Here is a 216,534-nt window from a genome sequence, read left to right on the forward strand (position 1 = left end):
AAGGCCGCGTCCCGCTCAAGGAATTCGGCCAGGCAGGCCGTGACGGCACCATCACCGTGGGTTCGGAAGTCGAGGTCTATGTCGACCGCGTCGAGAACGCCGTTGGCGAAGCCGTGCTGAGCCGCGAGAAGGCCCGCCGCGAAGAGAGCTGGGTCAAGCTCGAAGCGAAGTATAACGACAATGAGCGCGTTGAAGGCACCATCTTCAACCAGGTCAAGGGTGGCTTCACCGTCGACCTCGAAGGCGCCGTGGCCTTCCTGCCGCGCTCACAGGTCGACATCCGTCCGATCCGCGATATCGCGCCGCTGATGAATGTGCCGCAGCCCTTCCAGATCCTCAAGATGGACAAGCGCCGCGGCAATATCGTGGTTTCGCGTCGTGCCATTCTCGAAGAATCGCGCGCCGAACAGCGTTCGGAAATCGTCCAGCAGCTCGAAGAGGGCCAGGTGGTCGATGGCGTGGTCAAGAACATCACCGATTACGGTGCGTTCGTTGACCTGGGCGGTATCGATGGCCTGCTGCATGTCACCGACATTGCATGGCGCCGCGTCAACCACCCCTCTGAAGTGCTTACCATCGGCGAGACCATCAAGGTCCAGATCGTGCGCATCAACCACGAGAGCCACCGTATCTCGCTGGGCATGAAGCAGCTTCAGGCCGATCCTTGGGAAGGCATCGAGGCCAAGTACCCGATCCAGGCCAAGTTCACTGGCCGCGTGACCAACATCACCGATTACGGTGCCTTTGTTGAGCTCGAGCCGGGCATTGAAGGCCTGATCCACGTCTCGGAAATGAGCTGGACCAAGAAGAACGTCCATCCGGGCAAGATCGTCTCGACCTCCCAGGAAGTCGAAGTGGTCGTGCTCGAGGTCGATCCGGACAAGCGCCGCATCTCGCTGGGCCTCAAGCAGACCCTGCAGAACCCGTGGGAAGCTTTCGCCGAGAAGAACCCGGTTGGCTCCACCATCGAAGGCGAAGTCAAGAACAAGACCGAATTCGGCCTGTTCATCGGCCTCGAAGGCGATGTGGACGGCATGGTTCACCTCTCGGACCTGGATTGGCAGAAGTCGGGCGAAATCGCGCTGGACGACTACAACCGTGGCGACATGGTTTCGGCCAAGGTGCTCGACGTCGATGTCGACAAGGAACGCATCTCGCTCGGCATCAAGCAGCTTGCTGCTGACGGCCTGGCCGATACCGGCGCCTCCGATGGCACCGGCCTGCGCAAGAATGCCGTGGTCACCACCGAGGTGATCGAAGTCAACGATGGCGGCATTGAAGTGCGCATCGCTGACAGCGAAGTGACGGCTTTCATCCGCCGCGCCGACCTCAGCCGTGACCGCAACGACCAGCGTCCGGAGCGTTTCTCCAAGGGCGAAAAGGTCGATGCGCGCATCACCCAGTACGACCGCAAGACCGGCCGCATCCAGCTCTCGATCAAGTCGCTGGAAATCGCAGAAGAACGCGAAGCTGTTGCGAATTTCGGGTCCTCGGATTCGGGCGCTTCGCTCGGCGACATCCTGGGCGCAGCCCTCAAGGGCCGCGACGACAAGTAAGCGTTATCGCTTTGCTTATTGAAGCTTTCGACCCGCGCCAAAAGGTGCGGGTCGTTTCGTGTAAAGGGTTTGGAGATGATCCAGTTTCGCGACGTCGCCTGGCGCGCCCTGACGGGCTACGACTTCCGGGCCGTGTTCGACATTGCCAACCGTGTGCATCCGGCCTTTTTCGAGGCTGAAGCGGTGCTGGCGGAGAAGTTCGAGCTTTACCGCAATGGCTGCTATTTGCTCGAAGTCTCGGAAAAGCCGGCCGGCTATGTCCTCAGCCACCCCTGGAAGCGCGGAGACCTGCCGGCCCTCAATACATTGCTGGGCACGATCCCGGATGATGCCGACAGCTATTACATTCACGATCTGGCGTTGCTGCCGCTGACCCGCGGGTTGGGCGCTGCCAAGCAGATTGTCAATGCGCTGACCAAGCATGCCAGGGCGATGGGTTATGGGACGATGAGCCTGGTCGCGGTCAATGGCTCACTGCCATTCTGGGAGAAGCAGGGTTTTGCGGTCGAAGATCGCCCTGACCTCAGTGGAAAGCTTGCGGCCTATGAAGATGCGGCGCGCTACATGGTCAAAGCCGTGCCCTAAGATGGCCGCTTGCCATCCAGGCCCGGCCCCGGTACCTGCTAGGCCAGATTGGAGAGCAGCCTGTGTCCGACCAGATGCATCATGACGTTCTTGCTGCCGACCACTTTCGCCGCTCTCGCGGGCTGTGGCGGTGGCTGGCCCTGTTGGCGGCCATCATTGCCGTGCTGGCCGTTGTGGGGCGTTTCGCGCTGCCCCAGTTTGCCGCGGGCGAGCACATCGCCCGCGTCGTCGTTAGCGGCACCATTACCACCGATGCGGCGCGGTCGCGCGCCATCGAGGCGATGATCGAGGACGACACGATCCAGGCGGTCATCGTGGCGATCAACTCGCCCGGCGGCACGACTGCCGGCGGCGAGGAGCTCTACGAGGACCTGCGACGTCTCTCGGCCGCCAAGCCGGTGGTCTCGACCATTGACGAACTGGGCGCCTCGGCCGCTTACATGACGGCCATCGGCACCGATCGGATTTTTGCCAGGCGTCTTTCGATCATTGGCTCCATTGGCGTACTTTATCAGCACGTCAATGCCGGCAAATTGCTCGACACCATCGGGGTCAATTTCGACAAGGTGGCCTCGGGTCCCTTGAAGGCCGAGCCGGATTTCGACGAGCCACTGACCGGCGCGCCGCGCGCCTCCATCACCGAACTGGTCGAGGACAGCTTTGCCTGGTTTGTCGACATCGTCGCCGAGCGCCGCGGACTGAGCCGGGCGGAGACACTGGCGCTCGCCGACGGACGCATTGTCACCGGCCGGATTGGACTGCAGGCCGGGCTGATCGATGCCATCGGGGCGCAGCATGAAGCGCTGGATTGGCTCGAAAGCGAACATGGGATCGATTCTGAGACTTCTGTCGTTACCGTCTGGCCAAAGGAGCAGAGCGAGCTGTCCTGGATCGGCGACTTGCTGGGCAAGTCAGCCCGGAGCCTGTTCGGTCTTTCGGGCGAAGGTCCTGTGATGCTTGACGGTTTGGTCTCGCTTTGGCAGGTTGAATAGACCCCCAGCGAGGGGCGGGGGGTGGACACCGGAGCCTTTGATGATCAAGTCTGAACTTGTCGAGAAGCTCGCCGCGGAGAACCCGCATCTGTTTCAGCGTGACATTGAGAATATCGTCAATGCGATTCTCGACGAAATCGGGGATGCGATGGCCCGAGGCGACCGGGTGGAACTGCGCGGCTTCGGAGCCTTTTCGGTCAAGAACCGTCCGGCACGCGTCGGGCGCAATCCCCGCACTGGCGAACAGGTCGATGTGGGCGAAAAATACGTACCTCAATTCAAGGCCGGCAAGGAAATCCGCGAGCGGCTGAACCGCTCCTGATTCTCCCGAACCGGCGCAAGAAAGGATCGGAGCCTTCTGGCTCCAGTGGAAGCCTCTAATGGTCAACAAAATTGTCGGCTGGCTCGTCCTGGTCCCCCTGTGCGCCGTCCTGATCGCTTTCGCACTGGCCAACCGCCATCTCGTGGCGGTCAATCTCAATCCATTTGCCGCCCCCGCAGATGCGAGTGCGGCCGGCTATGGCATTCCGCTCTTTGTGATCCTGTATGTCGTTCTGCTGATTGGCGTTTTGCTGGGCGGCACGGCGAGCTGGTTCGCCCAAGGCCCGCATCGCCGCCGCGAACGGCACTGGCGCCGCGAGGCCCAGCATCTGAGCGAAGAGCTCGATGCCATGCGCAAAAGCAGCGGCGAGGTCCGCAAGGGACCCATGGCCGAAGTCGACGATCTGCTGGAACTGCGATGACGGACGGCGCAGTGCGGCTTTTTCCTTTAGTCCCGTCCCTTTGAGCCACCCCCGACTATGGCCGATCCACTGATCGTCAAAATTTGCGGCATCAAGACCCATGACCTGCTCGACGCGACCATCGCGGCCGGGGCTGACATGGTGGGCTTCATGCATTTTTCCCGCTCGCCGCGTCACGTCTCCATTGATGAGTTGGGCGGGCTGATTTCGGCGGCGCGCGGCCGCATCGAAAGCTGCGTGGTGCTGGTCAATCCAGACAATTCCTGCGTGGCCGAGGTGGCCGCCCTGGGCCCCGACTGGATCCAGCTGCATGGCCCGGAGACACCGCATCGGGTCGAATCCATTCGCGCCGAAGCCGGGGTGGAGATCATCAAGGCGCTGCCGATCGGCTCGGCCGAGGATATCGCCCAGGTGGCCGCATTTGCCGAGGTCGCGGACCGCATATTGCTTGACGCCAAGCCGGCCAAAGGGGCCGACCGGCCCGGTGGGTTGGGCGAGAGCTTTGACTGGCGGTTGCTCGAAGCGCTTGACCCGTCCATCTCCTTCATGCTTTCCGGGGGCCTGACGCCGGAAAATGTCGCTGAGGCAGTTCGCCAGGTCGGGCCGATGGGGATCGATGCCTCCTCTGGCCTGGAAACCGCGCCGGGCGTCAAGAACACAAAACTGATCGAGGCGTTCATCCGCAACGCCCGGGCAGCCGTATAGCACCAGGAAGCCGGGTTGGTCTCGGCGCTGGCCGAGAGGATCCAATGGACCGCACCAATTCCCTGCGCAATGGCCCGGACGAGCATGGGCGTTTCGGCATTTATGGCGGACGCTTCGTCGCCGAAACACTGATGCCGCTGATCCTGGACCTGGAACATGAATACCGGGCCGCCAAGCAGGACCCGGCCTATGCGGCCGAGCTCAAGCACCTGGCCACGCATTATACCGGCCGCCCCAGCCCGCTCTATTTTGCCGAGCGGCTGACCGAGCATCTGGGCGGCGCCAAGGTGTGGTTCAAGCGCGAAGAGCTCAACCATACCGGCAGCCACAAGATCAATAATTGCCTGGGGCAGATCCTGCTCGCCAAGCGCATGGGCAAGACGCGGGTGATCGCGGAGACCGGGGCCGGCCAGCATGGCGTGGCCACGGCCACGGTCTGTGCCAAGTTCGACCTGCCCTGTACCATTTTCATGGGCGCGACCGATGTCGAGCGGCAAATGCCCAATGTGCTGCGCATGAAGATGCTGGGTGCCGAAGTCCGGCCCGTCACCGCCGGCGCCGGGACGCTCAAGGACGCCATGAACGAGGCGCTGCGCGACTGGGTCACCAATGTGGATTCGACCTATTACCTGATCGGCACCGCCGCTGGCCCGCATCCCTATCCGGAAATGGTGCGCGACTTCCAATCCGTCATCGGCACCGAACTCAAGGAACAGTTCCGCGAGGCAGAGGGCAAACTGCCCGACGCGGTGGTGGCCTGCGTAGGTGGCGGCTCGAATGCCATTGGCACCTTTCACGCGTTTCTCGACGAACCGGATGTCGCCATTTTTGGCGCCGAGGCGGGCGGGCACGGCATTGAGACCGAGAATGGCCACGCCGCCTCGATGACCGGCGGCCGCCCCGGCGTGCTGCATGGCAATCGCACCTATCTGTTGCAGGATGGGGATGGGCAGATTCTCGAGGGCCATTCGATTTCGGCCGGGCTCGATTATCCCGGTGTCGGTCCCGAGCACTCATTTCTGCACGACACCAAGCGCGTCACCTATGCGCCGATTACCGACAATGAAGCGCTTGAAGCCTTCCAGCTCTGCACCAGAATGGAAGGCATTATCCCGGCGCTGGAAAGCGCTCATGGGCTGGCGCAGGTGATCAAGCTGGCGCCAGAGATGAGCAAGGACCAGTCCATTGTGCTTTGCCTTTCGGGGCGCGGCGACAAGGACGTCGAAAGTGTCGGCAAACATCTGGGGCTGCTGAAATAATGACCACCCGTATCGACCGGCGCTTTGCCGAACTCAAGGCGCAGAACCGTCCCGCTCTGGCCGCCTATGTGATGGGCGGCGATCCGGACCTGGCGACCAGCCAGGCCATACTGGAAGCCCTGCCCCAGGCCGGCGCCGATATCATCGAATTGGGCCTGCCCTTTTCCGACCCGATGGCCGATGGCGTTGCGATCCAGATGGGGGCACAACGGGCGCTGAAGGCCGGGCAGACCTTGCTGGGCGTGCTCGGCATGGTGGAGGAATTCCGTCGCAAGGACGACACGACGCCGATTGTTCTGATGGGCTATTACAATCCCATCTACATTCTCGGCGTGGAACGCTTCATCGCCGCCGCCAAGCAGGCAGGAATCGACGGGCTGATCATTGTCGATCTGCCGGCTGAGGAAGATGACGAACTTTGCATTCCGGCGCTCGAAGCCGGGCTCAACTTCATTCGACTGACCACCCCGACCACCGATGACAAGCGCCTGCCCACCGTGTTGGCCAATACGTCGGGCTTCGTCTATTACGTCTCGATGACCGGGATCACCGGCGGCGCCATCAAGTCGCGCGGCGCAGTGGGCGAAGCCGTGCAGCGCATCAAGGCCCATACCGAATTGCCGGTGATTGTCGGGTTTGGCATCAAGACTGCCGATGACGCGGCCGAAATCGGCCGCCATGCCGACGGTATTGCCGTGGGCACGGTGCTGGTCAACGCCGTGGCGACCTCGCTTGAGGACGGTAAGGCAACCGACAAGACTGTCGGCGCGGTGCGGGACCTAGTGGCGGAGCTGGCCGGCGGGCTGCAGCGAGCCCGGAGCTAAGGAACCGTAACAGGCGCAGAGGGCCGGATTGTCCCCAAAAAGGATGCACCATCCGGCCCGCGGCTACGCGCTCGTCATCTACTGTACGGTAGGTGTCTCGGCTAAGGGCGCTGCAACTTCAGCCATCGGCGAGGCGTCGGGCAAGGTCGTGACGTCGATCTCGGCCAATTGCCGGGCGCAAAGTTTCGCGGCGCCATCGATGGGATCTTCACGGCCAGCAAAGGTCACCCAGCCGCCATCCTCAAGCACGCCGCTGCGGCGGAAACTACTTTCCTCGGTCAGTGCCACCAGGTTCGCGCGGGCGTCGGGCGCTGCCAGATAGCGGTTGACACAGATTTCCGCCGCCAGTTGCGCTACTGCCTGCTCGGACGCTGCCTCGGCCCGCTCCTGTGCGGAGCCGCCGGTGACCCAGCCGCCCCAGGTGAAACCTACCACCATGGTGGCCACGACACAGGCCGCGCAGGACCACAACAATACCGCCTTGCTCGGCTGAAAATTGCTGAGCTTTTCCGAAATCGACATGCGGCACGTCTCCAATATTTTGCAACGCGTCGATGATCGCGCGATGAACTGTGTTTAAATGGTGTCACGTCGGCGCACGAAAGGCGACCGATTTAATTGTTCGGAAATATAAGTGCGACTTGGTATCCAGAACAATTTTTGATTGAGCCAATTCAGTATTCGGAGAATTTGAAAGCATCGCTGCTGGAGCGACGCGGGGCACGTTCCTTATGATTTCTTTGACCGCACGATTGCGTGAGAAAGGCCGACAGAAATTTATGCACAGCCCAACGCATCGGCGGCTGGCAGCTTTGCCTCTTCGTCCCCAACTGATAAGAAATGCCACAATTGACGACTACGTGATCCAGACAGGATCACCGCGAAAGGCCGCGCCATGAACTGGATCGACAATTTCGTCCGCCCGAAAATCCGTTCCTTCCTCTCCAACAAGCGGGAAACGCCGGAAAATCTCTGGGTCAAGGACCCCGAATCCGGCGAGATGGTGTTTTACCGCGATCTCGAAGCCAATCAGTGGGTGGTGCCCAACTCGGGCTATCACATGAAGATCAAGCCGGCGGACCGGCTGGCCGTTTTCCTGGATGATGGCAAATACGATCTGGTCCCGGTGGCGTCCGTGCCGGTCGATCCGCTGAAATTCCGCGACCAGAAGCGCTATACCGACCGCTTGCGCGAAAACCGCGCCAAGACCGGGCATGAGGACAGCGTGCTGGTGGCGACAGGCAAGCTCTATGAGCGCGCCGTGACTGTCGCGATCCAGGATTTCGACTTCATGGGCGGCTCGCTGGGCATGGCGGCCGGCCAGGGCATCATTACCGGTATCGAGACCGCTGCGCGGCTCAAGACGCCGTTCATCCTGTTCGTCTCTTCGGGCGGCGCTCGCATGCAGGAAGGCATTCTGAGCCTGATGCAGATGGCCCGCACCACCGTGGCCGTGCTGCGCCTGCGGGAGGCCGGCCTGCCGTTTTTCGTGGTGCTGACCAACCCGACCACCGGTGGCGTCACCGCCTCTTATGCGATGATCGGCGATGTGCATATTGCCGAGCCAGGCGCCCTGATCGGCTTTGCCGGTCAGCGGGTGATCGAGCAAACCATTCGCGAAAAGCTGCCCAAGGGCTTCCAGCGCTCGGAATATCTGCTCAGCCACGGCATGGTCGACATGGTGGTGCATCGTCACAATTTGCGCTCCACCATCGGCTCGCTGGCGGCAATCCTCACCAATGCGCCGCCCAATGAGGCGATCACGGCTACCAGCCCCAAGGCGCTGACCGACCAGTCCAGCCTGCGCGATGCCGCCGTTGCCGCCGAGGGCGACGACGATCTTGATCCGCCGGCTTCAGCAGCCCACGCCGAATAGCGCATAGTCGCAGTTGCGGACTGGACAGGCCCGGTTCGCAACTGTTCTATCCGCGGCATGAGTGCCGACGCCCGATTCCCCGATGTGATGCTGCTCGCCGCCGGGCTGGGCACGCGTTTGAAACCCCTCACCGATACGCTGCCCAAGCCGCTGGTGCCGGTGGGCGGGGTGCCGCTGATCGAGCGCATCATGGCCAATGCCCGGGCCGAGGGGGCCAAACGTTTCGCCGCCAATGCGCATTACCGCGCCGACCAGTTGCTCGCCCATTTTGGCGGACTGCTCAAGGTCAATCGCGAAGACACGTTGCTCGACACCGGGGGCGGGGTCAAGGCGGCGCTGCCGATGCTGGCTTCAGACCCGTTCTTCGTGATGAACACCGACGCGTTCTGGCCGGCGGGAAGCGATGCGCCACTGGCACGAATGCGTGCGCGCTTTGCAGACCCGGCCGATATCGTACTGCTTTGTGCGCAGCCCGCGCGCGCCAGCGGCTTTGCCCGCAGCCACGATTTCTGCCTCGACCCAATGGGCCGGATCACCCTCGATTATGGTGCGCCGGTGATTTATGCGGGCGTTGCACTGATGGGCAGGACCGCGTTCGACAACACGCCAGACGGCGCGTTTTCGCTCAATGTGCTGTTCGAGGAAGCGCTGAACGAGGAGCGTCTTAAAGGCGTAGTGCTCGACGCGCCCTGGTTTCATGTGGGCGATGCCGAAGGGCTGGCCGCAGCCGAGCGGGCACTGGCGTCATGAACCTTTTTACCATTGCCCCCCATACACCGTTTTTGCCCTGCCTGGTTGATGCGGTGATGGACGGGCGGCTACTGAGCGGCTGGGACCGAGCCGGACCATTCTGGTTGTCCGATGTCACGATAATTCTGCCGACTCGCCGGGCGCAGGACGAACTGGCGGAGGCCTTTGCCCGCCACCCCGCTTTTGGCGGTCTGTTGCCCGATATGCGCACTTTTGGCGGCGAGGTGAAAGATGAAGAGCCTTTCCTGCCGCCGTTCGACACGGAGCCGGACCCCAAGCCGGCCAGCGCGCTGCGCAGGCGGTTGGTGCTGTCTGAACTGGTCGCCGCATGGGCTAAGACAGAGGAGGGACGAGAGGCTTTTTCGACTCCGCCGACTGCGGCCGAGATTTTCTCGATGGCCGAGTCGCTGGGGCGGCTGATCGATGACCTGCATATCGAGGAGCGCAGCGCCGCCGATATCCGGGCGCTGGGTGCGGAGATGGCGCTGGAGCTGGGTAATTACTGGCAGCAGACGCTGAAATTTCTCGATATTGCACTTGAGGCCTGGCCGGTCATGCTGGCAAGGCTGGACATGGCCGACCCTGCAGCTCTGCGGCGCAGAAGACTGGACCGGCAGGCAAAGGCCGCGCCGTTCCTCTTCTCGGACAGACCAGTTATCGCGGCGGGGTCCACCGGCTCGATCCCGGCCACCGCAAGGCTGCTCAAAACCATTGCCGGGCTACTGCGCGGAGCGGTGGTGCTGCCCGGGCTCGACCGGACAATGAGTCCGGCAATGCTGGCGAGCTTTACCGATCCTGACAACAATCCGCATGGGCACCCGCAATATGGGCTGGCCCAATTGCTGAACAGCTTCGGTGCCGAACTGGGACAGGTGCGCGAATTGTGCGCGGCAGAGCATCCGCGCACCAGACTGATCAATCTGGCGTTGGCACCGACCGGGCAAACTGCCTTGTGGCCGGAACAGCGGTTCTCGCCCGCGTCGCTGGATGCAGCGCTTGACGGCGTGTCGATTATTCGCGCCCGCAATGAAGACGAGGAAGCCAGGGCCCTTGCGCTGGCCGCTCGTGATGCGCTCGACAGCGACCAATGCGTGGGCATTGTAACGCCGGACAGCAATCTGGCGCGGCGCATTGCAGCGGAACTGAAACGCTTCGATATCGTCGTCGACGATGCGGCCGGGACGCCGCTTTACCATGCCCCGGCGGGACGGCTGGCGCGGCAATTGCTCAATCTGGTGCAGAACAATTGCGCGGCGGTGGACCTCCTGGCGCTGCTGCGCAATCGGGCCACGACGCTGGGACTGGCGCGCGGCGCCGTGGTGGCGCTGGCGGACGATATCGATCTGGGGCTGTTGCGCGGACAGCGCCCGGCGCCGGGCATTGCCGGGATCCGGGCGATGCTGGCGGCACATCTGGGCGGCAAGCTAAAATATCCGGCCCGCACGCTATCACCGCAGCGCGGCGAAGAGATTGCCGTTCTGCTGGCCCGGCTCGAAACGGCATTAGCGCCGCTTTTTGCCCTGATGGCAGAGCGCGCGCTGCCGGCATCGGCTCTGGCGGGGGCCCTGGGACAGGCGATGGCAGCGGTCGGCCCAGGCACCCCCCTGCCCGGCCGGCCCGAGTTCGAGGCCTGGGTCGCCGACATGCAGGGGTTGAACGGCGAGGGACATCGTTTTGCGCCGCGCGGGCTGGAAGACGTATTGGCGGCGCTGATGACCGGCATCGAGGTGCGTCACGCCGGGCTTGAGGAGCGGCGCAACGATATCGCCATCTGGGGTCAGCTCGAGGCGCGGCTGATGAGCCCGGATGTGCTGATCCTGGGCGCGCTAAATGAAGACAAATGGCCGGCCACGGCCGATCCCGGCCCCTGGTTGAGCCGCGGTATGCGTCTGGCTGCGGGGCTCGAGCCACCCGAGCGGCAGCAGGGGCTGGCCGCGCACGACTTCGCACAGGCCATGGGCAACGGTCGGATCATTTTGGCCTATGCCGAACGGGTCGGGTCGAGCCCGGCGCTGGCCTCGCGCCTGATCCAACGGCTCGACGCCTTTGTGGGCGAGGGCATGGCGGCGCAATTGCGGGCCAGGGGCGATGTCTGGACCGGGCAGGCAAGGCGGCTCGATGCGGTGCCGCGGGTAGTGCCGGCACGGCGCCCGGCACCCAACCCACCCATTGGCGAGCGTCCGCGCAAGCTGTCAGTCACCGAGATCGAAACACTGATGCGCTCGCCCTATGATCTTTATGCCAAGCATGTGCTCAGGCTGAAGCCGCTCGATGCGCTGGGCGAAGACCCCGATGCGCGCGAGCGCGGCACCATCATCCACGCCATCTTTGCCCGCTTCGTCTTTGAAGAACGCGATCCCGCGGCGCCCGAGGCGCTGACGCGGCTGATGGAGATAGCCACAGAAGAATTTGCCGGGCTCGAGGCCATTGGCGAGCGGCGTGACATCTGGTTGCGGCGCTTTGCGACGGCAGCCGAGCAATTCCTCGATTACGAACGCGGACGTTCGGGGCTGGTCGAGAAACGGCATGCGGAGATTTCGGGGCGCTGGGAGCTGAAGCTGGCCGAACCCTTCGCCATCACCGGCCAAGCCGACCGCGTCGATCTGCTCAAGAATGGCACGCTGGAAATCCTTGATTTCAAGACCGGCTCGCCCCCCAGCAGCGCCAGCATGAAGGCCTTCGAGGCACCGCAATTGCCGGTGGAGGCAATGATGGCGCTCAATGCGGGTCTCAAAAATATTCAGCCCGCCGATACCAGCGCACTGACCTATATCAAGATCGGACTGGGACCGGACGCCTTCAAGCCGAGCGCCTTTGCGACCGCTGACGGGATGAGCGTGATGGCAGTGGCCGAGGAAGTGTTCCGGCGGGTGCAGCTCCATATCGAGCACTTCCTGTTTCACCAGACCGCCCTGCCCGCGCGCCTGTTGCCGCTCAAGGGTCAGCGCTTTGCCGGGGCCTATGACCATCTGGCGCGGGTCGATGAGTGGACCGCTGTCGATGGAGAGGACGAGGCATGAACGATCGTGGCGATTTGGTCGTGCCCAGCGACACCAGCCAGAGCCAGGCGCTGGCCGGTAATCCGGAATACTCGATCTGGGTGGAGGCCAATGCGGGGTCCGGCAAAACCTTCGTACTCACCACTAGGGTGCTGCGCCTGCTGCTGGCCGGGGTCAAGCCGCAATCGATCCTTTGCCTGACCTATACCAAGGCGGCGGCGGCCGAAATGCGCAAGCGTGTCGGCGCCAGGCTGGCCGCATGGGCGGTCGCGGATGCGGCGGTGTTGCGCGAGGAGTTGACAAAGCTGACCGGGCGAGACCCGGATGGGCGGCTGCTTGAGGATGCCCGCACGCTGTTTGCCAAGGCGCTCGAAACCCCCGGTGGGCTGCGCATTCTGACCATTCACGCCTTTTGCGAGGCGGTGCTGCACCGTTTTCCCATCGAAGCGGGGGTGCCGTTCGATTTTGCGGTGATCGAGGATGACCGGCGGGCACAGATGCTGCTGGCGGCGCGTGAAAGCGTACTGGCCGATGGGCTGCGCGGTGGGGAGAACGCAGAGGCGGTCGAGACCCTGTTCACCCTGCTGAGCGACAGCGCCATTACCGATGCCATCGGGGCGGCATTGGCCGAAGGGGCCAAGCTCAAGCCGGTGCTGGCCGATATCGACGGCGCCAAGGCGCGGCTGCGAGCCGTGGTGGGCGTGACCGGCACGGCGTCAGAGATTAAAAGGGAAATCGTTACGGCCAGCGCACTGACCAAGTCCGTCTGGCAGGAAATCATGTCGAGCTTTGACGCCAACCCGGCGGGACGGCGCTTTGTCGACATGGTGGCCCGGCTCGACCCGGACCGCTTGAGCGCCCACCAGCTTTGCGACCTGTTTGTCACCGAGGACAAGAAGAAGGTCAAGCATCCCCGCGCGCGCCTGCTCAACGCGGCCCAAGCGAAATCCAAGCCCCACTTGCAAGCCTTGCTGGAGGGCGAACGCGAGCGGATCTTTACGCTCGATGGCCAGTTGTCCGGGGCGCTGCTGGTGGAGCGCAGCGAAGCCGTGCTCGACGTCGTGGCGGCAATCGCGGTGCGCTACGAGACCGAGAAACGCCGCCATGCACTGCTCGATTTCGACGATCTGGTGGACAAGCTGGGCGACCTGTTTTCCAACCAGGCGCTGGGGCCGTGGGTGCAATACAAGCTCGATGCCGGTATCGACCATATCCTGGTCGATGAGAGCCAGGACACCAATGAGCAGCAATGGCGCGTGGTCAATGCGCTGGCGGACGAGTTCTTCTCTGGCGCCGGCGCCGTGACGCGACCTCGCTCGGTATTCGCCGTGGGCGACCAGAAGCAGTCGATCTACTCCTTCCAGGGCGCGCAGCCCGTGTTGTTCGGCGAAACCGGGCGACAGATGGCCCGCCGCGCCGGCGAAGCCGACAAGCCGTTCCGGCAGGTGCGGCTGCACACCAGTTTCCGCACGCTAAAGGGAATTCTCGACGCGGTGGATCGGGTCTGCTACCGCGCCGATATCCAGCAAGCGCTGCTTTCGGATGACAAGGTCATTCATCAGCCGGCGCGCAGTCAGCCGGGCGGCCATGTGGTATTGTGGCCACCAGTGCAGGATGAAGAGGTCGAGCGCGACACCAGCGCCTGGCCGCGCGTGGCGGTGGAGGCCGAGCAGAGCGCCAACCGACAGGTGGCCCTGCGCATTGCCCGGGAAATTCGGGGCTGGAGCGAAAGCGGACGGGTTCTGGCCGAGCGGAACAGGGTCGTGCGCGCCGATGACGTGCTGATCCTGGTGCAGAAGCGCGGACCACTGTTCAAGGAGATCATCCGCGCCCTGCGCAGCGAGGGCCTGCCCACGCCGGGCGCCGACCGGCTGGCGGTAACCGGCCATATTGCGGTGCTGGATTTGCTGGCACTGATCGATGTGCTGCTCAATCCGGCCGACGACCTGCAACTGGCCGCCCTGTTGCGCTCACCGCTGTTCGACCTTAGCGAAGACGATCTGTATGCCGTTGCCCGGCCGCGGGCTGCGGGTCAGACCTTGTGGTCGGCGCTGTTTGCGGCGGACGGGGAAGCGGCCCGGGTGGCTGGCGAGCGTTTGGGGCGCTGGCGGGCTGCGCTCGACATGGAGCGGCCCTTCGAATTTCTGGCCGGCGTGCTCTATGCCGAAGGCGGGCTCAAGCGGTTCCATGCCCGGCTGGGCACGGAAGTGGACGATGTCCTGACCGAACTGCTCGAACTGGCGCTGACCCATGAGCAGGGACCGCAGCCGTCGCTGCAAGGTTTTGCCGCCGAAATGCGCCGCCGTGCCGTGACCATCAAGCGCGAACTGGCCGAAAGCGGTGGCGGCGTGCGGGTGATGACGGTGCATGGCGCCAAGGGGCTGGAAGCCCCGATCGTGATACTGGCCGATGCGACCGGCAAGCCCAACGGCAACCAGACCGGTCAGGCCGTCTATGCCATCGACAAGGCCCCCGGCCCGCTGCTGCTGCATGCGGCCTCAAAAAGCCAGCATGTTCCGGAGACCGCACAATTGCGCCAGGAAATCGATGCCGTACGCGACCGGGAATATTGGCGCCTGCTTTATGTTGGCATGACCCGGGCCGAGGACGAACTCTATGTCACCGGGCCGCTGGGGTTGAAGGGCAATCTGGCAGGCACATGGTATGACGCCATAGAAACGGGGCTGGACGGGGCGTTGCATCCGGTGATGGACGAGAATGGCGAGACCGTCGCACGGGTCTTTCCCGGATCACCGCGCGCCGAATTTCAACCGGCTTTGGGTGAAGCGATCAGCCAGGCGCCTGAACTGGTGCTGTCCTCGGTGCCGCCACCGGTAAAAATCCCCGTCGTGGCGCCAAGCAATGCCGCAAAAGCAAATGGAATCCCGCATCCGCTGACCACCAAGGCCGATGCTTTGCGCGACGCAGAGGCGGCCCGCAAGGAAGGGCTGGCGCTGCATGCCCTGTTGCAGCATCTGGGCCGGGTGCCACCCGCCGAGCGGGACCGCGTGGCCCCTCGGGCACTCGAAACCCTGCTGCCGGATATGACGGAGCACTATCCGCGCATCTCGGACAAAGCGCTCGGTATTCTGGGCAATGGTGCCTTTGCCAGCCTGTTCGGACCGGATAGCCGCGCCGAACTGCCCTTCCGCGTAAGTGCGCTGCGGGCGGGGCAGGAGATCTGGCTAAGCGGGAGGATCGATCGAGTCGTGGTTGACGACTCAGGTGTGCTGGTGGTGGACTACAAATCCGACGCGTCGGTTCCCGAAGGAGCGGACGGCGTGCCGGGGAACTATCTCACCCAGCTAGGATTGTATGCGTTGGTTGCAGGTCAGCTTTTCCCCGGGCGGCCAGTGCGCGCGGCAATCCTGTGGACAGAGTTGGAATCATTGATGAAATTGCCGGACGAGCTGCTTGCTGCAGCTTGCGCGGAGTTCACCCTGCGGTGATCGGGCTTGTTGCAAGGCTGGACTCTCACCAGCTTTGGGGGCAAACAGACCGCCGCTTCCGGACCGGCGCCCAGCGGGCGTTCGCCGGGAACTGAAATACGAAAGCGCTTCGCATGGTTCCGGTCTGGGGCCAGCGTGTCAGCCGCCAAAGTACAAAAGGCATGAAAACCATGACCAAAGCCGTCTCCGAAGCCACTTTTAGCCAGGAAGTCCTGAGCTCCAATGAGCCCGTGCTTGTCGATTTCTGGGCGGAGTGGTGCGGCCCCTGCCGGGCCATCGCCCCGGTATTGGACGAGCTTTCCTCCGAGCTCGAGGGCAAGGTGAAGATCGTCAAGCTCAATGTCGATGAGAATCCCGGCATTGCCGCCCAGTATGGCGTGCGTTCGATCCCGACCATGATTTTGTTCAAGGCTGGTGAGGCCGCCGATATGAAGATCGGTGCCGGCACCCCCAAGGCAGGCCTGACCAAATGGCTTGAAGGCCACGCCGCCTAAGCCGCGAAGCGCAGCTTACACTGCTTGAGAACACCGCTGGATCGATCCGGCGGTGTTTTTTGTTCGGCGGTCAGCCCGCCAGGTCGAGCACCCACATTCCGGCCACGCCCACCTGTACCAACCTGTTCAGGTTCCGCTATGGCTGATAAGCCAGTGGGAACGATAACGATAAATATGTCGAGGAGCCCCCAATTGGCCGCCATCGATCTTTCCGCTGCGCCGTTCAACCTCGATGAGGAGGACACGGCCTGGGTTCATGCCACGCGCGACAGCCTGTCCCCTCGTGACAAGCTGGCGCAGCTTTTCGTTCTGTTGTCGCGCGAGGCGCCGGAGGAGGCGCTGGACGCAATTCGGGCCTTCAAACCCGGCGGCATTACTCGCATCTTTACGCCCGAGCTGGCCGATGAAATCGCGCTGATGCGACACATCAACAGCGCCGGACCGGTGCCGATGACGGTCAGCGCCGACCTCGAGGGCAGCCGCATGAGCCTGCCTTTCGGGACTGAAGTGCCTAACCCGCTGGGGCTGGCGGCCATTGACGATGTGGAGGTCACCAGCACGATTTCGACGCTGATGGCCGAGGAAGCCCATGCCGTGGGGCTCAATTGGAGCTTTACCCCGGTCATCGACATCAACAAGGCCTTTCAGAGCGCGATCGTGGGCACGCGCTCTTATGGCGACGATGTGGAGCGCATCGAGCGCCATGCGCTGGCGCAGATTGCCGCTTTCCAGAAACATGGCGTGGCTGCAACGGTGAAGCACTGGCCCGGCGAGGGCTATGATGATCGCGACCAGCACCTCGTGACGACGGTCAATCCGCTGAGCCTTGCCGAATGGGAAAAAACCTTCGGGCGGCTTTATCGCGCGGCCATCGAGGCGGGGGTGATGAGCGTGATGTCGGCCCATATCGCCTTTCCTGCTTTTGTACGCGAGCTCGATCCCGAGGCCGGCGCCGAGGCTTATCGGCCGGCCACCCAGAGCGTTGTGCTGAACCAGACGCTGCTGCGCGAAAAGCTCGGCTTTAATGGCCTGATCGTTTCGGACGCCACGCCCATGGCCGGGTTCGGCGATTGGGGCCCGCGCGAAGAGACCATCCCGCAATGCATCATTGCGGGTTGTGACGTGATCCTGTTCTCCGACGACCCCAATGCGGACCTGATGTATCTGGTCAAGGCGGTGGCCGATGGCCGGCTGAGCCAGGAACGGGTGGACGAGGCGGTGACGCGCGTATTGGCCCTCAAGGCAGCGGTGGGGCTGCACAAGGCAGATCAACCAGAGCCAGCGCTGGACAGTGCTGAAATGATCATGGCGCGCTCGACCAGCAAGCAGATTGCCAGCGCAGCTAGCGCGAAAGTGCCGACCCTGGTCAAGGATGTGACAAAGCTGCTGCCACTGACCCCGGCCAAACACAAGCGCGTGCTGATCTTCTCGACCGGGGCTGTACAACCTTTTGCCCCGGAGCCCCTGCCGCTATCCCTGCCGGATCTGCTGGCGCAGGAGGGGTTCGACGTCACTGAGTACAGCGAAGACATGCAGGTCAATCCCAGAGACTTCGACCTAGTGCTGTATCTGCTGGCTGAAGAAACTCTGCTGACACGGCAACGCATCTTCCTCAACTGGCGAGCCCTGACAGGCAATGTGTTTGGCGCCATGAAGCGCTATTGGCATGATGTGCCCACGCTGATGGTCTCGCTGGGCTATCCCTATTATCTGCACGATGCGCCGCGCGTGCCCACCTATGTGAACGCGTATGGTTCGAACGAGGAGATGCAGGCGGCCGTGGTCGAATGCCTGCTCGGCCGCAAGCCATTTGCCGGCAAGAATCCGGTCGACCCGTTCTGCGGCAGCGACCAGGGGAAATATTGAACCTCGGCTGCGTATCGCACCTTGCGGTGCACGGCCAGTCGCATAGCGCTGGTGGCCTTCTTGCCTGAGTTCGCTCCACCGGAGCGAATTTGCCTTCGGCCCGGCGCACCGCCTTTCGCGCACAGCGCTCACGGCCTTCTTGCCTAAATTCGCTCCACCGGAGCGAATTTGCCTTCGGCCCGGCTCGAAGCTACAAAGCCCGGCGCGCTTTGGGGACACTGATGGCCACCTATACCGATATCGCCCGCCGGGTTTACAACCACACCTTCAAGCTCGATCCGATCGTGCGGAGTCTGCTGGACACCGATTTCTACAAGCTCTTAATGCTGCAGATGGTGTGGGGGCTGTATCCCAAGGTCGAAGCGACGTTCAGCCTGATCAATCGCACCAGTTCGGTGCGGCTGGCCGATGAAATCGACATCGATGAACTGCGCGCGCAACTGGACCATTGCCGCAGCCTGCGCTTCTCGAAAAAGGAAATGATCTGGCTGGCGGGTAATACGTTTTACGGTTCGCGCCAGATCTTCCAGCCTGGCTTCCTGCGCTGGCTGGAAAACTTTCAGCTCCCCGAATACCGGCTGGAAAAGCGTGACGGCCAGTTCGTGTTGGAGTTTCCCGGGCTCTGGGTGGAAACCACCATGTGGGAGATCCCGGCACTGGCCATCATCAATGAATTGCGTAGCCGCGCCGCGATGAAGCGCTACGGGCCGTTCACGCTGGACGTGCTCTATGCCCGCGCCAAGGCCAAGATGTGGGAGAAGGTGGAGCGTCTGCAAAAGCTGCCCGATCTCAAAATTTCCGACTTTGGTACGCGACGGCGGCATTCCTTTCTCTGGCAGCGCTGGTGCGTCGAAGCACTCAAGGAAGGGATCGGCGCCAATATGACCGGCACTTCCAATGTGAAGCTGGCGATGGACAATGATCTCGAGGCGCTGGGCACCAATGCCCATGAACTGCCCATGGTGCTGGCGGCGCTGGCTCGGTCCGATGAGGAGTTGCGCGAAGCCCCTTATCGGGTGCTGCAGGACTGGAAGAGCTATTATGGCGGCAACCTGCTAATCGTCTTGCCCGACGCGTTCGGGACGAACGCATTTCTGCGCGATGCGCCGGACTGGGTAGCCGATTGGACCGGTTTCCGGCCCGACAGCGCGCCGGCCATTTCCGGTGGCGAAAAGATCATCGATTTCTGGAAAGCGCGCGGTCGCGACCCCAAGGAGAAGCTGCTGATCTTTTCCGATGGGCTCGATGTCGACATGATCGAGGAAGCCTATCTGCATTTTGACGGCAAGGTGCGCATGAGTTTTGGCTGGGGCACGAACCTGACCAATGATTTTGCAGGCTGTGCACCGGACCCGAATCCGGGCCTGACGCCGATTTCAATCGTTGCCAAGGTGAGCCAGGCCAATGGCCGGCCCGCCGTAAAGCTTTCGGACAATCCGGCCAAGGCCACGGGTGACAGCCAGGAGATCGCGCGTTACCTGCGGGTCTTCGGCGATGCGGGCCGGGAAGAACACGCCGTCCGCGTCTAATCGGCTCCGGCCGGTCCACCGCCATCACAAATATTGCTGGTCTGTGGAGAACCCCACGGGGGGCTGCCGCGTTAAGGCTCGATGAACCATCGGCGGCCAGTTTGGCCGTCGGGGGCTCTACGGAGCCAAGTATGAGTGTTGAATTGATCGATATTGCCCTGGCTGAACACCAGCCACACCCCACCCTTGCCAAACGTATGACCGGAAAGGTCCGGGCCGTCTTGACCGAAACAATCGGGGTAAGGGAGGTTCGTCACGAAATCCTGGTGCCGGTCTGGCTCGATGTACAGACGGGGATGAGCGAAGAGGACATTGAGCTGGGCCTGATGGTCAAGGCGGCCGATATCGTGGGGCGCCTCAAGCAGCACATGGGCGTGGTACCGGGCTAGCCGCGCCCATAGGAGGTCACGGTCGCACGCGCCGCATTTCTTCGAGAAACTTGCGCTGGATTTCTGTCTGGCGCTGGGGGTCGCGCGGTGTGACCTGCGCCGAGATGACTGGCTGGTCCTGATGCCAAGCCGGAGTCCTGGCCAGTGCCCGGGCGCGCTGGTTCAACTTTGAGCGCTGCTCTTTGCTTTCATCATGGAAAAACCAGATAATGGAAGCGGCGATGACGGCCCAGATGGCCAACAGTTCCCAAACCATGGCTTCCTCCTGCTCGGTGCATGAAAGTCATAGCTAACAAGAGGTTAATGGGGGAAGCGGAAACCGGTTTTAGGCTTAACCGGTAAAATTGCATCCAATCAGCGCTGCGCCGGCAGTTGCCCGCCGCGATTGAGCGTCACCAGCATGGCGCGCACCTGCGCTTCGGCCGCCCTGGTGACGGCCTTGCGATCAGCGCCCTGATTGAGCGACATGGGCGTGCCGAAGGCGACGGTGACGTCCTTGACCGGACCGGTGAGAATTTCGGCGATGTTCTGCCTGATCGATCTGGATTTAATCCAGGCGATCAGCGAACGCTCATTGCGGCTGACGGCAAGCCCCTGGAGCCGGGTATAGGCGATAGTGAGGGGCTGGATCAGCACTTCGCTGGCGCCGGCGTCCAGCATGGCGTGCTGGGCCGCCCCGATCAGGGCCGAGCGGAACGGCAGCACATGGGTGCCGATATCGGACTGGCCTTCGGCAAACAGCAGCACGGCATTGCCGCCCGACATGTGCCGGCCCATGGCCTGGGCCGTACGCCCGGCATCGGAGCGCCTGGTGCGGTCGACATAGATGGTGCGCTGGAGATTGGCCATCATGCCCACAAAGGGCCAGCTCCTCACTTCGCGTTTGGCGACAAAGGTGACATGGGCCACCGAGCCGATGGCGATAATATCGGTCCAGGAAATGTGGTTGGAAACAAGCAAGGTCCCGCGGCCATGCGAGGCTGTGCCAATGACATTGACCCGAAGGCCCAGAAAGACACAGCCCAGGCGGTGGAACAGACGCGGCAGCACATTCCAGAAGGGTAGTTTGAGCCACAGGATCAGGGCCTGGAGCGGAATAACGACCAGCATGAACGGCACTAAGACAAACAGGAAAAAAACGATCCTGAAGATCATTTGGCAGGCTCGTCTTTTTTCGTCCTATCAGCCAGCGGCACCGCATAAAGTTCAAGCCGATGATCCACCAGCTTATAGCCGAGGCGTTTGGCAATCACCTCCTGGATGGCCTCGATCTCCTCGTTGCGGAACTCGATCACCGTGCCGGAGCGAATGTCGATGAGATGGTCGTGATGCTCGTCCGGGATCAGCTCGAAGCGGGCGCGACCGTCCTTGAAGTCATGCTTGGTCACCAGGCCCGCCTCTTCGAACAGGTTCACCGTGCGATAGACCGTGGAGAGCGAGATGCGCGGATCAAGCGCCGAGGCACGGCGATAGAGCTCTTCGACATCGGGATGATCGGAGGCCTCCTCGATGACCCGGGCAATGGTGCGCCGCTGCTCGGTCATACGCATGCCGCGCGCGACGCAGGCCTCCTCAAGAGTGGGATCGGAGGGGTTTCTGTTCAAGCCATCGCTCCCTGATCTTGGTTGGCAAAGGTCCGGTTACCCAAGATCACGCGCCATGACAAGCGCGGTGGCCGCGCTACCATCGGGGCGGGGATAATATCCCTTGCGCTTCGAAATGGCTTCAAAACCCAGCGCCTTGTAGAGCCGGACAGCGGAGGCATTCTGCTCATCGACCTCAAGGAACATGCGCCGGGCCGGCGAGAGCATGAGATCGGCAAAGACCGCATCCATCAGCGCCCGCCCAATGCCCTTGCCGCGCCATTTGGGATCCACGGCGATGGTGAGCAATTCGGATTCGTCGGCAGCGATGCGGATCAGCGCAAAGCCGGATATCCTGCGCCGCGCATCGCAGGCCACATAGGTGAGACAGGCGCGATCGGCCAGGAAACTCTCGAACTCCGTGCTCGGCCAACCGCGATAAAAGCTCAGCGCGTGAATGCGCGCCAGTTCCCGCGCGTCGCTGGCCTCGGCCGGTTCGACATGCAGCCCGCCGGGGGCCATCCAGAATTTGAGCATCAGGCCCGCCTCGGGATGCGCGCCGCGTCCTGTGGCTTGGCGTCGGCATCGCGCACATAGCTGGCGTGGGGCGGGAAGGCCTGCGGATCGGCCGCAGCGGCGAAGCGGGCCATGGCGGCAATGTCGATGAAGGGAGACTGGATCAGTTCCGCGCCCTCAGGCACGGCAGCGATTGCCCGCTCCATGGACAGAAGGCGCGGTCCGTTGAGGCTGACACCGGGCGTCGCAAACAGCTCGAAATAGGCTTCGCCGCGCCGCGCATCGAGCAGCACGGCCACCGGGCCGCTGCTTGCCGAGAGGGACAGGGCGAGCAGGTTGGGGATGCCCAGTACGGGGATGTTGCGGGCCACGCCCAGACCCCGGGCGGCGGACAGACCGATCCGCAGGCCGGTGAACGAGCCCGGGCCGGTGGTGACGGCAATGCGGGTTATATCGGGATGGCCAAGGTGATTGCGCGCCAACAGGGTCTCAAGCCGGCCAAACAGGATTTCGGCATGGCCCTTGGCGATATCGACCAGTTCCGCATCCACTTGCCCATCGGCGCGCAACAGGGCCAGTTGCAGGCGCGGCGCGGCGGTGTCGATGGCAAGAGTGATCGGCTGGGTCATGTTGGCTCCCGCTCCGGCTGATGGAGCGCTGTTTTGAAGTAGCGCCAGAGGCAGGCCAAGTCCACCACCAAGCACCTGTCTTGACGCTTCGAGTGGCGGCGACCACCTTGCCCGCATGCCCAGTGATTCGCTTCTTCTGCGCCCATGACCTGGCTGGCCGAAACCACCATGCTCAGCCATGGCTGGCGCCGCTTTGTGCTGCTCCTGCTGGCCGGGGCCATTGCGGGTCTTTCGGTGCCCCCGTTCTTTGTGCTGCCGGCGCTGTTCGCGGCCATGCCGATCTGGGTCTGGGCGCTGGATGGTGCCGAGCGGCTGGGTGGCTGGCGACGGCTGTTCGGCCCCGCCTTTTCCATCGGCTTCGCCTTTGGCCTGGGTTATTTCCTGGTCGCCCTGCACTGGCTCGGTGCCGCCTTCTTCATTGACGGCGGCTGGGTGCTGGCGGCCATGCCGTTCGCCATTCTGGCACTTTCGGCGCTGATCGCGCTGTTCTGGGGGTTGGCCAGTGCCCTGGCGCATTTGAGCTGGAGCCATGGCTGGGTGCGGATCCTCACCCTCACTGCGTGGCTCACCGCAACAGAATACGCGCGCGGGCATCTGTTTTCCGGTTTTCCCTTTGACCTCCTGGGCTACAGCCTGACCGGAACCGATGAGATGATGCAATTGGCTTCGGTGATCGGGGTTTATGGACTGACCTTCCTGGCACCGCTGCTGGCCATGACCCCTGCCCTGGTCTGGCCGGCCGACAATCGCGGCTGGTCACAACGGCTGGCACCGATTTTCCTGGCACTGCTGGTGGTTGCAGGCCAGCTTGGCTATGGCTGGAACCGGCTGAGCGGCACGGTGTCGACCGAGCGTCAGGACATGAATCTACGCCTGGTGCAGCCGCTGGTCTATGAGCATACCGATTTCGGCAATGTCGACCCGGTGGCGCTGATCGACCGGCTGCTGATGCTTTCGGACATGCGCATGAGCCCCTCTGATCAGGGGCTCAACGACATCACGCATCTGATCTGGCCCGAATCGAGCCTGCCGTTTTTCCTCGAGAGCTATCCCGAGGCGCTGGCGCGCATTGCCCGCCTGCTGCCCGAACAGGCAAGCCTGTTGGCCGGGGTGCCGCGCCGTCCCTTTGCGACCGGCCCGCTGGAGGTCACAGGGGCGCCGCATAATTCGGTGGTGGCGATCGACACCGAAGGCGAGGTGGTGGCGAGCTATGACAAGTCCCATCTGGTGCCGTTCGGCGAATATCTGCCCTTTGCCGATTTTTTCGCGCAATTGGGCATCAAGCAGTTCGTGCCCGGGGCCGATGGCTGGTCGCCCGGCGATGTGAAACGGCGGCTGTTGAACCTGCCCGCAGCGCCGGCTCCGCTGGTGCTGGTGTGCTACGAGATCATTTTTTCCGGCGATCTGGGAGATACGGCAGGCGCGCAGTTCCTGCTCAACCTGACCAATGATGCCTGGTTCGATGGTTCGGTTGGGCCGGCCCAGCACGCCCACCATGCGCGGCTCCGCGCTGTCGAGGAGGGCATGAGCCTGGTGCGGGCCGCCAATACCGGCCTGACCTTTGCCACGGATCCGCTTGGCCGGGTGAGCGGCGAACTGGCGCCCGGGGAAATGGCCGTGCTCGATGTGCGCCCGCATGAGCGGCTGGCCGGCACCGTGTTCCAGTCGGTGCGGCACTGGCCGGTGCTGATCGCTGTGCTGGCCGGGATATTGGCCGGATTGGTCGCCTCACGCCGGGCTCGCAAGCGGCGCCCGGAATAGCAAAACCCCGACTGCATTGCTGCAATCGGGGTTTTGAGAAATTGGTGCCCAGAAAAGGACTCGAACCTTCACGCCTTGCGGCACACGGACCTGAACCGTGCGCGTCTACCAATTCCGCCATCTGGGCGACGGCGGTGTGTCTATGGCGATGCCGGGGCATTGTCAATGCGCATTCTCTTAGATTGTCAGAAGTTTGCACCGTCACAGGTTTTCGACGCGTGGCTACCTCTGCAAATTCCCACCCGGACCGGGCTTTGCAGCGTGCAGCAAGGCTCGACAGGAACGGGCGGGCTGGGCTAGAAGCGGAACCAATATTGTCTCGCCTGATCTCGGAGCCCCACCATGGATCGCAATACCCCCAAGCTCGTCACCATTTTCGGCGGGTCGGGATTTGTCGGCAATCATCTGGTGCAATTGCTGGCCCGCCAGGGTTATCGCATTCGCGTCGCGGTGCGCCGCCCAGATCTGGCCGGCGAGGTGCGCATGTTCGGTAGTGTGGGCCAGGTGGCGCCAATCCAGGCCAATCTGCGTAGTGAAGCTTCGGTGCAGCGTGCCGCAGCGGGTGCTGACATCGTCATCAACCTGGTCGGGGTTGCTCACCAAGCCGGCAAGCAGACGTTCGAGGCCGTGCATGTGGAAGGCGCTGCGGCGGTGGCTCGCGCCGCCAAGGCCGCTGGAGCGAGCGCGCTGGTGCATCTTTCAGCGCTGGGCGTCGACAAGGCAGCCGATGTCAGCGCCTATGCCGCGTCCAAACTCAAGGGCGAAGAGGCCGTGCTCGCAGCCTACCCCAAGGCTGTCATCATCCGTCCCTCGCTGATGTTTGGCCAGGGCGACGGGTTCTTCAACCTGATGGGATCGATGGCGCGCATCCTGCCGGTAATGCCACTGATTTCGGGAAAAACGCTGTTCCAGCCGGTCTTTGTGGGCGACGTGGCCGAAGCCATCGCCAAGGCCGCGCAGGGCGCGGTCAAGCCGGGCCGTGTCTACGAGCTGGGTGGCCCGGATGTGGAAAGCCACCGAATCCTGATGGAGCGCATTCTGCGCGAGGCGGGGCGCAACCCGATGCTGGTTTCAGTGCCCTCGGGGTTGATGAAGATGATGGCCTCGCTCATCGGCATCCTGCCCTTCAAGCCGCTGATCACGTCTGATCAGGTGGAATTGCTGGGCGTCGACAATGTCGTGTCCGATGCAGCCCGGAAGGAAAAGCGCAATCTGGCCGCCTTTGGCATCGAGCCCACCAGCATGGACGAGATCCTGCCCACCTATATGTGGCGCTTCCGCCGCCATGGCGAGTTCGACCGCGAAGGCGGCTCGCCGGTGATCCCGACCTGATTACAGGCGATCAGCGCAGCAGCGAATTTATCACCCCGGGCCATCGGCCCGGGTTTTTTTGTTTTTTGCCTTTGGCACCAGCAAGTTGCAAAACGGACCCGCCACGCTTTAGAAAAACTTCCAAGATATATCTTGAACGCACGCCTACATGCGCCAATCTCTAGGTCGAAGGGCTTTATGATATATCTGGAGATAGGTTATGAGCTACTGGAAGAACGGTGAGCCGAACTGGCGCCATATCGAGCGCATGGCGCGGCGCGGCTGGGGCCGGATGGCCCGCATGGCGGATGAAGAGTTGGGACAGGTCGGCGGAAATTTCCGCGTCGGCCGTATGCTGGCCTCGGGCGATCTGCGGCTGGTGGCGCTCTATTTCATCGAGCAGCAGCCTCGGCACGGTTATGATCTGATCAAGGCGGTCGAGGAGCGCTCCAATGGCGTTTATTCGCCCAGTCCCGGCATTGTCTATCCGGCGCTGACCTATCTCGAAGAGGCGGGCTTTGTGACCTCGGCCGTCGACGGTAACAAGAAGCTCTATACGATCACTGAAACGGGCAAGAGCCATCTTGCGGATAATCGCGAGGCGGTTGCCGGCACGCTGGATTTCCTGGCGCGCACGGGCGAACAGATGAGCCGGTTCCGCGAATTCGTGAAGGCCGACTGGCCGTTTGCAGACGATCCGGAAGCGGGCAATGTTCCGCCGCAATGGGCGGAACGCGAGGCACAGGCCGATCGGCCGATGAAGGACGCTATTCCAGAACTGGAAGCCGCGCGCAAAACGCTCAAGGAGGCCATCAAGCGGGCTCGGCGCGGCGACAAGGAGCAGCAGCGCAAAGCCGCCGCCGTGCTGCAGCAGGCCGCCACGGCGCTGCATGCGATCGGCGATGACGAAGTGGATATCTAGGCCACGGACCTGCCTTCTCCCCTGGCGGGGGAAGGTGGGCCCACCCGGCTCAAGCGCCTGGCTTGGTCCTGAGGAAGTCCAGCACCATCTGCACGGCGTGGGCTTCGCGTTCCTGCACCATGTTGACGCTGGTCAGGTCGCGCTCGAAGATCACCGACAGCGTGGCCGTGTTGGAGACGTAGAAGAAGCCAAGTGCTGCCACTGAAATATAGAGCTGCACCGGATCCACATCGCGGCGGAAAGCGCCGGTGGCGGCGCCACGCTCGATGATGGCGGCGATCTGACCGACCAAAGGTGAATGCAGCGCCTTGATGTCGGGCATGGTTTTGAGGAACCGCGCGTTCTCGATGTTTTCCGTGCCCAGAAGGCGTGGAAACCAGGGATTGGCCAGGAAGTGCCGGAAGGTGAAGCGCACCAGCCTGTCCATAGCCTGTACCGGATCATATTGATCAAGCGACAGTGCTCGTTCGCCCTTACGGATCTCCTGATAGGCGTCGAGGAGCACCGCCCGGTACAGCTCCTCCTTATTGCCGAAATAGTGGTAGAGCAGGCGCTTATTGGCCCCTGCCCGATCGGCAATTGCATCCACCCGCGCCCCTTCAAAGCCCCGATCGGCAAACTCCACCCGCGCGGCGGCGAGGATGGAGGCCTTGGTCTTGGCCGAATTTCGGGGCCGCTTTGTCGCCTCAGCCTTGCGCCGAGGCGTCTCCACGGTCGCGGGTGAAGATGGATCGGACACGTTTGGACACCGCCGGAATGGACATGAGGATGGTCAGGATGATGATGATGCAGATAACAGCGCTGATGGGCCGGGTAAAGAACGGGCTCGGATCGCCATTGGTCAGCAACAGCCCCCGCCGAAGGTTGAGATCAAGCAGATCTCCCAGGATGATGCCCAGCACCAGCGGGGCCATCGGGTATTTCATCTCGCGCAGGATGAAGCCGACAATGCCAAAGCCGACCATCACATAGACGTCGAACATGCGCTGGGTGATGGCGAAGCTGCCAACCACGCACAGGACATAGACCACCGCCATCAGTCGCTCACGTGGCACTTGCAGCACGGTGAGCAGCGGCTTGGTCAGGGTCAACCCGAAGATCAGCATGGCAATGGTGGAGAAAAACAGGATCGCCACGATCTGGTAGAGAAACTCAGGGTTCTCGGTCATCAAGAGCGGGCCGGGCCGAATGCCATGGATGAACATGGCCGCGATCAGCACGGCCGCCGCTGCCGAGCCGGGCAGGGCCAGGGTGAGCGTGGGGATCATGGCGCCGGGGATGACGGCGGAATTGCCGGTTTCGGCAGCGATCAGCCCTTCCTGGCTGCCCTTGCCGAACATGTGCTTTTCCTTGCTGACCCGCTTGGCCGCCGCATAGGAAGCCCAGGCGCCGACATCCTCGCCCACGCCGGGCACGATGCCAACAAATGTGCCGATGAGACCTGAGCGGAACGTGGTCCACTTGTATTTGAACACCTCGGAAAAGCGCGGGATGACCCGGTCACCGGAGGAAATGATGCGGGCCTGGGCGGAGCGTTTCATGACGCCCAGGATTTCGGCGAAACCGAAGGCACCGACCATGGCCGGGATCAGGTCAACGCCGCCGCCCAGCGCTGAAATGCCAAAGGTGAAGCGCTGATGGGCATGCAGGGTTTCCATGCCGACCATGGCGACAAGCAGTCCCAATATGCCAGCAATATAACCCTTGAGCGGATCGTCGATGGCGGTCAACTGCCCCGAGATAATGACGCCGAACAGCGCCAGCCAGAAAAATTCATAGGTGCCGAACTTCAGCGCCGCCTCCGCCAGTAGCGGTGCGATCAGGGCCAGGGCGATGATGCCGACAATGGTGCCCAGCGCCGAAGAGGTGGTGGCCAGACCCATGGCCGTACCGGCCTTGCCCGAGAGGGCCAATGGATGCCCGTCAAGCGTGGTGGCAGCGCTGGCCGGCGTACCGGGAATGGAGAGCAGGATGGCCGTGCGGCTGCCCCCATAAATGGCGCCGCAGTAAAGGCACATCAGGCACAGGATCGCCTGATCGGGCGCCATTTTGTAGGTGAGCGTGACCAATAGCGCGACGCCCATGGTGGCGGTCAGGCCGGGAAGGGCACCGATGATGATGCCCAGCAGGGTTGCCCAGGCGATGTTGAACAGGGACACCGGGGTGAGGAAATGGGCGAGCCCGCCACCGAGCATCAGAAGGCCGTCAAACATGGTCGCGCGCTCCTATGGCAGCCGTACGAGGAAGGCGCGTTCAAACACCAGGGTCACCACGGTCGCGGTCACCAGCGCCAGGCCCGAGGCCCAGAGCAGGGATTTGAGCCAAGGCTTGCGCGGTTCGGACAGCCAGCACTCAAACACCATGATGAAGGTGAAAACGAAGAGGCCCGTGGCCGCCCAGAAGGGCAGGGTGCCAACCAGGCCAAGGGTATAGATCAGGGCCAGCAGCATGACTGAGCCGGCGCGCGCCGCAGCGCCAGAGAGCACGGCACCGGACAATTGCTGCCAGCCCCCTGTCGCTGGGGTTCGGAGGGAACGGAAGGATAGAATGGTCCCACACAGGGTCAGCGCAATGGCCAACATGCCCGGCACCAGTCCCGGCACCGTCATGGGATGGATACGGCGCACCTCGAGCCGATCCATGGTCCATGCGCCATAGAAGATCGACAACCCAAGCAGAATAAAGAACAGACCCGCCAGCAGGTCTGCCTTGATCATAGCGGGTGGCGGCGCATCATCGGATGGTGTGGGGGTGTCGGTGGTCATATTGGTCTGAACCTTGCGGCCAGGGGATTGCGCCAAGCGCAATCTCAAGGGAGCCGTTATTGCAGGGTTTGTCTTGACATCCAGCATGCCGAGACATTGGGGTGGACCACCGGGGCTGGCCCGGTGGTGCGTGGGCTGGACAATTGGGCTGGGCCGGCCAGAGGCCGACCCAGGCGGGCTACATGCCCACTTCGGTGCGGGTTTCGCAGTCGATGCCGATTGTCGATGGATCATTGACGGCTTCGCCGCGCTCCACCGAGGAACAGGCCTCGAGGATCACCACCGGCATGGCCAGGGCGCGAGCTTCTTCACCATAGGAGGGAGCAAAGACCGCGCCGAAGTTTTCCGCATAGGTCTTGATCTCTTCGGAGTTCATCACCTGCTCCGCCCAGATCTTGTCCATGGTGGCGATCACTTCGTCGGGCACGCCGGCCGGGATGAAGATGCCGAAATAGTCGGGCGCGAGCGGCATGTCCGGCAGCCAGTTGGTGACTGGCGGGATCGGATCGACGCCGTCGAGATCAAGCGGCTTGTCGGAGAGCACGGCCAGTGCCTTGAGGCGGCCGCCGCGGATGAGTTCGGTCTGTTCCACCGCGAGCTGGGTGGTGACCATGGCCTCGCCAGAAGCGGTGGCAATGGCTGCAGGCCCACCACCATCATAGGTGATCATGTTGTAATCAAAGCCGTCGGCCGCATCGGACAGGGCCGCAATCGCGGTGCCTCCCGACGACGTCACGCCCGCCGTGGCGACCGAGATGCCGCGCCCAGCGTCCGATTTGAAGGCTTCGAGCAACTGCCCGAAATCCTCGAACTGGCTATCGGCCGGGACCGAGACCACCGGCACGTTGGCGACCGAAAGATAGATATGCCAATCGTCGATATTGGTATCTTCGAGCAGGCCGGTCACCGAGTAGGTGGCATTGTTGGCGATCGCGTTGGCGGTCCAGGTGTAGCCGTCGCGCGGCGCGTTAAGCACTTCCTGGGTGCCAATGGCGCCTGACGCCCCCGGCTGGTTGACCACGACGACTTCGACCCCCAGGGCCTCGGCCAGAATCGGCGCGGTGACGCGGGTGACCTGGTCGGTCGAGCCGCCAGCGCCCCAAGGCACGATCAGGTTGATCGGGCGATCTGGTTGCCACTCCTGTGCAAACGCCGTGGCTGTGCCCAGCGTCATCAGGGCACAGCCCGACGCCAGGACGATTCGCAAGGACTGCTTCATCGTTTTCTCCTCCCTCTGTGGCCGGAACTGACTATTCCGGTTCTCCAAGGGAACTTGCGGCCGTTCCCCAGGCGAGTCAAGCGACATGTAACCAGTTGGTGAGCTGAATCGATTGCGAAACGCGGCGAGAAAATGCGTTGCGTCAAGATGTTCGAATGCTATCACAAAGCCCTGCCGGTTGAGTTGAACCGGATCGTTAGACCGGGGCTAAGGGCATGGAATTCGATCTTGCAGGGCTGGCAATAATGGCGCTGGCCCTCAGCGCCGGTGCCATCGTCAAAGGCGCTACGGGAATGGGCCTGCCGCTGGTGGCGCTGCCGGTGCTGACCACATTTTTCGGATTGCAGCACGCGGTTGGCCTGATGTGCGTGCCACTGATCTTCACCAATGCGTGGCAAGTCTGGCGTTTTCGCACCTCTGCGCGGGATGACCGCATGGTCTTCCTGCCGCTGTTTCTGGTGGGCGGGGCGATAGGCATCGCATTGGGGACCTGGGCGCTCACCAGCCTGCCGGAGCGAACGCTGGTGATGACATTGGGCATCATTTTGTTGTGCTACGTCGCGCTCAAGCTGGCGGCACCCCATTTCGTGGTCGGTCCGCTGCTGGCGCGGCGGGCCGGACCGCTGTTCGGCATAGGGGGCGGCGTCCTGCAGGGCGCGACAGGAATTTCGGCGCCTATCACGGTCACATTCATTCACGCCATGGCTATGGATCGGGAGGCTCATGTGTTTGCCGTATCTACCATGTTCCTGCTCTATTCAGTGGTGCATCTGCCGGCACTGGCCGTGGCCGGCGTGATGCAGGGGCAGTGGCTGATCGAGGGGGTCATGGCGCTTGTGCCCATTCTGATTTTCATGCCGCTTGGCCAGGCCATTGCCAGCAGGCTCAGCCGCAAGGCCTTTGACCGCATGATCCTGATTTTCCTCGGCCTGATCGGGCTCAAAATGGTGCTGGGCCTTTAGGGGCCGCCCCATGGGAGAACGACATTCCACCACAAGCGCGCATTGTTGTGCTTGACGCGCCATAGCGGCCTCATATAGGTAAGTAACTAATCAGTTACACCGAATGCTGCGGCTTGGGAGAAAAATAAATGGCAGAGCAACGGCTTGGCATTATCATGCATGGCGTCACCGGGCGCATGGGCTACAACCAGCATCTGGTGCGCTCGATCCTGGCGATCCGCGATCAGGGCGGCATCATGCTGAAAAATGGCGACCGGCTGGTGGTCGACCCGATCATCGTGGGCCGCAATGCCGACAAGATGCAGGCTCTCGCCAAGAAGCATAATATCGCCCGGTGGAGCGACGATCTCGAGGCGGCACTGGCCAATCCTGACGACGCGATCTTTTTCGACGCCGGCACCACCCTGATGCGCGCCGGGCTGCTGGAAAAGGCATTGGCCGCCGGCAAGCATGTCTATTGCGAGAAGCCGACCTCGGACGATCTGGACGTGGCGGTGAACCTGGCCAAGACGGCCCGCGCCTCCGGCCTGAAACATGGCGTGGTGCAGGACAAGCTGTTCCTGCCGGGTCTGATGAAGATCAAGATGCTCAAGGATAGCGGCTTTTTCGGCGATATCCTGTCGGTGCGCGGCGAGTTTGGCTATTGGGTATTTGAAGGCGACTGGCAGAAGTCGCAGCGCCCGAGCTGGAACTATCGCAAGAACGATGGCGGCGGCATCATTCTCGATATGCTGTGCCACTGGCGCTATGTGCTCGACAATCTGTTCGGCGAAGTGCAGGCGGTTTCGTGCCTGGGCGCCACCCATATTCCGCAGCGCGTGGACGAGCAGGGGAACACCTTCAACTGTGACACCGATGATGCGGCCTATGCCACGTTTGAACTTGAAGGCGGGGTGATTGCCCAGATCAATTCGAGCTGGACGACCCGCGTGCGCCGCGACGATCTGGTCACCTTCCATGTCGATGGCACGCATGGCTCGGCCGTGGCGGGCCTGCACAAGTGCTGGACCCAGCATCGCGTCAACACCCCCAAGCCGGTGTGGAACCCCGACCAGCCGCAGACCATGAACTTCTTCAACGACTGGGAAGAGGTTCCAGACAACTGGCCGGCGGACAATGGTTTCAAGGTGCAGTGGGAAATGTTCCTGCGCCATGTTGCTGAAGATGCCCCATGGGAATATGGCCTCGAGGCCGGTGCCAAGGGTGTACAGCTGGCCGAACTGGGGCTCAAGAGTTGGGACGAGCGCCGCTGGCTCGATGTGCCGAAGTTGCAGTTCTGAGGTTCGGAACTTCACCCAATCACGGTGTCACCCCGGCCTTGAGCCGGGGCCCATCCTGAGACGTGTCCGCGCTCGCTCCACGTTGGCTGATCTCAAGATGGATCCCGGCTCAAGGCCGGGATGACAACCGAGTTCTTTGAGACTTCAAGGACACGACGATGACAACCATCAATCTGCCCAATCCCGATCGGACCATCAGCGCCTACACCCTGAGCGGCGATCCCATCCCGTTCGTCAAGTTCAAGGCGACGGATTTTCCGCGCGTTGCCTATTCGGCAGCCCATGTCGTGGCTGATCCCCTGGCCAGCAATGATCCCTGGCTGACCCCGGCCATTGACTGGGAAACGACGCTCAAATTCCGCCACCGCATGTGGGATCTGGGTCTCGGCGTGGCCGAGGCGATGGACACCGCACAACGCGGCATGGGACTGACCTGGACCGAAGCACAGGAGCTGATCCGGCGCTCGCAGGCCGAAGCCAAGACCCGCGATGACAGCCTGATCGCCTATGGCGCGGGTACCGACCATCTAACCCCAGGCCCCGATGTCAGCATCGACGACATCATCAAGGCCTATGACGAGCAGGTGGGGTTTGTCGAAGCGCAGGGCGGTCGCGTCATCCTGATGGCGAGCCGCGCGCTGGCTGCCGCCGCCAAATCACCGGACGACTATGCCCGGGTTTATGGCCACGTGCTCAGCCAGGTGAAGCAGCCGGTGATCATGCATTGGCTGGGCGAAATGTTCGACCCGGCCTTGCAGGGCTATTGGGGCGATGCCGACCACGACAAGGCCATGGATGTCTGTCTCGACGTTATTGCCGCCAATGCAGACAAGGTTGACGGCATCAAGATCTCGTTGCTCTCGGCGGAAAAAGAGATTGCCATGCGCCGCCGCCTGCCGGCATCGGTCAAGATGTATACCGGCGACGATTTCAATTATGCCGAGTTGATCGCCGGTGATGATCAGGGCTATTCGCACGCGCTATTGGGCATTTTCGACGCCATCGCTCCGGCTGCCTCGGCGGGCCTGGCGGCGCTGGGGCGCGGTAATACCAATGAGTTCTTCGATATCCTCGAACCCACCGTGCCGCTCAGCCGCCATATCTTCGCGGCGCCTACCCGCTTCTACAAGACCGGCGTGGTATTCCTGGCCTATCTCAATGGCTTGCAGGACCATTTCGCCATGATTGGCGGCCAGCAATCGACCCGCTCGCTGCAGCATCTGAGCGAACTGTTCCGTCTGGCCGACAAGGCGCGGGTTCTCGCCGATCCTGACCTCGCCACAGCCCGCATGAAGCAGGTTCTCGCCGTTTATGGAGTTTCCGCATGAGCGCCGATACCGTCATTTCGCTGAACCTGGCGACCACTCGCCCGCAATGGGGGTTCGCCGAGGCCGTCGAGGGGTGCCTGAAGGCCGGTATCACCGCGATTTCGCCCTGGCGCGACCAGATCGAGGCCATTGGGCTTGATGAGGCCGCGCGCATCGTCAAGGAGAACAAGATCCGCGTGACTGGCGTGTGCCGTGGTGGCATGTTCCCCGGCGTCGATGCGGCCGACCGGCAAAAACGTATCGACGACAATCTGCGCGCCATCGATGAGGCAGCCGCGCTCAATGCTGACTGCCTGGTATTGGTGGTCGGGGGCTTGCCCGGATCGTCAAAAGATCTGCCCGGGGCCCGTGAACAGGTGACGGACGGCATTGCCGCCATGCTGCCGCATGCCAATGCCAGCGGGGTCAAGATCGCCATCGAGCCATTGCACCCGATGTATGCAGCCGACCGCGCCTGCGTGAACACCACCGACCAGGCACTCGATATCTGCGAAAAGCTGGGCGAGACGGTGGGCGTTGCGCTTGATGTCTATCACATCTGGTGGGACCCCAACCTTGCCAACGCCATTGCCCGCGCGGGCCGCATGAAGCGCATTTTTGCCCATCACATCTGCGACTGGCTGGTGCCCACCAAGGACATGCTGCTGGACCGCGGCATGATGGGTGACGGCGTCATCGATTTGAAGGCCATCCGCAAGATGATCGAGGATGCCGGCTTCCATGGTCCGCAGGAGGTCGAAATCTTCAGCCAGGATAATTGGTGGAAGCGCCCCGGTGATGAAGTGCTGCAAGTGATCAAGGAGCGCGTCGCAACGGTATGCTGAAGCGCCTCTGACAAGAAAAAAGCCCCGGATCAACGTCCGGGGCTTTTCAATTTGCCTGTCCCTTATGACACGCGCTGATACTCGATGCTCGAGCACAGCAGCTGACAGCCGGTCAGCTTGATGGTGTCAGGGCCGGTCAGTTCGACAATAGCCTTGGCATTGCCGCCATTGAGCGCAATCTGGCCCTCCCAGGTGCCGGGCGCAGTCTGCTCTGCCTTGACGACCTGTTTGTCGACAAAGGCCAGGTTTTCCTCGGTACGGCTATCGCCCTGGATGTCGTTGAGCGTCCCGCAAAGCTGGGTGCCGTCACCACACAGCTCGAAGGTAAAGGTGGTGCCCCAGCGATCCTTCCAGACCCCACCGGGATCGGCCGCGGACTGAGCGAAAGCGGGCATAGCGAGAGCGGCCGCGACACTGGTCGCGGCAAGAATAGTTTTCAGCATTTTACAATGCTCCATCAAATTGTCGCGCCCGGCCAGGGAGGTGGCCTGCGCGCTCTGTTGCAGTTTTAATGAGCCCTTGGGTAGGCCAACGCCGGACCACGCACATTGTTGCGTAAATGTTACCGGCGGAAGGTCGCAGCCAGTTCGATGTGAACGGACCAGGCGAACTGATCCACCGCTATTAGATCGCTCAACATGAACCCGGCCTGAACAAGGATGGCGGCGTCCCGCGCGAAGCTTTTGGGGTCGCAGGCGACCATCACCACATGCCGCGCCTTGGACGCAGCGATCTCCTTGACCTGAGCCTGGGCCCCGGCTCTCGGTGGATCGAGCACTATGGCGTCGAAATTGAGTTCAAAGCGGGTGAGCGGATCGCGGAACAGGTCGCGTGGCTTGGCGGTGACGGCCTTGAGGCCCCTGGTATGGCGTACCGCCTTGTAGAGCGCAACAATGCCGGCCCGGTCGCTGTCGGCCGCAAAAACCGGGGCAGTTTCAGCCAGCCGCAGAGCGAAGGGGCCAATGCCACAAAACAGATCGGCAATGGATTTGGGCTTGCCTACGGCCGCCTGCACATAGTCTGCCAGAACCTGTTCGGCTTCGGCTGTAGCCTGCAGGAAGCTGCCAATGGGCAGGTCGACTTCCGAGCGCCCCATGGTCACCGTCGGCTGCTGCCGCAACAGCACCATTTCCCGGTCCAGAGACAGCCGCGCCAGGCCGAGCTCATTGCCCAGCGGCACCAGCTTTTCGACGCGTACGCCCTTGGCTGCCTTGCGGATGCCGACATCGATGCCAGCATTGGTGGCCGTGACGCTGATATCGCATTCGCCGATAGCCGCGCCCAGCGCCCGGGCAATGTCTGGCGCGCGCTTGAGCGCCGGCACCAGGATGGGGCAGGCATCAAGATCGAGCAGGTTATGGCTGCGCAATTGCATATAGCCGGCACTGTCCTTGCGGGCATGCAGCGTGGCGCGACGGCGCCCCGCACCATGGGCCGTGATAAAGCGTTCGACTTTGTTGGCAAGCCCGACCTGACGCAGCGCTGTTTCGATCAGCTCGGTCTTGAAGGCCGCATAGCTCTGCGCGTCCATGTGCTGGAGCTGGCAGCCCCCGCAAGTGCCAAAATGCGGACAGAACGGCTCAATGCGGTTTGGCGCAGGAATCAGCGTCTCGACCAGCGCGCCGCGATTGCCATCCATCGTGAGTGCCACCTGCTCGCCGGGCAAGGCGAAGGGCACGAAGACGCGCTGCCCGTCAATGATGGCTACGCCTTCGCCCTTATGGCCGAGCGATTCGATGGTGGTCGTATGGGTCATGCGCGATCCTGACAGACAGAAGCCCGATCATTCCTGATCGGGCTCCGGCTTGCTGCGTAACTATTGGCGGCCTAGGGCCGGTCTCAAACTTGCTGGACGCCCTCGACACCCGGCACGAAGTGGCGGAGGAGATTCTCGATGCCATTCTTGAGCGTTGCAGTGGAAGACGGGCAGCCCGAGCAGGCGCCCTGCATGTGCAGGAACACTGTGCCCTCCTTGAAACCCTTGAAGATGATGTCGCCGCCATCCATGGCCACCGCGGGACGCACGCGGGTGGCCAGCAACTCCTTGATGACTTCGACCATCTCCTTGTCTTCTTCCTCGAAGAACTCCTCAACCTCGTCGAAATCAACCGGCGCAGTGCTGCCCTCGGTAATGACCGGCTTGCCAGAGAGGAAGTGGTCCATGATGACGCCGAGAATGGCCGGCTTGATATGGGCCCAATTGGTGTCGTCCTTGGTGACCGAAATGAAATCGGACCCCAAGAACACGCCGTTCACGCCCGAAATGGCGAACAGGCCGGTGGCCAGCGGCGAGGCGGCGGCAGCTTCAGGCGAACGGAAGTCCCGCGGCTCGCCAACCAGCACTTCGCGGCCCGGCAGGAACTTCAGGGTCGCCGGATTGGGCGTGGCTTCGGTCTGGATAAACATGGCGGCTCCCCGCTGAGCGGTGCAATTAGAATGTTTCTAAAATAGACCTTTGGGGGCGGGATGCAAGGGCAAATGCATGGCAGGAGGCGCATGGCAGCCAGGCCGGGGACCAACCGTCGCGATACCGCGCTCTACCTTTCCAGCATAACTTTCGTGGTCTGCTTCGAAACTAAGCCAATCGAGCGTAGCTTTTCTGGCCTGCTTCGCTAAAATCTCCCCACCGGGGAGATTTTCCCTGCGGGACGCTCAGCAGATCGCGATGACTTCGTCGTCGCTCATGCGGCCCGGCACGATGGTTAGCGGGATGGGCAGGACATTGGCGCGGGCGGCAAAATGGGTCACCAGCGGCCCCGGCCCATCGGGGGATTTGGAGGCGGCCAGTACCAGGATGGCGATGCCGTGATCCTTGTCGATGACGCGCTCGATCTGTTCGGGGCCGCTGCCCTCGCGGATCACCGATTCGGCACGTACGTCTCCGATTTCCTTGATGCGGGCCATGCGCCGGTCGAGATTGCGTTCGGCCTCTTCGACGGCCTCGGCGCGCAGCACGTCCTCCACGCCCAGTCCGATGAATTCAGGCTTGGGCACGACCGTCATCAGCACCACGGTGCCCCCGGTGCGTTTGACGCGCCAGGCGGCGAACGTCACGGCCCGATCGCATTCTTCGGTTTCATCGATAACGACGAGAAACTTGCGCTTGTATTCGACCTGCGAAACCATTGGCGCTCCTGAGTTCTAGCGAACAAAGCCGACAATATTGCGCACCTCGGCCATGATTGGCTGGGCAATGGCGCGGGCGCGGTCAGCCCCGTCACGCAATATCTTGTCCATCTCGCCGCGATCGGCAACCAGACGTTTCATTTCCTCGGCGATGGGCGAGAGCTTGGATACGGCAAGCTCCGCCAGCGCAGGTTTGAACACCCCCCAGCCCTGGCCGCCGAATTCACCCAGCACCTCGTCCACGCTCTGGTTGGAAAGGGCGGCATAGATGCCCACCAGATTTTCCGCCTCAAGGCGTCCGGACAGGCCCGCAGCTTCGCTCGGCAGCGCGTCGGCATCGGTGGTGGCGCGCTTGATTTTCTTGGCGATCAGATCGGCGCCATCCATCATGTAGATGGTCGAGAGATCGGAAGCGTCGGACTTGCTCATCTTCTTGGAGCCGTCCTTGAGCGATTTGACGCGCATGGCCGGTCCGGTCGCCAGGGTCTCGGTGATCGGGAAGAAATCGCCCTTCACGCCTTGCGCCTTGATCTGCTTTTTGAAGTCGTGGTTGAACTTCTTGGCGATGTCGCGCGTCAGTTCGAGATGCTGCTTCTGGTCCTCGCCGACCGGTACGCCGGTGGCCTTGTAGAGCAGGATGTCGGCCGCCATCAACGAGGGATAGGCGAACAGGCCCAGTGACACAGCCTCGCTGTTCTCGCCTGCCTTGTCCTTGAACTGGGTCATGCGCGACATCCAGCCCATGCGCGCCACGCAGTTGAAGATCCAGCTCAACTCAGCATGTTCAACCACCTGGCTCTGGTTGAAAATGATGGAACGGCTCGGGTCGACACCAGCGGCGATATAGGCGGCGGCGATTTCATAGGTCCAGCGTTTCAGGTCTGCGGGGTCCTGCCAGACCGTGATGGCGTGCATGTCGACCACGCAATAGATGGTCTCATGCGTGTCCTGGAGCGGCACGAAGCGGCGGATGGCGCCGAGATAATTGCCAAGATGCAGGTCACCCGAGGGTTTGATACCGGAAAAGACGCGGGGGCTGAACGTCATGATGCCCTTCGATAACAGAAACGAAATCAGGCGCCCGTTCTATACGGGCAAGACGAAGAATGGAACCGTCAGGCGCGGCGGCGCAGTCGACGGAGCAAAAGTCGCAGATCTTGCGTGCCGCTGACATGGACGAGGGTGAAATAGACCGCGACGCCGAAGGCGATCAGCGCCGCGAGGACACCAGCCTGACGCCAGAGCGGGACACCGCTGGCCAGATGGGCGGTGCCCTCGGTCGCCAAGAGCCAGAGGGCCGTGCCCATGATCAGGCTGATCACGAGGATAGCCAATTGCGCCCGCCATTGCGGCCAGGTCAGGCGGAAATGGCCCCGCACGGCCAGTGTGGCCACAAGCAGCAGCACGTTGAGCCAGGAGGAAGCGGCGGTGGCGATGGCGATGCCGACATGGAGCAGGCTGGGAAACAGAGTGAGCGAGATGGCGATATTGGCGATCACGCTGATCCCGGCAAAAATGGTAGGGGTCAGCGTGTCCTCGCGAGCAAAGAAGCCCGGCTGCAAAACGCGGATCAAGACATAGGCGGGCAGGCCCGTGGCAAAGGCAATCAGGGCTTCAGCGGTCTGGGTGGTGGCGAGGGCATCGAACGCGCCGCGCTCGAACAAGACCCGCACGATCGGCTCGGCCAGCGCCACCAGCGCTACCGCTGCGGGCATGGTGAGTAGCATGGAAACGAAGAGCGCCTGATCCTGGCTCTGCCGCGCCTCAAGCGCCCGCCCCCCTTTGAGATGGCGACTCAACTCGGGGAGCAGCACCGTGCCGATGGCGATGCCGATAATGCCCAGCGGGAGCTGATAGAGCCGGTCGGCATAGGAAAGGACGGAAATGGCGTTGTCGGCGCCCGAGGCGATGATGGTGCCCACGAATATATTGATCTGGGTGATGCCGCCGGCCAGGATCGCCGGTACTGCCAGCACCCAGAAGCGACGCACCTCCGGGTCCAGCCGCGGCATGCGAAAAGCCGGGCGGAAGCCGGCCCGTTCGATCGCCACCCAGACCAGCACCAATTGCGCCACTCCGCCGGTCATAGTGGCGATGGCAACCCAGATGGTGGCCTTGGCCGGCGTCTGCACGAACCAGATGGCCAGGGGGATGAGCGCTGCAATGGTGACCAGGTTGAGCAGTACCGGCGCAAAAGCGGCGGCAAAGAATCGCCCCAGCGTGTTGAGAATGGCACCGTAGGCAGCCATCAGTGACATGCAGGCGAGATAGGGGAACATGATCCGTGTCAGCAGCACGGTCAGCTCGAATTTTTCGGGGTCATCGACAAAGCCGGGCACGAAGGCGGCCATGACCTGCGGCATGAAAATTTCGGCCAGCAGGGTGACGATGAATAGCATCACCACCAGCCAGCTCATGATGCGTGCGGCGAGCAGTTTTGCGCCCTCTTGACCCTCACGCTCCAGCGCACCGGAGAACATGGGCACAAAGGCGGTATTGAAAGCGCCCTCGGCAAAAAGCCGCCGGAACAGATTGGGGAAGCGGAAGGCGGCGAAAAACGCGTCGGCCGCCGGGCCGGTGCCCAGCACCGCGGCCATCAAGGCGTCACGGGCAAAACCGGCAATTCGGCTGAGCAGGGTAAGCGAACCGACCGAGACAAAATTGCGGAACAGGGTCATGGGCCCGTGTGCGCCTCACCCATTGACCACCTTCTTTTCCGGTGCCTTGTCCTCGCTGGGACGCTTGAACACGTTCATCAGCACGCCGTGGATCTTTTTCTGGCGGGATTTGACGTGGATTTTCTGGCCTGTGAGATCGGTGACATAGAAGACGTCGACGGCCTTTTCGCCATATGTGCCGATATGGGCCGAGCCGATGGTGAGGTTGAGATCGCTTATCTCGCGGGTGAGGGCGTAGAGAAGACCAATGCGGTCGAGGCCCGAGACCTCGATGACGGTGAACTTTTCCGAAATGGCGTTGCTGACCGACACTTCGGCGGGCAGGCTGAAGGGTCGCAAGCGCTTGTTGTGGCGCGATTCCTTACCCAGATCGATCAGCACCTGGCGCTTGCCCTGCAGAAGCTGCTTGACCGTATCGATGATGCGCGTGGCGCGGACCTTTTCGTCTTCGTCGGAGGTGAAGGAGCGCTTGAGCCGGAAGGTGTCGATGGCGCGACCATCGCGGGTGGAGAAAATCTGCGCGCCGATGATGGAGGCATCCTGCATGGTGCAGGCGCCGGCGATCAACGAAAGCAGGCGCGGGTGATCGGGCGTATAAAAGCTGACCTCGGTAATGCCTTCGAACGCCTTGACCCGGATCGAGCCGGCAAAGGGCTGGTCGGTGCCGTCGGCATTGCGGATCATCCTGGCGTGTTCGAGCTGTAATTCCGGCTCGGCACGCAGCCAGTAATGGTCGTAATGGCGGGCCGTATAAGCCTCGATTTCGGCGGGCACCCAGCCCGAAAGAGCCTCGGTCAAGGCCGAGCGGGCCTGATTGACCCGGTCGGACTGGCTGACCTGGCTATGCCCGCCCGAGAGCAGGGGTTCGGTGGCAAAATAGAGCGCACGCAGCAGCGACCCCTTCCAGCCGGTCCAGGTGCCCGGACCCACGGCACGAATATCGCAGGCGGTCAGGATCATCAGCAGGGCCAGGCGCTGGGGCGATTGCACCACATCGGCAAAGGCCTTGGCGGTTTCGGGGTCCTGGATATCGCGGGCCTGGGCAATCTCGCTCATCAGCAAGTGATATTCGATCAGCCAGCACACCGTGTCGGTTTCGGCGGCATTGAGGCCAAAGCGGGGACAGAGTTTCCTGGCAATCTTCGCCCCGGCGATGGAGTGGTCCTCGGGACGACCCTTGGCGATATCGTGCAGGAACAGCGCCACATAGAGCAGGCGCGTGTCGTTGAGCTGAGGCAGGAGTTCATGGGTCAAAGGCAGTTCGTCGCGCAGGCCGCCGCTGGCGATCTTGGCCATGACGCCGACCGAGCGGATCAGGTGCTCGTCCACCGTATAATGGTGATACATGTTGAACTGCATCAGCGCGACGATCTTGCCAAAATCGGGCACGAACTTGCCGAGCACGCCGCTCTCGTTCATCTGGCGCAGGATGCGCTCGACATAGTTGGCGCTGGTCAGAATGGTCAGAAAATGCGCATTGGCCCTCGGGTCGGCGCGCAGGGACTTGTCGATCAGCCGCAGGCTGTTGCGGATATGCATGATGGCGTCGGGGTGGAACAGCAATTCCTCGCGGCCAGCCACCATGAAGGCGCGGATGAGATTGACCGGGTCCTTCTCGAAAACGTCCGGCCCGGCAATATTGAGGCGCCCGGTATCGACGATGAAGGCGGTTTCGCCCTTGATTTTCGACTTGCCGGAGCGGAACGGCGCCAGGACGCGCCCCACCAGATCCAGATCCTTGGCGTGGTGAAATTCGAGACCGGCGCAAATGATGCGGGTCAGGTCTCCGACATCTTTGGCAACCAGGAAATAACGCTTCATGAAGCGCTCGACGCCCAGCATGCCCAGGCGCTGCGCATAGCCCATGCGCTGGGCCAATTCGGGCTGCATGTCGAAGCTGAGCTTTTCATCGGCCCGGCCGGTGACGAAATGCAGATGGCAGCGCACCGCCCAGAGGAAATCCTCAGCCCGGTTGAACAAGCGATATTCAGCAGCTGAAAGGACGCCCTTGCCGACCAGCTCATGGCTGGTCTTGACCTGATAAAAATATTTTCCGATCCAGAACAGCGTATTGAGGTCGCGCAGGCCCCCTTTGCCGTCCTTGATATTGGGCTCGACCACATAGCGGGTATTGCCCATCTGCTTGTGGCGCTCGTCCCGCTCGGCCATTTTGGCGGCGATGAATTCCGGGCCCGTCCTGGGCATGATCTCGGTTTCAAAGCGGTGGGTGAGCTGATCGTAGAGCCCCTTGTCCCCGGTCAGGAAACGGGCTTCCAAGGTGGCCGTGCGCACGGTCATGTCGGCGCGGGCCATGCGGATGCATTCATCCACCGAGCGGACGGCGTGGCCGACCTTCTGCCCCAGATCCCAGAGCATGTAGAGGATATATTCGGTGACCTGTTCGCCCCAGGGAGTTTGCTTATAGGGCAGAATAAAGAGCAGATCGATGTCCGAACCGGGGGCCAGAGTGCCGCGGCCATAGCCGCCGACAGCGGAGAGCGCGATAGCTTCGGCGCCGGACGGGTTGTCGACCGGATAAACCCGCGTGGTGGCAAAGCGGTGCACGGCGATGATGATTTCGTCCTGGGCGGCACACAGGTTCTGGGCGCAGCGCGTGCCCTTGTTGTTGGCCAGCAGTTCAACCTCAGCGCTGTGGCGCGCATCGGCCAGGGTCTGCCGGATATGGGCCAGGATCGCCATGCGGGCCTTGGGTGAGCGGGCCGGTTCGTCGCCCAACAGCGCATCGAACTCGGCCACCAGCGTATTGGCGGTTTTCAGCGCGAACTGTGCCTTTTTGGGTCTGGCCTCAGCTTCGGCTAGCGTCATCGCGGAGTTTCTTCAATTGATAGAGCGCATCAATGGCCTGGCGCGGTGTCATTTCGTCGGGGCGGACGGCATCGAGCGCTTCGTGAACGGGATCCTTGCCCTTTGGAGCCGGGGGCGGCTGATGGGCAAAGAGCGGCAAATCGTCTAGCACGCTGGCTTTCTGGCTGGAAGAGGCGGTGCCGGCCGAGCGTTGTTCGAGCACGTCGAGCACCTGTCTGGCGCGCGCTATGACCGGTGCCGGCAGACCGGCCAGGCGCGCCACCTGGATGCCATAGGAGCGGTCGGCGGCGCCGGGACCGACTTCGTGCAGAAACACCACTTCGCCCTCCCATTCGCGCACCTTCATGGTGACGTTGGCGACGCGGGAGAGGGTTTTTGCCAGGGAAGTCAATTCGTGGAAATGGGTCGCGAACAACGCCCGGCACCCGGTTGTTTCGTGCAGCGCCTCGACCGCCGCCCAGGCGATAGACAGCCCGTCGAAGGTGGCAGTGCCGCGGCCAATCTCGTCCAGCACCACCAGGCTCTTGCGGGTGGCGCGATTGAGGATGGCGGCGGTTTCGACCATTTCGACCATGAAGGTGGAGCGGCCATGGGCGATGTCGTCGGAGGCGCCGACACGCGAGAACAGTCGATCGACGACACCAATATGGGCGCTGTCGGCCGGCACATAGCAGCCCATCTGCGCCAGCACGGCGATCAATGCGTTCTGTCGCAGGAAGGTCGATTTACCACCCATATTGGGGCCGGTGACCAGCCAGAGCGACCCGCCACCGGTTTCTTCGCTACCAGAGAGATCGGCATCATTGGCGACAAAACTCTGGCCTTCCGATTTCACCATCAATTCCACCACCGGATGGCGCCCGCCAGAGATGGCAAAAGCAAGGCTGTCGTCGACAATCGGCCGACAATAACCCCGGGTGGCAGACACTTCTGCGAGAGCGGCGGTGACGTCCAGTTCGGCCAGCGCGTCGGCGAGACCCTGCAACTGGCTGGTTGCGGCCAGCGTCTCATCACGCAGGCGGGTGAAGATGGCCTGTTCGATTTGCAACGCTGCGCCCTGGGCCTGGGCAATCCGGCCTTCAAGGTCGGCCAGTTCGGTGGTGGTAAAGCGCATGGCGTTGGCCAGCGTCTGGCGATGGATGAAAGTTTCGCGGTGCGGGGTTTCGAGCAGCTTCTGACCGTGGGCGGCGGGCACTTCGACGAAATAGCCCAGCACGCCATTGTGCTTGATCTTTAACGATCGCACATCGGTCTCGTCCATCAGCCGGGCCTGCAGCGCCGCCACCACGGCGCGGGTCTCGCGGCCCAGCGCGCGTTCCTCGTCGAGTCTTGGGTCATAGCCGGAGCGCACAAACCCGCCATCGCGGCTGAGAAGCGGCAAGTCATCGTCGAGCGCCGCCGCCAATTCACTGGCGAGGGTCTGTGGCGCGGTACCAAGGGTTTGTGCCAGACGGTCCAGAATGGCAGGCCGGTGGGGTTGCTTGCTCAGATGCTGCGCCAGTTCGAGAGCCGCTCCAACGGCCCTGCCAATGGCGGCCAGGTCGCGCGGGCCGCCGCGCTCCAGGGCCAGGCGCGAGAGGGCGCGGGCCAGATCTGGTGCGGATTTGAGATCCTGGCGCAGGTGGGCGCGCAGCAGCGTGTCTTCGACCAGACGGGTCACCGCTTCGAGACGCTGGTTGATTGCATCAGCGCGGCGCAAAGGGGCGGCGAGCCGGGTTGCCAGCAGCCGCGCGCCGGGCGCCGTCACTGTCAGGTCAATGGCCTGGCGCAGTGAGCCCTTGGCCTGGCCGCGCTGGGTGACCAGCAGCTCAAGGCTGGACCGTGTTGCCGCATCGATTGCCATGCTGGCCTGGGCCGCGTCGGTCAGCGGCGGCCGCAGCGGGGCGCTGCGGCCCTTCTGGCTTTCCCCGACATAGCCAACCAGCGCCCCGAGAGCCGCGCGGCCGGCGCGGCTAAGGGCGCTGGGATCGAAAGCATCAGAGGGGAAACAGCTACGCAAAAGCGGCATGGCCGCTTCGCTATCGGCCAGCTCGGGGGCGATGGTAGATGCAATCGCGCCCCAGGCCGGCGCGAACAGGTGTTTTTCGACCAGCGCTGCCCGGGTCGCATCGGTCAGCAGCAGTTCGGCCGGGGCAATGCGCGCCATCTCGTCGCCGAGCTGGTCGGCAGCCAGATCGGAGACGAATGTCTCGCCGGTGGAAATATCGGCCCAGGCCAGGGCGAAATCGGTTTCGCCATGGCGCACCATGGTCAGGGCTGCCAGATAATTGGCGGAGCGCGCGTCGAGATGGTCATCCTCGGTCAGCGTGCCGGGGGTCACCAGGCGTACGACATCGCGCCGCACCACGGATTTGGAACCGCGTTTCTTGGCCTCTGCCGGGTCTTCCATCTGTTCGCAGATGGCGACCCGATGGCCCAGCCGGATCAGCTTGTTGAGATAGTCATTGGCGGCGTGAATGGGCACGCCGCACATCTGGATATCCTCGCCCAGATGCTTGCCGCGCTTGGTCAGCACGATGCCCAGCGCAGCACTGGCGATTTCGGCGTCCTCGAAGAACAGCTCGTAGAAATCGCCCATGCGATAGAACAGCAGATAGCCGGGATTGACCGCCTTGATCTCGAAGAATTGCGCCATCATGGGCGTCAGTCCCGCAGGCGCGGGGCCGGGAGCGGCCTCGAAAGGGGATTGGTCCATGGGCGCGGGCAGTCAGGGCTTGAAAATTGATCCCGGACCTTAGGCGGTTCGGGATCAGATTCCAACCGGGCGAAACGAGTTTGCCCCTACCGTTTTGCCGCATGGATCAGGGGCCGCGAATGAGGGAAACTGGCTCGACCAGTTTGCGATAGAGATGCCAGGTGGCGTGGCCAAGAATGGGCAGTACCACCGCCAGGCCGACAAAGAGCGGGATGGAGCCCACAAAGATACTTGCGCCCACGATGACCCCCCAGGCCAGGAGCGGCACGGGATTGGAGATCACCGCCCGGAACGAGGTCTCGACGGCCACATAGGCTCCCACATCACGATCGAGCATCAGGGGGAAGGCAATGACCGTGGTGCATAACACCACCAGAGCAAACAGGGCGCCCAAGCCAGTGCCGATCGCCAGCAGCGTCATGCCGGCAGGGTCCGTGAGGATTTGCGCGAGCAAAGCATCCAGGGTGCGCGGTGGCGACGCGCCGAACAGGCTTTCATACAGCGCCTGGGCACTGGTGAGCCAGAGGGTGAACAGCACAAAGAGCATGGCGCCGACGGCCAGTATGGAGCCAAGGGCTGGCGATTTCAGCACGCTCATGGCGTCGCGCCAGCTCGGGTCTTGTCCCATTTCGAGCCGTCGCGACACTTCATAGAGTGGCAGGGCGGCGATAGGGCCGACCAGGGCAAAGCCACCGACCAATGGATAGAGCAGGGTCCAGGCGTGCCAGCCGTTCATCCACACGGTCAGCACGATGCCGATAACCGGATAGATCAGCATCAACAGCACGTAGTGACTGGGCTTGGCCCAAAAGTCGGCGGCACCGCGCCGCAGGACATCGCCGAGATCGGCCAGCGAAATCTTGTGTATGACCGGCAGGTCGAGCTTGTCGCCGACACCGGAAATGACATGCATCTTGGCCATGTGCGTCCCTCCCCCTTTGCAAGGAGGCCGCACTTTCCGCGAAGAGCGCATGAGGGGCGCGAGACGCGTTTGATGCGACCGCTATGTCACCATACTATGCCCTGAACCGGGAGCTGTCGCCCCCGGTTCAGGTGAATGTGATCAGGCCTTGGCCAGCGCCTGATCGATGTCGGCAATGATGTCGTCGACGTGCTCGATGCCCACCGAAATGCGCACCAGATCCTCCGACACCCCGGCCTTTTTGAGTTCTTCAGGCGAGAGCTGGCGGTGGGTGGTGGTGGCCGGGTGGCAGGCCAGCGACTTGGCGTCGCCGATATTGACCAGGCGCAGGATCATCTGCAGCGCATCGATAAAGCGGCCGCCGGCGTCCTTGCCGCCCTTGATGCCGAAAGAGAGAATGCCCGAGCCCGAGCCCTTGGAGATCTTGCTGGCCACCGCGTGGTAGGGGCTGTCGGACAGGCCGGCATAGTTGACCCACTCCACCTTGGGATGGTTTTTCAGGTGCTGGGCGACCTTGAGCGCATTTTCGCAGTGGCGTTCCATGCGCAGGCCCAGGGTTTCGAGCCCCTGCAGGATCATGAAAGCGTTCATGGGCGAGAGGGCTGCGCCGGTATTGCGCAACGGCACCACGCGCGCCCGGCCGATATAGGCCGCGGGCCCCAGCGCCTCGGTATAGACCACGCCATGATAGGAGGGGTCGGGCTCGTTCAGGACCGGGAAGCGCTTGGCGTTGGCCTTCCAGTCGAACTTGCCGCTGTCGACAATGACGCCGCCGATGGAGGTGCCGTGACCGCCGATATATTTGGTCAGCGAATGGACCACGATATCGGCACCGAAATCGAAGGGGCGGGTCAGGTAGGGGGTAGCCACCGTGTTGTCGACGATCACCGGCACGCCATGGCGATGGGCGATCTCGGCAATTTTCTCGATATCGACGACATTGCCGGCCGGATTGCCGATGGATTCAAGGAAGACCGCCTTGGTGTTCTCGTCGATAGCCTTTTCGAAGCCATCGTAATCGTCGTGGCTGACCAGCCGGGCTTCGATGCCCTGGCGCGGGAAGCTGTGCTCGAACAGATTATAGGTGCCGCCATAGAGCTGGGAAATCGAAACGATGTTGTCGCCAACCCCGGCAATGGTCTGGATGGCATAGGTGATCGCCGCCATGCCCGAGGCCAGACCCAGCGCGGCGATACCGCCTTCCATCTCGGCGATCCGGGCTTCGAGCACCGCCGTGGTGGGGTTCATGATGCGCGTATAGATATTGCCCGCTACCTTGAGATCGAACAGATCGGCGCCGTGCTGGGTGTCGTCGAAAGTGTAGGAGGTGGTCTGGTAGATCGGAACTGCAGCCGCCTTGGTGGTGGCTTCCGATTCATAACCATGGTGCAGGGCGATGGATTCGAGTTTCATTATAGGCTCCCTTTGACTCGCTGGCGCCAAACTTGCTGGTTCGCCTGAAAATGACAAGGCGCGGGGGAGACACTTCGTCCTCTCCCGCGCCAAGTCTTTGAAATAAATGTGCTTAGCTCAGCGCATCGATCTCATAGCGGTCGGATGGGTCGCGCACCGGCCGATAGATGAAGTAATCGAAATGGGCCGGGCTTGCCGTGCCATTGAGATCATTCGCCGCCACGCCGACAAAAGCGCCGGTAAAGCTGCCATGCGCCTGATGACCACCGCATTCGTCCGACAGGATCGAGGCATCAAGGACCGGGCCGATGGGCTGCAATTCCTTGCCCTCCAGCGCATAGAAGAACTGCAGCGCCTTACCGCGAATGGTGAGGGCCAGTTTCACCTTGCCCTCATTGGGGATCTGCACCGGCTCGGCCGGGAAGCTGAGATTGCCATCGGGCCAGGAAATCTCCGAGCTCATCAGCAGCAGTTCACGCTGCCCGTCCGAATGGGCCGTTACCGCCAGATAGAAGAAATTGTAGCGGCTGTAATAGGCGGTCAGCCCGGCCATGGTGCGCTCGTCGGTGGCGGAAAAGTCCACCACGGTCTCAGCATCATAGGAGAAATGCTGCTGGCGCCGCGCCACCAGCGCCTGTTCGAACCAGGAGCCGATGGATTCGCGCCCGAACAGGGTCAGCTTGCCGCTATCCGTCGAAAAGATGCGGTCAGGCTCGGGAGTGCGCAGCCACTGGAAGTCGATGGGCAGGCCATTCTCAAAGGTAGAGCGCTGCTCGGCCCAGTATTTGTCCTCGTCACGAGTGCCGGGGACCTCGACATGCAGCGATGGCACGGGACCGTCCTTGACATAGAGCCAGTCGTCTTCGCCCCAATATGCTTCCTGGATTGCTGTTTCGCGGCCCAACACGCAGCGGCGTTCCTGGGTGGTGGGGCGGCCGGCCAGATGGACGAGATAGAGTTTGCCTTCCGGCGTTTCCACCAGATCTCCATGGCCCGAACGCTGCAGCGCGGCGAGCGGCGCGTCCTTGCTGGTCAGGATGTGCTTGTCGGGGTGGGTTTCGTAGGGCCCATCGATATTGCGCGAACGGGCGAAGGTGCAGGCATGGTCATAGGCCGTGCCACCCTCGGCGGTGAGCAGATAATACCAGCCATTGCGCTTATAGAGGTGAGGCCCCTCGACCAGCTTGAGATCGGTGCCCTTGTAGATGTTCTTGACCGGGCCGACGAGTTTGCCGGCCTTGGCGTCGAATTCCTGCAGGGCGATGCCGGCGAATTTCAGCGGCCGCGTGCGGTGGTCCCACATCATGTTGATGAACCATTTCCGGCCATCGTCGTCGTGGAACAGGGACGGATCGAAGCCGGAGGAATTGACATAAATCGGGTCGGACCAGGGCCCTTCGATTTTGTCGGCCCAGACGATGTAGTTATGGGCGTCCTTGAACGAGCCGTCCTTGCGTTTCACATCGGTGTAGACCAGCCAGAACTTTTCCCCGTCATGGGTGAGGCACGGCGCCCAGACGCCGCAGCTATCGGGGTCCCCACGCATGTCGAGCTGGGACTTGCGCGTCAGCGGCCGGGTAAGCAGCTCCCAGTTCGCGAGGTCCTTGGAGTGGTGGATCTGCACGCCGGGGAACCACTCGAAGGTGGAAGTGGCGATGTAATAATCTTCGCTCACCCGAAGAATGGAAGGATCCGGATTGAACCCGGGAAGGATGGGATTTGTCAGTTGGGACATGAATTCTTCCTCCGATGCGACAAAATTGCCGCTTGGTGCGTTATTGGGGGTTGAGAGGCGGACAAGTGGGCAAAACAGGACGCGAAAGTGCCTCGCGAACTGCCCCGATCGTCCGGATTAGCGTCAGAGCCAAAGGCCGGTGGGCCGGTTGGTCCAAGAGGGAATAAGCGCCGTGGATCTTCATATTCGCGAGTTGAGCTACTGGAAGAATGTCAAATCCAAGATGCGCCTGCAGCCTTTTGTGCATGCCGTCGAATCGAGCGCTGTCCCCATCGCCATCGCCGATCCATTCGAGCCCGATTGCCCGCTGGTCTTTGTCAACGGTGCCTTTCTCGAATTGACCGGATATTCCGAGGACGAGGTGCTGGGCCGCAATTGCCGGTTTCTGCAGGGCCCCGACACGCGGGACGAGGACCGGGCGGTCCTGAAAAAGGCGGTCCAGGATCGCGAAACCATCAGCCACGAAATCCTCAACTATAGAAAGGATGGCACGGCGTTCTGGAATGAACTGCACATGGCGCCGATGCTCGATGACGCCGGCGAGCTGCTCTATTTCATTGCCACCCAGGTTGACATCACCGAGCGGGTGGAGCGGCAGGCCGGGCTGCAGCAGGCCCTGGATGAGCGCACCGAAGCGCTGCGCGACCAGGCGGCACGCACCCATCACATGGCCCAGGAAATGACGCACAGGGTGCGCAATTCCCTGGCGCTGATCCAGGCCATGTTGCGCATGCAACTTTCGAGCCTCTCCGACGGCACGGCGCGCAACGCGCTGGTGGGCGCCCTGAGCCGGATTCAGGCGATTGTCGAAATCCAGCGCATTATCGAGCATGCCGATCTCAACACACGTATCGATATCGGTCAGATCGTGGGGTCGATCTGTGAGAAGCTCGACCACATCAACCGTGCGCATGTCGTGGCGTCCGCCGACAGGATCGAGATCAGCGAAGATCTCGTCACGCCGGTGGCGCTGATAGTCTCTGAACTGGTCACCAATGCGCAAAAGCATGCTTATGGACCCGAAGATGGCGGCGTCATTGTGGTCAGCGTGCGACGGCGGCCGAATGGAATCGAGTTGTGCGTCCGCGACGACGGCATAGGCATTCCGGACGGCTTTGATCTCAAGGCTAGCAAGGGCTTCGGCATGCGCATGCTGAGGCAGCAGGTCTCGCAGCTGGGCGCCACGCTGGAGGTCGAGCGGCTAAGCGAGGGAAGCTGCTTCACTGTGCTCATTCCGGGCAACAGCTATGATCCGTCGGCCCCTTGATTGGGGCCGACGGAGGGTTGCCTAGACGAACCGATTGACCAGGTTTTCGAGATATTCCTGGCGGCCGGAACGCGGTTGGGGATTGATGCCATCGGCATCGACCTTGGCGGCGATGTCGGCCAGGCTGAGCTGGCCATCCAGAATGTCCTTGCCCAAACCATTGTCCCAGCCGGCATAGCGGTCATCGAGCAGCTTGTCGAACTCGCCGTCCTCGATCATTGCCACCGCACCCTTGAGGCCGCGGGCCAGCACATCGAGGCCGCCAATGTGGCCGTGCAGCAGGTCTGCCGGGTCCAGCGACTGGCGACGCACTTTGGCGTCAAAATTGAAGCCGCCTTTGCCCAGGCCGCCCTGCTTGAGGATGTAGTAAAAGGCCAGGGCCATTTCGCCCGGATTGTTGGGGAAGTGGTCAGTGTCCCAGCCGGACTGCAAATCGTTACGGTTGGCATCGACCGAGCCGAGCTGGCCCAGCGAGGATGCTACGGCCAGTTCATGCTCGAAGGAATGACCGGCAAGGAAGGCGTGGCCGACCTCGATATTGCACTTCACGTCTTTTTCCAGGCCGTATTTCTGCAGAAAGCCGAATACGGTGGCGACGTCATAGTCGTACTGGTGCTTGGAGGGCTCCTGCGGCTTGGGCTCGATCAGGATCTGGCCCTTGAAGCCGATCTTCTTGGCATGCTCGATCACGAGATGAAGGAAGCGGGCCATCTGGTCCTGCTCCTGGCCGATCTTGGTGTTGAGCAGGGTTTCGTAACCTTCGCGACCGCCCCAGAGCACATAGTTCTCGCCGCCCAGTTCATGGGTCAGCTCGAGCACGTTCTTCACCTGGCCGGCGGCATAGGCGAAAACTTCCGGATCGGGGTTGGTAGCGGCGCCGGCCATGTAGCGGCGGTTGGAGAACAGGTTCGCCGTGCCCCAGAGCAGCTTGGTGCGGCTCTGTTCCATCTTGCGGGCAAAGATCTCGCCAATGGCACGGACGTTCTTGTTGCTTTCGGCGAGCGTTGCGCCTTCCGGGGCGATATCGACATCGTGGAAGCAGAAGAAGGGCACATCGAGCAGATCGAAGAACTCAAAGGCGACGTCGGCCTTGAGTTTTGCGCCTTCCATACCCTTGTCGAACCAGGGCCGGTCGAAGGTGCGGCCGCCAAAGGGGTCGCCACCTTCCTGGGCGAAGGTGTGCCAATAGGCGATGGCCGGGCGAATATGGTCTTCCATCCGCTTGCCGGCGACGATCTCGTCCTTGTTGTAGTGGCGATAGGCCAGCGGATTCTTGGATGTCGGGCCTTCAAACTTGACCTGGCTCAGGCCTTTGAAAAAATCTGTCACGAAATTGCCTCCTCAATGGCGGGATAAAGGGCGCGATAGCGCGCGTATTGATCGGAATAGGCGGCCGACAGGCTCTTGTCGGGCGCAATGGTGGACTTGATCGGCGGCATGGACATGACATCCATCGGGTCGGCCCCGGTGGCAGCGCAGAGACCCAGCCGGGCCGCGCCCAGGGCGCCACCAAAATCGCCGTCTTCGGGCAGGGCGATTTCCATATCGAGATTGGTGGCCAGCATATTGAGCCAGAGAGCGGACTTGCTGCCCCCGCCAACGGCCAGAAGACGATTGATTGCCGTGCCGGCATCGGCCAGCACGCGCTGACAATCGCGCATGGCAAAACTGACGCCTTCCATCACCGCCTGCGCCATCTGGGCGGGGTCGGTGGACTGGCTGAGACCGACAAATGACCCACGGGCGCCAGCATTATTGTGCGGCGTCCGCTCACCCGAGAGGTAGGGCAGGAAGATGGTTTCGCCCGGTCCCTTGAACTGCGCCTCGGCCGCGCCGGACAATTCAGCCTGCTTCTGGCCGGTGATACGGGACAACCAGTTCAAACTGTCGGTGGCCGAGAGAATGACGCCCATCTGGTGCCAGGTGTCGGGGATGGCGTGGCAGAAGGCGTGGACCGCCCCTTCGGTATTGGGGCTGAATGCTTCATTGGAGACGAACAGCACGCCCGAGGTGCCCAGCGACACGAAGCCCTCGCCGGGGCGGACAGCGCCGATGCCGCAGGCTGCTGCTGCATTGTCGCCAGCGCCGCCGGCAACCACGACAGTGCCCGACATGCCCCAGCGCGCCATCAGATCAGGCTTCAATTGCCCTGAAACAGCAGAGCCTTCGACCAGCGATGGCATGTGCTCTCGGTTGAGACCGGTAACGCCCAGCAGATCATCGGACCAGTCGCGTTTTGCAACATCGAGCCAGAGCGTGCCGGCGGCGTCAGACATCTCCTCGACATGTTCGCCGGTCAGCAACAGGCGGACATAGGCCTTGGGCAGCAGCACCTTCTGGATACGGGCATAGATGTCCGGCTCGTGCTTGCGGACCCAGGCGATTTTCGGGGCAGTGAAACCGGGCATGGCGATATTGCCGGCGAGGTTCCGCAAATTCGGCAATGCCGCTTCCATCTCGGCGCATTCAGCCGCCGAACGCCCGTCATTCCACAGAATACAGGGGCGCAGCACCGCGTCATTCTCCCCCAGAAGCGTCGCGCCATGCATGTGGCCGGACAGACCAATGCCCTTGACTGCGGCCAGCGCCGTGCTGTGGCTCTGCTTGAGCTTGTCGATGGCACCCAGGGTGGCCGCCCACCAGTCGGCGGGGTCTTGCTCGGACCAGCCGGGCTGGGGCCGCACCGGCTCGACAGCGGGCGCCGAGGCATCGCCCAGCGCCTTGCCCTGCTCGTCGATCAGCAGCGCCTTGACGCCCGACGTGCCGATATCAATGCCAAGAAATGTCATGAGGCACGTACCTCATATCTGATTGCAGAAATCATTCGAACGTCCTCCCGCCCGTTTCGGGCCACGCCGATTTGGTGATTGGCGCCGTGTTTAGCGCAGATTGTCGCGCAGGAAAATCCCAATTTCAATGGGATCGGTGATTGCCGTCCGCGACGCGTCCAGCGCCAATGCGCGGGCGGCGGCTATGGCCTCGCGAATTTCGCCATCCGGATTCTGGTCGAGCACCACATCGATGGCACCGTGGAGAAGTCCGGCGCGAGTGGGCGCTGAGAGCTCATGGGCAATGACGCGCAGATTGCCGCTGCGCCCGGACGCCTCAAGCGCCGACACCAGCCCGGCATTGCCGGCGCCCAGATTGTAGAGGCCGCCAAGATCGGCATGTTCGGCCAAAAGGGCCGTGATGATTTGCGCGGTCTCGGTGCGTTCGTCATGACCTTCCAGCGGACCGATGATCTCAAGGGCGGGAAATTCTGTGGCAAGCGCCGCCCGAAAGCCATCCAGCCGCTCGGCATGGTCGCGCAAATGCAGCGAACCGGCCACAACAGCCACCTTGCCGCCTTGTGGCAGGAAACGCCCCATCAGCGAGGCCGCAGTGCGTCCTGCAGCGATATTGTCGATGCCGATGAAATTGCGGCGCGCCGAACCGGGCAGGTCCGACACCAGGGTCATCACCGCAATGCCGCGACGCTGCGCGGCGTCAATGGCGGCGAGTACTTCGGGTTCATCGCTCGAAACGATCACCGCGCAGTCGCACTCCCGCGGCGCGAGCTGGTTGAGGCTTTCGGCCAGAGTTGCGGCGTCAAGCGCCCGGACCCGGCGCAGATCGAGATGAATGCGATCGGCCAGCGCCAGAGGCGAACGCCGGTGCACGGCTTCGGCCAGGCTGTCCATGAACTCATTGGAGCCATCGGGAATGAAGAACACCACGCTGAGATCGCGGGCCCGGGCCATCAAGGAAGCGTTGAGATCGCGGGCAAAGCCCAGTTCGGCAATGGCCTGCTCGACCTTTTCCGCGGTCGCGGCGCGCACGCCGGGTCGGCCGTTGAGCACCCGGTCGACCGTGGCCAGTGAGACCCCTGCGGCCCGGGCCACATCATGCACCGTTGCCCGTCGCCTCATCGTCTCTTCGCTCAAATCCGCTCCCCCACGACCAGCGCGTGAAATGGCGTTCCGCCTGGCGCTCCCATGCCAGCACACTTCCCCACGCCCTGCGCAAAGGTCAAGTGCAGCGTTGCAGCCGGGGGCCGAATAGCGCTACAGCTCCGCGCCATATAGATGGGAAGGGAGCCAGCGCCATGGCAGTCGCAGTATCAGATTTCGGTGAGCACTACGGGCAGCGCGTGGATCAATTCCGCCTGACCAGCGATACCGGGGTCAGTGTCGACATTATTGGTTTTGGCGTGGTGGTGCGCGACTGGCGCGTGCCGGTGGCTGGTGGCGAACGCTCGGTGGTGCTGGGGTTTGACCAGTTTGACGCCTATCCTGCGCATAGTCCGCATTTCGGTTCGCTGGCCGGGCGCGTTGCCAACCGAATCAAGAATGCCAGCTTCGAGCTCGATGGCGTGACCTACAATTTGCCGCCCAATGCCGGTGACTTGCAATTGCATGGCGGCGAGGAGGGATTGGGACGACAGGTCTGGCAGGGCCAGATCGACAGCGCCAACAATGCGGTGCGTTTCAGCCATTTCTCGCCCGATGGGGCCATGGGCTATCCCGGCAATGTCAATTTTGCCGCCACCTATACACTCAGCGGTAACCGCCTGCGGCTCGAATTGAGCGCCACCACCGACCGGGCCACCCCGATCAGCCTCGTGCAGCACCAGTATTTCAATCTGGGCAGCAGCGATGACGTGCTCGACCACACCATCCAGGTCAATTCCTCGGCCTATACCGAGCTGGGCGAAGATCTGGCGCCGACCGGGGCCATTCTGCCCTCAAAGGGCACAGTCTACGATCTGCGCCAGCCGCGGACCATGCGCGACGCCAACGGGGCACCGGTCGATTACGATATCGGCATGGCGCTCGATACCGGCCGCAAATTGGCCGATCCGATCGCAACCGTGGTCTCGCCCGACAAGGATCTGACGCTCAAGCTCTGGAGCGACCGGCCGGGGGTGCAGGTCTACAATGGGGTGTGGACCGACGTTTCGGTGCCCGGCCTCAATGGCAAGCGCTATGGCAAGCATTCCGGGTTCTGCCTGGAAGACCAGGCCTTTGCCGATGCCGTGCATAATCCGCACTTCCCCAATGTCATCTATTCGCCCGACCGGCCCTATAGCCATTGGTGCGAATTCGAGATCGCCTGACGCTATCTGTTCGGTGTTGCTGACGCGGTCTGTCAGCCCAATTGCGCATGGTCCTGCCGGTGACGCTGGCAGGAGACCACGATGGAGGGACGCCTATGGACAAGACCGAGCGGCTGTTTTCGATCATGGACGCGCTCCGACGGCATCGGCGGCCGATCACGGCCGCGGCGCTGGCCGAAGAACAGAATGTGTCCGTGCGCACGCTCTATCGCGACATCCAGACCCTTATCGGGCTGGGCGCACCGATCGACGGCGAAGCGGGGGTCGGCTATATGCTGAAGCCCGGCTTTTTCCTGCCGCCGCTGATGTTTAGCCCCGAAGAGCTCGAGGCGCTGGTGCTGGGCGCGCGCTGGGTGGAAACCCAACCCGATGATGGCTTGAGCGCCGCAGCGCGCAATGCGCTGGCCAAGATTGCGACCGCCTCGCCCGAAGATCTGCGGGACCGGATCAGCGATACCGCGCTCTGGCCCGTGGCACTATGGGGGCAGCGCAAGCCTATTCCGGTGCTGGGGGATATCCGCCTTGCCATGCGGCAGGAAAAGGCCGTCACCATCGACTATGAGGACGAGCAGAGCCGCGCCACCAGCCGCACCATCTGGCCGGTGGGCCTGGCCTTTTACGAAGGCAAGCAGACCATCGCGGCCTGGTGCCTGTTGCGACAGGATTTCCGCAATTTCCGCACCGACCGGATTGTCCGCCTAACCATTACTGAAGAGCGCTATGGTAAGCGCCGCGCCGTTCTGGAGCGCGAATGGCGCCAGAGCTGGGATCATGACCGGCGCAATCACGAGATCGAAGGCTAGCGCCGCCCCTAGCTCATGCGCGCGTAAAGGCTCTCGGGACGAATATTGTCGTCCAGCCGGAAGCGGTGGTCGGCCGGCGGATGGGCGCGCTGACCGCATTCCAGGCGCGGGCAGATGCGGCACCCGACGCCGATCGGCACGGTCTGCAGGTCCGAAGTCAGGTCCATGCCGTCCGAATAGATCATTTCCTTTGCGTGATGAATGGCGCAGCCCAGTCCGATCGAAAGATAGCGGCGGGGCGCGTTGTAACGGTAGTCACCTTTGGTGATGGTGCGGGCAATGCAGAAATAGCGCTGGCCATCCGGCATCTGGCTCAATTGCACATTGATGCGCTCGGGCGCGAGGAACGCCGCATAGACATTCCAGCGTGGGCAGGCGCCCGAATGGCGCGGGATATGGATACCTGACAGCGAAAAACGCTTGGAGATATTGCCGGCAATATCGGTGCGCACGAGATGGAGCGGGATGCCCGAGGCGCCCTTGCGCTGCAGCGTTGTCATACGGTGGCAGACCTGCTCGAAACTGGCGCCGAAGCGCCGTCCGAGCCGCTCGATATCATAGCGATAATCGCGGCAAGCCTTGAGGAAGGGCGCATAGGGCATGATCAGCGCGGCGGCAAAATAGGCCGAGAGCACATTGCGCGCCAGCATGGGTGCGTCGCCTTCGGGGAGGTCCGAACGTGCGATGATTTCGGCGCTCTCGGCTTCGGCCGCTACCTGGCCGACATGCTGGGCAAGCAGGAAATTGGCGGTTTCGGGCGGCAGGAGGTCCGAGACCAACAGATGGCGACCGGCCGGATCGAGCTGGCGGGCAATGCCGTGGGGCAGGGAGGCCAGCCGCACCTCGAGCCCGAACACGTTAAACAAATAGGCGCGGATGGCCGCATCAAAACTATCGCCGGCACTGTCGATATCGGTACGCACGCGTTCGGCGGCGTCTTCAAGCGTCGGAAAGTGGTTGGTATTGGCTTGCAGGAAGTCCGAAATCGCATCGGTGGCGAGGTGAAAGGGCTCTGACTCACCTTCATTTCGTGGCACCGGCGTGCCGGCCGTTGCCAGCCGATAGCGATCATAGAGCTTGAGCACGGCGCGCGCCGCCGCCGGATTGGCCTGGGCCAGGTCGCGGATCTCGAGATTGGTCACATCGCTATCGGCAAAGATGTCATCGCCGAAGGCCTCCATAAGGTCGCCGACCAGCCGCCCTTCATCACCATCAACCAGTTCCCCAGGCTCCACGCCGAAGTAGCCGGCGATGGAGAACAGCAGCGGCACGGTGAGCTTGCGCCGGTTGTGCTCGATCAGGTTGAGATAGCTTGAGGAAATGCCCAGCGCCTGGGCCAGATCGGCCTGATTGAGATGACGCTGGCGCCGCAACCGCTTGATGCGGCCGCCAACCTGGCTTTCGGCTGTTTCCACCATGTTTTCCTCCGACCGAATTTTACAGAATTTACAATTCTGCAGCCAGAAATTGACCAGCGATTTACAGGTTTACTGGCGCCTATGCGGATATTTCTTGCATGTCTGAGGCATTTGTCAAATCTTTACAGACAACGAGCGAGGAGAATTCGAAATGACCCCTGTCACCGATCAACGCGACGACTACATCACCATCATCGCCCCCACCGCCAATGAAGCCATGGCGCAATTCAAGGCACGCGGCCTTGCTGCGCAGGGCTATTCGATTGCCGGACGCATTGGCCGGCATCAATTCACCCTGGTGGGTGGCGAGGATGCGCAGGAGCTGTTTTCCGGCGCCGGCATGATTGCGGCCACTTTCTGTCGGCGCGCCGCGGTTTAGAGATCAGGCTGCAGACCCATTCAGCTATCGCCGCCGGCTCCGCCTCTCGAGCGCAGCTCTCGAGGCCTTCTCGACTAAATTCGCTCCACTGGAGCGAATTTGCGGCAAGCCGCCGGCTCGAAGTTCCACGTGAATCATTGCCCTCCGCCCGAGCGGCGGAGCGGCCCCGTCATGTCAAAATTTGAGGAGAGACGACATGCTCGACAAACCTGCCCATCCCGAACATTTCCCGACGCCGGACTATGCGCCAGACCGTTGGGACAATATTGCCCGCAACTACACCCCCGCTGATGTGGCGCGCCTGGCGGGATCGTTGCCGATCCGGCATTCACTGGCCGAGAACGGGGCTAAAAAACTCTGGCAATTGCTGCACAATGAGGACTTCGTGCCGACCCTGGGCACCTTTACCGGCAATCAGGCGGTGCAGCAGGTCAAGGCAGGTTTGAAGGCAATTTATCTTTCCGGCTGGCAGGTGGCCGCCGACGCCAACTCCTCGGGCAATATGTATCCCGACCAGTCGCTTTATCCGGTCGACAGCGTGCCTTCGGTGGTCAAGCGCATCAACAAGGCCTTGCAGCGCGCCGACCAGATCCAGACCATGGAAAAGGCTGACGGCGTGGCCACCACGGATCACGATTTCTTTGTGCCGATTATTGCCGATGCCGAGGCCGGCTTTGGCGGTGCGCTGAATGTATTTGAATTGATGAAGGCAATGATCGAAGCCGGCGCGGCCGCCGTGCATTTCGAAGACCAGCTCGCTTCTGAAAAGAAGTGCGGCCATCTCGGTGGCAAGGTGCTGGTGCCGACCAGTCAGTTCGTGCGTACGCTCAATGCAGCACGGCTAGCGGCCGACGTCATGGGCGTGCCAACGCTGATCATGGCCCGCACCGATGCGGAAGCGGCACGGCTGATTACTTCGGATATTGACGAATATGACAAGCCGTTTGTCACCGGCGAACGCACAGCCGAAGGTTTTTACCGGCTCAAGGGCGGGCTGGACTGCGCCATCGCTCGCGGCCTGGCCTATGCGCCCTATGCGGACCTGATCTGGTGCGAAACCTCCAAGCCGGATCTGGGTGAAGCGCGCAAATTCGCCGAGGCGATCCGCAAACAGTATCCTGACCAGATGCTGGCTTATAATTGCTCGCCAAGCTTCAACTGGGCCAAGCATATGGGTGAGGCGGAGATGGCGGCTTTCCAGCGCGAAATCGCCGCCATGGGCTACAAGTACCAGTTCATCACCCTGGCGGGGTTCCACAATCTGAGCCTCAGCACCTTCGAATTGGCGCGCAGCTATAAGCAGGACGGCATGGCCGGCTATTCGCGGCTGCAACAGGCCGAATTTGCCGCCGAGCCGCATGGCTTCTCCGCGGTCCGGCACCAACGCGAAGTGGGCACCAGCTATTTCGACGCGGTTTCCATGACCGTGACCCAAGGCCAGAGCGCCACCACGGCGATGGCTGAATCCACCGAGACGGCGCAGTTTCACTAAGCCAAGTCCCGCTTGATCGGTAAAGCGCGATGGGTCTAGGATTTGCTCCTGGCTCATCGTGTCTTGCTGTCCATGTCGCTCGCTGCCAAACGCTTCGTTCTGGACCAAATAGCCCGGGCCGGCATTGTCGCCGGAGCGGGTCCGGATGCCGATGTCACCGTTCATGACGAGCGACTATACGCCCGCCTGTTGCGGGACGGCACGCTGGGGCTGGGCGAAGGCTATATGGATGGCTGGTGGGATGCCGAGCCGCTCGACAGCCTATTGTTCAAGCTGATTTCTGCGCGGGTGCAGGACGCCTTTCCGCGCGACCTGCCACTGATCGCCAGCACGCTCAAGGCGCGTCTGCTCAACATGCAGCGATTGCGGGTTCGCGAAGTGGCCGAGCGGCACTACGACCTCGACAACAGCCTCTATGCGGCCATGCTGGACAAGCGCATGATCTATTCATGCGCCTATTGGGCGCAGGCCGACACGCTGGACGCGGCGCAGGAAGCCAAGCTCGATCTGATCTGCCGCAAACTGGGGCTGGAACCGGGTATGCGCGTGCTCGATATCGGCTCGGGCTGGGGCGGTTTTCTGCAATTCGCGGCCGAGCGCTATGGCATTTCCGGGCTTGGCGTCACCGTCAGCCAGGAACAGGCCGACTATGCCAATGCGCATGGGCAGGGCCTGCCGGTCGAGACCCGACTGATGGACTATATGGCGCTTGAGGGCCAGTTCGACCGGATTGTCTCTATCGGTATGTTCGAGCATGTCGGCTACAAAAACTATCGCGCTTATTTCTCCAAGGCCCGCTCGCTGCTCAAGCCAGACGGGCTATTCCTGCTACACACCATTGGCGGCAATATTTCGACCACGCATGGCGACCCCTGGGCAGAAAAATACATCTTTCCCAATGGCATGCTGCCCTCGATTGCCCAGATCGGGCAGGCTGTGGAGGGCCTGTTCGTGATGGAGGACTGGCACAATTTCGGCGCCGATTATGACAAGACGCTGATGGCGTGGCGCGCGCGGTTCGATGCGGCCTGGCCCGAGCTTGCGCAGCGCTATGATGAGCGTTTCCGGCGCATGTGGCGCTATTATCTCTCGGTGTTTGCCGCCCTGTTCCGCGCCCGGCAGATCAATCTCTGGCAGATCGTGCTGTCGCCGGAAGGCGTTTCGGGGGGTTATCGCCGGGTGAGCTGAGCCTGCGCCGCAGATTCACGTGAAACACTTATCCACAGGCTTACGTACAGGCCTCAGAATATCGACTGCCTCAGCGGCAGTTTGATCGGAGCGGGAAAGCCAGCTTTCAGATCATCCCAGAAACGGTCGCGCAGGACCTCGGGAAAGACATGGCCCCGGGGCAGGGCCCCGCGCGCGAACCAGCCCGCTTCACTGATGGATTCGGCCTCGGCGGGATTGGCCGAAACATCGATCTCGCCCGAGACATAGTCGGCGAGAAACCAGAACTTGACGATGCGGCCCCAATCATCGATCAGCTCGTCAATATAGGCCATGGCACGTGGCTCTACCCGAATGCCGGCCTCTTCAAAAGCCTCGCGCGCCGCGGCTTCGTGCAGCTCTTCGGTGCCCTCGGCGCCGCCACCGGGACCAGCCCAGAAATCATGTGCCCCGGGCCGAAAATGGCGCACCAGCAGGATGCGATCATCGCGCTGCGCCAGTACGCCGGCGGAAATACGGTGTTTCATCGAGATCCTCGCGCCCTCAGCCGGCCCCAAAGCTCAGCCGATAACTCAGCGCTTCGGCGATATGGGGCCGGGCGACCTTATCGGAGCCCGCCAGATCGGCAAGCGTGCGCGCCACCTTGAGAACGCGATGATACGCACGGGCGGAAAGGTTGAACCGCTCGGCAGCCTGGAGCAGCAGCGACTGGCTTTCCCGATCGGGCTCGACCAGTTTTTCGATGAGGGAAGCGGGGGCTGCAGCATTGGTCAGGATACGGGCATGTCCCGCATCGGCAAAGCGCCGGTGTTGCCGCTCACGTGCGGCGGCCACGCGTTTGGCGACATCAGCCGAGCTCTCCGCAGCGCCCCCCGATCCGATCATGTCGACAGCGCTTACCGCCGGTACATCGATCCGGATGTCGATGCGATCGAGAAACGGCCCGGAAATCCGCGCCTGATAGTCCCCCGCACAGGCCGCGCCGCGCTTGCAGCTATGGCCCGGCGTGCCGGCCATGCCGCATTTGCAAGGGTTCATCGCCGCTATCAATTGGAAGCGGCTGGGATAGGACACCCGCGCATTGGCCCGGGCAATTACCGTCTCGCCGCTTTCGAGCGGCTGGCGCAGGCTGTCGAGCACATTGGGCGCAAATTCGGGCAGTTCATCGAGAAACAGCACGCCATTGTGGGCCAGGCTCGCTTCGCCCGGCCGCACCTTCAGCCCCCCACCCACCAAAGCAGCCATGGAGGCGGAGTGGTGCGGCGCGCGAAACGGCCGCCGGTCCGACAGAGCGCCATCGGCCAGTTCTCCGGCGATGGACTGGATCATCGAGATGTCGAGCAGTTCGCGCGCGGAGAGAGGTGGGAGAATGGAGGGCAGACGCGCGGCCAGCATGGATTTTCCTGCGCCGGGTGGCCCCACCATGAGCATGTTGTGCCCCCCGGCCGCGGCGACTTCGAGGGCGCGCCGCGCCACCGCCTGGCCACGCACATCGACAAGATCGGGCAAATCGCCGGGCGCGACCAATTGCCGGACGGGTTGAGGGCGCGCCTGCAATTGATGACCGGTGAGGTGATTGACCAGGGCGATCAGGCTATCGGTGGCAATGATATCGACATCTTCTCCTGCCCAGGCGGCTTCCGAGCCGGAGATCTGTGGACATATAATACCCATGCCCTTGGCGCTGGCCGCCATTGCGGCCGGAAGAACGCCTCCGACATGAGCGAGCCTCCCGTCCAGCCCCAGCTCGCCCAATGCCACGTAGCCCTCGAGCGCGTCCTGCGGAATTGCGCCCAGCGCACCCATCAGCGCCAGGGCAATAGGCAGGTCGTAATGGCTGCCTTCCTTGGGCAGGTCGGCGGGCGCCAGATTGATGGTGATGCGCTTGGGTGGCAGGCCGAGCCCGGAGGCAGTCAGGGCAGCGCGGACCCGTTCGCCGCTTTCGCGCACCGCCTTGTCGGGCAGGCCGACCAGCACCAGTGCGGCAAGGCCGGGCGCAATATGAGCCTGCACATCGACCGGAACGGCCTCTATGCCCTGAAACGCCACAGTCGTTACGCGGGTCACCATCGGCTCTTGCCCCCAATTGCCGAACCCGACGCTAGCAGATCGTTAACCAGCCAGCAAGAACGAAGAGCGAACGGAAGATGGCTTGTTAACCATGCCCGCTGCCACACTGGTTACCCTAAAACTCCATTAACCGGCCCATGTTGAATCAAGGTAGAAGTGTCTTCCTGCGTTTGGGTGTTTTCCAGAATGGTCCTGTCCCTGTCCCGCTCTGCCTCCGCCGCGTTGCGCGGCGCCGTGATGAGCCTTGCCGTGGTGGCGCTGGCCGCCTGTGGCAGCATGGGTGGTCTTTATAGCGCCATTCCCGGGGACAACCGGCCGCATTCGGGGGTCGATCGAGCCCGTTCCATGCCGATCCATGGGATTGATGTGGCGCGCTACCAGGAAAATGTGGACTTTGCCCGGGCGCGATCGGCAGGCACGCATTTCGTGTTCATGAAGGCTACCGAGGGCAAGGACTATCTCGACCCCAATTTCCGCGTGAACTGGCAGCGGGCGCGCGATGCGGGCATGCCGCGCGGAGCCTATCACTTCATGACCTGGTGCTCGCTGGCCTCCGAGCAGGCTGCCTGGTTCACCCAGAACGTGCCGTTCGACCCCAGTGCGCTGCCACCGGTGCTGGACCTGGAGTGGAACAATCATTCGAGCTGCAAGGTCAAGCCGAACAAGGCCGATGCGCTGGAAAAGATTCGGCTGATGCTCGACGTCATGGAACGTCATACCGGCAAGCTGCCGATCATCTATACCGACATGAATTTCCATCGCGACATACTGGCGGGCGAATATTTCCCAAATGCCTTCTGGTTGCGTTCGACCGCAGCAGCGCCGCATGAGCGCTACGAGAACCGCCCCTGGACGTTCTGGCAATATACCCAGACCGGGGTGGTGCCGGGAGTGCGTGGCGAGGTCGACCGCAATGTATTCTACGGCTCGACGGAGGAGTGGCTGATGTTCCTGCACACCGGCTGCGATCCGCGCGCCATCGCCGCGCTGCAAAGAACCGGACGTTGCCTGCCGGCCAAGTAGGGCGCGATTTGGCGCTACCCAATCTGCCTGTCGCCGCATAAGCTTGCGTAGCGAGTTGGGCATGGAAGGCAGGGCCGATGGACTTTCTCAACGATATGGGGCTGGACGGTCTCAGCATCACGCTGATCGGCCTGGGCATATTGCTGTTGCTGGTGCTGTTTGCCGGTGCCAAGACCGTGCCGCAGGGCTATAATTTCACCATTGAGCGGTTCGGCAAATATACCCGCACGCTCAAGGCCGGCCTCAATCTGATCGTGCCGTTCATCGATGTGGTCGGCAAGAAGATCAACGTCATGGAGCAGGTGCTGGACGTTCCGCATCAGGAAGTCATCACCCGCGATAATGCGACGGTGACCGCCAATGGCGTAACCTTTTACCAAATCCTGGATGCCGCCTCGGCCGCCTATGAGGTGACCAATCTCGAACACGCCATTCTGAACCTCACCATGACCAATATCCGCTCGGTCATGGGCTCGATGGACCTCGATTCCCTGTTGTCCAATCGTGACGAGATCAATGATCGGGTGTTGCGGGTGGTCGATGCAGCCGTCTCGCCCTGGGGCGTCAAGATTACCCGTATCGAAATCAAGGATATCGATCCGCCCAGCGATCTGGTGGATTCGATGGGCCGACAGATGAAGGCGGAGCGTGAGAAGCGCGCCGCAATTCTGGAGGCCGAAGGCCGGCGGCAGGCGGCAATTCTCAAGGCAGAGGGCGAAAAACAGGCCCAGGTGCTGGAGGCCGAGGGCCGCCGCGAAGCGGCTTTCCGCGATGCTGAGGCCCGTGAGCGCGCAGCCGAGGCCGAAGCCAAGGCCACCCAACTCGTGTCCGAGGCCATTGCTGCGGGCAATGTACAGGCGATCAATTATTTCGTCGCCAATAACTACATCAAGGCGCTGGAAAAAGTGGCCACTTCGCCCAACCAGAAGCTGTTGATGCTGCCGGTCGAGGCATCCAGCGTCATCGGGGCGATTGGCGGCATCGCCGAAATCGCCCGGGAGACCTTTGGCTCGGAAAAACCGGCGCAGCCGCGCTCGGCGAGCCGACCACCGTCCAGCGCACCCTCCGCAGCGCCGACTACCGCGCCGGATTGACGGGAGCGCCCTATGGAGATTGTTAATTTTCTGGTCGAAAACGGCCCCTGGAGCTGGATCGTGGCCGGGCTGGTGCTGCTGGCGCTCGAGCTGGTGTTGCCCGGCGGCTTTCTGCTCTGGATGGGCATTGCCGGCATTCTGACCGGCATCATCACCCTGTTCCAGCCACTGACCTGGCCCCTGCAATGGCTGATTTTCGGCGTGCTTTCGCTGGTTTCCATCTATGCCTGGGTGCGGCTGACCAGGGGGCGTGCAACCCAGACCGACCGTCCTTTGCTCAACCAGCGCACCGAGCATTTCATGGGCCGTGAAGTGGTGCTCGACCAACCCATAGTCGACGGCTTCGGACGCCTGACCATGGGCGACACCAAGTGGCGGGTCAGCGGCCCCGATTTGCCGGCGGGGCAGCGCGTTCGCATCATTGACGCCGAGGGTGCCGTCTTGCGCGTCGAGCCGGTCTAGGCACTAACCCGCAAGGTTTCATTAACCACAAAATGCGAAGATCGGGACCCGGCCCCATGGGCCTGTTCCGGCTTGCCTATGCCTGCCGGCTTGATCTGCGGAGCGGGACTTGGCCCGGCACGAGCTGACAGTGTTGCGAGTATTGCTGGTCAGCACGGCGCTGGCCGGCTCGGCGCTGGCGGACCCGCCAATCATCGACGAGACAAGCCTGCGCGAAGATCGCCTGACCCCCGGCCTCTATCCGGCAGCGCCGGTGCCCGATAAATTCGCCGTACCGAACGAGCCGGGACATCCGCCGTTTGAGGTCGACTGGTCGATCGGCCTCAAGGGCAGCTACAGCAATGGCACCAGCGGCGAGCGCTTCATTACCACGCTTAATCCGGCAGTTTCGGCAATCCATCAGGGGGTGCGCACCGATCTTGTGCTGGAGGGCGCTGCCGAACTGGCCCGCGACACCGACGGCACGCTGGGCGCTACCGCGCTCGATCTCGACGTTTCTGGCACCACCCGGATCGATCGCGACACCACGGCGAGCGGCGGCGCCAGCCTGAGCCTGTCGCGCGATCTGCCGTCCGCGCCAGGGCTTGATCCGGTGATCATCGAACCGCCCCTCAGCGTCACCGGCAGCATCAATGGCGGCATTGACCGGCAGTTGGGCAAATTCAATCTAGGGCTTGATGGCACCATCGCCCGCACCGTTTATGGGCCCACCAGGCGCAGTGACACCGGCGTCACCGACAATTCAAGCCAGAATGTATGGGAGGGCGACGCGAGCTTGCGTCTTGGCCTACAGGCCACGCCCATCATCGAGGTGTTCGCCGAAGCCGGGCTTGGCCGCGACTGGTATGACCAAGCAGGGGCAGGCGGGACCAAGGCCGACGCCACCAGCCGTACCCTTCGCGCGGGCCTGGCAGGACAATGGAACGGCCTGGTTTCGGCCAGCGCTTCAATCGGTGTTGGTCACCACGATTTCGACGATGGCAGTCTGAGCGACATCACCACGCGGCTTTATGACGCCAGTATCACCTATTCGCCCGATCCGACGCTCAACCTGTCCGCTGCACTGGCCACCACAGTGGAACCCACGGGCACGGACAGCACGGGCACGGCAAGGGTCGCCCATACCGCAACGGCGAGATTCGATTATACGGTCAATTCCTGGTTGCGCCTGCGCGCATCGGCGGACTGGGCCCGATCCTGGCTCGAAGGCAGCGCGGAAACCGAACAGCGCCACGGCGCCGGCCTCGGTGCCGACTACAAGGTCAATGCCCACACCGCCGTTTCCGCCGATTACGGCTATGCGCATCGCGACAACAGTGCGAGCGGAGTGCGCGAGAGCCACACCGTCAGTCTTGGCGTGACGGTGCGACGCTGACCGAAAAAAGCTAGAGCTGGTCTTCCAGATCGAGCTTGCGCAGTTCCTCGACAAAGCCGGGGCGAATGTCGGGGCGGTCCAGGGCGAAAACCACATTAGCGGTCAAAAAGCCCAGCTTGGAGCCGCAATCATAGACCTTGCCTTCGTATTTCACCCCGGTGAAGCGCTGCTGGTCCATCAAGGTCTGCATGGCGTCGGTCAACTGGATTTCATCACCGGCGCCACGGGTCTGCTCGGCCAGCAGGGCAAAGATTTCGGGCTGCAGGATATAGCGGCCCGAGATGAATAGGTTGGAGGGAGCCTCGTCGCGCTTGGGTTTTTCCACCATGCCATTAATGGCAAAACCCTGGTCCGGACCATCGCCGCGCACCACCACGCCATAGGAGGAAACATCCTCCCAGGCACATTCTTCCACCCCGATAATGTTGCCGGCCCGTTCCTCATAGGCGTCCATCATCTGTTTGAGCACGCCCGGCTTGGCCTGGAAGATCATGTCGGGCAATAGCAGGGCAAAGGGTTGATCGCCCACGATGTCGCGGGCACACCAGACGGCGTGGCCCAGGCCCAGGGGCTCCTGTTGACGGGTGAAGCTGGTGCGGCCCGCCGAGGGCAGGTCCTGCTGCAATTCTTCGAGCGCCGCTGACTTGCCGCGCGCCTCAAGCGTTGCTTCAAGTTCGAACTGCTTGTCGAAATGGTCCTCGATGACGCCCTTGTTGCGGCCAGTGACAAAAACAAAGTGCTCGATGCCGGCCTCGCGGGCCTCGTCCACCGCATACTGGATCAGCGGCCGGTCCACGACCGTCAGCATTTCCTTGGGCATGGCCTTGGTCGCGGGCAGGAAGCGGGTTCCCAACCCGGCAACGGGAAACACGGCGGTACGGACACGTTTAGACACGCAAGCTCTCCTGAGTGGCATTCGAAGGTTGGTCAACGTAAAGCTAAATCAACATCTGCCACATAATGTTGCAACCAAATAGCGTTGTGATGCCGGGAGTTAGCGATAAATGACAGTTCTGGTTACCGGGGGTGCCGGCTATATCGGGAGCCATATGGTGCTCAATCTGGCCGATGCGGACGAAAAAGTCGTCGTGTTGGACAATCTGGTCACCGGCTTCGACTGGGCGATCGATGGACGGGCAATTTTCGAAACCGGCCATGCAGGGGACACCGAACATGTGCTTGGCTTGATCGAGAAACACGCCATCACCGAGATCATCCATTTCGCCGGTTCAATCGTGGTGCCCGAATCGGTCGCCAATCCGCTGAAATACTACGAAAACAACACAGCCACCTCGCGCAATCTGATCGAGGCGGCCGTCAGGGGTGGGGTGAAGCACTTCATTTTCTCGTCCACCGCCGCCGTTTATGGCATGACCGGGCTGGACCCGGTGGTGGAGGAAACCCCGCTTCATCCAATGTCGCCCTATGGCCGGTCCAAGCTGATGACCGAGTGGATGCTGGCCGATGTGGCAGCGGCCCATGACATCACCTATGGCGTGTTGCGCTATTTCAACGTGGCCGGCGCCGACCCGCAGAAGCGCTCGGGCCAGTCCACGCCCGAGGCTACTCATCTGATCAAGGTCGCCTGTCAGGCGGCGCTCGGCCAGCGCGAAAAGATGGATATTTTCGGCACCGATTATGAAACGCCCGATGGCACCTGCGTGCGCGACTATATCCATGTCACCGATCTGATTGCCGCGCACGCGCTGCTGCTCAAGCATCTGCGCGGCGGGGGCGAGAGCACCACCCTCAATTGCGCCTATGGCAGGGGCTATTCGGTGCGCGAAGTCGTGGACACGGTACGCAAGGTTTCCGGGGTCGATTTCCGCGCCGATGAAGGGCCGCGTCGCGCTGGCGATCCGGCCTCGATCACCGCCACGGGCGGAAAGGTGCGGCAAATGCTGGGCTGGGTGCCGCAGCATGATAACCTTGAGGAAATCGTCGATACTGCCTTCAACTGGGAGCGGCATCTGATGACCCGCAATCGCTAGGAGAGGCGCAAAATGCTTACCCGGCTGGTGGTCCTGATCTGGCTGGCGCTGATTGGACCGGTTCTCGCCCAGCCTGCGGGGAGCTTTGATGCCTTCCTGGCCGATTTTCGTGGCGAGGCGGTTGCAGCCGGCGTCGACAGCGCTTTCTATGATGCCATAACATCGGGCATGACCCCCGATCCGCGGGTGCCCAAGCTGGTCGAGACCCAGCCCGAGTTCACCACGCCGATCTGGGACTATCTCGACACCCGAATTTCGGCTGGCCGCATCGCGCGCGGCAAAACCGCCATGGCGCGTCAGGCTGATCTCTTTGCGGCAGTGGGCCAGGCCTATGGTGTCGACCCCTATGTGCTCGGCGCCATCTGGGGCATGGAAACCGACTATGGCGCCGTGCTCTCCAATGACAGCCTGATCCGACCCATCGTGCGCTCGCTGGCCACCGTTGCCTGGCAGCGCCGCAGCCGCTTTGTCGAGGACAAGGCCGATTTCATCGCCGCGTTGAAACTGGCAGCCGCCAATGGTGGCACCTCGCCGGTGGGCTCCTGGGCCGGGGCCATCGGGCATTTGCAGGTCAATCCCGCCAATGTGCTGGCGCATGGCACCGATGGGGATGGCGACGGCCGCGTCGACCTGCACGCTTCCCTTGCCGATGCCCTGGTCACCAGCGCTGTCTATCTCCGCCGGCTAGGCTACCAGCCCGGGCTCGATTGGGGTTTTGAAGTCGTGGTGCCGGACGGTTTCGACTATCTGCTGGCCAGCCGGGAACAGTTGCGGCCCGTAGCTTTCTATGCCGAGCGCGGGATTGTCCGCGTGGCCAATCGACAGTTTGCCGATCTGACGACGCCGGTTTTTCTCTATGTCCCGGCCGGCAAAGACGGACCAAATTTTCTGATGACCGCCAATTACCTGGTGTTCAAGGGTTATAATTTCTCCGACAGCTACGCCATGGCGGTGGCGCATCTGACCGACCGGCTCAAGGGCAGCGGTCCTTTCGTCACCCCCTGGCCGCGCAACACGCAATTTCCCAATCTGGCGCAGCGCCGGGCCATTCAGCAGGCGCTGCAACAACTTGGCCATTATGACGGGGCAGTGGATGGCCGCATCGGCCCGATCACCCAGGCCGCCTATGCCCGGTTTCAGGCGCGGCGCGGCGAGATTGCCGATGGCTTCGTCACTCGCGACGCTTACGAGGCGCTGACTGCCGCGATCCGGTAACGGGATGGCGAGCGACGTGGTCAGGACCGGGCGCTGGTGCTAAAAGGCGGCCATCGCAGCTTTGCGGAAATAGGTATGAAACGGTTCGTTCTGGGTCTTCTGATTAGCCTTGTCATCCTGGCCGATTTCGGCCCGGCTTGGGCGCAGCCTATCCTGGATGACCGCACGCTGGTGGCCCAGGCTGAGCAGCCACGCCGCCGCACCCTATTTGACCTGCTGTTTGGTGACGAACCCCAAGCGGCGCCACAGGTGCGCCAGACCCAGCCCCGCCAGCAGACTGCTCCAAGCCGGGCCCCGGCGCCGGCGCCGGTGGCGCTGCCGCCGCCCAAGCCAGCCGCGGACAAGGCGGAAGACGCCACGCGCCTTGCTGTATTCGGCGATTCGCTGGCCATTGATCTGGCCAAAGCACTGGAGCGTTTTTACGCGGAGGACCCCAATCTTGTCGTTATCGGCCAAGGGGTCAGTTCCTCGGGCTTCGTGCGCGACGACTATTTCGATTGGAATGCCGCGCTGAGCGAACAGATTGCAGCCGACAGCTTTGATCTGGCTGTGGTGATCATCGGCATCAATGATAATCAGGCGCTTCGCAGCGGCGGACAGTCCCACGATCCGCTGAGCGAGGGCTGGACCAGTGCCTATCAAGCCCGGCTCAATCGATTTCTCGAGCAGTTACGGGCGGCGCGCAAACCGGTGATCTGGATGGGCATGCCCCCCATGTCGCGCAGCCAGTATTCGGCTGCCATCAACCAGATCAGCGCCTTGCACCGGTTGGCGGCGTTTTCCGGCGGGGCCGAGTATCTCGATATCTTTGATCGCTTTGCCGATGAGAATGGCAAATACACCGCCTATGGCCCCGATGTGAATGGGCAGAACGCCCTGATGCGCAAGGATGACGGGATCCACTTCTCCTCGGCTGGCTCGGACAAGCTGGCCTTTTATATCAGCCAGGCGATTCGCAGCTTCTATCGCGGGGGCCAAGTGAGCGTGGCCGTGGCCGATCCGCTGCAAGGCACTGATGCGGCAACCATGCTGCGCCCGCCCTTCCAGGGGCTGGGGCAGATTAGACTGCTTGAAGTGGCCGGCACGGTGATGCCGCTGGGCCGGGCGCCCGAGCGGGCCGGCGATCTGCTGACCGCCGGTTCGGCCATCAGTGCCCCGCCCACATTCCCGCTGGACCAACTGCTTGAAGCGCCGGTCGGCCGGGTCGACGCCTTTGGTGTCGGTATTTCACCCCAGAGCGAGGCCGAGACACGCAACAGCGCGCGCTAGAGCGATGCGGTGATCGGGGTGAGGATTTCGGAGCGGACCGCGCCGGTTCCGACCACGCTTGTGGCCATGATTGCGAAGATCAGCAAAGCCAGGGCAGCAGCGAGACGCATATGGAAAAATCCCTATCCGTAGAACTGCGCTATTCCTGCGTCCGGATACGTCACGGTGCAATCACAGGGTTAAGTCTTGCTTAACGCAGACAATTTTCAGCAAATTTGCGGAAAAGGCCCGCTAGCCGCCCAGCAGGCCGCTGGCCCTGATGCCATCGAATATGAATTGCACCGCCAGAGCCGCGAGTAGAATGCCGACAATGCGCGAGACCACCGACAGGCCGGTGAGGCCCAGCAGGCGCTGAATTGGAATGGCAATAAGAAGGGTCAGCCAGCACAGCGCCAGGATCACCACGATCGCGGCCAGCACCAGCCAAAATTCGAGGTCGGATCTAGCGCCAGTGGTCAGCAGGATAACGGCAGAAATTGCGCCGGGCCCAGCCATTAGCGGCATGGCAAGGGGAAAGACCGAAATATCCTGGCTTTGGCGCGCTTCGCGCTCTTCTTCATCGGTGGTGCCGGTGCCGCCCGAATGGCGGGCAAACACCATGTCGATGGCAATCAGCAGCAGGAGCACGCCGCCGGCCGTGCGCAAGGCGGGAATGGTGATGCCAAACATGTCGAGAATGGCGTTGCCCAGAACGGCGAAGAACAACAGGATCGCCAGCGCGATCAGCACACCGCGCGTGGCAAAGGTGCGGCGCTGGGCCGGCGTGTTGTCCTTGGTCAGGGCGGCAAAGATGAAGGCGATATCGGCCACACCAACAGTGGCGAACAGCGTGGCAAATGCGACGAGAAAGGTGTTCATGCAAGCTCCCCAGCCCGAGCCACAGCACTAGGGTATTTTGTCTGGGCAGGCAAACCCGGCGCTAGCGCCGCCGCCTTTCAATGGCATCCCAGATCAGCACCGCAATATCGGGGCCGCCGAAGCGCTTGATTTCGCGAATGCCGGTGGGGGAGGTGACGTTGATCTCGGTGAGATAGCCGCCGATAACGTCAATGCCGACAAAGATCATGTCGCGTTCTTTCAGCGCCGGGGCGATGGTGGCGCAGATTTCCTGCTCGCGCAAGGTCAGCGGGGAAAGCTCGGGGCGCCCGCCCACATGCATATTGGAGCGCGCCTCGCCGTCGGCGGGGATGCGATTGAGCCCCATCACCGGCTCGCCATCGATGATGATAATGCGTTTGTCGCCCTGGCGTACATCGGGCAAATAGCGCTGCACCATGAAAGGCTCGCGATAATTGGCCTCGAACAATTCGAGCAGGCTCGCCAAATTGTGGTCGCCCTCCTGGATGAAGAACACGCCGGCCCCGCCATTGCCATAGAGCGGCTTGACGATGATGTTGCCATGCTCCTTGCGGAAGGCCTGTATTTCGGCACGGTCGCGCGTCACCAGGGTCGGTGGCATCAAATCGGGAAAATCCGTCACCAGGATTTTCTCAGGCGCGTTGCGCACTGCGGCGGGCGGATTGACCACCAAGGTCCTGGGGTGGATGCGCTCGAGCAGATGGGTGAGCGTGATATAGTTCATGTCAAAGGGCGGGTCCTGACGCATCAGCACCACGTCCTGGGTGGACAGGTCCATCCGTGTCGCCTCACCCAGGGTGAAATGTTCTCCCTTTGGGGCATCGGCAACCGTGACTGGCTGGCAGAGGGCACTCACCACCTCGCCATTCAGCGAAAGCGTGTCTGGTGTGTAGTGCAGCAGCTCATGGCCGCGCGACTGGGCTTCGAGCATCATGGCGAAAGTGGAATCGCCGGTCGGGTTGATGGTGGCAATATGGTCCATCTGGACGGCGACTTTGAGCGACATGGCAAGACTCACGCTGCAGGAAAGGCGTTGATGAGATGGCGTGGCCAGCGTCCCGGTGCAAGGAAAATCACGTCAAAACGGAAATCCTTGCCGGTTTCGGCCGGGTGGCGCGCCTGCCAGAATTGGGCGGCGCGGGTGATGCGGCGGCGATTGATCGCGGCATGGGTCAGATGTTCGTCGGCATTGCGAGCCCGGGCCTTGACCTCGACGAAGACGATGATGCCGGCCCTTTCGACCACCAGGTCAATCTCGCCCATCGGAGTTTTGAAGCGGCGCTCGCGCAGGCGATAAAACTTCAACTGCAGGAACAAGGCAGCCAACATTTCGCCGCGATGGCCGGCCCGTTCAGCGGCGATGCGCCGCTCACTGGGCGTTTTTGAGGGCGAGCGCGGCATCATAGACTTCCTTGCGCTTGAGGCCGAACCGCGCGGCAATCTCATCGACCGCGGCGCGAAGCGCCTGTCCGTTCATGGCCTCGGCGAGAGCGGCTTGCCAGTCCTCGGCAGACGGCGCGCTTGGTTCGGCAGCGCCCGCGACGACAATGACGGCCTCGCCCTTGGTGCTTTCCTCGCTGAACTGCACTGCCAATTCGGCAAGCGAGCCCCGGAAGGTGCGCTCGAAGCGTTTGGTCAATTCGAGCGAGACGGCGGCTTGGCGATCGCCCAGCACGTCGCTCATGCCGGCAAGGCAAGCGGCCAGGCGACGCGGCGATTCGTAGAACACCAGCGTTTCACGTGAATCCTTGAGTTTTTCCAGCGCATTGGCTCGGGCACCCGCCTTGGGCGGCAGGAAACCATGGAACACAAAGGCGTCGGTGGGCAGGCCAGCGACGACCAAGGCAGAGAGCAGGGCAGAAGCGCCGGGAATCGGAAATACCGGCAGGTTTTGTTCGGCCAGCGCCCGGATCAGCGGAAATCCTGGATCGGAGAGCAGGGGGGTGCCCGCATCGGAGATCAGGGCAATGGCCGCTCCGGCGGCGACACGCGCGGCGATGTTCTCTGCCTTGTCGCGTTCATTATGCTCATGCAGCGCCTGACGCCGGCCCTTGATGCCGTAGTGGTCGAGCAATTTGGCCGAGGTGCGGGTGTCTTCGCACAGCACCAGTTCGGCGGCGGCCAGGGTTTCCAGCGCCCGCAGCGTGATGTCGCGCAGATTGCCGATGGGCGTCGCCACCACGTAAAGGCCAGGCGCCAGAGGCGGAGCGTCGAACCTGGTGCCGGCGATGAAATAGTCCCTGCCCGCCCCGCTCATTGTCCGCCCCCTACGCGTCTCAAACTTTGGTTAACCATATGCGGCGACCTTGTTAACACATTGTGAGCATTTGAAACGGCTTTGGATTGAAATGGGGGATCAAGAGGCAAGATGGAGCCGCCGCGCGGCCATGGTGGGCCTGGCCTCGGCGCTGGCTGCCTGTTCGCCTGGTACGCTGCAATGGGGGTCGCGCTCCTTCTCGCTGCCCTGGACGGGTAATGGGACAAGCAACGGCGGCCTGTCTCCGATCGCCAGCGCGCCCAGGGAACAATTTGGCCGCGGTCGCGTCAACGTCGCACTCTTGCTCCCGCTCTCGGGCAATGTGGCGCTGAGCCAATTGGGCACGGCGCTGGCCAATGCGTCAAAACTCGCCATCGGGTTCATCGAGGCCAATCCAAATATCGGGGAGAACATCACCATCTCGCTGCGCGACACCGGCGACAGTGCGGCGGGGGCCACTAGCGCCGCCAATGCTGCCGTGGCCGAGGGCGCCCAGCTGATCCTGGGGCCGGTGACGGCCGAACAGGTGACCGCCGCGGGGCAGGTGGCACGGGCGGCCAATATTCCGCTGATCGGCTTTGCCAATAACAGCGCGGTCGCCATGCCGGGCGTCTACGTTCTCAACATTCTGCCCGAAACCGAAATGAAGCGCGCGGTGCGCTATCTGCGCGATCAGGGCCGACGCGGGCCGGCCGGCATTTTTCCGGCGACACCCTATGGCGAGGCGCTGGCCACCGCGTTCCGGCAGCAGGCCATCGCCGCCGGGTTCAATCCCAGTGCGGTCTATACCTTTTCCGATATCAGTGAAGCGCAGCAGATCGTTGACCAGGCCCGGCCACTGATCGAGCGCGGCGCGATCGATTCCCTCGTAATGCCCGACCGGGCCAGCGCGGCGACCTTTGCGAGCCTCTTGGCGCAAGCCGGCGCCACTACGGAAACAGTGCAATTGGTGGGTTCGGCAGACTGGGCCAATGATTCAGCCTTGCTGCGCAGCCCGGCGTTGACCGGGGCGATCTTTCCGGCAGTGGACGAGGCGGGCCTCAATGCCATTCGTGCTGATTATGCGGCCCGCTTTGGCAGCAATCCGCCGCAGATGGCCACCATTGCGTATACGGCCACCATCCTTGCCAATGTGAATACTCTCTCATTGGCTACGCCGCCTTACGAGGCAAGCCTGATCACCAACCCAGCCGGCTTTGCTGGTCGCGACGGCCTGTTCCGGCTCCATGCCAATGGGCGGAGCGATTATGCGCTGGTGATCAAGCAGATTGCGGCTGGCGGGGCGACGCGCGCCGTAGACGGGGCGAAGATCTAGCGGTTCATCCGGCAGCGGCCCCGCCATTAGCTCTCGTGGCCTGGTCCGTTCAATTTTCCCCGTCGGGGAGCTTTGTCCCTGTGGGCTGCGGCCTAGCCCAGAATATCGCGGCTCTGGATGCGGGCGACGCCAGCCGCTTTCATGTCGGTCCAGGCCTGTTCGAGCGATCCATCGGCGTCGATTGCGCGTGTCGCGTCCTCGATGACCGTTACGTCAAAGCCTCCGGCGGCACCGTCCAGCGCCGTCCAGGCAACGCAGAAGTCTGTCGCCAGCCCCACCACATAGAGCCGCCCCGCATCACGCTCGTTGAGATAGCCGGCAAGACCGGTGAGGGTTTCGCGGTCCGCCTCCTGGAACCCCGAATAGCTATCGATGCTTCGATTGTAACCCTTGCGGATGATGAGCTGGGCATGGGGAATATTGAGGTCACGGCTCAACTCGGCGCCTTTGGTCTGCCACACGCAATGATCCGGCCAGAGCACCTGGGCGCCGTAATCGAGTTCAAGAATATCAAAGGGCTTCTTGCCCTCATGGTGGCTGGCGAAGGAAACATGATTGGCCGGGTGCCAGTCCTGGGTGAGGACGACATTGCTGAACTTGCTTGCCAGCTTGTTGATCAATGGCACGATTTCATCGCCGCCCGCCACTGCAAGGCTGCCGCCGGGCAGAAAGTCGTACTGTACATCGACAACGACAAGCACGTCTTGGGGCGTAATGGCGATGGTCATGCGTCAGGTGTCTCCAGCTCTACCCATTCGGCCCGGATCAGCCCGCGCACCGAATTGCCCAGCCAGATTGCATCGGCGATGTGCAGATCGGCAACCCCGAGCACACGCTCTTCTGCCCTGTTCGCAGCGATCAGCTCGGCGCGCAGCGTGCCGGGCAGGACCCCTGAGTCGAGGGGCGGAGTGAATAATCGTCCCTCGCGCTCGATGAACAGGTTGGTGAACGAGCCCTCGGTCAATTCGCCCCGCTCATTGGTGAAGACCAGTTCGTCCATACCATGCGTCTCATGCGCCCTTTGGCGGGGCACATCGTAAAAGGCACGATTGGTGGTCTTGTGGGCCAGCCAGATATTGTCGGATTGAAGAACTTCGTCCGCTATGGCGAAGCGGAATTTTTCCGGGGTCGGCGGCAGGGGCACCGCGCCGAGGTCGAGGCCGTCTTCAGACAGGGTCAGCCGCACCCGCATCGGTTCGGTCCAGTCCAGGGCACGCTCGGCCAAATAGGCCAGCACCTTCTCGCGCGTCACCGTCAGGTTGAAATAGGCCCCCGAAGCAATCAAACGGTCCAGATGCCGCTCCAGCAGCACATAGCCATCGTCTGGCGTCCATTTGAAAGTTTCGATCAGGGTGACCGGCGGGGCGGGATCAGACAGAAAGTTCAATTTGAGCAGGGCCTCCTCGTATTCATCGCGCGCCTCTGAATCCGCGACGATACCGCCGCCAATGCCAATCTCGCCGCGCCCTTGGCTGTCGATCACCGCGGTCCGAATGGCCACGTTGAAGGCGAAATCACCGTTCGGCGCCAAATAGCCGATTGACCCGGTATAGAGTCCGCGCGGGCTCGCTTCGAGGGCGTGGATGATTTCCATCGCCCGCAATTTCGGCGCGCCGGTGATCGAGCCGCACGGGAAGAGATTTTCCAGCACCTCAACAAAGTCCACGCCCGGACGCCTTCGCGCCCTGATGCCCGAGGTCATGGTGTGCAGGCTGCGATAAGTCTCCACCGAGAACAGGTCTGTCACCTCGACCGAGCCGATCTCGGCAATGCGGGCAAGATCGTTGCGCAGCAGGTCAACGATCATCAGGTTTTCAGCGCGGTTCTTTTCATCGGCGGCCAGCGCTGCCCGGCCCGCATCGTCTTCGCTGACCGTCCGCCCGCGCCGCAGCGTGCCCTTCATCGGTCGGGCGCCAAGGACATTTTTGACAGAGGAAACGAAAAGCTCGGGCGAGCGGGAGAGCACATGGTGATCCCCGGCATTGAGATAGGCGCCGTATGCAGTGTGCTGGCTCTGGGCCAGACGGCGATAGAGACCGAGCGGATCGCCCTCGAGTTCAAACTGCGCCTTGAAGGTGAGGTTGACCTGATAGCTGTCGCCGGCGGCAATCAGCGCCTTGACCTGCTCAAAGGGCTTTTCATAGTCCGCAAAGCTGGGGATGGGACTGACAGCAATGGCCTGACCATCAGGCGCCTCGGCCAAAATCTGCTGCACCTGGTCGACCCCGAGCCGCTGTGGTGCTGGGTAAAGTCCGAACCAGAGCAGCGGGGTCTTGCTGCGTTCGGGGAGAAGCGCTTCAAGCCGCTCCTCAAACACAAAGCCCAGCTCATAAGCGAAATAACCAGCAGCCCACAGCCCGTTCCGACCGGCCTCGGCGATTCGCGCAAGGGCCGCTCTTGCCTCGGCGGCGCTATGCGCCACCAGCACCTCGCGCGGGGCGCTGAACAGCAGATTCTGGCCCTCAGGGGCAAGATTGTCATGCAGCAATAGGGTGCCGGGCGTCGTCATCATGCGCTCTTAGGCGGTTTGTCCGCCGGGGGGAATCATCGAATGCGGACAGGCGCTTTATCGGGCATGCAGGAAATTCAGCAAGACGCGCGCTTGAAGCGTCAATGACACCCCCCTATATACGCCCCGAGGCCCCGCAAGGGGCGATTTTATAACCTATGAGGGACCCCGGCCCATCGGGCCAGGAAGCTGCTTTCCTTGAGAGGGCTTTAAATCGCGGGTTCGCTGAGAAAGAGGCAGAGTAATGGCTAAAGTCATCGGTATCGACCTGGGTACTACCAATAGCTGCGTTGCCGTCATGGACGGCACCAATCCCAAGGTGATTGAAAACGCTGAAGGCGCGCGGACCACTCCGTCCATGGTTGCCTTCTCCAAGGATGGCGAGCGTCTGGTTGGCCAGCCGGCCAAGCGCCAGGCCGTCACCAATCCAGAAAACACCCTGTTTGCCGTCAAGCGCTTGATCGGCCGCCGCTACGACGACAAGGTCGTGGCCAAGGACAAGGACCTGGTGCCCTTCAAGATCACCAAGGCCGACAATGGCGATGCGTGGGTGGAAGCCTCGGGCGAGAAGTATTCGCCGTCGCAGATTTCCGCCATGGTGCTGCAGAAGATGAAGGAAACCGCCGAGAGCTATCTCGGTGAGACCGTCACGCAGGCTGTGATCACCGTTCCGGCCTACTTCAATGACAGCCAGCGCCAGGCCACCAAGGACGCAGGCAAGATTGCCGGCCTTGAAGTGCTGCGCATCATCAACGAGCCGACCGCAGCGGCCCTCGCCTATGGCCTGGACAAAAAGAATTCGGGCACCATCGCGGTCTATGACCTTGGTGGCGGTACCTTCGACGTCTCGATCCTGGAGATCGGCGATGGCGTGTTCGAGGTGAAGTCCACCAATGGTGATACGTTCCTGGGCGGTGAAGACTTCGACATGCGTCTGGTCGACTATCTGGCCGACGAGTTCAAGAAAGAGCAGGGCATCGACCTGCGCGGCGACAAGCTCGCACTGCAGCGCCTCAAGGAAGCTGCGGAAAAGGCCAAGATCGAACTTTCGAGCTCGACACAGACCGAAATCAACCTGCCCTTCATCACCGCAGACGCTTCAGGCCCCAAGCACCTGACGCTCAAGCTCTCGCGCTCCAAGCTCGAATCGCTGGTCGATGACCTGATCAACCGCACCATCGAGCCGTGCAAGCAGGCCATGAAGGACGCAGGCGTCTCGGCCAGCCAGATCGACGAGGTTGTGCTGGTGGGCGGCATGAGCCGCATGCCCAAGGTTCAGGAAGCGGTCAAGCAGCTGTTCGGCAAGGATCCGCACAAGGGTGTGAATCCGGACGAAGTGGTGGCACTGGGTGCTGCTATTCAGGGCGGCGTGCTGCAGGGCGACGTCAAGGACGTGCTGCTGCTCGACGTGACCCCGCTCTCGCTGGGCATTGAGACCCTGGGTGGCGTCTTTACCCGCCTGATCGATCGCAACACCACCATCCCGACCAAGAAGAGCCAGACCTTCTCGACCGCCGAGGATAATCAGAACGCGGTGACCATCCGCGTCTTCCAGGGCGAGCGCGAAATGGCCGCGGACAACAAGCTGCTGGGTAATTTCGACCTGGCCGGCATTCCGCCCGCACCGCGTGGCGTGCCGCAGATCGAGGTGACCTTCGATATCGACGCCAACGGTATCGTCAATGTCTCGGCCAAGGACAAGGGCACCGGCAAGGAGCAGCAGATCCGCATCCAGGCCTCGGGTGGTCTTTCGGACGCCGATATTGAGCAGATGGTCAAGGATGCCGAGGCCAATGCCGAGGCAGACAAGAAGAAGCGCGAGGCCGTCGAAGCCAAGAACCAGGGCGAATCGCTGGTGCACTCGACCGAAAAGTCGCTGGCCGATTATGGCGACAAGGTCTCGGCCGATGACAAGGCTGCCATCGAAACCGCCATTGCCGATCTCAAATTGGTGCTGGAAGGCGACGATGCCGAAGCCATCAAGGAAAAGACCGCCACCCTGGCGGAAGCCTCGATGAAGCTGGGCGAAGCCATGTACAAGGCCAGCCAGGCCGAAGCTGAAGCCAAGGCCAATGGCTCCGACGATGATGGCGATGACGACGTGGTCGACGCCGACTTCGAAGAGGTCAAGGACGGCGACGACGACAAAAAGTCAGCCTAAGACGATCTGACTGAACTTTTGGAAAGCCCCGGTGGCAACGCCGGGGCTTTTCGTTAGAGCCGGTCCACCGCACCGAATCTGCCACTGAGGCATGGCTCGACGTTTCACGTGAATCCGGTGCGGTTGATCCATCCTGTTCCCCTTGCTAAGAGGCGCACGCCTGCCCATATGCGGGTTCAAGCGCCGACCTAGCCGGCCTTTCTTCATTGCAATCCAGCGCGACGACCAGACCGGCGCGACCGACAAAGAGAGTTCAACTTGGCCAAACGCGATTTCTACGAGGTGCTTGGCTGCCAGAAGGGCGCTGATGACGGCGCTCTCAAGAGCGCCTATCGCAAGCTCGCCATGCAGTTTCACCCCGACCGCAATCCGGGCAATGAAGAGGCAGAGCACAAGTTCAAGGAAATCAACGAGGCCTACGACACCCTCAAGGACCCGCAAAAGCGCGCGGCCTATGACCGGTTTGGCCACGCGGCATTTGAAAATGGCGGTGGCGCCCGAGGCGGTCCGGGTTTCGGGCCGGAATTTGCTTCCTCCATGTCCGATATCTTCGAAGACATCTTCGGCGATTTCATGGGCGGTGGCGGCGGACGGCGCAGCAGTGGGGCGTCCCGTATGCGCGGCTCGGACCTGCGCTACAATCTCGAAATCACGCTGGAAGAAAGCTTCGAGGGCCGGACGGTCGAGATCGACGTACCGACGCTGGCGACCTGCGAGACCTGCGACGGAGCCGGGGCCAAGCCAGGCACCGGTACCCATACCTGCCGCCAGTGTAACGGCCATGGCAAGGTGCGCGCCGCCCAGGGCTTTTTCACCATCGAGCGCACCTGCCCGGTCTGTCAGGGTCGGGGCCAGATGATGGATCAGCCCTGCACCGATTGTGGTGGACAGGGTCGGCATCAGCAGAACCGCAAGCTCAGTGTGGACGTGCCCCAGGGCATTGAAGACGGCACCCGCATCCGCCTTGCCAATGAGGGCGAAGCCGGAGTGCGCGGTGGCCCGCCGGGCGATCTTTATATTTTCGTTTCGATCAAGCCGCACCAGTTGTTCCAGCGCGATGGCGCAGATCTGTTTGCGCGCGTGCCCATTTCGATGACCACAGCGGCGCTGGGCGGCGAGTTCGAGGTGCCCACGCTGGGCAATGCCCGCGCCAAGGTGAAAGTGCCCGCCGGCACCCAGCCAGGCCAGCGCGTCCGCCTCAAGGGCAAGGGCATGCCGGTGCTGCGTTCAAAGGATGTGGGCGACCTCTATGTGCAGCTCGACATCGAGACGCCGCAAAATCTGAGCCGCAAGCAGCGCGAACTGCTCGAGGAATTCGCCCGGCTCGAAACCGGGGAAACCAGCCCGACCTCGGACGGTTTCTTCGATAAGCTCAAGAAGATGTTTGAGGCTTGATCGCGCAGATAAATCGCCCCGGTGGGGCGATTTTCGCGATCAAGGCCTGGAGAGCTATGCTCGACAGGCGGGTACGGCCAGAACGCTGCACGGTCTATTTGCGCCGGCGGCGCGATCTGAGGGCTCAAGGCCATGAGGCCTATGGCTGAATGGCACGCAGGAGCGGCGCGCTGGATGCCCAGCGCATCCATCACATGTCTGGGGGCCAAGCCGTGCATGACATCGTCCTGACCTTTGACGACAATTTCTGGGGCCCGGCCTATGCGACCATGCGCTCGCTCTGCCTGACCAGCACGGACCCCACAGCCCTGCGCTTCCGCGTTTTCCATACCGGGCTAAAGCCAGAGAATCTGGCGATCATCAAATCCATCGCCAGCGACTATGGTGCTGCGCTGCATCTGACCGATCTCCAGCAAAGCGACATTCTGGGCGCGCGCATCGCCGCCTTCCCGCGCATTCGCATGAAGCGGCTTAATCCGATTGTCTATGTGCGCCTGTTCCTGAGCGAATTGCTGCCGGCCGGGATCCAACGAGCGCTCTATATCGATGCGGACACCTTTGTGCGCAATCCGATCGAAAAACTGTTCGCCATCGACATGCAAGGCAAAGTGATTGCTGCCGCGCTGCAGCCGGACCGCATGCATTGCATTGCCGGGCGCGATCTCAAGGCGCGGTCGAGCTTTTCCATGGCCGAGCCCTATTACAATGCCGGGGTGATGCTGATCGATCTCGAGCGCTACGCCCAGGTCGATTTCATCGCCGGGCTTAAAGAATTGCCTCCCGGCGAGCTCGAACGATTCTATTACGATCAGGACATTCTCAATTACGTCCTTAAAGGGCAGTTCCTCGAGCTTGACCCACGCTGGAACATGCAGAACCCCGAGCCGGCGCATGAAGTGTTCGACCCGCACATCCTGCATTATTCATCCGACAGCCGCCCCTGGTGGCCCTGGGCGCGCGTGGCCTTCAAGCAGACCTATCGCCATCTGATGACCAATGCGCATTATTATCGCTACCAGCGCGAGCAATATTGGCGGCTAGTACGGCGGCTGTTGCGCCTGGGCTAGGGTAGGCCGCAACGCGGCCTACCCGAACCTCATCGCGATTATTCGGACGGGAACTTGGTCATGTCCATCCAGACATATTCCCAGACATGGCCGTCGATATCGGCAATGGCGCGCGAATACATGAAGCCATAATCATCCGGGTCGCGCTGTTCGCTACCACCGGCCTTGAGCCCGGCCTCGGCAATGGCGTCCACGGCCTCGCGGCTGTCACGCGACAGGGCATAGAGCGCGCCGGTCTCCTTGTTGAAATCGGGGATCGGCTTTTTCGAAAAGCTCTGGAATTTGTCGTGGGTCAGAAGCATCACATAGATGGTGTCCGAGATGACAATTGCGGCGGCTGTCTCGTCGGTGAACTGCGGATTGTGTTCGAAACCGAGCGCATTGTAGTAAGCCATTGCGGCGGCGAGATCGCGCACGGGCACGTTGATGAAGATCGAGGTGGTCATCGGGTTTCTCCCTGGAACATTGTGTCAGACAGACAGGGGCACATGCTCCCGCCAATTCACTTGCACCGACGAACCAGCCGGGTCACTTTCGACACTATCGGAAATTTCGGAGGCAATATGAAGACGGCACTCACCCTGTCCGGGTCGATCCGCAAGGGGTCCTACAACCGCATCCTGCAGCAGCATATGGGCCGCAAGCTCACTCAGGCGGGAGTGGCGGTGACAGAAATCAGCCTCAAAGATTTCGACATGCCGATTTTCAATGAAGACCTCGAGCCCGACCATGTGCCCGAAGCGGCGGTGAAACTGGCCGAGATGTGGCGCAGCCACGATATCGTGTTCATCGCCAGCCCCGAATATAATGGCGGGGTGCCGCCGCTGCTGGTCAACACCATTACCTGGCTGTCGCGCCAGAAGCCCAGCGTGTTCCGTCACGCCGTGTTCGGCATTGGCGGGGTCAGTTCGGGAAAGTATGGCACCATATGGTCCCTGAGCCACCTGCGTGACAGCCTCACCAAGGTGGGCACGCTGATCGTGCCGACGCTGCTCGGCATCGGCCCGGCCGATACAGCATTCGATGACAATGGCGACCCGGTGGAGCCGGGCATCATCCGCAAGGTTGACCAGATGGTGACCGAATTGACCCATTTCAGCCGGGGATAGAAGTGCGCGCGCTCTACCTTACCCATCCCCAGGTTCAGATTGATGCGGCCATTCCGGTGCCGCTCTGGGGCCTGTCGGGTCTGGGCAGGGCGCGGGTCGAGGCCTTTGTGACGCGCGGCGTGGTGCCCGATGGGGCCATTGTCTTTTCGAGCCGCGAGACCAAGGCGCTGCAAATGGCCGAGCTGATTGCGGCGGCCGCCGGGACGCCGGTGCTGGCCGATCACCAAATGGGCGAGAATGACCGCTCATCCACCGGCTTTTTGCCGTCAGCCCTGTTCGAGGAAACGGCGGACCGCTTTTTTGCCTTTCCCCAGCAGAGCATTGAAGGCTGGGAGCGGGCTATCGATGCGCAGGCGCGGATCGTTTCGACCATTCGCACTGCTTGCGCCTCAGTCCCGCCTGACGGTGTAGCAGTGTTTTGCGGCCATGGCGCGGTCGGTACCTTGCTCAAATGCCGGCTAGGCAATCGCCGCATTTCGCGGGAGGAGGACCAGGGCCATATCGGCGTCCCGGGTGGAGGCAATGGCTTTGTCTTTGACCTCGCCGCCAAGCAGCTCCTAAGCGACTGGACGCCGATGGAGGAGATCGAGCCGGATTGGTTTGGGTGAGGGTTCCTATCGCCCCATCCAGTTCTCAAGCCCGAACAGCTCCAGCGCATCGTTGAGCGCGGGGGTCAGCCGGTCGAGCCGGTCGGTCTCTCCTTCGACGTCCCGCAGCCGCATCGGACCGGCCATGGGCACCGCCGCTACCAGGGCAGCCCCAGCTTGGCTCAGGGATACATTGCGGGCCCGGCGGTCCTCGGGATTGGTGCGCACCTGGCACAAGCCCTTGCGCCGCAGATCATCGATCGCCTGGCCCAGCGTTGCCGGATGCGCCAGCAGCGCCTTGCGCAAGGCGGCCAGCGGAATATGCGGGCGTTCGGAGACGATGTGCAGCACCGCCAATTGCAGTGTGGTGATCTTGTGATCGCGCTTGAGCGCGGCTTCAAAGGCCTTGAGCGCGGTGTCGAGCCGCATCCAGGCCACCATGGCCGCCAATGCCTGTTGCTGCATGAGAATATCCGGAAAACACGGGCAGAAAGCGGCTTGGTATGATGCCATAGCAACGCCCTGCAAGCCTGTTATGGCGCCATAATACCAAGAGAAGGCTTGCTCTTGCGCAACACTTGTGCGAGGCGAAAAGCAAATCACAAATCGGGAGAAAGACCATGGCTGGCCAGTTGATCGTGGGTCTTGACGTTTCCTCACGCGCGCGCGCCGAGGAGATCGTGGCGCTGCTCGGCGACAGCGTCGATTTCTACAAGATCGGCTATCAGTGCTTTTACGGCGCCGACGGTCTCAATCTGGGCAAGGCCCTGCTTTCCGCCGGCAAGAAAGTCTTCTTCGACCTCAAACTGCTCGATATCGACAATACGGTCGAAAAGGGCGTGGCCGCGATTGCCGAAACCGGCGCTACCATGCTGACCGTGCACGCCTATCCCAAGGCGATGCGCGCCGCGCAGAAGGCGGCCGCGGGATCTGGTCTTTCTATTTTGGGCGTCACTGTCCTGACCTCGATGGATGACAATGACGTCAAGGATGCCGGCTATGCCCGCGATGCGGCCGGACTGGTTGCCCTGCGTGCCCAGCAAGCGAAGGAGGCCGGCATTGGCGGCGTGGTCGCTTCGGCCCATGAGGCCGAAATGGTCCGCACTATTGTGGGCAAGCACATGGCCGTGGTCACCCCCGGTATCCGCCCCGCCGGCGCTGACCTTGGAGATCAGAAGCGCGCCATGACCCCCGGTGACGCCTTAAGCGCCGGAGCATCCCACCTCGTCGTCGCCCGCCCGATCATCGCGGCGGCAGACCCGGCGGCCGCGGCAAGGGCGATACTGGCAGAGATGGACGGAAAGCGGGTGAGCGTGGCTTAGCTCAGCTCAAGCGGGAAGGGCGTCGGCTGCCAATAGGGTTTCAGACCGAGCTTTTCGACTCGTTGTGCTTCCCATCGATGCAATTGTGCCGCGATACTGGCGCGATCATTCCTATGCGCGAGATCCGCTAGCAATTTCATGTCTTTGTGCCGAGCGATGTAGGTGTTTGCCACGCTGACCTTGTGATCGCCCCAATTATTGCGCCCACCACGCTCCCGCTCGATGAGGCCCTCTTCCAGCAGTTCAAGGTAGCCCACTTCGTTCTCGGCGAGCTCGGCATCCACGGCGGCGCACAAGTCTTCGAGCTTTCCCAGGGCTGCAAGCACGGCGGCCTGCAGCGGCGGTGAATGCGATAGTCCGGTGCCGGCTACGTTCCACAATAGTCCATCTTCGCATGTCAGTTCGTAAAGCGCCTGGATTGTATCGAGCCGGCGCAGACCCCTCTCCAACGCATCGTCAGTCATTTGCGAAAGTTTCGCCGCAAAGCCGGACTCCGTCGAATGCCCGACCATTAGGTCCAAACCGAACGTGTGACTCATGGGTACGGAAGGCGGCACAAACAGGACGCCAAAGGTGGCAGTCGGATTGGGGTAAGTTCTTTGGGACGACCCCATGAACCGTATGGCACGATAGATGTGATTGAGAGGCCGAAGCAGAAGGTCGCGGCCCACAAGGAGCAGGTCCGGGTGCCTTGCAAGGAGCGGTCTAGTCCAGCGCTTTACCTCTGCCGAGGTCGTCATAGGCTGGGTCTAAGCTCAATAATGAAGAATGGTACAACACCAAAATGCGATAAGTGGGCCCAAAGCGCCCTCACATGCATGGCGCCCTGGAACTTCGTTCCAGCAATTGCATCACTGGCGCAATGCTCACCAACGCGAACGGTCGTCACCCCGCAAGCCCGTGCTTCTGACTCAGCTCTTCGAGATCGAGCTGCGGCCTTGCGCCGATATGGGTGATGACTTCGGAGGCCGCCAGGCACCCGGTCTTGAGCGCGGCATCCATGGTCTGGCCGCGGGCCAGGCCGAGCAGGAACCCCGAGGCGAAGAGGTCACCGGCGCCGGTGGCATCCACCACCTTGTCGACCGGGAAGGCCGGGACCGAGATCACTTCGCCGTTGAACACGGCCATGGCGCCTTCGGCGCCCATGGTGATGGCGGCGACTTCGGCGTCCTTGGCGATTTCGCGCACGGCTTCGCCCAGATCCTCGGTCTGGTAGAGCGATTTGATCTCATTCACATTGGCAAAGACATAGTCGATGGTCTTGGAGCGGATGAGGTCGAGGAATTCGGCGCGGTAGCGGTCGACGCAGAACGGGTCCGACAGGGTAAAGGCGGCGGCGCGCTCGTTCTTGTGGGCGTAATGGGCGGCCAGCACGAAGGCCTTCTTGGCTTCCACCGGGTCCCACAGAAACCCTTCCATATAGGTGATTGCGGCGCCGCCGATTTCATCGGCATGGATATCGCGCTCGGTCAGTTCATGGCAGGCGCCGAGATAGGTGTTCATGGTGCGCTCGCCATCGGGCGAAACAAAAATCATCGAGCGGGCGGTCAGCGCGCCGTTCTTGAGGCGCGAGGTGTTGTAATGCACCCCGATCTCGTTGAGGTCGGTTTCGAACACGTCGCCCAGCGGATCGTCGGCCACCTTGCCGACAAAGGCAGCGCGCCCGCCCAGCGAGGCGACGCCGGCGGCGGTATTGGCGGCCGAGCCGCCTGAAATCTGTTCGCGGCCCAGTGGCATCTTGCCATAGAGGTCTTCGGCCCGATCGGTATCGATCAGGTGCATGATGCCTTCCTGCATGCCTTCGCGCTCGATAAAGCCGGGCTCCACCGGGGCGATGATGTCGACAATGGCATTGCCGATGGTCAGCACGTCGAAGCGGGTCTGGGTCATGCGGGGGTGTCCGGCGTTGGGGAAAAGGCCGTGGGCCGGTTTAGAGCATGATAGGCAGCGGGGCAATTGTTTTGGGCTTGGCGCCCTGAATCCAAGTGCCGCAGACCTAGAGAGACGAAATGATCTCTTCCACCAGCGCTTCGGTGTCTTCGCCCGAGCGGATGGCGATCTGCCCGTCAAGCAGCAGCACAGCCAGGCCATGCACCTTAGCCCAGGCCGCCAGGGCCCGAACGCGGCCGTTCTCGAGATCGCCGCCGACCAGATGGCGCAGCGTATCAAAAGCTGCGTCGGCCGCCATTCGCAGGCCGGGCCGGGAATCCTTCTTCAATTGCGGGGAGAACATCAGGCGGAAGAGGTTGGCATTTTGCAGCGCAAAGACCACGTAGGTTTTGCCCATGGCCGCCATCGGATCGTGTGGCCGGCTCGCCGCCACCGCCTCCATGCGCGCGGCAAAGCGCTGGAACCCGGTCACTGCCAGCGCTTCAAGCAAAGCCGCACGGCTGTCGAAATGTCGATAGGGTGCCGCCGGCGATACCCCCACCGCCCGCGCCAGATCGCGCAAGCCCAAGCCCGCTTCGCCCTGTTGCTCGAGAATGACCAGCGCCGCCTCGAGCAGGGCCTGGCGCAGATTGCCGTGATGATAGGGGCTATTGGATGATGTTGACATTGATCACATCGCGGAGCAGATATGTATGCACTGATTACATAGAATGGGACGCAGCGCAAATGCTCGACCTGATCCTGGCCTCGGCCCATCATCTGGCAGTCTTTACCCTGGTGGGGCTGTTTGCTGTCCAGTTCGTCTTGGTGCGACCGGGTCTCTCAGGGGCGCGCCTCAAGCAATTGGCCCGCATAGACGGAGCCTATGGCGCGGCGGCCGGCATCGTCATTATCGTGGGCGTTGTTCGGGTTATCTTCGGCACAGTGGGGTATGAGTATTACATCGGCAACCACGCCTTTTGGGGCAAGATGGTGGCCTTTCTCATCGTCGGCCTGCTCACCATACCGCCAACAATAGCCTTTCGCCGCTGGGCCCAGGCGGGTGTCGAGCAGGCCGACTATGCCCCGCCAGCCAATGAGATTTTGGCAAGTCGTCGCTTCATTCACCTGCAGGCTGGTGTCCTGCTGCTGATCCCGATCTTTGCCGCCGCCATGGCGCGGGGCTATGGGGGGTGACCCTTTTCACCTCTCCCTTTGGGGGAGAGGCTGACCGCAGGGCGGGTGGGGGCCTATCGCCGCACCGGCAATGGCGTCTTGGGTTCGAACCGGCACCACTGGGCAATCGGGCAGCGCCAGCATTCGGGTGTTCTGGCCTTGCAGATATAGCGCCCATGCAGAATCAGCCAGTGATGCGCATGTAGCAAGAAGCGGTCGGGAACCTGCTTGGTCAGCGCTTTCTCGACATCGAGCGGGGTCTTGCCCGGCGCCAGGCCGGTGCGATTGCTGACCCGAAACAGGTGCGTATCGACCGCAATGGTGGGTTGCTTGAAATAGATATTGAGCACCACATTGGCGGTCTTGCGCCCGACGCCGGGCAGAGCTTCGAGCGCCTCGCGCTCGGGGGGTACCTCGCCGCCGTGCCGATCAAGGAGGATCTGGGAGAGCGCGAAGACGTTCTTCGCCTTGCCGCGATAGAGCCCGATCGTCTTGATCAGATCAGTGATCTGCTCGACGCCGAGCGCCACCATGGCAGCGGGGGAGGGCGCCAGTTCAAACAAACGCTTTGTGGCCTTGTTCACGCCCACATCGGTCGCCTGGGCCGAGAGCACGACGGCCACCAGCAGCGTGAAGGCGTTGATATAGTCAAGCTCGCCCTTGGGTTCGGGCTCGATCTCATGAAAGCGGGCAAAAATTGCCTCGGCGTCGGCCCGGCTCAGCTTTTTCACTTTTTTGGCAGTCGCCATTCTCTCGGCCTCATTTCTCTGCCAGTATTTCGGCCAAGAGGATCTGCGATGCAAGTCACCACCACCACCCCGCTCTTTGCCGCGACCCTGCGACCGGACCGGTCGCTGCGCATGGCTGGCGGCTGGCTGGCCCTGGTGCTGGCCGCCATTGTGGCGGCGCCGTTTCTGCTCGCCTTGCCCGAATTTCTCGTGCCCGGCCTGTCGGCCTTCGTCATCGGCACTGCCGGGCTGGCAGCCGTAAGTGTGCGGCAAGCGCGGCAAGGCCGCATCAGCCAGCAGATCACCCTCTGGACCGACCAGGTCGAGATTGCGACCACCCAGCCGGGTATTGAAAAGACCCTTGAGCGCTTCGATCCGGCGGAGGTTCGCCTGCGCCTTGAACGCGACAGCTTCGAGCGCACCACCGGCATCTATCTTCGTGCCGCGGACCGCGAAATCGTGCTGGGTGCCTTTCTTTCGACCGCAGATAAGTCGAGTTTTGCCAAAGCCTTCGGCGCCGCCCTACGCAAGGCGCGCCGCGCCCGCTAGCGAAATCGGGCCCAGGTTAAATCCGGGTCGTGTTGCCCCGCGTCAGACGCTATGACTATCCGACGTTTTCCAGTGAAAGACCCGGACATGAACCAGCATCTGACACTGACGCCGGACAGCGAGTACGACACTATCCGCGCGGCCATTCGTTATCTGAGCGAAAACGGTCCCGACACCACCGACCTCGATCGTTTTGCCCGCGCACTGGGGCTCACCGAGCGGAAATTGACCGATCTGTTCCGGCGCTGGTGCGGTCTCTCCCCCAAAAGCTTTGCCCAGGCCGTAGCGCTCGACCACGCCAAGAGCCTGTTGCGCGACAAGGCAAGCGTGCTCGACACCACCTATGAGGTGGGTCTGTCGTCCACTTCGCGCCTGCATGACCTGTTTGTCACCTATGAGGCCATGCCGCCCGGCGTGTTCCGGGCCGGCGGCGCTGGCATCGACATGGCCTGGGGCGTTGCCCCGTCGCCCTTTGGCCTCGCCGTGGTCACCGCAACCGATTATGGCATTTCCGGACTCGGCTTTGCCGACGCGCAAACCAGCGTGGACGATGTCTTTGCCGATCTGGCCAATCGCTGGCCCAAAGCGCGCTTCAGCCATGACGACACACGCATTGCTGCAATGGCCGCAGGCATTTTCGAGCCGTCACGCTGGTCGGCCAACCAGCCGGTGCGAATTGTGCTGATCGGAACCGATTTCGAGGTAAGCGTCTGGGAGACGCTGCTCAAAATTCCCTGCGGCAAGGCGACGACCTATTCAGAGGTGGCCCGGGCCATTGGCCGGCCAAGCGCCTCACGCGCCGTTGGGGCCGCAGTGGGCAAGAACCCGATCAGCTTCGTCGTACCCTGCCACCGCGTCGTGGGCAGCTCTGGCGCACTTACTGGCTACCATTGGGGGGTGCCGCGCAAGCGGGCAATCCTGGGCTGGGAGGCCGGGGTAATCTCAGCGGCGCGTTAGCCATTCAAGCATGGCTTTCATGGGATTCTCGCCCTAAATCTCCCCGCCGGGGAGATTTACCTGACGGAACAGCTCCAAGTTTCACGTGAATCGAGAGGCCTGGGGAACTTCCGGCAAGGTGAGGCTTTGCTCTCTCGTTCACCGAGCAGGGATCGTATGACGGACGTCACCCGCGCCATATTGATCGGCATTCTCGCCGTCGCCACGTTGATGTTGGCCTGGCAGCTCAGCGCAATCCTGCTGCTGGCCTTTGCCGGCGTGCTGTTGGCTGCGCTGCTCGATACCGCTGTCCGACCGCTCGACCGGGTTCTCCCGCTTCCTCGGCCCTTGATCGTTGTCCTGGTCACGCTGCTAATCGCCGGCCTGCTCATCGGCGGGCTGTCCTGGGGCGGATTCAGCCTATGGCAGGGTGTGGAGGAGCTCTGGTCAATGATCATCAATCGGGCCACCGAGCTCTACGAGCGTTTCGGCGATGATCTGAATGATCAGCTGACGAGTGAGGACCAGACATTGATGCAGAATCTTCTGCCCAATCCGGCAGAGCTGTTCAGCCAGGCCGGGTCCATTTTCGGCCTGACGCTGGGTGTTCTGGGCAATATCGTGATTATCGGATTTCTGGGGCTTTTCTTTGCCATCAATCCCGCCGGCTATCGCGACAGCGTCCTGATCCTCATCCCCGCGAGATATCGGGCACGCTGGAAAGATGCTTTCGACAATACGGGAGAAGCCCTGCGGGGTTGGCTGGTGACTCAGTTGGCGGTGATGATCCTGATCGGCCTTCTGGTTTTTACCCTGCTGACACTGCTTGGTTCACCCGACGCCCTGCTGTTGGGCGTTTTGGCCGGTGTCCTCAATTTCATACCCTATCTCGGGCCGATCATTTCCGCTGTGCCGGTGCTACTGACCCTGGCCGGCCAGGACATGACCGCGCTCTGGATCGGCGCCCTGGGGCTGCTGCTGATCCAGAATATCGAAGGCTATGTCATCACTCCGCTGCTGCAACAGCGCATCATCGAATTGCCACCGGCATGGTCACTGATCACCATGGCGGTGATGGGGGCGTTGTTCGGCCCCATGGGCGTGGCCCTGGCCACGCCTCTATTCGCGGTCAGCCGCACCTTGACCCAGAAGCTCTATATCGAGCCCCGCGATGCAGAAAAAACCGGGCAGGGACACAGCCCTTAAAGGGTCACCCGTTCTACCAGCTTTCCGTCCGGGCCGATCTTATAGATCGTCGGTTCGCCGGTGCCGATTTCGCGGGCCAGGATTTCGTCCGGTGTCAGTCCTTCAATGGCCATCACCAGCGCACGTAGCGAGTTGCCATGGGCAGCGACCAGCACCGTCCTGCCCGATTTGAGCAGCGGCAGAATCTCGGCCTCGTAATAGGGCAGGGTGCGCGCCGCTGTATCCTTGAGCGATTCGCCGCCCGGCGGGGGCACATCGAACGACCGGCGCCAGATATGGACCTGCTCCTCGCCCCATTTCTCGCGCGCATCATCCTTGTTCAAACCCGCCAAGTCGCCATAGTCGCGTTCGTTGAGCGCGATATTGCGGGTGATGGTGACATTCTGGATATCCATCTCCTCAAGCATCAGGTCCAGCGTATGCTGGGCCCGGCGCAGGGCGGAGGTGTAATAGAAGTCCGGTTCGATGCCGGCTGATTTGAGGCCTTTGCCGGTTGCGCGTGCTTCCTCGATCCCCTTTTCGGTCAGGCCTGGATTGCGCCAGCCGGTGAAGAGGTTCTTGAGGTTCCATTCGCTCTGGCCATGACGCACCAGGATCAGCGTTCCGCTCATGATTTTGGTCCCTTGGATCTGTGTTTCGTCAGAGGCCCTGCAAGCAGGGCGAAAAAATTCAGTCGGTGAGGCCGAGCACGTCGGCCATGGAATAGAGACCCGGTCGCTGTCCGGCGGCCCACAGCGCCGCCTTGACCGCGCCATTGGCATAGATGGTGCGGTCCTGCGCCCGGTGATTGAGTTCGATGCGCTCGGACTGTCCGGCCAGAATCACCATGTGATCGCCGATGACATTGCCGCCCCGCAGCGTGGCAAAGCCGATGGTGCCCGCCTCACGCGGACCAGTATGGCCGTCGCGTACCCGCACCGCATTGTCCTTCAGGCTGATATTGCGGCCCCGCGCCGCCGCCTCGCCCAGCATCAATGCGGTGCCCGAGGGCGCGTCGACTTTCTTGTTGTGGTGCATTTCGAGCACCTCGACGTCATAGTCGGCCAGCGCCCGGGCGGCCTTTTCGACCAGCACGGCCAGCGCCACCATGCCGGGAGAGAAATTGCCCGACTTGACGATCCGCGCCCCGGCCGCCCCGGCAGCAGCGATCGCAGCCTCGTCGGCTTCGGTGCAGCCCGTGGTGCCGATGATATGAACAAGGCCCTTTTCGGCCGCCTGCTGTGCCAGCGCCACGCTGGCGGCCGGCGCAGTGAAATCGATGATGGCATCAGCCTGGTCGAGCAGGGTGGCAGCATCATCGCTAACCGGCACACCCAGTGCGTCCAGTCCTGCCAGGGTACCGGCATCCTTGCCGATCGCAGCCGATCCGGCCCGGTCCAGCGCGCCCACCAACTCAACCCCGTCATGGGCAGCGACCGCAGCAATATTGGCAACACCCATGCGCCCACCAGCCCCGGCCACGATAATGCGCAATCTGGTCATGCCACAAACTCCCTGCAATTGCCTTGCCCTATAGCAGCGCGTTGCCGCCCCGCCAACCGGGATGCCTGGAACCATCTGCGTGTGCTAGGATTCGATAAAAGCAAAAAAAGAAAGTGGACCTGTCCATGAGCCTCACCAATGTGCTGGCCGGAATTGCTGTCGAAGATCTCGGGCATTCCCTGGTCTGGTATGAATATCTGTTCGGCCGCCCGGCCGATGCGCGCACCATGGTCGATGTGGCCGAATGGAAACTTCCCGGCGGCGGCTGGGTGCATGTGATGACCGATGAGGATCGGGCCGGTGCCAGCGTCTGCATGCTGATCGTCGATGACATCACCGACGAGTTGGCGCGACTCGAACTACACGGCATCAAGCCGGTGGCCAAGGCGATCGGGGATTTCTTCAAGACCGCCAAGCTGCGCGATCCCGATGGCAACCTGATCATCCTCAGCCAGCCCCAGCAGGGGACGTATTGAGACCGTTTAGTGCGCTTTGACTCCTGCGGCCGATCGCGTCTCCCGAGGGAGACGTAGCGACGCCGGCGTGCCAACCACATGGCAGAGCCGGGTCAAGGGTGCAGACTATTTACCCGGCGCTGGTAGGCCCGCCATTCGAACATAGCTCTCATGGCCTTCTCGCCGGAGACCGCTCCACTGGAGCGCTCTCTGTTCGGCTCAAAGCCGTTTCAGCTTCACTTCCTCGACCCGGTGGTCCTTGCCCTTTTTGAGGATCAGATCGGCGCGACCGCGCGTGGGCAGCACGTTTTCGAGCAGGTTGGGCAGGTTGATTGTCTCCCATACATTGCGCCCGAAGGCGCCGGCCTCCTCCTCGCTCATTTCCGAAAACTTGCGGAAGAAAGAGGTCGGGTCGCGGAAGGCGGTTTCGCGCAGGCGAAAGAAACGGGTGAGATACCAGTCGCGCAGATCGTTCACATCGGCGTCGATATAGATCGAGAAATCGATGAAGTCGGACGCAAACAGGATCGGCTTGCCATCGCGCGGCAATTCGCCGGGCTGGAGAATGTTCAATCCCTCGACGATCAGAATATCGGGGCGCTCGATGATCACCTCTTCGCCGGGCACCACATCATAGACCAGGTGTGAATAGACCGGCACCGAGACCCTGGCCTTGCCCGATTTGATATCGCCGAGAAAATTGACGAAGCGGGCCCGGTCATAGCTTTCGGGAAAACCCTTGCGCTGCATCAGGCCGCGCGCTTCGAGCACCTTGTTGGGGTAGAGGAACCCGTCCGTGGTGACCAGGTCGACCTTGGGGCTCGATGGCCAGCGGCTGAGTAGCGCGCGCAGAATGCGCGAGGTGGTGGATTTACCTACCGCCACCGAGCCGGCCACGCCGATGATGAAGGGCACCTTGTCGCCCGGCGTGTTGAGAAAGCGCGAAGAGACATCGTGCAGACCCTGGATCGCCTCGACATAGTAGGCAAGCAGGCGCGAGAGCGGCAGATAGATCTCTTCGGCCTCGGCCAGCGAGATCGGATCGGTCAGCGCGCGGAGACGGTCGATGTCGTCGGCATTCAGCGTCATGGGCTGGCCGTTGCGCAGATCGCTCCACTGGTCCTTGGTGAAACTGCGATAGGGGTCGCGGGCCGGGGGACGCTTGGCCATCAGGCATTATCCTTACGGGCGGCCTTTTCGGCCAGACCCGACTGGGCGGTACGGCTGTCGAGCTCGGCCATCACTTCGGATAGCGGTACGCCTTCGGCCTTGAGCACCACCAGCAGATGATAGAGCAGATCGGCGCTTTCCTTGACCAGCTCGGCGCGATCATGGGTTACCGCGGCAATCACTGCCTCGGTGGCTTCCTCGCCCAGCTTCTGGGCGGCCTTGTTGATGCCACGGGCAATCAATTTGGCCGTATAGCTGTCTTCGGGCGAGGCGGCGGCGCGCTGGGCAATGCGCGTTTCGAGGTCTTCGAGGGTCATGTCAGGCTGGTCTCCTCAGTGCGGACCATTGGCGGAATACGAGCCGCCTGCAATTGAACTTAAGCCGCGCTGTCGAGCCGCATCGCGATGCCATGTTTGGCCATGTAGTGCTTGGCCTCAGGGATGGTGAAGGTGCCGAAGTGGAAGATCGAGGCGGCCAGCACGGCGCTGGCATGGCCTTGCTGAACGCCTTCGACCAGGTGCTGAAGCGTGCCGACACCGCCCGAGGCGATCACCGGCACTTCGACCTGGTCGGCAATCGAGCGGGTCAAGTCGAGATCAAACCCGGACTTGGTGCCATCGCGATCCATCGAGGTGACCAGCAGCTCGCCGGCGCCGCGCTCGACCATGCGAGCGGCAAATTCCACTGCATCGATGCCGGTCGGTTTGCGGCCGCCATGGGTGTAAATTTCCCACTCGCTGCGATTGTCGCCGCCCACGCTCTGGCCCCGCTGCTGCTTGGCATCGACCGAAACCACAATGCACTGATTGCCGAACTTGTCGGCGGCCCGCGCGATGAAATCGGGGTCGTTCACCGCGGCCGAGTTGATCGCCACCTTGTCGGCCCCGGCCAGCAAAAGCTTGCGGATGTCTTCAATGGTGCGGACGCCACCGCCCACCGTCACCGGCATAAAGCAATGCTCTGCCGTTCGCGCCACCACGTCAAAAATCGTGTCGCGGCCCTCATGGCTAGCGGTGATGTCGAGAAAGGTCAATTCGTCGGCGCCCGCCGCGTCATAGGCCATGGCCGCCTCGACCGGATCGCCGGCATCGATCAGGTCCACGAAATTGACGCCCTTTACGACTCGGCCACCGGCGACGTCGAGGCAGGGGATGATTCTTGTTTTCAGGCTCATGGTGTTTTTGCCTTCTGCATCCGCCCCCAGGCGATGCGATGAATGATGAGTGTAGCCAGCCAGACGATCAGCGCTCCGCCGCCCAGCGGCAGGGTGGCCAGGGCAAACAGGCCCAGAACAAAGAAGAAGCTGATAATCCCGCCGAACTCCATATCCCCAACCACGCAGGGATGCATATCATGTTCTGTCAGCGTGCAGCCATTGACCTCGGCCAGCAGGCCCGAAAACAGGGCCGACAGAATGGGGGCCAGTGCAAACAGAACGATCACACCAAACAGCAGCCAGTAGACCCGCCAGGGGAAGTTCGCCGGCCGTTCCGTGCTCACGCCGCCCTCAGCTTCGCCAATGCTTCACGTGAATCAATCCGTCCGTCATAGAGCGCCCGCCCGGAAATAGCGCCTTCAAGCACCTGGTAGTCCGCTCTCGTCATACGCTCGATGTCCTCCATCGACGCCAGACCACCCGAGGCGATGACCGGGATCGAGGTGGCCCGCGCCAGCTCCAGCGTCGAGTCCCAGTTGATGCCGGCGAGCACTCCATCGCGATCGATGTCGGTATAGATGATGGCAGCCACGCCAGCGCCCTCAAAGCGCTTGGCGAGCTCGATCACCGAAAGTTCAGAGGTCTCGGCCCAACCCTCGACAGCCACCATGCCCTGGCGCGCATCGATGCCGACGGCCACCTGGCCGGGCCACTTTTGGGCAGCCTCTTTGACCAGCGCCGGATCGCGCACCGCAATTGTGCCGAGAATGACCCGGGCCAGGCCCTTATCGAGCCAGGCTTCGATATGTCCCAGATTGCGGATGCCGCCACCGAGCTGCACCGGGAACTTCACGGTCTTCAGAATTGCGTCCACGGCCGCGCCATTGACGCTCTGGCCGGCGAAGGCCCCGTTGAGATCGACAACGTGCAGATATTCGAAACCCTGGTCCTCAAAACTCCTGGCCTGGGCCGCGGGATCGTCATTGAAGACCGTGGCCTGGTCCATATCGCCCAGCTTGAGGCGCACGCACTGGCCGTCCTTGAGGTCGATGGCAGGAAACAGGATCATGGTGTCCACCCCAGAAAATTCTCGATCAGTTTGAGGCCCAGAGCCTGGCTTTTTTCGGGATGGAACTGGGCGCCGAAAATATTGTCCCGACCCACACAGGCGGTCAGCGCCCCACCATAGTCGGTGGTGGCGATCAATGTTTCGACGTGATCCGTTTTCAAGTGATAGGAGTGGACGAAATAGGCGTGCAGCCCATCGGGGCCGGTTTCGATCCCCTCGAGCAGCGCATGCGGCCTCGTCACCATGACAGTGTTCCAGCCCATATGCGGGATCTTCAGGGCCGGGTCGGCGGGCACGATTTTCTCTACCGCGCCCGGGATCCAGCCCAGACCTTGCGTCACTGATTTTTCCCGGCCTTCGCTGGCCAGCAATTGCATGCCGACGCAAACGCCCAGGAAGGGCACGCCATTTCTGAGCACCCGTTCTTCGAGCACCTCGACCATGCCTTCGACAGCATCGAGTCCGGCCTTGCAGTCGGCAAAGGCGCCAACGCCGGGCAGCATGATGCGATCGGCCGAACGCACGATATCGGGATCAGAGGTCACCTTGATAACATCGCCCTGGCCTCGCTCGGCGGCCATACGCTCGAAGGCCTTGGCGGCCGAGTGCAGATTGCCGGCGCCATAGTCGATAATGGCAACAATGCTCATGGGGTGGTCTCCAGGCTGGCGATCCGCGCAAGATCAGGGTCGGGCGCAAATCGATAACCGGCTGCGCCCAAGCCGCGCCGCTTGAGGGCCCGCTGTCGGGCACCTGGCGCGGCAAATCCGCAGGCGATGGCAAGCAGGATATAAAGCCAGATCACTGCATCGGGCCCGATATAGGGCGCGGCGAACACCAGCGCCACGATCCCCAGCACGAACAGCACAAGCTGTCCCCAAAGCCGATGGGCCAGCGCATGCACGGGCGGCAGCAATGCGGCGAACCAGGAGAACTTTTCCGGCACCGCCTGGGGCAGGGCACCGGCGTCGGATCTGAAAATGGCGTAGAGGGTCACGGGACACTCCATGGGGCAAGATGGGGACCCCTTAGTGCAAAACGCTCACAGGGGGAAGGGCAGAGCGCGCCACCCCGCGCTTTGAGCGCCGCGCCTCTTGCGGTCCTAAAGGACACCCTTGGTGCTCGGTACCCGATCGGCCGTGCGCGGATCGATCTCGACCGCCTCGCGCAGGGCACGGGCTACCGCCTTGAACATTGACTCGGCCAGATGGTGGTTGTTGTCGAAATAAAGGTTCTCGATATGCAGGGTGATCCCGGCATTGATCGCCAGCGCCTGGAAGAACTCGCGGAACAGTTCGGTATCGATCTCACCGATCTTGTTCTGACTGAACTCAGCCCTGAACACGAGGAAAGCGCGACCGGACACATCCAGCGCCGCCCGGGTCAGCGAGCCGTCCATGGGCAGGTCGCAACTGGCATAGCGACGGATGCCCTTCTTGTCGCCAAGGGCTTGCTTGATGGCCTGGCCCAGCGCGATGCCGACATCTTCGACCGTGTGGTGGAAGTCGATATGCAGATCACCCTTGCAGCTGACATCCATGTCGATCAGCGAATGGCGGGAGAGCTGGTCGAGCATGTGGTCAAAAAAGCCCACCCCAGTCTTCATGGCGTGCGTGCCGATGCCATCGAGGTTTATCGAGACGGCAATCTCTGTCTCGTTGGTCTTGCGGGCGATGGTTGCGGTACGCATGGGGGGATGTCTCCGAAATCGGGCGCTTCCCTAGCAGATAGGCAGAGCTGAGTGAAGATTGGGTTAGGCCGATCCGGCCCTGTCTCGGTTGCAATTGGCGACCATGCTCCTAAATATCAGCCAACAGTTCGGAGTATCTTTTCCAATGAGTGACAATAATTTTCCCGGCTGGCACGGCACGACCATCGTTTCGGTCCGCAAGGGCAACAAGGTGGTGGTTGCCGGCGACGGCCAGGTGTCGATGGGCCAGACCGTAATGAAGCACAGCGCCAAGAAGGTGCGGCGGCTGGCCGATGGCAAGGTGATCGGCGGCTTTGCCGGTTCGACCGCCGATGCGTTCACCCTGTTCGAGCGGCTCGAAACCAAGCTCGAGCAATATCCCGACCAGTTGATGCGGGCAGCGGTGGAACTGGCCAAGGACTGGCGTACCGACCGTTATCTGCGCAAGCTCGAAGCCATGATGATCGTGGCCGACAAGACCGACACGCTGGTGCTAACCGGCACGGGCGATGTGCTGACCCCCGATCACGGCGTCATCGCCATTGGCTCGGGCGGCAATTATGCCCACTCGGCGGCGCTCGCCCTGCATCAGGCCACCGAGCTCGATGCCGAGGATATTGCTCGCCGCGCCATGAAAATAGCCGAAGAAATCTGCGTCTATACCAATGGCAATGTGACCGTTGAAGCCATCGAGCTGGGCGCGTGAGCTTTGTCATAAAGCGTCTGGGTATTGAGGATGCGGCTGCCTATCGGGCCATTCGCCTGGAGGCGCTGACCAACCATCCCGAGGCTTTCGTCTCCACGCCCGAGGGCTTTGCGCAGAAATCGGACGATGAAATCCGGCAGACGCTGGAAACGCTGACAATTTTCGGCGCTGTGCTGCCCGATAGACGCCTGGGGGGCATCAATGCCTTCTTGCGCAATGAGGGCCTCAAGGAGCAGCATCGGGGCTGGATGATCCAGGTCTATGTGCGGCCCGAGCATCGCGGCTCGGGCATGGCGCAGGTGCTGGTCGAACATCTGGCCGAATATGCAAAGCACCACGTGCTGCAAATTCATCTCGGTGTCTGGTCGGAGAACATTCCGGCGATCAAGCTCTACAAGCGGCTGGGCTTTGAAACTTATGGCACCGAGCCCCGCTATCTCTTCGTGAACGGTCGATTTATCGACGAACACCTGATGGTGCGCTTCCTGGATAAGGCACCGATCGAAAGTGACCAAGAATGAGTGAAACCAATTTTTCCCCGCGCGAGATCGTCTCCGAGCTCGATCGCCATATTGTCGGTCAGGCCGATGCCAAGCGCGCCGTCGCCGTTGCCTTGCGCAATCGCTGGCGCCGGCAACAGCTGTCCACCGATCTCAGGCGTGAGGTGACGCCGAAGAACATTTTGATGATCGGGCCGACCGGTGTCGGCAAGACCGAGATTTCGCGCCGTCTTGCCCGGCTGGCCCAGGCTCCCTTCGTCAAGGTGGAGGCCACCAAGTTCACCGAGGTCGGCTATGTCGGCCGCGATGTCGAGCAGATTGTCCGCGACCTTGTGGAGGCGGGCATCACCGTCCTGCGAGACAGGCGCCGCCGCGATGTGCAGGCTCAGGCCCACCACAATGCCGAAGAGCGCGTGCTCGACGCGCTGGTTGGCACCTCCGCAACGCCGTCCACGCGCGAAAGCTTTCGCACCAAGCTGCGCAACAACGAGCTCGACGACAAAGAAATCGAAATCGAAATGCAGCCCTCGGCCGGCACCGGCGGATTCGAAATCCCCGGCATGCCCAATGGCGGCATCGGCATGATCAATCTTTCCGACATGTTCAAGCAGGCCATGGGCGGACGCGGGGTCAAGCGCAAGATCAAGGTTCAGGACGCCTATGAGCCGCTAGTGGCCGAAGAGGCCGACAAGCTGCTCGACCAGGATCAACTGAAGGCCGAAGCGATCGAGCTGGTGGAAAACCACGGCATTGTCTTTATCGACGAGATCGACAAGGTGGCGCATCGCGAAGGGGGTGCGCAGGGTGGCCCGTCGCGCGAAGGTGTGCAGCGCGATTTGCTGCCGCTGATCGAGGGCACCACCGTTGCCACCAAATATGGACCGGTCCAGACCGACCATATCCTGTTCATCGCTTCGGGCGCCTTTCACGTTTCCAAACCGTCAGACCTGCTGCCAGAACTGCAGGGGCGCCTGCCGATCCGGGTGGAATTGAAGGCGCTGACGCGGGAGGATTTCATCGGCATTCTCTCGGACACCGAGGCGAGCCTGATCAAGCAATATGTTGCGCTGATGGGCACTGAGGGGGTGACGCTCGAGGTGACCCATGACGCCATCGAGGCCATTGCCGACGCGGCGGTGCTGGTCAATTCATCGGTCGAAAATATCGGCGCGCGGCGTTTGCAGACGGTCATGGAGCGGCTGGTGGAAGAGATTTCCTTTGACGCGCCGGACAAGTCCGGCGAGACCGTCACCATCGATGCCGCCTTTGTCCGCGACAAGGTCGGTGCCCTCGCCGGCGATACGGATCTGAGCAAGTTCGTGCTCTAGCGACCACCTACTCGATATCCCTTCTCCCACCAGGGAGAAGGGAAGAGGTCGGCCTACCGCTTTCTGCCAGCTCGCTTGACCACTTCATCGCGCAGGAACTTCAAATCCTCGGCATCCAGCCGGTTGATATCATCGCGCAGACGATTGGTCAGTTCGGTCGCCTCGGGCACCAGGCCCCCGGTATTGATCGTCACCTTGGGGTCGGAGATTTCGGCCAGGCGCTGAAGTTCTTCAGCCTCGTCCCAGATGACGTTGAAGAAGGCGATGATGCGATGGAGCAGGAAGGACGTGGGCTGGCCACGTTTGCCGTGTTCCAGCGCCGAGAGATAGGCGCTCGAGACGCTGAGCGCCGCTGCCATTTCCTTGAGCGAAATGCCGCGAGCTTCGCGCATGGCGCGAAGTTTTGCGCCGAGCGGGGTCATTGGCGCCGCAGGCGCACATACCACGCCCCCTCTCCGCCATGACCGCGCGCCGCAACGCTCCAGCCGGACACCAGATGGGACAGGCCCGGTTCGCTCAGCCAGATCGGCAGCATGGTGCGCAGGATGCCGCGCTCGGTCATGGCCGCGATATAGTCATTGTCGGTCTTTGCGCCCTTGCCGGTGATGACCAAAATGGTCCGGTCTCCCCGTGCCGCCCGCGCCCCGATATAGCGCCGCAGAGTGTCGCGGGCTTCGTTCTGGGTCATGCCATGCAGGTCGATCTTGCCATCGATCTCGATGCGGCCGCGCCGCACCTTTTTATGGATGGCCGGATCGACCGCGCGCTCCGCGGCCGGCGCATTGGAGGAAGGCGCCTGATAGGGCGGCAGAAAGGGTTTGGCGGATTTGAGCGGTCGGGGTGCCGGCTTGACCAACGGCTCGGGATCGGCTTCGGGCACCGGCAGGGTGCCGGCCCCCATTTTCAGCAAGCCCTTGCGGCGCAGCGGCTCGACCGTGGCGGCCACGCTGGTCCAGAGGTGGAAGTCGTGCGGCAGGCGCTTCGAGCCGCGTTTAGACATGATTCGGCCTGCGCGACGCGATTAATCGAGCTGGCTGGTGGAGATCACCTTCCAGTTCGGGTCGCGCGATTTGGGGTTGCGCGAGAAAGTCCATTCATCGGCAATGGTCTGGACCTGATCGGCATTGCCCTCGACCAGATTGCCGTCCTTGTCGCGGGTGGCCGAGACAACCTCAGCGTGGAAATCGACCGTGACATTGACGTCCTTCTTGTCGAATTCCGCGTCGACAATCGAGACCTTGGGCAGTCCGACAAAGGTGAAGTCCACCGTTTTACCCTCGGCCTCGCGATCAGCGATGGCGCGCTGGAAGCTCTCGAAGATGGGCTTGTCGAGCAGGTTCTTCAGCGTCTGGCGATCCCCCTCGGCATAGCTGGTGACGATCATCTCATAGGCTTGCTTGGCACCCTCGAGGAAACTCTTGGGCGAGAAGCTCGGATCAACCTCGGCCACCGCCTTGAGGCCAGCCGCAAGGGTTTCATTGCCCGATGCAGCCTGTTCGATCTCGGCTTCGAGCTTGCGGGCGCGGCGCTCATCATCGAGATCCGGCTGGGCAGCGCGGGGCCGCAGCGGCACCACCGTGTCCTCGTGGGCCGCAGCCTGCTTTTCGGTGGGTGTCGAGCGGCTCCGGTCGATGGGCGGGCGCTCATTGCCGGTGCGCGTGCCCAGTACAGAGCGCAGCCGGAACAGCACGAAGACAGCAACGGCGATGGCAATCAGGGTCGGCAGATCGAGGAATTCGGCCATGTAGAGGGCACCTTGAATATGAGGCGTCGACAAAAAACTGTTCGCTGGCGCTCGTTCTGCGCCGTATCTGGCCTATATATAGGCAAAGCTTTAGCCCGAAACCAGTTCACGATGGGGCGAGTTGCGTATTTGCCGCGCCCGAGGTGAACAAAATTCCTGCAAGGAGCCGAATTTGGCCCGCCTGATTGCCCTTTCCTTCCTGGCCCTGCCGCTTCTGGAAATCGCCGTCTTCATTCTGGTCGGGCGCGCCATCGGGCTGTTTCCGACGCTTGCACTGGTGATCCTGGCCGCGCTGGGCGGCGGACTGCTGCTGCGCCAGCAGGGCCTGAGCACGCTGTCCCGGCTGCGCAACAATGTCAGCGCCGGCACCATTCCTGGGCGCGCCATGTTCGACGCCATGCTGATCGGCGTGGCCGCAATCCTGTTGGTGCTGCCCGGCTTTCTCAGCGATGTGCTGGCGCTGGCCCTTTTGGTGCCCCCGGTGCGGAACTGGCTGTTTTCAGCACTGGCAAGCCGGGTCCGGGTGGTCGAGACCACCACCAGCTATCGTCGCTATGATGAACCAGAGACGACATATGACGGCGATGCCAAGGTGATCGAACATCGGGATGAGGACGATCCCAAGCCCCGCCAATAGGTCTGCTTGGCTTGTTCCAATGGGCCAAAAGTGGTAGCCACACGGCCACAATTGCTTTGAATTCAAACTTCAAGAAGGACCAGACAATGGCCGATGACACCCAGGGCGCGGCAGCGCCGCAGCCCGGCACCGCACCCAGCATGAATCTTGTGGGTCAGTATATCCGCGATCTCTCCTTCGAAAATCCCGGTGCACCCGGAACGCTGCTGGGCGGCGGCACCAATCCGGCTTTCAACGTGTCGATCTCGGTCGGCGTCAAGAAGCAGAGCGATGAAATCTATGCCATTGAGCTCACGCTCAATGCCAAGGCCAATCGCGAAGAGACCGTGCTGTTCAATGTCGAACTGGTCTATGGCGGCATCTTCCGCATCAAGAACGTACCGGAAAATCAGCTTTCCCCGCTGCTGATGATCGAATGCCCGCGGCTGATCTTCCCGTTTGCGCGCCAGGTGCTGGCCAGCGTGACCCAGCAGGGCGGGTTCCCGCCGCTGATGATGGAGCCGGTGGATTTCTCGGCGATCTATCGCCAGAACCTGGCCAAGCTGGCCCAGCAGCAGGGCGGCGCACCGGCTGCCGATGCCGCCGCCGAGACGCCCAAGCCGAACTGATCGGTCATATCGGGTTCAATGAGATAGGCCCTGGCTTCTGCCGGGGCCTTAATTTTGGGGCCGGTTCATCCTACTCGGCGGCAACGCGCTGCTGGTACCTGGCCCAGATAGCGTTTTCACCCATCTTCTCAATGAAGGTGTCATGAGCCTCTGCTTCACTGGCGCTGAGCCGGCTGGGCAGCGGGACGGGACGTTGGGCCACTGCAATACGGGTCTGGCCCATACCACTGGACGCCGTTTCGACCTCGGCCACCAAGGCCAGGCTCACCTGCTTGCCACCGATCAACTCAAGATAGACTTCGGCCAGGATTTCGCTGTCGAGCAGGGCGCCATGCAGCGTGCGGCGGGAATTGTCGATGCCGTAATGCTTGCAGAGCGCATCGAGGCTGACGCGAGCACCCGGATGCTTTTGCCGGGCAACCATGACGGTGTCGATCACCTCATTGGTCAGGCGCGGCAGGCCGGCCCATTCCATTTCGGCGTTCAAAAAGCCCATGTCGAAGGGCGCGTTGTGGATCACGAGCGTCGCATCGGCAATGAAGGCCCGGAAATCCTCGGCCACAGCCTTGAAGAGCGGCTTGTCGGAGAGAAATTCCTCGCTCAGCCCATGCACGCGAAACGCCTCCTCGGGCATGGAGCGCTCGGGGTTGATATAGACGTGAAAATTCTTGCCGGTGGGGATGTGGTTGATCAACTCGACGCAGCCGATTTCCACCAGCCGGTCCCCGCCCTGCGGTGAAAGGCCCGTGGTTTCGGTGTCGAGCACGATTTCCCTGATCATTGGTCCTGCCGTTCTGCCTTCAACTTGCCGACCAGTGCGGCGACTTCGGCCTCCATCTCGGCGATGGGGAGGCCGGTGTCGAAGAGCCAGTCGGCGCGTTCCTTCTTTTCGGCCTGTGGCATCTGACGGGCAAGCAGCGTCTCCATCTTTTCCACGGTCATGCCCGGTCGGGCCAAGATACGTTCCCTTTGCACTGCCTCATCGACATAGGTCACCGCAATGCGATCAAAGCCATAATCATGGCCACTTTCGAACAGCAATGGAACCTCGACGGCAGCCAGGGCATGACCCTGCGCTTCTGCGTCATCGAGAAAGTCAGCAATGGCGCTGCGCACCATGGGATGGACAATGGCTTCGAGGCGCTGGAAACCAGAAGGATCGGAAGACAGGCGCCGGGCCAGCTCCCCACGGTCGATGACGCCATTGTCCGCAACGCCTGGGAAAAGCGCTCCGACCGGCGCGACAGCCGCACCCGAATAAAGCCGCGCCACCGCCTCATCGGCGGAAAACACCGGTACACCGCATTTGGCAAAGGCAGCCAGCAAGGTCGATTTGCCGGTGGCGATCGAACCTGTAACGCCGATCCTGAGCATGGCCTAGTGATCCAAAGTGGCTTCGATACGTGCCCGCAGGTCCGGCGTCACCGCCGGCTGGACGCCGAACCAGGCCGCAAATCCGGGCACAGCCTGATGCAGCAGCATGCCCAGCCCATCCACCGTGGGCAGGCCGCGCGCCCTTGCGTCGGCCAGGAGTGGGGTCTCGAGCGGACTATAGACTATATCGGTTACCAATGTGCCTGGGCGCAGCAAGCTGATATCGAAGTGATCGAAACGGGTGCCGTGCATGCCGATCGATGTGGTGTTGACCACCAGCCCGGCATGCGGTGCCGAGGCATTGATGTTCTCGAGCGTGCCGACGGTAAACCCTTCGGGACCCAACTCGCTGGCCAAGCGGTCAGCAGTCCCGCGCGTGCGATTGAGCAGGACGATGGGTATATTCCGGCTTTGCAGCGCCACGAGGACGGCGCGTGCGGCGCCACCAGCACCCAATACCAATGCGCAATCAAGACAATCAGACCAACTGGGTGCTTTGGCGTCGAGATTGCCCAGAAAGCCCAGGTAATCTGTGTTTGTGCCGTGAACCTTGCCGTCCCTGGCGACCAGTGTGTTGACCGCACCAATCTTGCGCGCCAGCTCGTCCACACTGTCGCAAAGGGCAAAGACGGCTTGCTTATGTGGAATGGTAACATTGCCACCGGCAAATTCTCCGCCACGCAAGCGCTCGAAAAAGCTCTCCAGCGCGTCCGGCGGAACATCAATCGCTTCATAGGTGCCATCGATGCCGTGTTCGCGCAGCCAGGTCCCATGAATGAGCGGCGAGCGGGAATGGGCAATCGGATGCCCGATGACAAATGCCTTGGTGGTCAATCTTGTGTCCTTGGCTCAAGCCCGGGCGTTCAAAAGCTCTGGTGCGATATCGCGCAAAGCGGCCAGAAGGGGAAGCAGCGGAAGCCCCAGAATGGTGAAATAGTCGCCGGCCACGGTTTCTAACAGGCGAATAGACGGGCCTTCCAGCCGATAACCGCCGACCGAGCCAAGGCTTGCCTCCCCCTCCAGATCAAGCACGTGATCGCGTTCCTCGGCGGAAAAGTCACGCATGGTCAACTCGGCCGTCTGAAGATCGGACCAGAGCAGATGCCCGTCCCGCACCAGGGTCACCGCAGCGTGCAGCCGATGAGTCTTGCCCCGCAGGTGATCGAGCTGGGCGACGGCCTCCGCGCGCGACGCGGGCTTGTGCAAGAGTTCCAGGCCCAAAGCGAGCGTCTGGTCGGCGCCAATAACCAGGTCACCTTGCCGGCTGCTGGAAACGACTTCGGCCTTGTGCCGCGCCAACAGCAGGGCAACATCCCGGGCATCACCGCCAGCCTCAAGAGCCTGATTTTCTACCTGGCGCTCATCGAGTTCTGCCGGCTTGGCCTCAAAACGCAATCCAGCCTTGTCCAGCAAGGCTTTGCGCGTCGCACTGGCAGAAGCGAGGATCAGCATGGGAAGCAGTTTTTCCACACTGTCATCCCCAGCTCAAGACCGATCTGTGGGTTGGTCGCGCAACTTCGGATCGATGCCAAACTTGTCCCCCTTGGGTAAGAAATTGTTAACAGTTCGTCTTGAGCGCCGGTGAAAACCGGGCGTGGAAAGCTCTGGGGATATCGAAACGAACCGCGACAAAGATATGCGCAGCTTCATCCACACCCGGAATCGAATCATTGACTCGGCAGAGGCCGGATTAACCTCTCGTTAATGAATTGGGCGCGTTAAGATTTCAGTAACAGTCTGGAGCGGATTCACACCCCGTTAACCATGGCCTGCGCGCAAGTGTCACTTCGCACTTGGATTGTGGGTGGAACGGAATTGCAGCTAAACACCGCCATAATGATAAAGAAGCGAAGCAAGAAAGACTCTTTATAGGGTTTTGGAAGGGATCAACCCATGGCTCCGGTGACGCACAAACCATTGCTCGCCACAGTATTGGGACAGCGTCAGGAACGCCCCCCGATCTGGATCATGCGGCAGGCCGGGCGCTATCTGCCCGAATATCGGCAGACCCGGGCGCAGACGGGCGGTTTTCTGGAATTGTGCTACACACCGGAACTGGCAGTGGAGGTCACGCTGCAGCCGCTCCGGCGCTTTGACCTGGATGCCGCCATCCTGTTTTCCGACATTCTGGTCATCCCCGATGCTTTGGGGCAGAGCGTACGCTTTGCAACGGGCGAAGGGCCCTTGCTCGATCCGCTCGATGAAAAAGGCATTGATGGTCTGGACCGGGATCGAGCGATAGCTCATCTGGCGCCGGTCTTTGAGACACTGCGGCGGCTTCGTGCGGCCTTGCCACCTGAAAAGACCCTGATCGGCTTCTGCGGCGCGCCCTGGACAGTGGCGACCTATATGCTGGGCGGTCGAGGTTCCCCGGATCAATGGGCCGCACGCCGGTTCGCGCTGGAGCATCCTCAGGCTTTTGACAGGCTGATCGATATCCTGGTGGATACCTCGATCGATTATCTCGCGGCGCAGTTCGAAGCGGGCGCCGATGTGGTGCAGCTTTTTGAAAGCTGGGCACTCAATCTCGACGATGCCAGTTTCTTCCGCCAGGTGATGGACCCCAACCGGCGGATTGTTGAAGGATTGCGCCAGCGGGTCCCCGATGCACCGGTGATCGGCTTCCCGCGTGGCGCGGCGGGCAATCTCCGACGTTTTTCGGAGGCTACCGGAGTTAATGCCTTGGGGATCGACTTCGCCACGCCGATCGACTTCGTCAACGCGCATTTGCCGCCGGAGCTGGCTGTGCAGGGCAATCTTGATCCGCTGCGGCTGGTCGTCGGTGGTGAAGCCATGGAGCGGCAAGCCCGTGCCATTATCGAGGGCTTCGCGAACCGGCCGCATATCTTCAATCTGGGACACGGCATCGTCCCCGAAACGCCGATCGCCCATGTCGAGCGGCTCGTCGAACTGGTCAAAGGCGGCTAACCAGCGCTGCTGAACTGTTGAGGTTTTCCCATGTATGATTGGGTAAAGGCGCTGCACGTCATCTCGGTCATCGCCTGGATGGCGGGGATGATGTATCTGCCGCGGCTCTTTGTTTATCACGCGCAGTCAGCCGTCGGTTCGGAGAAGGCCGAGACCTTTAAGGTCATGGAGCGGCGCCTTTATCGTGGCATCAACACACCGGCGATGATCGCCACCTGGTTGTTCGGGCTGTGGCTGGCCTTTGGCTTTGGCATTGTCGATTTTTCGCAAGGCTGGATGTGGCTCAAGGCAGTGATGGTGATTGCGCTGAGCGGCCTGCATGGCTGGTATGGCTCCATGCTGCGCGCCTTCAAAGAGGATCGAAACGTGCGCTCGCATAGGTTCTACCGCGCAATCAACGAGATCCCCTTTGTCATGGCGATCGTCATCGTGATCGCGGTGATCGTGAAGCCATTTTGAGAGATCCGGTTTGCGACTCCGCCACTCGACCATAGGTCTCGTGGCCTTCTCGCCTCAAATCTCTCCATCGGAGAGATTTGCCCTTCGGGACGGCTCGAAGTTTCACGTGAATCGATTTTCACAATTGGCTTTGAACTTGAAACGGGCAGCGGATCGCGTTACATGGAGACAAGGCATCCCCTGATTGCGCGACCACCCCGGTTGCTGCGCGGTGCCGAATATTCCCCTCATTCGACTGTCCAGTCTTATCGATATCCCTTCAGGGTCGTTTCGCTACATGCAGAATATCAAGCTCAGTGAGCTCAAGGCCAAGTCCCCGGCTGAACTCTTGGCATTTGCCGAGGAACTCGAGGTCGAGAATGCATCGACCATGCGCAAGCAGGAGTTGATGTTCGCCATTCTCAAGGAACTGGCTGCCCAGGACATCAACATCGTCGGCGAAGGCGTGGTCGAAGTGCTCCCCGATGGGTTCGGCTTCCTGCGCTCGCCCGATGCAAACTATCTGCCCGGGCCCGACGACATTTACGTCAGCCCCAGCCAGATCCGCCGCTTCGGCCTCAGAACCGGAGATACGGTTGAGGGCGAAATTCGCTCTCCCAAGGAAGGCGAACGCTACTTCGCCTTGCTCAAGGTCTCGACCATCAATTTCGAAGATCCCGAGGCGGTTCGTCACAAGGTCAATTTCGACAACCTTACCCCGCTCTATCCCGAACAGCGTCTGCGGTTGGAACTGCCGGATCCGACAACGAAGGATCGCTCAGCACGGTTGCTGGATCTCGTTGCACCGCTTGGCAAAGGCCAGCGTGCCTTGATTGTTGCGCCACCGCGTACTGGCAAAACGGTATTGTTGCAAAATATTGCACAATCTATCGCCACCAATCATCCCGAATGTTATCTTATCGTCCTGCTGATCGATGAGCGTCCGGAAGAAGTGACCGACATGCAGCGCTCGGTGCGTGGCGAGGTTATTTCATCAACGTTCGATGAACCGGCTTCGCGCCACGTTCAGGTCGCCGAAATGGTGATTGAAAAGGCCAAGCGTCTGGTCGAACACAAGCGCGACGTGGTCATCCTGCTCGATTCAATCACTCGCCTCGGCCGTGCGTACAACACGGTGGTGCCCAGCTCTGGCAAGGTACTGACGGGCGGTGTGGACGCCAATGCCCTGCAGCGCCCCAAGCGCTTCTTTGGTGCAGCGCGCAATATTGAGGATGGCGGCTCGCTCACGATCATATCGACTGCGCTGATCGATACCGGCAGCCGCATGGACGAAGTGATCTTTGAAGAGTTCAAGGGCACGGGCAACTCTGAAATCGTGCTTGACCGCAAAGTTGCCGACAAGCGCGTCTTTCCGGCGATCGACATCAACAAGTCGGGCACGCGCAAGGAAGAACTGCTCGTGGAATCGGATATCCTGCGCAAGATGTATGTCCTGCGCCGCATCCTCAATCCCATGGGGACGATCGATGCCATGGAGTTCCTCACCGATAAGGTTCGTCAAACCAAGACGAATTCGGACTTCTTCGATTCGATGAACACCTAGGGCGTCGAAACCCAGGAGCCAAATCATGCAGGCGGGCGACACCATCATGGCGCTCTCCTCCGGCGCGTTGCCGGCAGGTGTCGCGGTCATTCGGCTCTCGGGCCCGCGCGTGCAGGAAATCCTCAAGCAAATTGCCGGGGGCGTCCCCAGTCCACGGCAAATGGCTCTGCGCAGGATCGGTGCAGGGCAAATGCTCGATCAGGGGCTGGTTGCGTTCTTTCCGGCACCGCATAGCTTCACCGGTGAAGATTGCGCAGAACTGCAAGTGCACGGCTCACCGGCCGGGGTGAGGGCAATTCTGGCTCAGCTAGCAACCCTCGGTCTGCGCCTGGCGGAAGCCGGCGAATTCACTCGCCGCGCGTTTGAAAACGGTAAGCTCGATCTGGTCGAAATTGAGGGACTGGGCGATTTGCTCAGTGCCGAAACTGAAAAGCAGCGCCAGCAGGCCCTGTCGCGTTTTGACGGCCGGCTCACGGAGAAAATCACCCAATGGCGTGAAAGTCTGCTGGATCTGCGCGCTGAGATCGAGGCACGGCTCGACTTCTCCGATGAAGGCGATGTGCCCGAGGACCTGCCGGATCAATGGCAGCACCAATTGGGCGCGCTTGAAGCGGCCATCCGGACGTCACTGGCCTCATTGGAAAGTGGCCGCATCGTTCGCGAGGGGATCAGGGTGGCGCTGGCGGGCGCGCCCAATGCCGGCAAATCCAGCCTGATAAACGCCCTGGCAAAGTCAGACCTTGCTATCGTGTCGGACGAAGCGGGCACGACCCGTGATGTGAGGGAAGTGCCATTGGACATCAATGGTCAACTTTTTATTCTGCTCGATCTCGCTGGCCTGCGTGAGAGCGATAGCAAGGCAGAAGCCGAGGGTGTTCGGCGGGCACAACGGGCGATAGAGACAGCCGATGTCGTACTATGGCTTTCGGCGCCGGACGTTGAAGATATCGCGCCTTCCGGTGTTTCAGGTCAACTTGTTCGCATCGGGACAAAGTCGGACCTGGGGTCGCAAACCGGCGTCGATATTAGCATCTCAACCAAATCGTTAGACGGCCTGACAGCTCTACGGCAGCGCCTTGACGGGTTGGCGGCAAACGTCACGGGTTCAGAACCCAGCCTTGTCAGCCACGAAAGAGATCGTCTGGCGCTCAGCGGGTCGTTAACGGCCTTAGAGGAAACACGGCGAAATCTCGGAGACTGGGAATTAGCCGCCGAATCCCTGCGCAGGGCGTCTGCTGCGCTAGAGCGGCTCATCGGGCGGATCGACGCCGAACGCGTATTGGACCGGCTGTTCTCCAGCTTCTGCATCGGGAAATGATTCACGTGAAACACGCCCAAGAAGTCATCCAGCGAGCTGGCAATTGATTCACGTGAAACATTGGCCTATGTCTGGCGCCTTGGAGAAATTGCCATGACTGACTATGCCGTCATCATTGTCGGCGGGGGCCATGCGGGCACGGAAGCCGCAGCCGCCTCGGCGCGCCTCGGCGTTCCCACCGCGCTGATCACCCATCGCTTCGATACTATCGGTGAAATGAGCTGCAATCCGGCCATCGGCGGATTGGGCAAGGGCCATCTCGTGCGGGAAATCGACGCCTTGGACGGGCTGATGGGCCGCGTAGCCGACGCGGCAGGCATTCAATTTCGTGTGCTCAACCGGCGCAAGGGTCCCGCTGTCCGTGGCCCGCGCGCCCAGGCCGATCGGAAACTCTATCGGCAGGCAATGCAGGCGACGATCTCGGCGCAGACCAATCTCGATGTAATCGAAGGGGAAGTTGACGACCTCCAGGTCACCGACGGGCGGATCAGTGGCGTCATACTCCTCGACGGTCGTCGAATCAGCACCAGTTCCGTCGTTCTCACCACGGGAACGTTTCTGCGCGGATTGATCCATCGCGGCGAAGAAACCGTGCCGGCCGGCAGGATCGGCGAAAAGCCGGTTCTGGGTCTCTCGACCCGGCTGGAAGGGTTGGGTCTGCAATTGGGTCGGTTGAAAACCGGCACGCCGGCCCGGCTGGATGCCACCAGCATCAATTACAGGGTGCTCGAAGCGCAGCCTGGCGACAATCCGCCTGAAGCGTTTTCAGCACTAACCGCTGCTATCACTACGCCGCAGATTTCTTGCCATATCACGCGCACGACGGCTGAGACCCACCGGATCATCCAGGACAATTTGCATCGCTCGGCGATGTATTCAGGCCGCATTCAATCGCGCGGCCCGCGCTATTGCCCGTCGATCGAGGACAAGGTGGTGCGCTTTGCCGATCGGAACAGCCACCAGATCTTTCTCGAGCCCGAAGGGCTTGACGATCAAACCGTCTATCCGAATGGACTTTCGACCTCGTTGCCGGCAGAGGTGCAGGAGGCTTTCCTCCAGTCGATGCCGGGCCTGGAATCGGTACGAATCATTCGCCCGGGCTATGCGATTGAGTATGATTACGTCGATCCGCGAGAGTTGAAGCCGACGCTGGAGGTCAGGAAGCAGCCAGGCCTCTTTCTCGCCGGCCAGATCAATGGCACCACTGGCTATGAAGAAGCTGGCGCTCAGGGCCTGTTGGCCGGCGCCAACGCCGCATTGGCAGCCAAGGGCGAAGGAGCGCTGGTGCTGTCGCGGACGGAAAGCTATCTCGGTGTCATGGTTGATGATCTGGTAACGCGGGGGGTGAGTGAACCCTATCGGATGTTCACGTCGCGTGCCGAGTTCCGGCTGCATTTGCGGGCCGACAATGCCGATCAACGCCTGACTGCTTTGGGGCTGGAGCGCGGGCTGGTTGGCGCGGAACGCGGCGATATTTTCTCCAAGCGCACGGCAAACCTGAGCAGCGCTCGTAGCTTGCTGCGGAGCCTGTCCGTGTCGCCTAGCGAGGCGCGCAAAGCCGGCCTGGCCGTGAATGAAGATGGCAAGCGGAGATCAGCGTTTGATCTGCTTTCCTATCCCGATCTGGAGCTAGCTGATCTAACCAGGCTCTGGCCTGAACTGATGTCGATTGATGCGGCCGTTGCCGAACAAGTGTCAATCGACGCTCAGTATGCAGTCTATCTGGACCGACAAAAGTCCGACATCGAGGCCGTTCGTCGCGATGAGCAGCGAACGATACCAGAGGCGCTGGACTACATGGCAATCCCGGGCCTGTCCATGGAACTGCGTCACAAATTGGCGAGCGCCCGGCCGCAAACTATTGCGCAAGCCCAGGCAATGGACGGCATGACCCCGGCGGCTATTACACTGCTTCTGGCGGTAATTCGCCGCGGCGCCCTCTCCAAGGCAAGCTGAATGGTAGACATCGAGGCCATCCTACCCTATGGACCGGTTTTTTCACGACCGGTTGATGAGGTGGCGCGCGATCTGGAATCCTATGCCAAACTCCTGGCGAAATGGCAGTCTGTGCAGAATCTGGTTTCACGTGAAACATTGACTCACATCTGGACCCGGCACTTTGCTGACAGCCTGCAGGTCCTCAGTTTGACGACCGAGGATGATCGGCTGTGTCTTGATATCGGCAGCGGCGGCGGGTTTCCCGCGCTCCCTATGGCCATTGCCAGCAAAGGCACCGATCGCCAGTTCGTCCTGATCGAGCCGACGGCCCGCAAAGTCAGCTTTCTTCGCACCGTAGCGCGAGAACTAGGGCTCAACGTGACGGTAATCGGACGTCGCAGCGACCAGGTTGATTCACGTGAAACAGGCGTGCCGGACGTCATTACCTCCCGCGCTTTGGCCGCCATGCCCCAATTGTGCGGTTGGATGGCGCCATTTTTCGGTCCAAACAGCAGAGCCTTGCTGCATAAAGGACGGGAACATGTTGAAGAGCTCGTGGAATCGGGTGCGCAGTGGCATCATGACGTGCTAGTAAGGGTGAGTGACACAGATCCCGGCGGCGTGATCCTGACGATTACGAATCTGCGCCGGAAAACAATGCGTTAGCGGCACACGGAGGCCAATTTGGCACCCCGGATATTGACTTTGGCCAATCAGAAGGGCGGCGTCGGCAAGACGACGACTGCCATCAATCTGGCAACCGCCCTGGCGGCCATCGGTGAACGCGTCCTGATCGTCGATCTCGATCCGCAGGGGAATGCGTCCACCGGTTTGGGCATTTCGCGCACGGATCGCGCCCTGTCAGCCTATGATGTGCTTGTGGGTGAGGCCAGCGTGCCGCAGGCTGCGGTGATGACCAGCGTGCCCAATGTGGCGATCGTGCCGTCTACCATGGACCTGCTCGGCGTCGAGCTGACCATTGCAGATCAGGCCGATCGCGCCTTTAAGCTACGAAACGCGTTCAAAAATCTGGATGAGTTGCGGCTGAACGATCAATCTATCAGCTATATTCTGATCGACTGCCCGCCCTCGCTGAATTTGCTGACGGTCAACTCCCTAGTAGCTGCCGACGCGGTGCTGGTGCCGCTGCAATGCGAGTTCTTTGCACTCGAAGGGCTGAGCCAGTTGCTGCAGACCATCGAACAAATTCGCTCAACGCTTAATCCGCGCCTGTCTATACAGGGCGTCGTGATGACCATGTTCGACAAGCGCAACAATCTGTCCGAGCAGGTGCTGAACGATGTGCGTAGCGAAATGGGCGAACTGGTTTATGAGACGGTGATACCGCGCAATGTGCGGCTGAGTGAGGCGCCGTCCTACGGCAAGCCGGCTTTGCTTTATGATCTGAAATGTGCGGGAAGCCAGGCCTATCTTCGCCTTGCCACCGAAGTAATCCGTCGTGAGCGACGGTTGAATGCTGCCTAGGAGCTCAATATGACCGACAAACCAACCCGACTGGGCCGAGGCCTTGCCGCCCTGATTGGTGATATGGCGGTGGTTGAAGGTGCGCGGGTGACCGAGTCATCTGGTGGCAGCAAGCGCCTCCCGGTCGATTTCATCATTGCCAATCGGGCTAATCCACGGCGCAGCTTCGACGCCGAACAGCTTGAAGAACTGACCAACTCAATTCGGGAAAAGGGCGTTATGTCGCCCTTACTGGTAAGGCCCACTGATGATCCGAATATTTTCGAGCTTATCGCCGGTGAGCGGCGTTGGCGGGCGGCTCAGAAGGCCGGCCTGCACGATGTACCGGTCATCGTCCGAGAGGTCGATGACAAGGAAGCGCTTGAGCTGGCCATTATCGAGAATGTGCAGCGTGCTGACCTGAACCCGCTTGAAGAGGCCCTGGGATATGGGCAGCTGATCGAGCAGTTTGAATATACCCAGCAGGACCTGGCCCAGGTCATCGGTAAGTCGCGCTCGCACGTCGCCAATACGCTGCGCCTGCTCAAGTTGCCCGAAGATGTGCGGGGCATGGTTTCGGGTGGCACCTTGACCGCCGGACACGCCAGAACATTGATTACAGCCGAAGATCCTGCTGCCCTTGCCCGCCAAATCGTTGACAAGGGGCTGTCGGTGCGTGAGGCGGAGGCGCTTAGCCAACAGCGCGATCTGCCCAAGCGCAAGCCCGTTGCGGAGCATGCGCAGCGCGATGCGGACACGCTGGCGCTGGAAAGGCGCTTGGCCGATGCGCTCGGGTTGAGCGTCGCACTCAACCATTCAGAGCGCGGCGGGAAGGTTGAAATTCGCTATAAGACGCTGGAGCAGCTTGATGATATCTGCCTCCGCCTGACTGGTCGCACCAACTAACAGCCTGATATCAAAACTGTTCCACGTGAAACCGCCGCTTTTGGGGAGGTTTTTTCGTGCACGTTGCAGGTCGTTGCCGACTAGTGCGTGGCGGCCATCATGCAGAGGGCGAGCGTGGTGCGACGCAGGATAGCGTCGGCTAGTGCCGGCTTGCGGCGCGAATCTGAAACGCCTTGCAGCAAACGTTCTATAGCCTGGGAGAGGGCAGGGTCGGTCCATAGACGCAATTGTTGCTCCAGAGCTCCGATGCGCGAGAAATGCGGCTTGGGCCGTTGGCCGTCGAGGACCGCTCGGGCCGTTTTGCCGGTATCGACCTGGGTCCGCCAGCGGCGAAGATTGGCGAAGTGATTGGTCAGCATGGCCAGCAATTGCTGCGGATTGACATTGGCCGCCAGGGCCCGGTTCAGGGCCAGTTCCAGTTTTTCCGCATGGCCACCGCCGGTGGCGTCGAGAATGGCGTCGATGGCCAAGGCGCCGTTGTCGGCGCAGAGCAGCAGCACATCCTCACGCGTCAACGCCTTGCTTGACGCGGCGTAGAGGGTCAGCTTCTCCAGCTCGCGCCGGGTCACTTCCCGGTCGTTGCCAAGTATTTCGCGCAAGGTCGGCACAACGTCGCTATCGGCGCGGATACCGGCCTGGTTGAAGGTCTCGCGCATCAGCGCCATCAGGGTTTCATCCGAATCCGGGTAGCAGGGCAGGGCGCGGCCGAGCTTTGACGCCTCTACTAGCGAGCGCAGCGCATCGCGCGGGGTGAGATTGTCGGCCTCGAGCACGATGGCCGTGCCTCCGGGGTCATCCCGCAGCTCGGTGAGCGGCATGACCAGCGCCTTGGTGGCATTGCGTACCCGGATGATGCGCTTGCCACCAAATAGCGAGACTGAGCGGGCCTCCAGCACCAGTTGCGAGGGATCGGAAGCCAGCTCCGGCCCGTCAAATATAGTGACATTGGCAGACGCTGGATCCTCGCCGCTCAAATGGCGAATCAGGCGTTGCGCGGTTTCGCGCACCAGGCCGCCATCCGGCCCATAGGCGAGAAAGATCCCCTCGCTGAGATCGGGACGCGCCAGGTAGCGCGCCACTTCGTGGGCCTTGAGGGCCGTCATCTAGACGACGATGTTGACGATGCGGTTGGGCACCACCACCACCTTTTTCGGAGCCTTGCCGTCCAGCGCCTTCTGGACGATCTCCAGGGCGAGCACCAGGGCTTCCACCTCGGTCGCCGGCATGTCCTTGGCGACATTGATCTCGCCGCGACGCTTGCCATTGAGCTGGATCGGGAGGGTCACCTCATCGTCGACCAGCATGGCCGGATCCACCTCGGGCCACAGTGCGTCAGCGACAAGTCCTTGTTTTCCGAGTACTTCCCAACAGCTTTCGGCCAGATGCGGCATCATCAGATTGACGAGTTGGACCAGCTTTTCGACGCCGTCGCGCAAGGTCGGCGTGAGATCGGTGGCCGACTTGCTCTCCTTTGCCTTAACCAGGGCATTGGTCAGCTCATAGATGCGAGCGACGGCGCGGTTGAAACCGAGCCCTTCAATATCCTGGGCAACGCCGGCGACGGCGCGATGAACGATCTTGCGCAGCGCCACCGCATCAGGCTTTTCTTGCGAAACAGTCCCCGAAGATTGTTCGGAAAGTTCGACCGTGTCGTTGACCAGCCGCCAGATGCGTTGCTGGAAGCGGCTGGCCCCTTCGACGCCGGACTCGGTCCATTGCACATCGCGCTCCGGCGGGGAATCGGAGAGCATGAACCAGCGGGCCGTATCGGCGCCATAGCTGCGCACGATCTCATCGGGGTCCACAACGTTCTTCTTGGATTTGCTCATCTTCTCGACCGAACCGATGGCAATCGGCGCGCCGCTGGTTGCGTGACGGGCGGTGCGAGTGTCGCCCTCGGTCTCGATGATAATGTCGGTGGGCGGCACCCATTCGCCCTTGTCGCCCTTGTAGGTTTCGTGGGTCACCATGCCCTGGGTGAACATGCCCTTGAACGGCTCGTCGATGCCCACATGGCCGGTCACCTTCATGGCGCGGGTGAAGAAGCGCGAATAGAGCAGGTGCAGGATCGCGTGCTCAATGCCGCCGATATATTGATCCACCGGCAGCCAATGATTGGCGACATCGGGGATGGTGGGCGTATCGGCTTGGGGTGCGGTGAACCGGGCGAAATACCAGGACGAATCTACGAAAGTGTCCATGGTATCGGTCTCGCGACGCGCGGCCGCGCCACATTGCGGACAATGGACATGCTTCCAGGTCGGGTGGTGGTCGAGCGCATTGCCTGGCTTGTCGAAGGTAACATCCTCAGGCAACACCACTGGCAGATCCTTTTTGGGCACGGGAATGGTGCCGCAGACCTCGCAATGGATCACCGGAATGGGGCAGCCCCAATAGCGCTGACGGGAAATACCCCAGTCGCGCAGGCGGTAATTGACCTCGACCTTGCCCTGCGGCTTACCATCGACCGTGCGGGCAGCGAAATGATCGGCGATCCGTGTCTTGGCGTCTTCGATGGTCAGGCCATCGAGAAAGTCCGAGTTGAAGATGTTACCGGCGTCAACATAGGCTTCGTTGGCAATCGAGAAGCTAGCTGGATCGGCGTCCGGCGGCAGGACCACCGGGGTGACCGGCAGATCATATTTGCGGGCGAAATCTAGATCGCGCTGGTCGTGTGCCGGGCAGCCGAACACCGCGCCGGTGCCGTAGTCCATCAGCACGAAATTGGCGACATAGACGGGCAGGGTTTCACCCTCGACGACAGGATGCTTGACGCGCAGACCGGTGAACACGCCCTTTTTCTCGGCCCTTTCGAGCGTTTCGGTGGCAGTGCCCTGGCGATGGAATTCGGCGATGAACTCGGTGAGGGCCGGATTGTCCTTGGCCAATTGCGCCGTCAAAGGGTGGTCGGGCGAGAGCGCGATGAAAGAGGCGCCAAAAATCGTGTCCGGTCGCGTGGTGAAGACGTCGATGCTCTTGGCATCTGTCTTCTCGCTGGCCTCGAGTTCGAACAACAGCCGCAGGCCTTCGGACTTGCCGATCCAGTTGCGCTGCATGACGCGCACTTTTTCCGGCCAATCCGTGAGACCATTGAGGGCTTCGAGTAGTTCCTCGGCGAAGTCGGAGATCCTGAAGAACCATTGGGTCAGCTCGCGCTGCTCGACCACGGCGCCGGAGCGCCAGCCCTTGCCGTCGATCACCTGCTCATTGGCGAGCACGGTCATGTCGACCGGGTCCCAGTTGACCTTGGAGCTCTTGCGGGTCACCAGGCCCGCTTCGAGCATGTCGATGAACATGGCCTGCTGATGCTTGTAATAGTCGGGCGAACAGGTGGCGATTTCGCGCGTCCAGTCGATCGACAGGCCCATCGATTTGAGCTGGGCCTTCATCGCCTCGATGTTCTGATAGGTCCAGGCACCGGGATGGGTCTTGCGCTCGATCGCGGCATTTTCCGCGGGCAGGCCGAACGCGTCCCAGCCCATGGGGTGCAGCACATTCTTGCCGCGGGCACGGTGATAGCGCGCCACCACATCGCCCATGGCGTAATTGCGCACATGGCCCATATGGATGCGGCCCGAAGGGTAGGGGAACATCTCAAGGACATAATAGGGATCGCGCGGATCGTCATTTGTGGTGACGAAACTCTTGTTCTCGTCCCACACCTTCTGCCATTTCGGTTCGCTTTCGCGCGGATTGTAGCGTTCGCCGCTCACGTGATGGTCGTCCTTGCAAGATTTCACGCCTGGCCCGCCGCAAATGGCGGCACAGCTTGCGTTTTTGAGGGTTTTTGGCTACCCGGACCATCACCAGAAATCCCTTGCTAGGTCAACAGATACGGGGCCGGAACATGGCTGATCGCGCTGAAAGCGCCGCAACGCGCCTCGACTATATCCGCACGCGCATGGAAAAAGCCCGCCGCCGTTTCGGCGCTCCGCCCGATGCAGTGGAACTGGTTGCCGTTTCCAAAACCTTTTCGGCCGACGCCATCGAGCCCTATATCGCGGCGGGTCAGCGCGTATTCGGTGAGAACCGGGTGCAGGAGGCCAAGGAAAAATGGCTTGGGCTGCGCGAGAAATATGCCAATCTCAGCCTGCATCTGATCGGACCGCTGCAGTCGAACAAGGCGCGTGAGGCGGTCGCTCTGTTCGACGTCATCGAATCGGTTGATCGGGAGAAGATCGCGGCCGCCCTGGCCGCAGAAATGGTCCGGGCGGAGCGGCATCTGCCTTGTTTCGTGCAGGTCAATATTGGCGGCGAAGAGCAAAAGGCCGGTGTGCCAGTCGACGAGGCAGTGGCGTTTGTGCACCGTTGCCGCGAGGTACATGGGCTCAATATTGTCGGACTGATGTGCATCCCACCCGATGGCCAGCCAGCCGGCCCCTATTTTGCGCATCTGGCTCAGCTGGGTCGGGCGGCAGATGTCGAGCAGCTTTCCATGGGCATGAGCGGCGACTTCGAAACCGCCATTGCCATGGGTGCCACCTATGTGCGGGTGGGCTCGGCGCTGTTCGGCAAGCGCTAGGCGCCGCCTGCAACTTTTCATCCGGTAAGCGCGTTGCTCAAGCGGAAATAACGCCGTTGTGATTCGCTGATCAAAAACGGGTCGCAATAGTGTGAACTTGGTCGGTAAGTCACGGAAAAGACCGGAGAAAACAATGAACAAGCGACGCATCCTAGTCGTAGATGACGACGCGGACCTGCGCCAGACCCTGGTTGAACAACTCAAGGGCGAGCCTGATTTCGATGTTCTCCAGGCCGGAACGGCCAATGAGGCGCTCAAGGCAGTGCGCGAACATAATGTCGAGTTGACTATTCTCGATGTCGGCCTGCCGGACATGGACGGCCGCGAGGCGGTTCGGATGATGCGCCAGGAGGGTTACAACAGCCCCGTGCTGATGCTGACTGGTCATGACACCGACGCTGACGAAATCAAGGGTCTTGAGGCTGGGGCCAATGACTATCTGACCAAGCCATTCCGCTATCCGGTGCTGCTTGCCCGGATCAATGCGGCGCTGCGTCAGCGAGATCAAAGCGAAGACGCGGTCTTTACCATCGGGCAATACAGCTTCCAGCCTGCGGCCAAAGTGCTTGAGACCAATGAGGGGATCAAGGTGCGCCTGACCGACAAGGAGACTTCCATCTTGAAGTATCTTTATCGCCAGGGGCCCAAGACCATCACGCGCGATGTGCTGCTGAAGGAGGTCTGGGGCTACAATAACCGGGTCACCACCCATACGCTGGAAACCCATATCTACCGGTTGCGGCAGAAGATCGAGCGCGACCCCTCCAATGCGCGGCTTCTCGTGACGGAGGACGGGGGCTACCGTCTCGTCCCCTGAGCGGCGCAAAGCCTTTCATTTCCTGCCCGAACCAGACTATAGCTTGAGCCGGAACAGTCGCCCGCAGCCAGCGGGCGGCGCAATTTGGCGCTTTGGGTCTGGGGCATATGAGAATGGACGACGCGGCCGGGGTCTTGGCTCGGGCCGATTTCTTCGACATCTGCGACGACGAGCAATTGCGCATGCTCGGCTTTGCGGGCGATCGCAAGCATTTCGATGCCGATGCGGTCATCTACAAGGCTGGCGATGTGCCCAGCGGCGCCTATGTGCTGATCGAGGGGACCATAAAGGCCAAGCATGAAGGCGCCGAGGCTGGCAAGCCCTATGCCCTCTCCGAGCCAGGCAGCGTCATTTCCCCCACTTCGTTGATCCTGGAAAAGCCCCGTCCGGTGACTTTTACCGCCGTGACAGACTGCGAATTGCTGTTCGTGCCCCGTACCGCGTTTCTCAAGCTGGCGCGGCAGAACCCTGATCTGGCCGCGCGCGCCGCGCAACGCATCGAGCAGGAACTGGGCCGCTATATGCATGCGCTTGAGCCGCTCAAGGGCAAGATGAGGGGCGGTTAGCCTCATCGCAAAACTGCCGCAAATGCTCTTCATGTCACGGTGGTGGAGCGGGCCAGAACAGCGCGGACAGGGTCAGGGCGCAGTCTGGCTGTGCTGGCGGCTTCGGTTGGCCTGCATCTGTTGTTCGCCCTCGTACTGGCTCTGCTGGCGATCCCTGAACCGTTTGCGCCCACCGAGACGGGCAGCATAGCGGTCGAGCTCTTGTCCGAGGCCGACTATGCCGAGCTGGTTGCCCCGGAGCCGGCCCCGGAAATGCCACATCTTGAGCCGGTATCTCCCGAATTCAGGCCGAAGGCGCAAGCGGAGCCGGCCGTCGTAGCCGGAGAGGGTGGCATGGTAGCGGCGACTGAATTCTTTGCCGCCGACATTCTCAATGATCCGTCCCACCGCGAGGTGCAGCAGAATTTCCCGTTGCTTGCCAGCCGGGAGCAAGTCATCCAATTGTGCAATATCGAAGCGCTTGAGCAATTGCGGGACCATGGAGTGGCCGACAATCCCGATGCCCTGGTGGGCTATGCCTTTGATGGCATCGCGGTGGCCGGGTTGTCCTTGGAAGCTAACGGTGGCGCCTTTCGTGCTGCTGGCCGATGGCACCGCATCCGCTATCACTGCGAAGTGGCCCCGGATATCCGAAGCGTTTCCCAGTTTTCATATGCTGTGGGCGCGTTGGTGCCGGAGAGCCAGTGGGAAGCTCACTTTCTCAATTCCGATGATGATTGGCTGGATTAGGCGTCAGGGTCGCACGAAACGGGCGATCACCGGCACGTGGTCAGAAGGCTTTTCGGTCCAGCCGCGGGCCGGCTTGATGATTTCGGCGCCCACCGAGCGCTCGGCAACATCGGCGGTGGACCAGATATGGTCGAGCCGCCGGCCGCGGTTCGAGGCTTCCCAGTCCTTGCCGCGATAGCTCCACCAGGAATAGATCTTGGTGTCGTGGGGCACATGCTTGCGTACCAGATCGGTCCAGCCGTGACCGCCATTGAGGATAGCGTCGAGCGCTTCGGTTTCAATTGGGGTGTGGCTGACGACCTTTAAAAGCTGCTTGTGGCTCCAGACGTCATTTTCATGCGGAGCAATGTTGAAGTCGCCGGCGATCAGGTGGCCGCGCTGAAATACGGGCTCGGCGAACCAGGTCTTGAGCTCGTCGAGAAACCCCAGCTTATGCTTGAATTTGGGGTTGATCTCGGGGTCGGGCTCATCGCCCCCGGCGGGGATGTAGAAATTGTGGAGGGTAAAGGGGCCGTGGCCCAGGTCGACGAGCGCGGAAACGTGGCGCGACTCTTCAATTTCGCAGAAGACGCGGCGGGACACATCGGTCAGCGGGAATTTCGAGACAATGGCGACGCCGTGATAGCCCTTCTGGCCGTGTACGGCCATGTACGGGTAGCCGGCTTCAATGAAGGCGTTCCGGGGAAACTGGTCATCGGTGCATTTGATTTCCTGCAGCATCAGCACGTCAGGCTGATATTGCGCCAGAAAATCGAGCACCATGGGTAGGCGCAAGCGCACCGAATTGATGTTCCAGGTGACGACGGAATGGGTCATAGGGCGTCCGGGGAATCGGGTCTTGGCGAGTTGTGCCCCGTTATCGCCAAGGCGGGAGCACGGGTAAAGCCGGAAATGGCGTTGGGGCGACAGGAACTGTCAGCAGCGTTTCACGTGAATCGCATTGGCTCTGGCAAGGTGCGCCAGCAACCAGCAAAAAGCCCGGCACAGAGGCCGGGCTTTTCAATTCTCGGAGCGCTGGGGCTCTTATTCGCTCTTGGCTTCTTCGCCTTCAGCGGCAGCGGCCTGTTCGGCGGCAGCAGCAGCGGCGGCGGCTTCGGCGTCCTTCGCAGCCTGTTCAGCGGCGAAAGCCTCGGCAGCAGCGATCTTCTCGGCTTCGCGGGCTTCCTTGGCGGCCTGGGCGGCGGTGCGCTCGGCGTCCTGGATCTTCTTGGTACGCGAATTGGTCGATTCGAAAATACGGGCCGACTTACCGCGACGATCACGCAGGTAGTACAGCTTGGCACGACGGACCTTACCGCGCTTGATCACTTCAATCGAAGCGATATTGGGCGAGTAGAGCGGGAATACGCGTTCCACGCCTTCGCCATAGGAAATCTTGCGGACAGTGAAGCTCTGCATGATGCCACCGCCGGAGCGGGCAATCACGACGCCTTCATAGGCCTGCGTGCGTTCCTTGTCGCCTTCGCGAATCTTGACCCATACCTTGACGGTGTCGCCATGGGAGAATTCGGGATGTTCGCGCTGGGTGGCGAGGGCCGCGACCTGTTCGGCCTCGATCTGTTCGATAATGTTCATTTTTCGATCCGTTCTGATCTTTTCATAGGGACGACTCCTTGGCGGGCCTTTGCGGCCCCGTCGTCCGGTCTTGGTTGGTAACGGAAGGGCAGTCTTCTTGGTCTTGCCGTATGCCGGTCCGATACGCCTAGCACACGAATGGGCGGCTCATAGGGGAAAACGGGGCAAGAGTCCAGCACCAATGCCAGTTTCAGCGCTCTTTGACCGGCAACAGGTCCGGCCGGCGCGCCGCGGTCAGCGCCAGTGATTGCTCGTGCCGCCATTTTGCTATTTTCCCGTGATCGCCCGAGGTCAGCACTGCGGGGATTTCTCGTCCTTCAAAGCTTTGCGGCCTGGTGTATTGCGGATATTCGAGCAGGCCGTTTTCGAAGCTTTCCTCGTCACGGCTGTCCAGCGCGCCGAGCACGCCGGGAATAAGCCGTACGACGGCCTCGAGCAGCACCATGGCGGCCACTTCGCCGCCGGCCAGCACATAGTCGCCGATGGAGATTTCCTCGAGATTGCGGGCCTCGATGACGCGCTGGTCCACTCCCTCAAAGCGGCCGCAGACGATGATAGCACCGGGCCCGGTGGCCAGTTCATGGGCCCGGGCCTGGGTGAGCGGGGTGCCGCGCGGCGACATCAGGATGCGGGGGCGCAGATCCCCTGCCGGGGCGATGGTGTCGATGGCCCTGGCCAGAATATCGGGTTTGAGCACCATGCCAGCGCCGCCACCCGATGGCGTGTCGTCCACGGTGCGGTGGCGATCAGGCGCGAAGTCGCGCAACTGGGTGGCCTGCAGGGCCCATAGGCCCTCATTAAGGCCGCGTCCCAGTACGGAAGCCCCCAGCGGCCCGGGAAACAGCTCGGGGAAGAGGGTAATGATATCGGCCGAAAACATCAGTCCGGCTCTTCCTCACCGGGCTCGGCGTCGAGCGGTGGGGCAATGACCAGATAGCCATCGGCAACCCGGATGAGAGGAACGACGGCCTTGGTGAAGGGATAAAGAAAACTGTCGCCCGAGCGTTCATCGCGCACCTCCAGGATGTCTCCGGCGCCGTGATCGTAGATGGCGCTGACCACGCCGATCGACACGCCGTTGTCGAGACGGGCATCGAGCCCGATCAAGTCGGCGTGGTAGAAATCGTCCTCATCCTCGATTTCCGGCAGGCGGTCGCGCTCGACATAAAGCTCGACGCCATTCAGCGATTCGGCGGCATTGCGGTCGCGCACGCCTTCGATGCGGGCAATCAGCACGGTCTTTTGCAGCCGCGCCGATTCAATGGTGATGACCAGCCCCGGCCGATTGGTCTCGAGGGGCCCGTAATCAGCAATCGCCTCCGGGTCCTGGGTGTGGGAGGCGATGCGCACCTCGCCCTTGATGCCATGCGCGGCGCCGATCGTGCCCATCAGAATGCGAGAGGAAGTATCTGCCATCGGCCTTCTCTTTGTTGTTGGTATGGCTCCATAGCAGCGCCACCGGTAGGCGCAAGGGCCCGTCAGCGTGCCGGCACCAGTTCGATAACGTCATGGGTCGATTCAAAGCGCGGAAATGGCAGTTCCAGGCGATAGCGCACGGGCTTGCCGTCGACCTTGTAGAGGCAACCGACCTGGCTGCGATCCCCTTCCTCCTGATAGGGACGGGGATCCTCGTCTCCATAGTGAAGCGCACCCCGATAGAAATGGCCGCCAGCGTCGGTCGCGAGCAGATCGCCGCTGAACCGTTGCGATCCGGTAAGCTTTTCAATCTTCGTGCCGCCCTGGGCAACAACGCAGTCGAAATAGCTGTAGGCAGTCAATGGCAGTAAACCGCCGAGCTTGATGGTGCGGCAGCGATAGTTTCCGTCCGGCACCGGAGCCTGGGGAGCAATGCCGGGTGCGAACAAAAGCGAGACCAGTTCGCGATCTGCGGCACTCTCGGCGCGCAAGGCTTCGGCCAGCCCCCTGGTTCGGGCTATTCCAAGACCGTCCATGCGATCCGCATCGAACGGACTGATCGAGGCATTGTCAGGAACCGCGCAGGCGAGCGGGGCAATAGCGGGCAGCGCAGCGAGCATGGCAAGGGCGATAGCGGAGGATCGAAACAGTCTCATCCGTGTCTCCTTTGGAGCTTTGGCAGGGAACCTTGCACGCCATGGGGTCTTACTCAAGCAAAGCCAGATTGGAGAACTCGCCATGTCCCAGATCCTGACCGACCGTGAAGCCATTCGCCAGTGGGTCGCCGCGCGGGGCGGCAATCCCATTCTGATGGACGTGCCCGATGGCTCGCAGAACCGCACCGTGCTGCAGCTGACCTTTGGTCAGCACGCCCTGAACAGCGACGGCAATGAGGGCCCCGACCGGGTTGGCGGGTTCCATCTCGTCAGCTGGGAAGAATGGTTTACCGCGCTCGAAGAAGGGGGACTGGCGCTCAAGGTGTCCGACGATCCTGCCGGTGGTAATGAAGCTGAATTCGAGTTTGTGGCGCGGGAAGAGGCTGACCGCGAAAGCACCGACGCGGCCCAGAAACCGGCCTCGATCGTAACCGAGGGACCAAATCTGGCCAATCGCGGCTACTGATCCTGTTCCTCGGCGTCGGCGAGAGCTTCCAGGGCCTCCATGTCCGCGTCGGAAAAACCGAAATGGTGTCCCAGTTCGTGGATCAGCACATGGGTGACGATTTCGCCCAGGGTATTGTCGTCGTGTTCGGCCCAATAGTCGAGAATGGCGCGGCGGTAGAGATAGACCGTATTGGGCATCTGGCCGGTCTGGGGCGTGGCGCCGTCTTCTGTCAGGCCAACGCCGGAAAACAGCCCCATCAGCTCGAACGGGCTTTCCATGCCGAAGTCTTGAAGGATTTCGTCCTCGGCGAATTCGGCCACTGAGCAGGTGACGTCGGCCGCTAGAGAGGCAAAAGGCTCCGGCAGGTCGGCCAGTGCCGCGCTCGCCAGAGCCTCTAGATCATCCAATGTCGGGGCATAGAGCCCCGACCAGTCTGTCTTGCTTAGTGCCACTCGCGGATGTCGACGAAGTGACCGGCAATGGCAGCCGCAGCGGCCATGGCAGGGGACACCAGATGGGTGCGGCCCTTGAAGCCCTGTCGACCCTCGAAATTGCGATTGGACGTAGAGGCGCAGCGTTCGCCGGGCGCCAGCTTGTCCGGGTTCATCGCCAGGCACATCGAGCAACCTGGCTCACGCCACTCGAAACCGGCATTCTTGAAGACCACATCGAGGCCTTCGGCCTCTGCCTGGGCCTTCACCAGACCCGAACCGGGGACGACCATGGCCGAAACGTGGCCCGCCACCTGCTGCTCACCGATGACGGCAGCGGCGGCACGCAGATCTTCGATGCGGCCATTGGTGCACGAGCCGATAAAGACCCGGTCGAGCTTGATGTCAGTGATCGGGGTGCCGGGCTTCAATCCCATATAGTCCAGCGCCCGCCACTTGGAGGCGCGCTTGTTTTCATCGGCAATGTCGTCGGGATTGGGCACAGCGCCGGTAACCGAGATCACGTCTTCGGGCGAGGAGCCCCAAGAGACGATCGGCGGCAGATTGGCGGCGTCGAGCACCACGACCTTGTCGTAATGGGCGCCTTCGTCGGTGTTCAGCGTCTTCCAGTAGTCCAGCGCCATATCCCAGGCCTTGCCGGTTGGCGCGCGCGGCCGATCCTTGACGTAGGCGAAGGTTTTTTCATCCGGTGCGATCAGGCCGGCGCGGGCGCCGCCTTCAATGGTCATGTTGCAGACCGTCATGCGGCCTTCCATCGAGAGCGAGCGAATGGCTTCGCCAGCAAATTCGATCACATGGCCGGTGCCGCCTGCGGTGCCGATCTCCCCGATAATGGCCAGGATGATGTCCTTGGCCGTAACGCCGGGGGGCAATTGCCCGTCGACGCGCACCAGCATGTTCTTGGCCTTTTGCTGGATCAGCGTCTGGGTGGCGAGCACATGCTCGACTTCCGAGGTGCCGATGCCATGGGCCAGGGCGCCAAAAGCACCATGGGTCGAGGTGTGCGAGTCGCCGCAGACAATGGTCATGCCGGGCAGGGTGAAGCCCTGTTCCGGGCCAACGATGTGCACAATGCCCTGACGATTGTCGAACGGGTCGTAATATTCGATGCCGAAATGCTTGGTGTTGTCGGCCAGCGCGGCGATCTGCACGGCGCTTTCCGGATCGGGATTGGGCAGAGACCGATCGGTGGTGGGCACATTGTGGTCGACCACGGCCAGCGTCCGCTCAGGATGGCGCACCGTGCGGTTGTTCATCCTCAGGCCCTCAAAGGCCTGCGGGCTGGTCACTTCGTGCACCAGATGCCGGTCGATATAAAGCAGGCTGGTGCCGTCCTCGTTGTTCTGGACCAGATGGTCGTCCCAGATCTTGTCGTAGAGCGTGCGGGCCTTGGTCATATCCGTAGGTTCCGGGGCAGGAATGAAAGATTGGAGTGGTTCTAAGCCCAAGCCGGGGCGGGGGTCAAGCAGAACCGTACTCGCGGGTACGGTGGCGGGTGTCGATCAGGCTATCTAGCGCCAATGACACTCCAAAAGCCCAGACGGCGGCGTACCAGCCAGACCATGGCAATGGTCGCCAGGCAGATGGTGATCGTGGTGCCAATAGCCGCCCCAAGAGAACCGAGGTGTAAGATCAGTAGGAAATCGAGCACGATGGCCAGAGCGGCACAGCCGGACAGAGCGAGCGCCAGATGGTTCTGCTCGCCCGTCATCAGCAGCAGGAACTTGGTTGGCCCGGCCGCAGCCTGCACTACCAGCCCGACCAGCAGGATCATCAGCAGTGGACTGGCGCTGACAAAGTCGGGACCGAACAGGCCGAGGGCCAGGGGGGCGCCGGCTGCCATCAGCAGCGCTGCCAGCAGGGTCGGCCAGAAGGACCAGACGACAAACTTCTTTACCAGCGCGGTCAGCTCGTCATGGCGGCCAGCGGCATGGAGGCGGGCGAGCTGGGCGCTGGAAATCGCCGAGATGGCGAACATGACATAGGACACCAGCGCCGCCAGGCGCGAGGCGGCGTAAAAGGCGCCTCCGGCTTCGGGGCCGGAAATGGCGTTGACCAGCATGACGTCGATGCTGGTGACCAACATGAAATAGCCGTCAACCGCGACGATGGCCCAGGAGCCCCCCAGCCAGGCACGCGGTTCGTAGCGCGGCGGTCCCTCCAGTATCGAACCGAGATGGTGGCGGATCACGCCCCATTGCACGGCCCAGGTCAGCAGCAGGGCGACAAGCATCGCCCAGATGGCGGTGGGGGCATTGACGGATAAGCCCAGCGCGTGGAATGCGCCCAGCGTTGCAAGGAAGAGAACAGGCCGGAGCATGAAGCTGGGGAAGTAGGCGAGCCAGGCCGGCCCGTCGGCGCGGGCAATGCCTTTACCGATATCGACCTGGGCGAATAGTGGAATGCAGAGACAGCCAATGAGCAGCGCCTCCTTCTGCCCACCGGTCAGACCGAGCGCGGCGCTGGAGACCAAAGTGGCGATCAATGCTGTTGCCAGCAGGCTGATGGCGAAGACGGCAAGCTGTGAGAAGATCACGATGCCCTTGACGCCCGCGCGGTCCTGCCGTTCGAGCGCTCCCGCGGCAAAACGGGTGGTGGAGCTGGCCATGCCCAGTTGCACCAAGGTCCCGGCCAATGTCACCCAGACCCAAGCATTGGAAAAAATACCGAACTCGACCAGCCCCATCCATCGGGCAATCACCAATTGTGAAAGGAAGGTCACCAGCGACCCGCCAATCCGGACCCCGAATGAGAGAATGGCGTCGCCGCCCCCGCCCTGTTTGAAGGCGAGGCGCCGCAGTCGCGCCATCGAGCCGAGGGGGACGTCGCTCATCTCAGCCCGACTTTCTTTGAACGCGTCGCTCAAGATCTGGCTCGGCGCGGCGAAGCGCCCTGTTTTTGGCAATTCTGGGCGCCATTTTCAGCTGCGCTAGTGCGGGACCCAGATCATGGCGCACGAAGGTATCGGAACGCTCGCGGCCCAATGCCCAGCTCACAGGCTGCAGGGCGAAGCCGGCAAGGCGATGCAGCGCCTGTGGCCATTGGCCGGGGGCGGTGCGAAAGGTCATGGCTATAGCGTGCAGGTCGCGCAGAAAATTTCGCCCGCGCAATCCGACCCGATAATCCACTTGGGGGCGCGTGCGGCCCTCAACGTGTTGCTCGAACAGGTAAAGGGGAAAATCGACTCCGGATGCGACGGCCAGAGGAAGGGAGCCCCAGAGGCGGGCATTAACCTCGATTAGAATGAAGTTTCCTGTTCGATCCTGGCGGAATTCGACCATCGCAACGCCGTCCAGATCGGTTGCGGCCGAGATCGCTCTCGCCGCCGCGTGCAGGCGCGGGTCAATCGCTTCGCTGATCCGCAGTGAACTGCCGCCTTCAGTGCCGGTCTCACCCAGCCGCCGATGCTGAAAGGCCTGGCTGATGACCCCGTCCCTGGCCAAGACGGACAGGCCAAGCCCGTCCCCGTCAAAGTAGCGTTCGGCCAGCACGCCCTCGCGGGTCGGGACAGTGGCCAGAAAGGCCTCGAGTTCAGCGATCGTGTTGACCTGGACGACGCCGTTGCGAGCGGTCAGATTGGCCAGGTGATACGACCGGGTTTGCTTGATCAGAAGCGGCAGGCCGAGCTCCGCCACAAGGCTTTGGGCGCTGTCATCGTCCCGCACTGGGCGCCCCGGGGCAGTGGGCACGCCGAGCCGGGCGCAGAGTTCTCGGGTCTTTTGCTTGTCGTTGAGAACGTCCAGCGTGCCATGAGCCGGAAGCGCGATGGTCTGATCGGCGAAGCGATCCCGGTTCTGATCGAGCGGCAGCATGGATCGCTCGCAGCAGGGCAGGAGCAGATCGAAACGCTGCTGATCGAGCAGATGCCGCAGTTCATCGAGCCAGGCGCCGGGATTGTCGCTGTAGCGCGGGAGATGGTGAACACCGCTTACATAGCGTGACCGCATCGTTGGGCTGTTCCAATTGAACGGCGCCAGGTGCACAGCAATGCCCGCCCGCCCCAGCGAACGCACCGCCGTCAGGACGCTGCGGTCATCATCGCCAAATATGAGAACCTTTCTCATCAGCCGCACTGCCCCACAAGCTGACGGGCAGAAGCCGAAAAGCCAAATGATTCAATGTTCCCGACTTGCATCTTGCGTGCCTTTTCTTCGCCGCGCTTGAGCCTACGCGGCGTGAGAAGTGTGACACAGGCGGGATCAAGAAGGTCTTACCGAAACCGGCCAGCAAAATTACAATCTGGTAACTTTCCGGTCACCTTGCCTAATGCCGGAAATGGCGCATGCCGGTCATCACCATGGCGATGCCAGCGGCGTCTGCAGCGGCGATCACCTCTTCGTCGCGCATGGATCCACCGGGCTGGATCACGGCGGTGGCGCCGGCTGCAACGAGCGCTTCCAGGCCATCGGCGAAGGGGAAGAAGGCGTCGGAGGCCACGACCGACCCGTGGGTCAGAGCCCCGTCGATACCGGCGGCCTCGGCAGCGTCGATCGATTTGCGATGCGCCACGCGAGCGGAGTCCACCCGACTCATCTGCCCGGCGCCAATACCGGCGGTGGCGCCGTCCTTGACGTAAATGATGGCATTGGACTTGACGTGCTTGGCCACCTTGGCGGCCAGCTTCAAATCCACCAACTCCTGTTCGGTCGGCTGGCGCCTGGTGACGACTCGCAATTCACAATCATCGACATTACGATTGTCGCGACCCTGGACCAGCAGGCCGCCGGATACCGATTTTACCGTCAAACCGTCGGCCTTGGGGTCGGCGACACCGCCAGTCAGCAGCAGGCGCAGATTCTTCTTGGCGGCGATGATCTCCTGCGCCTCGGCGCTCGCGGACGGCGCGACAATCACCTCGGTGAACACCTTGACGATTTCGGTGGCAGTCTCGGCGTCGATTTCGCGATTGGTGGCGACAATGCCGCCAAAGGCCGAGACCGGATCAGTCCGCAAAGCCTTGAGATAGGCGGATTTAAGATCATCGGCCACAGCCACGCCACAGGGATTGGCATGCTTGATGATGGCCACGGCAGCGGTCTCGGCAGGATCGAACTCAGAGACCAGCTCGAAGGCGGCGTCGGTATCGTTGATATTGTTGTAGCTCAGGGTCTTGCCCTGCACCTGGGTAGCGGTGGCAACGCCGGGGCGCTCCTCGCCAGTCTTGTAGAAGGCGGCCCATTGGTGAGGGTTTTCGCCATAGCGCATGACTTCGCTCAACGTGCCGGCAAAGCTGCGATAATTGACATCGGCAAAGTCGATCTCGCGGGCGAACCAGCTCGAGATGGCGCTGTCATAGGCGGCAGTGCGAGCATAGGCCTTGGCGGCAAGGCGCTGGCGCAGCGCGAAGGGAATGCCTCCCGATTTGATGGCTTCAAGAATGACCGGGTAGTCGGCCGGGTCGACCACGACGGTAACGAAGGCATGGTTCTTGGCCGCCGAGCGCACCATGGCCGGGCCGCCAATGTCGATATTCTCGATGATCTCGTCATAGCTGGCGCCGGAGGCGACGGTCTTCTCGAATGGATAAAGATTGACCGCAACCAGATCGATCGGGCCGATTTCGTGTGCGTCCATCGCAGCCTGGTGTTCGGGATTGTCGCGTACCGAGAGCAAGCCGCCATGCACCTTGGGGTGCAGCGTTTTGACCCGGCCGTCCATCATTTCGGGAAAACCGGTCAGATCGGAAATATCGCGCACCGGCAGGCCGGCCTCGCTGATCAGGCGATGGGTGCCACCGGTCGAGACCAGTTCAACCCCGGCTTCGGACAGGCCGCTGGCGAAATCGGCCATGCCGGATTTGTCGAATACCGAAAGCAGTGCCCGACCGACACTTACCGTCTTGCCCATGAGATCTGTCTCGCGCTTTTCAGAAAATGGAGGATTTCGCGGCTGCGCTAGCACGAGACGGTCAAAACGCCAATCGCTTTGCGTTCCTTAGGCCCGGATTTGCGCACTATTGCTGTTCGAGCGTGAAGATCCAGGCCACTTCAGTGGTGCTGGTGACATCGGTTTCGAGCACGAGCTGCCGTGTGCGGTGAAAGCCCAGATAGGCCGATTGGCGAACGCTGTCATCTTCGCGAAGCTGGGCCCCCTCCCAGAGAAAACTCCAGGTCACCCCATTGGGCAGCACCAGCCGGGCAATGCCCTCTCCGGTGGTGCGCCGCACCTTGACGCTCGGCGCCAAGTGAAAGCGCAGGGACATCAGGCCCCGCGGTTCGCCAGAGGGGACGATCCGGTCCTGTCCCACCAGCGTCGTACCGCCCGAAAGCAGGGTCAGCCGCCGCTCGATCTCGACGCCATAGCGCGAGGCGTAGCCGGCGCTGGTCATGGTCAGCATGTGCTCGGCTGTATCGATGGACATGGCTGGGACGTCGGTCCGGCGCTGCCGGTGATCGGGGCCTTCCGCATCCAGGGTGGGGGCAGAATGGGCCACGGTCTGGCGAAACAGCTCGCGGCTCTCGGGCAGGTCGGAGGGTGCGGGGCCGCAACTGCCCACGACCAGTTCGCTGCCATGGGCAAACTCGAAGGCCAGGGCGCTGTCATGGGCCTCGCCATCGAAGCCCGGCGGGGGCCGCAAGCCGCTATCGGCGATCACCACGGTGTCGCCGGCCCGAACGATGCCGTAGCCGCCGATGAGCCGGGAGCGGCGCGAGGCGGAGGGGCCATTGGCCTGTACCGCTACCAGGATATCGTGCGGCACCTGTCCGCAGCCGTTGAAATAGATCGGCTCGCCGCTCGGCAGCGTCAGGGCGTCGAGGGCCTCGTGCATGCGGTCGATGCGATTGGTCAATTCTGCCATGACCGGGCTGCCATGGCGTCCAATGGCGCGGCGGAGGCTGGCCAGTTCGACCAGCAAGGCAAGTTGCTGACGCGGATTGCGCGACAGGTGCAGACCATCACTGTCAAGCTGCTGGGCGAGCAGGCCATCGAGCCGGGCGACATTGGTGTCGATATCGGGCACGTCGTCCAGATTGCACAATTCGGCCCCCAACAGGCCAATGGCGGCAAACAGCGCCTCGATCGGATCGGCAGCCAGCGGCCCACGGACGCGCAGGCTTTGCACCTGGGTGCCCAGGCTGCGCTGGATGGTGCGGGTCTGGTCGGGCGTGGCGCCGTCCAACACCAGCGTCAGGTGGCGCAGCCAATTCAACACGCGCTGAGCCGTCAGCGTCAGCGTCCAGCTATCGGCCTCGAACTGACCTTCGCGGCCGATCCAGTCGAGCACCAGCGTGCGGGCGAAGAGCTTTTCGCCCGGATCGCGGCAATCGCGGAAATGTCTGAGCCAGGAGAAACTGTGGAGATTGTTCCACCAATCGGGATGCTCGACATCGAGCGAAAAGGGCGAGGCGCCGCCGGTTTCAAATAGTTTGGAGGCAAGCAGATAGCGTCCGGACATCATTTCGCGCACCGCTTCGCGGTCCGCGGGACGGAAGTCGGGGAGGTCGCCGGCATAGGCGTGATCGGCCTGGCCGCGCCAGGTCCAGCGCAGCAATGGCATGGTGACCACGCTGTCGGCCAGACCGAGCGCCAATTTGCGCCCAGCCGGAACCAGCCGTCCATTCACCATTGCCTTCCCCCCAGATCTGGGGAGAAGGCCATCGCCTTATCCATCGATATTCCCACTCGAAACGTCTCGCCAGCCAATCATGCCCGGCGCCCGTTACCAAAGCCCTTAGCGTGTTCGTTTGAACCGCGCCACGAAGAACCCATCCATCCCCGCATTTCCGCTGCCCGGCGACATCGCGGGATGGGTGCGCACGAAACCCTCGGGGGTGAGTGCTTGCTCGAGTCCTTTCATCTCGCCGGCCGCGATGGGCCAGAGTTCGAGGCCCGGCAAGGCGTCCAGCGCCCAGGACACCTGTTGTTCGCCTTCTGCCGCCTCAAGGGAGCAGACGCAGTAGAGCAGCGTTCCTCCGGGAGCCAGGCAGCGGAAGGCATTGGTCAGCAGGGCCTGCTGCAAGGTCACGCGTCCGGAAATGTCTCGCGCGGTACGGTTCCACAGTACTTCGGGGTGACGCCGGAACGTGCCGGTAGCCGAACAGGGCGCATCGAGCAATATGCCATCAAACGGGCTGGCGGGGTCGTAATTGGCCGCGTCGGCCTCAACCACGATTGGCGCATAGCCAAGGCGTCCCATGTTCTGTTTGAGGCGCTGGAGGCGCGTGCCGTCGCTGTCGAGCGCCGTGACCTTGTATCCGGCCTTGATCAATTGGGCGGTCTTGCCACCGGGTGCGGCGCAGAGATCGAGCACGCTGCGACCGGCTTCCAGCCCCATCAGACGGGCGGGAATGGCCGAAGCAGCGTCCTGCACCCACCAGCGACCCTCGTCATAGCCTGGCAGCGCTTCAACCGGACGGTCGCGGTGCTCGAGGCGAACGCTGTCGGCAATCAGCGGCTCGGCGCCGAGCGCCTCGATCAGCACAGGATCATTGTCGCGCAAGGTCAGATCGAGCGGGGCGCCCTCGGTCAGGGTCGTGGCGAACTGGGCAACAGCATTGCTGCCATAGGCCGCGGTCCAGCCCGTGGTGAAATGCTCGGGCAGCAACAGGGCATCATCCATCAGGCCATAGCGGGCTGAATTTGCCTGAGCACGGCGCAATACCGCGTTCATCAGGCCGGACAGGTGGCGGGCCTTGGCGTCGCGCTTGACAGCTTCCACGGCCAGGAACAGGGCACTATGGGCACCCAGATCAGGCAGGAAGACCAGTTGGGCGAGCGAGAGGCGCAGCACGGCCTCGAAACTGCCAGAGCGCGCGGGAAGGCCTTTTTCGAGCAAATCGGCGAGCATGACATTGATCTGGCCCTGCCGTCGAAGGGCTGTGGTGATCAGCCGATTGGCCAGGGCGCGATCGCGCCCGTCGGCGAGATCGTTGGCCCCAAGCGGGGTAAAATGTTCACCTGCCAACACAGTCTTAAGCCGCTGCGCGGCAGCGAGGCGGAGCTTCAAGCCCGCCGGTTCGGTCCGTTGCGCCAATTCGTCAACTCAGTTTTGGCAGCGTCGCTTGGGCGCTGCATTATCCCCAGGGTCCGCGGCTCTTACCCTCGTCCAGAGGGCGTCCTGCGGTCGGTACTCGCCAGCCGGTGCGCGAATTGCGGCCGCTCGAAACGGCGCGGGGGCGGGGCTGACGCGTTGGCCCCTTATCGTCCAGGTGCATCTCGGCGGCAAGCCTTTGCAGCGCCGCGATGCGGTTGCCGGTGTCTGGGTGGGTGGAGAACAGATTGTCCATCCGCTGTCCGTTGAGCGGGTTGACGATGTACATATGGGCCATGGCCGGGTTGCGCTCGGCGGCGACATTGACCTGGCGACCGGCCAAGGTGGCAATCTTGTTGAGCGCTGATGCCAGGGCGATCGGATCGCCGGCAATCTCGGCCCCAAGCTTATCTGCCTCATATTCGCGGGTGCGGCTCACCGCCATCTGCACCAGCATGGCGGCGAGGGGGGCCAAAAACACCATCAGCAAGGCACCAATGCCGCCCAGCGGATTGTCGCGATTATTGCCGCCGCCAAAGAACAGGCCGAATTGGGCCAGGGCCGAAATGGCACCGGCCAGCGTGGCAGTGATGGTCATGGTCAGGGTATCGCGGTTCTTGATATGGGCCAGTTCATGGGCCACCACGCCCGCCACTTCCCGCGTCTCGAGCTGACGCAGCAGGCCCGAGGACACCGCAACCGCTGCATTTTTGGGGTCTCGCCCGGTGGCAAAGGCATTGGGCTGATCGGTCTCGATCACATAGACTGCCGGGGTTGGAATGCCTGCCCGCCGGGAGAGCACTTCGACCATGTCATGGAGTTCGGGCGCGCGGGAGCGTTCTACCGGCACGGCGTTCTGCATGCGCAGCACCATCTTGTCCGAATTCCAAAAGGCGAACAGATTGGTGCCGGCAGCAAACAGAAAAGCGATCATCATGCCGCCCGTGCCGCCGATGAAATAGCCCACCACCATGAACAGCGCCGTCATTGCCGCCAGAAGGGCAAAAGTGCGCAGCGTATTGAACATCGTCTCGAACCCCTTGGGTTGGATTTGCTGAGCAACTATGTTGTGTGTCAGGCGGTTCCGCGCAAGCAGCGTGACCAATTTGTCATGGAAGAGACGATGAGCGACGATCAGCAACGCCCCGACCTATCGCAGCAGGATGAGCGTCCGATGTTGAGCCCGGCAGCCCGACGCGCCTTGGCTGAGGCCGAAGCGCGACGGCAGGAGATCGATGCGGCTTCAGCACGGGCGCAAAAGGAAAAGGGTGGTCGCGGGGGACTGGAGCCGGTGCGTTATGGCGACTGGGAGATCAAAGGTCTCACCAGCGACTTCTGAACCGATGGACCGATCAGCCCGGGAAGAAATCGGTGATATTGTAACCGGCAGCCGAGACGGCGAAGGTAGTGGCGACCGTAACGATCGCGGCAATCAGCACATATTCGATACGGGTGATCAGCGGCTGATTGCGGAGATGGGCAAGAACGCGACGCAACATACAGGTCTCTTCCGACAATGAAGACGGCCAGAATGCCGCAGGCAAGATGAACGGAGCCTGAATGGCTCAGCTCCGCGCCTTTTCTAGAGCAGGAAGCAGTTCGGTTTCAAGAGCGGCGGGCGTCAACGGGCCGACATGCTTGTAGGTAATGACGCCATTTGCATCGACCACAAATGTCTCGGGCACGCCATAAACACCCCAATCAATGGACACGCGGCGGTCGCGATCGGCTCCGACCGCGTCATAGGGGTTGCCGAGTTCTGCGAGAAATGCCCGGGCATTTTCTGGCGCATCGGAATGGTTGATGCCAAACAACCTGACGCCGGTTTGTGCCTTGAGGGTTTCGAGCAGCGGATGTTCGTCGCGGCAGGGAATGCACCAGGAGGCAAAGACATTGACCACGCTCACGTCGCCGCGAAGTGAGGCGGTGTCGAAGCCAGGCACGTCCAGACCTTCAATAGCAGGCAGGGTGAAGTCAGGCACCGGTTTGTCAATCAGCACCGAACGAACCAGACTGGAATCGCGGTCGATGGAAAAGGCAAAGACCGAGACCAGCGCCAGCAGCAGGATCAGGGGCAGGGCAAACAGGGCATACCGCATCAGCCGCGCCTGTCCCCGAGCGCTTCGAGCCGAGCCCGGACCCGGCGGCTATCATAGACGATCCGACCGATCAGCAGTCCAAGGCCGATGAACACACCCGCATAGGCGGCGATGATGAACTCGGCGTGTTCTCCAAGCCCAATCACAGGGCGTCTCCCTGCGCGGCGCGGCGCTCAAGAGTTATCAGGCGACGGCGGCGGATTTCAGTATGCATGGCGAGCAGTTGCAGAGTGACAAAGAGCAGCGTGAAGGCAAAGAACATCACAAAGAGCGGGGTCAGCAGTGAGCCGGGCATGGTGGGCCCATCGGCGCGGAACACGCTGGCCGGCTGATGCAGTGTGGACCACCAGTCGACCGAGAACTTGATGATCGGTACGTTGACTGCGCCCACCAGGGTGAACACGGCGACGACGCGGGCGGCGCGCAACTGATCATCGAAGGCCCGCCACAGCGCGATGATCCCGAGATAGATGAATAGCAAGATCAGGGTCGAGGTCATGCGCCCGTCCCATTCCCAAAACGTGCCCCAGGTGGGGCGCCCCCACATCGAGCCGGTGAACAGCGCCATGGCGGTAAAGGCTGCACCCAGCGGGGCGGCGGCCTTCATCGAAACATCGGCGAGCGGATGGCGCCAGACCAGCGTACCCAGGGCCGACACCGACATGGCGGCATAGACGAACTGGCTGAGCCAGGCGGTGGGCACATGCACGTACATGATGCGGACCGTATCGCCCATCTGGTAGTCGGCCGGTGAGTTAAAGAAGGCGAACCACAGCCCCACCAGCATCAGCACGAGCGTCAGGGCAGCTAGCGGCCAGATCAGCGGGCGGGTCCAGCTCAGGAACTGGCCAGGATGGGCCAGCCTGCTCCACCAGCTCATTTTCGGGGTGTCATCAATGCCGTTCAGGTTCATGGCGCGGCTCTACTCCTCTCCCCAATCTATCGCAAGCGCAGCGGCAAAGGGAGAGAGCGCAAGCGCCATGAGACTGAGTGCCGCAAGGAACAGCATGGCGCTCGATGCCTGGTCGGGTCCACCGAGGGGGGCGATCGCCCCGACACCAAAGATCAGCACCGGCACACAAAGCGGTGCGATCAGGATTGGTGCGAGAAGGCCACCACGCCGGATGGCCACCGTAACGGCAGCCCCGAAGGCCCCAAAGGCCGCCAGAGCCGGGGTGCCCAGCAGGAGAGACAGTGCCGTGCGGGCGAAGGTCGGACCATCCATGGCCAGGATCATGGCCAGAAAGGGTGAGGCGATGATCAGGGGCAGGGCGGTGGTCAGCCAATGGGCGATCACTTTTGCGGCAACGACGCCGGCCATGGACATATCGGCCAACCGGTAGAGCGCCAGCGTGCCATCGTCGCGATCGGGTCGGAACAAGCGGTCGAGCCCCAGCAGCATGGCGAGAAACGCCGCGATCCAGATGATGCCGGGTGCAATGCTGGCCAAAAGCACCTGGTCCGGGCCAATGGCAAAAGGCACGATCGCGCCCACAATGATGAAGAACAGCACCAGCGTCAGCACTTCGCCACCACCCGACAGGTTCAGACGCAATTCGCGCTGCAAAACGCCAAGAAAGCCGCTCATGCCTCAGCCCCCAGGGTCAGCGTGGCTGCGCCGGGCAGGGCGATATCGTCGTGGGTGGCGATCACGGCCAATCCGCCACTCTCCAGATGATCCACGAGCAGCGCCGCCATCAACTCCCGCCCTGCCGCATCGAGCGCGGCGCTGGGTTCATCGAGCAGCCAGACCGGCCTTGGTGACACCAACAGCCGGGCCAGAACGAGGCGGCGCTGCTGACCCGCCGAGAGATAGCCCGCATCGACACGGGCGGTGCGCGCAAGCCCGACCCGTTCGAGCGCGGCTGCGGGAGGCAATGGGCCCGATCCATTGAGGTCGGCCCAGAATCGCAGGGTTTCAAGGACGGTGAGGCGCGGCCGCACTGCGTTTTTGTGTCCGCAATGATGGATGAAGGGTCCCGCTTCGGGATCGGCACCCTCGAAAACGAGTGTGCCCGAGATGGGTCGCAGCAAGCCGGCCAGGGTGAGCAGAAGGGTGGATTTGCCCGCGCCGTTGGGCCCGCGCAGCAGCAGGGCGCTGCCGGCTGCGACCTCCAGCGACAAATCTGCCACCAGCACAGCGTCACCCCGACCACAGGCAAGAGCCTGTGTCTTAAGATTTATCCGGTGCTGGACTTGCCCTTGCGTCATGGCCCCATCTCGTATTGGACCCATGGTCGTACTGGCAAGGGCTTGGTTGATTGACTATAAGCCCAGGGAGACTGGAGTCATTCCAGAAAAGCGCGGATTGTTCTTTGGCCCCACGCCCCGAATGATCCAGCGCAAAAGCAGCAAGAAGGGCGGAGCACAAGTGACCTCGATAGATAGCTTCAAATCCAAGCAGACACTGACGGTCGGCGGCAAGACCTACACCTATTATTCCATCGTCGAGGCCGAAAAGAACGGTCTGGAGGGCGTCTCCAAACTCCCTGGTTCGATGAAAGTGGTGCTGGAGAACCTGCTCCGCTTCGAAGACAACCGTACCGTGACCAAGGCCGATATCGAGGCCGTTGCCACCTGGCTGGTGACCCGCAAGTCCAATCACGAGATTTCCTACCGTCCGGCCCGCGTGCTGATGCAGGATTTCACCGGCGTGCCCGCCGTTGTGGACCTGGCTGCGATGCGCGATGCCACCGCCAAGCTCGGCGCCGATCCGCAGAAGATCAATCCGCTGGTTCCCGTCGATCTGGTCATCGACCACTCGGTGATGGTGGACAGCTTTGGCACCGCCTTGTCATTCGGGCAGAATGTCGAGCTCGAATATGAGCGCAATGGCGAGCGTTATGAATTCCTGCGCTGGGGCCAGTCGGCGTTTGACAATTTCCGCGTTGTGCCCCCCGGCACCGGCATCTGCCACCAGGTGAACCTGGAATATCTGGCCCAGACCGTCTGGACCCGGGAAGAAAACGGCGAAACCATTGCTTATCCCGATACGCTGGTGGGCACGGATTCGCACACCACCATGGTCAACGGCCTGGCCGTTCTCGGCTGGGGCGTGGGCGGCATCGAAGCCGAGGCGGCCATGCTGGGTCAGCCGATCACCATGCTGATCCCCGAAGTCGTCGGCTTCAAGCTGACCGGCAAGATCAATGAAGGCATTACCGCCACCGATCTGGTGCTGACGGTGACCGAGATGCTGCGCAAGAAGGGCGTGGTCGGCAAGTTCGTCGAATTCTACGGTCCGGGCCTGGATGATCTGTCCCTGGAAGATCAGGCGACGATCGCCAACATGGCGCCCGAATATGGCGCCACCTGCGGCTATTTCCCGGTCGATGCCGACACCCTCAAATATCTCACCACGACCGGGCGCGATCCCGAGCGCGTGGCGCTTGTGGAAGCCTATTCGCGTGCCCAGGGCATGTTCCGCACCGCGGACAGCGCCGATCCCGTGTTCACCGATACGCTCGAGCTTGATCTTTCGACCGTTGTTCCCTCGCTTTCCGGTCCCAAGCGCCCGCAGGATCGCGTGCCGCTCAATACCGCCGCGCCGGCCTTCGCCAAGGTTCTGCCGGAGCTTTCCGGTGGCCGGGCCGATCGCACCAACACCCCCGACAGCCGTGGTGAATCCCGTTATGTCGATGAAGGCGCGACCGGCGTTGACGATATTCCTGAAGAGGCTGCGTTCCCGGTCAACGGCACCGACTATCATATTGATGACGGCTCGGTGGTGATCGCGGCCATCACCTCGTGCACCAATACATCCAATCCTTCGGTGTTGGTCGCCGCCGGTCTGGTTGCCCGCAAGGCGCGGGCGCTGGGGCTGGATTCCAAGCCCTGGGTCAAAACCTCACTGGCCCCCGGCTCGCAGGTGGTCACTGACTATCTGACCGCCGCGGGCCTGCAGGAAGATCTCGATGCCATCGGCTTCAATCTGGTCGGCTATGGCTGCACCACCTGTATCGGCAATTCGGGTCCGCTGCCGCAGGCCATCTCCGATTGCATCAACGAGAACAAGCTGGTCGCCTGTTCGGTGCTCTCGGGCAACCGCAACTTTGAAGGCCGCGTGAACCCGGACGTACGGGCCAACTATCTGGCCTCCCCGCCGCTGGTGGTGGCCTACGCCCTGGCCGGGTCGATGACCATAGACATCACCACCGAACCGCTCGGGATCGGCAAGGATGGCAAGCCGGTCTATCTCAAGGATGTCTGGCCGACCAATCATGAGGTGGCCGAGATCGTGCGCCAGCACGTGACCGCCGAGATGTTCCGCTCGCGCTATTCGGACGTGTTCAAGGGCGACGAGCATTGGCAGGGAATCGCTGTAGAAGGTGGGGAAACCTATGGCTGGAATTCTTCGTCCACCTATGTGCAGAACCCGCCCTATTTCGAAGACCTCACCATGGAGCCCAAGCCGGTGACCGATGTGGTTTCGGCCCGCGTCCTGGCGCTGTTCCTCGATTCGATCACCACCGACCACATCTCTCCAGCCGGTTCGTTCAAGGCTGCCACGCCCGCCGGCCAGTATCTGACCGAGCGACAGGTGGCCCCGAAGGACTTCAACTCCTATGGCGCCCGCCGTGGCAATCATGAAGTCATGATGCGCGGCACCTTCGCCAATATCCGCATCAAGAACATGATGCTCGATGGCGTCGAGGGCGGCTTCACCAAGGGCCCGGATGGATCGCAGATGCCGATCTATGACGCAGCCATGGCCTATCAGAAGCAGAACACGCCGCTGGTGGTGTTTGCCGGCAAGGAATATGGCACAGGCTCGTCGCGTGACTGGGCGGCCAAGGGCACCAATCTGCTCGGCGTCAAGGCGGTCATTGCCCAGAGCTTTGAGCGTATCCACCGCTCGAACCTGGTCGGCATGGGTGTCATTCCGTTGCAGTTCAAGGACGGCGATAGCTGGCAGAGCCTTGGGCTGGACGGCACCGAGACGGTCGACATTGTTGGGGTGGAGAGCATCGAACCGCGCGCAACGGTCAATGTGAAGATCACCCGGCCCGACGGTGAGGTGCTCAATGTGGAAACTCTTTGCCGGATCGATACCGCCAACGAACTCGATTACTTCAAGAATGGCGGCATTCTGCACTATGTGCTGCGTAGCCTGGTGGCCGCGTAAGCGCCGCTTACATTTTAGTGATTCAAAAGAATGGCGGCCCTTTGCGGCCGCCATTTTTTGCTCACCAGTCCGGCTCACCCGGTTTTGACTAGGCAATCGATATGGGCCCGGCTTACAACAGCGCCCATGTTTCTTCACGGCCTTTCCGCAACTATTGCAGGCACGAGCTTGGCGCTGATCCTTTCGGGTTCGGTTGCCGCAGAGGCGGTGCGTCTCAATCCTAAGGCGGTGGTCGAATTGTTCACCAGCCAGGGTTGCTCATCCTGTCCGCCGGCCGATGCGCTGCTGACCAGCCTTGCAGAGCGCGAGGATGTGGTGGCGCTGGCCTATCACGTGGATTACTGGGATTATATTGGCTGGGAGGATACCTTTGGTGACAAGGGGTTTTCCGACCGGCAGCGCGGTTATGCGAAGAGCTGGGGTTCATCCCGCATCTTCACCCCGCAAATGGTCATCAATGGCGCCGAGGGTGTCGTCGGATCCAGGCGCGACGAAGTGCACGATGCGGTCGCTTCGGCGCAATTGCCCCTGGTGGTGTCGCTCACCGCTCATGGCGAGATGCTCAAGCTCGACGTGCCGGCCGATGCCGCGCTGGAAGACGCCTCGATCTGGTTGGTCCGCTATCTCGACCGGGCCGATGTCGCCATCGAGAAGGGCGAGAATGCCGGCAAGTCCATGGTCTATACCCAGGTGGTCGTCGACCGGCAGATCGTGGGGATGTGGGAAGCCGGGACCGGGGCCCAAATCAAGCTGCCGTTGGACCAGTTTGAGTCCAGTGCCAATGGTGGCATCGCCATCCTGGTCCAGCCCGAGCGCAATGGTCTGCCAGGACCGATCCTGGGCGCTGCTGCGTACAGCTTCTAGAGTTCGGCATAAAAAACGCCCGCTCCGGGGGCGGGAGCGGGCGACTGACTTGGAGTCAACTCAAATATGGGCGGCTGGCAAGCGGGCCTTCTGGTTTGGGGGCTCGGTCGGCCCGCTGCCAGCCACTGGAGGCAATGGTTGAACGATGCTGCCCCATTGGGGCGTGCTGAAGGACAAATGATGGCTGAATTGCGGTTTTTCGCGCCTCTTGCCAAGCCGGGCGATTGCGCCGATCATTACGCTACGATGACAGGGCATTGAGGCGGCGTGCAGGGTCCTCCGAAGGATAGGTCGAGCAATCTGGCACTGGTGCATGTGGGCGAGCCCTCTGGCCAGTCCAACCGGCCCGTGCAATCTGTTGTGGCCTTTGAGCGCCGGGAGCTGATGCAGATCCTGTCCGTCTATGGACGCAAGGTCGGCTCGGGCGAATGGCGCGACTATGCCATGGATTTCCTCAAGGACCGGGCGCTGTTCTCGATTTATGCGCGGGTCTCGGAACGCCCGCTCTACGTGGTCGAGAAGAACCCCAAGCTGCGCAACAAGCAGGGCCAGTTCATGGTCACCAATCAACAGGGGCGTATCCTGAAGCGCGGTCACGATTTGGCGCAGGTGCTGCGGGTGCTCGATCCTGATTTGATGGTGGTGAGTTGAGCATTGTCGTGAGACCGGCGCGTGCGCAAGATGCGCCCGAGATGAGTCGGGTGCTGATCGCTTCGATCACGGAACTCTGCCATGCCGACCACGCGGACGATCCGGATCGGATCGCCGAATGGACCGGCAACAAGACCCCTGACGGCGTACGCGCCATGCTGGCGCGGGACGGTTTCTTCATGGTGGTTGTCGAACTGGATGGACAGGTGGTCGCTGTCGGGGCGACGACGGCGGATGGCGAGATCGCCCTCAACTATGTCGCGCCTGAGGCCCGCTTTCGCGGGGTGAGCAAGGCTCTTCTGGGCCATATGGAGGCCGATCTGAGATCGCGCGGGTTTGTCGAAGGACGGCTGAGAGCGACGAAGACGGCAAAAGCTTTTTATCGGGCCCAGGGCTGGTTCCCTGACAAAACCCAGGATGGCAGCATGGCCTGCTTCGCCATGCACAAGCGACTGGCCGGCTAAAGCGCCTTTTGCAGGTGCACAATGTCGTGCCAGCGGTCGAACTTGTAGCCGACGGCCTTGTAGTAGCCCACGCGCTCGAAGCCGAACTTTTCGTGAATTCCCACTGAGTTGGCGGTGTCGGCGGTGATTACGGCCAGCATCTGCTTGAAGCCGAATGCTTTGGATTGAATCAGCAATTCGGTCAGCATCAGCTTGCCCAGGCCCCGACCGGTCTCTGCGGGATCGAGATAGATCGAATCTTCGCAGGTAAAGCGGTAGGCGGCGCGGGGACGGTAGAAGCTGGCATAGGCGTAACCCACGACCTTGCCCGCGCGCTCGGCGATGATCAGCGGATGACCGAGTTTCATCAGGCCCGCATATTTTTCGGCAATGGCCGCTTCGCCCGGCGCTTCGGTGTCAAAGGTGATGGCGGTGTGGTCCACATAGTGGCGATAGATCGTGGTGATCGCGGGAACATCAGACCAGGAGAAGGGGCGGAGAATGGTGTCGGACATGGCGCGAGCGTTTCCAGCAAAAGTGGTAACGGTTTTGCGGTTCGGAAACGCGGCAAAACGAGGATAAAGAAAAAGGACCGCAGCCTTTTAAGCTGCGGTCCCTATGACGTCCAACCAATTTCCTTGATCGCGCGATCAAGGCATTGATTGCTACTCGCGATTGCCGAACAGGCGGAGCAGCATCATGAACAGGTTGATGAAGTCGAGGTAAAGCGACAGCGCGCCCATGATGGCATTCTTGGCCAGCACGTCAGCGCCGTAGCTCTGCGAATAGCTTTCCTTGATCTTCTGGGTGTCATAGGCGGTCAGACCGGTGAAGATCAGCACGCCCAGCACCGAAATCGCGAAATCGAGCATGGACGAAGCCATGAACATGTTCACGATCGAAGCGATGATGATGCCGATCAGGCCCATCATCAGGAAGTTGCCCATACCGGTCAGGTCGCGCTTGGTGGTGTAGCCATAAAGGCTCATCGCACCGAAGGTCGCGGCGGTGATGAAGAACACCTTGGCGATCGAGGCCCCAGTGTAGACCAGGAAAATAGACGACAGCGAGAGGCCCATCACGGCCGCAAAGGCCCAGAATACGCCCTGGGCGGCGCCCACGGAAAGCTTGTTGATGCCGAAGCTCAGCACCAGCACGAAGGCCAGCGGGGAGAGCATGATTACCCAGGACAGCGGGCTGCCATAAAGCAGCTCAGCATTGGCCTGGCTCGACATGGCCCACTGGCTGGTGAAGAAAGCCACGAGGCCCGTAACCACCAGGCCAAGGCCCATATAATTGTAGACGCGCAGCATGTAGCTGCGGAGGCCCTCATCGATGGCCGCGGCCGAGCCGGCCCGCGCACCGAGGGTCTGACGGTCATATTCAGCCATTCTTGGTTCCCTTTCCAATAGCAGATGCGGTCTTGTCACCGCCGGGGGCAATTGGTGTTGCCACTTGGTTGGGAATATGGGGAGCCATTGACTGATTGACAAGGATAATCGGTGGGCTGCGACAGCGGGACTGGCCGGATAAAGCGTTTGTGTTACGGTCCTAGGGCGAATCGCGCAGACACTTGCCAGGGAGGTCCGTGATGCCCCGGCTCTTTACCGGCCTCGAAATCCCCGCCGAAGTGGGATTTGCTCTCTCGCTCAAGCGAGGCGGCCTTTCCGGCGCCCGCTGGATCGACCCGGACAACTACCATATCACCTTGCGCTTTATCGGCGATGTCGACGGCAAGACCGCCGATGAAGTGGTCGATAGCCTCGATCGGTTGTCCAACTCGCTGCAATTTTCCATTCGGCTGACTCATCTGGGCACATTTGGCGGCGACAAGCCGCGGGCCCTCTATGCCGGGGTAGAGCCGTCCGAAGCGCTCAGCCGCCTGCAGGCAGCTCAGGAGCGGGTGCTGCAGCGTGCCGGCCTGCCGCCAGAAGGGCGTAAATTTGTGCCGCATGTGTCGCTGGCGCGGCTACGGGGCACGGCGGCAGCTGACGTCGCGCGGTTCATTGCCGAGGCAGCACGGTTCGAACCGCTCAGCTTCGTGCCGGCGCGCTTTGTGCTTTTCTCGAGCCGGGATTCGGTGGGGGGTGGACCCTATCTGGTGGAACAGAGCTATCCCCTGGCCGCCTGAGAGGGTCGGGATCACGCCCTTGTTAGCGTTCGCTTAACCCTTTGGCTAGGGAGCGCCGGTGAAGCAATCGGCTATGCCCAATTCCCGCCGCCTTTGGCTTCCATTTGATGCAAATACCCGAGATCGCGCGGGTTTTGACACCTTGGTAACCATGTTCGGGGCACACTGGGCGGACGAAACTGCCCACGAACACCAGCAAGACAAGAGGAAGAATTGGCGATGACAACGAAAACCGGTGGCCTCATCCTTGGGCTCGCGGTGGCAACGGTCATGGCTCTGGCCCCGGCCGCACAGGCGCAACAGGCCACCGAGCTGGGCACCTTCAACGCATGGTCCGCCTACACGGCGAGTGACCAGAGCGGCAAGCTCTGTTTCATCATTGGCGAGCCACAGCGCAGTGAACCGAGCGGGGTCAATCGCGATCCGGTCAAATTTCTGATCGTGCATCGTGAGGGCATGGGCTCGAAGAACGAAGTTCAGACCCAGATCGGCTATCCCTATAATACAAGCGACGCCAAGGCTTCGGCGACCGTTGATGGCAAGAGCTATGTGATGGCGGCACGCGGGTCGACCGCCTGGCTGGCCTCAAGCAGCGATGAGCCGGGTTTCGTCGAGGCCTTCAAGGCCGGCAACCAGATGGTGGTGCGTGGCACCAGCCAGCGGGGCACAGATACGGTTGATACCTATTCGCTCTCCGGCGCCACCGCTGCGATGAATGCGATTGACGCAGCCTGCCAGTAAGGACTTGCCGAGAGGCTTTCAAACACCCTAACTGGGCGTCGGGCCATTGGCCCGTTGCCCGGTTTTGCCAATGGTAAGAGACTTGATGACCCGTATCCTCGCGCTCGCCCTCCTCACCATGCTCGCTGCCGTTCTGCCGGCCTGGGCGCAATCGGCGCGTGTGCTCGGCGATTTCCGGGATTGGTCAAGCTATGCGGCCGACGATGGCAGCGGCACGGTCTGCTTTGCCATGACCCGGCCCAAATCCACCGAGCCGACGCCCGAAGGCTTTGGCGAGGCCTATCTCTACGTCACCAATCGCCCAGGCGAAGATGTGGTCAACGAGTTCAACGTGGTGGCCGGCTATACTTTCCAAACCGGGTCGATGGCCGTCGCCAGCGTCGGTGGGCAGGATTTTGCGCTCTTTACCCAGAACGATGCGGCCTGGCTCGATGACAGTGCCCAGGGCGCCAATCTGGCCGCCGCCATCCGCGCCGGTTCAACCGTGACCATTACGGGCACCTCGGCAAGCGGTACGGAAATTGTGCAGTCCTATTCGCTCTCGGGCGCCACGGCCGCGCAGCAGGCCATCGGCGCCGAGTGCTGAGCCGGGCGCCCAGCGGCGTCTGATTGCAAATATCTGCATCTATTGTGCGAGCGCGCCGAGCACCCGCACCCAGGAGCGGATGCCGCGGTGGTAGCTTTCCAGATCATATTTCTCATTGGGCGAGTGGATCTGGTCGTCCACATGGGCAAAGCCGATCAGCAGCGTATCGAGCCCCAGGATCTTCTTGAATTCGCCGACCACGGGGATAGAGCCGCCCGAACCGGTGATGACCGCCTGCTCGTCCCATTCATCTGACAGGCCCTGGAGAGCCTGGTGCAGGAATTGTCCATCGGCCGGGACAGTGATGGCGGGCGCGCCACCATGCGGCGTGAAGCGCACCGAGCAGTCGGGCGGCAGCATGTTTTCGACATGAGTGCGGAAGGCGGCGCGGATCTTGGCGGGATCCTGCCCGGAAACCAGGCGGAAGGAAATCTTGGCGCTGGCCCTGGCAGGAATGACGGTCTTGAAGCCGTCGCCGATATAGCCCCCGCTCATGCCGTTGATCTCGCAGGTGGGGCGCGCCCAAAGTTGTTCGAGCACTGTGCGACCTTGCTCGCCGGCCGGCGCTGAGAGCCCGACACCGCCCAGAAAACCCTTCTCGTCGAAACCGAGGCCGGCCCATTGTGCTTTCAATTCGGGGCCAATCTCCGCCACATCGTCGTAAAAGCCAGGCAGGGTGACCGAGCCGTCAGGTGCGCGCAGGCTGGCGATGATTTCGGCCAGCACCTGATTGGGATTGCGCGCCGCATTGCCGAACATGCCGGAATGCAGATCCTTGTTGGCGGCAGTGATTTCCACTTCGTCGGCCACCAGGCCACGCAGCATGGTGGTGATCGATGGGGTCTGGCGGTCCCACATGTCGGTGTCGCAGACCAGGGCGATGTCGGCTTTCAGTTCTTCCATATTCTCGCGCATGAAGGGGGGCAGGTTCGTGCCACCGCTTTCCTCCTCGCCTTCAAGCAGAAGAGAGACGCGGACGGGTAACGACCCCGTCGCGGCCTTCCAGGCGCGGCAGGCTTCAATGAAGGTGAGCATCTGCCCCTTGTCGTCCGAGGCTCCGCGCGCCACGATGATCTTGCGCCCGTCCTTTTCCCTGATCACCGGCTCGAACGGGTCAGTGTCCCACAAATTGAGCGGATCAACCGGCTGCACGTCATAATGGGCGTAGAACAGCACATGCGGGCCCGGCTGTTGCGGGCCGTGGGCCACCACCACCGGATGGCCCGGTGTCGGGCGGCTGGCGGCATCAAAACCCAGCCCGGACAACTCGCCGGCAATCCAGTCGGCGGCCTTGCGGCACTCCCCGGCATAAGCGGGATCGGTGGAAATGGATTTGATCCGCAACAGGTGAAACAATCGCTCCAGGCTTTGATCAAGCCCCGAATCGACGGCAGCGAGTACGGTGTCGATGGTGGCGGGGCTGGTCATGGCGGAGCGTCCTTACTTGCGAATCCGATGAAACGGTGGCGCACCATCGCGCGCGGCGCGCCGGGCTGTCCAGTGGCATCACGATCGACGTTATTGTCATACTATTGCACCTGTGGTTAGGTCTCGGCGCATCATGGGTGAATGGGGTTGGCATGGACAGATCCGGTGGACGCGCGCGGCATTCGGGGGATCTGATCGCCGCCCTTTCCGGTCGCAGCCCGGCGCGCAACCTGCATTCTGACGTGCTTTGGGAACTGGGCCTGGCCATTGTCTCCGGCCAGTTTGCCGAAGGCGAGATCTTGCCGCCCGACAGTGACCTGCTCGATCGCTTCGGGGTGTCGCGCACGGTGTTGCGCGAGGCGCTTAAAACGCTGGCCGCCAAGGGGTTGATCGAGGCGCGGGCGCGGATCGGCACCCGGGTCCTGCCGCGCAATCGCTGGAACCTGTTCGATGCCGACGTGCTGGCCTGGTTCTTCGAACTAGGCCCGGAAGTGGGGTTCCTGCGCAGCCTGGCCGAAGTGCGGATCGGCATCGAGATTGAAGCAGCGGCGCTGGCGGCCGAGCGCTGCAAGGCCGAAGACGCAGCACGCCTGATCGAATGGGTCGACAAGATGGCCCGCTCCGAGACCCCTGCCGACTTTGCCCGCTATGACCTCGAATTCCACAGGGTGGTAGCCGAAGCCTCAGGCAATCCCTTCATGGCATCGATCAGTGCCCTGGTGGAAATGGCGCTCACGGCGGCCTTCACAATTTCTTCGCCGGTCAACGATCCGGTAGCGCTTGAGGTGACGGTAGGCGTGCATCGACGCATCGCCGAAGCCATCCGGGACGGCGATTCGCATGCAGCGAGGCTGGCCATGCGCGACGCAATCTCGCAAGGCTTCGACCGGGCGGCGGGGCGGATGGAGAAGAGCGTCTAGGAAGGGTATTACTGACGTTGGGTCTGGCTTAATTGCCTAGGCGACTTTGAGGCGCTCGATCTGCTGCGCAGACCAGAGGCGAAGTGGTGGAGCTGAGCGGGATCGAACCGCTGACCTCGTCATTGCGAACGACGCGCTCTCCCAACTGAGCTACAGCCCCTCACCGACTTCGTATATGGACAGAGTCTGGCTCCAGAGCAAGGGGCTGGCAATCCCGTTACACGATCCGGTGCTCGATCAGCGCATGGGTGGTGGCGGCGATGGCCTGATCGGCAGGGATGAGCGGACGACCCAGCAGGGCGATCGCGCCACTTGAGTCGAGGCTTTTCAGCACACCCAGTTCATTGAGGACGCCGAGCACATCACGGTCGAAAACCCCATAGATGCGCACTGCCCAATCGGGCATTTTAAGGCGCGGGACCCTGCGATTGGGCGCCGCCTGGCGAACGATATCGGCAACTTCGCCCATAAGCATGGACCGTTCGCCCATGGGGAGGCGCCGCCCTCTGGCGCTTTCCGCCGTCATGGCCGCGACATGGGCATTAGCAATATCGCGTACGTCGACGATGACAAAGGGCAGCCGCGGCAAGGCCGGAACCGAGCCATCGAGCAAGCGCTTGACGATCAGGGCCGAGGTGCCCGGGTCCCGGTCGAGCAGGGGCCCCAGAATGGCGCTGGGATTAATGGTGGTCAGGTCGGCGTCACGACCGGCGGCGCGCATGATCTCCCAGGCACGCTGTTCGGCCAGGGTCTTGGATTCAATATAGGCGTTGACGTCGCGACCGTTCAGGTTGGTCCAGTCCTTATCGGTGAAGGGTTTTGTGCGCGCCTTGTCATGGCCATAGGCGATCGCGGCCATGGATGAGGTCAGCACGATCCGCTCCACGCCCGCGCTCAGCGCCGCTTTCAAGGCCCGTTCCGTGCCCTCGACGGCCGGGCGAACAAGCTCCATCTTGTCTTCCGGCAAATCGATGACGAAGGGCGAGGCGGTATGCTGGAGGTAACGCACACCCTCCATCGCCTCGTCCCAACCCTTGTCCGAGAGCAGGTCCAGCGCGACGAATTCCAGTCCTGAAACATCGGCTCCGGCGCGTTTGAGAGTGGCGCGCACCCCCTCGGCCTTGTCGAGGTTGCGCACGCTGCCGCGCACGATATAACCGGCCTTGAGCAGGGAGAGGGCGACGTGACCGCCCAGGAAACCGGAAATGCCGGTGAGCAGGACACGATCGGTTTGTGATGCAGGTGCGGACATGGACTGGTCTCCTGAGGAATTGAACGATATATACGTTGTTCGTTCAATTCGTTCAATAGCAACAGGTGCACATATTTGCCATGAGCAGTGAAAGACAGTCCCAAAAGCGGATGCGCATCCTGGCGGCGGCGCGGGAACTGTTTTTGCGGCAAGGTCTGCGGGCCACCACCATGGAAGCCATCGCCAGGGGGGCCGGCATGGCCAAGCCAACACTTTATGCCGAATATTCCGATAAGGACGCCGTTTTCCTCGCCATTCTCGAGCAATTGGTGACGGACAAGCTGGAAAGCTTCGAAGCCGAGCTTGATCGGCCCGGTCCCTTGCTGGAGCGCATTGGTCGGGCTTTGGCGGCCGAATTCGGGGTTATCGCATCGGCGTTGGCCGGCTCGCCTCATGTTGAGGAGCTGTTCTCGGCGCACAGGCAGGGCGCCGCCCTGTTCGCCGCCTCGGAGCGCAAGGTGCGCGATCGCCTGAGCGACGAACTCGCCCAGGCCGGCGTTGCGGATGCGGAGCGGCTTGCGCGGCTGGTGTTTGATGCCAGTTTTGGAGTGGCACAGAAATCCATCGCCGCCGAGACGCTGGCCGCCGATCTCAAGCTGATCGCGGAGCGGTTGCTGGGACCCGATCTGGGCTAGCGCTTCACGCTGGCCCAGCCGCCGGTTTTTTCGCTTTCAAAGATCGCGTCGATCACGCGCATGGACGCGATGGCATCCTCGACACCCCAGGACAGCGGCGCTCCGCCCAAAACGGCCTGGGCAAAGGCTTCGGCCTGTTCAGTATATTGATCGCAGGCGGGCAGGATTTCGCGCCGGGCGAGCGAACCGTCAAACGGAGCGCCGATATCGATGGTGATGGCGGTGCGCTCATTGGGTGGGGCGTTGAACGGAATGGCGATCTCGGCCTTGGCCTTAGTGCCGAAAATCTGCACCCGTTGGTGTGGCGTGGCCTGCGTGGAGCAGGTGAACGAAAGCTGGCGCCCGCCGCCGAAATCGGCCAGCACCGAGGCCAGCCGGTCGGTGCCAAAATCGGGATCGCGTTCGATCAGCGACACCACGCGGTCCGGCTCGCCTTCAAAGAAATAGCGCGCGGCGGTGATCGGGTAGCAGCCGATATCCATGATGCCGCCACCGCCGATATCGGCCTGATTGCGCACATTGCCGGGGTCGACATTGTGATAGGTGAAAACCGCGTTGATGGAGCGGATCTCCCCCAATTCACCCGAGCGAATGATCTCGCGCATGCGGTGCCATTGCGGGTGGAAGCGCACCATGAAGGCTTCCATGAAGACGATATTGCCTGGAATGGTTCTGAGCTGTTCGGCCTCGCCGGCCGAAAGCGCGATGGGTTTTTCGCAAAGGACATGCTTGCCCGCTTTGGCGGCCGCCAGAGTCATCGGCACATGCAGGTGATTGGGCAGGGGATTGTAGATGGCGTCGATATCGGGATCGGCTAACAGATCCTCATAGGCGCCATAGGCTTTTTCGATGCCAAGCGTGTCGGCGGCCGCGCGGGCCTTTTTCGCGTCGCGCGAGGCGATGGCGACGACCTCGGAGCTTGGCGAGGCCATGATGGCCGGCGTGACTTTCTCCATCCCGATATTGGCGGTGGACAGGATGCCCCAACGGATTTTCTGCGCGGTCATGGCTTTATCTCCCTTTGCGGAGACCGGGGTAACCGGACCGGGTCCACGAGGCAAGGGCGTGATCACCGAGATGTCATTGCGGTGCAATTAACCCTCGCAATTGCTGCCTCGGTTCTGCCGACAAGCTTGTGTTAATCTGCCGTTAAAGGCCCGGTGGCGGGCCGCGATTTATTTTGGGGCCGTTCATGCAGCTCAAGCCAAATGCCTTCCGCCTGCACGAAACCGCGCGCGGGGTTGAAACCATGAGCCGGTTTGCCCTGGCCGTGCTGGCGTTGGCCTCGGGGGTCTATACCTATCTCGGGGTCAGGGGCCTGCTCGATGGCTCGGCAAGCTTCGTATTCTTCGCCGCCATCATCTATTCGGCGGCGGTCTCGGTCGGGATCTATGCATTCTGGACCTATATGATGCGCTTCATTCCGCTGGTGGTGAGCGGGGTGCAACGGATCAGCCTGTTCCTCACCATGCTGGTGGGTTCCGTGATGATCATCGCCATGAGCTCCTGGCTCAATGCGGCGGCGCTGGCCGGGTCGGCCGCGCTGGAGCAGCATATGGCGGTTACCCTGCAGGGCTATGCCGAGGATCTCGATCAGGCCCATGCCAACGCGCTGGCCAGCCAAAGCCTGTTGCCCGATGTCGAGCGGGCTTCAGCGCGCTTCTCCGCATTGGCACAGGATGAGCGCGAAAGCGGCGCCCTGACCGGGACGCAAGGGTCGGGCAGTGTGGTGCAATTGCTCACCCAGATGAGCCAGCAGATGACCCAGCTCGCTGGCACGATTTCGGGATCGCGCGAGGACGTCTCGGCCTTGTTCACCGAAGGGTCCGAGCGGTTGGCGACAATGCGCGAACTGGTGTCGACGCCGGGGCAGATCGAGCCGCGCTCCGATGCCTTCCAGGCCGAGGCCGTGCAGCTTTCGGCCGTCATTGCGGCGTTGCAGCAGACCGATGTTGCGGCTTCGGTGAAACGCGCTGCGACCGACCTGTCGGCGGGGTTCATCGCTCCGGTAGCCGATGGCCGGGTTGGTGATCTGGCGGTACGACAGAACCAGGTAATGGCCACCGTTCAGAGCTCGGTAGATGCCCAATCTGCCGCACTGGTGGCAGCGGCAGACGAAATCCTGGCGACGCCGCGTGTCGCGCAGCGACGCTTTGTGCCGCTCTCCTCGGCTGAGGCCGTGATCCGCTATTGGAGCGACTTTGTGCCCTCATGGGCTGGGGCGATTTCCATCGATTTGTTGCCGGTTGTGCTGGTGCTGGTGTTGATGATCGTTAATGACGCGATGCGGCGCGAGGCCGAGTCCCTCAAGGAGGCCGAGACGATTACCGCGGCGGAGATGCTGCGGGCCATGGCGCTCTACAAGCGCATGGAGGCCGAGGGTGCGGCCGAAGCGGCAGAGGTCCTGGGGGTGCAAGATGAACAACATGACGGGACCCCGAACGAGGTAGCTCCGGACGGGGTGGTCAATCCCGAAGAGGGCACTGTGACGCCAATAGAAGCGGCGCAGCGCAAGCGTGGCGAGGGACCGCGCCAGACATGAAGTTCGAGGCCAATGCCCGTGCTGAAAGTGACGCCAGCCCGTTCTATCGGCATGTAATGACGCGGCTTGCGCGCACCGAAGACGGGGCGATCCTGCGCTTTGCATTCTTTGCCTTGCTCGCGGGCACTGTGGGTGTGCTCTATGTCGATTATCGGGAGCTGAGCGCCAGTGCACCTGAGGCCCTGACCTATGCGCCGCAGCCGATTCTGCCGCCGGCCTCGAGCGAGGATGGGGGCGGGCGCACGCGGCCGGCACTCAATACGCCGCCGGAAATGCTGGATGATCCGTTGCGGATCGAGTTGATGGCGGGCGGGGTGTTGCGCCTGACCGGAACCATCGATCCAGGCGCGGCAACAAGATTTGATCAGGAGATCGCGCAAAGGGGCGAATATGTGTCAACCGTGCTGCTGGATTCGCCCGGTGGCTCGGTGGACGATGCCCTCCAAATGGGGCGCCAGATCTTGGAACACGGTCTCAACACACAAGTGCCGGACGGCGCGCTTTGCGCGTCCTCCTGCCCGATAGTATTTGCCTCGGGTGCTGAGCGGCTGGCCGGGCACGACGCAGCCATCGGCGTGCACCAGATTTATGCGGCAGCGCTGAGCGCCACACCGCTTGATGCGCTCAGTGTGGCCGGGGTAGCGATGGCCGATGCGCAGTCCGCAACGGCCAGGATTACCCGGCATCTGGGCGAGACGGGGGTGGACCCGGCGCTGTGGCTGCACGCGCTGGAAACCCCTCCGGACCGGCTCTACTACTTTTCTCCTGAAGAGATGGAACGTTATGTTCTCGTCACCGAATGGATGGAGAATTGAACGCGCAATAGGGAACCGGAGGAGGACCGGTTCGTTTCGCGCGCAACAACAAGAAACAGTTGCAGGCGAGGAGGCGAAAGATGAAACAAGCCCATATGCTGACCCGGCATCGGGATATTCAGAACTGGGTAAACGACCGAAGCGGCCGCCCGGCCATTGCCCGGGTACGCGACCGGTTTGGTGAACAGCGGGCCCAGCTCAAATTGCGGTTTGCGCAGCAAAGCGAAGGCCGGGTTGACGCCGGCATGAGCCCTTGCTCCTGGACGGCGTGGTTGGCGGAGCTGGACCGGCAGAATCTGGCGTTGCGGGTCGATCCGACCGGCGAGTGCGAGCTGGTTTCGCGGCAGGCTATGAACTGAAGCGGTCGCGGCGACCGGCCAATCGCGCACCCTCCGGCTGACGCGCGGCCGCCGGCATAGCCATGCGGACGCAGTCGCGTCCATCGTTTTTGGCTTCGTAAAGCGCGCCATCGGCACGGCGCAGCAGGTCCGCCAGATGGTCGTAGGGCATGAGCTGGGCCACGCCTAATGAAGCAGAGGCCGGTTCGCGCAGGCCTGTTTCCCCGGCAGGAAGGCTGCGGAAGGCGTGCCGCACGGTTTCCGCATAGAGCTTGCCGGTGGTCAGATTGGCTCCAGGCAGGAAAGCGCCGAATTCCTCGCCCCCCAGCCGACCCAGCACGGCATGGGGCGCTGCGCATTCCTCAAGGATCCGGGCGAAGACCGCAATGACATTGTCGCCCGCCGCATGGCCGTAGGTGTCGTTGATTTGCTTGAAATAATCGAGGTCGGCCACGATCATCACGGCGGGAACGCCGGACCGGGCAGCCAGGGCAAGAGCGCTCTCGCCCCGGTCCTCAAAACCCCGGCGGTTGAGCAGGTTCGACAGTGTGTCGGTTTCTGATCGCGCGGTCATATCGGCCATGACATCCCGGACAATGATCAGCAGCATCATCAACCCATTGGCGATCAGCAATACAGCGCCCAGGGTCTGAGATACGGCGGCGTATGTGGAAGACATATAGGCTTGCGGCACGGCCCCGGAGCCGATGGCCATGGCGAGCGTCGGTTTGGCCAGAAAATGCAATGTAGAGATGAAGTAGATGGCCAACAGAGCAAGGTCGAGCGCCCGCTTACGCTTGATCGCGAGGATGACGCCGAGGCCGATCGCCTGCACCAGCGCATAGGGCGCCTGGTAGAGCAGATTGCGCAGAAAACTGGCGCGCGGCATTTCGAGAATGGCGATATTGACCAGCAAAGAAGCCAGGATCGCAACCGCCAGCAGCAACCAGGGCGGGCGGATGCGATAGTGATGAGCCAGGCCCACCACGCAGCCGGCCAGCGCGAGCAGAAATACGGCAAAAATGCCGAAGCTGACGAGGCGATGATCGTCCTGGAACGGCAGGACGAATTCGAGCACGACATTGGGCGCGCCCAATCCATACGCAAAGGCCAGCCAGCGCGCACCCAGCGCCGAACGCTGATAGGCAGCGACGACGCCGAAGGCGGTGGCAAAAATCCCTGCGATAAACAGGTTTATCGTCAGCACGAAGGCTGCAGCGCTCATTGCAATGATACCAGATTCGAACCCCGGCCAATCCTAGTAGCCGGGGCAGAACGAGACGTTAATGAAACGCCAATCAGTGGCTCATCCGCGGGGCAATGCCCAGCGTCTCGGCGAGAAGGGCGAAAGACCGGCGGCGCAATGCGTAGTCGTGAATAGTTGTGGTGATCATCACCTCATCGGCCCCGGCCGCACGGGCCTTTTCAGTGATGACCTCTGCCATCTGTTCAGGGCTGCCGACCAGCCAGAGGGACGACTGGTGCTCGATGACCTGCTGCTGCTGCGGCGAAAGGGCGCGGGCCGAAGCTTCTTCGGGCGGCATCAGGTGGCGCTGCTCACCGGTGACGAAAAGGGCCCAACTCACGGCCTGGGAGGTCGCGAGAAATCGCGCCTCGTCCTCGGTGGGGGCGCAGATGGCCGAAAGGCAGAGAATGGTCTTGGGTTCGGGAAAGTCCGCGGACAGCTGGAAGGCCTGGCGATAGGCCGCGAATGCCGGTGCTGCGGGCGTATGGCTGAAATGCGCCGCAAAGGCGTAGCCGAAGCCCAACTGCCCGGCGGCCTGAGCGCTGGCTCCGGAGGACCCAAGCAGCCATTTGGGTGGCAGGGTGATGCCGCCGGGGGAGACCGGCACCCGAGAGAAGGGGTGGTCGGGCGGGAAGCTTTCTTCGTCAAACGCCATCAACTCGGCCAGATAGGCGGAGAATTCCTCTCCGCTGCCGCTTTTTAGGGCCCGCATCGCATAGCCATCGCCGCCGGGCGCGCGGCCCAGCCCGAGGTCAATGCGGCCGGGGTGCAGGGCTTCGAGCGTGCGATAGGCTTCTGCGATGCGCAAAGGGACATGGTTGAGCAGCATGACCCCGCCCGAGCCGATGCGCAGCTCCCGCGTCGCGGCGGCGGCGCTGGCAATCAGGATCTCGGGGACAGAAGAGGCAATAGAAGGCATGCCGTGATGTTCAGCGTACCAGAGTCTGGTGTAGCCCAGCCGGTCTGCCTCGCGCGCCAGAAGGACGGTTTCGGCCATGGCCTGTTGAGTGGACGTGCCCTCGGCAATGGGCGCGAGATCCTGCAAGGAGAGCGTGAATGGCTTGGGCATGAATGGCTTTCGCAAGAGTTCGTTTGATCGGTAGTTCACGATGAACAGGTCCGAAATCAAGACCCCCCTCGATAATTGGCGTGTTTGGAAGCCCGCGCCAATTTAGTAATCAGTTAAAGACGTTGGTAACCAATGCTTGCATCTGCGGGCCCCGGGAGGCCCACTGAGTGCTTCCTCCCGGATCGAGCTGCCCTGTGCTACATCGCCTTTTTACCCAAGTGCTGACCATCGCCCTCTTGCTGGGTGGCATCACGTGTCCGGCCCTTGGTCAGACATTGCTTCTGGAAGTGCGTGGCGGTGTGGGCGTTGGCGAAATCGGGCAGAAAGACATAAATCTGCTCGATCCAAGCCGCCTCCGCGAGATCAATGCCGAGCTGCTTTTGTCGATACCCAACCCCGCAACGCTTCTGCTGCCGGGCGAACTCAGACCTCATCTGGGGGCCAGCTTCGGACCTGAGGATGGCTACGTCTATGCGGGACTGAGTTGGACCTTCAGGGTCCCGGTTGTCCCGGTATTTGTAGAGGCAGGTCTGGGCGGCGCTGTTCAGAGCGACGTGCTTGAGAAGCGCACCACGCGCTTTGGCTGCTTGGTGCAAGGGCAGGCACAGGCCAGCGTTGGGTTCGATGTTCTGCCCAATGTAGCCGTGATGGGGACTGTGCAGCATCTGAGAGATCTTGGGCTGTGCGGTCAGCTTGACAATCCAACCACCCGTGCAGGGCTGCGCCTTGGCCTGCGCTTCTAGCAAGATTGATGGTTGGCTGCGGTCTGCACGGTTGACTTCGGAACTGCGGCCATGGCCCATAGGGAGCAACAGGGATAAACGTGCGATGCGGACCTTTCTCTTTGCTACTATGGCACTGTCTGCCGGCCTGGCATCAGCGCCGGCTCTCGCCAATGACATGCTCAACCCACATCCATTGGCGGGAGTGGTGGATGAATTGCGCATCGGCCTGCATGCCCATCGCGTCCATCATGCCGCTCTGCCCTTTCTGGTTCAGGAATGGAATTTGGGCGACGTCGAAGACGTCAGCTTCGACGTCTTGTTCACCTCCCCCGATATCGATGCCTTCCGCTGGATCGGCGCGCCGCGCCCTGAGATCGGCACGACCATCAGCTTCGCCGGGCGCGATAGCCTGGTGCATGCCAATCTCACCTGGCAATTGCCGCTTTTTGATACGCCGATCTATCTTGAGGCCGGGCTTGGTGCGGCCATCCATGATGGCGCGTTGACCGGGGCGGCGCCGGGGCGGCAGAATTTCGGCTGCCGGGTCAATTTTTATGAGCGCTGGGGCGTGGGCGTGAATATGAGCGAGAACGCCACCGCCACGCTGACCTATGAGCACACCTCCAACAATGGCTGGTGCGCGGCCAATGACGGGTTGTCCAATTTCGGCCTGCGGCTGGGCTGGAAGTTCTAGCCGAACCCAGAGCAGTTCATCGCTTCCGATCTAGCCGGGACGCGCTAGGCGACCTGCCCGGCGGCCCAGCCCGAGGCCCAGGCCCACTGGAAATTATAGCCGCCCAGCCAGCCGGTCACATCCACCGCTTCGCCGACAAAGAACAGGCCCGGCACCTGGCGCGCGACCATGGTCTTGGCGTCGAGCCCGGTGGTGTCGATGCCGCCCAGCGTCACTTCGGCGGTGCGGTAACCCTCCGAGCCGACAGGCTTCAGACGCCAGCGTGACACCTGCTCGGCTGCGGCCATCAGCTTCTTGTCGGACAGATCGCCGATCATGCCGGGCTGGTTGATCAGCTCGCCCACAAGCTGGGCCAGCCGCCGGGGCAGTTTGTCGCTCAACACGGTCTGGATGTGTAGCTTTGGCGTGGCTTTGCGTGCGGCCCGCAGAAATTCCAGCGCATCCGCGCCGGGCAGCAGGTTGACCGAGATGGCGTCGCCATCGCGCCAATAGGACGAGATCTGCAAGATGGCCGGGCCCGAAAGGCCGCGATGGGTGAAGAGCAGGGCTTCTTCAAACTGCGTCTTGCCATGGCCGACCACGGCATTGGTCGACACGCCGGCCAGGGGCTTGAGTTGTTCAAGTGCGCCGGGCTCAAAGGTCAACGGCACCAGGGCTGGCCTTGTGTCGGTGACCTCAAGACCGAACTGGCGGGCGATCTGGTAGGCGAGACCCGTCGCGCCCATCTTGGGAATGGATTTGCCACCCGTCGCCACCACCAGGCTCGTGGCCGTCACGCGCCCATCGCCGACCATCACATCAAAACCATCAGCGGTCTTTTCGATACTGCCCACCTCTCGTCCGGTCCAGATAGCGGCGCCGGCGGCGCGCAGATCATTGGTCAGCATCGAGACGATCTGGGTGGCGGGCCCATCACAGAAGAGCTGGCCGAGCGTCTTTTCGTGATAGGCAATGCCCTGCTTCTTGACCCGGGCGATGAACATGTCCGGGGTATATCGGGACAGGGCGGAGAGCGCGAAGCGCGGATTGCTGCTCAGAAAGCGCTCGCGGCCCAACGTGTGAGTCGCGTTCACATTGGTGAAGTTGCAGCGTCCGCCGCCGGAAATGCGGATCTTTTCGCCCGGATCGCGGGCATGGTCGACGACCAGCACCTTGCGGCCCCGTTTGCCGGCCTCGATGCCCGCCATCATGCCGGCGGCACCTGCTCCCAAAACGATGACGTCGAAGTCGGGCATGTTATCCGTATCCTTTGCGCCGGCAGAGAGGGGCCGGTCTGCTGCACCTGACCGGTTCGGAAGGCGCGTTCCTGACGCGGTATGCGCTGCAAAGGGGGCCCGGATCAAGCCCGGGCATGGAACGCGCAAGGCGCGCCGACGTTCGGCAAGAACATTGACTCTTTCCTATTTCGGAGTATGAGAAGTCCTGCTTTTCATAGGAAGCCAAGTTCGTCATGCGCAGCCGCAGCAGCATCAAAGCAGCTCTTGCCACCACCCGGTTCACCACCGGGGGCATGCCGGCCATGACCAAAACCACCAAAACCGCCTGACGCTTTTCCCCGGGTCGCTCTCCCGACGGGGAGAGGCGCAAAAGCATTGACCGCGATGGCTTGTCATCGTGCGGGAGGCGAAAATGGTAAGGAACCGGAGTTCCATTATGGGTTATCGCGTCGCTGTCGTCGGGGCCACAGGCAATGTGGGCCGCGAAGTTCTCAATATTCTGGCCGAACGCAAGTTTCCGGCCGACGAGGTTTTTGCACTGGCCTCTTCACGCTCGATCGGTCGGGAATTGTCCTTTGGCGACAAGGTGCTCAAGGCCAAGGACCTGCAGCATTTCGACTTTTCGACTGTCGATTTTGCCATCATGTCGGCGGGCGGTTCGATCTCCAAGGAGTGGGGGCCCAAGATCGCGGCGGCGGGCGCCATCGTGATCGATAATTCGAGCTATTGGCGCTATCATTCGGATGTGCCGCTGGTGGTGCCGGAAGTGAACGGGGATATCCTTGATCGCTGGCTGGCCGATCCCGAGCGCACCAATATCATCGCCAATCCCAACTGCTCCACGGCCCAGCTGGTGGTGGCGCTCAAGCCCCTGCATGACGCGGCCAAGATCACCCGTGTGGTGGTGTCGACCTATCAATCGGTTTCGGGCGCAGGCAAGGAAGGCGTGGACGAGCTGTGGAACCAGACCAAGGGCATCTTCGTCAATGACAGCCCGACCCCCGGCAAGTTCCCCAAGCAGATCGCCTTCAACGTCATCCCGCATATCGATGTGTTCATGGAAGACGGCTACACCAAGGAAGAGTGGAAGGTTCTGGCTGAAACCAAGAAGATGCTGGACCCCAAGATCAAGGTTACCTGTACCGCCGTGCGCGTGCCGGTGTTTGTGGGTCATGCCGAAGCGGTCAATATCGAATTTGCCAATCCGATCAGTGCCGACGAGGCGCGCGACATCCTGCGGGAAGCCCCGGGCGTGTCGGTGATCGACAAGCGTGAGCCCGGTGGTTATGCGACCCCGGTGGAAAGCGTTGGCGAATATGACACCTTTGTCAGCCGTATCCGCGAGGATACGACGGTAGAAAACGGCCTGGCGCTCTGGGTGGTGAGCGACAATCTGCGCAAGGGCGCAGCGCTCAATACGGTGCAGATCGCCGAGACGCTGATCGAAAAGGGTTTTGAAAGCCGCAAAACAGCCTGATAGGGGAAAGGGCGATCCGATCGGATCGCCCTTTTCTTTAGCGATTGTCGAAAGGAGCGGCTGATGCCGCTTCGCCATGTTCTTCTTGCCCTGCTGGTCGTTGCCATCTGGGGCTTCAATTTTGTGGTCATCAAGCTGAGTGTGGAAGCGCTGCCGCCGATTCTGGCGGCGGCGCTGCGCTTTGCGGCGGCGGCCTTTCCGGCGGTGCTGCTGGTCAGGCCGCCCAAGGCGCCAGCCTGGATTGTGGTGTGTTTCGGCCTGGCCTTCGGCGTGGCGCTTTATGGTTTTCTCAACCTGGCGCTGGCCTGGGGGATGCCGGCGGGCCTGAGCTCGCTGGTGCTTCAGACTCAGGCGTTTTTTACCATGGTGATCGCCTTTGTGTTTCTGGGAGAGCGGCCGAGCCGATTCCAGATCATCGGAGCGGGAATCGCTTTTGCCGGGATCGCGGTGATCGCTTCGGAGCGACTGGAAGCCACCAATCTGTTGCCGCTGGGGCTGGTGTTGCTGGCGGCGCTGAGCTGGGGCGTGGCCAATGTGCTGACCAAGAAAGCGGGCAAGGTCAATGCCGTGTCATTTACCGTCTGGGGCGTGCTGGCCGCGCCGCTGCCTTTGCTTGTCCTGTCGTTGCTGACGGAAGGCTGGCCGGCGGTTTCTGGCGCGCTAGCGGGCTTTTCCTGGGCCGATGCCGGCTTGATCGCGTTCCTCGCCTACCCCGCCACGTTGTTGGGGGGTGGCATCTGGAGCTGGCTATTGGGGCGGCATCCTGCCTCGGTGGTGGCACCCTTCACGCTTCTGGTGCCGATCACCGGGCTGGCGTCAGGCTATCTGGTGCTGGGCGAAGTCATTTCGCGAATCGAGGTGCTGGGCGCCGTGCTGGTGATCTGCGGGCTGATCGTGACCCTGCGCAAGGCGAAAAAGAGCGAACCGCCGATTCGCTTGGACTGAGGGAAGGCCGCCAGTGGCGGCCCTCCCTAATTCGACTTACTGAGCCGCAGGGGCAGCAGCGGCCGCAAGCAAGGCGTCGTATTCCTCCGCGGAAAGCTCGCCATTGCTGTCGGTATCAGCGGCGGCGAAAGCGTTTTCGGTGAGATCGGGCCAAGCGAGCCGGGCTTCGCTCAGCGATATGCTGCCGTTCAGGTCGGTATCAACAGCCGCGAAATCGGTTGCGATCTGGGCCATGGCGGCTCCGGACATACCAAGGGCGAACAGGGTGGTCAGGACGATCTTCTGCATGGGAATGCTCCATGTTGATTGGTTCGAAAACGGCCAGGGATTATCCCTGCCGACAGAGCGCTGATGGGCGATCCGTGAGACAGACAATCATTGGGCAATGTGGCCAGTGATGGCTGGCAGAAGGGCGCAGCCTGACCCATTCAGGGGCAATTTTTGGGCGCTGTAAGGCACTTGTGAGCCGGGCCCTTCACAATCACGAACACGTGAAAGACCGTGCCTGCCCAGCATTTCGCGTCGCTCTAGTGATCACGATTGCGGCGGAGCCAGTGCAAGTATCGGGCAAAAGCGCGACAAGCGATCGCGCACAAATCAAGCGAGCACGCGATCCTTGTCCATGCGCCGGAGCAGGCGTTCAGAGCTGGGGGCGGATGAAGTCGCCGTTATTGTCCATGATCCACAATTCGCCGGTCGAAATGTCGAACCAGGCGCCGTGCACCGCCAATTGCCCATCATTTTCGAGCGATTTGACGTAAGGAAAGGTGCGCAGATTGCGGATGGAGTTGCGAATCGAGATCCGCTCCATGGCGGTCTGGCGCTCCGCCTCGGTCATGCTGGTATTCTGGCCAAGCTGACCGGGAAGGTCACCCAGCATGCTCATCCACTTGCCGATGAAGTCGCCACTGTCGAGCGGCTTCATGTGTGGATCGAGCGCGGCCTTGATGCCCCCGCAGCGGCCGTGACCCATGACCACGATATTGGAAATTGAAAGACCCTTGATGGCGAATTCAATGGCGGCGGATGTGCCGTGCTGCCCGCCGTCCGGCTGATAAAGCGGCACCAGATTGGCGACATTGCGCAGAACAAACAGTTCACCGGGACCGGCATCGAAGATCATTTCGGGCGCCGCGCGGCTGTCGCAGCAGGCAATGATCAGCGTTGTGGGCTTCTGGCCGGTCTCGGCCAGATCGCGAATGCGTTCTTTCTCCCGGGCATAGCGACCGGACATGAAATTGGCGTGGCCATCGAGAAGATGCTGAGGAAAGCTGTGCATGTCGTTTCGATTAGCTGTAAGAGGCGAGAAGATCAATCACCGGCGCTGGGACGTCGGCACATGGGGGATATGCATGCTGATCTACCGATTGCTCACCGGCGAAGATGACAGCGCCTTTTGTCACAAGGTGACCAAGGCACTCTCCGAGGGGTGGCAGCTTCACGGCAGCCCGACCTATGCCTATGATGCAGTGTCCAAGAAAATGCGCTGCGGGCAGGCGGTGACACGCACCGCCAAGGACCAGCCTTACGATCCGGACAAGAAGCTCGTCGACTTTTAGGCACGCTGCAGCGCCAGGTGCTGGAGCAATATGATGGTTTTGGCATCCACGATTCGGCCGTCACGGGTCATGGCGAGAGCCTGAGAGAAATCGAGCTCGACCAGCTCGATTTCCTCGCCTTCATGTTCGAGTCCCCCACCGGCATGGCGCAATGTATCTTGGTCGTAGAGACCCAGGAACAGGCTGACCTTTTCGGTCAGCGAACCGGGGCAGGAATAGATGTCGCAGACATGCCGAACGTCCATGGGGTCGTGACCGGTTTCCTCAAGTGCTTCGCGGGCGACTGCAATGGCTGGCGCCTCACCATCAAGCAGACCAGCGCAAACTTCGAGCAGGTCGGGCGCGTCCCCATTGAGCAAAGGCGGCAGGCGAAACTGTCGGACCAGCAGGACCGTGTCGCGTGCAGGATCGTGCAGCAGCATGGCGGCGGCGCTGCCATGGTCATAGACTTCGCGCTCGAGCCGCTGCACCGTGCCCGACTTGTGCCGGTAGTCCAGCGTCACATTGGACAGGGTGCCCCAGTTCTTCACCAGCAGCTTGGCGCTAATAATGGATATGCGATCGGTCATGCGGTCCCCGCGAAGAATGCCGGGACCGCATAAACCTTCATTGATGCGATGAAAAGCGCCGCAGGCCCCAGTATGTTGCGGCGAGAAACCCTAGAACTCGTTCCAGTCCTCAGCGGCCGCACCCTTTCGCCGCCTTTTGCACCTTGCCCGTCTCAGACGTTGGGTGCCTGCCGCCCGGCAGCACCACTTCGCATCTCGAACATGCTGTGCGCTATACGAACAAAGTGCGGATTGCGCCGAAAGTTGCACGTCAGGGTGGCTTGAGGGCTTTGATTTGGTAACCAATGGGCGCTAAACGTTCGAACCATTCCAAACTGGACGCGGCACCGCGCCCGCATCAGGAAAGGCCCCGGAGCGCCCCATGTCGGTCAGAGCCCGCCCCACTTCTCCGCATCTGCAGATTTACCGCTGGACCGTCACCATGGCGATGTCCATTCTCCACCGCATGACCGGCATCGCCAATTATGCCGGCATGGCGTTGCTCGCCGTGTGGTTGCTTGCCGCTGCGCTTGGTCAGGATGCGGTGACGCAGGTCAATTACATCTTTGGCAGCTGGTTCGGTCAGCTGGTGCTGTTCGGCTTCACCTGGAGCCTAGTGCATCACATGTGCGGGGGACTTCGACACTTCGTGTGGGACACCGCCGCCATGATGGAGCCGGACCAGCGTGAAGCAATTGCCTGGGCCACGATCATCGCCTCGGTGATCATCACCCTTCTGATCTGGACCTTGTTTGTGTGGATGGCCTGACATGCGCGAATCCGTGATCACCACCGAAACCATTGCCAATCCGAAGTCACGTTATGGCAGTGCAAACGCCTCTACGCGCCATTTCATCACCCAGCGGGTAACGGGCGCCATCAACATTCTGTTTCTTGCGCTGCTGCTTTTCATCGTGGTGCGCCTGGCCGGGCAGGACCGCGCCGATGTGGTGGGGCTGCTGGGGCGGTGGTGGATCGGCGTGCCCTTTGCCGCTCTGATCGCCAATGTTGCCATCCACATGCGCAATGGCATGCGCGATACGCTGGAGGATTATCTCGCCGGCTCGATGTATCGCCTGGCCATGCTGCTCAACACGCTGTTCTGCCTCGCCGTAGCCCTGCTGGGCGCTGGCGCCGTGCTGAAAATCGTCTTCTGGGGTTGATCGAAAAATGGCTGCATACGAACTGATCGACCACGAATTTGACGTTGTGGTGGTAGGGGCCGGTGGCGCCGGGCTGCGCGCGACGCTGGGCATGGCCGAGCAGGGTTTCAATACCGCCTGTATAACCAAGGTCTTTCCCACCCGTTCGCACACCGTGGCGGCGCAGGGCGGCATTGCCGCTTCGTTGCAGAATATGGGCCCAGATAGCTGGCAGTGGCACATGTACGACACCGTGAAGGGGTCGGACTGGCTGGGCGACAATGACGCCATGGAATATCTGGCGCGTGAGGCCCCGGCGGCGATCTACGAGCTCGAGCACTATGGTGTGCCGTTCAGCCGTACCCAAGAGGGCAAGATCTATCAGCGCCCGTTTGGCGGCCATATGACGGAATTTGGCGATGGCCCGCCGGTGCAGCGCACCTGCGCCGCCGCCGACCGGACGGGCCATGCGATCCTGCACACGCTGTATGGACAGTCATTGCGCAATGACGCGCAGTTCTTCATCGAGTATTTCGCGCTCGACCTGATCATGGGCGAGAATGGCGAATGCCAGGGCGTCATCGCCTGGAAGCTCGACGATGGCACGCTGCACCGGTTCCGCGCCAAGATGGTGGTACTGGCCACCGGCGGCTATGGCCGCTCCTACTTCTCGGCGACCTCGGCCCATACCTGCACCGGCGACGGCAATGGCATGGTGGCCCGCGCCGGCCTGCCATTGCAGGACATGGAATTCGTACAGTTCCACCCCACCGGCATTTATGGCGCCGGGGTGCTGATTACCGAGGGCGCACGTGGCGAGGGCGGATATCTCACCAATTCGGAAGGCGAGCGCTTCATGGAGCGCTATGCCCCCAATGCCAAGGATCTGGCGTCGCGCGACGTGGTTTCGCGCTGCATGACGCTGGAAATCCGCGAAGGGCGTGGCGTGGGTCCGAAGAAAGACCATATCTATCTGCACCTGGATCATCTTGACCCCAAAGTGCTGCATGAGCGCCTGCCGGGGATTACCGAATCGGCAAAGATCTTTGCCGGGGTGGACCTCACCCGCGAGCCAATCCCGGTGCTGCCGACCGTGCACTACAATATGGGCGGCATTCCCGCGAACTACCATGGCGAGGTGCTCAACCCGACCGCTGAAGACCCAAACCGCATCGTGCCGGGCCTGATGGCGGTGGGCGAAGCGGCCTGTGCCTCGGTGCATGGTGCCAACCGGCTGGGGTCGAACTCGCTGACGGACCTGGTGGTGTTCGGTCGCGCTGCGGCGTTGCGCGCCGGCAAGGTGCTGGACAAGGCCGCGCCGGTGCCGGGCATCAACGCAAGCGAAGACGAAAAGATTCTGGCGCGCTTCGACCGGTTGCGCCATGCCAATGGGTCTCAGCCGACCGCCAAGCTGCGCGATGAAATGCAGCAGACCATGCAGGCGGATGCCGCCGTGTTCCGTACCGAGGCTTCCCTCAAGAACGGCGTTAAGGCGATGGGCGAAATCTATTCGCGCATGCCCGACGTCAAGGTGACCGACCGTTCGCTGATCTGGAATTCGGATCTGGTGGAAACGCTGGAGCTGGAGAACCTGATGACCTGCGCCATGGCTACGGTGGTTTCCGCCGAAGCCCGGCACGAGAGCCGCGGTGCACATGCGCATGAGGATTATCCGAACCGCGATGACCAGGAGTGGCGCAAGCATACGCTGGCGACGGTGGATGTCGCCTCGGGCGCGGTGGAACTGAGCTACCGTCCGGTGATCGTGGATCCGCTGACACCGCTCGACCAGGGCGGTATCGACCTCAAAAAGATCGCGCCCAAGGCGCGCGTCTATTAGGGGCGGGCGATGTGCCATCTGTGCGAAGAGCGCAGTTACGACAGTTTTCGGTCGGCGCAATCTGCTCCGGCCGAGCAGGAACAGGGTAGGCGCATGCAGGCCAGCCCAAAAGCCGGAGCCGACGATGCGAAAGTTTCTCCTGGGATTGAGTCTGGTGGCGTCGAGCACCCTGGCGGTGATGGCGGCTCCGCCCACCGCTGCCCAGAAGGATGAATTCTACTCGGTCTGCTTGGGCATTTCGCAGAATACCGAGCTGTGCCGCTGCAAGGCGGATGCGGCCATGACCCTGATCGACGAGCGCTTCATGGGTGTAGTGATCTCCTCGATGAAGGGCGGTTCGCCCGCTGCCGCCGACTACGATGCCTATAATAGCTATGTCGCCCGGTCGAACCAGGTCTGCAAGCCAAACTACTGAGCGGCGACACCAAAATTTGCCTTGGGGTCCGCGACCCCGATGTTGAGAAGGAAAGAGCGAAAAATGGCCGAACTGACTTTGCGCAAGGCCGATCAGCCGCAAAAGGGCAAAACCTGGCCCAAGCCTGAGGGCGCAACGCGCCTGCGCGAATTCCATGTCTATCGCTATGATCCGGACAAGGCCGACAATCCGCGGATAGATACCTATTTCGTCGATCTCGACAATTGCGGGCCAATGATCCTGGATGCCCTGCTCTATATCAAGAACAATACCGACCCGACCCTGACGCTGAGGCGCTCCTGCCGTGAGGGTATTTGCGGGTCCTGCTCGATGAATATCAACGGGCTCAACACGCTGGCTTGCACCAAAGGCATGGATGACAGTTCCGGCCCGATCAAGATCTACCCGCTACCGCATATGCCGGTGGTCAAGGATCTCGTTCCGGACCTGACCAATTTCTACGCCCAGCACCGGGCCATCGAACCCTGGCTCAAGACCACTTCGCCCACACCGGAAAAGGAATGGACGCAGTCGGTCGAAAACCGGGCCAAGCTGGACGGCTTGTATGAATGTATCCTGTGTGCCTGCTGCTCTACCTCCTGCCCGTCCTATTGGTGGAACGGCGAGAAGTACCTGGGCCCCGCGGCGCTGCTGCAGGCCTATCGCTGGCTGATCGACAGCCGCGACGAAACTCAGCCCGAGCGCCTCGACAATCTCGAAGACCCGTTCAAGCTCTATCGCTGCCACACCATCATGAACTGTGCCAAGGTCTGCCCCAAGGGGCTCAATCCGGCCAAGGCCATCGCCCAGATCAAGAAGATGATGGTGGAGCGCAAGGCCGCCTGATCGGTCGATCAGCGCTGACACGAAAAACGGCGGGGTCCAGCCCCGCCGTTTTTTTTCAGCACCTTGATCGCCTTATCGCAGGGTGATCTTGCCGGCCTCAAACAGAGCCCGGCAATCGTCGGCGTCGCGTTCGCTGTCGCTGTCGAGCAGGGTTGTCGCCGCGCCCGGACCTTCAAAGCGCGGGTCATCGCAAATGTCGTCATCGGCGTAGGATGAGCTATTGTCGCCAAACACCACGCCGGTGCTGTCATAGGGGGCGCCGAGCACATAGTCGGGCCGGTAAACCGGCTTGATGGAGACCTCGCCATTGGCCTCCAGCGCCTGGCAGTCGCTGGCATCGGCCATCACATCTGTGCTGTTGAGCTTCTTGGCCATGCCGGGACCGGTGAAGCGCCAGTCATCGCATTGACCGTCATTGGCCCATTTGGAGGTGTCCGAACCATAGTCGAAGGCACCGACTGCGCCGGCGGTGGATTTCAGCGTGGCGGTGCCGGCGAGGAACGCCGCGCGGCAATCGCTGGCATCATGCAGGCGGTCGGCATCGATCGGGTCGGTGACCACGCCAGGGCCGGTGAAGTCGGGATCGTCACATTCCCCATCATTGGCCCAGGTGCCGCTATCATCACCAAAATCGATGCGGGCGGCGATCTGTTCGAGCATGCTGGCCGGAACTGTGGTGACCGGAGTGGCATCGGGGTCGACCAGCGTGATGGTGCCATCTTCGTAGGCGAGGCGGCAGTCGGAGGCGTCGCGCAGAATATTGGTGTCCGACAGCTCGCTCGCCATGCCGTCTCCGGCAAAGCGCGGATCGTCACATTCCAGGTCATTGGCCCATTCGGAGGTGTCGTCGCCGAAGTCGATATCGCCGATCATGGCAGGGTCACCATCGCCGACCAGCGTGATGTTCCCCGCTTCATAGGCTGTGCGGCAGTCGGTGGCGTCGCGCCCGATATCAATGTCTTCGAGTTCGACCGCCATCGCCGATCCGGCAAAACGCGGATCGTCGCACTCACCGTCCCGGGCCCAATCGGACGTGTCGTCGCCAAAGTCGATGGCGGAGACATCTGCGCTGTCGCCAGTGTCCGGGGTTGCCAGGGTGATGGAGCCGGCGTCGTACAAGGTGCGGCAATCGGTGGCGTCGCGCGCTACGTCCCGATCTTCAAGTTCGACGGCCATGCCAGTGCCAGCAAATCGGGGATCGTCGCATTCGCCATCATTCGCCCATTCCGAGCTGTCATCTCCGAAGTCGATCTCGTCGGACGACTGTGCCAGGGCTGGGGCTGAAAGGGCCGCAACCAGGATCAGAACCAGGCTGGACGCGGCCAGCCCCTTGTTGATTGTACACATTGCTCGTCTCCCTCAGGGCGTTCTCGTCACCTTTGGGTACATCTTAGCGCGGCTTGGCAGCGGCCAGAAGGGCTAAAGCTGGGCCAGCCTGGCGCGGTTGGTCGATTCGAGCCGGGCGAATAGCCAGGAACCGGCCAGCACCATGGCGGTGCCCGCCGCGTGAAACAGGGTGAATTGCTCACCCAGGATGAAAACGGCCAGGACGATCGTGACGATCGGGCCGAATGAGGCGGTCGAAGAGGTGGCGCGGGCGCCGATGCGGGCAATGCCAGCATTGAGCAGGAAAGACGGCAGAACAGTACCGAATATGCCCAGCATGAAACCGAGAAGCCAAACTTCTGCATTGTATTGCAGATAGCTTTGCGCACCATCGACCATGAGGCTTTGCCCAATGGCGAGCAGGGCTGCTGTCGACATGCCGATGCAGGTAAACAGGGCCGAGCCCAGCACCAGCATTTGCCGCTTGGCTAGGTGCTGGTAGAAAGCGAAGGTGATGGCTGATCCCAGCACCAGGGCGGTGCCCAAAAACAGACCTTCGGGCCGCACCGTGAGGTTCCAGGCAAAGATCACGAGCAGGCCACCATAGCTCAGGCCCATGGCCGGAAGCAGATTCCAGCTCATGCGGTCACCGAAGAACAGCACGCCGAACAACAGTACGAAGAACGGATAGGTGAACAGCACCAGTCGTTCATATTGCGCGGTGACAAAGGCCTGGCCGGCGAAATCGAGATAGCTCGCGACATAATAGCCCAGTATCCCTACCGCCATGGTGGCCAGAAGGCGTCTGGGCGTGATGAGGCCGCGCAATTGGGGATTGCGCCGCAGCAGGGAAAGCAGGATCACCAGATAGACGGGCAGCGCCACCAGCATACGCAGGGCCAGTGTCGCTTCGGTGGAGACGCCCTGCGCAAAGGCGAGCTTGATGAAGATGCCCTTGGTCGAAAACAGGGCTGCACCAGCGAAGGCCAAGCTATAGCCAATAGTGTCGATCGCAGGGGCGGTACGGGTCGATCCGTCGGGCATCGCAGGTTGTCCTTTGATCCAGCTTTAGGCTCAGCGCTTGCGCTTTGAAAGCCGGATCACGGCAAATCCGTCTACCTGGGGTCAGCTGCGCGGATGGGCCTTGGTATAGCTATCGAGCAGACGTTCGGTATCGACGGCGGTGTAGATCTGGGTGGACGAGAGGCTGGCATGACCCAGCAATTCCTGAATGGCGCGCAAATCTCCACCCTTGCCCAGCAGGTGGGTGGCAAAGGAATGGCGAAGCGCGTGGGGGGTGGCCGAGGGCGGCAGGCCGAGGGCCCCGCGCAATTGGGCCATGCGCAACTGAATCAGCCGGGGCGAGAGCACGCCGCCGCGCACGCCACGGAACAGAGCATCCTCGGGCCAGAGCTTGAACGGGGTCAGCGAAAGATAGGTGTCGATGGCCTGCCGGACTGGTGCGATCAGCGGCACCATGCGCACCTTGCCACCCTTGCCGGTGACCCTGAGCGTATCGGCCTCCAGATCCGCCTTGGTCAGCGCCAGGGCTTCTGAAATACGCAGGCCCGCGCCATAGCACAGCGAAATGACGGCCATATCGCGCGCTGCCACCCAGGGGCGGTCTTCGATCTCATCGGTGGTGGCAATGGTCTTTTTTGCTTCCACCACGCTCAGGGCCTTGGGCAGGGAGCGCGGGATTTTCGGGGTGCGAATAACATTGAAGGCGTCAGTGACCAGGGTGCCCTCGCGCTCAAGAAAGCCGAAGAAGCTTTTCAAAGCCGAGAGCACACGCGCCAGCGAGCGCGACCCCAGGCTTTCGCTGCGGCGTCTGGCCATGAAGGCGCGGATATCGGCGCCACGCAGCTCCTTTAACGATTCAAGTGTCACCGGACCGCCCATATGACCGGAGAGAAAGCCCATGAACTGGCCCAGATCGCGCCCATAGGCTTCGAGCGTTTTGGGTGCCAGGCGGCGCACCGAACCCAGTTCGCGCAGCCAGGCGTCGATACGGGCGCGGACAAATTCATCAGTGGCAAAGGCGCTATCGGTCATGGAACGCATCTTGTGGCCCGTTCGGTAAATCCGGTCTTAAGTCCGGGCCTAGCCGAATCGCGGTGCTTTCCTATCTAAAAGAACATGCGAACAGAACAGGCACAAATGATCGATCGTCCAGACATTGTCGCAGTGATGGTGGGAGTGGCCGTGGAGGGCCCCTATAGCTATCGCGTGCCTGCAGGGATGAGCGTGACGCGCGGCTCCATCGTGGCCGTGCCGCTGGGGCCGCGGCTGATCCTGGGCGTGGTCTGGGGGCCGGCCAAGGACATGATTGCCCATAACCGGTTGCGCGAGATTGCCCAGGCCTATGACGTGCCGCCACTGTCCGAAGAACTGCTCAAACTGGTCGAATGGGTGGCGCGCTACACGCTGACGGCACCGGGCCAGGTGCTGCGCGGCGTGCTGCGTTCGCCCGAAGCGCTCGATCAGCCCAAGCCGGTGATCGCCTATCGGCGCACCGGGCATGAGCCGGAAAGGCTGACGCCGGCGCGCCTGCGGGTGCTCGATTGCCTGATGGATGACATGGCCTGGCCCAAGCCGGCGCTGGTCGGGGCCAGCGGGGTGTCCAGCTCGGTGATCGACGGGCTGGCGCGGGCCGGGGCGGTCGAAAAGATCGAAATGCCGGCTCCCCCGGTGGTGATGCCTCCCAACCCGGACGACAACCCGGCGCAGCTCAACCCCGAACAGAAACAGGCGCTGGACCAGATCCTGGCGCTCGATGTGAACGCCTTTGGCGTGGCGCTGCTCGATGGGGTGACCGGGGGCGGCAAAACTGAAGTGTTTTTCGAGGCAGTAGCCGATACGCTCCGTGCGGGGCGGCAGGCGCTGGTGCTTTTGCCCGAGATTGCCCTGACCAATACCTTTATTGACCGCTTTACCCGGCGCTTCGGGACGAGGCCGGCGGAGTGGCACTCGGACATGACGCCGGCGCAACGGGCCAAGGTGTGGCGTGGCGTCCTTGAAGGATCGGTTCGGGCCGTGGTGGGCGCGCGCTCAGCACTGTTCCTGCCGTTTCGGCAACTCGGGCTGATGGTGCTCGATGAAGAGCATGACGGCGCCTACAAGCAATCGGACGGCTTTACCTATCATGCGCGCGACATGGCCATTGTGCGCGCCAATCTGGCCCAGGCACGGGTGGTGCTGTCCTCGGCGACGCCATCGGTCGAATCACGCAATAATGCCAATCATGGCCGCTATGCCCATGTCACGCTGGAAAGCCGGTTTGCCGAAGCGGCCATGCCTGACGTTACGGCCATCGACATGCGGACCGACGGGCCGGAAAAAGGCGAATGGATCGCGCCCGCCCTGGCAAGGGAAGTGTTTGCGGCGCTCGATCGGGGTGAACAGGCGCTATTGTTTCTGAATCGGCGGGGCTATGCACCACTGACCCTGTGCCGCTCCTGCGGGCATCAATATCAATGCCCGGACTGTTCGAGCTGGATGGTGGAACATCGCTTTCGCGGCGTGTTGACGTGTCATCATTGCGGGCACGAAATGCGCACGCCAAAAGTGTGCGGGGAATGCGGCGACACCGAGAGCCTGGTGGCAGTGGGGCCGGGTGTGGAACGGGTCGCCGAGGAAGCGGCGGCGCGTTTTCCCGATGCGCGGCGGGTGCTGCTCTCCACCGATATGGGCAGCCATGCCCAGTTGCGCGAACGCTTTTCGGAAATCGAGCGCGGCGAGTTTGATCTGATCATTGGTACCCAGCTGGTTTCGAAGGGGCACCATTTCGAAAAGCTGTCGGTGGTGGGTGTGCTCGATGCCGATCTGGGGCTGGCGCATGGTGATCCGCGCGCGGCGGAGAAGACGTTTCAGATCTTGACGCAGGTGGCCGGGCGGGCCGGGCGGGCCTCGCGCCATGGTAAGGCGTTCCTGCAAACCTACCATCCCGACCATCCCGTGATGAAGGCGATGGTTTCGGGGGACCGCGAGGCTTTCTATGCGCAGGAATTGATAGCGCGCGAGGCCGGCGGCATGCCGCCCTTTGGGCGGTTGGCGGCGCTGATTGTCTCGGCCAATGCGCAGCAGACGGCGATGGGTTTTGCCCGAACCCTGCTTTCGGCAGCGCCAATGGCCGAGGGAGTACGCCTGTTCGGGCCGGCCGATGCGCCCGTCGCCATGATCCGTGGGCGGCACCGGGTGCGGCTGCTGGCCCAATCGGGCAAGGATTTTGACCTCTCGGGTTATGTGCGCTTCTGGCTCAGCAATGCGGACAGGCCGAAGGGGGATTTGAAGGTGCAGGTGGATATCGATCCGATGAGCTTCATGTAGCGGGGCGGGGGGCATGTTCCTGCCAGCCACAGGCTTCGTGGCCTCCTCGCCTCAAACCACGCCACTGGCGAGATTTGCCCCACAGCTTTCTGCCATTCGAGCGTAGCTCTCATGGCCTTCTCGGCTTGAAAGGCTCCACAGGAGCCTTTCATCCTTCGGACCGCCTTCGAAGTGCGACACTTTCGACATGGTTGAATCCGCCCCCGGAGCCTTGCGTGGCGCGCGCGGCTTGTGATAGAGCGGGCGCGACTTTTCAGGGGTCCGGCTCGCGGCCCGTTTCCGAGCACGTCCAAGCGTTCATAAGCCGTCCGGGTTTCGGTCAACGAAGCCTAAAAGAGGATCGGCCAACAAGAGGGTGAAGCGGCATTGGCAGCGCAGAATTCAGTGCTTACCCAGATTGCGCGGCCATATGCGTCGGCGCTGTTTGATCTCGCACAGAGCGAGAACCAATTGGCTTCGGTGGAAACCGGGCTGTCCGACATTTCCCGACTGATCGGCGAAAGCGACGACTTTTCGCGCTATTTGCGGTCCCCGGTGATTTCCGGCGACGTGAAAGCCGCGGCACTCGACGCGATTCTGGCCAAGGCCCAGGTCAACCCGCTGGTGGCCAATTTCCTGCGCCTGGTCGCCGCTAACGGGCGCTTGTTCGCCCTGGACAATATTATTGCCGTATTCCGCGAGCTGGCCGCTACCGCCCGCGGCGAGACCACGGCCGACGTCACCTCCGCCGCGCCTTTGACGGATGCGCAGGCCCAGGCCCTGGCTGAAACGCTCAAGGCCAAGCTGGGCAAGACCGTGACGCTCAATCAATTCGTCGATCCCTCGCTGATCGGTGGCCTTCAGGTGAAGGTCGGCAGCCAGATGATCGATAGCTCACTCAAGACAAAACTCGCTGCGATGAAAATCGCCATGAAAGAGGTCGGATAATGGACATCAAAGCCGCGGAAATTTCTGCGATCCTCAAGGACCAGATCAAGAATTTCGGCCAGGAAGCCCAGGTTTCCGAAGTTGGTCAGGTGCTCTCCGTCGGCGACGGTATTGCCCGCGTCTATGGCCTCGACAACGTGCAGGCTGGTGAACTGGTCGAATTCCCCGGTGGCGTTCGTGGCATGGCCCTGAACCTCGAAACCGACAATGTCGGCGTCGTGATCTTCGGCAATGACCGCGCCATCAAGGAAGGCGATGTCGTCAAGCGCACCGGCGCTATCGTGGACACGCCCGTTGGTCCGGGCCTGCTCGGCCGCGTGGTCGATGGTCTGGGCAACCCGATCGACGGCAAGGGTCCGATCGAGCACACCGAGCGTCGCCGCGTTGACGTCAAGGCGCCAGGCATTCTGCCGCGCAAGTCGGTGCACGAGCCGATGTCGACGGGCCTCAAGGCTATCGACGCGCTGATCCCGATCGGCCGCGGTCAGCGCGAGTTGATCATTGGCGACCGTCAGACCGGCAAGTCCGCGATCATTCTCGATACTTTCCTCAACCAGAAGCCGGCTCACGACGCCGATGCTTCGGATACCGACAAGCTGTTCTGCATCTATGTCGCCGTCGGCCAGAAGCGCTCGACCGTGGCTCAGTTCGTCAAGCAGCTCGAAGAAGCCGGTGCCCTGCAATACTCGGTGGTGATTGCCGCGACCGCTTCGGAAGCCGCCCCGCTCCAGTACATCGCCCCGTTCACCGGCTGCGCCATCGGCGAGTGGTTCCGCGACAATGGCAAGCATGCCGTGATCGCCTATGACGATCTGACCAAGCAGGCCGTCGCCTATCGCCAGCTTTCGCTGCTGCTGCGCCGTCCGCCGGGCCGCGAGGCTTATCCGGGTGACGTGTTCTACCTGCACAGCCGCCTGCTCGAGCGCGCCGCCAAGATGAACGAAGACCATGGTCTTGGTTCGTTGACCGCGCTGCCGGTGATTGAAACCCAGGCCAACGACGTGTCGGCCTATATTCCGACCAACGTGATCTCGATCACCGACGGCCAGATTTTCCTTGAGACCAACCTGTTCTTCCAGGGCATTCGCCCGGCCGTGAACGTGGGTCTGTCGGTGTCCCGCGTTGGTTCGTCGGCCCAGATCAAGGCGATGAAGCAGGTTGCCGGGTCGCTCAAGGGCGAGCTGTCGCAGTACCGCGAAATGGCGGCCTTTGCCCAGTTCGGTTCCGACCTTGATGCTGCAACCCAGCGTCTGCTCAACCGCGGCGCCCGTCTGACCGAGCTGCTCAAGCAGCCTCAGTTCAGCCCGCTCAAGACAGAAGAGCAGGTGGCCGTGATCTTTGCCGGCGCCAACGGCTATCTGGACTCGATCCCGGTCAACAAGGTGAATGATTTCGAGCAGACCGTATTGAGCGCGATGCGCTCGAAATATTCGGCCATCCTGTCGACCATCGCCACCGAGAAGGCTCTGAGCGATGACACCCGCAGCCAGCTCAAGTCCGCTCTTGACGAGATCAAGAAGACCTACGCGGCTTAAGCCCTGAAGGAGACGACAGGCCATGCCGTCGCTAAAGGACCTAAAAAACAGGATCGACTCGGTCAGATCGACCCAGAAGATCACCAAGGCCATGCAGATGGTTGCGGCGGCAAAACTCCGCCGCGCCCAGGAAGCTGCCGAGGCTGCGCGCCCCTATGCTGAACGCATGGGCAAGGTGCTGGCCGCGCTTGGCGCGGTCTATGATGGACAGGAAAACGCCCCGGCACTGCTTGGCGGTACCGGCAAGGACCAGGTTCACCTGCTGGTGGTTGCCACCGGCGAGCGCGGTCTGGCGGGCGGGTTCAACTCGTCCATCGCGCGCCTCGCCCGCGATCACGCGCAAAAGCTGATCAGCCAGGGCAAAACAGTCAAAATCCTGACCGTGGGCCGCAAGGGCCATGACATTCTGCGCCGGCAATATCCGGAACTGATCGTGGATACTTTCAACTTCCGCGAAGTGAAGCAGGTCGGTTTCACCCAGGCCCAGCAAGTCGCCGACAAGGTACTTGAGCTGTTCGCCGCCGGCGAGTTCGACGTGGCTACGCTGTACTTTGCCAAGTTCGGTTCGGTGATCAGCCAAGTGCCAACGGCCCATCAGCTGATCCCGGCCAAGCTGGAAAAGCTCGAAGCCGAAGGCGAGGTCGATGCGCCAGCGGTTCCGTACGAATATGAGCCGAGCGAAGAAGCCATCGTCGAGGACCTGTTGCCACGCAACATCTCGGTGCAGGTGCTACGCGCGCTGCTCGAAAACAGCGCCTCGTTCTACGGTGCGCAGATGTCCGCAATGGACAATGCGACCCGCAATGCCGGCGAAATGATCAACAAGCTGCAGCTGAGCTACAACCGCCAGCGTCAGGCCCAGATCACCAAAGAACTTATCGAAATCATTTCGGGCGCGGAAGCGCTCTAACCCATCAGCGAGGACGAACAAATGGCAGAAAAGAAGGCCGGTCGCGTTTCGCAGGTCATTGGCGCCGTCGTTGACGTGGTGTTCGACGATCACCTGCCCGCCATCCTGAACGCGCTTGAAACCACCAATAATGGTCAGCGCCTGGTGCTCGAAGTAGCCCAGCACCTTGGCGAGAATGCCGTGCGCACCATCGCCATGGACACCACCGAAGGCCTCGTGCGCGGCGCCGAAGTGACCGATCTGGGCACCGCGATTTCGGTCCCGGTTGGCGAGGCGACACTGGGTCGCATCATGAATGTGATCGGCGAGCCGATCGATGAGGCGGGCCCGATTGCTGGTGAAGCGATCCGCGAAATTCACCAGGAAGCTCCCAAATTTGCCGATCAGAACCCCGAAAGTGAGGTTCTGGTCACCGGCATCAAGGTGGTGGACATGATCGCCCCTTATGCTCGTGGCGGTAAGGTTGGCCTGATGGGCGGCGCCGGCGTGGGCAAGACCGTGCTGATCCAGGAACTGATCAACAACGTCGCCAAGGCCCATGGTGGTTACTCGGTGTTTGCCGGCGTTGGCGAGCGCACTCGCGAGGGCAACGACCTCTACCACGAAATGATCGAATCGGGCGTGAACAAGGACCCCAAGGAAAATGGCGGTTCGGCTGCCGGCTCCAAGGCGGCTCTGGTGTTTGGCCAGATGAACGAACCGCCGGGTGCGCGTGCCCGTGTGGCGCTGACCGGCCTCACCATCGCAGAGAACTTCCGCGACAAGGGTCAGGACGTGCTGTTCTTCGTGGACAACATCTTCCGCTTCACCCAGGCCGGCGCCGAAATGTCGGCTCTGCTGGGTCGCATCCCCTCCGCCGTGGGTTACCAGCCAACCCTGGCGACCGACATGGGTGAGATGCAGGAGCGCATTACCACCACCAACAAGGGCTCGATCACTTCGGTGCAGGCCGTGTATGTGCCCGCTGACGACTTGACCGACCCGGCCCCGGCCACCTCGTTCGCCCACTTCGACGCCGTGACCGTGCTTAACCGTGCGATTTCGGAAAAGGGTATTTACCCTGCTGTGGATCCGCTGGCCTCGAACTCGCGCATTCTCGATCCGCATGTGGTTGGCGAAGAGCACTACCAGGTGGCTCGCGATGTGCAGGCAATTCTGCAGAAATACAAAGCGCTGCAGGACATCATCGCGATCCTGGGCATGGACGAGCTGTCCGAAGAGGACAAGCTGACCGTGGCTCGCGCCCGCAAGATCGAGCGCTTCATGAGCCAGCCCTTCGATGTGGCCGAAGTGTTCACCGGTTCGCCGGGCGTGTTCGTCTCGCTTGAAGACACCATCAAGGGCTTCAAGGGCCTGGTGGCTGGCGAGTATGATCACCTGCCCGAGGCAGCCTTCTACATGGTGGGCACCATCGAGGACGCTGTCGCCAAGGCGCAGAAGCTGGCCGCTCAGGCCGCCTAAGTTCGGTCGCGGGCCGGCTTGGTCCGCTCCCGTCTCGCTTATGGGGTCTGGATGAACATCCAGACCTCTCTGCCAAAGGACAAGAAAAATGGCTGAAGGCCTCCAGATCGACATCGTATCGCCAGAGCGACTGGTGCTGTCCGAGACCGTTGTGTCGGTCACCGTGCCGGGCAAGGAAGGCTATTTCACAGTGATGGACGACCATGCGCCGTTCATGACTACGCTCAAGCCGGGCTTTATTACCGTTGCCAAGTCGGGGGGCGCAGCTGACGTCTATTTCGTCAAAGGCGGCTTTGCCGATGTGTCGGCTTCGGGCCTGACCATTTTGGCCGAACAGTCGGTGCCATTCTCCGAGTTTGACCATGGCGACCTGCAGGAGCAGATCAAGGCAGCCGAGGAAGAACTCAACCGTGCGGCCACGCCGGAAGACAAGTCCTATGCCCAGGAAGTGGTATCGGCCCTGCTGAACCTGGCGATCGAATCCCAGCACATCGACGGTGCGCACGTGCACTAACCGTCTCGCAAAAACAAGAATTTTCAGCCGCCCCATTGTTGGGGCGGCTTTTTTTATGCATTTGAAATGGGCAGGTCGCCCAATACTTATGCAAGTCATTGATGTAGTTGCAGTTCTTCTTGTCTTAAACGTCTGCTTAACGCTTCGGGCGCACTCTTGCTGCCAATTGGTGATCGCCGGACAGAAGTCCGGTCTGCGGGGACAAGAAAATGACCAAGCTGCTAGGCAATCTGCGCCTGACCTTTGCCATCTCCAGCCTGACCATCGGTGCCATAGTCTTTGCCATAGTGGCGGTGCTGGTCAGCCTGTACTTCAGCCTGAGCGGATCGGTGGAGCGCGATGCCACCGCCGCTTTGACCAACACGACCCGCATCGCGGCCCAGATTTTTCAGGTCAACCTGCCCAGTCTCGAGGTGAGCGTTGGGGAGAGCGGCAATGTCGAAGCGCTGAGCGCGCGCAACATGCCCAGGTTCCGCAACCACAATGTCATTGATGCGGTGGCCGGTGTGTCCGGCGCGCATGCGGCTGTGTATGTACTCGACCCCGAAGTCAGCCCGGACTTTCTGATTGGCAGTACCAGTCTGAGTGATGCCGAGGGCGAACGGATGATGGAGATGCCCATCGTGGCGGGGACGCCGCTGTTCGACACGCTCAATGCCAATCAGTCGGTTCGCGGCGAGATGACCCTGGATGGCCGCGATCACCTGGTGCGCTACGAACCCATCGCGACGAGCGAAGGTGTGGTGATCGGGGCTTTGATGGTCCTCGTTGACAAGGCGCCCTTTGAAGCCCTGATGTCGCAGACCATGCTGGTGCTGGGCGGTACAAGCCTGTTGGCAGTTATCCTGGTGGCCATATTCGCCTTGCTTGTGGCCCGTGTGCTCACCCGCCCGATACCGCATCTGGCCGCTGCCATGGACACGATTGCCGCGGGCGATCTTGATGCTGGCGTGCCGTATACGGAGCGGCGCAATGAAATCGGGGCGATGGCGCGGGCGGTCGAGGTGTTCCGCTGCAATGGCACGGAAAAGGCGGCGCTCGACGCGCAAGCCCGGCAACACATGGCAGAAGCCGCCGATCACACCGGGCAATTGCAGGCTATCTCTCGCAGCCAGATCGTGGTCGAATTCGATCTCGACGGCACCGTGCTGACGGCCAATGAGAATTTCCTCGAGCTGCTTGGTTACCGGCTGGAGGACGTTGCCGGGCGACCCAATGCGCTGTTTCTGTTCGATGCCGAACCGACCAGCAGCGAGTACAAGACCTTCTGGCGCGAACTGGCCTCGGGGGCTTTCAAGAGCGGCGAATATCGCCGGCGCGCCAGGGGTGGCGATGAAGTTTGGATCCAGAGCACTTTTACGCCGATCAGCGACACTGAAGGCGTGCCCTACAAGATCGTGCAGTTCGCGACCGATGTGACGGCACGCAAGCAGTCGGTTGCCACCGTCGGGGCCGGTTTGAAAAGTCTGGCAGGGGGCGATCTCACCCAGACAATCGACACGACTTTCCCGCCCGAATTCGAAGACCTGCGGGTCGCCCTCAATGGCACGATCACCCGATTTGCCGACGTGGTTGGACAGTTGCGGATCACCACGCGTTCGTTGCGCGCCGCCAGCGGCGAACTGCTCAGCGGCGCCAATGACCTCAGCGAACGCACAACACGCCAGGCAGCGACCATCGAGGAAACCTCGGCGACCATGGAAGAGCTGGCCGGAACCGTGGCCAGCAATGCGGGCATGGCTGAAGAAGCTGCCGGCAAGGCGGAGACAGTGGCCAAGGCTGCAGCCGAGAGCGGTGCGGTGATGGGAGAAGCGACAGGCGCGATGGAGCGGATCACCCAGTCCTCGGCCAAGATCTCCAATATTATCGGCATGATCGACGATATCGCCTTCCAGACGAACCTGTTGGCGCTCAATGCGTCGGTGGAGGCGGCACGGGCCGGTGACGCGGGCAAGGGTTTTGCCGTGGTGGCCGTAGAAGTGCGGCGCCTGGCGCAATCGGCGGCGCAGGCGTCGTCCGAGGTCAAGGCGCTGGTGGAAAGAAGCGCCGACGAGGTGAAGGGCGGTTCAGGCCTGGTCGCTGCCGCTGGTGAGCGGCTCAAGGCCATGCTCGATGCGGTCGAGGAAAATAGTGTCTTGGTGCGGACCATTGCCCGGGCGAGCCGGGAGCAGGCCGCCTCGATCGAGGAGGTCAATACGGCGGTGCGCACGCTCGATCAGATGACCCAGCATAACGCGGCGCTGGTGGAGCAGACCAATGCGGTCATTGCCCAGACCGAAGGGCGGACGCAGACGCTGGACAGCATTGTCGGCATCTTCCAGCTCGATGGTCCGGTGGACACGCCAGAGACGGGCACGTCCTGCAGGGCGGCATAGTTCCGCTAGTCCTGGAGTGCGGCGTCCACCAGAGCCCGGGCATGCAGATCGGTGGTGTCGTAAGTAGGCAAGGCGCTGGTGGCGTCATCGATCAGCATACCGATCTCGGTGCAGCCCAGAATGACGGCCTGGGCGCCGCGCGCAGCCATGCGATCAATTGCGGTCTGGTAGGTTCGGCGCGATTCGTCGCGCACAATGCCTTTGCACAATTCCTCATAGATGATGCCGTTCAGATTGGTGTGATCCACTTCGGGCACCAGCACATTGAGGCCATGGCTGACCAGGCGCTGCTTGTAGAAGTCCATCTCCATGGTGAAACGCGTGCCGAGCAGACCCACCGTGTCATAGCCATCCCCGAGCAGGGATTTAGCGGTCGGATCGGCGATATGGATGAACGGGGTGGTGATGCCCTCGAGCATGGTGTCGGACACCACATGCATAGTGTTGGTGGCCAGACCCAGGACCCTGGCTCCTGCGCGCTCCAGGCCTTGGGCTACGGCGTTCAACTGCCGGCCGGCGGCCTCCCAATCGCCTGCGGACTGCATCTCGGCAATCGGGGCGAAATCGACCGAGTGCATGATGACGGGCGCTGAATGCAGCCCGCCCAGACGCCGTGCCATTTCCTGGTTGAGAACGCGATAATAATGGGCGCTGGATTCCCAGCTCATGCCGCCGATCAGGCCAATGGTCTTCATGGGTGGGCTCAAACGTGGGTAAAGCGTTGCGGAATGTCGCGGAACGCCTCGACGACTTTTTCATAGGCGGGGCGCTTGAATGGGACGATCAGGCTAGGGGCACGGTTGAGCTTTTCCCACCGCCAAGCGTTAAATTCGGCCGGGTGTTTGCCGCCCGCCGGTTCGGCGACGTCAATTTCAGCCTCATCACCGGTAAAGGCAAAGGCGAACCAGCGCTGGCGCTGGCCGCGATACTTGCCCTCCCAGGCCTTGCCCAAAACGTCGTCAGGCAGGTCGTAATAGATCCATTCGGGGGCTTCGGCGAGCAGGCTCACCGAGGTGATGTTGGTTTCTTCGTGCAGTTCGCGCAGAGCCGCCCCGAGCGGGTCCTCGCCCTTGTCGATCCCGCCCTGGGGCATTTGCCAAGCCGAACCATGAGCCGCCGACTGGTCCGGGTCTCCGGCCGATTTGCGATGGCCGAAAAACACATTGCCATGAGCATTGAACACGGCAATGCCGACGCAGTCGCGATAGGGCAGGGAATTTCGATCAGGCGGGGCGTCGGACATGGTGGTCGGGCCTTTATCTATCGCTTGTACCGGTCGAACGACCAGCGGTCGCCCGTGGGGGGCGCGCTATTGCATCAGGGCGCTGGCCGGAACCAGCGCAATACCCTTGGCATCGAGCTCGCGCGACCATTCGGAGACGGCCTGCACAGAGATGGGCAATGCGCTGATAATACCAAGGGCGCTGCCAGTATCCATGGCCTGGGCCTCAAGGCTGGCAAGTGCTGAGAGAATGGATGCACGGGCCGGGTTGGCGTCGATGACCTGGCCCGCGCGGCTGAAGGGCACGTTGTTGGCGCCGGCGAGTTGGGCTGCGACCGAGCGGTTGGATGAGCCATCGTCGAGATAGCCCAGGCCCCGGGCCCCCAGCTCTTCCATGATCGGCGCCATATCGGTGGCCGAGGCGGTGAAACGCGCGCCCATATTGTTGATGACGCCAAAATAGCCCCCGAAACGGGCCATCAGCCAGAACAGTTTTTCGAGATTGTTACGGGGCGTCTCGCCAGTCAGCATGGTGTGTGGGCCCGGATCGTTTTGCGGATAGTCAAAGGGCTCAAGGGGAATTTCAAGCATGACTTCGTGGCCCGCGCTGCGTGCGGCGGCAACGGTAGTGGGCAGCGAACGGCCATAGGGCGCAAAGGCCAGGGTCACCTCGCCGGGCAACTGATCGATGGTATCGAGGGACCCCTGTTCATTGATCCCGAGCCCGGTCACGACAATGGCGATCATGGGCTGGCTGGACGCGGCCAGGGTCCCGGCATCGCGGCGATAGGCCAGGAAGGGCGTGAGGCCGGTGCCGGACGTGCGGGGAATGGCACCATGCGCGGTTTCTTCGCTGAGGTCCGGCAGAATACCGAAGCTGTTCGGGCTTTGGCCTGGCGTGGGCATCGCGCTGCCCGGTGCGGGTACCGCAACCATGGAGCCATCAGCGGGGAACTGGTTCGGGTCGGCGGTGATGGTAGCCGGTCCGCTCGCGACGTTCTGGGCAATGCTATTGCCGTCGCGCGTGGAGGTGATGGCCACCTCGGTGCTGGGGCGGCCGCCATCAGGGTCTTCGACCAGGATCAGGCGCAGAGCGACCCCGCCAATGATCAGGAAAATGACTGTGAACAGCAGGCGCGCCAGCGGAAAGTGAAACCTGGCGGCCGTTTCCTGCTTCTGGCGCCGGCGCCCGGTGAGCGGAGTGGACAGATCATTGGCCATTGGCGCTTCGCTCATCCCCGGGGTGGAGCCTTGTTCCGACGCGTTCTCGATCCGCAAAGCCCCTCGCTCTATTTTGCCGGCAAGGCAGGCTGCGGGATGCGGCGCGAATCAGCTCCGCCGCATCCTCATTCTATCATGGTGCGCTGCTATTCCACCGTAGGCGGAAAGGCAGGGTCGGTCTCTTCGCCCTTGATCAGGCGGAGAGCGTATTGAAGCTGGGTGTCCTCGGCCTTGTCCGCCGGAACATAGACGGACGAGCCGACGCTGGCCTCTTCCTGGCCCTCGGCCGTAATATGGCCGTCAAGCCCGGCCTCGCCGATGATTTCGTCGCGACCCTGGAACTCTTCGGGCACAACCTGGCGCACGTCGATATCCGGGGTGATGCCCAGAGCCTGGATCGAGCGGTTGTCAGGCGTGTAATAGCGCGCGGTGGTCAGCCGCATGGCGCCGTCGGGCCCCAGTGAGATGATCGACTGGACCGACCCCTTGCCAAAGGAGCGGGTGCCGACCAGCGTGGCACGCTTGTGGTCCTGCAAGGCGCCAGCCACGATCTCGGCGGCGGAGGCCGATCCGCCATTGATCAGCACCACCATGGGCACATCGGCAATGCGCGCGTCGAGCGGATCGGGCGCGGCGTCGTAGCGGGCGCTTTCGTTTTCCGAGCGGCCACGGGTCAAGACCACGGCCCCGCGATTGAGAAAAGCATCTGCGACGTAGACTGACTGATCTACCAGTCCGCCCGGGTTGTTACGCAGGTCCAGAATGATGCCCTGGGGGGGCACATCGTTGCGTTCGGCATAGATGTCTTCAATCGCTCGTTCGATGCCGACAAAGGCCTGTTCGGAGAAGCGTGAAAGGCGCAATACGGCAATATCGCCTTCCCCTTCGGTTTCGCCACCCTCCATGCTCCAGCGCACCGCGCGCATGGAGATGATGCCGCGGGTCAACTCGAACTCGAGCGGCTCGTCGACGCCTTCACGGAACACGGTAATGGTGACCTGAGTGCCGACCTCGCCCCGCATTTTCTCGACGGCCTCGTCCTGGGTCATGCCCTGAACCTGCTGGCCATCAATCTCGATGATCAAATCGTTGGACAGGATGCCGGCGCGGGCGGCAGGCGTGTCATCAATGGGCGAAACCACCTTGATCAGCCCTTCTTCCATGATGATCTCGACGCCCAGGCCGCCAAACTGGCCCGAGGTATCCTGGCGCATATCGGCATATTCGATGGGCGGCAGATAGCCCGAATGCGGGTCGAGCGAGGTCAGCATGCCCTGAATGGCAGCGCGGATCAGTTCCTGCTCGTCGGGCGGATCGACATATTCGGCCCGGATACGATCAAAGATTTCGCCGAACAGATTGAGGTCCGAATAGATCTCCAGCGGATCGCGCGGTGCAGCGGCGCGCTCGGCGGCTGTGGGCTCTGCCTGTTCGCCGCTAGGGTTGGGCTCCAGCTGCTCTTCCACTGGCGCAGGATCTGCGGGGGCCTGGGCGAGCAATTGGTCCTGAGCGATCAGCACGGTGGCGGGCACCAGCACTGCTGCACCGAGAGCAGCAAGGCGAAGGGTGGTCAGGCGCATGGATTAATTATCCCGTTTGTTCTTGGCTGGCCCACCACCCGGCCGGGTCGAAAGGCTCGTTGTTTTCTCGCAGTTCAATATAAAGGGTCGGCTGGTCGTTTCCAGCATTGGTGCTTACGGTCCGCCCAATTGTGCGTGATCCCATGGTTCCGAGCGGCTCGCCCATCTGCACGAATTGACCAATATCGGCGGTAATGGTCTCCAGGCCAGCGAGCAGGGCGGTATAGCCGGCACCGGCATTGATAATGACGATCTGGCCATAATTGAGGTAGGGCCCCTTATAAAGCACCCAACCGTCGGCGGGGGCCAGGACCTGCGCTTCGGCGCGGGTGACGAGGGATTGGCCCTGGGCGATGCCGCCCCGCCCGTCATTGGCGCCAAAATCGACCACTGTCACCCCATTGGCAGGCGGCACCAGATAGCCATGGGCCAGCGGAAACGGCACGGCCGGCTGGGTACGGGCCGGATCGGCAAAGGCCAGTTCGATCGCCTCGGGCGAAAGCTGGGGCAGGTCAGGATCGGTGGTGGCTGGTGCGGCGGTGGCACCGGCGGCGGCTCGCTGGGACAGGGCGCCAATCAGCTCGCGCAAGGTGCTGGCGCGCTCGGCCAGGGCCACGGCCTCGGCTTGTTCAGCCTCGAGTTCGGCACTCATCTGGGTAATGCCGGCCCGGCGCGCCGCGATCAGGGTGGCAATGCGCAATTGTTCTTCCTCAAGCACCTCGTGATTGGCCTTGAGAGTTTCTTCCTCGGCCATGGCGGCCAGCTTGATGTCTGTCAGCGCCTGCAGATCGGCGGCGACCGTATCGGCCTGTTCGCGTAATTGCGGCAATATGGCAGCGATCAGCATGGCGCCGCGCGCAGAACCCAGGGCATCGCCGGGATCGACAATCAGGGCCGGAGGCGGATTGAGAGAAATGCGCTGCAGCGCGGCCAGCACATTGGCAATTTCGGCATCGGCACCATCCAGGCGACCGCGCACTTCAAGCTCACGCACGATCAGATCGGAAATGCGTTCCTCGACATCGGCGACTTCGATTTCTGCCAGCTTGACCCGCTGGGCGGCGGCGATCAGGGCGGCAGTCTGCTGGGTGCGATCCCCTTCCATGGCCGCGATCTCGGCCTTGAGGGCATCGATGCGTTCGCGGCTGAGCGAGAGGGTGGCTTCGACCTCTTCAAGGTCGGCGGCGTTGTCGTCTGCCGGGTCGGCGGTCTCATCGGCGGGCGTTGCCGGATCATCCACGGGTGTCGGCGCTACAGCCTCACTGGCCGGATCGAGCGGCAGCGAGGGGCGCAATTCCACCTCGGGTACGGTGTCGGGCGCCGTTGTCTGGGCCAAAATGGGCCAGGCCGCTGCGCCGCTCAGCAGGGCGCCCACCAGCAGGGCCGTGAAACGATGTGCCGGCCGCAAGGGCATGGCGTCTCCAGAAAAAGGGCATGGCCCGAATCAATTGGGGCACTCTAGCAAGTCCGAGGCAAACCGCCGGTTAACATGGCTTAACCATAATTCGAATTGCATCAGTCGCCGCGGTGATAGGGGTGACCCGACAATATGGTGGTTGTGCGATAGAGCTGTTCGGCCAGCATGATGCGCACAAGCTGATGCGGCCAGACCATGGGCGAGAAACTGATCACCAGATCTGCCGAGTGCACGAAATCGGGATCGATGCCATCGGCACCACCGATGACAAAACCGATGGCGGGCCGCCCGTCGTCGCGCCAGCGGCCGATCCGGGCGGCGAAACGCTCTGAATCGACGGCCTTGCCGCGCTCATCAAGCATCACGGTGAGGCCGTCGGGCAAGGCCGCGCGCAGCGCCTTTGCCTCTTCCGCCTTGCGGGCAGCCGCGCTTCCGGCGCGCGATTCATTGATTTCAGTAACGTCGAACCCCGTTAGTGCCAGGGGTTTGCCGCTGGCATTGGCCCGGTCGAGATAACGGGCCACGAGCTCTCGCTCGGGCCCGCTCTTCATCCGGCCAATGGCCGCAATCGATATGCGCATAAGATGTGATCGCGCCTAGTGCTGGTCGGCGGCGAAGTCGGCCTGCCACATCTTTTCGATGTTGTAGAACTCACGCACTTCGGGGCGGAAGATATGCAGGATCACGTCGCCAGCGTCCAAGAGGACCCAGTCGCAATGGGGCAGGCCTTCGACGCGCGGTTTGCCGTAACCGTTCTCGCGCAGGGCGGTGATGACCTGGTCGGCAACGGCGCCGACATGGCGCTGCGAACGGCCTGAAGTCACGATCATGTGGTCGGCCAGAGACGATTTGCCGACGATGTCCACCGAGACCGTTTCTTCGGCCTTGGCGTCATCCAGCGTATCGAGAATGAGGTCGATCAGGGGCTTTTGTGTGCCGGCCATGGTGGTGGGCGTGGCGGCGGAGGTGTTTTCGGGCAGCGCGGCCATCAGAAACGGCCTTCCGCCCATGCGAGTGCACGGGTCATGCGAGAGATGAGCATCCTTGGTTGTTGTTGATCGGAATGTTGCGGCGTCGTGAAAACGGCAAGCCGTCTGTTCCTGTTCCGGTGACAATGATCACACTTGAGCCTGAATATGCGCTTTTTCGGGCGATTTCGCAAGATCAAGGCCAGGCGAGAGCCTAACGCAGGTTTCGTGACGCCCTGATGGCGCTGGAAGACAAGGTCGATTGCCGTCCCTGCAGGTAGATCCAGGCCGGCGCCTGGCATCGCGCCAACAGGGCGGCATCGGTTTCATCGAGCTGAGCGTAGTCCAGTGTCGCTGCGGCGCGGGAGGCCAGCGCGCGGTGTGCGGCGCCCGGGCGGACGTAGACGGCAATGGGGATTTTTGCCGCCATGTCGCGCCAGCGCTGCCAGCGATGGAAATCGGCCAGGCTGTCGGCCCCCATGATCCAGACAAAGCGCCGGTCAGGCATCGTGGTGGTCAAAAAATCGATGGTTTGCCAGCTATAGGAGAAGCCCCTGGCGGCCTCAAATCCGGTGACGCGCACGCGGGGATCGGTGACGAAGGCGCGGGCGGCCCGGACGCGGTTCTCGAGCGGTGGCAGATCAGAATTGTCCTTGAGCGGGTTGCCCGGCGTCACCAGCACCCAGAGCGCGTGCAGCTCGAGGCGGCGCAGTGTTTCCTCCATGACCAGGCGGTGCCCGTCATGCATGGGGTTGAAACTGCCCCCGAACAGCCCGATGCGCATGCCGGGTGCTGAGGGCGGGATTTCGGTGATGCCGGGAATGCGGAGTGGTGGGCGCAGGGTCAACGGCTAGGGTCTCGTCTGCCCATTGCCGCGGACTCGGTACTTGAAGCTGGTGAGCTGCTCGACACCCACCGGTCCGCGTGCATGCATCTTGCCCGTGGCAATGCCGATTTCCCCGCCAAAGCCGAACTCGCCGCCATCGGCAAACTGGGTTGAGGCGTTGTGCATGAGGATGGCCGAGTCGATCTCATTGAAGAATTTTTCAACCGCAGCCGGGTCTTCGGCGATGATCGCTTCGGTGTGGTGACTGGAATAGCGCTCGATATGGGCGATGGCGGCCGCGATGTCATCGACCACTTTCACCGAGATGATGGCGTCCTCATATTCGGTTTTCCAGTCTTCCTCCGTCGCAGGTTTGGCGCCAGAGAGCATGGACTGGACCGTTGCATCGCCGCGGATTTCGCAGCCTTTTTCCACCAGCGCCTCGATGATCGGCTGGAGGTGGGTGGAGGCCACATCCTTGTGCACCAGCAGGGTTTCGGCCGCGCCGCAAATACCGGTGCGGCGCATCTTGGCGTTGAGGGTCACGCTGACGGCCTTGTCGAGATCGGCGGAGCTGTCGATATAGACGTGCACCAGACCTTCGAGATGCGCAAAGACCGGTACCCGGGCTTCGGCCTGCACGCGCGCGACCAGCGTCTTGCCGCCGCGCGGCACGATGACGTCGATATTGCCTTCGAGTCCCTTGAGCATTTCGCCCACCGCGGCGCGATCGGTGGTGGGCACCAATTGCACGCATTCCACCGGCAGGCCGGCCAGATGCAGTCCGTCGAGCAGGCAATCGACAATCGCGCGGCTGGAATGAAAGCTGTCGCTGCCGCCGCGCAGGATCACGGCATTGCCCGATTTGATACACAGGGCGCCGGCATCGGCCGTGACATTGGGGCGCGATTCAAAGATCACCCCGATGACGCCGAGCGGCGTGCGCACGCGCTCAATATGGAGCCCGTTGGGGCGGTCCCATTCGGCAATGACGCTGCCAACCGGATCGGGCAGTTCGGCAATTGTCGTGACGGCCTCGATGATCCCGTCGATGCGCGCATCGTTCAGCAGCAGCCGGTCGAGAAAGGCCTTAGAGATGCCCTTCTTTTCGGCGGCTTCCATGTCCAGAGCATTGGCGGCGAGGATCTTCTTGCGGTGCGCATTGATGGCGCCGGCGGCAGTGAGCAGCGCAGTGCGCTTCTGTTCCGCCGTGGCGATCTTGAGTGCATTGGCGCCCACTCGGGCATTGCGGCCCAATTCGGCCATCAGGGCCGGAATATCACTCGCGGTTGCTTCAGCCAGGCTCATGGTTGGCCTCTTGTTTCTGCTTGGTGTCGGTGCTGCCAGTCAGCACCAGATTGTCGCGATGCACCAGTTCGGCGCGGCTGTCCATGCCGAGCAGTGCGACGATGGTGTCACTGCGCTTGCCCATGACCAGGCGTGCATCCTCGCTGTCGAGCCCGACCAGGCCCCTGGCGATCTCGCGGCCATCGGGATTGAGAACGGCAATGGTATCGCCGCGCTCGAAGTCTCCGGTGATCCGGGTGACGCCGATGGGGAGGAGCGATTTGCCCAGGGCCAGGGCACGGGCGGCCCCGCCATCGACCTGTGCCGTGCCGGCCACGGCCAAGGTGCCCATGATCCAGCGCTTGCGCGATTGCGCGCGGGTGGTGGCGGGCCTGAACAGGGTGTGCAGGCCCCCCGAGACCAGATTGGCCAGCGGATGATTTTCGGTGCCCCTGGCGATGATCATGGCGGTGCCGGCCTGGGTGGCGATCTTGCCGGCCTCTACCTTGGTCGTCATCCCGCCGCGTGAGAGATGGCTGGCCGCGCCCCCGGCCATGGCTTCAATCGAAGGCGTGATGGCGTCCACCACCGGCAGATGGGTGGCGTTGGGGTCCAGTGCCGGTGGTGCGGAATAGAGCCCGTCAATGTCGGAGAGCAGCACCAGCACGTCCGCTTCGATCATGGTGGCGACGCGGGCCGAGAGCCGGTCATTATCGCCATAGCGGATTTCAGCGGTGGCGACGCTGTCATTCTCATTGATGATCGGCACCGCCCCCAGGCCCAGCAGGGTCTGGATGGTGGTGCGGGCATTGAGATAATAGCGCCGCTCCTCGGTGATATTGGGCGTGATCAGAATTTGCCCGGTGACAATGCCGTGCTGGCCGAGGGCTGCGGACCAGGCCTGGCTGAGGGCAATCTGCCCGGCGCTGGCGGCGGCCTGACTCTGTTCCAGGGTTAGCGCCAGGGCGTTGAGGCCAAGCAGGCTTCGTCCCAGGGCAATGGCCCCTGAAGAGACAATGACAATCTCGCGCCCTTCAGCCTTGAGGGTGGCAATGTCCTCGGCCAGGCCCGCCAGCCATTCGGCGCGCAGCTTGCCAGCGGCATCGACCAGCAGGGCCGAGCCGATCTTGATGGTGATGCGCCGGAAATTGGCGAGAGGATCGGCGGACTTTAAGGCGTCCATTTCTCTTCCGTCTGCTTGCGCTCGGCTTCGGCGATGGCGGCCTTGTCGGCATCGAGAATCGCCAATACGTCGAACAACACCTGTTCGACACCCTGGCCGGTGACACCGGACACTTGGCGGATATCGGCCTTTGACACCTTTTTGAGTGCCTCTATCTTGTCCTTGAGCTCGTCCGGTGGCAGCGCATCGACCTTGTTGAGCACGACGATTTCGGGCTTGTCGGCCAGCACATCGGCATAGGCGGCCAGTTCGTGGCGCACCGCCTGATAGGTGTGGGCGACGTCCTCGTTGGTGCCATCGATCAGATGGATCAAGACGCCGCAGCGCTCGATGTGCCCCAGGAACCGGTCGCCGATGCCGATGCCTTCGCTGGCCCCCTCGATCAGGCCCGGAATGTCGGCCAGGACGAATTCACGCTCGGCAATGCGCACGACACCCAGATTGGGGTGCAGGGTGGTGAAGGGATAATCGGCAATCTTCGGTTTGGCGGCGGAGACGGCCGAGAGAAAGGTGGACTTGCCGGCATTGGGCTGACCCACAAGACCGGCGTCGGCGATCAGCTTCAATCGCAACCAGATGCCCTTTTCGGTGCCCTCCTGTCCGGGATTGGCGCGGCGCGGCGCCTGGTTGGAGCTGGTCTTGAAATAGGCATTGCCGAAACCGCCATTGCCGCCTTTCAGCAGCACAATGCGCTGGCCCACTTCGGTGAAGTCGGCGATCAGGGTTTCCTGGTCTTCTTCGAAGATCTGGGTGCCGACCGGCACGCGCAGCACAATATCTTCGCCATCGGCGCCGGTGCGGTTCTTGCCCATGCCGTGTACGCCCGTGCCGGCGCGGAAATGCTGCTGGTAACGAAAATCGATCAGCGTATTGAGGCCATCGGCGCATTCGGCGATGACGTCGCCGCCGCGTCCGCCATTGCCGCCATCGGGACCGCCGAATTCGACGAATTTTTCGCGCAGAAAGCTGACGGCGCCACCGCCGCCGGAGCCGGATTTGATATAGACCTTGGCCTGGTCGAGAAACTTCATGGCTTTGTCGTGCCTTCCAGCATCTGGTCTGTCGCGCTTGCCGGCTTCTTTCCGGCTGACCAGTCTTGCTGGAAACGCTCACGTGTCAATTTAGTGTCGATATGCTCCAGCTCGGCGCCGCGCGCAAGGCAGAGCAGGGTGGAACGGCCCGTCTCGGTAAACCCAAGCCGGTGTTGAATGGCCAGAGACGCGGCGTTGAAATGGAACACGCCCGAATAGATGGCCTGTGCATCAGTTTGGTCGAAGAACCAGCGAACCGCTGCAACAGCAGCTTCGGACATAATTCCGCGTCCCCAGTGCGGCTTGCCCAGCCAGTAGCCGATGATCGCCTCTTCGCCTGAGGGTTGATACCCGATATGGCCGACATAGCCTACCCCGGCCAGCTCGATAGAAAAACTGGTCTGGTTGGCGGCCTGTCGGGCCTGTTGGCTTGTGAGCCAGGCCCGAGCATCGCTTATGTGATAGGGAAAGGGGACGCGCGCAAGGTTGCCGGCCACCTCAAGATCGTTGAGATAGCGCGCGATTGGCTCTGCATCGCCCATCTGGGGCGGCCGCAGGATCAGCCGCTCGGTAAGAAGGGTTGGGTTCATCATCCCTGCAACTCCATCACCAAGAGGACACGGGCGCGACTGAATGCCCGCCAGTCTCCAGTTGCGCTGGTCTCAGGCGCATGGTCTTTCCTCTCGCTCCATCCAGCGCTCGCGAGTCAGCCGGGTCAGCACATGTGGCACATTGTGTTGCAAGGCTTGCGAAAACCGCATGTCGCGCCCCACTTCCTCAAAACCCAACCGCGCCTTGACCCGTAGTGAGACCCGATTGTCGTGGTGTGCGCTGGCGGAAATATGACTTTGGTTGCTGGTAGAAAAATGCCAGTCGATAACGGCGCGGGCGGCCTCGGAGGCATAACCCTTGCCCCAATGCGGGCGGGCGATCCAGAAGCCCATTTCACTGGTTAGGGCAACGCAGCCGATCAGTCCGCGCCCGGGCAGATCGATGATGAACATGGATTTGTCCGGCCCGTTCTGTGGCGCCAGCCGCAGCCAGTCATTGGCCATGGCGAGGGTAAACGGAAAGGGCAGCGGCGTCAGCCAGCGGGCGACGGCAAAGTCGCTCACCCCCAGTGCAAAGCAGGGTGCGTCGTCAGGGCGGGCCGGGCGCAGGAGGAGACGGGAGGTATGGAGCTCGGTCATCTCGGATCGAACTCCAGTCGCATGAGAGTCATGGTCTTGCCGGCCAGATTGTGGTCCGGTTCGATGGCTTCACCTGTTTCGACAAAGCCAGCTTTTTTCAGCACATTTCTTGAGGCTATGTTGTGCTTCAGGGCTCGCGAACGCAAGGCAGTTGCCCCGGCCGCTCGGGCAGCTGCGACCACGGCGTTAGCGGCCTCAGTGGCAAAACCCTTGCCCCAGAAGGGTTCACCCAGCCAATAGCCAAGCTCGGGCAGTTTTTCGGGCAGGATATGCAGTCCGACCGTGCCGATAAAGGCGCCGTCCCATTCGATTGCCCAGGCAAACTCGGTGTCGCCGCGCGCGATGTTTTCGACAAAGTCGCGTCCATCACTTTGGCCATAGGGATGGGGCAAGCGCGACAGCATAGCGTGGATGGCCTTGTTATTGGCCAGAACGGCCATGTCCGGAACATGCGCCAGGGTCGGGGTCGCCAGCACCAGACGCGCGGTGCGGATGGTGGCGGGCAGGCGATCCTTGAGGCTCTGTGCGACGATGGTCATTGGCAAATGCTCCGGGCAAGAAAAAGGGGAACCGGCTGACCGGTTCCCCTTTGCATCTGCTTGTTTTTTCAAACGCGGCGCCGGGGAACAGGTCTCCGGCGGGTTTGAAAGGCCTGCCGGGTTATTCGGCGGCCTCTGCCGGGACGACAGACACGTGTACTTTATTGTTCGCGCGGGTTCGGAACGCCACGGTGCCATCGACCAGTGCGAAAATGGTGTGATCCTTGCCCAGACCGACGCCGGTGCCCGGTGCCCACTTGGTGCCGCGCTGACGCACGAGAATGTTGCCGGCGATGACGGATTCGCCGCCGAACTTCTTGACGCCGAGACGACGGCCAGCGGTATCGCGACCGTTGCGGGATGAACCGCCTGCTTTCTTATGTGCCATGGTTCTTTGTCCTTATTCCTTGCCGGCCTTGCCGGCGATGAGATCCTTGGCCTGCGCGATCCACTCTTCGCGTTCGATACGGCCCTTGAAGTTCAACTCTTCGTCGAACTTGGCCACGTCTTCGGCAGTCCAGTCGGCAATCTGCTTGAGGCTGGTGATGCCGGCAGCAGCCAGCTTCTTTTCCAGCGCGGGGCCAACGCCACCGATCAGCTTGACGTCGTCCTTGAACTCGCCAGCCGGAGCAGCGTCCGCCTTGGGGGCAGCCTTGGTTTCGGCTTTCTTGGCCGGCTTTTCAGCCACGGCTTCACTCTTGTCGGCCTTGGCAGCAGCCTTGACGGAGGGCTTCTTGCCACCGGTCAGGATTTCGGTGATGCGCACGGTGGTCAGAAGCTGGCGGTGACCATTGCGACGACGCGAATTGTGGCGGCGGCGCTTCTTGAAGATGATGACGGTCTTCTGCTTCTTGGTCTCGAGCAGCTCGGCGGCCACCAGGGCGCCTTCCACCAGAGGGGCGCCAACAGTGTCGCCAACCATGAGGACCTGATCGAAGGTGACAATGTCACCGGCCTGGGCATCGAGCTTTTCGATCTTGATGACGTCGTCGGCAGCAACCTTGTACTGCTTCCCGCCCGTCTTGATAACGGCAAAAGTCATTCAGTCAGCCACGTGGTTTTCTCACGCGGTCCCTTTTTCTGTCGCGCTCTGCGGCGCCGCGGTTGCATGCCAGTTCCGCGGGCTTTTCGAATGGTGTGGGCCGAAAATCAGCCGGCAGCCTCGAGCAGCGTTTCTCAAACAAAAACCAGCGCACCGGACGGACCAGTGCGCAGATTGGTGGGCTTATCGGGGCAAAACCCCCAAGAGTCAAGCCATTTGCTCGGTGTCAGGACCGCCGGATCAGGCCTGGTTTGGATACCAGTTGCGCAGGCGCACCTCGACACCGTCGGCCACGTCGGTTTCGAGCGGGCTCAGATCGCTCTCGCCATAGTGGTAGGGATAGATGATCGCCGGCTTGAAGGTGTTGATGGCCTCGACCGCCTGCTCCGGCGTCATGGTATAGGGCAAGTTCATGGGCAGGAAGGCGACCGCGATGTCGCTCAGGCCCAGCATGTCCTCGGTCGGCTCGGTGTCGCCGGCCACATAGACCTGGCTGTCGCCGAAGCGCAGCACATAGCCATTGCCGACGCCCACCGGGTGATAATTCATACGGTCCTGGGTGGTGTTGTGCGCGGCAATGGCCCGGATCGGGATGTCGAGAATGGTACCGTTCTCGCCATTGGCCATGGCCGTGGCCCTGGCTTTGAGGGCCTCGGGCAGTTTGGCATGCACATCGCCATTGGTGATCAGCGGCGCGTCGCCGGCAATGGCCTGAAGCGTTGGCACATCGAAATGGTCGCCATGTCCATGGGTGATCAGAATGGCGGACGGAGCCGGCAAGGACGCATAAAGCTCGGGCCCGCCAACCGGGTCGACATAGATGGCCTTGCCGTCAAATTCGAGCACGAGGCTGGCGTGATCGATGGGATGGATGACCAGGTCTCCGGCATTGGTGGGGATGGTGTCGGGCATGGGCCTCTCTCCGGTGGCGTCCTGGGCAAAGCTGGCCCAAGGCATAAGACTGGCGGCGAGGCCGGCAAAAGGCAAGCTGGCGATGCCAGCTACGATGTTGCGGCGGGTGAGCATGTCAAAGTCTCCCTCAATTGCGAACGCCATTAGACTAGCGCCTGAAACTGGGTGAGGATGAGGCAGCACAGCATTGTGAGCCGGGTTCGGCCTTACGGGGTCGAAAAAGGTCGCAATTGAAGTGTTGCAGGCGCATCAAGGCTATGCCATAAGCCGCCCCGTATCGACCAGCCGCGCCCCTACCAGGGCGTTCGATCTCGCGGAGAGATGGCAGAGCGGTTGAATGCACCGCACTCGAAATGCGGCATAGGGGCAACTCTATCGGGGGTTCGAATCCCTCTCTCTCCGCCACTCGCTCTCAAGCCTTTGATCGTGCAGTTGATTGAGCGTTTTCAATAGTTTATTATGATCCGAGCTACACAGTCATGCTACACAAGGGGCATGAATGGCACGGGAAAACCGCCTCTATCAAAGGGGCACAAGTTGGGTCTTTAGGGTTCGAGTGCCTGACCGACTTCGGAAGGAGTTGGGAAAGAAAGAAATTCATCGGTCGTTTGGGCAGGTGGATTACCGAGAGGCGGTCAAACTGGCGCGTCTCGAGAGCCTAAAAGCCGATGCTCTTTTCGCCGAAGCCGACAAGCGCCTATTTCCAGCATCAGTCCAACATGGTGTTGCCAGTACCGACGAGCGCCTCCAGAAAATCGCGCGAGACTATTTCCGGCAGTTGGAACGCTCAGCTGCGCCAGTTCCCTTCTCTGAGGATGAGCGATCTGATCGACTGCGTCAGAACGAAGAGGATGCCGCCAACGTCTCAACTTCTCTGAATGATGCGGGCCTCCAGAAGATCGCGCTGCGGGTTGGAAGGGAAGCGGGCCTAGACGTCAGCACCTCCTCCCGCGACTCTACCCGACTGGTGGAAGCCGTTCAGAGGGCACTAATCGAGCACCACCTTCGCGATGCAGATAGGGCCGCTTTACGACCCGAAGGAACGTATGACCCTCTGTTCAAGGGAGCCGACAAATCTGCTGACCAAGCTCGGCCGAGCCTGAGTTTCAAAGAGGCGGTCCGGCAATTCAAGTCCGCGCCCGAAAGAGCGTCGGTCTCGCCCAAGACGCGCGCTGCCTATGAGTTTCGGTATCATGTGCTCACCGAGCTAATTGGCGGTGATCGCGACGTAGCGGAAATCACTCGGGCCGAACTCAGAGAGGTTCGCGACCTCTTGGGAAAGATGCCGCCCAACTGCACGAAGCGCTATCCGCACTTGTCGCTCAAGCGCGCAATCCTGCATTCGGACAAAGAGGGCGTTGCCCCTATGAGCGCCAAGTCAGTACAGCTTTATCTAGACGCCCTGAATGCGCTTTTCCGTTGGCTTACGGCTGAGGAAATGGTTGCACGCAATCCTGCCGTTGCATTGCGCGGCAAACCGGCTCCGGAAGAGGCAAGCCGCAGGCCATTCACGACCTCCGAGCTCAACCAGCTATTTGCCCATCCTCACTTTGCAAAGCGCAATACGTCTGGCGGCTGGATGTATTGGCTCCCTAGGCTGGCATTGTTAACCGGTGCAAGATTTGCAGAGCTTCTAGCGTTGGAGGCCAAAGACGTGGCCACGGTCGAAGGCGTGCCAGTGCTATTCATCGAGCCAAATGCTGGGCGCAAGCTAAAGACAAAGGGCTCTAGACGGTTTGTGCCACTACATCAGACACTTCTGGAGATGGGCGTCCTGAACCTTGTAAAGGATAGGAAGGGCACCGAGCTGCTCTTCCCCGACGCCGCTGGTCCGAAGGATATGCTCACGGCGCGCAACAAAGAGATGGGGCGAAGGATTAGATCGGTTTTTCCCGACAAGAGCCTCGTCTTCCATAGCTTCCGCCACACATTCAAAGATGCCGCGCAGAAGGCGCGAATTCCGCGCGAGTTTACAGCGATGCTCGGAGGATGGGACTTGCCGGGAGGGCGGGCCGCCATGGATGGGTATGGGCGTGATCCGTTGGTGAAACTGTTGCAGGAGGAAATTAACAAGATCGAGTACGCCGGAGTAGATTTGCGTTCAGGGGAAAGCGAGAAGTCCTCGTGACGTCGCCCAGTGGTGAAGTTCTAGTGGTCCAAAATTGCAACGCGTTGCAACGCCCCTTTGGGGTAATCGAAGCGACAGCTCACCGTGGCACGATGATGGGCAATCGCGGTGATTTGCGCGGGGAGGATGGCAGTCTGAGACGCCAGTGGCAAACCAAGCGCTGGATATGCTGCACGCTGCATTCAAAGAAGGGGACCAACGTCACCTTTGACAGGCCGGGGCGGTATTACCCGCTGTTCTTCACTGATGAGGCCGTGGCTCTGTCGGCGGGTCACCGCCCGTGTGCCCAATGCCGGCGGCATGATTACGAGCAGTTTCGGACCGCGTGGGCAGCCGCACACCATTCGGCAATCTTGCCGACGGCGGAGGAAATAGACGCTAAAATTCACGTTGCTCGCCTAGAACGGCTTGGGCAGTTCATGGAGGCGGCATCAGCGCTTCCGAGCGGAACCTTCGTATCGAGGATGCAATTTCCACAAGAACCGATTTTGATTTGGCAGGGTCGGGCAATGCGATGGACATTCGGAGGCTATGGGAAGACCGAACCAATCCCAGACGATGAAGTGGTCATTGTGCTTACCCCGGAGCCCATAGTCCGAGTTCTCAGCCTCGGCTATCCGATTTCGTGCCCCTCATTTTTGACAAACGATCTTTTATAGTGACATCTAAATTTGTTAGTAAAATCAGTTAGTTGAGATGGCAATTGGTTGATTTTCATGCGCGCCTGTGTCACTATGTTTGTGCCGGATTAGCTCCCGGTTCCCCCCTGATAAATCCCCTAGCTGTTTCACCCCGCAGCTAGGGGTAGGGAGAGGCAGAAATGAGGGGGAGGGGTAATCGTGTCCGATAAGCTCGCAGCTCAGCTGGTGTCGTCATTTCCTCTGAAACTGGCGCATAGACGCGTGCGGAAGTTGAGGAAGCGCATAGAAAATTGTCGTGAACAAGCGCGCATCGCAGAGCTGAGTGGAAATGCAACCCGTTGCAAAAGGCTGCTTCGGAAGGCCGGTTATCTGGGTCGCCAGCTTTCAAAGAGCTTCGCCGGTAAGCTTATCGCAACGGTCCAAGCGTTCAAAAAATCTCGCTTCGCTGACCACGCTATGACAACAGCAGAGCTGTACGAGACCGCAGCGTCGATAAGCCTTGCTGCTCCAGAAAATGAGTCACTGCGCATCAAAGCCAAGGACAAGAAAGCGTGGCCAGAGTTCAGGGCCATTTATTCTTTTGGACCAAGAGAGACAGCGCGACAAAATCTGGTGAAAATGGCGCTGCGCCCGCAGCTCCCTTCGCTACCCTATCAATTTCTCTCGTATGGCGGGAGAAACGCTGCTGTAGATCGGGTCCAAGAAAAGCTCGAAAGCGGACGTTATCGATTTGCGGCTACCCTAGACATAAGGAATTTCTACCCTTCCATCGACAGAACTTGGCTAGCCAGTCATCTGCCGGTAGGGGAGAATGTCTCTAGGAACACCATCTTTCTAGAGAACAACCAGAGCAGGGCACACGTGTCAGGCTATGGATTATACCGTCATGCTATCGCAAGGACCACCGTACTCGATGAGAGCCGGAAGGGACTTCTGCAAGGCGCAGCCTCTTCTCCTACAATAGCGGAAGCTCTAACCGCGGCAATTCTCCGCGATTTGGTGCTTCCAGAAGGAGTTGCCCTCAGCAACTACGCGGACAACTTTGTTGTTCTCGCCAGTGATCGAGGGCAGTTGGAGGCAGCCGTTCATTCCTTGCAAGACGCATTCGCGCGTCATCCCTCCGGCGAATTACGGTTGATTAGCGACGGCATTCGACGGGTTTCGGATGGCTTCGTCTTTCTTGGGTATCAACACAAGCGGCGGAAAGGAAAGGTTACCAGTGTCCCGCTTGAGCAAAACAAGTGCAAATTCATCAAACGAGTTCGCAGGCTCACGGTAGGCATTCTCCTGAGGGGCGCTGATCCCAGATCTTTGCACCGATATGTTTTGTCGTGGGTTTCAGCCTTTCGGCATTGGAAGGGTAGATATGGTTTCGTGATGCAAACACTGCGCCCCTTTAGTCGCGTGTCGGCGGTTCGAACGACCTTCGACGCAGTCTTAGAGCGAGCGCGCGTTGACTTTGCCAAAATGGAAGCTGAGGCTCTTCGTGAGAATACGGTCTAGAGTATAGGCCACCTCTAGAGATCCCTCTTGATGATGAGGGTCACTAGCGTGACAACGCGGTTTGCAGGTTGCTTCCGCGAGCGAGGAATTTTCTGCTATTATGTTTGCTGCGCGCCAGATATTGCAACCCGTTGCAATTTTGATCGTGCCAGAGACCTGTACTTGTTAAGGAGCGCGCGAGATGCGTGTGACGCGGTGGTGCCGGCTACTTCCTCTCTGTGTGTTGCTATCAGCGCTGTCTTCTGTGGCGGAAGAAATGCCGATGGGCCCCGTGAAGTTCTCGGCAACGATTTTCGGCCGCGAAGTAAAGATTTTGCGTGAAGAGGATTGGCTTCAAGTCCTGCAAATAGACGGTAGGCGCCTTCTGTCGGGCGGCATAATCAGCATCGACCTGATCGATCAAATCAAGAACGTACCCTATGCGCTCGGCTGGGTTGGCCTCGGAGGTTCGGGCTGCCCCAGTTCTCCTTTTATCTTGTCTTTCCCAAAGAAGGCCGAGGCGCGGCTCGATGAGCCCGATCACACCGGATGCTCCGGCATTGAGATCATCCACTCCTCAGACAACGTCGTGTTCTATGAAGAAGGACTTGTCGGTGATGTACTTAGGACGTGGACGTGGACGCCTGAGTTGGGCTTCTCGCAATTCGCTCGCGTCGCTGGGCCGACAGATGGCATTGGTTGGGACGAACTTCGCTCCCACGCTCTCAGTCACCCGAAGGAAATTCTCGAGGGCGCAGAGTTCTTCAACATTGTTGCCATGCTGTTGGATGAAAAACTGGCCAGCTACGCTGACACTACGCGGGGCATTGGGACCATCGAGTACAGGGCCGGATTAGCTATCGCGACCTCGTGTATGCAAGGGATAGGAAGGGCATGCGAACTTGGTGCACAGATAACTGTAGCCGACATCAACGCTCGGGCACTGTTCATTGCGTTTAAGAGAGCCGACCAACCACTAGAGATTTTTCCGCTGGAGAGTGAGTGGACTGATCCTGCCCGCTCTGAACTAGAAAGCTGGGCCGCCGAACTTTTTCCACTTTTTAGCTCGAACCGGCCAGATCCCTTCGACCACGGTGGGGAAACCATACTGCCTCGGTCAACCTCACCGAGCTCCCAGATGGAAGAGGAAGTTCTCCGTGTCTTCGATTTGATAACTATCGCGGGAGCACTAAAATCGCGTGGGGTAGATGCCGGGTTAGCCAAGGAAATTCAGAAAGCTCTGATGGACGCCGGCGCCCATATGGTTCTCCCCGTAGACGCAAAAGTAGCCATGCTGTTTAGCCCCAGCTCCGTCGACAATGTGGTTCCCCACCTAGTGGAGCTGTTCTGGCCGGGGAGCCAAACAGCGAACTACGCCGTGGCGCTAGCAGACGACGGTACTTATAGAACTCCGGTCCGAGAGGATGGTGTCGTAGATGGGCTTGCCGCAGACGGGAAAGTCTCTCGGGTGCACCGAATTGAGCTTAGACGATGATGCTCTGCCCTTATGGGTAGCGGATGCCGATCTTGGCCCAATAGGGCAAGCCTCAGTGGGAAGATCGCCCAAATGGAGAAGCTTCGCACTTGCGTGTGCGCGCTGAAGGCTCATTTCACGACCAATCGATGTGTCCGGCAGAGAGTTTTTTGAACTCAATGCTATCAACGCATTTTGGATCGCCCTCAATATTCGCGATGAGGTAATCCATGCATTCCAGCAAACGTCCGTTAATCACGCTCTGCTTCGCTATTTCAAGAGCCGCCTTTGCATGTTTTCGGCAAAGTTCATTGTGCAACTTGTTCTTTATTTCGAATTGGCTCATGACAGCCATGACTTGAGGGGCAAATTTATCGCCCGTGAGCGCCAATATGGCGTCGTAATATTTCTTTCCGCCGGGTGACACCCCCCCGTTGTAGGATACGCCCCGTCCAATTCGGCACATCATGATCGTCTTAAAAAGACGCGTCGCCAAATTGTCAAAGATAGCATTGGCTTCGGGCACGTAAGAGTACAATTGGGCGGCAACGGGCGGCTCTTTGTGGAAATTATCCCACCCGTTATGCTTGTCCAATAGCTGCGAAATTAGCTCGTCTACAATGATCACGCGCTCACTAGATGATCGGTAAGCGTTGCCGCCGACAACCTCAAAAAACTGCTGCCCGAGATCGTGTTTGTCTTTGAACAAATTAACATTATAGCCCTCCAGCACGATGCCGAGCTTGTACCTCGCCTCATCTCCACAGGCGTTCCACAAAACAGGGGCTATGAGTGAGATATTCTTTCTCACTGAGGGGTCTGTATCAGAAGAAACATAAATTCCGAAGACGGTACGCATTAAGCTTCCGCATAAGTGGGTCGGCAAATCAGTTATCTTCTGCTCGATAGCCTGCTTTGCGGCGTTGTCCATAACCGCAGTGGTCGTTTTCAGGTTCTTTATGAACGACTGAACTTGCAGCGCTGCTTCGGTTGGGTTGTCATTTAGAACGTCTTTTATACAATTCTCTAGGTAGCCCAGAAGCTCGTAGGCGTTAATTGAGTAATTGTTTGGATGTGAGACGCCGATGTCATTCCTCATGTCGAGGATATGAGACAGTTTTTTATAAGTAGTGTCCGATATTAATTCCAACTTGCGGCAGGTGTTTAGCAACACGCTATCTTTAATTGAAGAAAGGTCTTCTTCGTTAGAATAAAACTCTCTAGTTTTGCTGCCGCCCACAGCCGCGTCGAAGAATATGTCGAGCCCATACACCACTGCCTTCTTCCGAAGGTTTATAACAACCTCATTCCAAACAGCATTCAGTGAGTAGTCGAACAGACCGACGCCCGCACCAATCACGAATTTTGACAGATACCGGGCATCCTTTTTTACCTCGGGCGGCAGTGCGTCAATCAGGCCGTGTAGGTTGTCGCCAATGATTTTCCGCTGATTGATGTCGGCGATTACGTTTTCTGATGGTAGGCCCATGTCTTCGAGAAATCCGACAAGCATTTGAGCCTGTGGATCAATCAGTTCATTGGACCGCTTAACGACTACTTCAGCCAAGCTCGATTTCCCCTCTAAGCGACACATAAACTGAAGGCGATATCGTTCTATGCGTCGAAGTGCAAGGATATGGTAATCAGTACCGTTGGCACGATGATGTGCAGATGAGGCCAAAGGACCAGAAGCAACGTACCGCCGAAAAAAGCGAAAACCGGCCACGCGATAACCAGCAGGATGAGAAATAGCAGCAGGGGGACCATGTTGTTTCCCGCAGGGATTGCTAGCGGTACGCCCCCGCTTCATGCCCCTTGATCCGTTGATCCGTTGATCCGGGAGTTAGCAACCGTGCTGACACGGCCTATAGGCCTTTGGCTCGGAGAGCTTGGACATGCGCCCTTAGCTCCCGGACAAAAAAAAGGTCGAGGATTGGTGCCAAATCGGCTGGCACCTACCTGTCAGCAGAGGTTGCTACGCCTCAACCCGCCGCGTAGCGGGTCGGAAACTACATTGCCGGAGATGGGCGGTAAGTCGAACGCTGGCTGCGTTTTGCGCGCGGCTTTGGGTTTTGTAGCCCTTCGCTGCAACGGTTGCACCGCCCCTCCCCCTCCCAACTGCAGCACGGGGTTGCGATCTGTTCACTGGACAACGACGGTTCCAACTTACAAAGTATGGTCGTGGGGGAACACAGTGACTGCGTCCAATTTCGCTTTCCTAGATCAGCATGACAATCGTCTTTATGCCCTTGGTGGACTGGCAGAGCGTTACTTTAGCGATGACCCTTCCACGTCCATTGTCAAACTGCGCCAATTTGCTGAGCTACTCGCGAAGCTGATTGCCGCGCGACAAGCAGCCTACCGCGATGAGCGGGAAACGTTCGATGAAACGCTACGGCGCCTCAGTTACGACGGGATCATACCGCGAGAGGTCGCAGACGTTTTTCACGCACTTCGAAAAGCCGGCAATGCCGCCGTTCACGAAGCTAAGGGTGGTCACGGAGAGGCTCTAACAGCGCTGAAGTTCGCGCGGTCGCTGGGGATTTGGTTCCATCGGACTTATGGGCCACAAGCCACCTTCAATCCCGGCCCATTTGTCCCTCCCTCCGAACCAGTAGACGCGACTGGCGCGCTGCGCGTTGAGATCGCTAGGTTGCAAGGCGAGGTATCCGAAGCTCTAAGCGCGGCTCGTGATCGGGCAGATCAGCATGCTCGCGACCTTGAAACGATAGAAGAGCGGTTGAAGCGCGAAACCGAGGAGCGCGCTGTATGGGAACGGCTTGCACAGGAAACCGAGAACGAAAAGGCAGCTATCGCCGCCAAGCTCTCACGTTTACAAGCTCAGGCCGAAGCCGCGCCTCGTGCGAAGATGCTTGCCTTCATGAAACGAGGCGAGGAAGCAGCAACCAAGCTCGATCTAGACGAAGCCGAGACCCGCGCCCTAATCGACCAGCAACTGCGGGACAATGGTTGGGAGGCGGACACAAAGGCAATGCGTTACAGTGTAGGCGTGAGGCCTGCCAAGGGCCGGAACATGGCCATTGCTGAGTGGCCCACTGCGAATGGTCCCGCCGACTATGCGCTGTTCGTCGGCACGACCCTGATCGCGGTGGTCGAGGCCAAGCGCAAGCGCAAGAACATCTCAGCCGCCATCGATCAGTCGCAGCGGTATTCAGCAGGGATCAGCGAGAGTGGTGACTTCGCGTTTGCTGGTGGTCCGTGGGGCGAACATCGTGTGCCCTTCGTGTTCGCAGCCAATGGTCGGTCATACCTCAAGCAGATCGAGACTGAGAGCGGCATCTGGTTCCGAGATACGCGCCGCAGCGCCAACCATCGTCGTGCACTGGTGAACTGGCTAACACCAGCGGGCCTCTCTGGGCTGCTGGAGGTCGATCAGGATGGCGCAGACGCTGCCCTGCAAGCCCAACCCTTCGAGTTCGGCTTCCCGCTCCGGCACTATCAGGAGGCCGCTATCCGCGCCGTAGAGACTGCGCTGTCGAACGAGCAGCGGTCGATGCTGGTGGCGATGGCCACAGGCACCGGTAAGACCAAGCTCGCGATAGCGCTGCTCTATCGCCTGTTGTCCGCAAAGCGGTTCCGTCGCATTTGTTTCGTCGTTGATCGCTCTGCGCTTGGCCACCAGACCGAGGGCGAGTTTTCCACCACCAAGGTCGTGTCGGGGAAGACGTTCGCGGAGATTTTCGGGCTGAAGGGGCTCGGGGACGTGATGCCGGACTTGGAGACCAAGGTGCATATCAGCACCATACAGGGGCTGGTGAAGCGGGTGCTTTATGCCGCTGACGCCTCCGAGGCCCCGCCCGTCGATCAGTACGACCTGATGGTCATCGACGAGTGCCATCGAGGCTATCTGCTCGACCGGGAGCTATCCGAGACTGAACTCTCGTTCCGGGGGCAGGACGACTACATCTCCAAGTACCGGCGCGTACTGGAATACTTCGACGCAGTGAAAATCGGCCTGACCGCAACCCCGGCGCTGCACACCACCGACATCTTCGGCGAGCCGATCTACCGCTACTCGTATCGGGAGGCCGTGATCGACGGCTTTCTGATCGACCATGAGCCCCCCATCAGGATCGAGACTGCCTTGGCTCGGGACGGGATCGGCTTCGCGGGAGGTGAGGCAGTCGAGTATCTTGCTCCGGCCACGGGCGAGATCGACACCGCGACCCTGCCCGACGAAATCCACTTCGAGGTCGATCAGTTCAACAAGCAGGTGATCACGCCGGAGTTCAATCGGGTGGTCGCCGAGGAACTGGCCAAGCACATTGACCCGGCCTTACCCGGCAAGACCCTGATCTTTGCCGCCACCGATGCCCATGCCGACATCATCGTGAGCGCCATCAAGACGGCGTTGTTCGACGCCTATGGTGAAATCGACGACGCGGCGGTGCGCAAGATCACCGGCAGCGTGGACAAGGTGCAGATGCTAATCCGCTCGTTCCGCAACGACACCAACCCCAAGATCGCTGTCACCGTCGATCTGCTCACCACCGGCATTGACGTGCCGAAAATCACAAACCTCGTGTTCCTGCGTCGGGTCAATAGCCGTATACTCTACGAGCAGATGATCGGGCGGGCGACACGGAAGTGCGATGAGATCGGCAAGGAAGTGTTCCGCATCTTCGACGCCGTTGACCTCTATCCGCACCTCCAAAACCTGACCGACATGAAGCCGGTCGTGGTCAACCCGTTGATCAGCTTCGAACAGCTTGTCGGCGAGATGATCGGCGCCACCGACGATGCCCAGCGCGAGACCATCCGTGACCAAATCGCGGTCAAGTTGCGCCGTCGCCTCAAGAAGCTCCCCGATGACGCACGGCAGCGGTTCGAGGCTGTCGCTGGTGAACCGCCCGAGGCAATGTTGGAGCGGTTGTTGTCCGGCAATGCGCCCGATCTCGCGACATGGCTGAAGGACCGGGCCGCCATCGGGGCGATCCTTGACTGGCAGGCGGAGGGCGACAATCCGCGCTACATCCCGATCTCGCGCCATGCCGACGAAGTGGTTGCCGTGACCAGAGGCTATGGCGACGCCGACAAGCCGGAAGACTTCCTCGACAGCTTCTCAGCCTTCGTGCGCGACAACCTCAACACCATCGCTGCGCTGAAACTGGTGGTGCAGCGACCACGTGACCTCACCCGCGCCGACCTGAAGGAACTGCGCCTCGCCCTTGACCGGAAGGGCTTCTCCGAGGCCAATCTGCGCCGGGCATGGGCAGATGCCAAAAACGAGGAGATCGCCGCCTCGATCATCGGCTTTGTGCGTCAGGCAGCCATCGGTGATCCGCTCGTGCCCTATGAAGATCGTGTCAGGGTCGCCATGCGTTCAATCATGGCAAGCCGTCAGTGGACGGAGCCGCAGAGGCGTTGGCTGAAGCGGATCGGCGAACAGATCGAGAAAGAAGTCGTTGTTGATCGCGAGGCCATCGACAAGGAGCCGTTCATGGCCGATGGAGGGTTCAACCGGCTCAACAAGGTGTTCGGCGGCGAACTTGAGACTATCCTCGCCGGGATTAACGAAGAAATGTGGAAGAAAACCGCCTGATGACCACGACCACCGACATCGTCGCCAAGCTTTGGAGCCTGTGCAACGTCCTGCGCGATGATGGCGTCACCTACAACGAGTACGTGACCGAGCTGACCTATCTGCTGTTCCTGAAGATGCTGGAGGAGACTGGGCGGGAGAGCCGCCTGCCCGATGGTTATCGTTGGGGCATCCTCGCCAAGCGAGCGGGCATGGAGCAGCTCGACTATTACAAGGCCATGCTGCTCGAACTTGGCAAGGCCAAGGACGGCCTTGTTGCCGCCATCTTCACCGACGCACAGACCCGTTTGCGCAAGCCCACCAACCTCAAGGCGCTGACCTCGAACATTGATCAGCTCGATTGGTTTTCGGCTCGCGAAGAGGGGCTGGGCAACCTTTATGAGGGTCTGCTGGAAAAGAACGCGTCCGACAAAAAGTCGGGCGCAGGCCAGTATTTTACTCCTCGCCCATTGATTGATTGCATCGTACGCCTGATGCAGCCGCAGCCCGGCGAGGTCGTGCAGGACCCGGCAGCGGGCACGGCTGGCTTCCTCGTCGCCGCCGACCGCTATATCAAGGACCACACCGACGACCTCTACAAGCTGAACGAGGGACAAGCATTCTTCCAGCGCCACAACGCATTCACAGGGGGCGAGCTTGTCCCTGATACCCACCGCCTATGCATGATGAACTTGCTGTTGCACGGCATCGAGGGCGGCGTGGACAACATCGACACCTTGTCGCCTGACGGTGAGGCGTTGGCCAAGGCCGATTTGGTCCTGACCAATCCGCCGTTTGGTACCAAGAAGGGTGGCGGCCGCCCGACCCGTTCCGACTTCTCGGTGACAGCAGATACGTCGAACAAGCAGCTCGCCTTTGTTGAACACATCGTCCGCGCCCTGAAGCCGGGCGGTCGCGCTGCTGTAGTGCTGCCGGACAACGTTCTGTTCGAGGACAATACCGGTCGTCGCCTGCGCACGTGGATGATGGACCTCTGCGACCTGCACACGATCCTGCGCCTTCCGACTGGCATTTTCTATGCGCAGGGCGTCAAGACCAACGTCTTGTTCTTCCAGCGCGGCAAAGCCGACAGCGGCAACACCAAGGCCGTCTGGGTCTACGATATGCGGGCCAACATGCCAGTTTTCGGTAAAACCCGCCCCCTAACCGTTGCCGCCTTTGCCGAATTCGAGGCTGCTTATGGCGATGATCCGATGGGCCGTGCCAAGCGGGAAGAACAGGGTGAGGAGGGCCGCTGGCGTAAGTTTACCCGTGAGGCCATTGCCGCCCGCAATGATAGCCTCGACATCGCATGGTTGCGCGATACCGAGACTGAAGCTGAAGAAGGACTGACCGAGCCGGAAGACATTGCGGCTGCTATCATTGGCCACCTCAAGGCTGCACTGGAGGAGATCGAGGCGCTGTCCGAGGAAATCGAGCCGGACAGCGTCGACGAAGCAGCTGCCTTAGCGGAGGCAGCGGAATGAGTGAGTTGCCGCAGGGTTGGGCAGAAGCGACGCTGGGCAGTCTTGCGTCTAAAATCGTTGATGGTTCGCACAACCCACCACCGAAGATGGACGCGGGCAAACCCATGTTAAGTGCACGTAACATACGTGACGGACAGATTATCTTCGATGACTATCGGCTGATTGAGGAGGTCGCGTTTGATGGTGAGCATCGTCGGACCCGCATCAAGCAAGGCGATGTTCTGCTCACAATCGTCGGTACGATTGGACGAACTGCCGTTGTTCAGACCGACGCCTCCTTTACATTGCAACGCAGTGTTGCCGTCATTGGCGACTTCGGTGAGATAGAACCGCTGTTTTTGGCAAGGGCACTTGAAAGTCCAGCGTACCAGCTATGGCTACTTGAAAATGCAAAAGGCACCGCCCAGAAGGGTGTGTATCTAAAAGCACTCGCCGCTTCGAAGGTGCCTGTCGCTCCACTGTCCGAGCAGCGGCGGATCGTGGCAAAGATAGACAGCCTCGTCGGCAATTCTCGACGAGCCCGCGATCACCTCGATCATATCCCTCGCCTCGTGGAGAAGTACAAGCAGGCCATCCTTGCGGCGGCGTTCCGGGGGGACCTGACCCGGGAATGGCAGTCTAAGAACAGTAGTTCCGCTTGGACCCAGCACGTTGCTGAGCAGCTTAGTTCTGGTCGACGGTGGCGGTGGCTCAAGGAGGCCCGCCGCAAGGCGGAACTGCGCCGGAGAACAACCACAGATGAAGCTCTGTTGAAGAGCTATGAGCATTTCGATGGGTCAGAACCACAGCCGCTTGGAGCCGCAGGTTGGTTCTTGGTGCCCATGGGCACTTTTGCAGTTCCACTAGGCGGAAAGAGACTGCCCAAGGGAGCGGGCTACGTTGAGGGAAAAACGTCGTATCCGTACATCCGCGTCACTGATTTCACAGATGGGAAACTGGACCCATCCAGTTGTAAACACTTGTCACGGTCCGTTCACGAGGAAATTGCGCAGTATTGTGTCGAGACGGGAGACCTGTGTATTTCCATCGCTGGAACGATTGGGGCCACTTTCGTCGTCCCACCAACGGCGAATGGGGCAAACCTTACAGAAAATGCCGCTCGTCTGATTGTGGCAGAACAGGTTCTTCCGGCTTATCTGGACCTTTATCTTAAGTCCCCGGAGGGCCAAGCGCAGATCACCACCGCCACGGTGGCGACCGGCCAACCTAAGCTGGCGCTGTTTAGGATAGAGCAGTTGCTAGTTCCGGTCTGCTCAGTCGACGAGCAGGCGGAGCTAGTTAAGAAAGTTGATGCGGCCCTTAAGTGGATCGACCGCCTAGGCTCCGAGGCCACCAGCGCTCGAAAACTGATCGACCGCCTCGAACAAGCCGTGTTTGCCAAGGCATTCCGGGGCGAACTCGCGCCGCAGGACCCCGCTGACGAACCCGCCAGCGTGTTGCTGGAGCGTATCAAGGCTGAGCGTGGAGCCGTCCCGAAGATAACGAGAAAGCGGAAGGCGAAAACGGCATGATCCGACTTTATCGGCTGTCGGCTATCGAACCGTCGCTCTTCCCAAGATGCAAGACATCATCAGGCGTTTTCCTTTCCCCAGATTTCTGGCCCCAAAGCTGTAAAAATCGCTCGGCAACTTTCGAAATTCGAGCTTGTTCTTCCATCCGCTCACGGATTGCAGACGGAGCATCTTGTTCATTTGCCCGCGCTTGTTGAACTGACAATCGAAACGAAGAGGCCTTCAACGTCCGGTCAAACCAAGCTGCAGCGGCGACTTCATCCCCGCGTTCTGCGGCGGCATTGAACAATACAATAGCTTGGGCTTGGAGGCCGTCCGCCAGTTCTAGCAGGCTTTGCGCGTGGTTGAGGGCACTACGTCGCTCACTGCACTCCATATGCGCTACCTCTCGGATGAGATGCAGTTGTTTGTGACGAGACAAGGCAGAGCGAGACACGCCAAATTCAACCGTTATGTCCCGCAAAGGTCTGCGTGCCACAATGCGAGCGTCGATCTCGCTGCGCCTCTCGTGCACACATATACTGCAGGGTCGAGCCATCTTCAGGACGCCTTACAAGAGGCGTTGTATTTCGTTGTCCGTCGGTGTGCTTCTTCGACAAAATAATGATCGAGTAGGAAAAGCGCAGAGAGTGCATCGATTAACTTCTCATCCCGCGCTTCCGCTTTAAGCGCTGCTGCAAGTTGGCGCTCTGTGTTGGCGAGATTGCTTAGACAGAACTCAAGATATGAAGTCTCGTTCTCTATCAACTATTTCTCCCGTTTATTCGATATGCGCTGAGGCCGAGTGCGTTCATTGCTTGAATCGTTGTTGAATAAAAAATTGCTCGGTTCTCAACGTGTCGGGTGCAGTAAATCTTTAGAACTAAGTTCCATTGTTTTTACCACGATGACGATCGTGCTTAAATTCCAGATCGTTTGTAAAATGACATGTCGGAATCAATATTGGTTTTTCGATCCAATTGATTTTGTGGGCCAGTGGGACAAAGAGATTTAGGAGCTCAGGTCAGAGCGGCAGCGCGAAGGTATTGCTAGGTCAAAAGAGAAAGGCGCCTATAAGGGGCGCAAGCCAACCGCCCGCGCAAGAACAGCGAAACGGCCTGCAATTTTCGTTGATTTTTCACATTTTTGGCTCTTATTCCGGATGGCTGCGCTAGAGGCCCTTGCCGTCAGGCCTTAGCATAAGAAGCTTAGCTCGACCGGCGAATGCCGGAGAAGCAGCCGCCTCGCAATGGGGTGCTACACAACCATGCTACACGCAGTTGCGGATTGTCTGAAAAAAAGATTTGGAAACAATGCCTTAAACTTTATAGGGGATTTTCCCTCTCTCTCCGCCACTTCGATCCTTCAGAAGTCGTTGAAAAACCTGCTGTCTTGGCGACCCTAGCGTGAGGGCCGTCCTGGTAGGGGCTAGGGCCTCTGGTCCTAACACGCTGAGTATCTCGCACGGTCGAGAGACTGAGAACTAACTAAGGCCCATCGGCTAGGCCACCGGAAACATGACCCTGGAAACGAGCATCCATACAGCCATTGCAACCATCATCAGGTTTTCAGTGAGCGAAACAAAGCCGAGCGGCACATTGCTCGAGCCGCCAACACAGGCGCATTTGAGTTCACGCCGATCGATATAGACCGCCTTGAATACAGACACCGCTCCCACGGTACCGATAGAGAGCGCGATCGGCACCGAGAGCCACATGAACGCCCCGGATATCATCAGGAGCCCCGCAAGGGCCTCCGCATACGGGTAAATGTAGCTGTAGGGCACCCATTGGCGCGCAAGAAGGTCGTAATTGAGAAACATGGTGCTGAACCGCTCGACGTCCTGGAGTTTGAGCAGGGCAAGCGCCACCATCGAAAAGCTGATGAACCACTCAAGCGC

214 protein-coding genes and 3 tRNA genes (1 of these 217 running past the window's edge) are annotated in these 216,534 nt (G+C 61.5%); 103 read left to right on the forward strand and 114 right to left on the reverse strand.

Annotation, left to right across the window (positions count from 1 at the left end):
- From rpsA to trpA, 8 genes are all read left to right on the forward strand, one after another.
- Nucleotides 1–1,556, forward strand: the 3' portion of a protein-coding gene (gene rpsA / locus GGR20_RS09505; protein ID WP_183311015.1) for a 30S ribosomal protein S1. 151 nt of this gene lie to the left of the window's left edge; the window shows 1,556 of its 1,707 coding nt (coding positions 152–1,707); its start codon lies beyond the left edge, outside the window; the stop codon is at nt 1,554–1,556.
- A gap of 75 nt (nt 1,557–1,631) precedes the next feature.
- Entirely contained in the window at nt 1,632–2,141 is a 510-nt protein-coding gene (locus GGR20_RS09510; protein WP_183311016.1) for a GNAT family N-acetyltransferase, read from the forward strand.
- 62 nt (nt 2,142–2,203) lie between these two features.
- Nucleotides 2,204–3,133: a signal peptide peptidase SppA gene (gene sppA / locus GGR20_RS09515; RefSeq protein WP_183311017.1), complete on the forward strand. Its 930-nt coding sequence runs from the start codon at nt 2,204–2,206 to the stop codon at nt 3,131–3,133.
- 40 nt (nt 3,134–3,173) lie between these two features.
- Nucleotides 3,174–3,455 (forward strand): integration host factor subunit beta, encoded by a 282-nt coding sequence (locus GGR20_RS09520; RefSeq protein WP_035099264.1) that lies wholly within the window; start codon nt 3,174–3,176, stop codon nt 3,453–3,455.
- Between the two features lie 58 nt (nt 3,456–3,513).
- Nucleotides 3,514–3,876 carry a lipopolysaccharide assembly protein LapA domain-containing protein gene (locus GGR20_RS09525; RefSeq protein ID WP_183311018.1) on the forward strand — a complete coding sequence of 121 codons (363 nt, stop codon included), beginning with the start codon at nt 3,514–3,516 and terminating at the stop codon, nt 3,874–3,876.
- A gap of 57 nt (nt 3,877–3,933) precedes the next feature.
- Nucleotides 3,934–4,581 carry a phosphoribosylanthranilate isomerase gene (locus GGR20_RS09530; protein ID WP_183311019.1) on the forward strand — a complete coding sequence of 216 codons (648 nt, stop codon included), beginning with the start codon at nt 3,934–3,936 and terminating at the stop codon, nt 4,579–4,581.
- Between the two features lie 44 nt (nt 4,582–4,625).
- Nucleotides 4,626–5,840 carry a tryptophan synthase subunit beta gene (gene trpB, locus GGR20_RS09535; protein ID WP_183311020.1) on the forward strand — a complete coding sequence of 405 codons (1,215 nt, stop codon included), beginning with the start codon at nt 4,626–4,628 and terminating at the stop codon, nt 5,838–5,840.
- A complete protein-coding gene (gene trpA / locus GGR20_RS09540; protein ID WP_183311021.1) occupies nt 5,840–6,664 on the forward strand; it encodes a tryptophan synthase subunit alpha in 825 nt (274 codons plus the stop codon). The genes trpB and trpA overlap by 1 nt, the downstream gene beginning before the upstream one ends.
- A gap of 78 nt (nt 6,665–6,742) precedes the next feature.
- On the opposite strand, the gene GGR20_RS09545 is transcribed toward trpA, so the two are convergent.
- Nucleotides 6,743–7,186: a hypothetical protein gene (locus tag GGR20_RS09545; RefSeq protein ID WP_183311022.1), complete on the reverse strand. Its 444-nt coding sequence runs from the start codon at nt 7,184–7,186 to the stop codon at nt 6,743–6,745.
- A 373-nt stretch (nt 7,187–7,559) separates the two neighbouring features.
- Here GGR20_RS09545 and accD point away from each other — a divergent pair, with 373 nt between their 5' ends.
- The 8 genes from accD (at nt 7,560) to GGR20_RS09585 (ending at nt 20,016) form a co-directional block, all read left to right on the forward strand.
- The gene (accD, locus tag GGR20_RS09550) at nt 7,560–8,540 is read left to right on the forward strand and encodes an acetyl-CoA carboxylase, carboxyltransferase subunit beta (RefSeq protein ID WP_183311023.1); all 981 of its coding nucleotides are present in this window, start codon (nt 7,560–7,562) and stop codon (nt 8,538–8,540) included.
- Between the two features lie 57 nt (nt 8,541–8,597).
- A complete protein-coding gene (locus GGR20_RS09555; protein WP_183311024.1) occupies nt 8,598–9,290 on the forward strand; it encodes a nucleotidyltransferase family protein in 693 nt (230 codons plus the stop codon).
- Nucleotides 9,287–12,310: a double-strand break repair protein AddB gene (gene addB / locus GGR20_RS09560; RefSeq protein ID WP_183311025.1), complete on the forward strand. Its 3,024-nt coding sequence runs from the start codon at nt 9,287–9,289 to the stop codon at nt 12,308–12,310. The genes GGR20_RS09555 and addB overlap by 4 nt, the downstream gene beginning before the upstream one ends.
- Nucleotides 12,307–15,738 carry a double-strand break repair helicase AddA gene (gene addA / locus GGR20_RS09565; RefSeq protein ID WP_183311026.1) on the forward strand — a complete coding sequence of 1,144 codons (3,432 nt, stop codon included), beginning with the start codon at nt 12,307–12,309 and terminating at the stop codon, nt 15,736–15,738. Before addB ends, addA begins: the two co-directional genes overlap by 4 nt.
- 170 nt (nt 15,739–15,908) lie before the next feature.
- Nucleotides 15,909–16,232, forward strand: a complete 324-nt coding sequence (gene trxA, locus GGR20_RS09570) for a thioredoxin (RefSeq protein WP_183311027.1) — start codon at nt 15,909–15,911, stop codon at nt 16,230–16,232.
- 192 nt (nt 16,233–16,424) lie between these two features.
- The gene (locus tag GGR20_RS09575; protein WP_246349520.1) at nt 16,425–18,098 is read left to right on the forward strand and encodes a glycoside hydrolase family 3 protein; all 1,674 of its coding nucleotides are present in this window, start codon (nt 16,425–16,427) and stop codon (nt 18,096–18,098) included.
- 221 nt (nt 18,099–18,319) lie between these two features.
- Nucleotides 18,320–19,627, forward strand: a complete 1,308-nt coding sequence (gene pncB / locus GGR20_RS09580) for a nicotinate phosphoribosyltransferase (protein ID WP_183311029.1) — start codon at nt 18,320–18,322, stop codon at nt 19,625–19,627.
- Nucleotides 19,628–19,758: 131 nt separating this feature from the next.
- Nucleotides 19,759–20,016, forward strand: coding sequence for a hypothetical protein (locus tag GGR20_RS09585; RefSeq protein WP_183311030.1), 258 nt, complete (start codon nt 19,759–19,761; stop codon nt 20,014–20,016).
- Between the two features lie 16 nt (nt 20,017–20,032).
- On the opposite strand, the gene GGR20_RS09590 is transcribed toward GGR20_RS09585, so the two are convergent.
- The 5 genes from GGR20_RS09590 to tsaB all read right to left on the reverse strand — a co-directional run bounded on the left by GGR20_RS09590 (nt 20,033) and on the right by tsaB (nt 22,744).
- Nucleotides 20,033–20,272: a hypothetical protein gene (locus GGR20_RS09590; protein WP_183311031.1), complete on the reverse strand. Its 240-nt coding sequence runs from the start codon at nt 20,270–20,272 to the stop codon at nt 20,033–20,035.
- A 98-nt stretch (nt 20,273–20,370) separates the two neighbouring features.
- Nucleotides 20,371–21,171: a lysophospholipid acyltransferase family protein gene (locus GGR20_RS09595; protein ID WP_183311032.1), complete on the reverse strand. Its 801-nt coding sequence runs from the start codon at nt 21,169–21,171 to the stop codon at nt 20,371–20,373.
- Nucleotides 21,168–21,566, reverse strand: coding sequence for a Fur family transcriptional regulator (locus tag GGR20_RS09600; protein ID WP_183311229.1), 399 nt, complete (start codon nt 21,564–21,566; stop codon nt 21,168–21,170). Before GGR20_RS09600 ends, GGR20_RS09595 begins: the two co-directional genes overlap by 4 nt.
- A 90-nt stretch (nt 21,567–21,656) precedes the next feature.
- Nucleotides 21,657–22,136: a ribosomal protein S18-alanine N-acetyltransferase gene (gene rimI, locus GGR20_RS09605; RefSeq protein WP_183311033.1), complete on the reverse strand. Its 480-nt coding sequence runs from the start codon at nt 22,134–22,136 to the stop codon at nt 21,657–21,659.
- Nucleotides 22,136–22,744 (reverse strand): tRNA (adenosine(37)-N6)-threonylcarbamoyltransferase complex dimerization subunit type 1 TsaB, encoded by a 609-nt coding sequence (gene tsaB, locus GGR20_RS09610; protein ID WP_183311034.1) that lies wholly within the window; start codon nt 22,742–22,744, stop codon nt 22,136–22,138. The genes rimI and tsaB overlap by 1 nt, the downstream gene beginning before the upstream one ends.
- 144 nt (nt 22,745–22,888) lie before the next feature.
- On the opposite strand from tsaB, the gene lnt reads away from it, so the two are divergent.
- The gene (gene lnt, locus GGR20_RS09615; RefSeq protein WP_183311035.1) at nt 22,889–24,505 is read left to right on the forward strand and encodes an apolipoprotein N-acyltransferase; all 1,617 of its coding nucleotides are present in this window, start codon (nt 22,889–22,891) and stop codon (nt 24,503–24,505) included.
- A gap of 42 nt (nt 24,506–24,547) precedes the next feature.
- Here the strand turns inward: lnt and GGR20_RS09620 are convergent.
- Nucleotides 24,548–24,632 (reverse strand) — tRNA-Leu (locus GGR20_RS09620).
- Between the two features lie 215 nt (nt 24,633–24,847).
- On the opposite strand from GGR20_RS09620, the gene GGR20_RS09625 reads away from it, so the two are divergent.
- Together GGR20_RS09625 and GGR20_RS09630 are read left to right on the forward strand one after the other, a co-directional pair.
- Complete coding sequence (locus GGR20_RS09625) at nt 24,848–25,837, forward strand: complex I NDUFA9 subunit family protein (RefSeq protein ID WP_183311036.1); 990 nt, start codon at nt 24,848–24,850, stop codon at nt 25,835–25,837.
- 199 nt (nt 25,838–26,036) lie between these two features.
- Nucleotides 26,037–26,738: a PadR family transcriptional regulator gene (locus GGR20_RS09630; RefSeq protein ID WP_183311037.1), complete on the forward strand. Its 702-nt coding sequence runs from the start codon at nt 26,037–26,039 to the stop codon at nt 26,736–26,738.
- A gap of 49 nt (nt 26,739–26,787) precedes the next feature.
- On the opposite strand, the gene GGR20_RS19090 is transcribed toward GGR20_RS09630, so the two are convergent.
- The 4 genes from GGR20_RS19090 to GGR20_RS09650 form a co-directional block, all read right to left on the reverse strand.
- Nucleotides 26,788–27,477 carry a TetR family transcriptional regulator gene (locus GGR20_RS19090; protein WP_183311038.1) on the reverse strand — a complete coding sequence of 230 codons (690 nt, stop codon included), beginning with the start codon at nt 27,475–27,477 and terminating at the stop codon, nt 26,788–26,790.
- A complete protein-coding gene (locus tag GGR20_RS09640) occupies nt 27,425–28,951 on the reverse strand; it encodes a tripartite tricarboxylate transporter permease (protein WP_183311039.1) in 1,527 nt (508 codons plus the stop codon). Before GGR20_RS09640 ends, GGR20_RS19090 begins: the two co-directional genes overlap by 53 nt.
- A gap of 12 nt (nt 28,952–28,963) precedes the next feature.
- On the reverse strand, nt 28,964–29,503 hold the full coding sequence (locus GGR20_RS09645; RefSeq protein WP_183311040.1) for a tripartite tricarboxylate transporter TctB family protein: 540 nt from the start codon (nt 29,501–29,503) through the stop codon (nt 28,964–28,966).
- A 178-nt stretch (nt 29,504–29,681) separates the two neighbouring features.
- Nucleotides 29,682–30,722 carry a Bug family tripartite tricarboxylate transporter substrate binding protein gene (locus GGR20_RS09650; RefSeq protein WP_210283141.1) on the reverse strand — a complete coding sequence of 347 codons (1,041 nt, stop codon included), beginning with the start codon at nt 30,720–30,722 and terminating at the stop codon, nt 29,682–29,684.
- Between the two features lie 215 nt (nt 30,723–30,937).
- Between GGR20_RS09650 and GGR20_RS09655 the strand changes: the two genes are divergently transcribed.
- From GGR20_RS09655 to GGR20_RS09670, 4 genes are all read left to right on the forward strand, one after another.
- The gene (locus GGR20_RS09655; RefSeq protein WP_183311041.1) at nt 30,938–31,684 is read left to right on the forward strand and encodes a sulfite exporter TauE/SafE family protein; all 747 of its coding nucleotides are present in this window, start codon (nt 30,938–30,940) and stop codon (nt 31,682–31,684) included.
- A gap of 128 nt (nt 31,685–31,812) precedes the next feature.
- Nucleotides 31,813–32,964: a Gfo/Idh/MocA family protein gene (locus GGR20_RS09660; RefSeq protein ID WP_183311042.1), complete on the forward strand. Its 1,152-nt coding sequence runs from the start codon at nt 31,813–31,815 to the stop codon at nt 32,962–32,964.
- A 158-nt stretch (nt 32,965–33,122) separates the two neighbouring features.
- The gene (locus GGR20_RS09665) at nt 33,123–34,292 is read left to right on the forward strand and encodes a dihydrodipicolinate synthase family protein (RefSeq protein ID WP_183311043.1); all 1,170 of its coding nucleotides are present in this window, start codon (nt 33,123–33,125) and stop codon (nt 34,290–34,292) included.
- Entirely contained in the window at nt 34,289–35,116 is an 828-nt protein-coding gene (locus GGR20_RS09670; RefSeq protein WP_183311044.1) for a sugar phosphate isomerase/epimerase family protein, read from the forward strand. The genes GGR20_RS09665 and GGR20_RS09670 overlap by 4 nt, the downstream gene beginning before the upstream one ends.
- Nucleotides 35,117–35,178: 62 nt before the next feature.
- Here the strand turns inward: GGR20_RS09670 and GGR20_RS09675 are convergent, their stop codons facing one another.
- The 11 genes from GGR20_RS09675 to GGR20_RS09725 all read right to left on the reverse strand — a co-directional run bounded on the left by GGR20_RS09675 (nt 35,179) and on the right by GGR20_RS09725 (nt 50,511).
- Nucleotides 35,179–35,559 carry a DUF2147 domain-containing protein gene (locus GGR20_RS09675; protein ID WP_183311045.1) on the reverse strand — a complete coding sequence of 127 codons (381 nt, stop codon included), beginning with the start codon at nt 35,557–35,559 and terminating at the stop codon, nt 35,179–35,181.
- Between the two features lie 119 nt (nt 35,560–35,678).
- Complete coding sequence (locus GGR20_RS09680; protein WP_183311046.1) at nt 35,679–36,872, reverse strand: class I SAM-dependent RNA methyltransferase; 1,194 nt, start codon at nt 36,870–36,872, stop codon at nt 35,679–35,681.
- An 83-nt stretch (nt 36,873–36,955) separates the two neighbouring features.
- On the reverse strand, nt 36,956–37,522 hold the full coding sequence (locus GGR20_RS09685; protein WP_183311047.1) for a NifU family protein: 567 nt from the start codon (nt 37,520–37,522) through the stop codon (nt 36,956–36,958).
- Between the two features lie 246 nt (nt 37,523–37,768).
- Nucleotides 37,769–38,242 (reverse strand): universal stress protein, encoded by a 474-nt coding sequence (locus tag GGR20_RS09690; protein WP_183311048.1) that lies wholly within the window; start codon nt 38,240–38,242, stop codon nt 37,769–37,771.
- 15 nt (nt 38,243–38,257) lie between these two features.
- On the reverse strand, nt 38,258–39,292 hold the full coding sequence (trpS, locus tag GGR20_RS09695) for a tryptophan--tRNA ligase (RefSeq protein WP_253560160.1): 1,035 nt from the start codon (nt 39,290–39,292) through the stop codon (nt 38,258–38,260).
- 65 nt (nt 39,293–39,357) lie between these two features.
- Nucleotides 39,358–40,920: a murein biosynthesis integral membrane protein MurJ gene (gene murJ / locus GGR20_RS09700; protein ID WP_183311050.1), complete on the reverse strand. Its 1,563-nt coding sequence runs from the start codon at nt 40,918–40,920 to the stop codon at nt 39,358–39,360.
- Nucleotides 40,921–40,935: 15 nt separating this feature from the next.
- Complete coding sequence (locus GGR20_RS09705) at nt 40,936–43,746, reverse strand: [protein-PII] uridylyltransferase (RefSeq protein ID WP_183311051.1); 2,811 nt, start codon at nt 43,744–43,746, stop codon at nt 40,936–40,938.
- Entirely contained in the window at nt 43,727–46,384 is a 2,658-nt protein-coding gene (gene mutS, locus GGR20_RS09710) for a DNA mismatch repair protein MutS (protein WP_246349521.1), read from the reverse strand. The genes GGR20_RS09705 and mutS overlap by 20 nt, the downstream gene beginning before the upstream one ends.
- 163 nt (nt 46,385–46,547) lie before the next feature.
- Nucleotides 46,548–47,363, reverse strand: coding sequence for a DUF2189 domain-containing protein (locus GGR20_RS09715; RefSeq protein WP_183311053.1), 816 nt, complete (start codon nt 47,361–47,363; stop codon nt 46,548–46,550).
- 141 nt (nt 47,364–47,504) lie between these two features.
- A complete protein-coding gene (locus tag GGR20_RS09720; protein WP_183311054.1) occupies nt 47,505–48,776 on the reverse strand; it encodes an O-acetylhomoserine aminocarboxypropyltransferase/cysteine synthase family protein in 1,272 nt (423 codons plus the stop codon).
- Between the two features lie 112 nt (nt 48,777–48,888).
- A complete protein-coding gene (locus GGR20_RS09725; protein ID WP_183311055.1) occupies nt 48,889–50,511 on the reverse strand; it encodes a glycoside hydrolase family 43 protein in 1,623 nt (540 codons plus the stop codon).
- Between the two features lie 172 nt (nt 50,512–50,683).
- On the opposite strand from GGR20_RS09725, the gene GGR20_RS09730 reads away from it, so the two are divergent.
- The gene (locus tag GGR20_RS09730; protein ID WP_183311056.1) at nt 50,684–51,778 is read left to right on the forward strand and encodes a PAS domain-containing protein; all 1,095 of its coding nucleotides are present in this window, start codon (nt 50,684–50,686) and stop codon (nt 51,776–51,778) included.
- Nucleotides 51,779–51,799: 21 nt separating this feature from the next.
- Here the strand turns inward: GGR20_RS09730 and xylA are convergent, their stop codons facing one another.
- From xylA to GGR20_RS09745, 3 genes are all read right to left on the reverse strand, one after another.
- On the reverse strand, nt 51,800–53,107 hold the full coding sequence (gene xylA, locus GGR20_RS09735; RefSeq protein WP_183311057.1) for a xylose isomerase: 1,308 nt from the start codon (nt 53,105–53,107) through the stop codon (nt 51,800–51,802).
- The gene (xylB, locus tag GGR20_RS09740) at nt 53,104–54,567 is read right to left on the reverse strand and encodes a xylulokinase (RefSeq protein ID WP_183311058.1); all 1,464 of its coding nucleotides are present in this window, start codon (nt 54,565–54,567) and stop codon (nt 53,104–53,106) included. Before xylB ends, xylA begins: the two co-directional genes overlap by 4 nt.
- A gap of 90 nt (nt 54,568–54,657) precedes the next feature.
- Nucleotides 54,658–55,701, reverse strand: a complete 1,044-nt coding sequence (locus GGR20_RS09745; protein WP_246349522.1) for a LacI family DNA-binding transcriptional regulator — start codon at nt 55,699–55,701, stop codon at nt 54,658–54,660.
- Between the two features lie 161 nt (nt 55,702–55,862).
- Between GGR20_RS09745 and GGR20_RS09750 the strand changes: the two genes are divergently transcribed.
- Together GGR20_RS09750 and GGR20_RS09755 are read left to right on the forward strand one after the other, a co-directional pair.
- Complete coding sequence (locus GGR20_RS09750; RefSeq protein WP_183311059.1) at nt 55,863–56,873, forward strand: aldose epimerase family protein; 1,011 nt, start codon at nt 55,863–55,865, stop codon at nt 56,871–56,873.
- Nucleotides 56,874–56,968: 95 nt separating this feature from the next.
- Nucleotides 56,969–57,676 carry a helix-turn-helix transcriptional regulator gene (locus GGR20_RS09755; protein ID WP_183311060.1) on the forward strand — a complete coding sequence of 236 codons (708 nt, stop codon included), beginning with the start codon at nt 56,969–56,971 and terminating at the stop codon, nt 57,674–57,676.
- Nucleotides 57,677–57,684: 8 nt separating this feature from the next.
- Here GGR20_RS09755 and GGR20_RS09760 read toward each other — a convergent pair whose 3' ends face one another.
- Nucleotides 57,685–59,094 (reverse strand): helix-turn-helix domain-containing protein, encoded by a 1,410-nt coding sequence (locus GGR20_RS09760; protein WP_183311061.1) that lies wholly within the window; start codon nt 59,092–59,094, stop codon nt 57,685–57,687.
- Nucleotides 59,095–59,245: 151 nt separating this feature from the next.
- On the opposite strand from GGR20_RS09760, the gene GGR20_RS09765 reads away from it, so the two are divergent.
- The 3 genes from GGR20_RS09765 to cfa all read left to right on the forward strand — a co-directional run bounded on the left by GGR20_RS09765 (nt 59,246) and on the right by cfa (nt 62,153).
- On the forward strand, nt 59,246–59,473 hold the full coding sequence (locus GGR20_RS09765; RefSeq protein WP_183311062.1) for a hypothetical protein: 228 nt from the start codon (nt 59,246–59,248) through the stop codon (nt 59,471–59,473).
- Between the two features lie 196 nt (nt 59,474–59,669).
- A complete protein-coding gene (gene aceA / locus GGR20_RS09770) occupies nt 59,670–60,965 on the forward strand; it encodes an isocitrate lyase (protein WP_183311063.1) in 1,296 nt (431 codons plus the stop codon).
- Between the two features lie 72 nt (nt 60,966–61,037).
- Complete coding sequence (gene cfa, locus GGR20_RS09775) at nt 61,038–62,153, forward strand: cyclopropane fatty acyl phospholipid synthase (RefSeq protein ID WP_183311064.1); 1,116 nt, start codon at nt 61,038–61,040, stop codon at nt 62,151–62,153.
- A gap of 53 nt (nt 62,154–62,206) precedes the next feature.
- Here cfa and GGR20_RS09780 read toward each other — a convergent pair whose 3' ends face one another.
- Nucleotides 62,207–62,659: an NUDIX domain-containing protein gene (locus GGR20_RS09780; protein WP_183311065.1), complete on the reverse strand. Its 453-nt coding sequence runs from the start codon at nt 62,657–62,659 to the stop codon at nt 62,207–62,209.
- Nucleotides 62,660–62,675: 16 nt separating this feature from the next.
- Nucleotides 62,676–64,202 (reverse strand): YifB family Mg chelatase-like AAA ATPase, encoded by a 1,527-nt coding sequence (locus GGR20_RS09785; protein WP_183311066.1) that lies wholly within the window; start codon nt 64,200–64,202, stop codon nt 62,676–62,678.
- A gap of 186 nt (nt 64,203–64,388) precedes the next feature.
- On the opposite strand from GGR20_RS09785, the gene GGR20_RS09790 reads away from it, so the two are divergent.
- The 4 genes from GGR20_RS09790 (at nt 64,389) to GGR20_RS09805 (ending at nt 68,156) form a co-directional block, all read left to right on the forward strand.
- A complete protein-coding gene (locus GGR20_RS09790) occupies nt 64,389–65,225 on the forward strand; it encodes a glycoside hydrolase family 25 protein (RefSeq protein ID WP_183311067.1) in 837 nt (278 codons plus the stop codon).
- 77 nt (nt 65,226–65,302) lie between these two features.
- Nucleotides 65,303–66,319, forward strand: coding sequence for an SPFH domain-containing protein (locus GGR20_RS09795; protein ID WP_246349523.1), 1,017 nt, complete (start codon nt 65,303–65,305; stop codon nt 66,317–66,319).
- 12 nt (nt 66,320–66,331) lie between these two features.
- Nucleotides 66,332–66,781 carry an NfeD family protein gene (locus GGR20_RS09800; RefSeq protein ID WP_183311068.1) on the forward strand — a complete coding sequence of 150 codons (450 nt, stop codon included), beginning with the start codon at nt 66,332–66,334 and terminating at the stop codon, nt 66,779–66,781.
- A 109-nt stretch (nt 66,782–66,890) separates the two neighbouring features.
- Nucleotides 66,891–68,156 (forward strand): outer membrane beta-barrel protein, encoded by a 1,266-nt coding sequence (locus tag GGR20_RS09805; protein WP_183311069.1) that lies wholly within the window; start codon nt 66,891–66,893, stop codon nt 68,154–68,156.
- A 10-nt stretch (nt 68,157–68,166) separates the two neighbouring features.
- Here GGR20_RS09805 and galU read toward each other — a convergent pair whose 3' ends face one another.
- Entirely contained in the window at nt 68,167–69,072 is a 906-nt protein-coding gene (galU, locus tag GGR20_RS09810; RefSeq protein ID WP_183311070.1) for a UTP--glucose-1-phosphate uridylyltransferase GalU, read from the reverse strand.
- Nucleotides 69,073–69,160: 88 nt separating this feature from the next.
- Here galU and galE point away from each other — a divergent pair, with 88 nt between their 5' ends.
- The 3 genes from galE (at nt 69,161) to GGR20_RS09825 (ending at nt 72,631) form a co-directional block, all read left to right on the forward strand.
- Complete coding sequence (gene galE, locus GGR20_RS09815) at nt 69,161–70,147, forward strand: UDP-glucose 4-epimerase GalE (RefSeq protein WP_183311071.1); 987 nt, start codon at nt 69,161–69,163, stop codon at nt 70,145–70,147.
- A 12-nt stretch (nt 70,148–70,159) separates the two neighbouring features.
- The gene (locus GGR20_RS09820; protein ID WP_183311072.1) at nt 70,160–71,362 is read left to right on the forward strand and encodes a lytic murein transglycosylase; all 1,203 of its coding nucleotides are present in this window, start codon (nt 70,160–70,162) and stop codon (nt 71,360–71,362) included.
- A 75-nt stretch (nt 71,363–71,437) separates the two neighbouring features.
- Entirely contained in the window at nt 71,438–72,631 is a 1,194-nt protein-coding gene (locus GGR20_RS09825; RefSeq protein ID WP_183311073.1) for an SGNH/GDSL hydrolase family protein, read from the forward strand.
- Nucleotides 72,632–72,862: 231 nt separating this feature from the next.
- On the opposite strand, the gene GGR20_RS09830 is transcribed toward GGR20_RS09825, so the two are convergent.
- From GGR20_RS09830 to rsmI, 4 genes are all read right to left on the reverse strand, one after another.
- Entirely contained in the window at nt 72,863–73,489 is a 627-nt protein-coding gene (locus GGR20_RS09830) for a MarC family protein (protein WP_183311074.1), read from the reverse strand.
- 61 nt (nt 73,490–73,550) lie between these two features.
- A complete protein-coding gene (gshB, locus tag GGR20_RS09835) occupies nt 73,551–74,495 on the reverse strand; it encodes a glutathione synthase (protein ID WP_183311075.1) in 945 nt (314 codons plus the stop codon).
- An 8-nt stretch (nt 74,496–74,503) separates the two neighbouring features.
- A complete protein-coding gene (locus GGR20_RS09840) occupies nt 74,504–74,890 on the reverse strand; it encodes a YraN family protein (protein ID WP_183311076.1) in 387 nt (128 codons plus the stop codon).
- Nucleotides 74,859–75,746: a 16S rRNA (cytidine(1402)-2'-O)-methyltransferase gene (gene rsmI / locus GGR20_RS09845; RefSeq protein ID WP_183311077.1), complete on the reverse strand. Its 888-nt coding sequence runs from the start codon at nt 75,744–75,746 to the stop codon at nt 74,859–74,861. Before rsmI ends, GGR20_RS09840 begins: the two co-directional genes overlap by 32 nt.
- Nucleotides 75,747–75,837: 91 nt before the next feature.
- Between rsmI and GGR20_RS09850 the strand changes: the two genes are divergently transcribed.
- Entirely contained in the window at nt 75,838–77,061 is a 1,224-nt protein-coding gene (locus GGR20_RS09850) for a penicillin-binding protein activator (RefSeq protein WP_183311078.1), read from the forward strand.
- A gap of 92 nt (nt 77,062–77,153) precedes the next feature.
- Here GGR20_RS09850 and pncA read toward each other — a convergent pair whose 3' ends face one another.
- Nucleotides 77,154–77,789, reverse strand: coding sequence for a bifunctional nicotinamidase/pyrazinamidase (pncA, locus tag GGR20_RS09855; RefSeq protein ID WP_183311079.1), 636 nt, complete (start codon nt 77,787–77,789; stop codon nt 77,154–77,156).
- Nucleotides 77,786–79,570 carry an aminodeoxychorismate synthase component I gene (gene pabB, locus GGR20_RS09860; RefSeq protein WP_183311080.1) on the reverse strand — a complete coding sequence of 595 codons (1,785 nt, stop codon included), beginning with the start codon at nt 79,568–79,570 and terminating at the stop codon, nt 77,786–77,788. The genes pncA and pabB overlap by 4 nt, the downstream gene beginning before the upstream one ends.
- A 244-nt stretch (nt 79,571–79,814) precedes the next feature.
- Between pabB and dnaK the strand changes: the two genes are divergently transcribed.
- The 3 genes from dnaK to GGR20_RS09875 all read left to right on the forward strand — a co-directional run bounded on the left by dnaK (nt 79,815) and on the right by GGR20_RS09875 (nt 84,193).
- On the forward strand, nt 79,815–81,731 hold the full coding sequence (gene dnaK, locus GGR20_RS09865; RefSeq protein WP_183311081.1) for a molecular chaperone DnaK: 1,917 nt from the start codon (nt 79,815–79,817) through the stop codon (nt 81,729–81,731).
- A 258-nt stretch (nt 81,732–81,989) separates the two neighbouring features.
- Complete coding sequence (dnaJ, locus tag GGR20_RS09870) at nt 81,990–83,126, forward strand: molecular chaperone DnaJ (RefSeq protein ID WP_183311082.1); 1,137 nt, start codon at nt 81,990–81,992, stop codon at nt 83,124–83,126.
- A gap of 149 nt (nt 83,127–83,275) precedes the next feature.
- Nucleotides 83,276–84,193 carry a glycosyltransferase family 8 protein gene (locus GGR20_RS09875; protein ID WP_183311083.1) on the forward strand — a complete coding sequence of 306 codons (918 nt, stop codon included), beginning with the start codon at nt 83,276–83,278 and terminating at the stop codon, nt 84,191–84,193.
- Nucleotides 84,194–84,231: 38 nt separating this feature from the next.
- Here the strand turns inward: GGR20_RS09875 and GGR20_RS09880 are convergent, their stop codons facing one another.
- Nucleotides 84,232–84,639, reverse strand: coding sequence for a VOC family protein (locus GGR20_RS09880; RefSeq protein WP_183311084.1), 408 nt, complete (start codon nt 84,637–84,639; stop codon nt 84,232–84,234).
- A gap of 117 nt (nt 84,640–84,756) precedes the next feature.
- Here GGR20_RS09880 and GGR20_RS09885 point away from each other — a divergent pair, with 117 nt between their 5' ends.
- Nucleotides 84,757–85,302 (forward strand): NADPH-dependent FMN reductase, encoded by a 546-nt coding sequence (locus GGR20_RS09885; RefSeq protein WP_183311085.1) that lies wholly within the window; start codon nt 84,757–84,759, stop codon nt 85,300–85,302.
- A gap of 2 nt (nt 85,303–85,304) precedes the next feature.
- Nucleotides 85,305–85,910 carry a histidine phosphatase family protein gene (locus GGR20_RS09890; RefSeq protein ID WP_183311086.1) on the forward strand — a complete coding sequence of 202 codons (606 nt, stop codon included), beginning with the start codon at nt 85,305–85,307 and terminating at the stop codon, nt 85,908–85,910.
- Between the two features lie 6 nt (nt 85,911–85,916).
- On the opposite strand, the gene GGR20_RS09895 is transcribed toward GGR20_RS09890, so the two are convergent.
- Complete coding sequence (locus GGR20_RS09895; RefSeq protein ID WP_183311087.1) at nt 85,917–86,354, reverse strand: MarR family transcriptional regulator; 438 nt, start codon at nt 86,352–86,354, stop codon at nt 85,917–85,919.
- Between the two features lie 155 nt (nt 86,355–86,509).
- Here GGR20_RS09895 and pyrF point away from each other — a divergent pair, with 155 nt between their 5' ends.
- Nucleotides 86,510–87,211, forward strand: coding sequence for an orotidine-5'-phosphate decarboxylase (gene pyrF, locus GGR20_RS09900; RefSeq protein WP_183311088.1), 702 nt, complete (start codon nt 86,510–86,512; stop codon nt 87,209–87,211).
- On the opposite strand, the gene GGR20_RS09905 is transcribed toward pyrF, so the two are convergent.
- The 3 genes from GGR20_RS09905 to GGR20_RS09915 all read right to left on the reverse strand — a co-directional run bounded on the left by GGR20_RS09905 (nt 87,208) and on the right by GGR20_RS09915 (nt 89,768).
- On the reverse strand, nt 87,208–87,723 hold the full coding sequence (locus GGR20_RS09905) for a hypothetical protein (RefSeq protein ID WP_210283142.1): 516 nt from the start codon (nt 87,721–87,723) through the stop codon (nt 87,208–87,210). The two genes, pyrF and GGR20_RS09905, sit on opposite strands and share 4 nt — an antisense overlap.
- A 373-nt stretch (nt 87,724–88,096) precedes the next feature.
- Entirely contained in the window at nt 88,097–89,101 is a 1,005-nt protein-coding gene (locus tag GGR20_RS09910) for an adenosine kinase (RefSeq protein ID WP_183311090.1), read from the reverse strand.
- Between the two features lie 106 nt (nt 89,102–89,207).
- Nucleotides 89,208–89,768: a TetR/AcrR family transcriptional regulator gene (locus GGR20_RS09915; RefSeq protein ID WP_183311091.1), complete on the reverse strand. Its 561-nt coding sequence runs from the start codon at nt 89,766–89,768 to the stop codon at nt 89,208–89,210.
- Nucleotides 89,769–89,827: 59 nt separating this feature from the next.
- On the opposite strand from GGR20_RS09915, the gene GGR20_RS09920 reads away from it, so the two are divergent.
- Nucleotides 89,828–90,277 carry a DUF2214 family protein gene (locus tag GGR20_RS09920; protein WP_183311092.1) on the forward strand — a complete coding sequence of 150 codons (450 nt, stop codon included), beginning with the start codon at nt 89,828–89,830 and terminating at the stop codon, nt 90,275–90,277.
- Between the two features lie 53 nt (nt 90,278–90,330).
- Here the strand turns inward: GGR20_RS09920 and nth are convergent, their stop codons facing one another.
- Entirely contained in the window at nt 90,331–91,005 is a 675-nt protein-coding gene (gene nth, locus GGR20_RS09925) for an endonuclease III (RefSeq protein ID WP_183311093.1), read from the reverse strand.
- 48 nt (nt 91,006–91,053) lie between these two features.
- On the opposite strand from nth, the gene GGR20_RS09930 reads away from it, so the two are divergent.
- The 3 genes from GGR20_RS09930 (at nt 91,054) to GGR20_RS09940 (ending at nt 93,675) form a co-directional block, all read left to right on the forward strand.
- Nucleotides 91,054–91,533: a DUF2244 domain-containing protein gene (locus GGR20_RS09930; RefSeq protein WP_183311094.1), complete on the forward strand. Its 480-nt coding sequence runs from the start codon at nt 91,054–91,056 to the stop codon at nt 91,531–91,533.
- A gap of 87 nt (nt 91,534–91,620) precedes the next feature.
- The gene (locus GGR20_RS09935) at nt 91,621–92,490 is read left to right on the forward strand and encodes a methylated-DNA--[protein]-cysteine S-methyltransferase (protein WP_246349524.1); all 870 of its coding nucleotides are present in this window, start codon (nt 91,621–91,623) and stop codon (nt 92,488–92,490) included.
- A gap of 156 nt (nt 92,491–92,646) precedes the next feature.
- Nucleotides 92,647–93,675, forward strand: a complete 1,029-nt coding sequence (locus GGR20_RS09940; RefSeq protein WP_183311096.1) for an AI-2E family transporter — start codon at nt 92,647–92,649, stop codon at nt 93,673–93,675.
- On the opposite strand, the gene GGR20_RS09945 is transcribed toward GGR20_RS09940, so the two are convergent.
- Together GGR20_RS09945 and dapB are read right to left on the reverse strand one after the other, a co-directional pair.
- Nucleotides 93,672–94,286, reverse strand: coding sequence for a 2,3-bisphosphoglycerate-dependent phosphoglycerate mutase (locus GGR20_RS09945; RefSeq protein WP_183311097.1), 615 nt, complete (start codon nt 94,284–94,286; stop codon nt 93,672–93,674). The two genes, GGR20_RS09940 and GGR20_RS09945, sit on opposite strands and share 4 nt — an antisense overlap.
- Before the next feature lie 58 nt (nt 94,287–94,344).
- The gene (gene dapB, locus GGR20_RS09950; RefSeq protein ID WP_183311098.1) at nt 94,345–95,157 is read right to left on the reverse strand and encodes a 4-hydroxy-tetrahydrodipicolinate reductase; all 813 of its coding nucleotides are present in this window, start codon (nt 95,155–95,157) and stop codon (nt 94,345–94,347) included.
- 125 nt (nt 95,158–95,282) lie between these two features.
- Between dapB and GGR20_RS09955 the strand changes: the two genes are divergently transcribed.
- Entirely contained in the window at nt 95,283–95,633 is a 351-nt protein-coding gene (locus tag GGR20_RS09955; RefSeq protein ID WP_183311099.1) for a VOC family protein, read from the forward strand.
- 198 nt (nt 95,634–95,831) lie between these two features.
- Here the strand turns inward: GGR20_RS09955 and coaA are convergent, their stop codons facing one another.
- From coaA to hisB, 8 genes are all read right to left on the reverse strand, one after another.
- A complete protein-coding gene (gene coaA, locus GGR20_RS09960; protein WP_183311100.1) occupies nt 95,832–96,782 on the reverse strand; it encodes a type I pantothenate kinase in 951 nt (316 codons plus the stop codon).
- Entirely contained in the window at nt 96,782–97,099 is a 318-nt protein-coding gene (locus GGR20_RS09965; protein ID WP_183311101.1) for a phosphoribosyl-ATP diphosphatase, read from the reverse strand. Before GGR20_RS09965 ends, coaA begins: the two co-directional genes overlap by 1 nt.
- A 59-nt stretch (nt 97,100–97,158) precedes the next feature.
- Nucleotides 97,159–97,956 (reverse strand): imidazole glycerol phosphate synthase subunit HisF, encoded by a 798-nt coding sequence (gene hisF / locus GGR20_RS09970; RefSeq protein WP_183311102.1) that lies wholly within the window; start codon nt 97,954–97,956, stop codon nt 97,159–97,161.
- Nucleotides 97,953–98,282 carry a hypothetical protein gene (locus tag GGR20_RS09975; protein WP_183311103.1) on the reverse strand — a complete coding sequence of 110 codons (330 nt, stop codon included), beginning with the start codon at nt 98,280–98,282 and terminating at the stop codon, nt 97,953–97,955. Before GGR20_RS09975 ends, hisF begins: the two co-directional genes overlap by 4 nt.
- Entirely contained in the window at nt 98,279–99,007 is a 729-nt protein-coding gene (gene hisA / locus GGR20_RS09980) for a 1-(5-phosphoribosyl)-5-[(5-phosphoribosylamino)methylideneamino]imidazole-4-carboxamide isomerase (protein WP_183311104.1), read from the reverse strand. Before hisA ends, GGR20_RS09975 begins: the two co-directional genes overlap by 4 nt.
- Complete coding sequence (gene hisH / locus GGR20_RS09985; RefSeq protein ID WP_183311105.1) at nt 99,004–99,657, reverse strand: imidazole glycerol phosphate synthase subunit HisH; 654 nt, start codon at nt 99,655–99,657, stop codon at nt 99,004–99,006. Before hisH ends, hisA begins: the two co-directional genes overlap by 4 nt.
- The gene (locus GGR20_RS09990; protein WP_183311106.1) at nt 99,654–100,004 is read right to left on the reverse strand and encodes a DUF2628 domain-containing protein; all 351 of its coding nucleotides are present in this window, start codon (nt 100,002–100,004) and stop codon (nt 99,654–99,656) included. The genes hisH and GGR20_RS09990 overlap by 4 nt, the downstream gene beginning before the upstream one ends.
- 105 nt (nt 100,005–100,109) lie before the next feature.
- Complete coding sequence (hisB, locus tag GGR20_RS09995) at nt 100,110–100,697, reverse strand: imidazoleglycerol-phosphate dehydratase HisB (protein WP_183311107.1); 588 nt, start codon at nt 100,695–100,697, stop codon at nt 100,110–100,112.
- A 145-nt stretch (nt 100,698–100,842) separates the two neighbouring features.
- Between hisB and hslV the strand changes: the two genes are divergently transcribed.
- From hslV to hslU, 3 genes are read left to right on the forward strand one after another with little or no spacing between them, the layout of a single operon-like run.
- The gene (gene hslV, locus GGR20_RS10000) at nt 100,843–101,403 is read left to right on the forward strand and encodes an ATP-dependent protease subunit HslV (RefSeq protein WP_183311108.1); all 561 of its coding nucleotides are present in this window, start codon (nt 100,843–100,845) and stop codon (nt 101,401–101,403) included.
- Entirely contained in the window at nt 101,400–101,924 is a 525-nt protein-coding gene (locus GGR20_RS10005; RefSeq protein ID WP_183311109.1) for a GNAT family N-acetyltransferase, read from the forward strand. Before hslV ends, GGR20_RS10005 begins: the two co-directional genes overlap by 4 nt.
- Nucleotides 101,921–103,231, forward strand: a complete 1,311-nt coding sequence (hslU, locus tag GGR20_RS10010; RefSeq protein WP_183311110.1) for an ATP-dependent protease ATPase subunit HslU — start codon at nt 101,921–101,923, stop codon at nt 103,229–103,231. Before GGR20_RS10005 ends, hslU begins: the two co-directional genes overlap by 4 nt.
- A gap of 53 nt (nt 103,232–103,284) precedes the next feature.
- Here the strand turns inward: hslU and GGR20_RS10015 are convergent, their stop codons facing one another.
- Genes GGR20_RS10015 through GGR20_RS10025 form a run of 3 tightly spaced genes read right to left on the reverse strand, consistent with a single transcriptional unit; the run spans nt 103,285 to nt 104,975 of the window.
- The gene (locus GGR20_RS10015) at nt 103,285–103,653 is read right to left on the reverse strand and encodes a helix-turn-helix domain-containing protein (protein ID WP_183311111.1); all 369 of its coding nucleotides are present in this window, start codon (nt 103,651–103,653) and stop codon (nt 103,285–103,287) included.
- Complete coding sequence (locus tag GGR20_RS10020; RefSeq protein ID WP_183311112.1) at nt 103,650–104,231, reverse strand: Smr/MutS family protein; 582 nt, start codon at nt 104,229–104,231, stop codon at nt 103,650–103,652. Before GGR20_RS10020 ends, GGR20_RS10015 begins: the two co-directional genes overlap by 4 nt.
- A 21-nt stretch (nt 104,232–104,252) precedes the next feature.
- On the reverse strand, nt 104,253–104,975 hold the full coding sequence (locus GGR20_RS10025) for a Tim44/TimA family putative adaptor protein (protein ID WP_183311113.1): 723 nt from the start codon (nt 104,973–104,975) through the stop codon (nt 104,253–104,255).
- A gap of 172 nt (nt 104,976–105,147) precedes the next feature.
- On the opposite strand from GGR20_RS10025, the gene GGR20_RS10030 reads away from it, so the two are divergent.
- Together GGR20_RS10030 and secB are read left to right on the forward strand one after the other, a co-directional pair.
- The gene (locus GGR20_RS10030) at nt 105,148–105,612 is read left to right on the forward strand and encodes an FxsA family protein (protein WP_183311114.1); all 465 of its coding nucleotides are present in this window, start codon (nt 105,148–105,150) and stop codon (nt 105,610–105,612) included.
- Nucleotides 105,613–105,698: 86 nt separating this feature from the next.
- Nucleotides 105,699–106,220 carry a protein-export chaperone SecB gene (secB, locus tag GGR20_RS10035; protein WP_183311115.1) on the forward strand — a complete coding sequence of 174 codons (522 nt, stop codon included), beginning with the start codon at nt 105,699–105,701 and terminating at the stop codon, nt 106,218–106,220.
- Nucleotides 106,221–106,290: 70 nt separating this feature from the next.
- On the opposite strand, the gene dnaQ is transcribed toward secB, so the two are convergent.
- The 4 genes from dnaQ to GGR20_RS10055 are packed head-to-tail and all read right to left on the reverse strand — an operon-like array spanning nt 106,291 to nt 109,046.
- Nucleotides 106,291–106,998, reverse strand: coding sequence for a DNA polymerase III subunit epsilon (gene dnaQ / locus GGR20_RS10040; RefSeq protein WP_183311233.1), 708 nt, complete (start codon nt 106,996–106,998; stop codon nt 106,291–106,293).
- Entirely contained in the window at nt 106,998–107,594 is a 597-nt protein-coding gene (gene coaE / locus GGR20_RS10045; RefSeq protein WP_183311116.1) for a dephospho-CoA kinase, read from the reverse strand. The genes dnaQ and coaE overlap by 1 nt, the downstream gene beginning before the upstream one ends.
- Nucleotides 107,595–107,597: 3 nt before the next feature.
- A complete protein-coding gene (locus GGR20_RS10050) occupies nt 107,598–108,428 on the reverse strand; it encodes a shikimate dehydrogenase (RefSeq protein WP_183311117.1) in 831 nt (276 codons plus the stop codon).
- A gap of 15 nt (nt 108,429–108,443) precedes the next feature.
- Nucleotides 108,444–109,046, reverse strand: a complete 603-nt coding sequence (locus tag GGR20_RS10055; protein WP_183311234.1) for a Maf family protein — start codon at nt 109,044–109,046, stop codon at nt 108,444–108,446.
- Between the two features lie 441 nt (nt 109,047–109,487).
- Between GGR20_RS10055 and hemE the strand changes: the two genes are divergently transcribed.
- The 8 genes from hemE to GGR20_RS10095 all read left to right on the forward strand — a co-directional run bounded on the left by hemE (nt 109,488) and on the right by GGR20_RS10095 (nt 118,150).
- Nucleotides 109,488–110,522: a uroporphyrinogen decarboxylase gene (hemE, locus tag GGR20_RS10060; RefSeq protein ID WP_183311118.1), complete on the forward strand. Its 1,035-nt coding sequence runs from the start codon at nt 109,488–109,490 to the stop codon at nt 110,520–110,522.
- Nucleotides 110,523–110,552: 30 nt separating this feature from the next.
- The gene (hemJ, locus tag GGR20_RS10065) at nt 110,553–110,981 is read left to right on the forward strand and encodes a protoporphyrinogen oxidase HemJ (protein WP_183311119.1); all 429 of its coding nucleotides are present in this window, start codon (nt 110,553–110,555) and stop codon (nt 110,979–110,981) included.
- A 277-nt stretch (nt 110,982–111,258) separates the two neighbouring features.
- Nucleotides 111,259–112,524: a transcription termination factor Rho gene (gene rho, locus GGR20_RS10070; protein ID WP_183311120.1), complete on the forward strand. Its 1,266-nt coding sequence runs from the start codon at nt 111,259–111,261 to the stop codon at nt 112,522–112,524.
- A 25-nt stretch (nt 112,525–112,549) separates the two neighbouring features.
- On the forward strand, nt 112,550–113,842 hold the full coding sequence (gene mnmE / locus GGR20_RS10075; RefSeq protein ID WP_183311121.1) for a tRNA uridine-5-carboxymethylaminomethyl(34) synthesis GTPase MnmE: 1,293 nt from the start codon (nt 112,550–112,552) through the stop codon (nt 113,840–113,842).
- A 93-nt stretch (nt 113,843–113,935) separates the two neighbouring features.
- Nucleotides 113,936–115,798: a tRNA uridine-5-carboxymethylaminomethyl(34) synthesis enzyme MnmG gene (gene mnmG, locus GGR20_RS10080; RefSeq protein WP_183311122.1), complete on the forward strand. Its 1,863-nt coding sequence runs from the start codon at nt 113,936–113,938 to the stop codon at nt 115,796–115,798.
- The gene (gene rsmG, locus GGR20_RS10085) at nt 115,799–116,446 is read left to right on the forward strand and encodes a 16S rRNA (guanine(527)-N(7))-methyltransferase RsmG (protein ID WP_183311123.1); all 648 of its coding nucleotides are present in this window, start codon (nt 115,799–115,801) and stop codon (nt 116,444–116,446) included.
- A gap of 18 nt (nt 116,447–116,464) precedes the next feature.
- On the forward strand, nt 116,465–117,265 hold the full coding sequence (locus tag GGR20_RS10090) for a ParA family protein (protein ID WP_157290077.1): 801 nt from the start codon (nt 116,465–116,467) through the stop codon (nt 117,263–117,265).
- 9 nt (nt 117,266–117,274) lie between these two features.
- Nucleotides 117,275–118,150 (forward strand): ParB/RepB/Spo0J family partition protein, encoded by an 876-nt coding sequence (locus tag GGR20_RS10095; RefSeq protein WP_183311124.1) that lies wholly within the window; start codon nt 117,275–117,277, stop codon nt 118,148–118,150.
- A gap of 80 nt (nt 118,151–118,230) precedes the next feature.
- Here the strand turns inward: GGR20_RS10095 and holA are convergent, their stop codons facing one another.
- Both holA and leuS read right to left on the reverse strand, forming a co-directional pair.
- Nucleotides 118,231–119,253 (reverse strand): DNA polymerase III subunit delta, encoded by a 1,023-nt coding sequence (holA, locus tag GGR20_RS10100; protein ID WP_183311125.1) that lies wholly within the window; start codon nt 119,251–119,253, stop codon nt 118,231–118,233.
- Nucleotides 119,254–121,863 carry a leucine--tRNA ligase gene (gene leuS / locus GGR20_RS10105; RefSeq protein ID WP_183311126.1) on the reverse strand — a complete coding sequence of 870 codons (2,610 nt, stop codon included), beginning with the start codon at nt 121,861–121,863 and terminating at the stop codon, nt 119,254–119,256.
- A gap of 134 nt (nt 121,864–121,997) precedes the next feature.
- Between leuS and GGR20_RS10110 the strand changes: the two genes are divergently transcribed.
- From GGR20_RS10110 to GGR20_RS10125, 4 genes are all read left to right on the forward strand, one after another.
- Nucleotides 121,998–122,672, forward strand: coding sequence for a YggS family pyridoxal phosphate-dependent enzyme (locus GGR20_RS10110; protein ID WP_183311127.1), 675 nt, complete (start codon nt 121,998–122,000; stop codon nt 122,670–122,672).
- Between the two features lie 133 nt (nt 122,673–122,805).
- Complete coding sequence (locus tag GGR20_RS10115) at nt 122,806–123,489, forward strand: response regulator transcription factor (protein ID WP_183311128.1); 684 nt, start codon at nt 122,806–122,808, stop codon at nt 123,487–123,489.
- Between the two features lie 113 nt (nt 123,490–123,602).
- The gene (locus tag GGR20_RS10120) at nt 123,603–124,055 is read left to right on the forward strand and encodes a Crp/Fnr family transcriptional regulator (RefSeq protein ID WP_183311129.1); all 453 of its coding nucleotides are present in this window, start codon (nt 123,603–123,605) and stop codon (nt 124,053–124,055) included.
- 90 nt (nt 124,056–124,145) lie between these two features.
- Nucleotides 124,146–124,784 carry a DUF930 domain-containing protein gene (locus GGR20_RS10125; RefSeq protein WP_183311130.1) on the forward strand — a complete coding sequence of 213 codons (639 nt, stop codon included), beginning with the start codon at nt 124,146–124,148 and terminating at the stop codon, nt 124,782–124,784.
- Between the two features lie 3 nt (nt 124,785–124,787).
- On the opposite strand, the gene GGR20_RS10130 is transcribed toward GGR20_RS10125, so the two are convergent.
- The 5 genes from GGR20_RS10130 to GGR20_RS10150 all read right to left on the reverse strand — a co-directional run bounded on the left by GGR20_RS10130 (nt 124,788) and on the right by GGR20_RS10150 (nt 128,431).
- Nucleotides 124,788–125,600, reverse strand: coding sequence for an exodeoxyribonuclease III (locus GGR20_RS10130; RefSeq protein ID WP_183311131.1), 813 nt, complete (start codon nt 125,598–125,600; stop codon nt 124,788–124,790).
- A 207-nt stretch (nt 125,601–125,807) separates the two neighbouring features.
- Nucleotides 125,808–126,359, reverse strand: a complete 552-nt coding sequence (gene rplS / locus GGR20_RS10135; protein WP_183311132.1) for a 50S ribosomal protein L19 — start codon at nt 126,357–126,359, stop codon at nt 125,808–125,810.
- 190 nt (nt 126,360–126,549) lie between these two features.
- Entirely contained in the window at nt 126,550–127,239 is a 690-nt protein-coding gene (gene trmD / locus GGR20_RS10140; RefSeq protein ID WP_420827440.1) for a tRNA (guanosine(37)-N1)-methyltransferase TrmD, read from the reverse strand.
- Complete coding sequence (rimM, locus tag GGR20_RS10145; protein WP_183311133.1) at nt 127,239–127,775, reverse strand: ribosome maturation factor RimM; 537 nt, start codon at nt 127,773–127,775, stop codon at nt 127,239–127,241. The genes trmD and rimM overlap by 1 nt, the downstream gene beginning before the upstream one ends.
- A gap of 62 nt (nt 127,776–127,837) precedes the next feature.
- A complete protein-coding gene (locus GGR20_RS10150; RefSeq protein WP_183311134.1) occupies nt 127,838–128,431 on the reverse strand; it encodes a DUF4893 domain-containing protein in 594 nt (197 codons plus the stop codon).
- An 82-nt stretch (nt 128,432–128,513) separates the two neighbouring features.
- Between GGR20_RS10150 and GGR20_RS10155 the strand changes: the two genes are divergently transcribed.
- Nucleotides 128,514–128,897: a hypothetical protein gene (locus tag GGR20_RS10155; RefSeq protein WP_183311135.1), complete on the forward strand. Its 384-nt coding sequence runs from the start codon at nt 128,514–128,516 to the stop codon at nt 128,895–128,897.
- On the opposite strand, the gene GGR20_RS10160 is transcribed toward GGR20_RS10155, so the two are convergent.
- The 8 genes from GGR20_RS10160 to htpX form a co-directional block, all read right to left on the reverse strand.
- Entirely contained in the window at nt 128,891–129,331 is a 441-nt protein-coding gene (locus tag GGR20_RS10160) for a metallopeptidase family protein (RefSeq protein WP_183311136.1), read from the reverse strand. The two genes, GGR20_RS10155 and GGR20_RS10160, sit on opposite strands and share 7 nt — an antisense overlap.
- Nucleotides 129,322–130,728, reverse strand: a complete 1,407-nt coding sequence (gene leuC, locus GGR20_RS10165; protein WP_183311137.1) for a 3-isopropylmalate dehydratase large subunit — start codon at nt 130,726–130,728, stop codon at nt 129,322–129,324. The genes GGR20_RS10160 and leuC overlap by 10 nt, the downstream gene beginning before the upstream one ends.
- Nucleotides 130,729–130,838: 110 nt before the next feature.
- Nucleotides 130,839–132,164, reverse strand: a complete 1,326-nt coding sequence (locus tag GGR20_RS10170; protein ID WP_183311138.1) for a lipopolysaccharide biosynthesis protein — start codon at nt 132,162–132,164, stop codon at nt 130,839–130,841.
- A 1-nt stretch (nt 132,165) separates the two neighbouring features.
- A complete protein-coding gene (locus GGR20_RS10175) occupies nt 132,166–133,395 on the reverse strand; it encodes a carboxylate--amine ligase (RefSeq protein WP_183311139.1) in 1,230 nt (409 codons plus the stop codon).
- A 199-nt stretch (nt 133,396–133,594) separates the two neighbouring features.
- Nucleotides 133,595–135,178, reverse strand: a complete 1,584-nt coding sequence (gene purH / locus GGR20_RS10180; protein WP_183311140.1) for a bifunctional phosphoribosylaminoimidazolecarboxamide formyltransferase/IMP cyclohydrolase — start codon at nt 135,176–135,178, stop codon at nt 133,595–133,597.
- Nucleotides 135,179–135,284: 106 nt separating this feature from the next.
- Nucleotides 135,285–136,898, reverse strand: a complete 1,614-nt coding sequence (locus GGR20_RS10185) for a heparinase II/III family protein (protein ID WP_183311141.1) — start codon at nt 136,896–136,898, stop codon at nt 135,285–135,287.
- 105 nt (nt 136,899–137,003) lie between these two features.
- Nucleotides 137,004–138,278 carry an RsmB/NOP family class I SAM-dependent RNA methyltransferase gene (locus GGR20_RS10190; protein WP_183311142.1) on the reverse strand — a complete coding sequence of 425 codons (1,275 nt, stop codon included), beginning with the start codon at nt 138,276–138,278 and terminating at the stop codon, nt 137,004–137,006.
- 67 nt (nt 138,279–138,345) lie between these two features.
- The gene (gene htpX, locus GGR20_RS10195; protein WP_183311143.1) at nt 138,346–139,329 is read right to left on the reverse strand and encodes a zinc metalloprotease HtpX; all 984 of its coding nucleotides are present in this window, start codon (nt 139,327–139,329) and stop codon (nt 138,346–138,348) included.
- Nucleotides 139,330–139,425: 96 nt separating this feature from the next.
- On the opposite strand from htpX, the gene GGR20_RS10200 reads away from it, so the two are divergent.
- Nucleotides 139,426–139,641, forward strand: coding sequence for a DUF1674 domain-containing protein (locus tag GGR20_RS10200; protein ID WP_246349526.1), 216 nt, complete (start codon nt 139,426–139,428; stop codon nt 139,639–139,641).
- Between the two features lie 13 nt (nt 139,642–139,654).
- Here GGR20_RS10200 and GGR20_RS10205 read toward each other — a convergent pair whose 3' ends face one another.
- The 6 genes from GGR20_RS10205 to ccmA all read right to left on the reverse strand — a co-directional run bounded on the left by GGR20_RS10205 (nt 139,655) and on the right by ccmA (nt 142,612).
- Nucleotides 139,655–139,801, reverse strand: coding sequence for a Flp family type IVb pilin (locus tag GGR20_RS10205; RefSeq protein ID WP_183311144.1), 147 nt, complete (start codon nt 139,799–139,801; stop codon nt 139,655–139,657).
- Between the two features lie 66 nt (nt 139,802–139,867).
- The gene (locus GGR20_RS10210; protein ID WP_183311145.1) at nt 139,868–140,401 is read right to left on the reverse strand and encodes a DsbE family thiol:disulfide interchange protein; all 534 of its coding nucleotides are present in this window, start codon (nt 140,399–140,401) and stop codon (nt 139,868–139,870) included.
- Nucleotides 140,401–140,547, reverse strand: coding sequence for a heme exporter protein CcmD (ccmD, locus tag GGR20_RS19095; protein ID WP_253560148.1), 147 nt, complete (start codon nt 140,545–140,547; stop codon nt 140,401–140,403). Before ccmD ends, GGR20_RS10210 begins: the two co-directional genes overlap by 1 nt.
- Complete coding sequence (locus GGR20_RS10220; protein ID WP_183311146.1) at nt 140,544–141,314, reverse strand: heme ABC transporter permease; 771 nt, start codon at nt 141,312–141,314, stop codon at nt 140,544–140,546. Before GGR20_RS10220 ends, ccmD begins: the two co-directional genes overlap by 4 nt.
- A 9-nt stretch (nt 141,315–141,323) precedes the next feature.
- Entirely contained in the window at nt 141,324–141,989 is a 666-nt protein-coding gene (gene ccmB / locus GGR20_RS10225; RefSeq protein WP_183311147.1) for a heme exporter protein CcmB, read from the reverse strand.
- The gene (ccmA, locus tag GGR20_RS10230) at nt 141,986–142,612 is read right to left on the reverse strand and encodes a heme ABC exporter ATP-binding protein CcmA (RefSeq protein WP_183311148.1); all 627 of its coding nucleotides are present in this window, start codon (nt 142,610–142,612) and stop codon (nt 141,986–141,988) included. Before ccmA ends, ccmB begins: the two co-directional genes overlap by 4 nt.
- Before the next feature lie 160 nt (nt 142,613–142,772).
- Here ccmA and acnA point away from each other — a divergent pair, with 160 nt between their 5' ends.
- The 4 genes from acnA to GGR20_RS10250 all read left to right on the forward strand — a co-directional run bounded on the left by acnA (nt 142,773) and on the right by GGR20_RS10250 (nt 147,505).
- Nucleotides 142,773–145,526, forward strand: a complete 2,754-nt coding sequence (gene acnA / locus GGR20_RS10235; RefSeq protein ID WP_420827441.1) for an aconitate hydratase AcnA — start codon at nt 142,773–142,775, stop codon at nt 145,524–145,526.
- A 126-nt stretch (nt 145,527–145,652) separates the two neighbouring features.
- Complete coding sequence (locus tag GGR20_RS10240; RefSeq protein WP_183311150.1) at nt 145,653–146,390, forward strand: DUF1223 domain-containing protein; 738 nt, start codon at nt 145,653–145,655, stop codon at nt 146,388–146,390.
- 267 nt (nt 146,391–146,657) lie between these two features.
- Nucleotides 146,658–147,041: a DUF2794 domain-containing protein gene (locus GGR20_RS10245; protein ID WP_420827442.1), complete on the forward strand. Its 384-nt coding sequence runs from the start codon at nt 146,658–146,660 to the stop codon at nt 147,039–147,041.
- Nucleotides 147,042–147,049: 8 nt separating this feature from the next.
- Complete coding sequence (locus GGR20_RS10250) at nt 147,050–147,505, forward strand: GNAT family N-acetyltransferase (RefSeq protein WP_183311151.1); 456 nt, start codon at nt 147,050–147,052, stop codon at nt 147,503–147,505.
- On the opposite strand, the gene GGR20_RS10255 is transcribed toward GGR20_RS10250, so the two are convergent.
- On the reverse strand, nt 147,502–147,999 hold the full coding sequence (locus GGR20_RS10255) for a GNAT family N-acetyltransferase (RefSeq protein WP_183311152.1): 498 nt from the start codon (nt 147,997–147,999) through the stop codon (nt 147,502–147,504). The genes GGR20_RS10250 and GGR20_RS10255 overlap by 4 nt on opposite strands.
- A 150-nt stretch (nt 148,000–148,149) precedes the next feature.
- A complete protein-coding gene (locus GGR20_RS10260) occupies nt 148,150–148,875 on the reverse strand; it encodes a Bax inhibitor-1/YccA family protein (protein ID WP_183311153.1) in 726 nt (241 codons plus the stop codon).
- A gap of 200 nt (nt 148,876–149,075) precedes the next feature.
- Between GGR20_RS10260 and thpR the strand changes: the two genes are divergently transcribed.
- The 3 genes from thpR to GGR20_RS10275 all read left to right on the forward strand — a co-directional run bounded on the left by thpR (nt 149,076) and on the right by GGR20_RS10275 (nt 150,942).
- Entirely contained in the window at nt 149,076–149,615 is a 540-nt protein-coding gene (thpR, locus tag GGR20_RS10265; RefSeq protein WP_183311154.1) for an RNA 2',3'-cyclic phosphodiesterase, read from the forward strand.
- A 219-nt stretch (nt 149,616–149,834) separates the two neighbouring features.
- Nucleotides 149,835–150,356: an invasion associated locus B family protein gene (locus GGR20_RS10270; protein WP_183311155.1), complete on the forward strand. Its 522-nt coding sequence runs from the start codon at nt 149,835–149,837 to the stop codon at nt 150,354–150,356.
- Nucleotides 150,357–150,441: 85 nt separating this feature from the next.
- Entirely contained in the window at nt 150,442–150,942 is a 501-nt protein-coding gene (locus GGR20_RS10275) for an invasion associated locus B family protein (protein ID WP_183311156.1), read from the forward strand.
- Nucleotides 150,943–150,981: 39 nt separating this feature from the next.
- Here the strand turns inward: GGR20_RS10275 and GGR20_RS10280 are convergent, their stop codons facing one another.
- Nucleotides 150,982–152,370, reverse strand: coding sequence for a M20/M25/M40 family metallo-hydrolase (locus GGR20_RS10280; protein ID WP_183311157.1), 1,389 nt, complete (start codon nt 152,368–152,370; stop codon nt 150,982–150,984).
- A gap of 152 nt (nt 152,371–152,522) precedes the next feature.
- Here GGR20_RS10280 and GGR20_RS10285 point away from each other — a divergent pair, with 152 nt between their 5' ends.
- Complete coding sequence (locus GGR20_RS10285; RefSeq protein ID WP_183311158.1) at nt 152,523–153,290, forward strand: FadR/GntR family transcriptional regulator; 768 nt, start codon at nt 152,523–152,525, stop codon at nt 153,288–153,290.
- Nucleotides 153,291–153,374: 84 nt separating this feature from the next.
- Here the strand turns inward: GGR20_RS10285 and GGR20_RS10290 are convergent.
- Nucleotides 153,375–153,450: transfer RNA gene (locus tag GGR20_RS10290), tRNA-Ala, on the reverse strand.
- A 57-nt stretch (nt 153,451–153,507) separates the two neighbouring features.
- A complete protein-coding gene (locus GGR20_RS10295; RefSeq protein WP_183311159.1) occupies nt 153,508–154,542 on the reverse strand; it encodes an SDR family oxidoreductase in 1,035 nt (344 codons plus the stop codon).
- Between the two features lie 80 nt (nt 154,543–154,622).
- Here GGR20_RS10295 and GGR20_RS10300 point away from each other — a divergent pair, with 80 nt between their 5' ends.
- Complete coding sequence (locus GGR20_RS10300; RefSeq protein WP_183311160.1) at nt 154,623–155,177, forward strand: TetR/AcrR family transcriptional regulator; 555 nt, start codon at nt 154,623–154,625, stop codon at nt 155,175–155,177.
- Here the strand turns inward: GGR20_RS10300 and GGR20_RS10305 are convergent.
- Nucleotides 155,174–156,184, reverse strand: coding sequence for a Gfo/Idh/MocA family protein (locus GGR20_RS10305; protein ID WP_183311161.1), 1,011 nt, complete (start codon nt 156,182–156,184; stop codon nt 155,174–155,176). The genes GGR20_RS10300 and GGR20_RS10305 overlap by 4 nt on opposite strands.
- Before the next feature lie 185 nt (nt 156,185–156,369).
- Between GGR20_RS10305 and GGR20_RS10310 the strand changes: the two genes are divergently transcribed.
- The 3 genes from GGR20_RS10310 (at nt 156,370) to GGR20_RS10320 (ending at nt 158,893) form a co-directional block, all read left to right on the forward strand.
- A complete protein-coding gene (locus GGR20_RS10310) occupies nt 156,370–157,719 on the forward strand; it encodes a hypothetical protein (RefSeq protein WP_183311162.1) in 1,350 nt (449 codons plus the stop codon).
- A 56-nt stretch (nt 157,720–157,775) separates the two neighbouring features.
- Nucleotides 157,776–158,534: a COG3904 family protein gene (locus tag GGR20_RS10315; RefSeq protein WP_183311239.1), complete on the forward strand. Its 759-nt coding sequence runs from the start codon at nt 157,776–157,778 to the stop codon at nt 158,532–158,534.
- 80 nt (nt 158,535–158,614) lie between these two features.
- Nucleotides 158,615–158,893, forward strand: a complete 279-nt coding sequence (locus GGR20_RS10320; protein WP_183311163.1) for a hypothetical protein — start codon at nt 158,615–158,617, stop codon at nt 158,891–158,893.
- On the opposite strand, the gene GGR20_RS10325 is transcribed toward GGR20_RS10320, so the two are convergent.
- Nucleotides 158,883–160,097 carry a GGDEF domain-containing protein gene (locus GGR20_RS10325; RefSeq protein ID WP_183311164.1) on the reverse strand — a complete coding sequence of 405 codons (1,215 nt, stop codon included), beginning with the start codon at nt 160,095–160,097 and terminating at the stop codon, nt 158,883–158,885. The two genes, GGR20_RS10320 and GGR20_RS10325, sit on opposite strands and share 11 nt — an antisense overlap.
- 73 nt (nt 160,098–160,170) lie before the next feature.
- Nucleotides 160,171–161,187, reverse strand: a complete 1,017-nt coding sequence (locus tag GGR20_RS10330; RefSeq protein ID WP_183311165.1) for an LLM class flavin-dependent oxidoreductase — start codon at nt 161,185–161,187, stop codon at nt 160,171–160,173.
- 194 nt (nt 161,188–161,381) lie between these two features.
- On the opposite strand from GGR20_RS10330, the gene GGR20_RS10335 reads away from it, so the two are divergent.
- Nucleotides 161,382–161,930: an acyloxyacyl hydrolase gene (locus GGR20_RS10335; RefSeq protein WP_183311166.1), complete on the forward strand. Its 549-nt coding sequence runs from the start codon at nt 161,382–161,384 to the stop codon at nt 161,928–161,930.
- Nucleotides 161,931–162,015: 85 nt separating this feature from the next.
- The gene (locus GGR20_RS10340; protein WP_183311167.1) at nt 162,016–162,606 is read left to right on the forward strand and encodes an acyloxyacyl hydrolase; all 591 of its coding nucleotides are present in this window, start codon (nt 162,016–162,018) and stop codon (nt 162,604–162,606) included.
- Nucleotides 162,607–162,650: 44 nt separating this feature from the next.
- On the opposite strand, the gene GGR20_RS10345 is transcribed toward GGR20_RS10340, so the two are convergent.
- Nucleotides 162,651–163,841 (reverse strand): BaiN/RdsA family NAD(P)/FAD-dependent oxidoreductase, encoded by a 1,191-nt coding sequence (locus GGR20_RS10345; RefSeq protein ID WP_183311168.1) that lies wholly within the window; start codon nt 163,839–163,841, stop codon nt 162,651–162,653.
- Between the two features lie 418 nt (nt 163,842–164,259).
- Here GGR20_RS10345 and GGR20_RS10350 point away from each other — a divergent pair, with 418 nt between their 5' ends.
- Both GGR20_RS10350 and GGR20_RS10355 read left to right on the forward strand, forming a co-directional pair.
- Nucleotides 164,260–165,300 carry an aspartate-semialdehyde dehydrogenase gene (locus GGR20_RS10350; RefSeq protein ID WP_183311169.1) on the forward strand — a complete coding sequence of 347 codons (1,041 nt, stop codon included), beginning with the start codon at nt 164,260–164,262 and terminating at the stop codon, nt 165,298–165,300.
- A 63-nt stretch (nt 165,301–165,363) separates the two neighbouring features.
- Nucleotides 165,364–166,245 (forward strand): EamA family transporter, encoded by an 882-nt coding sequence (locus tag GGR20_RS10355; protein WP_183311170.1) that lies wholly within the window; start codon nt 165,364–165,366, stop codon nt 166,243–166,245.
- Between the two features lie 36 nt (nt 166,246–166,281).
- On the opposite strand, the gene GGR20_RS10360 is transcribed toward GGR20_RS10355, so the two are convergent.
- On the reverse strand, nt 166,282–166,533 hold the full coding sequence (locus GGR20_RS10360) for an EF-hand domain-containing protein (protein ID WP_183311171.1): 252 nt from the start codon (nt 166,531–166,533) through the stop codon (nt 166,282–166,284).
- 352 nt (nt 166,534–166,885) lie between these two features.
- Nucleotides 166,886–167,524, reverse strand: coding sequence for a carbonic anhydrase (locus tag GGR20_RS10365; protein WP_183311172.1), 639 nt, complete (start codon nt 167,522–167,524; stop codon nt 166,886–166,888).
- Nucleotides 167,525–167,597: 73 nt separating this feature from the next.
- Here GGR20_RS10365 and GGR20_RS10370 point away from each other — a divergent pair, with 73 nt between their 5' ends.
- A complete protein-coding gene (locus GGR20_RS10370; RefSeq protein ID WP_183311173.1) occupies nt 167,598–167,804 on the forward strand; it encodes a DUF1737 domain-containing protein in 207 nt (68 codons plus the stop codon).
- On the opposite strand, the gene GGR20_RS10375 is transcribed toward GGR20_RS10370, so the two are convergent.
- Nucleotides 167,801–168,373 (reverse strand): NUDIX domain-containing protein, encoded by a 573-nt coding sequence (locus tag GGR20_RS10375; protein ID WP_183311174.1) that lies wholly within the window; start codon nt 168,371–168,373, stop codon nt 167,801–167,803. The genes GGR20_RS10370 and GGR20_RS10375 overlap by 4 nt on opposite strands.
- Nucleotides 168,374–168,734: 361 nt before the next feature.
- Between GGR20_RS10375 and sdhC the strand changes: the two genes are divergently transcribed.
- The 5 genes from sdhC (at nt 168,735) to GGR20_RS10400 (ending at nt 172,595) form a co-directional block, all read left to right on the forward strand.
- Nucleotides 168,735–169,121 (forward strand): succinate dehydrogenase, cytochrome b556 subunit, encoded by a 387-nt coding sequence (sdhC, locus tag GGR20_RS10380; protein WP_183311175.1) that lies wholly within the window; start codon nt 168,735–168,737, stop codon nt 169,119–169,121.
- Between the two features lies 1 nt (nt 169,122).
- Nucleotides 169,123–169,515, forward strand: a complete 393-nt coding sequence (gene sdhD / locus GGR20_RS10385; protein ID WP_183311176.1) for a succinate dehydrogenase, hydrophobic membrane anchor protein — start codon at nt 169,123–169,125, stop codon at nt 169,513–169,515.
- Between the two features lie 7 nt (nt 169,516–169,522).
- The gene (gene sdhA, locus GGR20_RS10390; protein ID WP_183311177.1) at nt 169,523–171,334 is read left to right on the forward strand and encodes a succinate dehydrogenase flavoprotein subunit; all 1,812 of its coding nucleotides are present in this window, start codon (nt 169,523–169,525) and stop codon (nt 171,332–171,334) included.
- A 124-nt stretch (nt 171,335–171,458) separates the two neighbouring features.
- The gene (locus GGR20_RS10395; protein ID WP_183311178.1) at nt 171,459–171,749 is read left to right on the forward strand and encodes a hypothetical protein; all 291 of its coding nucleotides are present in this window, start codon (nt 171,459–171,461) and stop codon (nt 171,747–171,749) included.
- A gap of 63 nt (nt 171,750–171,812) precedes the next feature.
- Nucleotides 171,813–172,595, forward strand: a complete 783-nt coding sequence (locus GGR20_RS10400) for a succinate dehydrogenase iron-sulfur subunit (protein ID WP_183311179.1) — start codon at nt 171,813–171,815, stop codon at nt 172,593–172,595.
- A gap of 72 nt (nt 172,596–172,667) precedes the next feature.
- On the opposite strand, the gene GGR20_RS10405 is transcribed toward GGR20_RS10400, so the two are convergent.
- The 3 genes from GGR20_RS10405 to GGR20_RS10415 all read right to left on the reverse strand — a co-directional run bounded on the left by GGR20_RS10405 (nt 172,668) and on the right by GGR20_RS10415 (nt 175,976).
- Nucleotides 172,668–173,942 carry a hypothetical protein gene (locus GGR20_RS10405; protein WP_183311180.1) on the reverse strand — a complete coding sequence of 425 codons (1,275 nt, stop codon included), beginning with the start codon at nt 173,940–173,942 and terminating at the stop codon, nt 172,668–172,670.
- A 72-nt stretch (nt 173,943–174,014) separates the two neighbouring features.
- Nucleotides 174,015–174,965, reverse strand: a complete 951-nt coding sequence (locus tag GGR20_RS10410) for a DMT family transporter (protein ID WP_183311181.1) — start codon at nt 174,963–174,965, stop codon at nt 174,015–174,017.
- Between the two features lie 81 nt (nt 174,966–175,046).
- Complete coding sequence (locus tag GGR20_RS10415; RefSeq protein WP_183311182.1) at nt 175,047–175,976, reverse strand: tyrosine recombinase XerC; 930 nt, start codon at nt 175,974–175,976, stop codon at nt 175,047–175,049.
- A 105-nt stretch (nt 175,977–176,081) separates the two neighbouring features.
- On the opposite strand from GGR20_RS10415, the gene GGR20_RS10420 reads away from it, so the two are divergent.
- From GGR20_RS10420 to GGR20_RS10450, 7 genes are all read left to right on the forward strand, one after another.
- A complete protein-coding gene (locus GGR20_RS10420) occupies nt 176,082–178,250 on the forward strand; it encodes a primosomal protein N' (RefSeq protein WP_183311183.1) in 2,169 nt (722 codons plus the stop codon).
- A 366-nt stretch (nt 178,251–178,616) separates the two neighbouring features.
- Nucleotides 178,617–179,177: a F0F1 ATP synthase subunit delta gene (locus GGR20_RS10425; RefSeq protein ID WP_183311184.1), complete on the forward strand. Its 561-nt coding sequence runs from the start codon at nt 178,617–178,619 to the stop codon at nt 179,175–179,177.
- Nucleotides 179,177–180,712, forward strand: coding sequence for a F0F1 ATP synthase subunit alpha (gene atpA / locus GGR20_RS10430; RefSeq protein WP_183311185.1), 1,536 nt, complete (start codon nt 179,177–179,179; stop codon nt 180,710–180,712). The genes GGR20_RS10425 and atpA overlap by 1 nt, the downstream gene beginning before the upstream one ends.
- A gap of 22 nt (nt 180,713–180,734) precedes the next feature.
- Nucleotides 180,735–181,622, forward strand: a complete 888-nt coding sequence (locus GGR20_RS10435) for a F0F1 ATP synthase subunit gamma (RefSeq protein ID WP_183311186.1) — start codon at nt 180,735–180,737, stop codon at nt 181,620–181,622.
- 21 nt (nt 181,623–181,643) lie between these two features.
- Nucleotides 181,644–183,083, forward strand: coding sequence for a F0F1 ATP synthase subunit beta (gene atpD, locus GGR20_RS10440; protein ID WP_183311187.1), 1,440 nt, complete (start codon nt 181,644–181,646; stop codon nt 183,081–183,083).
- Between the two features lie 88 nt (nt 183,084–183,171).
- The gene (locus GGR20_RS10445; RefSeq protein ID WP_183311188.1) at nt 183,172–183,597 is read left to right on the forward strand and encodes a F0F1 ATP synthase subunit epsilon; all 426 of its coding nucleotides are present in this window, start codon (nt 183,172–183,174) and stop codon (nt 183,595–183,597) included.
- A gap of 209 nt (nt 183,598–183,806) precedes the next feature.
- The gene (locus GGR20_RS10450; RefSeq protein ID WP_183311189.1) at nt 183,807–185,972 is read left to right on the forward strand and encodes a methyl-accepting chemotaxis protein; all 2,166 of its coding nucleotides are present in this window, start codon (nt 183,807–183,809) and stop codon (nt 185,970–185,972) included.
- Nucleotides 185,973–185,977: 5 nt separating this feature from the next.
- Here the strand turns inward: GGR20_RS10450 and GGR20_RS10455 are convergent, their stop codons facing one another.
- From GGR20_RS10455 to GGR20_RS10535, 17 genes are all read right to left on the reverse strand, one after another.
- On the reverse strand, nt 185,978–186,667 hold the full coding sequence (locus GGR20_RS10455; protein ID WP_183311190.1) for an aspartate/glutamate racemase family protein: 690 nt from the start codon (nt 186,665–186,667) through the stop codon (nt 185,978–185,980).
- An 8-nt stretch (nt 186,668–186,675) separates the two neighbouring features.
- On the reverse strand, nt 186,676–187,215 hold the full coding sequence (locus tag GGR20_RS10460; RefSeq protein WP_183311191.1) for an RNA pyrophosphohydrolase: 540 nt from the start codon (nt 187,213–187,215) through the stop codon (nt 186,676–186,678).
- Between the two features lie 66 nt (nt 187,216–187,281).
- Complete coding sequence (locus GGR20_RS10465) at nt 187,282–188,430, reverse strand: divergent polysaccharide deacetylase family protein (protein ID WP_183311192.1); 1,149 nt, start codon at nt 188,428–188,430, stop codon at nt 187,282–187,284.
- A 131-nt stretch (nt 188,431–188,561) separates the two neighbouring features.
- Nucleotides 188,562–189,995, reverse strand: coding sequence for a S41 family peptidase (locus tag GGR20_RS10470; RefSeq protein WP_183311193.1), 1,434 nt, complete (start codon nt 189,993–189,995; stop codon nt 188,562–188,564).
- Between the two features lie 7 nt (nt 189,996–190,002).
- Entirely contained in the window at nt 190,003–191,409 is a 1,407-nt protein-coding gene (locus GGR20_RS10475) for a murein hydrolase activator EnvC family protein (RefSeq protein WP_183311194.1), read from the reverse strand.
- Nucleotides 191,410–191,510: 101 nt separating this feature from the next.
- Entirely contained in the window at nt 191,511–191,993 is a 483-nt protein-coding gene (rlmH, locus tag GGR20_RS10480) for a 23S rRNA (pseudouridine(1915)-N(3))-methyltransferase RlmH (protein ID WP_183311195.1), read from the reverse strand.
- 15 nt (nt 191,994–192,008) lie between these two features.
- Nucleotides 192,009–192,356, reverse strand: coding sequence for a ribosome silencing factor (rsfS, locus tag GGR20_RS10485; protein WP_246349552.1), 348 nt, complete (start codon nt 192,354–192,356; stop codon nt 192,009–192,011).
- A 238-nt stretch (nt 192,357–192,594) separates the two neighbouring features.
- Nucleotides 192,595–193,227 carry a nicotinate-nucleotide adenylyltransferase gene (locus GGR20_RS10490; protein ID WP_338084719.1) on the reverse strand — a complete coding sequence of 211 codons (633 nt, stop codon included), beginning with the start codon at nt 193,225–193,227 and terminating at the stop codon, nt 192,595–192,597.
- A 3-nt stretch (nt 193,228–193,230) separates the two neighbouring features.
- Nucleotides 193,231–194,514 (reverse strand): glutamate-5-semialdehyde dehydrogenase, encoded by a 1,284-nt coding sequence (locus GGR20_RS10495; protein WP_183311197.1) that lies wholly within the window; start codon nt 194,512–194,514, stop codon nt 193,231–193,233.
- Complete coding sequence (proB, locus tag GGR20_RS10500; protein WP_183311198.1) at nt 194,501–195,676, reverse strand: glutamate 5-kinase; 1,176 nt, start codon at nt 195,674–195,676, stop codon at nt 194,501–194,503. The genes GGR20_RS10495 and proB overlap by 14 nt, the downstream gene beginning before the upstream one ends.
- Complete coding sequence (obgE, locus tag GGR20_RS10505) at nt 195,664–196,707, reverse strand: GTPase ObgE (RefSeq protein WP_183311199.1); 1,044 nt, start codon at nt 196,705–196,707, stop codon at nt 195,664–195,666. Before obgE ends, proB begins: the two co-directional genes overlap by 13 nt.
- On the reverse strand, nt 196,704–197,297 hold the full coding sequence (locus tag GGR20_RS10510; protein WP_210283145.1) for a GNAT family N-acetyltransferase: 594 nt from the start codon (nt 197,295–197,297) through the stop codon (nt 196,704–196,706). The genes obgE and GGR20_RS10510 overlap by 4 nt, the downstream gene beginning before the upstream one ends.
- Nucleotides 197,298–197,369: 72 nt before the next feature.
- Nucleotides 197,370–197,897 carry a GNAT family N-acetyltransferase gene (locus tag GGR20_RS10515; protein WP_183311201.1) on the reverse strand — a complete coding sequence of 176 codons (528 nt, stop codon included), beginning with the start codon at nt 197,895–197,897 and terminating at the stop codon, nt 197,370–197,372.
- Nucleotides 197,894–198,436: a GNAT family N-acetyltransferase gene (locus GGR20_RS10520; protein WP_183311202.1), complete on the reverse strand. Its 543-nt coding sequence runs from the start codon at nt 198,434–198,436 to the stop codon at nt 197,894–197,896. The genes GGR20_RS10515 and GGR20_RS10520 overlap by 4 nt, the downstream gene beginning before the upstream one ends.
- 121 nt (nt 198,437–198,557) lie before the next feature.
- Nucleotides 198,558–198,824, reverse strand: coding sequence for a 50S ribosomal protein L27 (rpmA, locus tag GGR20_RS10525; RefSeq protein WP_183311203.1), 267 nt, complete (start codon nt 198,822–198,824; stop codon nt 198,558–198,560).
- Between the two features lie 12 nt (nt 198,825–198,836).
- Nucleotides 198,837–199,478: a 50S ribosomal protein L21 gene (locus tag GGR20_RS10530; RefSeq protein WP_183311204.1), complete on the reverse strand. Its 642-nt coding sequence runs from the start codon at nt 199,476–199,478 to the stop codon at nt 198,837–198,839.
- Nucleotides 199,479–199,718: 240 nt separating this feature from the next.
- Complete coding sequence (locus GGR20_RS10535; RefSeq protein ID WP_183311205.1) at nt 199,719–200,504, reverse strand: MBL fold metallo-hydrolase; 786 nt, start codon at nt 200,502–200,504, stop codon at nt 199,719–199,721.
- A gap of 201 nt (nt 200,505–200,705) precedes the next feature.
- Between GGR20_RS10535 and GGR20_RS10540 the strand changes: the two genes are divergently transcribed.
- The 4 genes from GGR20_RS10540 to GGR20_RS10555 all read left to right on the forward strand — a co-directional run bounded on the left by GGR20_RS10540 (nt 200,706) and on the right by GGR20_RS10555 (nt 206,136).
- Nucleotides 200,706–200,795 (forward strand) — tRNA-Ser (locus GGR20_RS10540).
- 94 nt (nt 200,796–200,889) lie between these two features.
- Nucleotides 200,890–202,518: a DUF6538 domain-containing protein gene (locus GGR20_RS10545; protein WP_338084720.1), complete on the forward strand. Its 1,629-nt coding sequence runs from the start codon at nt 200,890–200,892 to the stop codon at nt 202,516–202,518.
- Nucleotides 202,519–203,357: 839 nt separating this feature from the next.
- Nucleotides 203,358–204,662, forward strand: coding sequence for an RNA-dependent RNA polymerase family protein (locus GGR20_RS10550; protein WP_183311207.1), 1,305 nt, complete (start codon nt 203,358–203,360; stop codon nt 204,660–204,662).
- Nucleotides 204,663–204,924: 262 nt separating this feature from the next.
- On the forward strand, nt 204,925–206,136 hold the full coding sequence (locus GGR20_RS10555) for a hypothetical protein (protein WP_183311208.1): 1,212 nt from the start codon (nt 204,925–204,927) through the stop codon (nt 206,134–206,136).
- 115 nt (nt 206,137–206,251) lie between these two features.
- Here GGR20_RS10555 and GGR20_RS10560 read toward each other — a convergent pair whose 3' ends face one another.
- On the reverse strand, nt 206,252–207,682 hold the full coding sequence (locus GGR20_RS10560; RefSeq protein WP_183311209.1) for a hypothetical protein: 1,431 nt from the start codon (nt 207,680–207,682) through the stop codon (nt 206,252–206,254).
- Nucleotides 207,683–208,138: 456 nt separating this feature from the next.
- Here GGR20_RS10560 and hsdR point away from each other — a divergent pair, with 456 nt between their 5' ends.
- Genes hsdR through GGR20_RS10575 form a run of 3 tightly spaced genes read left to right on the forward strand, consistent with a single transcriptional unit; the run spans nt 208,139 to nt 214,655 of the window.
- On the forward strand, nt 208,139–211,678 hold the full coding sequence (hsdR, locus tag GGR20_RS10565) for a type I restriction-modification system endonuclease (protein ID WP_183311241.1): 3,540 nt from the start codon (nt 208,139–208,141) through the stop codon (nt 211,676–211,678).
- Nucleotides 211,678–213,144, forward strand: coding sequence for a class I SAM-dependent DNA methyltransferase (locus tag GGR20_RS10570; protein ID WP_183311210.1), 1,467 nt, complete (start codon nt 211,678–211,680; stop codon nt 213,142–213,144). Before hsdR ends, GGR20_RS10570 begins: the two co-directional genes overlap by 1 nt.
- On the forward strand, nt 213,141–214,655 hold the full coding sequence (locus GGR20_RS10575) for a restriction endonuclease subunit S (protein ID WP_183311211.1): 1,515 nt from the start codon (nt 213,141–213,143) through the stop codon (nt 214,653–214,655). The genes GGR20_RS10570 and GGR20_RS10575 overlap by 4 nt, the downstream gene beginning before the upstream one ends.
- A gap of 7 nt (nt 214,656–214,662) precedes the next feature.
- Here the strand turns inward: GGR20_RS10575 and GGR20_RS10580 are convergent, their stop codons facing one another.
- Nucleotides 214,663–215,091, reverse strand: a complete 429-nt coding sequence (locus GGR20_RS10580; RefSeq protein WP_183311212.1) for a hypothetical protein — start codon at nt 215,089–215,091, stop codon at nt 214,663–214,665.
- Between the two features lie 1,044 nt (nt 215,092–216,135).
- Nucleotides 216,136–216,534: MauE/DoxX family redox-associated membrane protein (locus GGR20_RS10585; RefSeq protein ID WP_276511914.1), on the reverse strand; the 399-nt coding region annotated here is incomplete at its 5' end.

Source organism: Devosia subaequoris (assembly GCF_014197055.1).
GTDB lineage: Bacteria > Pseudomonadota > Alphaproteobacteria > Rhizobiales > Devosiaceae > Devosia > Devosia subaequoris.

Excerpts from the sequence above, each read along its gene's own strand:
- GGR20_RS09545 (WP_183311022.1), bottom strand. The coding sequence starts at position 7,186 with ATGTCGATTTCGGAAAAGCTCAGCAATTTTCAGCCGAGCAAGGCGGTA.
- GGR20_RS10555 (WP_183311208.1), top strand. The coding sequence starts at position 204,925 with ATGGGCCCCGTGAAGTTCTCGGCAACGATTTTCGGCCGCGAAGTAAAG.
- GGR20_RS10360 (WP_183311171.1), bottom strand. The coding sequence starts at position 166,533 with ATGCAGAAGATCGTCCTGACCACCCTGTTCGCCCTTGGTATGTCCGGA.
- GGR20_RS09660 (WP_183311042.1), top strand. The coding sequence starts at position 31,813 with ATGGCAGAGCAACGGCTTGGCATTATCATGCATGGCGTCACCGGGCGC.
- GGR20_RS09850 (WP_183311078.1), top strand. The coding sequence starts at position 75,838 with ATGGGGGATCAAGAGGCAAGATGGAGCCGCCGCGCGGCCATGGTGGGC.
- GGR20_RS10475 (WP_183311194.1), bottom strand. The coding sequence starts at position 191,409 with ATGCCCTTGCGGCCGGCACATCGTTTCACGGCCCTGCTGGTGGGCGCC.
- dapB (WP_183311098.1), bottom strand. The coding sequence starts at position 95,157 with ATGACCAGATTGCGCATTATCGTGGCCGGGGCTGGTGGGCGCATGGGT.
- GGR20_RS09625 (WP_183311036.1), top strand. The coding sequence starts at position 24,848 with ATGGATCGCAATACCCCCAAGCTCGTCACCATTTTCGGCGGGTCGGGA.
- GGR20_RS10280 (WP_183311157.1), bottom strand. The coding sequence starts at position 152,370 with ATGACCAGCCCCGCCACCATCGACACCGTACTCGCTGCCGTCGATTCG.
- GGR20_RS10375 (WP_183311174.1), bottom strand. The coding sequence starts at position 168,373 with ATGACCGATCGCATATCCATTATTAGCGCCAAGCTGCTGGTGAAGAAC.
- holA (WP_183311125.1), bottom strand. The coding sequence starts at position 119,253 with ATGACGGCCCTCAAGGCCCACGAAGTGGCGCGCTACCTGGCGCGTCCC.
- hemJ (WP_183311119.1), top strand. The coding sequence starts at position 110,553 with ATGTATGATTGGGTAAAGGCGCTGCACGTCATCTCGGTCATCGCCTGG.
- ccmB (WP_183311147.1), bottom strand. The coding sequence starts at position 141,989 with ATGAGCGGCTTTCTTGGCGTTTTGCAGCGCGAATTGCGTCTGAACCTG.
- atpA (WP_183311185.1), top strand. The coding sequence starts at position 179,177 with ATGGACATCAAAGCCGCGGAAATTTCTGCGATCCTCAAGGACCAGATC.
- leuC (WP_183311137.1), bottom strand. The coding sequence starts at position 130,728 with ATGACCAAGGCCCGCACGCTCTACGACAAGATCTGGGACGACCATCTG.
- purH (WP_183311140.1), bottom strand. The coding sequence starts at position 135,178 with ATGGGCAAGACGGTAAGTGTCGGTCGGGCACTGCTTTCGGTATTCGAC.
- accD (WP_183311023.1), top strand. The coding sequence starts at position 7,560 with ATGAACTGGATCGACAATTTCGTCCGCCCGAAAATCCGTTCCTTCCTC.
- GGR20_RS10270 (WP_183311155.1), top strand. The coding sequence starts at position 149,835 with ATGACAACGAAAACCGGTGGCCTCATCCTTGGGCTCGCGGTGGCAACG.
- GGR20_RS09935 (WP_246349524.1), top strand. The coding sequence starts at position 91,621 with ATGAACCAGCATCTGACACTGACGCCGGACAGCGAGTACGACACTATC.
- tsaB (WP_183311034.1), bottom strand. The coding sequence starts at position 22,744 with ATGACCCAGCCGATCACTCTTGCCATCGACACCGCCGCGCCGCGCCTG.
- aceA (WP_183311063.1), top strand. The coding sequence starts at position 59,670 with ATGCTCGACAAACCTGCCCATCCCGAACATTTCCCGACGCCGGACTAT.
- GGR20_RS10420 (WP_183311183.1), top strand. The coding sequence starts at position 176,082 with ATGATCGATCGTCCAGACATTGTCGCAGTGATGGTGGGAGTGGCCGTG.
- rsmG (WP_183311123.1), top strand. The coding sequence starts at position 115,799 with ATGGTAGACATCGAGGCCATCCTACCCTATGGACCGGTTTTTTCACGA.
- pyrF (WP_183311088.1), top strand. The coding sequence starts at position 86,510 with ATGGCTGGCCAGTTGATCGTGGGTCTTGACGTTTCCTCACGCGCGCGC.
- GGR20_RS10260 (WP_183311153.1), bottom strand. The coding sequence starts at position 148,875 with ATGGCTGAATATGACCGTCAGACCCTCGGTGCGCGGGCCGGCTCGGCC.
- lnt (WP_183311035.1), top strand. The coding sequence starts at position 22,889 with ATGACCTGGCTGGCCGAAACCACCATGCTCAGCCATGGCTGGCGCCGC.
- GGR20_RS09790 (WP_183311067.1), top strand. The coding sequence starts at position 64,389 with ATGGTCCTGTCCCTGTCCCGCTCTGCCTCCGCCGCGTTGCGCGGCGCC.
- GGR20_RS09520 (WP_035099264.1), top strand. The coding sequence starts at position 3,174 with ATGATCAAGTCTGAACTTGTCGAGAAGCTCGCCGCGGAGAACCCGCAT.
- GGR20_RS10405 (WP_183311180.1), bottom strand. The coding sequence starts at position 173,942 with ATGTGTACAATCAACAAGGGGCTGGCCGCGTCCAGCCTGGTTCTGATC.
- mutS (WP_246349521.1), bottom strand. The coding sequence starts at position 46,384 with ATGATGGCGCAATTCTTCGAGATCAAGGCGGTCAATCCCGGCTATCTG.
- GGR20_RS10515 (WP_183311201.1), bottom strand. The coding sequence starts at position 197,897 with ATGACCGAGCTCCATACCTCCCGTCTCCTCCTGCGCCCGGCCCGCCCT.
- GGR20_RS09685 (WP_183311047.1), bottom strand. The coding sequence starts at position 37,522 with ATGTTTATCCAGACCGAAGCCACGCCCAATCCGGCGACCCTGAAGTTC.
- trmD (WP_420827440.1), bottom strand. The coding sequence starts at position 127,239 with ATGTTTTCGGCCGATATCATTACCCTCTTCCCCGAGCTGTTTCCCGGG.
- GGR20_RS09525 (WP_183311018.1), top strand. The coding sequence starts at position 3,514 with ATGGTCAACAAAATTGTCGGCTGGCTCGTCCTGGTCCCCCTGTGCGCC.
- coaE (WP_183311116.1), bottom strand. The coding sequence starts at position 107,594 with ATGCTCAGGATCGGCGTTACAGGTTCGATCGCCACCGGCAAATCGACC.
- GGR20_RS10320 (WP_183311163.1), top strand. The coding sequence starts at position 158,615 with ATGAAACAAGCCCATATGCTGACCCGGCATCGGGATATTCAGAACTGG.
- hslV (WP_183311108.1), top strand. The coding sequence starts at position 100,843 with ATGAGTGACAATAATTTTCCCGGCTGGCACGGCACGACCATCGTTTCG.
- GGR20_RS10110 (WP_183311127.1), top strand. The coding sequence starts at position 121,998 with ATGGCTGATCGCGCTGAAAGCGCCGCAACGCGCCTCGACTATATCCGC.
- GGR20_RS09725 (WP_183311055.1), bottom strand. The coding sequence starts at position 50,511 with ATGTCCCAACTGACAAATCCCATCCTTCCCGGGTTCAATCCGGATCCT.
- GGR20_RS10445 (WP_183311188.1), top strand. The coding sequence starts at position 183,172 with ATGGCTGAAGGCCTCCAGATCGACATCGTATCGCCAGAGCGACTGGTG.
- thpR (WP_183311154.1), top strand. The coding sequence starts at position 149,076 with ATGCCCCGGCTCTTTACCGGCCTCGAAATCCCCGCCGAAGTGGGATTT.
- trxA (WP_183311027.1), top strand. The coding sequence starts at position 15,909 with ATGACCAAAGCCGTCTCCGAAGCCACTTTTAGCCAGGAAGTCCTGAGC.
- GGR20_RS09645 (WP_183311040.1), bottom strand. The coding sequence starts at position 29,503 with ATGACCACCGACACCCCCACACCATCCGATGATGCGCCGCCACCCGCT.
- proB (WP_183311198.1), bottom strand. The coding sequence starts at position 195,676 with ATGGACGCCTTAAAGTCCGCCGATCCTCTCGCCAATTTCCGGCGCATC.
- sdhC (WP_183311175.1), top strand. The coding sequence starts at position 168,735 with ATGTCGGTCAGAGCCCGCCCCACTTCTCCGCATCTGCAGATTTACCGC.
- GGR20_RS10395 (WP_183311178.1), top strand. The coding sequence starts at position 171,459 with ATGCGAAAGTTTCTCCTGGGATTGAGTCTGGTGGCGTCGAGCACCCTG.
- galU (WP_183311070.1), bottom strand. The coding sequence starts at position 69,072 with ATGCCACTCAGGAGAGCTTGCGTGTCTAAACGTGTCCGTACCGCCGTG.
- GGR20_RS09750 (WP_183311059.1), top strand. The coding sequence starts at position 55,863 with ATGGCAGTCGCAGTATCAGATTTCGGTGAGCACTACGGGCAGCGCGTG.
- GGR20_RS10350 (WP_183311169.1), top strand. The coding sequence starts at position 164,260 with ATGGGTTATCGCGTCGCTGTCGTCGGGGCCACAGGCAATGTGGGCCGC.
- GGR20_RS10210 (WP_183311145.1), bottom strand. The coding sequence starts at position 140,401 with ATGCGGTATGCCCTGTTTGCCCTGCCCCTGATCCTGCTGCTGGCGCTG.
- pncB (WP_183311029.1), top strand. The coding sequence starts at position 18,320 with ATGGCCACCTATACCGATATCGCCCGCCGGGTTTACAACCACACCTTC.
- GGR20_RS10365 (WP_183311172.1), bottom strand. The coding sequence starts at position 167,524 with ATGCACAGCTTTCCTCAGCATCTTCTCGATGGCCACGCCAATTTCATG.
- GGR20_RS09840 (WP_183311076.1), bottom strand. The coding sequence starts at position 74,890 with ATGCCGCGCTCGCCCTCAAAAACGCCCAGTGAGCGGCGCATCGCCGCT.
- hisF (WP_183311102.1), bottom strand. The coding sequence starts at position 97,956 with ATGAGCCTGAAAACAAGAATCATCCCCTGCCTCGACGTCGCCGGTGGC.
- GGR20_RS09600 (WP_183311229.1), bottom strand. The coding sequence starts at position 21,566 with ATGCGTATGACCGAGCAGCGGCGCACCATTGCCCGGGTCATCGAGGAG.
- GGR20_RS09780 (WP_183311065.1), bottom strand. The coding sequence starts at position 62,659 with ATGAAACACCGTATTTCCGCCGGCGTACTGGCGCAGCGCGATGATCGC.
- GGR20_RS10340 (WP_183311167.1), top strand. The coding sequence starts at position 162,016 with ATGCGGACCTTTCTCTTTGCTACTATGGCACTGTCTGCCGGCCTGGCA.
- rsmI (WP_183311077.1), bottom strand. The coding sequence starts at position 75,746 with ATGAGCGGGGCGGGCAGGGACTATTTCATCGCCGGCACCAGGTTCGAC.
- obgE (WP_183311199.1), bottom strand. The coding sequence starts at position 196,707 with ATGAAGTTTCTCGACCAGGCCAAGGTCTATATCAAATCCGGCTCCGGC.
- secB (WP_183311115.1), top strand. The coding sequence starts at position 105,699 with ATGGCCGATGACACCCAGGGCGCGGCAGCGCCGCAGCCCGGCACCGCA.
- GGR20_RS09940 (WP_183311096.1), top strand. The coding sequence starts at position 92,647 with ATGACGGACGTCACCCGCGCCATATTGATCGGCATTCTCGCCGTCGCC.
- GGR20_RS10220 (WP_183311146.1), bottom strand. The coding sequence starts at position 141,314 with ATGAACCTGAACGGCATTGATGACACCCCGAAAATGAGCTGGTGGAGC.
- hemE (WP_183311118.1), top strand. The coding sequence starts at position 109,488 with ATGGCTCCGGTGACGCACAAACCATTGCTCGCCACAGTATTGGGACAG.
- GGR20_RS10275 (WP_183311156.1), top strand. The coding sequence starts at position 150,442 with ATGACCCGTATCCTCGCGCTCGCCCTCCTCACCATGCTCGCTGCCGTT.
- GGR20_RS10410 (WP_183311181.1), bottom strand. The coding sequence starts at position 174,965 with ATGCCCGACGGATCGACCCGTACCGCCCCTGCGATCGACACTATTGGC.
- GGR20_RS09965 (WP_183311101.1), bottom strand. The coding sequence starts at position 97,099 with ATGACCCTCGAAGACCTCGAAACGCGCATTGCCCAGCGCGCCGCCGCC.
- GGR20_RS10205 (WP_183311144.1), bottom strand. The coding sequence starts at position 139,801 with ATGTTGCGTCGCGTTCTTGCCCATCTCCGCAATCAGCCGCTGATCACC.
- coaA (WP_183311100.1), bottom strand. The coding sequence starts at position 96,782 with ATGGCCAAGCGTCCCCCGGCCCGCGACCCCTATCGCAGTTTCACCAAG.
- GGR20_RS10325 (WP_183311164.1), bottom strand. The coding sequence starts at position 160,097 with ATGAGCGCTGCAGCCTTCGTGCTGACGATAAACCTGTTTATCGCAGGG.
- GGR20_RS09920 (WP_183311092.1), top strand. The coding sequence starts at position 89,828 with ATGCTCGACCTGATCCTGGCCTCGGCCCATCATCTGGCAGTCTTTACC.
- GGR20_RS09590 (WP_183311031.1), bottom strand. The coding sequence starts at position 20,272 with ATGGTTTGGGAACTGTTGGCCATCTGGGCCGTCATCGCCGCTTCCATT.
- trpB (WP_183311020.1), top strand. The coding sequence starts at position 4,626 with ATGGACCGCACCAATTCCCTGCGCAATGGCCCGGACGAGCATGGGCGT.
- GGR20_RS10200 (WP_246349526.1), top strand. The coding sequence starts at position 139,426 with ATGAGCGACGATCAGCAACGCCCCGACCTATCGCAGCAGGATGAGCGT.
- cfa (WP_183311064.1), top strand. The coding sequence starts at position 61,038 with ATGTCGCTCGCTGCCAAACGCTTCGTTCTGGACCAAATAGCCCGGGCC.
- GGR20_RS10055 (WP_183311234.1), bottom strand. The coding sequence starts at position 109,046 with ATGCTGATCCTCGCTTCTGCCAGTGCGACGCGCAAAGCCTTGCTGGAC.
- sdhA (WP_183311177.1), top strand. The coding sequence starts at position 169,523 with ATGGCTGCATACGAACTGATCGACCACGAATTTGACGTTGTGGTGGTA.
- GGR20_RS10330 (WP_183311165.1), bottom strand. The coding sequence starts at position 161,187 with ATGCCCAAGCCATTCACGCTCTCCTTGCAGGATCTCGCGCCCATTGCC.
- GGR20_RS10450 (WP_183311189.1), top strand. The coding sequence starts at position 183,807 with ATGACCAAGCTGCTAGGCAATCTGCGCCTGACCTTTGCCATCTCCAGC.
- GGR20_RS10185 (WP_183311141.1), bottom strand. The coding sequence starts at position 136,898 with ATGGTGAATGGACGGCTGGTTCCGGCTGGGCGCAAATTGGCGCTCGGT.
- pncA (WP_183311079.1), bottom strand. The coding sequence starts at position 77,789 with ATGACCATCGCCATTACGCCCCAAGACGTGCTTGTCGTTGTCGATGTA.
- GGR20_RS10295 (WP_183311159.1), bottom strand. The coding sequence starts at position 154,542 with ATGTCCGCACCTGCATCACAAACCGATCGTGTCCTGCTCACCGGCATT.
- addB (WP_183311025.1), top strand. The coding sequence starts at position 9,287 with ATGAACCTTTTTACCATTGCCCCCCATACACCGTTTTTGCCCTGCCTG.
- GGR20_RS09885 (WP_183311085.1), top strand. The coding sequence starts at position 84,757 with ATGAAGACGGCACTCACCCTGTCCGGGTCGATCCGCAAGGGGTCCTAC.
- sdhD (WP_183311176.1), top strand. The coding sequence starts at position 169,123 with ATGCGCGAATCCGTGATCACCACCGAAACCATTGCCAATCCGAAGTCA.
- xylB (WP_183311058.1), bottom strand. The coding sequence starts at position 54,567 with ATGACATTTCTTGGCATTGATATCGGCACGTCGGGCGTCAAGGCGCTG.
- GGR20_RS10455 (WP_183311190.1), bottom strand. The coding sequence starts at position 186,667 with ATGAAGACCATTGGCCTGATCGGCGGCATGAGCTGGGAATCCAGCGCC.
- GGR20_RS10255 (WP_183311152.1), bottom strand. The coding sequence starts at position 147,999 with ATGTCCGACACCATTCTCCGCCCCTTCTCCTGGTCTGATGTTCCCGCG.
- GGR20_RS10570 (WP_183311210.1), top strand. The coding sequence starts at position 211,678 with ATGACCACGACCACCGACATCGTCGCCAAGCTTTGGAGCCTGTGCAAC.
- GGR20_RS09650 (WP_210283141.1), bottom strand. The coding sequence starts at position 30,722 with ATGAAGCAGTCCTTGCGAATCGTCCTGGCGTCGGGCTGTGCCCTGATG.
- galE (WP_183311071.1), top strand. The coding sequence starts at position 69,161 with ATGACAGTTCTGGTTACCGGGGGTGCCGGCTATATCGGGAGCCATATG.
- dnaK (WP_183311081.1), top strand. The coding sequence starts at position 79,815 with ATGGCTAAAGTCATCGGTATCGACCTGGGTACTACCAATAGCTGCGTT.
- trpA (WP_183311021.1), top strand. The coding sequence starts at position 5,840 with ATGACCACCCGTATCGACCGGCGCTTTGCCGAACTCAAGGCGCAGAAC.
- nth (WP_183311093.1), bottom strand. The coding sequence starts at position 91,005 with ATGGCGACTGCCAAAAAAGTGAAAAAGCTGAGCCGGGCCGACGCCGAG.
- atpD (WP_183311187.1), top strand. The coding sequence starts at position 181,644 with ATGGCAGAAAAGAAGGCCGGTCGCGTTTCGCAGGTCATTGGCGCCGTC.
- GGR20_RS10355 (WP_183311170.1), top strand. The coding sequence starts at position 165,364 with ATGCCGCTTCGCCATGTTCTTCTTGCCCTGCTGGTCGTTGCCATCTGG.
- GGR20_RS09930 (WP_183311094.1), top strand. The coding sequence starts at position 91,054 with ATGCAAGTCACCACCACCACCCCGCTCTTTGCCGCGACCCTGCGACCG.
- rpmA (WP_183311203.1), bottom strand. The coding sequence starts at position 198,824 with ATGGCACATAAGAAAGCAGGCGGTTCATCCCGCAACGGTCGCGATACC.
- GGR20_RS10170 (WP_183311138.1), bottom strand. The coding sequence starts at position 132,164 with ATGAGCGACGTCCCCCTCGGCTCGATGGCGCGACTGCGGCGCCTCGCC.
- GGR20_RS09630 (WP_183311037.1), top strand. The coding sequence starts at position 26,037 with ATGAGCTACTGGAAGAACGGTGAGCCGAACTGGCGCCATATCGAGCGC.
- GGR20_RS09785 (WP_183311066.1), bottom strand. The coding sequence starts at position 64,202 with ATGGTGACCCGCGTAACGACTGTGGCGTTTCAGGGCATAGAGGCCGTT.
- GGR20_RS09825 (WP_183311073.1), top strand. The coding sequence starts at position 71,438 with ATGAAACGGTTCGTTCTGGGTCTTCTGATTAGCCTTGTCATCCTGGCC.
- hisA (WP_183311104.1), bottom strand. The coding sequence starts at position 99,007 with ATGATCCTGTTTCCTGCCATCGACCTCAAGGACGGCCAGTGCGTGCGC.
- rimM (WP_183311133.1), bottom strand. The coding sequence starts at position 127,775 with ATGGCAGATACTTCCTCTCGCATTCTGATGGGCACGATCGGCGCCGCG.
- GGR20_RS10300 (WP_183311160.1), top strand. The coding sequence starts at position 154,623 with ATGAGCAGTGAAAGACAGTCCCAAAAGCGGATGCGCATCCTGGCGGCG.
- GGR20_RS10575 (WP_183311211.1), top strand. The coding sequence starts at position 213,141 with ATGAGTGAGTTGCCGCAGGGTTGGGCAGAAGCGACGCTGGGCAGTCTT.
- murJ (WP_183311050.1), bottom strand. The coding sequence starts at position 40,920 with ATGACCCTGTTCCGCAATTTTGTCTCGGTCGGTTCGCTTACCCTGCTC.
- GGR20_RS10520 (WP_183311202.1), bottom strand. The coding sequence starts at position 198,436 with ATGACCATCGTCGCACAGAGCCTCAAGGATCGCCTGCCCGCCACCATC.
- GGR20_RS09705 (WP_183311051.1), bottom strand. The coding sequence starts at position 43,746 with ATGACGCTAGCCGAAGCTGAGGCCAGACCCAAAAAGGCACAGTTCGCG.
- GGR20_RS10535 (WP_183311205.1), bottom strand. The coding sequence starts at position 200,504 with ATGCTCACCCGCCGCAACATCGTAGCTGGCATCGCCAGCTTGCCTTTT.
- GGR20_RS10020 (WP_183311112.1), bottom strand. The coding sequence starts at position 104,231 with ATGTCTAAACGCGGCTCGAAGCGCCTGCCGCACGACTTCCACCTCTGG.
- GGR20_RS09910 (WP_183311090.1), bottom strand. The coding sequence starts at position 89,101 with ATGACCCAGACCCGCTTCGACGTGCTGACCATCGGCAATGCCATTGTC.
- GGR20_RS09555 (WP_183311024.1), top strand. The coding sequence starts at position 8,598 with ATGAGTGCCGACGCCCGATTCCCCGATGTGATGCTGCTCGCCGCCGGG.
- GGR20_RS09665 (WP_183311043.1), top strand. The coding sequence starts at position 33,123 with ATGACAACCATCAATCTGCCCAATCCCGATCGGACCATCAGCGCCTAC.
- GGR20_RS10130 (WP_183311131.1), bottom strand. The coding sequence starts at position 125,600 with ATGACCCATTCCGTCGTCACCTGGAACATCAATTCGGTGCGCTTGCGC.
- GGR20_RS10415 (WP_183311182.1), bottom strand. The coding sequence starts at position 175,976 with ATGACCGATAGCGCCTTTGCCACTGATGAATTTGTCCGCGCCCGTATC.
- GGR20_RS10310 (WP_183311162.1), top strand. The coding sequence starts at position 156,370 with ATGCAGCTCAAGCCAAATGCCTTCCGCCTGCACGAAACCGCGCGCGGG.
- GGR20_RS10530 (WP_183311204.1), bottom strand. The coding sequence starts at position 199,478 with ATGACTTTTGCCGTTATCAAGACGGGCGGGAAGCAGTACAAGGTTGCT.
- pabB (WP_183311080.1), bottom strand. The coding sequence starts at position 79,570 with ATGACGACGCCCGGCACCCTATTGCTGCATGACAATCTTGCCCCTGAG.
- GGR20_RS09680 (WP_183311046.1), bottom strand. The coding sequence starts at position 36,872 with ATGACCCATACGACCACCATCGAATCGCTCGGCCATAAGGGCGAAGGC.
- GGR20_RS10285 (WP_183311158.1), top strand. The coding sequence starts at position 152,523 with ATGGACAGATCCGGTGGACGCGCGCGGCATTCGGGGGATCTGATCGCC.
- GGR20_RS10510 (WP_210283145.1), bottom strand. The coding sequence starts at position 197,297 with ATGAACCCAACCCTTCTTACCGAGCGGCTGATCCTGCGGCCGCCCCAG.
- htpX (WP_183311143.1), bottom strand. The coding sequence starts at position 139,329 with ATGTTCAATACGCTGCGCACTTTTGCCCTTCTGGCGGCAATGACGGCG.
- GGR20_RS09530 (WP_183311019.1), top strand. The coding sequence starts at position 3,934 with ATGGCCGATCCACTGATCGTCAAAATTTGCGGCATCAAGACCCATGAC.
- GGR20_RS09915 (WP_183311091.1), bottom strand. The coding sequence starts at position 89,768 with ATGTCAACATCATCCAATAGCCCCTATCATCACGGCAATCTGCGCCAG.
- hisH (WP_183311105.1), bottom strand. The coding sequence starts at position 99,657 with ATGAGCATTGTTGCCATTATCGACTATGGCGCCGGCAATCTGCACTCG.
- GGR20_RS10115 (WP_183311128.1), top strand. The coding sequence starts at position 122,806 with ATGAACAAGCGACGCATCCTAGTCGTAGATGACGACGCGGACCTGCGC.
- hslU (WP_183311110.1), top strand. The coding sequence starts at position 101,921 with ATGAGTGAAACCAATTTTTCCCCGCGCGAGATCGTCTCCGAGCTCGAT.
- hsdR (WP_183311241.1), top strand. The coding sequence starts at position 208,139 with ATGGGCGGTAAGTCGAACGCTGGCTGCGTTTTGCGCGCGGCTTTGGGT.
- GGR20_RS10155 (WP_183311135.1), top strand. The coding sequence starts at position 128,514 with ATGTCCCAGATCCTGACCGACCGTGAAGCCATTCGCCAGTGGGTCGCC.
- mnmG (WP_183311122.1), top strand. The coding sequence starts at position 113,936 with ATGACTGACTATGCCGTCATCATTGTCGGCGGGGGCCATGCGGGCACG.
- GGR20_RS09675 (WP_183311045.1), bottom strand. The coding sequence starts at position 35,559 with ATGCTGAAAACTATTCTTGCCGCGACCAGTGTCGCGGCCGCTCTCGCT.
- GGR20_RS10400 (WP_183311179.1), top strand. The coding sequence starts at position 171,813 with ATGGCCGAACTGACTTTGCGCAAGGCCGATCAGCCGCAAAAGGGCAAA.
- rimI (WP_183311033.1), bottom strand. The coding sequence starts at position 22,136 with ATGCTCAAATTCTGGATGGCCCCCGGCGGGCTGCATGTCGAACCGGCC.
- GGR20_RS09690 (WP_183311048.1), bottom strand. The coding sequence starts at position 38,242 with ATGGTTTCGCAGGTCGAATACAAGCGCAAGTTTCTCGTCGTTATCGAT.
- GGR20_RS10305 (WP_183311161.1), bottom strand. The coding sequence starts at position 156,184 with ATGACCGCGCAGAAAATCCGTTGGGGCATCCTGTCCACCGCCAATATC.
- GGR20_RS09510 (WP_183311016.1), top strand. The coding sequence starts at position 1,632 with ATGATCCAGTTTCGCGACGTCGCCTGGCGCGCCCTGACGGGCTACGAC.
- mnmE (WP_183311121.1), top strand. The coding sequence starts at position 112,550 with ATGCAGGCGGGCGACACCATCATGGCGCTCTCCTCCGGCGCGTTGCCG.
- rplS (WP_183311132.1), bottom strand. The coding sequence starts at position 126,359 with ATGAACATTATCGAACAGATCGAGGCCGAACAGGTCGCGGCCCTCGCC.
- GGR20_RS10175 (WP_183311139.1), bottom strand. The coding sequence starts at position 133,395 with ATGAGAAAGGTTCTCATATTTGGCGATGATGACCGCAGCGTCCTGACG.
- GGR20_RS09895 (WP_183311087.1), bottom strand. The coding sequence starts at position 86,354 with ATGCAGCAACAGGCATTGGCGGCCATGGTGGCCTGGATGCGGCTCGAC.
- GGR20_RS10095 (WP_183311124.1), top strand. The coding sequence starts at position 117,275 with ATGACCGACAAACCAACCCGACTGGGCCGAGGCCTTGCCGCCCTGATT.
- GGR20_RS09830 (WP_183311074.1), bottom strand. The coding sequence starts at position 73,489 with ATGAACACCTTTCTCGTCGCATTTGCCACGCTGTTCGCCACTGTTGGT.
- GGR20_RS10150 (WP_183311134.1), bottom strand. The coding sequence starts at position 128,431 with ATGAGACTGTTTCGATCCTCCGCTATCGCCCTTGCCATGCTCGCTGCG.
- rlmH (WP_183311195.1), bottom strand. The coding sequence starts at position 191,993 with ATGCGCATATCGATTGCGGCCATTGGCCGGATGAAGAGCGGGCCCGAG.
- GGR20_RS09655 (WP_183311041.1), top strand. The coding sequence starts at position 30,938 with ATGGAATTCGATCTTGCAGGGCTGGCAATAATGGCGCTGGCCCTCAGC.
- GGR20_RS09800 (WP_183311068.1), top strand. The coding sequence starts at position 66,332 with ATGGAGATTGTTAATTTTCTGGTCGAAAACGGCCCCTGGAGCTGGATC.
- GGR20_RS09585 (WP_183311030.1), top strand. The coding sequence starts at position 19,759 with ATGAGTGTTGAATTGATCGATATTGCCCTGGCTGAACACCAGCCACAC.
- GGR20_RS09755 (WP_183311060.1), top strand. The coding sequence starts at position 56,969 with ATGGACAAGACCGAGCGGCTGTTTTCGATCATGGACGCGCTCCGACGG.
- GGR20_RS10465 (WP_183311192.1), bottom strand. The coding sequence starts at position 188,430 with ATGAGCGAAGCGCCAATGGCCAATGATCTGTCCACTCCGCTCACCGGG.
- ccmA (WP_183311148.1), bottom strand. The coding sequence starts at position 142,612 with ATGACGCAAGGGCAAGTCCAGCACCGGATAAATCTTAAGACACAGGCT.
- GGR20_RS09875 (WP_183311083.1), top strand. The coding sequence starts at position 83,276 with ATGGCACGCAGGAGCGGCGCGCTGGATGCCCAGCGCATCCATCACATG.
- GGR20_RS09820 (WP_183311072.1), top strand. The coding sequence starts at position 70,160 with ATGCTTACCCGGCTGGTGGTCCTGATCTGGCTGGCGCTGATTGGACCG.
- GGR20_RS10460 (WP_183311191.1), bottom strand. The coding sequence starts at position 187,215 with ATGTCCGACGCCCCGCCTGATCGAAATTCCCTGCCCTATCGCGACTGC.
- GGR20_RS10240 (WP_183311150.1), top strand. The coding sequence starts at position 145,653 with ATGTTTCTTCACGGCCTTTCCGCAACTATTGCAGGCACGAGCTTGGCG.
- GGR20_RS09795 (WP_246349523.1), top strand. The coding sequence starts at position 65,303 with ATGGACTTTCTCAACGATATGGGGCTGGACGGTCTCAGCATCACGCTG.
- GGR20_RS10345 (WP_183311168.1), bottom strand. The coding sequence starts at position 163,841 with ATGCCCGACTTCGACGTCATCGTTTTGGGAGCAGGTGCCGCCGGCATG.
- GGR20_RS09670 (WP_183311044.1), top strand. The coding sequence starts at position 34,289 with ATGAGCGCCGATACCGTCATTTCGCTGAACCTGGCGACCACTCGCCCG.
- rsfS (WP_246349552.1), bottom strand. The coding sequence starts at position 192,356 with ATGGCCGGCACACAAAAGCCCCTGATCGACCTCATTCTCGATACGCTG.
- gshB (WP_183311075.1), bottom strand. The coding sequence starts at position 74,495 with ATGTCGCTCAAAGTCGCCGTCCAGATGGACCATATTGCCACCATCAAC.
- GGR20_RS10370 (WP_183311173.1), top strand. The coding sequence starts at position 167,598 with ATGCTGATCTACCGATTGCTCACCGGCGAAGATGACAGCGCCTTTTGT.
- GGR20_RS10545 (WP_338084720.1), top strand. The coding sequence starts at position 200,890 with ATGGCACGGGAAAACCGCCTCTATCAAAGGGGCACAAGTTGGGTCTTT.
- GGR20_RS09905 (WP_210283142.1), bottom strand. The coding sequence starts at position 87,723 with ATGGTCGGGCATTCGACGGAGTCCGGCTTTGCGGCGAAACTTTCGCAA.
- GGR20_RS10315 (WP_183311239.1), top strand. The coding sequence starts at position 157,776 with ATGACGCGGCTTGCGCGCACCGAAGACGGGGCGATCCTGCGCTTTGCA.
- GGR20_RS10015 (WP_183311111.1), bottom strand. The coding sequence starts at position 103,653 with ATGACCCCGCTCGGCGCAAAACTTCGCGCCATGCGCGAAGCTCGCGGC.
- GGR20_RS09945 (WP_183311097.1), bottom strand. The coding sequence starts at position 94,286 with ATGAGCGGAACGCTGATCCTGGTGCGTCATGGCCAGAGCGAATGGAAC.
- GGR20_RS10435 (WP_183311186.1), top strand. The coding sequence starts at position 180,735 with ATGCCGTCGCTAAAGGACCTAAAAAACAGGATCGACTCGGTCAGATCG.
- GGR20_RS09955 (WP_183311099.1), top strand. The coding sequence starts at position 95,283 with ATGAGCCTCACCAATGTGCTGGCCGGAATTGCTGTCGAAGATCTCGGG.
- GGR20_RS09765 (WP_183311062.1), top strand. The coding sequence starts at position 59,246 with ATGACCCCTGTCACCGATCAACGCGACGACTACATCACCATCATCGCC.
- GGR20_RS09640 (WP_183311039.1), bottom strand. The coding sequence starts at position 28,951 with ATGTTTGACGGCCTTCTGATGCTCGGTGGCGGGCTCGCCCATTTCCTC.
- GGR20_RS10025 (WP_183311113.1), bottom strand. The coding sequence starts at position 104,975 with ATGGCCGAATTCCTCGATCTGCCGACCCTGATTGCCATCGCCGTTGCT.
- GGR20_RS09595 (WP_183311032.1), bottom strand. The coding sequence starts at position 21,171 with ATGATCTTCAGGATCGTTTTTTTCCTGTTTGTCTTAGTGCCGTTCATG.
- GGR20_RS09880 (WP_183311084.1), bottom strand. The coding sequence starts at position 84,639 with ATGACCACCTCGATCTTCATCAACGTGCCCGTGCGCGATCTCGCCGCC.
- GGR20_RS09715 (WP_183311053.1), bottom strand. The coding sequence starts at position 47,363 with ATGGCCAAGATGCATGTCATTTCCGGTGTCGGCGACAAGCTCGACCTG.
- GGR20_RS10470 (WP_183311193.1), bottom strand. The coding sequence starts at position 189,995 with ATGCGCCTGACCACCCTTCGCCTTGCTGCTCTCGGTGCAGCAGTGCTG.
- GGR20_RS09720 (WP_183311054.1), bottom strand. The coding sequence starts at position 48,776 with ATGAAACTCGAATCCATCGCCCTGCACCATGGTTATGAATCGGAAGCC.
- addA (WP_183311026.1), top strand. The coding sequence starts at position 12,307 with ATGAACGATCGTGGCGATTTGGTCGTGCCCAGCGACACCAGCCAGAGC.
- GGR20_RS10495 (WP_183311197.1), bottom strand. The coding sequence starts at position 194,514 with ATGAGCCTGGCTGAAGCAACCGCGAGTGATATTCCGGCCCTGATGGCC.
- hisB (WP_183311107.1), bottom strand. The coding sequence starts at position 100,697 with ATGCGTACCGCAACCATCGCCCGCAAGACCAACGAGACAGAGATTGCC.
- GGR20_RS10120 (WP_183311129.1), top strand. The coding sequence starts at position 123,603 with ATGGACGACGCGGCCGGGGTCTTGGCTCGGGCCGATTTCTTCGACATC.
- rho (WP_183311120.1), top strand. The coding sequence starts at position 111,259 with ATGCAGAATATCAAGCTCAGTGAGCTCAAGGCCAAGTCCCCGGCTGAA.
- GGR20_RS09760 (WP_183311061.1), bottom strand. The coding sequence starts at position 59,094 with ATGGTGGAAACAGCCGAAAGCCAGGTTGGCGGCCGCATCAAGCGGTTG.